The organism is Thauera sp. K11 (assembly GCF_002354895.1).
Lineage (GTDB): Bacteria > Pseudomonadota > Gammaproteobacteria > Burkholderiales > Rhodocyclaceae > Thauera > Thauera sinica.
The window spans coordinates 4,272,812-4,501,800 of the sequence record NZ_CP023439.1 but is presented as its reverse complement, the minus strand read 5'-3'; the positions used below and the strand labels follow the sequence as shown (position 1 = coordinate 4,501,800).

199 protein-coding genes and 3 pseudogenes (2 of these 202 running past the window's edge) are annotated in these 228,989 nt (G+C 65.5%); 126 read left to right on the top strand and 76 right to left on the bottom strand.

The window, feature by feature from the left end; genetic code table 11:
• The 3 genes in view from rph to CCZ27_RS19730 are tightly spaced (at most 11 nt apart) and all read right to left on the bottom strand, a layout consistent with a single transcriptional unit that may run on beyond the window.
• Positions 1 to 345, bottom strand: the 5' end (the start) of a protein-coding gene (gene rph / locus CCZ27_RS19740) for a ribonuclease PH (protein ID WP_096451045.1). Its footprint begins 375 nt before the window's first position; the window shows 345 of its 720 coding nt (coding positions 1–345); the start codon lies at positions 343 to 345; the stop codon falls past the left edge of the window.
• Between the two features lie 11 nt (positions 346 to 356).
• Positions 357 to 1,313 carry a PP2C family protein-serine/threonine phosphatase gene (locus CCZ27_RS19735; RefSeq protein WP_096451043.1) on the bottom strand — a complete coding sequence of 319 codons (957 nt, stop codon included), beginning with the start codon at positions 1,311 to 1,313 and terminating at the stop codon, positions 357 to 359.
• 10 nt (positions 1,314 to 1,323) lie between these two features.
• On the bottom strand, positions 1,324 to 2,271 hold the full coding sequence (locus tag CCZ27_RS19730) for a serine/threonine protein kinase (protein ID WP_096451041.1): 948 nt from the start codon (positions 2,269 to 2,271) through the stop codon (positions 1,324 to 1,326).
• A 101-nt stretch (positions 2,272 to 2,372) separates the two neighbouring features.
• On the opposite strand from CCZ27_RS19730, the gene CCZ27_RS19725 reads away from it, so the two are divergent.
• From CCZ27_RS19725 to CCZ27_RS24570, 3 genes are all read left to right on the top strand, one after another.
• Positions 2,373 to 3,239 carry a YicC/YloC family endoribonuclease gene (locus tag CCZ27_RS19725; protein WP_096451039.1) on the top strand — a complete coding sequence of 289 codons (867 nt, stop codon included), beginning with the start codon at positions 2,373 to 2,375 and terminating at the stop codon, positions 3,237 to 3,239.
• Positions 3,240 to 3,450: 211 nt separating this feature from the next.
• On the top strand, positions 3,451 to 4,779 hold the full coding sequence (locus CCZ27_RS19720) for a tyrosine-type recombinase/integrase (RefSeq protein WP_232516475.1): 1,329 nt from the start codon (positions 3,451 to 3,453) through the stop codon (positions 4,777 to 4,779).
• Positions 4,776 to 4,898: a hypothetical protein gene (locus CCZ27_RS24570; RefSeq protein WP_269769082.1), complete on the top strand. Its 123-nt coding sequence runs from the start codon at positions 4,776 to 4,778 to the stop codon at positions 4,896 to 4,898. The genes CCZ27_RS19720 and CCZ27_RS24570 overlap by 4 nt, the downstream gene beginning before the upstream one ends.
• A gap of 210 nt (positions 4,899 to 5,108) precedes the next feature.
• Here CCZ27_RS24570 and CCZ27_RS19715 read toward each other — a convergent pair whose 3' ends face one another.
• The 5 genes from CCZ27_RS19715 to CCZ27_RS19695 form a co-directional block, all read right to left on the bottom strand.
• Positions 5,109 to 5,660, bottom strand: a complete 552-nt coding sequence (locus CCZ27_RS19715; protein WP_198363201.1) for an NAD(P)H-dependent oxidoreductase — start codon at positions 5,658 to 5,660, stop codon at positions 5,109 to 5,111.
• Between the two features lie 207 nt (positions 5,661 to 5,867).
• On the bottom strand, positions 5,868 to 6,311 hold the full coding sequence (locus tag CCZ27_RS19710) for a MarR family winged helix-turn-helix transcriptional regulator (protein WP_096451037.1): 444 nt from the start codon (positions 6,309 to 6,311) through the stop codon (positions 5,868 to 5,870).
• Between the two features lie 106 nt (positions 6,312 to 6,417).
• Positions 6,418 to 7,071: a cytochrome b/b6 domain-containing protein gene (locus CCZ27_RS19705; protein WP_198363200.1), complete on the bottom strand. Its 654-nt coding sequence runs from the start codon at positions 7,069 to 7,071 to the stop codon at positions 6,418 to 6,420.
• Complete coding sequence (locus CCZ27_RS19700) at positions 7,071 to 7,526, bottom strand: cytochrome c (RefSeq protein ID WP_096451035.1); 456 nt, start codon at positions 7,524 to 7,526, stop codon at positions 7,071 to 7,073. The genes CCZ27_RS19705 and CCZ27_RS19700 overlap by 1 nt, the downstream gene beginning before the upstream one ends.
• A 62-nt stretch (positions 7,527 to 7,588) precedes the next feature.
• Positions 7,589 to 8,035, bottom strand: a complete 447-nt coding sequence (locus CCZ27_RS19695; protein ID WP_096451033.1) for a hypothetical protein — start codon at positions 8,033 to 8,035, stop codon at positions 7,589 to 7,591.
• 399 nt (positions 8,036 to 8,434) lie between these two features.
• On the opposite strand from CCZ27_RS19695, the gene CCZ27_RS19690 reads away from it, so the two are divergent.
• From CCZ27_RS19690 to CCZ27_RS24845, 4 genes are all read left to right on the top strand, one after another.
• Complete coding sequence (locus tag CCZ27_RS19690) at positions 8,435 to 8,680, top strand: type II toxin-antitoxin system Phd/YefM family antitoxin (RefSeq protein WP_096451031.1); 246 nt, start codon at positions 8,435 to 8,437, stop codon at positions 8,678 to 8,680.
• Between the two features lie 88 nt (positions 8,681 to 8,768).
• Positions 8,769 to 9,185 (top strand): type II toxin-antitoxin system VapC family toxin, encoded by a 417-nt coding sequence (locus CCZ27_RS19685; protein WP_232516474.1) that lies wholly within the window; start codon positions 8,769 to 8,771, stop codon positions 9,183 to 9,185.
• Positions 9,182 to 9,439, top strand: coding sequence for an Lrp/AsnC ligand binding domain-containing protein (locus CCZ27_RS19680; RefSeq protein WP_198363199.1), 258 nt, complete (start codon positions 9,182 to 9,184; stop codon positions 9,437 to 9,439). The genes CCZ27_RS19685 and CCZ27_RS19680 overlap by 4 nt, the downstream gene beginning before the upstream one ends.
• 19 nt (positions 9,440 to 9,458) lie before the next feature.
• The gene (locus CCZ27_RS24845) at positions 9,459 to 9,713 is read left to right on the top strand and encodes a VapC50 family PIN domain-containing toxin (RefSeq protein ID WP_465312630.1); all 255 of its coding nucleotides are present in this window, start codon (positions 9,459 to 9,461) and stop codon (positions 9,711 to 9,713) included.
• Here CCZ27_RS24845 and CCZ27_RS19670 read toward each other — a convergent pair.
• Positions 9,654 to 10,838, bottom strand: coding sequence for an integrase domain-containing protein (locus CCZ27_RS19670; RefSeq protein ID WP_157748654.1), 1,185 nt, complete (start codon positions 10,836 to 10,838; stop codon positions 9,654 to 9,656). The genes CCZ27_RS24845 and CCZ27_RS19670 overlap by 60 nt on opposite strands.
• A gap of 1,135 nt (positions 10,839 to 11,973) precedes the next feature.
• On the opposite strand from CCZ27_RS19670, the gene CCZ27_RS19665 reads away from it, so the two are divergent.
• Entirely contained in the window at positions 11,974 to 12,489 is a 516-nt protein-coding gene (locus CCZ27_RS19665) for a hypothetical protein (RefSeq protein ID WP_157748653.1), read from the top strand.
• A gap of 221 nt (positions 12,490 to 12,710) precedes the next feature.
• On the opposite strand, the gene CCZ27_RS19660 is transcribed toward CCZ27_RS19665, so the two are convergent.
• Positions 12,711 to 13,334, bottom strand: coding sequence for a LysE family translocator (locus CCZ27_RS19660; protein WP_096451023.1), 624 nt, complete (start codon positions 13,332 to 13,334; stop codon positions 12,711 to 12,713).
• A 191-nt stretch (positions 13,335 to 13,525) separates the two neighbouring features.
• Here CCZ27_RS19660 and CCZ27_RS19655 point away from each other — a divergent pair, with 191 nt between their 5' ends.
• Complete coding sequence (locus CCZ27_RS19655) at positions 13,526 to 14,545, top strand: alpha/beta fold hydrolase (protein WP_157748652.1); 1,020 nt, start codon at positions 13,526 to 13,528, stop codon at positions 14,543 to 14,545.
• A gap of 124 nt (positions 14,546 to 14,669) precedes the next feature.
• Here CCZ27_RS19655 and CCZ27_RS19650 read toward each other — a convergent pair whose 3' ends face one another.
• Together CCZ27_RS19650 and CCZ27_RS24840 are read right to left on the bottom strand one after the other, a co-directional pair.
• The gene (locus tag CCZ27_RS19650) at positions 14,670 to 15,554 is read right to left on the bottom strand and encodes a protein NO VEIN domain-containing protein (protein ID WP_232516473.1); all 885 of its coding nucleotides are present in this window, start codon (positions 15,552 to 15,554) and stop codon (positions 14,670 to 14,672) included.
• Positions 15,523 to 15,750 (bottom strand): ScoMcrA-related endonuclease, encoded by a 228-nt coding sequence (locus tag CCZ27_RS24840; protein ID WP_465312638.1) that lies wholly within the window; start codon positions 15,748 to 15,750, stop codon positions 15,523 to 15,525. The genes CCZ27_RS19650 and CCZ27_RS24840 overlap by 32 nt, the downstream gene beginning before the upstream one ends.
• A gap of 637 nt (positions 15,751 to 16,387) precedes the next feature.
• On the opposite strand from CCZ27_RS24840, the gene CCZ27_RS23730 reads away from it, so the two are divergent.
• The 12 genes from CCZ27_RS23730 (at position 16,388) to CCZ27_RS23720 (ending at position 39,427) form a co-directional block, all read left to right on the top strand.
• Positions 16,388 to 17,143: a hypothetical protein gene (locus CCZ27_RS23730; RefSeq protein WP_157748651.1), complete on the top strand. Its 756-nt coding sequence runs from the start codon at positions 16,388 to 16,390 to the stop codon at positions 17,141 to 17,143.
• 548 nt (positions 17,144 to 17,691) lie between these two features.
• Positions 17,692 to 19,017 carry a sigma-54 interaction domain-containing protein gene (locus CCZ27_RS19645; RefSeq protein WP_232516472.1) on the top strand — a complete coding sequence of 442 codons (1,326 nt, stop codon included), beginning with the start codon at positions 17,692 to 17,694 and terminating at the stop codon, positions 19,015 to 19,017.
• An 881-nt stretch (positions 19,018 to 19,898) separates the two neighbouring features.
• Complete coding sequence (locus tag CCZ27_RS23725) at positions 19,899 to 20,051, top strand: hypothetical protein (RefSeq protein WP_157748650.1); 153 nt, start codon at positions 19,899 to 19,901, stop codon at positions 20,049 to 20,051.
• 226 nt (positions 20,052 to 20,277) lie between these two features.
• Positions 20,278 to 20,775 carry a TIR domain-containing protein gene (locus tag CCZ27_RS19635; protein ID WP_096451017.1) on the top strand — a complete coding sequence of 166 codons (498 nt, stop codon included), beginning with the start codon at positions 20,278 to 20,280 and terminating at the stop codon, positions 20,773 to 20,775.
• Positions 20,772 to 22,271 carry an SIR2 family protein gene (locus CCZ27_RS19630; protein WP_096451015.1) on the top strand — a complete coding sequence of 500 codons (1,500 nt, stop codon included), beginning with the start codon at positions 20,772 to 20,774 and terminating at the stop codon, positions 22,269 to 22,271. Before CCZ27_RS19635 ends, CCZ27_RS19630 begins: the two co-directional genes overlap by 4 nt.
• A gap of 231 nt (positions 22,272 to 22,502) precedes the next feature.
• Positions 22,503 to 26,087: an STY4851/ECs_5259 family protein gene (locus tag CCZ27_RS19625; RefSeq protein WP_157748649.1), complete on the top strand. Its 3,585-nt coding sequence runs from the start codon at positions 22,503 to 22,505 to the stop codon at positions 26,085 to 26,087.
• Positions 26,084 to 31,696, top strand: coding sequence for a DEAD/DEAH box helicase family protein (locus CCZ27_RS19620; protein WP_232516471.1), 5,613 nt, complete (start codon positions 26,084 to 26,086; stop codon positions 31,694 to 31,696). The genes CCZ27_RS19625 and CCZ27_RS19620 overlap by 4 nt, the downstream gene beginning before the upstream one ends.
• Positions 31,693 to 32,385, top strand: a complete 693-nt coding sequence (locus tag CCZ27_RS24415) for a hypothetical protein (protein ID WP_232516470.1) — start codon at positions 31,693 to 31,695, stop codon at positions 32,383 to 32,385. Before CCZ27_RS19620 ends, CCZ27_RS24415 begins: the two co-directional genes overlap by 4 nt.
• Positions 32,386 to 33,029: 644 nt before the next feature.
• Positions 33,030 to 34,079 (top strand): Fic family protein, encoded by a 1,050-nt coding sequence (locus CCZ27_RS19610; RefSeq protein ID WP_096451009.1) that lies wholly within the window; start codon positions 33,030 to 33,032, stop codon positions 34,077 to 34,079.
• 60 nt (positions 34,080 to 34,139) lie between these two features.
• A complete protein-coding gene (gene hsdR, locus CCZ27_RS19605; RefSeq protein WP_096451007.1) occupies positions 34,140 to 37,544 on the top strand; it encodes a type I restriction-modification system endonuclease in 3,405 nt (1,134 codons plus the stop codon).
• Between the two features lie 12 nt (positions 37,545 to 37,556).
• Positions 37,557 to 39,170, top strand: coding sequence for a class I SAM-dependent DNA methyltransferase (locus CCZ27_RS19600; RefSeq protein ID WP_096451005.1), 1,614 nt, complete (start codon positions 37,557 to 37,559; stop codon positions 39,168 to 39,170).
• Positions 39,167 to 39,427 (top strand): DUF1016 N-terminal domain-containing protein, encoded by a 261-nt coding sequence (locus CCZ27_RS23720; protein ID WP_157748648.1) that lies wholly within the window; start codon positions 39,167 to 39,169, stop codon positions 39,425 to 39,427. Before CCZ27_RS19600 ends, CCZ27_RS23720 begins: the two co-directional genes overlap by 4 nt.
• 111 nt (positions 39,428 to 39,538) lie before the next feature.
• Here the strand turns inward: CCZ27_RS23720 and istB are convergent, their stop codons facing one another.
• The 3 genes from istB to CCZ27_RS19585 all read right to left on the bottom strand — a co-directional run bounded on the left by istB (position 39,539) and on the right by CCZ27_RS19585 (position 42,356).
• Positions 39,539 to 40,291, bottom strand: a complete 753-nt coding sequence (gene istB, locus CCZ27_RS19595; RefSeq protein WP_096451003.1) for an IS21-like element helper ATPase IstB — start codon at positions 40,289 to 40,291, stop codon at positions 39,539 to 39,541.
• 17 nt (positions 40,292 to 40,308) lie between these two features.
• Positions 40,309 to 41,859, bottom strand: a complete 1,551-nt coding sequence (istA, locus tag CCZ27_RS19590; RefSeq protein WP_198363197.1) for an IS21 family transposase — start codon at positions 41,857 to 41,859, stop codon at positions 40,309 to 40,311.
• 233 nt (positions 41,860 to 42,092) lie between these two features.
• Positions 42,093 to 42,356: a helix-turn-helix domain-containing protein gene (locus tag CCZ27_RS19585; protein ID WP_157748647.1), complete on the bottom strand. Its 264-nt coding sequence runs from the start codon at positions 42,354 to 42,356 to the stop codon at positions 42,093 to 42,095.
• Positions 42,357 to 42,467: 111 nt separating this feature from the next.
• Between CCZ27_RS19585 and CCZ27_RS24785 the strand changes: the two genes are divergently transcribed.
• Genes CCZ27_RS24785 through CCZ27_RS19575 form a run of 3 tightly spaced genes read left to right on the top strand, consistent with a single transcriptional unit; the run spans position 42,468 to position 43,714 of the window.
• A complete protein-coding gene (locus CCZ27_RS24785; RefSeq protein ID WP_198363196.1) occupies positions 42,468 to 42,812 on the top strand; it encodes a helix-turn-helix domain-containing protein in 345 nt (114 codons plus the stop codon).
• The gene (locus tag CCZ27_RS24070) at positions 42,773 to 43,108 is read left to right on the top strand and encodes a hypothetical protein (protein ID WP_198363195.1); all 336 of its coding nucleotides are present in this window, start codon (positions 42,773 to 42,775) and stop codon (positions 43,106 to 43,108) included. Before CCZ27_RS24785 ends, CCZ27_RS24070 begins: the two co-directional genes overlap by 40 nt.
• 45 nt (positions 43,109 to 43,153) lie before the next feature.
• Positions 43,154 to 43,714, top strand: a complete 561-nt coding sequence (locus tag CCZ27_RS19575) for a hypothetical protein (protein ID WP_157748646.1) — start codon at positions 43,154 to 43,156, stop codon at positions 43,712 to 43,714.
• An 11-nt stretch (positions 43,715 to 43,725) separates the two neighbouring features.
• Here the strand turns inward: CCZ27_RS19575 and CCZ27_RS19570 are convergent, their stop codons facing one another.
• A complete protein-coding gene (locus CCZ27_RS19570; protein ID WP_157748645.1) occupies positions 43,726 to 44,619 on the bottom strand; it encodes a DUF2726 domain-containing protein in 894 nt (297 codons plus the stop codon).
• Positions 44,620 to 44,766: 147 nt separating this feature from the next.
• Between CCZ27_RS19570 and CCZ27_RS19565 the strand changes: the two genes are divergently transcribed.
• From CCZ27_RS19565 to CCZ27_RS19385, 37 genes are all read left to right on the top strand, one after another.
• On the top strand, positions 44,767 to 44,994 hold the full coding sequence (locus tag CCZ27_RS19565) for a helix-turn-helix domain-containing protein (RefSeq protein WP_096450995.1): 228 nt from the start codon (positions 44,767 to 44,769) through the stop codon (positions 44,992 to 44,994).
• Positions 44,995 to 45,293: 299 nt separating this feature from the next.
• Complete coding sequence (locus CCZ27_RS19560; protein ID WP_096450993.1) at positions 45,294 to 45,497, top strand: helix-turn-helix domain-containing protein; 204 nt, start codon at positions 45,294 to 45,296, stop codon at positions 45,495 to 45,497.
• Entirely contained in the window at positions 45,494 to 46,078 is a 585-nt protein-coding gene (locus tag CCZ27_RS19555) for a BrxE family protein (protein WP_096450991.1), read from the top strand. The genes CCZ27_RS19560 and CCZ27_RS19555 overlap by 4 nt, the downstream gene beginning before the upstream one ends.
• A complete protein-coding gene (locus tag CCZ27_RS19550; RefSeq protein WP_198363194.1) occupies positions 46,078 to 46,857 on the top strand; it encodes a BrxA family protein in 780 nt (259 codons plus the stop codon). Before CCZ27_RS19555 ends, CCZ27_RS19550 begins: the two co-directional genes overlap by 1 nt.
• A complete protein-coding gene (locus CCZ27_RS19545; protein WP_096450987.1) occupies positions 46,854 to 47,432 on the top strand; it encodes a BREX protein BrxB domain-containing protein in 579 nt (192 codons plus the stop codon). The genes CCZ27_RS19550 and CCZ27_RS19545 overlap by 4 nt, the downstream gene beginning before the upstream one ends.
• Positions 47,433 to 47,443: 11 nt before the next feature.
• Entirely contained in the window at positions 47,444 to 50,986 is a 3,543-nt protein-coding gene (gene brxC / locus CCZ27_RS19540) for a BREX system P-loop protein BrxC (RefSeq protein ID WP_096450985.1), read from the top strand.
• A gap of 9 nt (positions 50,987 to 50,995) precedes the next feature.
• Positions 50,996 to 52,942 (top strand): Eco57I restriction-modification methylase domain-containing protein, encoded by a 1,947-nt coding sequence (locus CCZ27_RS19535; RefSeq protein ID WP_096450983.1) that lies wholly within the window; start codon positions 50,996 to 50,998, stop codon positions 52,940 to 52,942.
• Entirely contained in the window at positions 52,939 to 53,358 is a 420-nt protein-coding gene (locus CCZ27_RS19530; RefSeq protein WP_096450981.1) for an SAM-dependent methyltransferase, read from the top strand. Before CCZ27_RS19535 ends, CCZ27_RS19530 begins: the two co-directional genes overlap by 4 nt.
• Positions 53,355 to 54,638: a KGGVGR-motif variant AAA ATPase gene (locus CCZ27_RS19525; RefSeq protein WP_096450979.1), complete on the top strand. Its 1,284-nt coding sequence runs from the start codon at positions 53,355 to 53,357 to the stop codon at positions 54,636 to 54,638. The genes CCZ27_RS19530 and CCZ27_RS19525 overlap by 4 nt, the downstream gene beginning before the upstream one ends.
• Positions 54,635 to 56,296, top strand: coding sequence for a hypothetical protein (locus CCZ27_RS19520; protein WP_157748644.1), 1,662 nt, complete (start codon positions 54,635 to 54,637; stop codon positions 56,294 to 56,296). The genes CCZ27_RS19525 and CCZ27_RS19520 overlap by 4 nt, the downstream gene beginning before the upstream one ends.
• Entirely contained in the window at positions 56,293 to 58,716 is a 2,424-nt protein-coding gene (locus CCZ27_RS19515) for a type II restriction endonuclease subunit M (RefSeq protein ID WP_157748643.1), read from the top strand. Before CCZ27_RS19520 ends, CCZ27_RS19515 begins: the two co-directional genes overlap by 4 nt.
• A gap of 1 nt (position 58,717) precedes the next feature.
• Positions 58,718 to 59,962 (top strand): AAA family ATPase, encoded by a 1,245-nt coding sequence (locus CCZ27_RS19510; protein ID WP_096450973.1) that lies wholly within the window; start codon positions 58,718 to 58,720, stop codon positions 59,960 to 59,962.
• On the top strand, positions 59,959 to 60,534 hold the full coding sequence (locus CCZ27_RS19505) for a hypothetical protein (protein ID WP_096450971.1): 576 nt from the start codon (positions 59,959 to 59,961) through the stop codon (positions 60,532 to 60,534). The genes CCZ27_RS19510 and CCZ27_RS19505 overlap by 4 nt, the downstream gene beginning before the upstream one ends.
• A complete protein-coding gene (locus CCZ27_RS19500) occupies positions 60,531 to 63,128 on the top strand; it encodes a PglZ domain-containing protein (protein ID WP_096450969.1) in 2,598 nt (865 codons plus the stop codon). Before CCZ27_RS19505 ends, CCZ27_RS19500 begins: the two co-directional genes overlap by 4 nt.
• 2 nt (positions 63,129 to 63,130) lie before the next feature.
• Complete coding sequence (brxL, locus tag CCZ27_RS19495; protein ID WP_096450967.1) at positions 63,131 to 65,173, top strand: protease Lon-related BREX system protein BrxL; 2,043 nt, start codon at positions 63,131 to 63,133, stop codon at positions 65,171 to 65,173.
• A gap of 404 nt (positions 65,174 to 65,577) precedes the next feature.
• Entirely contained in the window at positions 65,578 to 66,468 is an 891-nt protein-coding gene (locus CCZ27_RS19490) for a PDDEXK nuclease domain-containing protein (protein ID WP_198363193.1), read from the top strand.
• Complete coding sequence (locus CCZ27_RS19485; protein WP_096450965.1) at positions 66,461 to 68,329, top strand: restriction endonuclease subunit S; 1,869 nt, start codon at positions 66,461 to 66,463, stop codon at positions 68,327 to 68,329. Before CCZ27_RS19490 ends, CCZ27_RS19485 begins: the two co-directional genes overlap by 8 nt.
• Entirely contained in the window at positions 68,313 to 70,301 is a 1,989-nt protein-coding gene (locus CCZ27_RS19480) for a chromosome segregation protein SMC (protein ID WP_157748642.1), read from the top strand. Before CCZ27_RS19485 ends, CCZ27_RS19480 begins: the two co-directional genes overlap by 17 nt.
• 31 nt (positions 70,302 to 70,332) lie before the next feature.
• Positions 70,333 to 71,256: an HNH endonuclease gene (locus CCZ27_RS19475; protein WP_096450961.1), complete on the top strand. Its 924-nt coding sequence runs from the start codon at positions 70,333 to 70,335 to the stop codon at positions 71,254 to 71,256.
• Between the two features lie 17 nt (positions 71,257 to 71,273).
• The gene (locus CCZ27_RS19470) at positions 71,274 to 72,725 is read left to right on the top strand and encodes a Wadjet anti-phage system protein JetA family protein (RefSeq protein ID WP_096450959.1); all 1,452 of its coding nucleotides are present in this window, start codon (positions 71,274 to 71,276) and stop codon (positions 72,723 to 72,725) included.
• A 7-nt stretch (positions 72,726 to 72,732) separates the two neighbouring features.
• Positions 72,733 to 73,422, top strand: a complete 690-nt coding sequence (locus CCZ27_RS19465; RefSeq protein WP_096450957.1) for a DUF4194 domain-containing protein — start codon at positions 72,733 to 72,735, stop codon at positions 73,420 to 73,422.
• On the top strand, positions 73,419 to 77,174 hold the full coding sequence (locus CCZ27_RS19460; RefSeq protein WP_096450955.1) for an SbcC/MukB-like Walker B domain-containing protein: 3,756 nt from the start codon (positions 73,419 to 73,421) through the stop codon (positions 77,172 to 77,174). Before CCZ27_RS19465 ends, CCZ27_RS19460 begins: the two co-directional genes overlap by 4 nt.
• A gap of 2 nt (positions 77,175 to 77,176) precedes the next feature.
• On the top strand, positions 77,177 to 78,436 hold the full coding sequence (locus CCZ27_RS19455; protein ID WP_096450953.1) for a hypothetical protein: 1,260 nt from the start codon (positions 77,177 to 77,179) through the stop codon (positions 78,434 to 78,436).
• Entirely contained in the window at positions 78,433 to 80,478 is a 2,046-nt protein-coding gene (locus CCZ27_RS19450; RefSeq protein WP_096450951.1) for a hypothetical protein, read from the top strand. The genes CCZ27_RS19455 and CCZ27_RS19450 overlap by 4 nt, the downstream gene beginning before the upstream one ends.
• A complete protein-coding gene (locus CCZ27_RS23715; RefSeq protein WP_157748641.1) occupies positions 80,447 to 80,650 on the top strand; it encodes a hypothetical protein in 204 nt (67 codons plus the stop codon). Before CCZ27_RS19450 ends, CCZ27_RS23715 begins: the two co-directional genes overlap by 32 nt.
• A gap of 1,131 nt (positions 80,651 to 81,781) precedes the next feature.
• A complete protein-coding gene (locus CCZ27_RS19440; protein ID WP_096450949.1) occupies positions 81,782 to 83,452 on the top strand; it encodes a DUF2138 family protein in 1,671 nt (556 codons plus the stop codon).
• Entirely contained in the window at positions 83,452 to 84,141 is a 690-nt protein-coding gene (locus CCZ27_RS19435) for a DUF1175 family protein (RefSeq protein ID WP_096450947.1), read from the top strand. Before CCZ27_RS19440 ends, CCZ27_RS19435 begins: the two co-directional genes overlap by 1 nt.
• A 17-nt stretch (positions 84,142 to 84,158) precedes the next feature.
• The gene (locus CCZ27_RS19430; RefSeq protein WP_198363191.1) at positions 84,159 to 88,790 is read left to right on the top strand and encodes an MG2 domain-containing protein; all 4,632 of its coding nucleotides are present in this window, start codon (positions 84,159 to 84,161) and stop codon (positions 88,788 to 88,790) included.
• A 57-nt stretch (positions 88,791 to 88,847) separates the two neighbouring features.
• Positions 88,848 to 89,078, top strand: a complete 231-nt coding sequence (locus CCZ27_RS19425) for an antitoxin (protein ID WP_096450943.1) — start codon at positions 88,848 to 88,850, stop codon at positions 89,076 to 89,078.
• Entirely contained in the window at positions 89,078 to 89,485 is a 408-nt protein-coding gene (gene vapC, locus CCZ27_RS19420; protein ID WP_096450941.1) for a type II toxin-antitoxin system tRNA(fMet)-specific endonuclease VapC, read from the top strand. The genes CCZ27_RS19425 and vapC overlap by 1 nt, the downstream gene beginning before the upstream one ends.
• A 54-nt stretch (positions 89,486 to 89,539) precedes the next feature.
• Positions 89,540 to 90,097 carry a mechanosensitive ion channel family protein gene (locus CCZ27_RS19415; RefSeq protein ID WP_096450939.1) on the top strand — a complete coding sequence of 186 codons (558 nt, stop codon included), beginning with the start codon at positions 89,540 to 89,542 and terminating at the stop codon, positions 90,095 to 90,097.
• A gap of 26 nt (positions 90,098 to 90,123) precedes the next feature.
• Entirely contained in the window at positions 90,124 to 91,800 is a 1,677-nt protein-coding gene (locus tag CCZ27_RS19410) for a DUF2300 domain-containing protein (protein WP_157748640.1), read from the top strand.
• A 172-nt stretch (positions 91,801 to 91,972) separates the two neighbouring features.
• Positions 91,973 to 92,806 carry a YfaP family protein gene (locus tag CCZ27_RS19405; protein ID WP_232516469.1) on the top strand — a complete coding sequence of 278 codons (834 nt, stop codon included), beginning with the start codon at positions 91,973 to 91,975 and terminating at the stop codon, positions 92,804 to 92,806.
• Entirely contained in the window at positions 92,784 to 93,539 is a 756-nt protein-coding gene (locus CCZ27_RS19400) for a YfaP family protein (protein ID WP_096450933.1), read from the top strand. Before CCZ27_RS19405 ends, CCZ27_RS19400 begins: the two co-directional genes overlap by 23 nt.
• A gap of 9 nt (positions 93,540 to 93,548) precedes the next feature.
• The gene (pxpB, locus tag CCZ27_RS19395; protein WP_096450931.1) at positions 93,549 to 94,301 is read left to right on the top strand and encodes a 5-oxoprolinase subunit PxpB; all 753 of its coding nucleotides are present in this window, start codon (positions 93,549 to 93,551) and stop codon (positions 94,299 to 94,301) included.
• Positions 94,298 to 95,389: a 5-oxoprolinase subunit C family protein gene (locus CCZ27_RS19390; RefSeq protein ID WP_096450929.1), complete on the top strand. Its 1,092-nt coding sequence runs from the start codon at positions 94,298 to 94,300 to the stop codon at positions 95,387 to 95,389. Before pxpB ends, CCZ27_RS19390 begins: the two co-directional genes overlap by 4 nt.
• Positions 95,390 to 95,408: 19 nt before the next feature.
• Positions 95,409 to 96,176 carry a LamB/YcsF family protein gene (locus CCZ27_RS19385; RefSeq protein WP_096450927.1) on the top strand — a complete coding sequence of 256 codons (768 nt, stop codon included), beginning with the start codon at positions 95,409 to 95,411 and terminating at the stop codon, positions 96,174 to 96,176.
• A 99-nt stretch (positions 96,177 to 96,275) separates the two neighbouring features.
• On the opposite strand, the gene CCZ27_RS19380 is transcribed toward CCZ27_RS19385, so the two are convergent.
• Positions 96,276 to 97,037 carry a glucose 1-dehydrogenase gene (locus CCZ27_RS19380; protein WP_096450925.1) on the bottom strand — a complete coding sequence of 254 codons (762 nt, stop codon included), beginning with the start codon at positions 97,035 to 97,037 and terminating at the stop codon, positions 96,276 to 96,278.
• Positions 97,038 to 97,236: 199 nt separating this feature from the next.
• Here CCZ27_RS19380 and CCZ27_RS19375 point away from each other — a divergent pair, with 199 nt between their 5' ends.
• Together CCZ27_RS19375 and CCZ27_RS19370 are read left to right on the top strand one after the other, a co-directional pair.
• Positions 97,237 to 98,139: a helix-turn-helix domain-containing protein gene (locus tag CCZ27_RS19375; protein WP_157748639.1), complete on the top strand. Its 903-nt coding sequence runs from the start codon at positions 97,237 to 97,239 to the stop codon at positions 98,137 to 98,139.
• A gap of 99 nt (positions 98,140 to 98,238) precedes the next feature.
• Complete coding sequence (locus CCZ27_RS19370; RefSeq protein WP_198363190.1) at positions 98,239 to 99,195, top strand: Acg family FMN-binding oxidoreductase; 957 nt, start codon at positions 98,239 to 98,241, stop codon at positions 99,193 to 99,195.
• A 395-nt stretch (positions 99,196 to 99,590) separates the two neighbouring features.
• Here the strand turns inward: CCZ27_RS19370 and CCZ27_RS19365 are convergent, their stop codons facing one another.
• The 8 genes from CCZ27_RS19365 to CCZ27_RS19330 form a co-directional block, all read right to left on the bottom strand.
• Entirely contained in the window at positions 99,591 to 101,684 is a 2,094-nt protein-coding gene (locus tag CCZ27_RS19365; protein ID WP_096450921.1) for an NACHT domain-containing protein, read from the bottom strand.
• A gap of 491 nt (positions 101,685 to 102,175) precedes the next feature.
• Positions 102,176 to 102,769, bottom strand: coding sequence for a DUF1134 domain-containing protein (locus CCZ27_RS19360; RefSeq protein ID WP_096452796.1), 594 nt, complete (start codon positions 102,767 to 102,769; stop codon positions 102,176 to 102,178).
• A 297-nt stretch (positions 102,770 to 103,066) separates the two neighbouring features.
• Positions 103,067 to 103,873: an SDR family NAD(P)-dependent oxidoreductase gene (locus tag CCZ27_RS19355; RefSeq protein ID WP_096450919.1), complete on the bottom strand. Its 807-nt coding sequence runs from the start codon at positions 103,871 to 103,873 to the stop codon at positions 103,067 to 103,069.
• A gap of 5 nt (positions 103,874 to 103,878) precedes the next feature.
• Entirely contained in the window at positions 103,879 to 106,308 is a 2,430-nt protein-coding gene (locus tag CCZ27_RS19350) for an efflux RND transporter permease subunit (protein ID WP_096450917.1), read from the bottom strand.
• Positions 106,301 to 107,461: a WD40/YVTN/BNR-like repeat-containing protein gene (locus tag CCZ27_RS19345; RefSeq protein WP_096450915.1), complete on the bottom strand. Its 1,161-nt coding sequence runs from the start codon at positions 107,459 to 107,461 to the stop codon at positions 106,301 to 106,303. The genes CCZ27_RS19350 and CCZ27_RS19345 overlap by 8 nt, the downstream gene beginning before the upstream one ends.
• 75 nt (positions 107,462 to 107,536) lie before the next feature.
• Positions 107,537 to 108,898, bottom strand: a complete 1,362-nt coding sequence (locus tag CCZ27_RS19340) for a DUF1329 domain-containing protein (protein WP_096450913.1) — start codon at positions 108,896 to 108,898, stop codon at positions 107,537 to 107,539.
• An 11-nt stretch (positions 108,899 to 108,909) separates the two neighbouring features.
• On the bottom strand, positions 108,910 to 110,775 hold the full coding sequence (locus tag CCZ27_RS19335) for a DUF1302 domain-containing protein (RefSeq protein WP_096450911.1): 1,866 nt from the start codon (positions 110,773 to 110,775) through the stop codon (positions 108,910 to 108,912).
• 37 nt (positions 110,776 to 110,812) lie between these two features.
• Positions 110,813 to 111,301, bottom strand: a complete 489-nt coding sequence (locus CCZ27_RS19330) for a 2,4'-dihydroxyacetophenone dioxygenase family protein (RefSeq protein ID WP_096450909.1) — start codon at positions 111,299 to 111,301, stop codon at positions 110,813 to 110,815.
• Between the two features lie 278 nt (positions 111,302 to 111,579).
• On the opposite strand from CCZ27_RS19330, the gene CCZ27_RS19325 reads away from it, so the two are divergent.
• The gene (locus CCZ27_RS19325; protein ID WP_096450907.1) at positions 111,580 to 112,068 is read left to right on the top strand and encodes a 2,4'-dihydroxyacetophenone dioxygenase family protein; all 489 of its coding nucleotides are present in this window, start codon (positions 111,580 to 111,582) and stop codon (positions 112,066 to 112,068) included.
• Positions 112,069 to 112,078: 10 nt separating this feature from the next.
• Here CCZ27_RS19325 and CCZ27_RS19320 read toward each other — a convergent pair whose 3' ends face one another.
• Positions 112,079 to 113,269, bottom strand: a complete 1,191-nt coding sequence (locus CCZ27_RS19320) for a YbfB/YjiJ family MFS transporter (RefSeq protein ID WP_443081561.1) — start codon at positions 113,267 to 113,269, stop codon at positions 112,079 to 112,081.
• 171 nt (positions 113,270 to 113,440) lie between these two features.
• On the opposite strand from CCZ27_RS19320, the gene CCZ27_RS19315 reads away from it, so the two are divergent.
• Complete coding sequence (locus CCZ27_RS19315) at positions 113,441 to 114,325, top strand: LysR family transcriptional regulator (protein WP_096450903.1); 885 nt, start codon at positions 113,441 to 113,443, stop codon at positions 114,323 to 114,325.
• Positions 114,326 to 114,338: 13 nt separating this feature from the next.
• On the opposite strand, the gene CCZ27_RS19310 is transcribed toward CCZ27_RS19315, so the two are convergent.
• The 6 genes from CCZ27_RS19310 to CCZ27_RS19285 form a co-directional block, all read right to left on the bottom strand.
• Positions 114,339 to 115,115: a TerC family protein gene (locus CCZ27_RS19310; protein ID WP_096450901.1), complete on the bottom strand. Its 777-nt coding sequence runs from the start codon at positions 115,113 to 115,115 to the stop codon at positions 114,339 to 114,341.
• A gap of 93 nt (positions 115,116 to 115,208) precedes the next feature.
• Positions 115,209 to 115,775 (bottom strand): flavin reductase family protein, encoded by a 567-nt coding sequence (locus CCZ27_RS19305; RefSeq protein ID WP_096450899.1) that lies wholly within the window; start codon positions 115,773 to 115,775, stop codon positions 115,209 to 115,211.
• A gap of 258 nt (positions 115,776 to 116,033) precedes the next feature.
• Positions 116,034 to 116,603, bottom strand: coding sequence for a nucleotidyltransferase family protein (locus tag CCZ27_RS19300; RefSeq protein WP_096450897.1), 570 nt, complete (start codon positions 116,601 to 116,603; stop codon positions 116,034 to 116,036).
• Entirely contained in the window at positions 116,600 to 117,622 is a 1,023-nt protein-coding gene (locus CCZ27_RS19295) for an XdhC family protein (protein ID WP_096450895.1), read from the bottom strand. The genes CCZ27_RS19300 and CCZ27_RS19295 overlap by 4 nt, the downstream gene beginning before the upstream one ends.
• Before the next feature lie 5 nt (positions 117,623 to 117,627).
• Positions 117,628 to 119,835 carry a xanthine dehydrogenase family protein molybdopterin-binding subunit gene (locus CCZ27_RS19290; protein ID WP_096450893.1) on the bottom strand — a complete coding sequence of 736 codons (2,208 nt, stop codon included), beginning with the start codon at positions 119,833 to 119,835 and terminating at the stop codon, positions 117,628 to 117,630.
• A gap of 10 nt (positions 119,836 to 119,845) precedes the next feature.
• On the bottom strand, positions 119,846 to 120,304 hold the full coding sequence (locus tag CCZ27_RS19285) for a (2Fe-2S)-binding protein (RefSeq protein ID WP_096450891.1): 459 nt from the start codon (positions 120,302 to 120,304) through the stop codon (positions 119,846 to 119,848).
• Between the two features lie 130 nt (positions 120,305 to 120,434).
• On the opposite strand from CCZ27_RS19285, the gene CCZ27_RS19280 reads away from it, so the two are divergent.
• Positions 120,435 to 121,340 (top strand): LysR family transcriptional regulator, encoded by a 906-nt coding sequence (locus tag CCZ27_RS19280; protein ID WP_096450889.1) that lies wholly within the window; start codon positions 120,435 to 120,437, stop codon positions 121,338 to 121,340.
• On the opposite strand, the gene CCZ27_RS19275 is transcribed toward CCZ27_RS19280, so the two are convergent.
• Positions 121,303 to 121,569, bottom strand: a complete 267-nt coding sequence (locus CCZ27_RS19275; RefSeq protein ID WP_096450887.1) for a hypothetical protein — start codon at positions 121,567 to 121,569, stop codon at positions 121,303 to 121,305. The two genes, CCZ27_RS19280 and CCZ27_RS19275, sit on opposite strands and share 38 nt — an antisense overlap.
• 160 nt (positions 121,570 to 121,729) lie before the next feature.
• On the opposite strand from CCZ27_RS19275, the gene CCZ27_RS19270 reads away from it, so the two are divergent.
• From CCZ27_RS19270 to CCZ27_RS19260, 3 genes are all read left to right on the top strand, one after another.
• Positions 121,730 to 122,311: a DJ-1/PfpI family protein gene (locus CCZ27_RS19270; protein ID WP_096452794.1), complete on the top strand. Its 582-nt coding sequence runs from the start codon at positions 121,730 to 121,732 to the stop codon at positions 122,309 to 122,311.
• 115 nt (positions 122,312 to 122,426) lie between these two features.
• The gene (locus CCZ27_RS19265) at positions 122,427 to 122,909 is read left to right on the top strand and encodes a tellurite resistance TerB family protein (RefSeq protein WP_096450885.1); all 483 of its coding nucleotides are present in this window, start codon (positions 122,427 to 122,429) and stop codon (positions 122,907 to 122,909) included.
• A gap of 61 nt (positions 122,910 to 122,970) precedes the next feature.
• Positions 122,971 to 123,294, top strand: a complete 324-nt coding sequence (locus CCZ27_RS19260) for a hypothetical protein (RefSeq protein ID WP_096450883.1) — start codon at positions 122,971 to 122,973, stop codon at positions 123,292 to 123,294.
• A 185-nt stretch (positions 123,295 to 123,479) separates the two neighbouring features.
• Here the strand turns inward: CCZ27_RS19260 and CCZ27_RS19255 are convergent, their stop codons facing one another.
• The 12 genes from CCZ27_RS19255 to CCZ27_RS19205 form a co-directional block, all read right to left on the bottom strand.
• Positions 123,480 to 124,670, bottom strand: coding sequence for a VWA domain-containing protein (locus CCZ27_RS19255; RefSeq protein ID WP_096450881.1), 1,191 nt, complete (start codon positions 124,668 to 124,670; stop codon positions 123,480 to 123,482).
• On the bottom strand, positions 124,667 to 126,958 hold the full coding sequence (locus CCZ27_RS19250) for a DUF5682 family protein (RefSeq protein WP_096450879.1): 2,292 nt from the start codon (positions 126,956 to 126,958) through the stop codon (positions 124,667 to 124,669). The genes CCZ27_RS19255 and CCZ27_RS19250 overlap by 4 nt, the downstream gene beginning before the upstream one ends.
• A gap of 7 nt (positions 126,959 to 126,965) precedes the next feature.
• On the bottom strand, positions 126,966 to 128,045 hold the full coding sequence (locus tag CCZ27_RS19245) for an ATP-binding protein (RefSeq protein WP_096450877.1): 1,080 nt from the start codon (positions 128,043 to 128,045) through the stop codon (positions 126,966 to 126,968).
• Between the two features lie 15 nt (positions 128,046 to 128,060).
• The gene (locus CCZ27_RS19240) at positions 128,061 to 129,659 is read right to left on the bottom strand and encodes a DUF5691 domain-containing protein (protein ID WP_096450875.1); all 1,599 of its coding nucleotides are present in this window, start codon (positions 129,657 to 129,659) and stop codon (positions 128,061 to 128,063) included.
• On the bottom strand, positions 129,656 to 130,984 hold the full coding sequence (locus CCZ27_RS19235) for an SWIM zinc finger family protein (protein ID WP_198363189.1): 1,329 nt from the start codon (positions 130,982 to 130,984) through the stop codon (positions 129,656 to 129,658). The genes CCZ27_RS19240 and CCZ27_RS19235 overlap by 4 nt, the downstream gene beginning before the upstream one ends.
• A gap of 320 nt (positions 130,985 to 131,304) precedes the next feature.
• Positions 131,305 to 131,481: a hypothetical protein gene (locus CCZ27_RS23710; RefSeq protein WP_157748638.1), complete on the bottom strand. Its 177-nt coding sequence runs from the start codon at positions 131,479 to 131,481 to the stop codon at positions 131,305 to 131,307.
• A 56-nt stretch (positions 131,482 to 131,537) separates the two neighbouring features.
• Positions 131,538 to 133,169 carry a PepSY-associated TM helix domain-containing protein gene (locus tag CCZ27_RS19230; RefSeq protein ID WP_096450871.1) on the bottom strand — a complete coding sequence of 544 codons (1,632 nt, stop codon included), beginning with the start codon at positions 133,167 to 133,169 and terminating at the stop codon, positions 131,538 to 131,540.
• Between the two features lie 3 nt (positions 133,170 to 133,172).
• Positions 133,173 to 133,445, bottom strand: a complete 273-nt coding sequence (locus tag CCZ27_RS19225) for a hypothetical protein (protein WP_096450869.1) — start codon at positions 133,443 to 133,445, stop codon at positions 133,173 to 133,175.
• Positions 133,442 to 133,714: a hypothetical protein gene (locus CCZ27_RS19220; protein WP_096450867.1), complete on the bottom strand. Its 273-nt coding sequence runs from the start codon at positions 133,712 to 133,714 to the stop codon at positions 133,442 to 133,444. Before CCZ27_RS19220 ends, CCZ27_RS19225 begins: the two co-directional genes overlap by 4 nt.
• An 89-nt stretch (positions 133,715 to 133,803) precedes the next feature.
• Entirely contained in the window at positions 133,804 to 135,312 is a 1,509-nt protein-coding gene (locus tag CCZ27_RS19215) for a TolC family protein (RefSeq protein ID WP_096452792.1), read from the bottom strand.
• Positions 135,313 to 135,317: 5 nt separating this feature from the next.
• Positions 135,318 to 137,294 (bottom strand): MacB family efflux pump subunit, encoded by a 1,977-nt coding sequence (locus CCZ27_RS19210; RefSeq protein WP_096450865.1) that lies wholly within the window; start codon positions 137,292 to 137,294, stop codon positions 135,318 to 135,320.
• A 2-nt stretch (positions 137,295 to 137,296) separates the two neighbouring features.
• Positions 137,297 to 138,481 carry an efflux RND transporter periplasmic adaptor subunit gene (locus tag CCZ27_RS19205; protein ID WP_096450863.1) on the bottom strand — a complete coding sequence of 395 codons (1,185 nt, stop codon included), beginning with the start codon at positions 138,479 to 138,481 and terminating at the stop codon, positions 137,297 to 137,299.
• Positions 138,482 to 138,654: 173 nt separating this feature from the next.
• Between CCZ27_RS19205 and CCZ27_RS19200 the strand changes: the two genes are divergently transcribed.
• From CCZ27_RS19200 to CCZ27_RS19125, 15 genes and pseudogenes are all read left to right on the top strand, one after another.
• Entirely contained in the window at positions 138,655 to 139,359 is a 705-nt protein-coding gene (locus CCZ27_RS19200) for a response regulator transcription factor (RefSeq protein ID WP_232516467.1), read from the top strand.
• A 101-nt stretch (positions 139,360 to 139,460) separates the two neighbouring features.
• Positions 139,461 to 140,036, top strand: a pseudogene (locus CCZ27_RS24780) (hypothetical protein); the annotation flags it as partial.
• Positions 140,037 to 140,242: 206 nt separating this feature from the next.
• A complete protein-coding gene (locus CCZ27_RS24060; RefSeq protein ID WP_096450861.1) occupies positions 140,243 to 140,821 on the top strand; it encodes a sensor histidine kinase in 579 nt (192 codons plus the stop codon).
• A 5-nt stretch (positions 140,822 to 140,826) separates the two neighbouring features.
• Positions 140,827 to 141,759 (top strand): LysR family transcriptional regulator, encoded by a 933-nt coding sequence (locus CCZ27_RS19185; RefSeq protein ID WP_096450859.1) that lies wholly within the window; start codon positions 140,827 to 140,829, stop codon positions 141,757 to 141,759.
• A gap of 367 nt (positions 141,760 to 142,126) precedes the next feature.
• Positions 142,127 to 143,860: a FepA family TonB-dependent siderophore receptor gene (locus tag CCZ27_RS19180; protein ID WP_198363188.1), complete on the top strand. Its 1,734-nt coding sequence runs from the start codon at positions 142,127 to 142,129 to the stop codon at positions 143,858 to 143,860.
• 41 nt (positions 143,861 to 143,901) lie between these two features.
• A complete protein-coding gene (tnpA, locus tag CCZ27_RS19175; protein WP_096449809.1) occupies positions 143,902 to 144,219 on the top strand; it encodes an IS66 family insertion sequence element accessory protein TnpA in 318 nt (105 codons plus the stop codon).
• A complete protein-coding gene (gene tnpB / locus CCZ27_RS19170) occupies positions 144,219 to 144,578 on the top strand; it encodes an IS66 family insertion sequence element accessory protein TnpB (protein WP_096449807.1) in 360 nt (119 codons plus the stop codon). Before tnpA ends, tnpB begins: the two co-directional genes overlap by 1 nt.
• A gap of 22 nt (positions 144,579 to 144,600) precedes the next feature.
• On the top strand, positions 144,601 to 146,379 hold the full coding sequence (gene tnpC / locus CCZ27_RS19165) for an IS66 family transposase (protein ID WP_096449805.1): 1,779 nt from the start codon (positions 144,601 to 144,603) through the stop codon (positions 146,377 to 146,379).
• A gap of 24 nt (positions 146,380 to 146,403) precedes the next feature.
• Complete coding sequence (locus CCZ27_RS19160) at positions 146,404 to 146,988, top strand: TonB-dependent receptor domain-containing protein (RefSeq protein ID WP_157748636.1); 585 nt, start codon at positions 146,404 to 146,406, stop codon at positions 146,986 to 146,988.
• A 209-nt stretch (positions 146,989 to 147,197) separates the two neighbouring features.
• The gene (locus CCZ27_RS19155; protein WP_157748635.1) at positions 147,198 to 148,127 is read left to right on the top strand and encodes an ABC transporter substrate-binding protein; all 930 of its coding nucleotides are present in this window, start codon (positions 147,198 to 147,200) and stop codon (positions 148,125 to 148,127) included.
• A 32-nt stretch (positions 148,128 to 148,159) separates the two neighbouring features.
• Complete coding sequence (locus tag CCZ27_RS24405) at positions 148,160 to 149,326, top strand: Fur family transcriptional regulator (RefSeq protein WP_157748634.1); 1,167 nt, start codon at positions 148,160 to 148,162, stop codon at positions 149,324 to 149,326.
• Between the two features lie 136 nt (positions 149,327 to 149,462).
• The gene (locus tag CCZ27_RS19140) at positions 149,463 to 150,650 is read left to right on the top strand and encodes an efflux RND transporter periplasmic adaptor subunit (RefSeq protein WP_096452786.1); all 1,188 of its coding nucleotides are present in this window, start codon (positions 149,463 to 149,465) and stop codon (positions 150,648 to 150,650) included.
• 39 nt (positions 150,651 to 150,689) lie between these two features.
• The gene (locus CCZ27_RS19135; protein ID WP_096450851.1) at positions 150,690 to 153,824 is read left to right on the top strand and encodes a multidrug efflux RND transporter permease subunit; all 3,135 of its coding nucleotides are present in this window, start codon (positions 150,690 to 150,692) and stop codon (positions 153,822 to 153,824) included.
• A gap of 5 nt (positions 153,825 to 153,829) precedes the next feature.
• Positions 153,830 to 155,323: an efflux transporter outer membrane subunit gene (locus tag CCZ27_RS19130; RefSeq protein WP_096450849.1), complete on the top strand. Its 1,494-nt coding sequence runs from the start codon at positions 153,830 to 153,832 to the stop codon at positions 155,321 to 155,323.
• A gap of 161 nt (positions 155,324 to 155,484) precedes the next feature.
• Entirely contained in the window at positions 155,485 to 156,237 is a 753-nt protein-coding gene (locus CCZ27_RS19125; protein WP_096450847.1) for a siderophore-interacting protein, read from the top strand.
• On the opposite strand, the gene CCZ27_RS19120 is transcribed toward CCZ27_RS19125, so the two are convergent.
• A complete protein-coding gene (locus CCZ27_RS19120; RefSeq protein ID WP_096450845.1) occupies positions 156,176 to 156,538 on the bottom strand; it encodes a TetR/AcrR family transcriptional regulator in 363 nt (120 codons plus the stop codon). The genes CCZ27_RS19125 and CCZ27_RS19120 overlap by 62 nt on opposite strands.
• Before the next feature lie 348 nt (positions 156,539 to 156,886).
• On the opposite strand from CCZ27_RS19120, the gene gmk reads away from it, so the two are divergent.
• The 5 genes from gmk to CCZ27_RS19095 all read left to right on the top strand — a co-directional run bounded on the left by gmk (position 156,887) and on the right by CCZ27_RS19095 (position 161,752).
• Positions 156,887 to 157,501, top strand: a complete 615-nt coding sequence (gene gmk / locus CCZ27_RS19115) for a guanylate kinase (protein WP_096450843.1) — start codon at positions 156,887 to 156,889, stop codon at positions 157,499 to 157,501.
• Between the two features lie 2 nt (positions 157,502 to 157,503).
• Positions 157,504 to 157,719, top strand: a complete 216-nt coding sequence (gene rpoZ, locus CCZ27_RS19110; protein ID WP_096450841.1) for a DNA-directed RNA polymerase subunit omega — start codon at positions 157,504 to 157,506, stop codon at positions 157,717 to 157,719.
• Between the two features lie 23 nt (positions 157,720 to 157,742).
• Positions 157,743 to 159,947 carry a RelA/SpoT family protein gene (locus CCZ27_RS19105; RefSeq protein WP_096450839.1) on the top strand — a complete coding sequence of 735 codons (2,205 nt, stop codon included), beginning with the start codon at positions 157,743 to 157,745 and terminating at the stop codon, positions 159,945 to 159,947.
• A 53-nt stretch (positions 159,948 to 160,000) separates the two neighbouring features.
• Positions 160,001 to 160,189, top strand: a complete 189-nt coding sequence (locus CCZ27_RS19100) for a DUF3460 family protein (RefSeq protein ID WP_096450837.1) — start codon at positions 160,001 to 160,003, stop codon at positions 160,187 to 160,189.
• A gap of 120 nt (positions 160,190 to 160,309) precedes the next feature.
• Positions 160,310 to 161,752 carry an exonuclease domain-containing protein gene (locus tag CCZ27_RS19095; protein ID WP_096450835.1) on the top strand — a complete coding sequence of 481 codons (1,443 nt, stop codon included), beginning with the start codon at positions 160,310 to 160,312 and terminating at the stop codon, positions 161,750 to 161,752.
• A 45-nt stretch (positions 161,753 to 161,797) separates the two neighbouring features.
• Here CCZ27_RS19095 and CCZ27_RS19090 read toward each other — a convergent pair whose 3' ends face one another.
• On the bottom strand, positions 161,798 to 162,490 hold the full coding sequence (locus CCZ27_RS19090; protein ID WP_096450833.1) for a Crp/Fnr family transcriptional regulator: 693 nt from the start codon (positions 162,488 to 162,490) through the stop codon (positions 161,798 to 161,800).
• Positions 162,491 to 162,680: 190 nt separating this feature from the next.
• Between CCZ27_RS19090 and CCZ27_RS19085 the strand changes: the two genes are divergently transcribed.
• The 19 genes from CCZ27_RS19085 to ccmI all read left to right on the top strand — a co-directional run bounded on the left by CCZ27_RS19085 (position 162,681) and on the right by ccmI (position 180,976).
• Positions 162,681 to 164,594, top strand: a complete 1,914-nt coding sequence (locus CCZ27_RS19085) for a histidine kinase (RefSeq protein WP_096450831.1) — start codon at positions 162,681 to 162,683, stop codon at positions 164,592 to 164,594.
• A complete protein-coding gene (narL, locus tag CCZ27_RS19080) occupies positions 164,591 to 165,235 on the top strand; it encodes a two-component system response regulator NarL (RefSeq protein ID WP_096450829.1) in 645 nt (214 codons plus the stop codon). The genes CCZ27_RS19085 and narL overlap by 4 nt, the downstream gene beginning before the upstream one ends.
• Positions 165,236 to 165,410: 175 nt before the next feature.
• Positions 165,411 to 165,932: a ferredoxin-type protein NapF gene (napF, locus tag CCZ27_RS19075; RefSeq protein WP_096452784.1), complete on the top strand. Its 522-nt coding sequence runs from the start codon at positions 165,411 to 165,413 to the stop codon at positions 165,930 to 165,932.
• Entirely contained in the window at positions 165,929 to 166,183 is a 255-nt protein-coding gene (locus tag CCZ27_RS19070) for a chaperone NapD (RefSeq protein ID WP_096450827.1), read from the top strand. The genes napF and CCZ27_RS19070 overlap by 4 nt, the downstream gene beginning before the upstream one ends.
• A 1-nt stretch (position 166,184) precedes the next feature.
• Complete coding sequence (napA, locus tag CCZ27_RS19065) at positions 166,185 to 168,731, top strand: nitrate reductase catalytic subunit NapA (protein WP_096450825.1); 2,547 nt, start codon at positions 166,185 to 166,187, stop codon at positions 168,729 to 168,731.
• 42 nt (positions 168,732 to 168,773) lie between these two features.
• Positions 168,774 to 169,670: a ferredoxin-type protein NapG gene (gene napG, locus CCZ27_RS19060; protein ID WP_096450823.1), complete on the top strand. Its 897-nt coding sequence runs from the start codon at positions 168,774 to 168,776 to the stop codon at positions 169,668 to 169,670.
• Positions 169,671 to 169,680: 10 nt separating this feature from the next.
• Complete coding sequence (gene napH, locus CCZ27_RS19055) at positions 169,681 to 170,616, top strand: quinol dehydrogenase ferredoxin subunit NapH (protein WP_096452782.1); 936 nt, start codon at positions 169,681 to 169,683, stop codon at positions 170,614 to 170,616.
• Complete coding sequence (locus CCZ27_RS19050) at positions 170,613 to 171,062, top strand: nitrate reductase cytochrome c-type subunit (protein ID WP_096450821.1); 450 nt, start codon at positions 170,613 to 170,615, stop codon at positions 171,060 to 171,062. The genes napH and CCZ27_RS19050 overlap by 4 nt, the downstream gene beginning before the upstream one ends.
• Positions 171,063 to 171,085: 23 nt before the next feature.
• Positions 171,086 to 171,709 (top strand): NapC/NirT family cytochrome c, encoded by a 624-nt coding sequence (locus tag CCZ27_RS19045; protein ID WP_096450819.1) that lies wholly within the window; start codon positions 171,086 to 171,088, stop codon positions 171,707 to 171,709.
• A gap of 62 nt (positions 171,710 to 171,771) precedes the next feature.
• Positions 171,772 to 173,805, top strand: a complete 2,034-nt coding sequence (locus CCZ27_RS19040; RefSeq protein ID WP_096450817.1) for a GumC family protein — start codon at positions 171,772 to 171,774, stop codon at positions 173,803 to 173,805.
• Positions 173,806 to 173,860: 55 nt separating this feature from the next.
• On the top strand, positions 173,861 to 174,487 hold the full coding sequence (gene ccmA / locus CCZ27_RS19035) for a cytochrome c biogenesis heme-transporting ATPase CcmA (protein ID WP_096450815.1): 627 nt from the start codon (positions 173,861 to 173,863) through the stop codon (positions 174,485 to 174,487).
• The gene (gene ccmB, locus CCZ27_RS19030) at positions 174,481 to 175,149 is read left to right on the top strand and encodes a heme exporter protein CcmB (protein ID WP_096450813.1); all 669 of its coding nucleotides are present in this window, start codon (positions 174,481 to 174,483) and stop codon (positions 175,147 to 175,149) included. Before ccmA ends, ccmB begins: the two co-directional genes overlap by 7 nt.
• A 24-nt stretch (positions 175,150 to 175,173) precedes the next feature.
• Positions 175,174 to 175,938 (top strand): heme ABC transporter permease CcmC, encoded by a 765-nt coding sequence (ccmC, locus tag CCZ27_RS19025; protein WP_096450811.1) that lies wholly within the window; start codon positions 175,174 to 175,176, stop codon positions 175,936 to 175,938.
• Entirely contained in the window at positions 175,938 to 176,183 is a 246-nt protein-coding gene (gene ccmD, locus CCZ27_RS19020; protein ID WP_096450809.1) for a heme exporter protein CcmD, read from the top strand. The genes ccmC and ccmD overlap by 1 nt, the downstream gene beginning before the upstream one ends.
• On the top strand, positions 176,170 to 176,616 hold the full coding sequence (gene ccmE, locus CCZ27_RS19015) for a cytochrome c maturation protein CcmE (RefSeq protein ID WP_096450807.1): 447 nt from the start codon (positions 176,170 to 176,172) through the stop codon (positions 176,614 to 176,616). The genes ccmD and ccmE overlap by 14 nt, the downstream gene beginning before the upstream one ends.
• Positions 176,613 to 178,586: a heme lyase CcmF/NrfE family subunit gene (locus tag CCZ27_RS19010; protein WP_096450805.1), complete on the top strand. Its 1,974-nt coding sequence runs from the start codon at positions 176,613 to 176,615 to the stop codon at positions 178,584 to 178,586. Before ccmE ends, CCZ27_RS19010 begins: the two co-directional genes overlap by 4 nt.
• Before the next feature lie 32 nt (positions 178,587 to 178,618).
• Positions 178,619 to 179,212 carry a DsbE family thiol:disulfide interchange protein gene (locus CCZ27_RS19005; RefSeq protein WP_096450803.1) on the top strand — a complete coding sequence of 198 codons (594 nt, stop codon included), beginning with the start codon at positions 178,619 to 178,621 and terminating at the stop codon, positions 179,210 to 179,212.
• Entirely contained in the window at positions 179,202 to 179,753 is a 552-nt protein-coding gene (locus CCZ27_RS19000; RefSeq protein ID WP_385961063.1) for a cytochrome c-type biogenesis protein, read from the top strand. The genes CCZ27_RS19005 and CCZ27_RS19000 overlap by 11 nt, the downstream gene beginning before the upstream one ends.
• Entirely contained in the window at positions 179,750 to 180,976 is a 1,227-nt protein-coding gene (ccmI, locus tag CCZ27_RS18995) for a c-type cytochrome biogenesis protein CcmI (protein ID WP_096450800.1), read from the top strand. The genes CCZ27_RS19000 and ccmI overlap by 4 nt, the downstream gene beginning before the upstream one ends.
• A gap of 160 nt (positions 180,977 to 181,136) precedes the next feature.
• Here ccmI and alr read toward each other — a convergent pair whose 3' ends face one another.
• Entirely contained in the window at positions 181,137 to 182,198 is a 1,062-nt protein-coding gene (gene alr, locus CCZ27_RS18990; protein ID WP_096450798.1) for an alanine racemase, read from the bottom strand.
• A gap of 150 nt (positions 182,199 to 182,348) precedes the next feature.
• Here alr and CCZ27_RS18985 point away from each other — a divergent pair, with 150 nt between their 5' ends.
• A complete protein-coding gene (locus CCZ27_RS18985; RefSeq protein ID WP_096450796.1) occupies positions 182,349 to 182,753 on the top strand; it encodes a TerB family tellurite resistance protein in 405 nt (134 codons plus the stop codon).
• 277 nt (positions 182,754 to 183,030) lie between these two features.
• Here the strand turns inward: CCZ27_RS18985 and CCZ27_RS18980 are convergent, their stop codons facing one another.
• The 11 genes and pseudogenes from CCZ27_RS18980 to CCZ27_RS18935 form a co-directional block, all read right to left on the bottom strand.
• A complete protein-coding gene (locus tag CCZ27_RS18980; protein ID WP_096450794.1) occupies positions 183,031 to 183,474 on the bottom strand; it encodes a putative toxin-antitoxin system toxin component, PIN family in 444 nt (147 codons plus the stop codon).
• A complete protein-coding gene (locus CCZ27_RS18975) occupies positions 183,474 to 183,692 on the bottom strand; it encodes an AbrB/MazE/SpoVT family DNA-binding domain-containing protein (protein ID WP_096450792.1) in 219 nt (72 codons plus the stop codon). Before CCZ27_RS18975 ends, CCZ27_RS18980 begins: the two co-directional genes overlap by 1 nt.
• Positions 183,693 to 183,860: 168 nt before the next feature.
• Positions 183,861 to 184,361: pseudogene (locus tag CCZ27_RS18970) on the bottom strand (tyrosine-type recombinase/integrase); the annotation flags it as partial.
• A gap of 12 nt (positions 184,362 to 184,373) precedes the next feature.
• Complete coding sequence (locus tag CCZ27_RS24775; protein ID WP_443081514.1) at positions 184,374 to 184,529, bottom strand: hypothetical protein; 156 nt, start codon at positions 184,527 to 184,529, stop codon at positions 184,374 to 184,376.
• A gap of 406 nt (positions 184,530 to 184,935) precedes the next feature.
• Positions 184,936 to 185,844 (bottom strand): LysR family transcriptional regulator, encoded by a 909-nt coding sequence (locus tag CCZ27_RS18965; protein WP_020226663.1) that lies wholly within the window; start codon positions 185,842 to 185,844, stop codon positions 184,936 to 184,938.
• Between the two features lie 148 nt (positions 185,845 to 185,992).
• Complete coding sequence (locus CCZ27_RS24770) at positions 185,993 to 186,277, bottom strand: rhodanese-like domain-containing protein (protein ID WP_096450790.1); 285 nt, start codon at positions 186,275 to 186,277, stop codon at positions 185,993 to 185,995.
• A 92-nt stretch (positions 186,278 to 186,369) separates the two neighbouring features.
• Positions 186,370 to 187,773, bottom strand: coding sequence for a TolC family protein (locus CCZ27_RS18955; protein WP_198363186.1), 1,404 nt, complete (start codon positions 187,771 to 187,773; stop codon positions 186,370 to 186,372).
• Between the two features lie 5 nt (positions 187,774 to 187,778).
• Positions 187,779 to 188,210: a thioredoxin gene (gene trxA, locus CCZ27_RS18950; RefSeq protein ID WP_034398873.1), complete on the bottom strand. Its 432-nt coding sequence runs from the start codon at positions 188,208 to 188,210 to the stop codon at positions 187,779 to 187,781.
• Positions 188,211 to 188,212: 2 nt separating this feature from the next.
• Positions 188,213 to 188,422 carry a YgaP family membrane protein gene (locus tag CCZ27_RS18945; RefSeq protein ID WP_034398876.1) on the bottom strand — a complete coding sequence of 70 codons (210 nt, stop codon included), beginning with the start codon at positions 188,420 to 188,422 and terminating at the stop codon, positions 188,213 to 188,215.
• Positions 188,419 to 191,751 carry an efflux RND transporter permease subunit gene (locus CCZ27_RS18940; protein WP_096450786.1) on the bottom strand — a complete coding sequence of 1,111 codons (3,333 nt, stop codon included), beginning with the start codon at positions 191,749 to 191,751 and terminating at the stop codon, positions 188,419 to 188,421. Before CCZ27_RS18940 ends, CCZ27_RS18945 begins: the two co-directional genes overlap by 4 nt.
• A gap of 8 nt (positions 191,752 to 191,759) precedes the next feature.
• A complete protein-coding gene (locus tag CCZ27_RS18935; RefSeq protein WP_096450783.1) occupies positions 191,760 to 192,827 on the bottom strand; it encodes an efflux RND transporter periplasmic adaptor subunit in 1,068 nt (355 codons plus the stop codon).
• A 126-nt stretch (positions 192,828 to 192,953) separates the two neighbouring features.
• Between CCZ27_RS18935 and CCZ27_RS18930 the strand changes: the two genes are divergently transcribed.
• The 6 genes from CCZ27_RS18930 (at position 192,954) to CCZ27_RS18905 (ending at position 197,415) form a co-directional block, all read left to right on the top strand.
• The gene (locus tag CCZ27_RS18930; protein ID WP_232516465.1) at positions 192,954 to 193,349 is read left to right on the top strand and encodes an ArsR/SmtB family transcription factor; all 396 of its coding nucleotides are present in this window, start codon (positions 192,954 to 192,956) and stop codon (positions 193,347 to 193,349) included.
• A 329-nt stretch (positions 193,350 to 193,678) separates the two neighbouring features.
• Complete coding sequence (locus tag CCZ27_RS18925) at positions 193,679 to 194,323, top strand: peroxiredoxin (RefSeq protein ID WP_020226655.1); 645 nt, start codon at positions 193,679 to 193,681, stop codon at positions 194,321 to 194,323.
• A 227-nt stretch (positions 194,324 to 194,550) separates the two neighbouring features.
• A complete protein-coding gene (gene petA / locus CCZ27_RS18920; protein WP_020226654.1) occupies positions 194,551 to 195,156 on the top strand; it encodes a ubiquinol-cytochrome c reductase iron-sulfur subunit in 606 nt (201 codons plus the stop codon).
• Positions 195,157 to 195,262: 106 nt separating this feature from the next.
• Positions 195,263 to 196,408, top strand: a complete 1,146-nt coding sequence (locus CCZ27_RS18915) for an NAD(P)/FAD-dependent oxidoreductase (RefSeq protein ID WP_024000745.1) — start codon at positions 195,263 to 195,265, stop codon at positions 196,406 to 196,408.
• Positions 196,405 to 196,950 carry a hypothetical protein gene (locus CCZ27_RS18910; RefSeq protein ID WP_020226652.1) on the top strand — a complete coding sequence of 182 codons (546 nt, stop codon included), beginning with the start codon at positions 196,405 to 196,407 and terminating at the stop codon, positions 196,948 to 196,950. Before CCZ27_RS18915 ends, CCZ27_RS18910 begins: the two co-directional genes overlap by 4 nt.
• Positions 196,951 to 196,992: 42 nt before the next feature.
• Positions 196,993 to 197,415: a DsrE family protein gene (locus CCZ27_RS18905; RefSeq protein ID WP_020226651.1), complete on the top strand. Its 423-nt coding sequence runs from the start codon at positions 196,993 to 196,995 to the stop codon at positions 197,413 to 197,415.
• 40 nt (positions 197,416 to 197,455) lie between these two features.
• Here the strand turns inward: CCZ27_RS18905 and CCZ27_RS18900 are convergent.
• The 3 genes and pseudogenes from CCZ27_RS18900 to cadR all read right to left on the bottom strand — a co-directional run bounded on the left by CCZ27_RS18900 (position 197,456) and on the right by cadR (position 201,656).
• Positions 197,456 to 200,429, bottom strand: a pseudogene (locus tag CCZ27_RS18900) (Tn3 family transposase).
• A gap of 2 nt (positions 200,430 to 200,431) precedes the next feature.
• The gene (locus tag CCZ27_RS18895) at positions 200,432 to 200,989 is read right to left on the bottom strand and encodes a recombinase family protein (RefSeq protein ID WP_001162010.1); all 558 of its coding nucleotides are present in this window, start codon (positions 200,987 to 200,989) and stop codon (positions 200,432 to 200,434) included.
• 247 nt (positions 200,990 to 201,236) lie between these two features.
• On the bottom strand, positions 201,237 to 201,656 hold the full coding sequence (cadR, locus tag CCZ27_RS18890) for a Cd(II)/Pb(II)-responsive transcriptional regulator (RefSeq protein WP_005303894.1): 420 nt from the start codon (positions 201,654 to 201,656) through the stop codon (positions 201,237 to 201,239).
• A 181-nt stretch (positions 201,657 to 201,837) separates the two neighbouring features.
• Between cadR and CCZ27_RS18885 the strand changes: the two genes are divergently transcribed.
• The 3 genes from CCZ27_RS18885 to CCZ27_RS18875 are packed head-to-tail and all read left to right on the top strand — an operon-like array spanning position 201,838 to position 207,200.
• Entirely contained in the window at positions 201,838 to 204,147 is a 2,310-nt protein-coding gene (locus CCZ27_RS18885; RefSeq protein WP_465311597.1) for a heavy metal translocating P-type ATPase, read from the top strand.
• On the top strand, positions 204,144 to 205,235 hold the full coding sequence (gene lspA / locus CCZ27_RS18880; protein ID WP_096450781.1) for a signal peptidase II: 1,092 nt from the start codon (positions 204,144 to 204,146) through the stop codon (positions 205,233 to 205,235). The genes CCZ27_RS18885 and lspA overlap by 4 nt, the downstream gene beginning before the upstream one ends.
• An 18-nt stretch (positions 205,236 to 205,253) precedes the next feature.
• A complete protein-coding gene (locus CCZ27_RS18875) occupies positions 205,254 to 207,200 on the top strand; it encodes a cytochrome c/FTR1 family iron permease (protein WP_005303902.1) in 1,947 nt (648 codons plus the stop codon).
• On the opposite strand, the gene CCZ27_RS18870 is transcribed toward CCZ27_RS18875, so the two are convergent.
• From CCZ27_RS18870 to CCZ27_RS18800, 14 genes are all read right to left on the bottom strand, one after another.
• On the bottom strand, positions 207,176 to 207,901 hold the full coding sequence (locus CCZ27_RS18870) for a recombinase family protein (RefSeq protein WP_198363185.1): 726 nt from the start codon (positions 207,899 to 207,901) through the stop codon (positions 207,176 to 207,178). The genes CCZ27_RS18875 and CCZ27_RS18870 overlap by 25 nt on opposite strands.
• 60 nt (positions 207,902 to 207,961) lie before the next feature.
• Positions 207,962 to 209,179 (bottom strand): TniQ family protein, encoded by a 1,218-nt coding sequence (locus CCZ27_RS18865; protein WP_096450779.1) that lies wholly within the window; start codon positions 209,177 to 209,179, stop codon positions 207,962 to 207,964.
• Positions 209,176 to 210,084 carry a TniB family NTP-binding protein gene (locus tag CCZ27_RS18860; RefSeq protein ID WP_013741668.1) on the bottom strand — a complete coding sequence of 303 codons (909 nt, stop codon included), beginning with the start codon at positions 210,082 to 210,084 and terminating at the stop codon, positions 209,176 to 209,178. The genes CCZ27_RS18865 and CCZ27_RS18860 overlap by 4 nt, the downstream gene beginning before the upstream one ends.
• A gap of 2 nt (positions 210,085 to 210,086) precedes the next feature.
• Positions 210,087 to 211,769 carry a TnsB C-terminal domain-containing protein gene (locus CCZ27_RS18855; RefSeq protein ID WP_011494284.1) on the bottom strand — a complete coding sequence of 561 codons (1,683 nt, stop codon included), beginning with the start codon at positions 211,767 to 211,769 and terminating at the stop codon, positions 210,087 to 210,089.
• Between the two features lie 157 nt (positions 211,770 to 211,926).
• Positions 211,927 to 213,414, bottom strand: coding sequence for an efflux transporter outer membrane subunit (locus CCZ27_RS18845; protein ID WP_096450777.1), 1,488 nt, complete (start codon positions 213,412 to 213,414; stop codon positions 211,927 to 211,929).
• Positions 213,401 to 213,874, bottom strand: a complete 474-nt coding sequence (locus CCZ27_RS18840) for a cytochrome c (protein ID WP_003056106.1) — start codon at positions 213,872 to 213,874, stop codon at positions 213,401 to 213,403. The genes CCZ27_RS18845 and CCZ27_RS18840 overlap by 14 nt, the downstream gene beginning before the upstream one ends.
• A gap of 28 nt (positions 213,875 to 213,902) precedes the next feature.
• Entirely contained in the window at positions 213,903 to 214,613 is a 711-nt protein-coding gene (locus CCZ27_RS18835; RefSeq protein ID WP_003056107.1) for an ABC transporter ATP-binding protein, read from the bottom strand.
• A 1-nt stretch (position 214,614) separates the two neighbouring features.
• Positions 214,615 to 215,820: an ABC transporter permease gene (locus tag CCZ27_RS18830; RefSeq protein ID WP_003056108.1), complete on the bottom strand. Its 1,206-nt coding sequence runs from the start codon at positions 215,818 to 215,820 to the stop codon at positions 214,615 to 214,617.
• Positions 215,817 to 216,968: an efflux RND transporter periplasmic adaptor subunit gene (locus CCZ27_RS18825; protein ID WP_096450775.1), complete on the bottom strand. Its 1,152-nt coding sequence runs from the start codon at positions 216,966 to 216,968 to the stop codon at positions 215,817 to 215,819. Before CCZ27_RS18825 ends, CCZ27_RS18830 begins: the two co-directional genes overlap by 4 nt.
• Positions 216,965 to 217,573: a TetR/AcrR family transcriptional regulator gene (locus CCZ27_RS18820; protein WP_004393990.1), complete on the bottom strand. Its 609-nt coding sequence runs from the start codon at positions 217,571 to 217,573 to the stop codon at positions 216,965 to 216,967. The genes CCZ27_RS18825 and CCZ27_RS18820 overlap by 4 nt, the downstream gene beginning before the upstream one ends.
• 345 nt (positions 217,574 to 217,918) lie before the next feature.
• Positions 217,919 to 218,260, bottom strand: a complete 342-nt coding sequence (locus CCZ27_RS18815; protein WP_267966270.1) for a YidH family protein — start codon at positions 218,258 to 218,260, stop codon at positions 217,919 to 217,921.
• 43 nt (positions 218,261 to 218,303) lie between these two features.
• Entirely contained in the window at positions 218,304 to 218,930 is a 627-nt protein-coding gene (locus tag CCZ27_RS18810) for a class I SAM-dependent methyltransferase (RefSeq protein WP_232516464.1), read from the bottom strand.
• Between the two features lie 417 nt (positions 218,931 to 219,347).
• Entirely contained in the window at positions 219,348 to 219,548 is a 201-nt protein-coding gene (locus CCZ27_RS18805) for a YgaP family membrane protein (RefSeq protein ID WP_020226641.1), read from the bottom strand.
• Positions 219,549 to 219,661: 113 nt separating this feature from the next.
• Positions 219,662 to 219,973 carry an ArsR/SmtB family transcription factor gene (locus tag CCZ27_RS18800; protein ID WP_024000739.1) on the bottom strand — a complete coding sequence of 104 codons (312 nt, stop codon included), beginning with the start codon at positions 219,971 to 219,973 and terminating at the stop codon, positions 219,662 to 219,664.
• Positions 219,974 to 220,057: 84 nt separating this feature from the next.
• On the opposite strand from CCZ27_RS18800, the gene CCZ27_RS18795 reads away from it, so the two are divergent.
• The 8 genes from CCZ27_RS18795 to CCZ27_RS18760 form a co-directional block, all read left to right on the top strand.
• Positions 220,058 to 220,927: an MBL fold metallo-hydrolase gene (locus CCZ27_RS18795; RefSeq protein ID WP_020226639.1), complete on the top strand. Its 870-nt coding sequence runs from the start codon at positions 220,058 to 220,060 to the stop codon at positions 220,925 to 220,927.
• A gap of 89 nt (positions 220,928 to 221,016) precedes the next feature.
• Entirely contained in the window at positions 221,017 to 222,705 is a 1,689-nt protein-coding gene (cydD, locus tag CCZ27_RS18790; protein ID WP_232516463.1) for a thiol reductant ABC exporter subunit CydD, read from the top strand.
• A complete protein-coding gene (gene cydC, locus CCZ27_RS18785; RefSeq protein WP_385961057.1) occupies positions 222,665 to 224,410 on the top strand; it encodes a thiol reductant ABC exporter subunit CydC in 1,746 nt (581 codons plus the stop codon). Before cydD ends, cydC begins: the two co-directional genes overlap by 41 nt.
• A 43-nt stretch (positions 224,411 to 224,453) precedes the next feature.
• Positions 224,454 to 226,040, top strand: coding sequence for a cytochrome ubiquinol oxidase subunit I (locus CCZ27_RS18780; RefSeq protein ID WP_020226636.1), 1,587 nt, complete (start codon positions 224,454 to 224,456; stop codon positions 226,038 to 226,040).
• A gap of 20 nt (positions 226,041 to 226,060) precedes the next feature.
• Positions 226,061 to 227,215 carry a cytochrome d ubiquinol oxidase subunit II gene (gene cydB / locus CCZ27_RS18775; RefSeq protein ID WP_096450773.1) on the top strand — a complete coding sequence of 385 codons (1,155 nt, stop codon included), beginning with the start codon at positions 226,061 to 226,063 and terminating at the stop codon, positions 227,213 to 227,215.
• Positions 227,216 to 227,248: 33 nt separating this feature from the next.
• Positions 227,249 to 227,377, top strand: coding sequence for a cytochrome bd-I oxidase subunit CydX (cydX, locus tag CCZ27_RS18770; protein ID WP_096450771.1), 129 nt, complete (start codon positions 227,249 to 227,251; stop codon positions 227,375 to 227,377).
• A 32-nt stretch (positions 227,378 to 227,409) separates the two neighbouring features.
• Entirely contained in the window at positions 227,410 to 228,648 is a 1,239-nt protein-coding gene (locus CCZ27_RS18765; RefSeq protein WP_096450768.1) for an MFS transporter, read from the top strand.
• A 227-nt stretch (positions 228,649 to 228,875) separates the two neighbouring features.
• A protein-coding gene (locus CCZ27_RS18760) for a class I SAM-dependent methyltransferase (RefSeq protein ID WP_096450766.1) crosses the window boundary here: on the top strand, positions 228,876 to 228,989 show its 5' end (the start). Its footprint extends 501 nt past the window's final position; the window shows 114 of its 615 coding nt (coding positions 1–114); the start codon lies at positions 228,876 to 228,878; its stop codon lies off the right edge, out of view.

Below are 228,989 nucleotides of genomic sequence, written 5' to 3'. Positions count from 1 at the left end.
ATCGACGACGATCTGGCGTTCGCCCAGCGCCGCGAGATCGACCACCGCCCGCAGGCTGCGGCCGATCAGGCGCTGGATCTCCTGCGTGCGCCCGCTCTGCTTGCCCCTGGCGGCCTCGCGCGCGCTGCGGGTGTGGGTGGCGCGCGGCAGCATGCCGTACTCGGCGGTGAGCCAGCCCTGGCCCTTGCCGCGCAGGAAGCCGGGCACGCCCTCCTCCACGCTGGCGGTGCACAGCACCCGGGTGTCGCCGAATTCCACCAGCACCGAACCCTCGGCGTGGCGGGTGTAGCCGCGGGTCAGGCGGACGGGGCGGAGTTCGTCGGGCTCGCGTTGGCTGGGTCGCATGGTGTTCCCTGCTATTCCTGTTTGTCGAATTTGTTGATGGCGGCGTTGATCTCGGCGATGGCGCGCTCGATCTCCTCGTCGGTGAGATCGGCCGCCGCGCCGAGGGCGCCCGGTACGGTGGTGCCGACGGGGGCGGGCGGGCGGGCGCGCTCGAAGACGTCGATGCGGGTGGTGTATTCGTCCAGCGCCATCGTCCGCGTGGAGATGGTGTCGACGCCAGGCGGCGCGGATTCGTCCTGCCAGCACATCGCGATCAGCGACAGATTGTCCGCCGTCGCGCCGGCGTTGATCTCGGCGCGATCCAGCAGTTGCGGCACGCCCTGCATCACCGACCTGCCGGCCAGCCCCAGCAGCAGGCCGTCGTCGCCGAGCGGCGCCCACAGGCCGTCGCTGCACAGGGCGACGACGTCGCCGTTGCAGAGCGGGGTGCCGCGCGAAAAATCGATCTGCGGAGGCTGCGTGCCGCCCAGGCAGGAGTAGATGCGGTTGCGTCCGGGGTGGCTCGCCGCGTCGCGTGCGTCGAGCAGGCCCTGCTCCATCATCAGTTGCACGCGCGAGTGGTCGCGCGTCTGCATGTGGATGTGGCCTTGGCGCAGCAGGTAGAGGCGAGAATCGCCGGCATGCGCCCACCAGGCCACGCCGTCCTGTACCACGCAGGCGACGATGGTGGTGCGCGGCGATTCCGGCAGGTTCCGGTCGAAGCTGAAGTCGAGGATCGCATGATGGGCGCTGACCAGTGCGCGCGACAGGAACAGGGCCGGCTCCCGCAGCGCCGGCGTGGCGTCGCGCTGGAAGGACTGCGTGATCACCTTCGCCGCCACCTGGGCGGCGATCTCGCCGTGCAGGTGCCCGCCCATGCCGTCGGCCACCAGCATCAGCAACGCATCGCGCGAGTAGCAGTAGGCGATGCGGTCCTGATTGGTGCGGCGCTGGCCGATGCGGCTTTCCTGGTAGATGGTGAAACGCATGGGTCTGCCCTCAGCTTCGGCCGATGAAGGACCTGAGTCGGGCGCCGAGATCGGTGAACCTGGGCGCGGGGACGGTGCCGCCGGCAGTGGGCTGCATCAGGGCCTTCTGCAGGGCATAGACACTTTGCGGGCGCTCCAGTGCATCGAGGCGCAGGCACCAATCTACCAGCCCCAGCAACTGGTTCGAATAGCGTCCCGTGTGCGTCCTGGCCAGGGGCTGCAGCGTGTCGCGCTTGACGCGCTCGTCGGCGCGCGGCGGCGCGGTGCCGGCGATGCACGCGTGCAGGCTGGCGCCCACGCTGTAGATGTCACTCCACGGTCCCAGTCCGTTGCGGCCCTCGTACTGCTCGGGCGACGCGAAGCCGGGCGTGTACATCGGCTTCAGGATGGGCTGGTCGTTCAGCAGCGTCTGCCGCGCCGCGCCGAAATCGAGCAGCACCGGCGTGCCGTCCTTGCGCAGGTAGATGTTGGAGGGCTTGATGTCGAGATGCAGCAGCTTGTGCGCATGGACCTCGCGCAGGCCGTTGAGCATGCGCGCGAACACCGCGCGGATGAAGTTCTCGCGCAGCTCGCCGCGGTGCTTGTTGATGTAGTCGTGCAGGGTGCGGCCGCGCTCGAACTGCATCACCATGTACACGGTGCCGTTGGCGCGGAAGAAATTGAGCACCCGCACCACGTTGGGGTGCATCAGCTTGGCGAGCGCCCGGCCTTCCTCGAAAAAGCACTTCATGCCGTAGCGAAACGCGGGCAGGTGCTGCTCCGACACCTGCGGCTCGATCTCGCCCTCGCCGCGCAGCGCGAGCGAGTTCGGCAGGTATTCCTTCAGCGCCACCGGCGTGCCGTCGGTGTCCAGCGCCAGATAGACGATGGAAAAGCCGCCGACCGAAAGCTGCCGCTCGATCCGGTAGCGGTCGAGCTGGTAACCCTGAGGCAGCGCGCAGTTCGCTTGAGGCGGCATCTTCGGCGGGGATAAGATTCGGCTTTCCGCCGCATTTTCCAGAGTGGGGCTTGCAGTTTAATCGATAGCAGCGCGATCGCTGCAGCTTCCCGGAGACTTCCATGGTTCACAGCATGACCGGGTTCGCGGTGCAGAATCGCGACCTGGGCGCCGCCACGCTTCATCTCGAACTGCGCAGCGTCAACTCGCGTTATCTCGACCTGTCGTTTCGCATCGTCGACGACCTGCGCCAGGCCGAGCCGGCGCTGCGCGAGCGCATCGCCGCGCGCCTGGCGCGCGGCAAGGTGGAATGCCGCCTCAACCTGCAGGCCAACGATGCCGCTCCGCGCAGCCTGGCGATCAACGGCGCGCTGATCGCGCAACTGGCCGACGCGCAGGCCGCGGTGCGCGAACGGATGCCCGATGCCAAGCCACTGTCGGTGGCCGACGTGCTGCGCTGGCCGGGCATGCTCGCCGACGACGGCCTCGCCTTCGAACAGATGCAACCGGCCATCGCCGGACTCATCGACGCCGCGCTCGACGAATTCGTCGCCACCCGCCGGCGCGAGGGCGACAAACTGGCCGACATGATCCGCGAACGCGTCGTACGCATGCGCGAACTCGTCGCCACCGCCGCGCCGCGCATGCCGCTGATCATTGCCGAATACCAGGACAAGCTCGCCGCGCGGCTGCGCGAGGCGGTGGCCACGCTGGACGAAGACCGCATCCGGCAGGAGGTCGCCCTCTACGCCCAGCGCATCGACGTCGCCGAGGAGCTGACCCGGCTCACCACCCACCTCGACGAAGTCGAACGCATCCTCAAGACCGCCGGCTCGGCAGGCAAGCGGCTGGATTTCCTGATGCAGGAACTCAACCGCGAAGCCAATACCCTGGCATCCAAGTCGCCCGCCACCGACATCACCGGCATCGCGATGGAAATGAAGGTGCTGATCGAGCAGATGCGCGAGCAGGTGCAGAACATCGAGTGAGGTTTCGGGGTGGTTCACTCCATCCAAAAAACTCCTTGAAAATCAGTTGATTAGGGTGGTTTTTCGGGTCATGACGTAGCAGGCGGTTTCAGCGTAGCGCACGATTTCTGTGGGGTAAATTGTGGGGGAAATCTTATGCCCTGCGATTTGCGGGCTCCGGCCCGGATTTTTACCCCACAGTTTCTTCGTGAATCGCTGTGGAGACCGCGCCATGACTGAGATTGAACACATCACCGACAAGACGCTACGGGCCTGGCTGAGCAGGGGTCCGACGGACCGCGGCATCGGTGGCGGGCTGACTTTTGTAGCCACCGCCGTCGGTGCCCCAAAAGGGCATGCATCCTGGATTTTGCGTTACCGCTTCGGTGGCATGAGTCGGGAGAAGGTGCTCGGCCGCTATCCCGACCTTTCGCTCAAGGATGCCCGCGAACTGGCTCGCCAGGACAGGGCGCGCATCCAGCAGGGGGTGGATGTCGCCGCCGAGAAACGCGCCGAACGGCTCAAGGCCCGGGAGCGGACCGACGTGGCGGCCCTGGCCCAGGCCTGGTACGACCGCCACATCGCCAGGACCTACAAGCATCCCGAGGTCGTGCTGCGTGCTCTTCGCCGGCACATCAACCCGATGATCGGAAAGCTGGCTGTGGAGGAAGTACGGCCGCTGCACATCGACAGGGTGCTCACCCGCATCCTCGACGCCGGCGCGCCCACGGTGGCCAACGATGCACTGCGCTACCTCTTCCGCATGTTCCACTTCGCCGTGAAGCGCCGGTGGATCGAGGCCAATCCGGTCTCCGGCTTCGAGATCTCCGACGCGGGCGGTGCCGAGCCTGCCCGGCAGCGCTGGCTGAACCGCGACGAACTCGCGGCGCTGGCCAAGGCCATGCGCGACACTCCGAACTTCGGCCGGGAAAACGAACTGGCAGTCTGGCTCCTGCTCGCACTGTGCGTGCGCAAGATGGAACTGCTGTCGGCCAGGTGGACGGAGTTCGATCTGGCACGCGGCGTGTGGTCGCTGCATCCTTCCCGCACCAAGACGAAACAGCCCATCGACATCCCGCTGGTGCCCCAGGTGCTGGGGTGGCTGGAGGAGGTAAAGGTGTTCGCGTGCAACAGCGAATACCTGTTTCCCGCCCGCAGGCGGATCCACATGAAGGGCGGCGTGGTGAGGCGGAACCGCTTTGGCCACATCAGCCCCGACACGCTGAACGTTGCGCTGCGCCGGCTGCCGCTGGACGGCATGGCGCACTTTACTGTGCACGATATGCGGCGCACGGCCCGCACGCACATGGCCGCGCTGGGCGTGGACCGGTTCGTCGCCGAACGGGCGCTGAACCACAAGCTGCGCGATGTGGAGGGCGTGTACAACCAGTACGACTACTTCGAGGAACGCAAGGACGCCCTGGCGCGTTGGGCCAGTCTGCTCGAATCGATCGCGCGCCCTGAACACCGGGGAGAACCATCATGCTCCGAACTACTCAAGGAAGGCTGCGCTTCGCCCGGCACGAGGTCGACGCGTTCCGCGCGCTCGGTATCGACGTGAGCCACGTGCGCACGGCGGACGCGTTTGCGGAGGCCGTGCGCGACTGGCTCGATCTCATTGCCGAAGAACGCCCTGAACTGTTCGACAAGATCACCCGGGCCATCATTTCGGGTGACTGACGAGGTCACCTCCCGTTGGCGCTTGGTGGTCGGGGGGGCGGTCTCCATAGTCAGAAATCGTCCATGGCGCCGATCCGGCATGAGAGCGGGGCCCGGTCCTGATCGGACCCAGCCCTTCGTTTCCAAGCCGCCATCACCGCAGACGGAAAGCGATCAGTACCATTTGGAAATCGCGCGTTCGATACGCGAACAGAATGGTTGAACTTGAGATTACGTGAGAGATTCCGCCTTGTAGAGCGACAACATCTCGAATCGGCAGTTTGGGGCGCAAGTACCCAACAGGGCCGTTTTCAGTACGCGTTTAACCGGCTGCCGGAGCACCAGGCGATCAACCCACCACGGCGAACCAAGAGAGGTAACAGCCAGCGTTCTTCGGAGCTTATGGAGCCGTGGCTTGATTGGGCCGAGGTCGGTGGCGTGGTCGTAGGCGATGCCGGGAGCCCAGACGCGATCAAACCACCCTTTCAGCATGGCCGGAAAGCTGAACCACCAAGTGGGAAAGACAAGAACCAGAACTTCGGCGGAAAGCAGTCGGTCGATTTGGTCTTGAACGGCGACAGAGTCGAACGTTGGGCTGTAGTAGCTTTGGCGTTCGCTGGCCGTGAGAGCAGGCGAAAAAGCAGACAGATAGAGGTCTTCGACCATCACCTCGTGACCGCTTGCCGTCAAAGCGGCAATGACAGACTGAGCCATTGTGTGGCACAGGCTGTCGGTGATGGGATGGGCTATGACGACGAGGCACTTCATGCTGCTGGCTTGCATCAGAGTTCAGCGGACGGGCGGTGAACAGGTTGGTGCACGGCGGACATAATTAAACAGCGAATCCGGCAGCACGTATGAGTCACAGAGTTCCCCCGTCTTTCTACGTAGATGACAGATACCGGTTCAGTATGCACCGAGCCGCCTCAAGCGTGCCGATGCCCGTGCGGGAGCAGTAAACACAGCAGTGAGCGTGAGCGGCGTTTCACTTCAATCCGTGGCATGAATGCGCGACATCGCCGCCAGCACACGGCCCGCCGCATCCAGATCGGCGGCGCTGAACGCCGCGGAGATGTCATGCACGTGCCGTTGCCAGTTCTGCAGTACCGCCTGATAGGCCGCCTGTCCCTGCGAGGTGAGGACATACAGCGGGGAACGCTTGTGCGCGGGATTGGGGCAGGGGGCGACCAGCCCCTCCTCGACCAGCAGATTGATCTGTTTCTGCACGCCCTGCCGCGTCAAGCCCATCGTGGCGGCGATCTGGGGGACGGTAGGAGTCTGAGGGGCCATCGAGATGGCGCCCAGCACCTGCCAGCGTGCGCTGGTCAGTCCGTGCGGCGCGCAGAAGCGGTCGCCCCATTCGATGAGCTGGCCGTTCAGACGGAAAACGGCCAGCGTGACAGCCGTCAGTTTGTCGGCCTTGGCCTGACTCATGGCATCTCCGCAACTCTGTATTTGACAACCAGTTTACAGCAAGGGCGGCGGGCCGGGCCGCTGTGTAGCCGGGGGCGTTCGGCCTGGGAAGCAGGCCGGGCGTCGATCATTCAGCCAGAGCGACTGCGGCAATCAGAAGCGCGATCAGAACGAGGATGGTCAGTGCGAGGGCAGGGTTGGAAAATGCGGGCTGGCCGACGTCCGCCGGCACGTGCTTGTTGCCGGATAACATCGGCATGATCAGGTTTTCGCCGCGCAGCGCCCAGTGCAGCACCACGGCCAGCACATGTACCGCGATCAAGATGTCGATTGCATAGGCCAGATTCGTGTGGACGCGAGCGGCGAGGTTGGCCGCCGTATGGCCGATCCAATGCGCCAGCGGCCCGTCGAACGCGATACTGTCGCTGGAGAACAGGCCCGAAAGCGACTGGATCAGCAGCGTCGCCAGCATGGCCAGGATCATCCATGCACCGAGGGGATTGTGTCCCGTCGTCTTCGGCCGCTTGCCCGACAGGTAGTCGTGGATACCGCCAATACCGGTGACGAAGTCGCTGAATCTTGCGGTCTGACTGCCGACGAAACCCCAGACCAACCGGAACAGCACCAGAACCAGGGTGACCGTGCCCATCCGTGCATGGACTTGCATCTGCCCTGCATAAGCACTCAGGAACAGCACCGTCATCAGCACCGGCAGCGCCCAATGGAACAGACGGACGGGCAGATCCCAGACACGGATCTTGCGCAGTGCAGGCTGCCCCACTAGCGCCCCCTTTTGTACGATCGATGGCAGGCCGCGCAACTGTCGGCCACCTGCTGCAAGCGCTTGGAAAGGGCCGCGACATCCGCATCGCTGGAAGCCGCCAGTTCCGCCAGTCGCCAGGCGCTGGACTCGAACGCCTCGGCTCGCTGTACGAAATCGGGGAAATTAGTCCAGATACTGCGTTTGGCTGCGGAGAAGAAGCCGCCCTGGGCGTCCGGGGGATAGAGGCCGGGAATCTTCCGCGCAAACACCACCATCGAGCGTGCCTGCTTGGCGACGGTGGTCATGTCGCCTTTTTCGATGGCATCCTTGATCTCCGCGATGGCGCGTTTGCTGTCCTTGAAGCCGTCGATGCGTTCACGTACGGGGTCGGCTGCATTGGCCGATGACATCAGCACAAGTGCTGTCGCCATAATCAGGAGCGGCATGGCCGCCCGGTTCTGTTGCTTCTTCATGGTGCTTTCTTCAACTCAAGGTCGATAAGAGGGATGGGATGGAGGTGCCTCTCCGGTCTTCGTCACCGCGCGGGGCGGCGTAGCCTGCCCGTCATCCTGAGTCCGTCACGCATGTTGAGCCCCAACAGGGCGATGTTTGCCGCGCCCGCTGCGAGTTCGAGCGCCTGCACGGCATAGAAGACACCATCGAACTCGCCCGCCCGGGCCTTGGAGGCCAGGAACAGGGCGGCGGGAATGAGGATCAGGACGCCATTGGCCGCGATCCACTGCATGCGCTTGATCTTGGCGCTGAGCAGCCCGCCGCGGCGTCCCTGTGCCAGCGCGAATCCGCTGCCACCGGCGGCCATCAGGGCCGGAATCAGCACCAGCAGCCCCCACGGAATCGCCGTCTTGACCGCCGTGATGGTTTCATCGGTGCCGAACGATTCGCTGAGCGCGGTGGCCAGCCAGAACGTGGCGATGCACAGCATCGCAAGCCCTCCGGCGACGGGGTGGATGATCTTCTTCATGGCAGTGGGCTCCTTGATCCGGTTTCGCGCACCTTGCCGGGCCGAACCTGCCGCCGCAGGGTGCGGGAGAGCATTAGGGGCACGGGGAAGCATCGAGTAGTGGCTGAAATTGACAACCAGTTTCCTATATATGGAAACTGGTTGTCAATGCGGGCTGACCTCGATCGTGCCCCGGGTGGCACCAGGCTTGTGTGGCCCGCAGTCGCAGGCCGTGGGGTGTCACACCGGGTGCGGCGCTGGTTGCAGCGAGTTGTTCCCCGCACGCCGGTTGCCGTGGTCGTTGCACCGCCGGGGTCGTCGTTGGCGAACGGCCGGAAGCCGGTGAGATACGGGCGGAACGCCGTCCTTGATGCCTTTCGGACTGGTCTATAAACTGGTCTATGCCAAGCGGAGAATGTCATGAACCATGAAATCGGCTCGTATGAGGCCAAGACCAGGCTGCCGGAGTTGCTCCGCGGCGTGCAGGCGGGCAAGCGTTACACGATCACCCTGCGCGGCGAGCCGGTTGCCGATCTGGTGCCGGCCGAAGGCGGCAAGCAAGCGGATGCCGCGGCGGCCGTCGAGGCGATGCGCCAGTTCATGCGCGCGGCGCCGCCCGTCAAAGGGGTCGATCTCAAGGCGCTGATCGACGAGGGGCGGGCGTGAGCACCGTCGCCCGGCCGCCCGAAGGCGGCGCTCTCCTCCCGTGGGGAGGTGGTCGCGCCGGCGACCGGAGGGTAGTCCACTGAGCTTCGTGCTCGACAACTCGGTGGCGATGTGCTGGCTGCTGGCCGATGGCAAGCCTGCCGATGTGGCTTACGCCGAGGCCGTGCTGGATGCCCTGCGGGAACGGCAGGCGCTGGTCCCGTCGCTGTGGGCGCTGGAGGCTTGTAACGTCATCGCCAGGGGCGAGGCCAGGGGGCTGCTCACCGAGGCCCGTTCCCAGGCGTTCGTCGTCCTCCTGGGACGGCTGAACATCGCGACGGATACGGCCACGGCGGCGCACGCCCTGGGCGACACCCTGCACCTGGCCCGGCGCTACAAGCTGTCGGCCTACGACGCGGCGTATCTGGAATTGGCTCTGCGAACCGGCTCACCGCTCGCGACGCTGGACGCAGACCTCAAGAAGGCGGCGAAGGCCGCAGGCGTGCAAGCGTTCGCCCCGAATTGACTCTTCGTGCGCTGCGCGAGGGCGGCCGCCGGGCGGTGGCGGCATTCGAGACCGCCGTGGCGGACATCCCGCAGATCGTCGGGGCCCAGCGCCTGTTCGGCGAGCCCGACCACCTGTTCCACGTCGTCGCCCACGATCTGCCGGCATTCCAGCAGCGCTACGACGAACACCTGTCCACACCGCCCGATGTCCAGCGCCGGACCTCCACGCTGGTGATGAAGCGGGTCATTCAGGAGCGCTGCCTGCCGCTGTAGTCGTGGCCGTCGACGCGTCGTGCCTGCTACGCCGATACCATTCAGCGAGTGGTGGTCAGGCCCCTCTCCCCTCGCGGGGCGGAGGTGGAAAGGCGACCTGTTTGTCGACAACCTGTTCGACCTCGATCCGGCGGCGGTTGTCGCGGCAGCACAGAAGCAGCGGGCGCAGTTGAAGCACCCGTCGCTCGACGTGGACCACTACTTCGACGTGCTTCTACGCCAGGGGTTGGCCCAGACCGTCAAGGCGCTCTCGACCTATCGAGCCATCCTCTGACGGCATTGGTTGCGCCGGTGAGCGCGTCGCGGCGGGCCTGCGGGAGCCGCAATAGGCATTCGTGATCTGCACCCGCCCATGCCCGAGGTGTTCCGCGATGCGTTGCCGGGCTTGTTGGTCGAGTGCGTGATCGACAGGCGTACCGCCGGCCACCGGCGGCCGCTCCCCGGTCATCGCCTCGTAGTCCTCGGCCGCGCCCTGGTGCCGCAGGCCGTGCGGCGTCACGCCGAGCGCGGCGCGGGTGATGCCGTGGCGCTCCATCACGTAGCGCAAGCGGCGCAGTGCCTGCTTCAGGTCCAGGCGCGGGTCGCTGACACTGTCGTTGACACCCACGGCGACCTTGCGCGCGTAGTCGATGGCGGCCGCGCGCAGGGCGTTGTCGATGGGAATCAGCCGCCCGCGTCCGCCCTTCGTGCCGCGGTGCGTGTCCAGGTAGAACGCCGCGCCGTCTTCCGGCTGGCCGGCCTGCGCGGCGGTGAGCACATCGACGTGCGGCCGGAGCATCGTGCTTTCCTTGAAGCGCAGGCGGAAGGCCTGCATCAGCCTGAGCGCGGCGGCGGCATGCACGTCATAGGCTTCGACCTCGCGGATCACCGCTTCCACATCCACGCTCCGGGCCCGCCAAGACTTGTCGATGCCGCTCGCCAGCGATCGCCGGTAGAGCCGTGGATCGTCGAAATAGCTTGCGATGGGCTTGAGCAACTGCGGTTTGCCGATCCAGCCCGCGAAGGTTTTCATGAAGCTGAAGTAGGTCTGGATCGTCGCCGGGCGCATCCGGACGGCGCGGGCTTCCGCCTGCCAATGGCGGGTGACGGCTTCCACGTGGCGCCCGCTGAAGGAGCGTGGATCGAGTTTGAAGCGCCGGGGATGGTCGCGCAGGAAGTCGAACAGCCAGAAGCAGAAGCGCGCCCGTTCCCCCATCGTTTTGTGGCTCACCCCCTTGTGCTTGCTGCTGTGTCGCCAGTTGTGCCGTTGCAGGATGAGGTGCAGCACCAGGCGGCAGCGCCTCGGGTCGAGAGGCATGTCGTCCAGGGCCGGCGCCTCGCGGGTGCGCGTGCGGCCCCGGCCGGTGCGGTGCCGCGGCGGGGAGGTCGTCTTGCGTGAGTCGTCGTTGCGTTGATACATGATCTTCCCTCGTGCCGGGGATGGAGAACCCGTTCGGTTGTGCATCGGTGGGTTCCAAAGGCCGATGCGGTGCCAGTGCTTTGCCGCTTCCTCAGGCAGGCGCGGCGCGGAGGTGCGTAAAAGTGATCGCCAGCCAGCACACGTCGGGCGTGATGTAGCGTTCGCCGTGGCGAACCAGGTTCTCGAGGAACCCGAGGCAATCCCGGAGGTGTGACCTCCGGCACGGTGCTCGGGCGGCACCGCAAACTCGTCCTTCCCGCCGGTTCGATTGGCAGCGCCCGTTCCGCGACGGGCGCGCGAGACCGTTTCACGCGGACCGTGCGGCCGCACGCGGCGGCGCGGCACGGCTGACCGGGGTCAGTGCGTGAGTGCGGGGAGGAGGAACTCGAACGCCGCCCCGCAGGGCAGGCGTCATTCGTGGCTTGAAGAAACACGAGGGAAGGGCATCCCTGGATTGCCTCGGGGGCAACCGGGGGACGGATGTGCTCCAGGCACTGGCGGTCGGGCCGTCATCCGGGGAGATCGCTGCTCGAGGCAGACGACCTCGAAGGAGCATGACTGCGCCAGCGTATCCAGTACGCCGGTGCGGCCGGGCGCCATGGTCAGGCCATGGTGCCGCGCTCGGGAAAGAACACTCAGGATGCCGGGCATCCGGATCAACGGCGCGCGAAGCGCACTGCGGTGATGATCACCGCGACTTGAAAGGCTTGCATGTTCGCGTGCTCGATGCACGCACCGGAATGCCAGCTGGACCGGGGAGTAACATTCCCAGTGTGGGGCGGGATGCGTGCCCTTGCAAGCGCAAAAAGTGCCGATTAGGCCGACGCTGGGCGCAATTCTCGATGTCTCGCCAGGCCTTGACTGGACATCGTTCTACCTCTGGTTCCGAACCGGTGGGGTGGTCTGGTCGGTCCATGAGCCGGACTTGGATTACCATGCGACGCCAGTCACACGTGGGTGCAAGGGCTTGAACAAGGGAGCATTTTCTTGCCAGTTCATGCGCACTGCAGTCCGGATACAGTGCGACCACCGGTGAACAAAATGCGGGCTTCCGTCGCGACGTGCCGTCGCTGGGCTTGAAACGGGCGCCTTCCGCGCGACGCTGGACAGGTCTTCCACTGCCTGGAGCATGACCATGTCCGACTTGCAAACTATTCACGGGCGCATCGTCGACCTGCGTCGCCACGTCAACGTCCATCTCTACCACTTGCGACCTTGCGCGCCGAGCGACCGCTACGAGCTGTGGATCCGCTGCCAGGATGGCAGCGAACGGAAATTCACGCTCCACACCCGCTGCATGCCGGCCCGGCGCGGGCACGAGGTGAGCCTGATCGTCGCGCTTGGCAAGACCCCCCGGGTCCTGGGGCTGGCCAACTGGACGGCCCTCGACGGCGCCAACTACGTCCGTACCGATCCGCCTGCGCTGCTGCGGCCGCGGGATGGGCTGGCCGTGCTGGCGCTGGGCACGCCTTTGGTGGTCACGTGGGGCGCGGCCGGTGTCGTGTTGTCCGTGCCGGTGGCGCTCGTCTATCTGCTGGCGGCCGGGGTGCTGCGGGCGGGCGCCCGGATCCGGCGGGCCGCGCAGGTGGATATGGCGATCGACCGGGAGGCCGGACGGATCGCCGGGCCATGGAGGGGAGCGCTGCATTGAGGGCCGCTCGTTTCGTCCTCGATGGGCTGTTGCCTATCATGGACTCACCGGAACTGAAAATCCTTCGTCACGCTGCCCTGGTTGAAGCGATGGCCTTCGTCCATGCTCTGATCGAGCAATGTGGCGGCCTTCTGGCCGGGCTCTCTCCCGGGTGAGGTTGGCGCCGTGAGCCTCGGCGCATGGCCGCCTCGCTCAACTGGTGGGCCAGAGGGGATGCGGCGTCATCGCCGCATCAGCGACAAGGAGATGCCGGCGCCGATGAAGAAGCCCCCCGTCGCGATATGGAATGCACGCCGAACACGCGCATTGATGCTCGATCCGTGGAGGCGCCCGGCAAATACACCATACGCGCCCAGCACGCAGCCGGCCGTGGCGAGATGAATCGCGGCCAGGAGAACAAGCTGAGCCGCGATCGGGCGGGACGGATCGATGAACTGCGGCACCAGAGAACCGAAATACAGCAGCGCCTTTGGATTGGCCGCGCGAAGCGCGAATCCGCCAAGAAACGACCGCCGTGGAGAGGAGCCGGCCTGCGGCGCGGCCGCCGGACCGGGTTGGGCGGAGAAACCGGCGGCGAGCAGACGCAGGCCGAGATACACCAGATAGGCGACCCCGGCCCATTTGATCAACGTAAAGACCTCATGGGAGGCGACAAGAATCGCGGTGAGCCCGGTGATCGACAGCAGGATGTACAGGGCATCCGCGGCAAGCACGCCCGACCCGGCCGCCGCGGCCGGGCGCAAGCCATGCGCAACCCCTTGGGTCGTGACATAGACGATGGAAGGCCCCGGCGTGGCGGTCGCCACCAGGCTCACGAGAAAAAACAGGGCGAGGTTATCGATCATCTGGATCCTCCTGCAATTTTTTCACGATACACCACCGGCATGGGAATGTGCACTTTCGCAGGCCCATGTCAGCGTCTCCCGGCGGATAGCGGCGCGATACCGGTGGAGGCAGGCAGCCGCCCGCAGGGCTTGACCTATCGGTTCGACGCCAGGAAGGACCGGCGTGCCGGAGCTTCCCGGCATGGTCACAAATGCCTGACAATTCATCATTTGTCATGTATCGCTCGATTACTGGACCCATGTGCCGCCTCCGCTTCGTCATCTTGCTGCTCGTCCTGCCCCTGTCCGGCTGCACCATACTTGAACGCACGGCGCACATGTACGGCAGCGAAGCGCCGGCTCCCCAAGTGTTCCAGTTCAAGGATGGCGGCACCAGCATCTACTATGCGTTTACGGCCGGAGATTCGCCGCAGCCGGATACTGCGGTCTTTTTCTACGGGGCAACAGGCTGCCCCAGCTGGAAATCCGTCATACCAGGCTACGTCAGCGGCCTGGCCGTCCCTGCCCGTGTTTTCGTCCTCAACAAACGATTCGTCGCCGACCGTTCCACGGGCTTGTTCGGCTGCGGCCGGGACTTCCACCTTGCGAACAATCCCGGGCGCTGGCTGGCCGACTATTCGGAATTCATCACCACGCAACTGGACGCCGCCGTGCCCAGACCAAGAAACGTGGTCCTGGTGGGGGTGTCGGAAGGTGCATTGCCTGCGGTCAAGGTCGCCGGACTGCTCCCCGAAGTCACCCATCTAGCGATCATCGGCAGCGGCGCCTACACTATGCGCAGGTCGCTTTCCACGCTGAAGCAGAAAGGGGCCATTGCGTTCGATGTCGAATCGGGCTGGCAGGCGATATCCACCGACCCACGCAGCATCGAGAAAAGCTGGTATGGCAATCGCTACCGCTGGTGGTCGGACATCATGGATCTCGACCCGCTTCCTGATTTTCTTCAGTTGAACATCCCCATCATTGTTGGCATCGGTGAGCAGGATCGGAGTGTGCCCGTCGAGTCCGCGCGCTTCTTGGAATCGAAATTCAACGAGGCGGGGAAAAGCAATCTCACTTTGATCGTCTACCCGAGTGCGGATCACCGTCTGGGCGCCAGGGGTATTTCCCATCGCAGTGATTTTTTTGCGGAGCTGAGTCGTCTGTTGCGATCCACGGATGACAGTGCGGCCGAGCGGGATTCGGCACAAGGGGCGCGTCTCGTGCCTTGAACACCCGGCGGTGGGGAAGCGCACCATATCAACCTGAGGTCGGCCGGTTTGAACCTGCGTGGGTGGTGGAAACAGCGAAAACGCTGTTTTCACGCATCAGGGCGTAAGCGATGCCTTGCGCGCTTTACCGTGATATGGCCTTCAGCCGTGCCCGGTAATCCAGCGGCTCAAGTTGGGCCGTCGTAGACAGCGCGCCACGGAGAATGAACAACTGTGGCTTCCGGGAGAACGCAAAGACCCGATAGAGACAGAAGGCATCCTCCGTTTCCTCGGAAAAGTCGACTTCATTCCGACTGACCACAAAGGGGGTCAGTGAGCCGCCGTTGGTCGTCTTGACCTCGATGAAGCGGGCAATGCCGTCAGGCTCGAAAGACAGGATGTCATAGCCGGCTCCATCCCCAAGACGATTGGAAACCCAGTCGATCTTGTCGATGAGGTGCGCGCACTGCACCTCGGCAAGACGGGTCCGCTCGAACCCCACGACCCAGGCCTCCCCATTGTGTCCCAAGGCGCGATTTCGCTCATCCCGCGCCGCATAGTCAAGCCTTCGCGGAAGGCGCTGCCGTTTCGCGGGCTGTGCGCCTGATTCAATGGTCGGAACATCGACCAGGACACCGCGGTAAAGCCTGTCGCCGGGCGCTGTCATCTCCTCGATGGCATCGACAACCGCGGCCAGTTCATGATGACGTCGCTCGACATAGTTCATCACCTCCTGCCGCAAGCGTTCTTGGTAGTTCGCTCTCGGCTTGTAGCCGGCGATGTAGGGGAGGCCCAATTGGTCGAGAGCCGCCGAAATGTTCTGGTGCTTCATCTCGACCGAACCCTTGCTGCGTGCCCTCAGCCGCTGACGCAGCTTCTCATTGTGGTCCGCCTTGCTGTAGAGAATCCCCTTTGATTCGAGACGGAGCATGTCGAAATAGTCGTGGACTACGGCTTCCACCTCCTCGGCGGACCAGTCCTGTCCAACGCGGACAACCTCAAACCCAAGCTCTGCCAGGAGCCGCTCCACGGTTGCCTCGCCGCCGGAGAATTCGGCCGCGCAGGGGGCCTTCGCCTGGAAAGGCGTAGGCGAAGGCCGCGCCCACGATGGCTTTCGAGTCGTACAGTCGGCCGCTGTCCGGATCACTCAGCATGTAGTCGCGAGACTTGCCGAAGCCGTATTTCTCAAGAAAGTAAGCTCGACCCACTACGTCATACTCGCGCATGGCAGCCCGCACAGCCGCAGGGTCGTTCAGACGGTTGATGCCCATGGTCCCCGAGTGTATTCGTTTCCACCAGGTTACCCCACAGCAATATCCGGCGTCACGACTTCGTGGCTGCATGTTCTGCCGAACCTTGACTAGACATCGCTCTACCTTTGGTTCTGAGCCGGTGCGGCAGCCCTACCCTTCCAAAAGCGAGTGCCGGCCGAATCCTCTATATGACGTACTGTTATGTCTTAGTCTTGCCACGGAACGTCGGAGCGTTGGGCCACAGGGCGGTTGGCCACGCTGGACAACGCGCTGGCAGCTGTCCTAGCTGCCGTCAAAGCCGACTCGGAAATGGAATGGCCCAGGCACAACAACATCGAGGTTGACCGGGATGGCCCTTTCCGTGCTGGTGACTATCGTTTAGCTGACGGCGGCCGGGTCGCCGCGCTCCAACCTTGCTGTTACGCCATTGGGGTTGGAAATTGGCCTCTTGTGCCCTGCATAACATGCGCTATACTTTTCATACAGCCGCGCCATGCTGAACCTGCTGCCGGGTTAAACGACGCTTCTCTCTATTTCCTTTCGCTGGCCGTGCCTATTCCCCGGTCGATGCGTAATCGGCAGACATCGACCCTACGCAAAGGAATTTGGCATGTCTAATTCGACATTTTTCGTTTCCGAAGCTGCGGTACGCAATCTCAAGCGAGGTGCCGAGCGGCACGCTTTCGGAGTTTCCTCTTCCCATATGAGCGAAGGTGTCGCCGCAGCTTTGGGTTTCAAAACCTATGCGGCGTTGCGTGCGGCTCTAGCAGGCCGTGCAACCATCGAGGTGCCAAAACCCAGCAATGCTAGGTTGGTGCAGCGTCTGCGCCAGCTAGGCTACGCTGCTATGGCCGACGATTTGCGGTTGCTGCCGGAGTTCGAGCACTCCTATTCCCCATTCCGGGCATTTCCGCTCAGGAAGGTGAGTGCTGTCCGTTGGAAGGCATGGCGTAACCTGCTGGTGGCAGCAATTAACGCGGGCCTAGAGCAGCGCTTATTCGGGCTGTCACCCGGTGAAAATTGGTGGCCCGGCGGTGCGCCGGAAAGCCATGCGTGCGAACGCAGCATCTACCGCTTTATGGTCGATGGAAGCTTACTTGCGATTGCCAGCGTGGATGCGGTCAGTGGCGATGAACTCTCCCTTCATGCCATTCTTAATCCCCGTAATGCCGAGGTGGAGCCGGGGCCGTTCAACGGTTTGCGCGATGGGGATGCCTGGGCTCATTGTTGGGTGGAGCGGAGTTTGGGCGCGTGGATTCAGGATGGGGGTGAGGATTTCTCGTGCAAACGCATTGTGCAATCACGGCTGGCCGAACTGAGGATTGAGCCACTCGGCTATTCGGACCAAGGCAGCTTCTTCATATAGGTCTGTCTCTGTCGGTGTGCGGTTCGGGGCTGAGCAGGCCTGCTCTGTACGCCGACAGACTTACGGTTGTGTGATGTCTGTGATGCAACTGCGGCCGTCTAGCGTCACTCCGGCTGCGCTGCGTACTGCGCTTATCGACCTTTTTTGCTCTGAGGCCACACCTCGGGCGGCTGTCTGACTACTACGCCCTGAGCTGGCAGGGGCGCGTTGGCGGGACGATGGGGCGAGCGTCAGCTCTAAGTGGCTGCCGCGCTGCTGAAGCGACTGATGGCGTAAAGCCATATAAACGAGCTTGCCTACAGTAAGTTTTCTTCCCTCTCTCGCACTGCTCGTCTTATCATGTCTGCATGAAACGCGCGTCATGGCTTATCTCCTGGATCGGCGAGACGGATCTCTTGTGTGCTGAGGGACGTCTCCGGGAGCAGCTCGGGCCTATCGCGTCTGCTGTCTCTGCTCATTCAAGATTTGACTGCATCCATCTCCTCACCAACTACCCGTTCGAGCGCAGTCGTACCTACTGCGCCTGGCTTGAGCAGACTACGGGCTGCGTGGCAACGGATCTCTACCATGTCGAGCTGTCGAGTCCAATCAACTATGCCGAGATCTATGAAAAGGTCAGTGCAGAGCTGAAGCAGGCACGCTTGCCTCGAGAAGAGGTGGAGCTCGCATTCCATCTGAGTCCAGGCACGCCGGCGATGGCGGCGATCTGGATCATGCTGGCGAAGACCCGCTTTCCCGCGCGCCTCATCCAGACGTCACAGCAGCGCGGCCTGGAGCAGGTCGACTTCCCGTTCGATTTGGCCAGTGACTTCCTGCCTGAGTACCTGAAGCGCAGTGATGATCGAATCGAACGCCTGACTGATGGGCGGCAGACGGCGCCTGAGTTCGACAAAATCATCCACCGCAGTCTCGTCGTTGCACGTGAGGTCGAGCGCGCCCGGCGGATTGCAGCGTTCGATGTTCCGGTGCTTGTGCTTGGCGAAACAGGCACAGGCAAAGAGTTGTTCGCCGAAGCGATCCACGCCTCCTGCCGACGCAGCCCAAAGCCTTTCATTGCGGTGAATTGCGGGGCGATCCCGAAGGAATTGGCCAACTCGGAGCTCTTCGGCCACAAGAAGGGCGCATTCACCGGCGCAGACCGGGAGCGGGCGGGGCATTTCCGCACGGCGGAAGGTGGCACGCTGTTCCTGGATGAAATCGGGGACCTGCCGCTCGATACCCAAGTGCGCTTGCTGCGGGCCCTCCAGGAAAAAGAGATTACACCGCTGGGGGCTTCGCATCCGGCAAAAGTGGATGTGCGGGTCATCGCTGCGACCCACCGCGACCTTCAGGCGGACGTTGCTGCCGGGCGGTTCCGGGAAGACCTTTTCCACCGGCTGGCAGTCGGAGTGCTCCGCCTGCCGCCGCTGCGTGCGCGTGGCGAGGATCTCAATCTGCTGATCGACTACTTCCTTGAGCGGATCAATGCTGACGCAGCCATGCGTTCCGAAGCGCAGCGCAAGGAAATTTCTCCAGAGGCAAGAAAAGTTCTGCTTGCACATGCTTGGCCGGGCAATGTCCGGGAGCTGTATCACACCCTGGTGCGGGCTTCCATCTGGTCGACTGGGACCGATGTCACCGCAGATGAGATCCGGGAGGCGCTGCTGGTAGCGCTGCCCAAAGACGACGCACAGATCTTGGGCCGTGCCTTACACAAAGGTTTTGACTTGCAGGGTTTGCTCGACGGAGTGGCGCACCATTACCTGGTACGTGCGATGGCGCAAACCGGCAATCGCAAGAAGCAAGCGGCCGAGTTGCTTGGTTTCTCAAACTATCAGACGCTGACCAACTGGCTCAGGAAGCACGGGCTGGAGAACGAGGATAACAACGAATAGGGAGGACGGCATGATTCTCGCCATGAAACACGAGGCTGATGTGCAAGACCGCCGACGCAGTAGATGCAGGAGAGAGCCTCACTGAACTTTGAGCCGCTACGTGGCGCCCATTCCGAGCTGGCGAACGTGGACGGCTTTGCGGAACACTATGCGCATACCGGTCCTGAGAGCGCACTGGTCACGCTGTGCAACTTTGCAGAGCGGACAGTCGATCACATTTACACCCGTCTCCGCCTGCCGCGTGCGCTTCAGTCCAATTTCATGAACTTGCTGACCAATGCAGCTTTCACGTGTTGGCAGGCAGGGCTGTCTTGGACAAATTTCATGCGTTGCGAAAGCTCGGCAATCGCGCTGTGCACGCTGAGGATGTCGAGGCGGCTGACGCACTTCGCGGCGTCTATGAGGCTTCCAGCTTGCTCGGTGGTACCACGTCACATTTCTGGGTGGTCGGGTCAGCGATATTTGTCGACACAGCGCAGATCACGCTGCCGGCGCTTATGATAGGCGCATATCGTAGTGACTGACGGCGGCACGGGCATGATTCGCGCGGAGCTCGGGGCACACTACCTTGGCCATCGCGAAGGGACGACGGCTACATCGGGGCGAGCGGACGGCGGGCAAGCAGCGCCTAGTGAAAGGTCGCAAGGGTATCGGCAAGTGCTGATGGGATGCGATTGAGCATACCGAGTACGGTGTCGTGCTCTCGCACATCCACGATGCACCCAGGAAAGACGTGATTGCCATTTTCGAGGCGCTCGCGATGAGTTCGGCCTCGCTGAAATGGCCATGTTGGTCACCCAGGCGAAAGTGAGAATGTTGTTCCTGGATGCGCTTGAGCTGCCGACCCGCGACCCCGCTACCGCCATGAGCTGTCGAAGCACATGAATAAGCCCATCAAAGTGATCGTGATGGGTGGCCGTCGTTCCCAGGACTTCCCGCAGCAGAACCTCGATCCAGACGTGGAAGCGCGGGCTTTCCTGGATGTCGTTGCCTCGACTCGACGCGCGATCGACTGGCAGCTCGAGGTCCAGTGATTGGATGTGAAGAGGCGCCAGCGGAGGGTACTTACATGCCTGAGTATAAAAAATTTTACTAAATATACAAATTAATACTATCTCAGAGGCGGGAGGTGTTTTTAGCGCATTGATTTTATTGACCTTCCTTTCTGGTGCGGTTCTCGCTTTTCAAATGTGCCCGCCATGTCAGCGGCAACACCGTCGCCTTTGCGGCAGATGCCATCTCTTTGAAAGGAACTCGGTCATGGTACGTCGTGTTTTTTATAGCTTTCACTATGCCCCCGATAACTGGCGTGTTTCGCAGGTGCGGAACATTGGCGCTATCGAAGGTAATAGGCCCGCATCCGACAACGATTGGGAAACGATCACCAAGGGCGGTGACAAGGCCATCGAGAAATGGATCGATGAGCAGATGAAGGGGCGTAGTTGCGTGGTCGTGCTGATCGGCGCGGGCACGGCGAATCGGAAATGGATCAATCATGAGATCGTCAAAGCCTGGAATGCAGATAAAGGCGTACTGGGTGTTCACATCCATAATCTCAAGGACCGTGAGGGCAAGACCAGTAAGAAGGGGGCGAACCCGTTCGACTACATCACCTATGGCTCAGCCGGCAAGAAGCTATCCGCCATCGTCAAAGTCTATGATCCGCCCGGCGTTGCGAGTACCGACGTCTATAACCACATCAAGAACAATCTTGACCGGTGGATCGAAGCCGCCATCGACATCAGGAGCAAGAATTGAGCACGTCGAATTCCACATGGGCCGCCAGCCGAGAGCAGCGCCGCTTCATTGGCAATTTCGGCGACAAGATACTGAATGGGGAGGCCGCCTTGTTTGTTGGTGCCGGTGTATCAAGGAGCGCCGGGTTTGTGGATTGGAAGGCGCTGCTGAGCGATGTCGCCGACGAACTCGATCTGGACATCGGTAAGGAGCATGATTTGCTGGCGTTGGCGCAATACCACGTCAACGGTCATGGCGGACGTGCCGAGCTTAACCAACAATTGATTGATGTCTTTACGCGTGATGCTGAGCAGACGGAGATGCATAGTACGTTGGCGCGCCTCCCGATCGATACGGTCTGGACGACAAACTATGACCAGCTGCTGGAGAAAGCATACGAGTCTGCTGGCCGGCGTGTCGAGGTAAAGCTGTCGATCCAGAACCTTGCACAGGCCCGAAAGGGCCGCGATGTAACGCTCTATAAGATGCATGGTTGCGTGACCCAACCCCACGATGCAGTGCTGACCAAGCAGGACTATGAAATCTATGACTTGGAGCGCAGGCTGTTTACTGACAGCCTGAAGGGGGACTTCATCGAAAAGACGATACTCTTCTTGGGATTCAGCTTTTCCGACCCGAACGTCGAACGGATTCTGGCGAAGGTGCGGGAGCAACTGGGGCAAAACCAGCGGACACATTACTGGATCGCGCGCCGCCCGCCACAGACGTGTCCGATGGGGAGGCGTCCGGCAGAGGAGATGGAGTATGACCGCCGTAAGGCGGAGCTCCAGAGCGCAGATCTGAAGCGTTACGGAATCCATACCATATGGGTGGAGGATTACGCCGACGTCCCCAGCTTGCTGCGGGCGTTGGAGGCTTACGTGACCCGCAAAGGGGTCTTCGTGGCAGGCGCAGCGCATGAACCAGGCGAACTTGGCTGGAATCGACTGAATGAGTTAAGCCGGGTACTTGGGGGGGAGATCATCCGGTGCGGATTCAACCTGGTTTCGGGCTTCGGTATCGGCATCGCGGAGCAAACCATCCTCGGGGCATTCCGGGCAGTGTATGAGAGTACCTACACGCAATCAGCCGAACGCGTACTCATCCGCCCATTTCCGGGGAGCGCCCCCTCGGCGCGGCGTGCCGAGGTCTTCCGCCGCCACCGAGAGGACCTGATCGCTCAAGTTGGCGCACTTGTCGTGATCGCCGGCAATAAGGCGGTTGAAGGAGACAGCGTTGTTCCATCCGGTGGCATCGAAGAAGAGGTGCGGATCGCGCTTCGCTTGGGCAAGCCGGTGATTCCGGTGGGACTGACCGGGTATGTGGCCCATGCCGTGTGGGAGGCAGCATGCGCAGCGCCCGATCGCTATCTTCCTGGAATCGATGGCACAGCTGAACTTGAAGTCTTGGGTAATGCCGCTTCCACCGTTCAAGAGATTGTCGGGGCAGTTTCGTCTCTTCTGACGAAGGCAGAGAAGATCGCTTCTGCGCGATGCCGGGAGAACGCTTCTAGATAGCGTTTCCGGCGGTCTGGATGATGAGCGTACGGACGGAGGCAAGACCGGTATTCGAGGGGCGAGCTAGGGGCGCTTGTAGGCGCCGGGGCAAGTTCACTCGGTATGGCTGACTTGTCTATGACGAATGTCTCATCCCTTGAAGGCGTTTCACTGGCACACTACTGGCAAACACTCCTTGTGCATGCACCGCATCCTTTGTCAAGAGGATTGGTACGTAGAGAGGGCTATCACATGTTCTTAAAAACATGGCTCATTGAAACGCTGCAGATCCGTGGGTTATCCAGGCCCGACGGTCGATGGCTGTATGCGTATCGACTTGACGCCAAGGAGTATGAAGCCTTGAAACGTACCCTGAGCGAGGCGGTGGGTGCCTGCACGGTATCGGCGCTCTCCAAAAACCGTTTCTTCTGCGGGGCCTTCGTGCTTTACGCCTCCGAGTGGTGGCGCAGGGAATATGCCGGTGGCCCATGGCGGTGGGGGCCGATACTCGCGTCTGTCGGCATGAAGGAGGGCGTAATGTCCTCTCATGACCGAACCGAGGCAGTCTTGAATGGATTCGCCTATTGGGTGTTGCGGCCCGCGCGTGAGGGGAAGCGCTACTTCGGTTCGGTCGTCGTACACGGTGGCCTGCCGTTGAATGCGATTCGGCATGGAGGTGGCGCCAATCTTGGCTCGGTGATGGGGGCCGTGCTGCGCCAAGCCAGTCGATACCAATGGAGCGCAAAGCAGATTGCAGATGCCGTTGGTGAGCACGCCCACGCGCTTCCTGGAAGCCTGCGAGAGCCGGGGATCTATGAGCTTGTAGCGCAGATGGTGCTGACGGCACTACGTCTGAAAGCCGAGTTCAATCTGGATGGCGCTGCAGACCCTGTGGCATTGCTCGACTCGAAGCACCCGGCTTGGAAGAACGAGTTTCCGATTTCCGTCGATGACGCGTCGGCGCTGCAACTGCTTGTAGGGTTGGTTAAGGAGGCCAACCGTGCGGTGCTGAGTGATTACCGGGCGCCTTTCGTGGTGGACCGTGCGATTTTTTTGTCGGCGGAGGGTGTCTACGAACTCCAATCTTGGATCAACCACCCGACTTCCGTGGTGGGGGACGCACTGGCCGCGTTCGCAGGTCTGTCATCTGCAGATCAACTGCCCGGCCATTTCCACGTGGATGTGAGCGCCGGCGTGCGAACGCCCCTGACGGTTGCAAGAACGCTTCTGGGGGCCGCCACCCATACCATTGCGTTCGCCCCCCAGCGGCGGCGCTGGTCGGGCGAGACAGTTTGCCGCGAGCATCTCATTTATCTGAGAGGGCTTGCGGGTGACCTGCTCGATGGGCCGCTTTCCATTCCCGGAGGGGATGCCTTGGCCTCCGACGAGCCCTGGGTGTTCGCAATGCGTGACGATCTGTACCGATTGGTGGCCGCGGGGGATGCACGCGTGCCTGATCCAATGATATTGGTCGCCGTGAGCGACGGATGGTCGGTATGCACCGAATCCGCCGCCAGTGAATCGCCTACCACATTCGGTAGGCTGCGGATTGGAGGCGTTGAACGTGTTCTGATGCGCGCGAATGCCTCCGTACGGGTGGGGAACGGCGATGAATCATGGTACATCAGGGTGGGGCAGGTCTCGGGCCTCACCTCTCAATGGGTGCTCGAGGGGGCACGGGTGCCCTTGCAGACAAGTCCCTGGCCGGTTTTTCGTGGAATGCCGCAAGTCGTCGCCTACGGGGATGATGGTTCACGGTCGATCCTTTCCTCGAAGAGCTACAAAGTCTATCGTGCCGGCTCGAAGGAGGTCTTCCATCCCGCGGTATCGGCGGGACTGGTCGACTTGGTCATCGAGGAACAGGGGGAGCGCAGGGGACGGCTGCGCTTCGGCGTGCTCGACAGGCACTCCAAGGAGACCTACGTTTCAAGTGAAGACCCCGCGCGGGGATCCCTCGTCCTGTCTGGCTGGGGTGAGTTCAGTCTTGGCGGCGAAGCAAGCGGCATAGCGTTGACGGTAATGGGTCAGGGCCATGAACGCCGGGTCGAGTTGATTGCCTCCGATAAGCCACCGAGCCATGTCTCGGTACGTTTCAAGTGGCCTGGTAGCTGTTTCGAATTGAAGGCTCGCCTTCCCTTTCCCGCCTCGGGCGGACGTGCATTCGATGAATGTGACAATCCGATCGCGTCTGGAAGCACATTAACCCTGGCCAGTCTGATCGGAAAGAGGATTCGCGTGTTTGACTCGAATCCCAACCACCCCAAGAAGTATGAGATCGAGCTTCGCCTATCGTCGCAGCAAATCGGGGCCGTGGTTCCAAGCCTGAACTGGCCCGTGGCGCTCAAGCGCGGTACCGCAGAGCTGCGGTTGGCTGAGCACTATCGGGAGATCGAGTCGCTGCTCGGTTTCTCCGACGACTTGGATGCGGAAGTCACAATTATTCTGCGTGCTGGAGGCGTTCCGGTTTTGGAACTCCACGTGTCTCGCTATGAAACGAAGCTGGCCAGGCATATGCTGGGTCTTCGCCTTCCGGATGCGCTCGTCGCCAAACTGAGCGTGGATGAATTGCGCAAGGTGGAGGCGCTGGCTGTCCCGTTGTCAGACCCCGCCGCTGCACCGATCCGTCTTCCGCAACACTTGTCCGAAGGCGTTCCGACCGGATCGTGGGACGTTGCCGATCTTCCACTCACAGGGTCTCCCTGGTTGGTCTTTCCCGCTGAGACATCCCCCGTATTCTTTCGCCCTACCGTGGCGATCGGGGGCCATGGGGAGAGTGCCGTCGTCGGGGAGACTGCGCAGCACTGCGATCTTGCGCTTGCCATGCAACAGGGTGACGGCCACGCGCGCGCGATAAGAATCGAGGCGGTGCTGGAAACAATGGCTTTGGACTTCAACGCTTCGTCTTGGGAACTGTTGGACCAGATCTGGCTGACATTCAGGCGCTTGCCGTTGTGCAGCCTGGATGTATATCGCCAGATTGCGCGCCAGCCGGATATCGCGGTGGCGATGCTGTTCGCAAGCCGATTGCCGTCGGCCGATCTGCTCGAATTGGTAAGACGCTTGCGCGTTGAGCTCGGTCTGACGCTGGAAATCGCTCCTATTTCGGCCTGGCGAAAGGCGGTAGCGGCTTTGCGAGACTACTGGATCAAGAGCGCGGGCGAGGAGGTGGCATGCAGCTTGTTCGGTGTCGTCCTGGGCAAGCGTCTACGGGATTTGTCGGAGGAGCTGGCAAATCAGCGCCTGATTCTTGATATGTTGCTGTTCGAGGTCGGCGGTGATCCCAGTCCGCTCCTTGCGGATGTGGGCCGTTTCGTGGGGGCGGGCGCGGCACGTTACGGACAAGGTCTATGGTCTGGTGAGAACGCGCTGGTGATGCGCTATCTCTTGCGTGCACATGCCGATGATGAGAGATGGCCCGAGGTCTCGTTTGGAAACGAGAAGGCACTGCGCGCCCTGTTTGAAGCACTCGACCGGGACGTCCTGCAGACGATTAAGGGTAACGCATCGAATCTGTTTTGGCATGCTGGCGGCGATTTCAAGGAGTCCGTTGCCAACATGCCCGCTGTCTGCGCGCTCTGGGCCGCCTGCGACGCGAGTATCGATTGGTGGCGTAACCCGGCCCACCAGTATTCGCTTCGTACCATACGAGCCTTCGATCCCGTGTGGTTCGACGAGTGCTACCGGCAGAGCCTGGTCTCCTGCTTGGCCCTGGAACTGATCAAGCCAAGCGCTGCGATCCCTGGCAAGCGGGAGAGCGAATCCCATGCGCCGCGTAGTCTCGTGGTCCGTAGGGGAACCGTCGCAGCAGTCCGCAGCAAGAACAGGGTCGCCTCATGAAGAACACCTACTTCTCTGAACTGATTCCCGAACTGGCCGTGCGTGCGGCGCGTGCGACCGTTAGCCGTCTTGGGTTCTCCAGTACGCCATTGCGGGCGCATCTGACGGCGTTGTTTTCCGCCGGCTACGGTGAGCGAGGCTGCTTTCTTGGCGATCCGGTATTCGAGGCCACCTTCGGATGGAAGGAGGCGAACCGGACGCTCGCAGAATTGGCCCGGGACGGGCTTTTGTCAGCGGAACTCGTTCAAGCCCTCGACAGGCCTGGAAACGGCAAGTCTGACGCTTATCGTTTTCCGAAGGAGGCCCGTCCCTATCGCCATCAGCACCATGCCTGGGCGCTGTTGACGCAGGAGAGGCCGGCCTCTGTCGTGGTGACCAGTGGCACGGGCTCGGGTAAGACCGAGTGCTTCATGGTTCCGATTCTTGATCAATTGGTCCGGCATCGAGCGAAGCGGGGCGCCAAGCTTGTGGGCGTGGAGGCCCTGTTCCTCTATCCCCTCAATGCGTTGATTCAGAGCCAGCGAGAGCGCCTCAATGCTTGGACGGCAGCGTTTGGCGACCAAGTGCGTTATTGCCTCTATAACGGGCTGACACCCGAGAGGGCACGCCAGCATGAGCGAGACCAGGCGCCCAACGAGGTGATCGACCGACAGGACCTGCGGGCGTGCCCGCCGCCGATGCTCGTCACCAATGCGACCATGCTCGAGTACATGTTGGTGCGAGCGAAGGATGCCCCGATCCTTGAGGCATCCAAGGGGAAACTCCAGTGGATCGTGCTGGATGAGGCGCACACCTACATCGGCTCTCAGGCCGCTGAGCTTGCCCTGTTGCTGCGGCGGGTCCTGCATGCTTTCGACGTGCGTCCGGAGCAAGTTCGTTTCGTCGCGACGTCGGCGACCATCGGTGGCGCCGAAGCGCAAGCGCAGCTCCGCGAGTTTCTTGCCAAGATCGCAGGACAGCCGCTGGAGCAGGTGCATGTAGTCTCCGGTGAGCGGCAAATTCCGGAACTCGCCCCGGGCAACCCGGAGTACGCAACTGCGTCGCTGGAGACCCTGATGTCGCTTCCGGCCGAATCTGCCGAGCGGTTTGAGGCGCTGTGTGCCAATCAAACGGCGCGCAGGATTCGCGGGCGCTTTGTGGACCCCGGCAGCCGGGCGGTGAAACTGTCGGATGTCGGCGCGCTCCTCAAGCAAGCGCCAGGCGCCGATCAGTTGGCCGCGAGCATGACGGCATTGCGTTGGCTCGATTTGCTGACGAGCGCGGTTCGGTACGACAGGCAAAAAGGAGGGGCGCCCTTCCTGCCGCTTCGTTTGCACCTGTTTCACGACGTGCTCCAAGGCCTTTGGGCCTGCTCGGACCCGGCATGCAGTGCCAAGCACGGCAGCCTGCTTGATTCGTCCGAGTGGCCTTTTGGCATGGTGTTCGTCGAACCCCGAAAGCACTGCGATTGTGGCGCACCGGCATATGAACTGCGGTCGTGCAACGACTGCAATACCACGTATCTATGGGCCAGGCGTGTCGTCAGCGCAGACGGTCGGTATCGGCTCTTGCAAACGCTGGATCGCGGCACGGACGAGTTCGCACTAGATGTGGAGCCGGCGGACGAGGAGGAAGACCACGCCGAGCGGATTGTCGACTCATCGTCAGTCTTGATTGCAAACGGCCATATCGCGGGCACCGCAGAGATACTCGTAGACCGTGAAACGTTCGTAATGGACCCCTCCGACTGCAGCCGCGCGATCAAGCTTCGTGTGCGTGACGAGACGCCGGACGATGATGGCGATTTCGAGATGGTCTGCCCTGACTGCGGAGCCACGCACGGAGCTACACAGCGTTCGTTCAGACCGGCAATGCTTGGCGCTCCCTTCTTGCTGGGAGAGATCATTCCCACGCTGCTCGAGTTTTGTCCCGACATCGACACGAAGGATGACAGACCGCTGGAGCGCCCGATGCGCGGGCGCCGGATGATCAGTTTTACCGATAGCCGACAGGGCACGGCACGCATCGCAGCCCGGCTTCAGCAGGACTCGGAGAGAAATAGGATTCGTGGCTTGGTCTATCAGCGTGTCGTTACGGCTGGAGCCCAGGCCTCTTCAACGGTGGCATCGGACCTCCAGGACAAAATCGCAAGACAGAGGCAGTTGCTGAGTTTCGTGCCTGAGCATATGCAGGCGGAAGCCGCAGCCGCGGCAGGAATCGATGAGCTGGAGAAGCAACTCGCCCAACTGTCCGAGGCGAAACCCTTACCTTTTGCCGAGATCGTTAGCTGGCTGAGTACGAACGCCGCCGATGTGAAAGATTGGATGTACGACTACTACCAATCGCTTGATCCCGTCGAGTTCGGTTCGAACTCCGGCAGGGAGCGTCTTGGCACGGTCCTGTTGGCCAGGGAGGTCGCCCGCCGCCCGAAGCGTGTCAACAGCTTGGAAACCATGGGGTTGGTGCGAACGGCCTACCCCAAGCTCGATGCGAGGCAATCCATGCCGGTTCTGCCCGCCGGCGTGCCGCGCTTGAGCCTTGAGGACTGGAAAGCGTTCTTGAAGATCTGCCTCGATTTCCATGTGCGCGAAAACACCTTCGTGGCACTCCCCGACTCTTGGCGCAAATGGGGCGGACAGCGGCTATCCTCGAAACAGTTGCTGCCGCCGGACTCTACGGAAAAACAAACGAGTCGACTGAAGAAGTGGCCGCAGTGCGGCGATGGCCGTCGGCAAAGCCGGCTTGTTAGATTGCTGGCGTATGCCTTGAAGCTCGACCCGGCGTCCGCCATAGGGTACGACGCTATCAATGTCCTGCTACGCGCGGCGTGGGATGAGCTGTGCTCGATCGGCGTCCTTCAGAAAGGGGCGACGGGGCGTTATTTGTCACTCGAGGACATTGCCCTCGCGCCGATCTCCAAGGCATGGGTTTGTCCTGTGACCAGGAGAGTGCTTGACGTCACTTTCCGAGGGGTAACGCCTTATTTACCGGCGAAAGCGGTGTCTCCCAAAGTCGCCGAATGCAGGCCGATCGAGGTGCCGCAGTGTGAGTTGCTGCTGCGTGACTATGCCAACGAGCAAGAAAAACTGGCAGCGATTCGCGCATGGGTGAATGACAACCCGGTCATCGAGGAATTGCGGACCGAAGGGCTTTGGTCGGATCTGAATGATCGAATACTGGAGGGCGGTGCGTTCTTCAGGGCGGCTGAACACTCGGCACAACAGCCAGGAGCTCGGTTGGCGCAGTATGAATCACACTTCAAGAGCGGCCGGATCAACCTGCTCAGTTGTTCCACGACGATGGAAATGGGCGTAGACATCGGTGGCATTTCGGTTGTGGCCATGAATAACGTTCCGCCACATCCCGCAAATTACCTTCAGCGTGCGGGCCGTGCAGGCCGCCGGGCTGAGACGCGCTCGGTTGCGTTGTCGCTCTGCAAAAACAATCCGCATGACCAGAACGTACTGCGTGACACGCTATGGCCTTTCAAGGCCCAGCTACCCGCTCCGGTCGTGCTCCTGAGCAGCCCCATCATCATCCAGCGGCATATCAACTCGATGTTGTTGGGTGAGTTCATGCGTCGGGAAATCAGCAGCCAAGGATCGGCGGACAAGCTTAACCTCGAGTGGTGGCTGTTGCCAAAGGAGTCGGCGAGATATCTGCGCTTTTGTGCATGGACGACGTGCTTCGATGCCGCTGCGGAGCCTGGACTTGCTGGTGGCCTGCGTTCGCTGTTGCGCCATACGCCGTTCGAGGGGACGGCCTCGCTCGATCATCTATGCGCCAGGGCTGCTGAGATGGCGGAGGCGCATGCCGCAAGCTGGTACGGTGAATATGATGCAATCCAGATCGAACTGGCGCGGTTTGGCGATCCCGGTTCGAAAAGCGAGCCCGCATTCAAGGCCCTTACCCTCCAGCAAAAGCGCCTCACGGGGGAATACCTCCTTCGCGAGCTCGCAACGGAAGGGTTTCTGCCAGGTTATGGCTTTCCAACCGATATCTCTTCCTTCGAGACTTTGACGTGCGACGAGATCGAGCGCCAAAAAATCAAGGCTGAACGAGACCGCGATATGGGGCGGATCGACAACCGCATGCGGTCGCGTGATCTGCCAAGCCGTGACACGGTAACGGCACTGCGCGAGTACGCGCCTGGCTCGGAAGTGGTGATAGATGGATTGGTCTACCGTTCCGCGGGGATTACGCTCAACTGGCACGCTCCTGCGTCCAATGCGGACGTTTCGGAGATTCAGAGCATTCGAGACGCGTGGCGTTGTAAGACCTGCGGATCGAGTGGCACGAATGTGAGGGCGGCATACTTGGCCGACTGCCCCGACTGCGGCGCACCGCTTTCCGCGGAGCCGGACTGCCGCTTTACTTACCTGGAGCCTGCGGGGTTCTCCGTCGATCTGTACGGGTCTCCCCACAACGACGTGTCGACTCAGACCTTTATCCCCGTTGCGCCGCCTTGGGTCAACGCACAGGGGGAGTGGATCGCGCTGCCGAATCCAGCGCTGGGCATGTATCGAAGCAGCGCGGTGGGGATCGTTTTCAATTACACCGCAGGTACGAACGGCCAAGGGTTTGGCATTTGCCTAAGCTGCGGTCGCGCTGAGCCAATGAAAGAGGATGGAACGCTTTCTGATGTGTTCTACGATCATCGGACCGGAAAGACACAGGAACACAAGCGGCTGCGTGGGCGTCAAGGGGGGGACGATCCCATTTGCGAGGGCTCCTATAACGGGTTTGCGGTTATGCCGGCGCTGCGCCTCGGGCACGAGGCGCGTACCGACGTACTCGAGCTACTGCTGAGAGGGCTTGACGGCGAGTTGATCAACGAGCGCAAGGTAGGCTTCACGATAGCCGTTGCCGTCAGGAACGCTGTCGCACGGTTGCTTGGGATCGAGTCTGCAGAACTCGGGTGTGACACCAAACCGGTACGGATCGTCGGGGGCAGCATCGGTCTAGCGATTGTCGTATTCGATAAATGCGCATCGGGTTACAGTTCCTCTGTCTCGGGGAGGCTTCGGGATATCTTCGCGCTAGCGCGGGAGGAACTTGAGTGCTCGGCCGACTGTGCGGACGTCTGCCAGAGTTGCCTGCTGGATTTTGAGACGCGTTTCCGTGTCGATGACCTTGATCGCCATGCGGCGTTGGCATTCCTGAATGCTCGTTGGTGCAACGAATTCGGCTTGCCGCCGGATCGGGCCTTCTTTGGCCCGGCGGCGTCCTTTGCGGAACACCAGTCCCTCGCCGAGGCGGTGACAAGAGAGCTGGCCTATCCCGGGGGTTTGCCGGTCAGCATTTTCCTTTCGGGCGATCCCGCGGATTGGGACGTGGCCGGATCTCCGTTGAGGCGGTATGTCACGCGCTGGGCCTCTTCCGGAAACGAAGTCAAGGTCGTCATGCCGCCGGGGGCGCCTGCACAGCTCTCCCGCTCCGATGTGATGGCACTGAGCGCCATGAGCATGCTGGATGGGGTGTCCCTCTGGTCGGGTACTCCACCGGATGCGCAACTCAACGCCACCGTGCTTGCTGTGGTCGGGGGGGACGAGCATGCCGTTGCATGGGCGACCGATGTCCGCGCGGTGGGTATCCCTTCGGGGGCTGGGGGCGTTCGGAGGGTACGTTGATCACGCGGGGTAAGGTAAGCAGCCCTGGTGCCCTTGCTGAACGCGTTACCCTGGCACCACCGAGTCAAGAGGCCGGCACGCATCGCGTTGAATTTGCCGGTGAGCTGGACGGATCGATTAGAAACTTCGGTACGCGTCTGCTCGAGGTCATCGAGCGGGGGCTGGGTAGAGGCTTGATCCCCGACGCGGCGGAGGTCATCAGGGTTGAGTACAGCGACCGCTATCTCAATTCACCGCTGCCACTTGCCCTCTTCCTCGATTTCATCGGTGAAGTCCGTACGAAATATCGTGATTGCTGGTTGCGCGATGAACTGCGGTTGCGTGTAGCGTCGATGAGGGATCGGCCCGCCTTTCCTTTTCCACCAACCAAAGTTTGGCAGGACTGGACCAATGATCAGCAGCGTGATGCGACGCTCGCCGCAGCATGCGAATACGCTGGCTGGGAATTGGATCTAGCGTCAGTAGACAAGCGCGCCGCCCCGCACTCCCGCCGGCTGGATTTCTGCCTTCAGGGCGGCGGCGTGGTGAAGCTTTGGTTTGACCAAGGATTTGGATACTGGCATGTGCCGCGGGAGGGGGGTGGGCACTTTCGTTTCAGTGCGCCTCCCGAGCAGCAAGGGGAGAGTATTGCGTGTATGGCGGGACGCGTTCAGGGGCAAGGATATGAGACATACGTGTTTGTTGCCTAGGTTGCCCAACAAGGTGATTGATCCGGACTCCGTCAGCCCTTACGTGCCGGTGCGTGTATTCTGGCTGCGCCAATCTGCTCTGGTCCGTATGTTTATCGCCGATCATTTGCGCATGGTTGCGAACATTAGCGGCCCCCGTTTTTGATTGCCGCAGTAGGGGCGGGTAAATAACATAGGATAGCTGGCTATCCTGGCCCGCCGTTGCTGGCCTGGGTGCAACCAACCTCGACTCAAGATTCCACAATCCATGGCCAAAAAGGACGCGGGCGCAAGTACGCTCCTGGTCGGCGTCGCCATCGTCGTCGGCATCATTGCCGCGATTCCCAAGGAGGTCTGGGACGTTATCTTGGCCGTTGGCGTGGTGGCCCTGGTCTTCTGGACCGGCACGAAGGTGATAGGGGCGGAAAAAAGCCACCGCCCAGACCCATCGCCTCGCGGCCACCGCCCACGCCCCCACGAGCGGTGCGTGCATGCGCTGCGGTGGCGTGTGAGCCGCCGGATAAGGCGCCGGGACGCTAGCAACTGATGACTCACAGGGGCCGCGAGGGCGCCTGACGCAGGCTCAATACGCGCCATGAGCTCGCGCACCAACGAAGTGCAGACGAGTGGCATATTGGGTGTAATTGGATGTAGCATTGGAGGCAATGATTGCCATCCATTCCGTCCAAATCACGCCGGAAATCCTCAAGCTCATCGCCAGCATCGATGAGTTCAAGGGTGCCTGGCATGCCCTCGGCGCCCTGGCACCTGATCGGCTCTCCGCCTTGCGCCGAACGGCCATCATCGAGAGCGTCGGGGCATCCGCCCGTATCGAAGGCAACAGGCTGTCGAACCGGGAGGTCGAGCGCCTGCTGTCTACTCCCCGGATCAAATCCTGCTCGACACCCGATAAACAGGAGGTGGTCGGCTACGCTGAAGTCATGAAACGGGTGTTGTCGTCCTGGCAAGACCTCGCGCTGACCGAACACCAGATCAAGCAGTTGCACCGCGATCTGCTGACACACAGCGAGAAGGACGCCTGGCACCGCGGCAACTACAAGACCTCCAAGAACGGCGTGGCCGCCTGCGGTGAAGACGGCAAGCCGTTGGCTGTGGTGTTCGAAACCGCCTCCCCCTTCGACACGCCACGCCTGTTGGCCGAACTGGTCATGTGGTTCAACGAAGAACGCGACGCCGCACGATTCCACCCCCTGCTGCTCATCGGCATCTGGGGGGCGGTCTTTCTGGCGATCCACCCCTTCCAGGACGGCAACGGCCGACTCAGCCGCGTGCTGACGACCTTGCTGCTGTTGCAGGCCGGCTATGCCCACGTGCCCTACAGCTCCCTCGAAAGCGTGATCGAGCAGAGTAAGGAGGCTTACTACCTGGCGCTGCGGCAAACGCAAGCAACCATCCGCACGGAATCGCCGAACTGGCAGCCCTGGCTGCTTTTCTTTCTACGGGCACTGGCGGAGCAGGTTCGTCGCCTTCAGCGCAAGGTGGAGCACGAGAAGGCCGTACTCGCGGCGCTGCCCGAACTCTCGCTGCAGATCGTCGAGTTCGCGCGGGAGCATGGGCGCATCACCATGGGCGATGCGATCAGGCTGACGGCGGGCAACCGCAACACGCTCAAACAGCATTTCCGTGTTTTGGTGGGACGTGGGCATCTCCTGCAGCACGGAGCTGGCCGGGGTGTCTGGTACGAGTTCGCATAGTCATCCGATGTGCCGCGTGGTAACCAACACGAAGAACGAACGGACAAATAGGGGGTAGAAATGCAGCAGAATATCCGCTCGAACTTCGACATGCTGAAGGCTTACGAGCCTCAATTGTGGCGCCTTGGTGCGCTGGCCGAACGATATTTTGCTGAAGACCCCAACACTAGCCTGCTCAAGCTCAGGCAGTTCGCGGAACTGCTGGCGCAGTCGCTGGCCGCTCGTGGCGGGCTGTTCGCCACGCAAGAGGAAAGTCAGTATGAGCTGATCCGTCGGCTATCGAGCGAAAATCTGCTCCCTCGCGAGATCAAGCAAGTCTTTGATCAAATTCGTGTCACGGGCAACGCCGCCAACCATGCGCTGGCAGGTGACCATGCCAAGGCGCTGGCGACGCTCAAGCTGTCCTGGCAATTGAGTCTCTGGTTTCATCGTACCTTCAAGCAGCCTGAATACCGGTCAGGCCCATTTGTGCCGCCTGCCCCTCCTGAAAATGAGTCACAGGAGTTGCAGCAGGAATTGGCCAAGCTGCGGCAGGCAGCCTCGGAATATCAGACCAAGCATGAGCAAGCCACTTCGGCGCTGGAAGCGGTACAAACGCAACTGACTGCCCTCAGTGAAGAACGCGACGTATGGGAACAGATCGCTACCGAGTCTGACCGGGCCAAGGCCGAACTGGCCGTGCAATTGGCGAACTTGCAGACTCTGGCCCTGGCTGCACCTTCTGGCAGCTTGGCCAGCCTGGTCGCCTCCGCCAACAAGGCTGCCACGCTGGTCGAACTGGATGAGTCACAAACCCGCCGCATCATCGACGCGCAATTGCGTCAGGCTGGCTGGGAAGCCGACACCGAGACGCTTCGATACAGCCGAGGGGCTCGCCCGGTGAAAGGGCGCAATCTGGCCATCGCCGAATGGCCATGCGACGGCTACTCGGCCGACTATGCCCTGTTCCAAGGTCTGGTGCCCATGGCGGTGGTCGAAGCCAAGCGTGCCAGCAAGGATGTCTCGGCGGATCTCCAGCAGAGCAAACGCTACAGCCGTAGCTTCTCGCCCAGTGTGGAAACGCAGCTGCATGCGCGGAACTGGGGCGCCCAAGCGGAGTTCCGCGTTCCCTTCGTGTTTGCCACCAATGGCCGTCCCTACCTTCGGCAACTGGCCACCAAGAGCGGTATCTGGTTCTGCGATCTTCGTCTTCCTCAGAATCGCAGCACGGCCCTGGATGGCTGGTACTCGCCAGAAGGCCTGCAAGCACTCCTGCGCCAGGATGAGAGCAGGGCCCATGCAGCGCTGGACAACACGCCTTTCGATTACGGCTTCCCGCTGCGTTACTACCAGCAAGAGGCCATCCGGGAAACGGAAATCCGGATCGCCCAAGGCCAGCGCGACATCCTGCTGGCCATGGCGACGGGCACCGGCAAGACCAAGACCTGCATCGCACTCATCTATCGTTTGCTGAAGGCCCAGCGCTTTCGCCGCATTCTCTTTCTGGTGGATCGATCCGCCCTGGGAGAGCAGGCGGCCAACGCCTTCAAGGACACACGCATGGAGCGTCTGCAAACCTTTGCCGACACCTTCGGCATCAAGGAACTGGACGTTCAAGCGCCTGACGCCGATACGGCCGTGCACATCGCTACCGTTCAGGGCATGATGCGGCGCGTGTTGTTTCCGGCCGAAGGCGTGGCTCCACCGACGGTGGACCAGTATGACTGCATCGTCATCGATGAATGCCACCGCGGCTACACGCTCGACCGCGAAATGTCGGACACGGAACTCAGTTTCCGGGGCTTTGACGACTACATTTCCAAGTATCGCCGAGTGCTGGACTACTTCGATGCCGTCAAGATCGGCCTGACCGCCACGCCCGCGCTGCATACCACCGAAATCTTCGGTCCCCCTGCTTACAGCTACAGCTACCGCGAGGCGGTGGTAGACGGCTACCTGGTCGATTACGAGCCCCCTATTCAGATTCACACACAACTCACCGAACAAGGCATGACCTGGAAGGTCGGTGAAGAGGTCAAGGTCTATAACGCCCAGCTCAGTCAAATCGACCTGTTTAAGGCGCCGGATGAAATCACGCTCAAGGTCGAAGACTTCAATCGCAAGGTGATCACGCGACCGTTCAACGAGGCGGTGTGCAGTTATCTGGCCCAGGAAATTGACCCCAGCGGGCGGCGTAAGACCTTGATTTTCTGCGTCAGCAGTGACCATGCCGACATGGTGGTGGATGTGCTCAAGGCCGCGCTCGAAACCCAGTATGGCAGCGTGGAAGACGATGCCGTCATCAAGATCACCGGCAATGCCGACAAGCCGCTGGAACTGATCCGCCGCTTCAAAAACGAGCGCCTGCCCAATGTCGCAGTCACCGTCGATCTGCTCACCACTGGGATCGATGTTCCGGAGATCTGCAACCTAGTGTTCCTGCGGCAGGTCAACAGCCGCATCCTGTTCGACCAGATGCTTGGCCGCGCCACGCGTCTGTGCGAGTTCGACGGTGAGGCCAAGGACACCTTCCGGGTCTTCGATGCCGTGCGCATTTTCGAAGCCATCGGCAACATGACCGAGATGAAGCCCGTAGTGGTCAACCCGAAGATCTCGTTCAAGCAGCTCGAGCACGAGCTCACCCAAGTGCAATCGGACGAGGCGCGTGAACTGCTGCGCGAACAATTCCTGGCCAAGCTGCAGGTCAAGAAACGCCACCTCAAGGGACAGGCGGCCCAGGACTTCGAGACCAAGGCCGGCATGAGCCCGGATGCCTTCATCAAAAAGCTCAAGGCATTGAGCTTGGCCGAGGTCGCCGCATGGTTCACCCAGAACCCCGATCTTGGCGAAATCCTCGACCGCCAATCCGCGGGCAATGGCCAGCCTGTGTACGTGTCCGATCACCCAGATGAATTCCTGCGTGCCGAGCGCGGCTACGGCAAGGCCAGCAAGCCGCAAGACTATCTGGATGAATTCAAGGCCTTCATCAACAGCCATGGCAACGAGCTGCCAGCTTTGATCACTGTGCTGACCAAGCCGCGAGACCTCACACGCAAGCAACTCAAGGAATTGATCCTCGCACTGGATCAGGCCGGCTTCAGCGAAGCACGTCTGGCCACCGCCTGGCGCGAGATGAGCAATCAGGACATCGCTGCCCGCATCGTCGGCTACATTCGCCAGGCGGCGCTGGGTGACGCCTTGCTACCCTACAGCGAACGCGTGGATCACGCGCTGCAGGCGCTGCTCGCCAATCCGCCCGGCGGCAAACCTTGGACCAACCCGCAGCGCGACTGGCTCAAGCGCATCGCCGCGCAGACCAAGGCCAATCTGTTGGTGGATCGCGAAGCGCTGGACGATCCCGACCTGCTCTTCAAGCGCGAAGGCGGCGGCTTCACCCGCCTGGACAAACTCTTCAACGGTCAGCTCCAGCCCGTGCTGGATGCTTTCAACGATGCACTCTGGGCGCAGCCTGCCCAAAGTGCCTGATACGGAAACCTCATGGCAAGAACCCCGCAAGTCGCACACGACATCGGCGCCAAACTCTGGTCGCTGTGCCATGTGCTGCGTGACGATGGTGTCACCTATCACCAATATCTGAGTGAACTGACCTATCTGCTCTTTCTCAAGATGATGAAAGAGACAGGCCAAGAAAACCGGCTCAAGGTCTGGAAGCCCATTGAACGCAAAAAGGGCGCGCCCAAGGTCGAGCAGGACGGCATCCGCTGGGACGATTTGTTGAATGCCCCCGCGCCGGACCGCCTGGATATCTACAAGGAAATGCTGCTGGACTACGGCTTGCACGGTCAGGGCTCGGTCTTGCAGATCTACGCCAACGCCAATACCTTCATTACCAAGCCCGCCACACTCAGCAAGCTGGTGACCGACATCGACGCGCTCGACTGGTACAGCGTACAGCGCGACGATCTCGGCGACCTGTACGAAGACCTGCTGGAACGCAATGCCACCGAGAAGAAGAGTGGGGCAGGCCAATACTTCACCCCCCGCCATCTGATCGACAGCATCGTGGCCGTGATGAAGCCGCAGTTGCGCGACGTGATCCAGGATCCGGCGGCGGGTACCTGCGGTTTCCTGATCGCGGCCAACAACTACTTGCGTGCCACCAACGATTTCGACAGCCTGGACGAAGCCGCCCAGCGCCGCTACCGCCACGGCACTTTCCATGGCATGGAGCTGGTGCAGGATACGCACCGCCTGGCCTTGATGAACATGCTGCTGCACGGCATCGAGGGCGGCGTGGCCTATGGAGACACCCTGGGCGAAGAAGGCACACGGCTTCCTGCCGCCACGCTCATCCTCTCCAACCCGCCTTTTGGCACCAAGAAAGGTGGCGGCCTGCCCACGCGCACCGACCTCACCTTCGAGACCAGCAACAAGCAGTTCGCCTTTCTGCAGCATATCTACCGCAACCTGGCACCGGGCGGCCGCGCGGCCGTGGTGCTACCCGACAACGTGCTGTTCGAAAGCAATGTAGGCACCAGCATCCGCCGCGACCTGATGGACAAGTGCAACCTGCACACCATCCTGCGCCTGCCCACGGGCATCTTCTACGCTCAGGGCGTCAAGACCAACGTGCTCTTCTTCTCCAAGGGTGAAAAGACCGACAAGGGCAACACCAAAGAAGTGTGGGTGTACGACATGCGTGCCAACATGCCTCAGTTCGGCAAGCGCACCCCGTTCACACGCGACTACTTCCGCACTCCGGCCGATGCATCGGCCAGCGTGCCGCGCGACAAGTTTGAAGACGTATTCGGCCCCGATCCCAAAGGTGGCCTGGAGGCGCTGGCGCAGCGTGTGGACACGGGCGAAACCGGCCGCTGGCGCAAGTTCACCCGCGAGCAGATCGCCACGCGCGGCGACAATCTGGATCTGGCCTGGCTCAAGGACGACAGTGCCGACACCGCGCAGCAGCAGGGCGAAGAACCCGCCATGCTGGCCCGCCTGGCCATGCGCGAGATGCAGGCCGCGCTGGCCGAGCTGCGCGCCTTGGTGGAAGCGCTGGGCGAAGATCCAGACGCCGAACTGGAAGAACTGCTACCGGACGACGCGGCAAGCCCTGACGCCGAAGACACCGCACAGGGAACGCCGGCATGAGCCAAGTGCCTGCGATCACTGCGGCCGGCAGCCTGCACGCCGAGCTGCGTGCACTCATCGCCAGCAGCCGCCAGCGTCTGGCCGGCGCCGTGAATGCGGAGCTGACGCGCCTGTACTGGACCATTGGGCAGCGGCTGGATGCCGAGGTACTGGGTGGCGAACGAGCCAGCTACGGCACCGCGTTGCTCGATCAGTGCGTAATTCACCCCAATACCACCACGCAATCTGACCCAAACCCTACCAGCCATTCCGGTTGAAACCCACCATAACTTCCACTCGAAACCCTACCAATCGTTCCACTCCAAAGTCGGCCATCGCTTCCAAAGTAAACCCGCCACGGGGCGGGTCGATGTTGGTTGATGCGAGGATCAGGCGTTGGCCAGCTTCTTGCTGCGTTGCTTCCGCATAGACTCCCCTTTGAGCTCAAGGCGATATGACCCGCTTACCAACCTGTCCAGAATCGCATCGGCGACGGTGGGGTTGCCGCCGCTCAAGTAGTCATGCCATCGGTCCACTGGCAACTGGCTCGTTATCAATGTTGAACGCGTACCATTTCTGCACTCAATTACCTCAAGCAAGTCATTCCGTCCCACGGCGTTCATAGCTGCCATTCCAAAGTCGTCAAGGATCAAAAGATCAACCTTGGCCAACTGCTGCAGCCGTCTGCGGAAGCTTCCGTCGCCGTGTGATACAGCCAAGTCCTCAACCAGCAGTGGTAGGCGCTGGAAATTCACCGACAATCCGTGTCGGCATGCTTGGTTGCCCACTGCGCAGGCAAGCCAAGTTTTGCCCCCGCCGGTGGGGCCGGTGATAATCAAGTTGTGTCCGTGTCGGATCCAGTTACATAGTGCTAGCGACGCGATTTCAGAGCGCTCAAGCCCACGCCCAGGCCGATAGTCAATGTCCTCGACACAGGCGCTTTCGCGTAGCTTGGCAAGCTGCAACAGACGCTGAAGTCGACGATTCTCACGCCAGGTAACCTCTTGGTCGACTAAGAGACCGAGCCGCTCCTCGAAGCTCAGCGGGCCAGTCATCGTGCTGGAGAGTTGTTCCTCGAAGCCCTTGGCCATCCCAAATAGCTTCATTTCGTTTAATTTCCGGAGAGTCTCGTTTGTCATCATGATTCTATCTCTGCAGTTCAGTGGTAATAGCCAGACCCGCGTACATTGGGGTGATGGAAAGCGGCCTCTTGGATGTCCTTCTCGGGCACTTTCTGGCGATCCAGACCTGTATTTAGAATGGAGCGTACACTGGTGAGCGACCGGGCGCCGATGTCCAGAGCGCGACTACAGGCAGCCTCTAGGCGCTCAGCTCCATACTCTTTTTCTATCCTTTTTAATGCACCTGCAGCGCGGTAGCCTTGCTCCTTGACTTTGATGCCAACGAGCAATTGTCCAAGGAATTCCTTTGTTTTCGAGCCGACGGTGGCCGCCCACGCCAGTTCTTGATCAGCAGCCCACATTCCAAAATAGCGATCATTAGGGCGCAGGTGCTGCGGGTCGATCACAGGGTCCTTACTGGCCGTGCGCTCGTGGCTTGCAACACGTCGGCCTTGATGGAGAACCTCAATGAGGTTGGCCGTGATGCGTAGTTCGACCGGTTTTCGGCATAACCTGTAGGGCACGCTATAGAAACTGCCATCGACGTCGAAGCAGCCATCTAGTCCGACCACCACCTTGCGAAACTCGGTGTACTCGAAGGCTGTTGTCGGCAGCGCCTTGAGGGCCGGACTGTCAATAGCCTCAAACTGGCTGCGCCGTGATCCAGAGATCTTCTGAAATGGCCGGTCATTCAGATCGTCGAGTAGTGCGATGATTGCTGCGTTGAGTTCTGCAAGCGATGAGAACACTCGTTTGCGCAGCCGGAATAGGATCCAGCGCTCAACCACGAGCACTGCATTCTCGACCTTCGCCTTATCCTTCGGCTTACGCGCTCTTGCTGGGATAATCAGTAGCCCATAGTGGTCAGCCAAGTGCTGATAGATCGGATGAAGTTTTGGTTCGCTGCGGCTCGCCTTGGTCACCGCCGATTTCAAGTTATCGCAAACGATGACCTCGGGTGCGCCACCGAAAAATTCAAGCATCCGCACGTGCGCTGAGATCCAATCGGGTATCTGCTGGCTCCAGTGCGCCTCGGCGTACGTATAATTTGATGCGCCAAGGATCCCTACAAAGATCTGGGCGTTTAGGACCTCGCCTGTTTCCGGATTCCGAATGCCGATTGTCGGTCCCGCATAATCGACGAACACCCGCTCACCGGCGATGTGAACTTGCCTCAAGTACCCCTTAAGCCCCTTTGTCCAGTCCCGGTAACGTTCACAAAACAAGCTGTAGCCGATCCCGTTTGGCTGGTCCGCTAGGAACTCTTCATGCAAGACCTGGAGTGTCGCGCCCTTGCGCTTCATCTCCTGATGGATCACCGACCAATCTGGCTCAGGCTTTCTGTGAAGATTGACGGCAAGAGGTGGAAATAAGCGGTCCTCAAGCTGAGCATCATCGAGATCAGGCGGCAGCGGCCACGTGAGCCCTGCGGCGGCTGCCCGAGTCAAGTAGTCAGTGACTACATCTCTGCTAAGCCCGAGGCTCCTGGAAATGCTCCGCCGGCTCACGCCGGCGTCGAGGGCAAGTCGTAACACCTGCCGTATTTTGCGCATGGCAATTCTCCTGTTGGCCATGATGATGTCCGCCACGCAAGCGCATAAGCGGCTGTTTCTCCAGGTAATGCCACCCCGTGCCACCCCTTGGGTGGCAACGAGATTGGCTATTGGAAACAAGGATGAAAGGCCGCCAGCCTTGACAGGCCAGCCAGAGGAATCGCAGAATCTATGCGCAGCAGTTGCATAGAAGTTCTGAAAGGGTCTGGAGTTCGCGCTCCAGGCCCTTTTGCTTTTCCTAGCCTCGAATCTGCTCGAGCGTCAGTTCATCAGGGCACCTCCCCATCAGAGTTAGTCTCGGGGATCAGCGCTCGCCGTGCCGGCACGCGTGGCTTGAAACGGTAGCGCTCCGGCCAGAGGTCCTCTACTCGCATCTCGAGCAGATCGGCGATATAGCTCGCTACGCCGTGGGCCGTAGCACGGTTATGGATGACATTACTGACGACCCCCTGACGAACTCCGAGCTCGCGCGCTATCTGGCTCTGGGTCTTCCCGAGACGTTTTAGGCGGTAAGAGATATCGATGGCATCCATCGGGCAGGCCGTGACAGGCCACCCGCGACCGGAGTAACCTATCATTAATAGTTAGCGCATATATACGCGATAGCGACAAATATACTCCTACTGAGAATTGATAGGCAACACATGGCTGCACCTACTTCCGATGGCCTTGATGGTCTCGGCGCGCGTCTGTCGCTCGCCATTCTTCATCTCGCGATCAGTCAGTCCGAGTTTGCTCGCCAGGTGGGTGCGTCGCCGGGCTTCATAAGCGACGTCGTGCGTGGTGTGAAGAGACCCGGAGCAGAATTCCTCTTCGGCATCAAGCAGACGTTCGGGATCAGCACCGACTGGTTGTTATCGGGGGACGGGACGATGCTCGGGGGGCTGGTATCAATCTGGACCTGCTGCGCGCCATCCGCCTTCAGGTTGCGGTGGCCCGTGCCGCGGTGGTGGATGACAACCCGACAGCCAAGGCTTTGCTGCTATTGATCCGGGATGGCCGACTGGAGGAGGCAACTGCCGATCCCACACTGGGCGCCTTCCTCGATCAGCTTTGCGCTAGCGGTGACGACTTCGAGTTGGTCACGGAACTATATAACGGTCACCTGTGGACAACTGACCCGGCTGCTCAGCAACGCAACCTGCTGGCTGCGGCCGTAGCCCATTTCGAAGCGCGCAAGCCAATAGACAAGATCGCCTCGCTAGCCAAGGCCTCCGGCGCCACTATCCAGATCAATATAGGCACCAACCAGCGCAATGCTGGCAGAGATCATCACGGGCGCTGACGAGTTACGGAAAACGATGTTCAACCCTGGCATGGAGAATCCCGCATGAAGCCCGCACAAGACGCCCCAAAAATGCAACTCAACCTGGCGAAGCTCCAACGCAATGCGGGACGCGACTACAACGAGTACTTCATGCCACGGAACATCAGGATGGTGCTCGCGACGACCTCCGAAGAGGAACTGGATGATATCGCCGAGAGCAACGGCAGAATGTTCCGCTACCGTTTTGGATTCGAGGCAACGCCACCTGTTCGCCAGCAGGTGATCGAACTGCGCGAGAAGTATGAACTGTCAGATGGCGACATTCGGTGGCTCAAGCGTGCTGGCCACCTCCGTATCTCGCGGATGGGTGTAACTATTGATCCCAGCCGTTTGATGCCGATAGCTGGCTGGATTCAGATCACTTTGTTCAGCATTCTCTGCGTCGGGATGATCTTCCAGGTAGCCTTTTCCGGAGCGCCAGAATGGAAGCAGGGGCTGGGACAGACGCTTGTCGCGATACTTTGGTTTGCGGGTGCTTCGCTTCTTTTCAAGTGCCATATCGCTCCATGGAACACGTTGAAGCGATCAGGCGCGATCGAGTTCCGTCCAGCCCCCAGGGAGTAACGGCAAGGGCCCTATCCGAATGAGGTGGCCCTGCAAAACAGGCGTTGACCAAGATCCAGTCGCGGCACGACTTCGTCCGTCAGGATGGCGTACCACTCGTCGCTCGTAGCCGAATGTGGCGACTGGATGCGAAGCCGGAAGAATGGCATCCCGAGCAGGCGGAATATCGCGTCCTTCATCTCGTCGCGTAGGCGAATCTTGGGTTGATCGTGGTAGCTGCTGTCCAACTCGAACGCTGCGACTGGGCTGCCCTCATCCGGCAAAACAAGAAGGGCGTCGATACGGCAATGCTTACCGTACGACCACACCTTTTCTCCAAGCGGCTTGCGCAGACTCGAAAGCTCAGCGACCTGATCGAGAGGATAATTTGGAAGAGCCAGGAGTGCCGGAAAGCGCAACGACAGCGCCTTCAGAAAGGCACGCTCTTGTTCGCTGCGGAAAATCGACTTACGCATCCCCAAAGTCTCGGCTGCAGTACGAGGCGTAAACTCCATGAAGGTGCTCTGGACGAAGCGACGTACTTCGATAATTGGGCCTTTCAGGTTCTCGGTTCGCGCGCTGCGAACAGGCTCGCGGGGTTGTGCGCGAGAAAGACGGTTCTCGAGCAAGCGAAGGCGTTCACCAAGCAACTTGAGGGCCTTGGACTGCAGGCGTGTCGCCAAATCGAGAACAACACTGCAGGGAACGAGTAGCGCCCCATCGAGTAGAAGTGCTTCATAGCCACTCAAGAGATGTTCTGGTGGCTCGGCCTCCTCCTCAAGAAGTAGGCAAAGTGCCTCACCCCCAAGCGCCTTGACGTAGTTGTCCCCGCTCGCAAGGGCAAGGAGGCTGGGAGTCTTGAAGGCAGACAGGAAGGCCTCATGCTCTCGCTTGTGCAGGTGATCGCGTAACTGCTTGATCGGCAATCCGCTGTATTTCGAGCCCACAGTCTGGTCACGTCTGATTGTCTGAGAACAGATAGTAGGGTTCGGCGCGCCGATTGTCACTCATAGCGCGTGGCCCCATAGGATGCTGGTACCTAGCATCGGCCGAAATCACTCATTCGGCCTCAATTGGACTCCCACGACCCCAGAATTCTCTTCGGCCGGCATTTGGCCAGCCTGCGCAGGCAGCGTGGCTGGTCACAGGAGTCTCTCGCGCTGGAGAGCGGGCTGGCTCGGAGCTACCTCGGCGGAGTCGAGCGCGGCCAACGCAACATCGCTCTGGTGAACATCTGCAGGCTGGCTCAAGCTCTTGGGCTGCCGCCCTCAGAGTTGCTGAACTTCACCATTCCCGAATAGCCAGATCGAACCTTCGGGTGAGCCGAGTCAGTCTGCGGGCTGAGGTTGCACTGGGCCATGAACGGATTGGGTCCCGTGAAGACATCTCTCCCGCATCCGGTGACCGACTCCCGTGTTCGAGTTCTTCGTCGGCCGCCGCTGCGAGCGCGGATCGGCCGTTGCTTCTTCAAACCGACTTTCAACGATCTTCCCAGATTTCAGCAGCGCTTGAACGCCTGCGTTCGAGCGTGATAGGGTACCGTGGCGCGCCGCTTCGGCGCACGTGACTTCTGTCCGTTTCGCCCTGCTGGAGTCGGTCAATGCAAGAACAAGAGCCCTGGGTCTCTGTGGATGAAGTTGCTAGGCATCTCGGGATCGCCAAGGACACGGTCTATCGCTGGATCGAGTCGAAGTCCCTCCCTGCGCATCGCGTGGGTCGCCTGTGGAAGTTCAAGATCTCGCAGGTCGATGCCTGGATTGAGGCAGGCGGAGCGGCAGAGCCTGACGACAAGGAGATCGAGTGAGTACGGCCAGCCACAACATCGACTTCGATCGCCTGCTTCGGCTGCGACTCGTCGTCGCGCGCTATGGCGAAATGGATGCAGCGCGTTGGTGGAACACGGGCGACTCCGCACGGCGCACCGCTCTGCTTGGGCGCGCAGGTTCCGTCCTGATGAGCCGCGGTTTCCCGCGAACGCATCGCTTTGCTCAGGCCCGGCTTGTCTTTGAAGTTGCGCGAGCGCGCTGTGCAGAGGTCTTTGACCCTCCGGGGTGCGTCACGCTCTGGAATCTACCGCCGGCGATCGAGGATCAGTTCGATGCTCGTTGGGCCCGATGGCTGGAGGACCGGGCGGACTGGGCGGACTTCTTCGCGTCCATCGAATCTGCACCGAACGAGCTGCTAGAGACCATCCAGGCGCTTGGTCTGGCAAGTGAGAACGAGCTTGAAGCTGTCTCGAAGTTGCGCAGGTCTGCCGAGGGGCGAGCGGTGCCATTGCCCGGCGTTCATGTGGTGACCGATGCTCTGATTACCCAGCTTGCAGCCGGCTTCTCTCGCGGAGAACCGGGCAAACTGGCTGTGCCTTACGCACGGATGGATGACTGATGGGTGGCAGCCGCGCGTCAGTCGTCTCCTCGTTCACGATTATCAAGGGCTCCTTGATTGACGAGACGTACACGGTTTTCCGGGGCTGGGACTTCTCTCAGTCACCAGAGAAGAATCTCGATTTCGTGCGGCGGACGAACTCGGTGGGCGCGAAGAGTGCGAGTTGGCTCGTCGACATCTACAAGGTTCTGCATCGACGTTTCGATCCAGAGGGCCGGGATCGGATTCTGGTTGAGCTCGCTCAGCGCGGGTGCCCACTTGAGCTCTGGAAGCCACTGCTCCTCTGGCACATGACACGCGATGAATTTCTTCTTCGTGACTTTCTCGTTGAATGGCTCTACGAACGCTTCGCTCAAGGTGTCCTGCGTGTTCGAGCTGACGATCTGTGGCCGTATCTCCGTGGTCTCCACGAAAAGGGTCTCGTAGCAGAGCCTTGGAAGGAAAGCACGTTGAAGAGGGTGTCGTCAGAGCTACTCCGCATCGCGGTCGATTTTGGCCTCATGCGCGGCACGGTGACGCGCGAGTTCGCCTCATACCGCCTTCCCGACGAGTCCTTTCTCTATCTACTTCACGCGATGATCGACTTGCAGCCAAATGCAAACCAGGTTGTGCACAGCACGGATTGGCGGATGTTCTTGATGGACGCGGGCGACGTCGAGCGTGAGCTGTTCCGTCTCCATCAGTTTCGCCGGGTTCACTACGAGGTCGCCGGTTCGCTTGCGCAGCTCAAGCTGCCATTCAACTCCGTCAGCGACTACGCACGGGAGATGGTTGCATGAGCGACTGGAAGCAACGCCTCACGAGGGACCTCGAACCGGTGCTACGCGAAATGGATCCGAGGGCGCGCATCAGTGCGTACCACAACATGCCCTACGCCATCTTCCATTACCCCCCGGAAGAGGAAATCCCGCTGCGAGCCGAGTTGGCCATGCTCACCACGCGCTTGGAACAAATCGGCAAGCGTGTCACGACGATATCGTTGGCTGAATGCTTGGCGGATGCCCTCGCAGCCGAGGGGCTGACAACGGCGCGCATCGCAAATGCCGAAAAGCGTACCGGCACCGAGAAAATGACGGACACCATCCATAAGGTGATCAGCGAGCGTCGGCCCCTGGACGATCTGGTTGCGGCCCGGATGCCACAGGAGGCGGACCCCCTCCGTGACGTCGTGTTCATCGTGCGTGCCGGCTCGCTATTTCCGTTTTACCGAACGTCCTCCTTGCTCGAACAGCTCAAGGGGAAGCTAGACGTGCCTGCAGTGCTTTTCTACCCGGGTGAGCTCGACGGGGTGGCTGGCCTGAAGTTCATGGGCGTGCTGGACGCGGACCATAACTACCGACCGAAGATCTTCTAGGAGTGCGATCGATGAGCAACACGCAAATCAAGGAGCTCTTTGCCGGCGACATCTACCGTCGCATTGAGGAAGTCATCAAGGTCGACCAGACCGATGAAGCCATCCTGCATGAAGAACTCGGCGAGTATGTACTGACGGACGCTATCCGTAGCCACTACAAGAACATCCTTCGCAGCTATTGGGAGACGCCCAACAAGCCCCACGAGGGCATCGCCATCTGGGTCTCCGGTTTCTTCGGGTCAGGTAAGTCAAGCTTCGCAAAAATGCTTGGACTTGCACTCCAGAACCGCCAAGTGCTGGGTGAAGCAGCGTCCGAAATCTTCGCAGGTCGCTCCGGCGACACTGAGCTCACCGTGCTGTTGAAGCAGATCACGGAGCACATCCCCACCGATGCCGTCATTTTCGACGTATCGACCGACCGTGGCATCAAGAGTGGGAACCAGACGCTCACCGAAATCATGTACCGGCTCTTCCTCAAGAGCCTTGGCTACGCCGAAGATCTGGATCTTGCCGAGCTTGAGATCACGCTCGAGCAGAAGGGTGAGCTGGAGCGGTTCGAGACAACGTATCGGGAGATGTTCGACCAGGATTGGAACGCCAACAAGGACCTGATCGCCTTTTCGCTCGGTGAGGCGAGCGCAGTCATGCATCAGCTTTTTCCGAACCGTTACCAGACTCAGGATTCCTGGGTCCAGGGTGTTCAGGATCGCGCTGACATCACCGCGGGCCGGCTGGCAGAACGCTGCAAGGATCTCATGGGGCGGCGCCGTCCGCAGCGGAACCTGGTATTCGTTATCGATGAGGTCGGCCAGTTCGTCGCGCGTGACGTTCAGAAGATGCTCGATCTTCAGGCGGCTGTGCAGAGCTTGGGCCGGGTCGGTCGCGGCAAGATCTGGATCGTCGTTACCTCGCAGGAGAAGCTGACCGAGCTGGTGGGCGGCCTCGACGACAAACGGGTAGAACTCGCCCGCCTGATGGATCGGTTCCCACTACAGGTTCATCTCGAGCCTTCCGACATCTCCGAAGTCACGAGCAAACGCGTCCTTGCCAAGAACGCCGCGGCGCTCGACGCCTTGCGCGAGCTGTATGGCAGGCACAGCGGCCGTGTGGCGGCAAACACGCGTCTTACGGCGGACATTCAACTCCCGGAGCTCACTACCGAGCGTTTCCAAGACCTCTACCCGCTGCTTCCTTATCAGATCGACTTGATCATCCAGGTCGTCTCCGGACTGCGCACGCAAGGTGGAGCGACCAAGCACGTAGGTGGTGCGAATCGCACCATCATCAAGCTTGCGCAGCAGCTATTGATCCATGAGGGCGTGAAGCTCGCCGAGCAACCGGTCGGTAAGCTGGCGACAATCGACCAGATCTACGTTCTTATCGCAAGCAACATCCCCAGCGAGATCCGCGGGAAGATTGCCGCGATTCAGACCGAGGTCCCACATCCGTTTGCCCAGCCCGTGGCCAAGGCGATCTGCCTGCTCCAGTACGTCAAGAGCATCCACCGCACGGCCGAGAACATTGCCTCTGCGTTGCATCCTGCGGTCGATGACGACTCGGTGCTGCCCGAGGTCAAGGAGGCGCTGCGGCAGCTCGTCGACGCACACAAGGTGCGTGTCACCGATGGCCAGTACCGCATCCCGACCCCCGCTGAAGACGACTGGGAGGTAACGCGCGCAAGTTTTCAGCCCAAGCCCGGTGACGTTCACCGTATCCACGCAGACGCAGTGACAACGTTCTGGGAGCCTAGGCCGTCACATAACCTGCAGGATGCCCGCACCTTCAAGGGCGGGCTGACCTTCAATGGCAGGTCAGTCTTGGACGAGGACATCGCGTTTCACGTTGCGCTTGCCGAACGTGGGACCGAGCTTGAGCGGCAGACTGGCGAAGCACGCTCCCGCTCCCAAGTGGAGCGCAAGGCGGTGTTCTGGGTGGCTGGCCTCGATGAACACATCGATCGAGAGACAGTTGAGGTTTTCCGATCGCGTGAGATCCTCGCTCGAAAGGAGCGTGCGGCAAAGACAAAGGACGAGACGTCCCTCGTAGCAGACGAGAAGCTGCGTCTGCGAACACACGAGTCCGAGCTGCGCCGCCTGCTTCGCGAGGCCCTCCTTGGCGGCTCCATCTTCTTCCAAGGCAACGACCGTAGTCCGAGCGATTCAGCGACCACGGTGAGCCAGGCTGCGAGCCGGGTGCTCGGTCAAGTGCTGCCAGACGTCTATGAGCGCTTTGGCGAAGGCGCCGCACGGGTCACGACGAAGGATCTCGACACCCTGATGACGAATGAGAACCTCAGGGGGCTCACGCCAGTCTTCGCGCAGTTGAACCTGGTGCGCGACGAGAAGGGCCAGACCGTCTTCAACACAGAAACCGGCGTGCTGAAGGAGGTGATGGACCGGATCGAAAACAAGACGAGTTATGGCGAAACGGCGACGGGTCGCTACCTGGCTGACGAGTTCGAGAAGGAACCTTTTGGCTGGAACCTCGACGTGGTTCGCCTCTTCGTTGTTGCTCTCGTTCGCGCCGGCAAGGTCAAGGCGACAAGCAAGGGCACGACCATCGACTCTGCCCTCTCTGTCGAGGCGCGCAACACCTTTTCGAGCAACAACCTCTTCCGAGCATGTTCGTTCCAGAAGCGCGTCTCCGGCACCGACATCAACGACTGGCTCGAAGCTGAGGCTGCCTACCGAGACGTGTTCGGCAAGCAGCTACCGGAGCTCCAGGCGAGCGTAATCGCCGATGCAATCCGTAGGGAGGTTGGCGAGGCTGAGGAGAAGCTTCATGAAGTCCACTCCACGTTGCTGAGCCATGGGCTACCCGGCGCCACCGTGCTCCAGGAAGCCATTGACCAGATGCGCGCCATCCGTGGGGGAAATGAGGATGATGCCATCCTCAGTTTCAACGGGGCGCACAAGGGTCTGAAGGAGGCAGTGAAGCGCGCGAGCGAGCTTTCTGCCGCGCTGACTGAACCGCGACTCCTCGACCTCAGGCGTGCGCGCCAAGCGCTCGATACTCACTGGGCCTTCCTGGATCAGGAAATCGACCTGCCTGATGAGCTTCGGCCGAAGGCTCAGGTGCTAGCAGATGTGATGGCGCGGGAAACCTTCTACCGCGATCTCGCGCAAATCGATCAGTTCGCAACGGCCATTGAGGCCGAGTACGCGGCTCGCTTCCAGGCAGCGGTTGTCGCGCGCACTGAGTGCTATCAGCAGGCGCTGGAGACACTGCACGGCAACCCTGCTTGGACCGAGCTGAACGAAGAGCAGCAGGCACGCGTCTCCTCTCCGATCGCAAGCCGAGCATCGGCAACCGTGCCCGCGTCGGCGACTATCCCATTCCTCCGTTCTGAGCTGAGCGCATGCCCGCAGCACCTGAAAACTGCACTTCAGCAGATGATGGAGCTCATCGAAGGCAATTGCCTCGTCACCATCAACGTGGGGGACTTCTTCGCCGGGCGTGTCGAGACTCCGGAGCAACTCGAAGCGGCCATAGCCGCGCTTCGCCAGCGCATCGAGAAGTTGCTCGGCGAAGGCAAGAAGGTCTGGATTCAGTAGGAGCATCGCGTGGAGAAGGAGACACGACAGAAGCTGGAGCGCCTCACCCAGCAAGCACGACGGCTTCTCGAGCAGGAGTTTCGAGAGCAGTTGGAGGGGCGCTACGACATCCTGCTGGACGGGAGGATCCCGCTCGCCCCTGGGGCGCACCTGTCTCCTCGGGAGCGCGTGATCTGGGACAAGCTTGTGGCCGCCGTCGCTCACAAGCGCTCGCTGGGCATCACGTCTGCGGGTGCTGTCGCAGCTTACCTGCGCGAGGCAGCCTTCCATACGCTCAATCGCTTCGTCGCCTTGAAGATGCTCGAGGCGCGCAAACTTGTGCAGGAGTGCATCTCGCGGGGTGAAGACTCGGCCGGCTTCAAGGAGTACATCGCCCTCGCACCCGGGCTCGTGGCGCTGCCCGACAAGGGCTACCGGATTTACGTTGAAACGATTTTCGACGAGATCGCGCAGGAAGTGCGTGCGCTTTTCGATAGGCGTGACGCTGCGACTATTCTCTGGCCACGACGCCAGGCGCTGCACGATCTTCTGGCTGCCCTGAACGACCCCGAGATCGCTTCCGTATGGATTGAGGACGAAACCATCGGCTGGGTCTACCAGTACTTCAACGGGGAGGACGAGCGGCGCCAGATGCGTGCCGAGAGCCAGGCACCGCGCAATAGCCGTGAGCTGGCTGTACGCAATCAGTTCTTTACGCCACGGTACGTCGTCCAGTTTCTAACTGACAACTCGCTTGGTCGAACCTGGTGCGAGATGCGTGGCGCCGATACGCAACTCACCCACCTCGACTACCTGGTGAAATCCGAGGAGGGTTTCGAGGAACGCGCTTTGAAGGATCCACGCGACCTGCGCGTGCTTGATCCCGCCTGCGGCTCGGGTCACTTCCTTCTCTACGCGTTTGACTTGCTTTCCGGCGATCCGACGCGCAGCTTCTTCGGCATCTACGAGGAAGCGTGGCGCACTGAGGGCGCACCCAAGTCCGAGGTCACCGGCCGGACGCTCCGCGAAGACTACGAGTCCGAGTCAGCCTTGCACCGCGCAGTGCCCGAACTGATTCTCCGTCACAACCTCCACGGCATCGATATCGACCCGCGCGCTGCGCAGATCGCAGCCCTCGCACTGTGGATGCGCGCGCAGCGCGCATACAACGACCGCAAGGTGCCAGCCCAAGAGCGCCCGCTCATTGGGCGAACGAATATCGTCGTCGCCGAGCCGATGCCGGGCGATCGAAGCATGGTGGCCGAATTTGCAGCGACACTTCGACCGAATGTGCTCGGGGAGCTCTTCCAGCGGATGGTCGACGAGATGCACCTTGCGGGTGAGCTAGGTTCCTTGCTCAAGATTGACCGCGCCATCAGGAGCGCGGTCGCCAAAGCCCGTCAGCAATTCGTTCAGGCACGGCGAGAGACACAGAACAGTCTCCCTGGCTTCGAGCGCCCTCGCAGTCATCAACTGGAGTTCGATCTATCGGGCATCTCGGACGAGTCCTTCTTCGACTCCGCTGAGGAACGCATCATCGAGGCACTTCAGGAATACGTTACTGGGGCGCCAACTGCAGTGGGTGTCCGGCGGCAACTCTTCGCCGATGATGCCGCGCAGGGCATCGCGTTCATTGATTTGTGCCGCAAGCACTTCGATGTCGTGCTGATGAATCCACCTTTCGGTGCAGCTAGCCTGGCAGCGAAGAAGGAGTTCGAGTCGGCCTATCCGCGTACGAAGAACGACATTTACGCAGCCTTCGTGGAGCGCGGCATCGAACTGCTTCATCCCAATGGTTACCTCGGTGCCATCACCTCCCGAACCGGCTTCTTCCTCTCCAGCTTCCAAAAATGGCGGGAAGAGATTCTGCTGAAGGAGGCCCCACCCATCGTTTTTGCCGATCTCGGGCAAGGCGTCCTTGACAGCGCCATGGTTGAGGTCGCGGCCTACTGCCTGCGCAAGGAAGCAACTGAATGAGCACCAGGTTCTTAGACGCCTCCGATCGCCACTTCCATGACGCTGAATTGCTGCTCGCGCAAGCGCGTGGGGCGAACGCTGACCATCTATTTGGGCTCTCTGCAGAGTGCTCTCTCAAGGCAGTCATGCTTGCACTGGGCATGGCGGTGAGCCCCGACGGAGCACCGCAGGACAAGGGACACAGGGTCCACATGCCCGAGCTCTGGGCGGCTTTTCAGAGTTTTGCTGAGGGTGGCCTTGCGTCGCGATACCTTGAGCCACTGGACAAGTCGAATCCCTTTGCCGACTGGTCGATCGATCAGCGCTACTGGGCCCGCGATGCGATTACGGCATCCGCTATTCCGAGCCACAGGGCTGCAGCCAATCAATGCCGCGTGAGCTTGGAGAAGCTGATCTTTGACGGGGTGACTACATGAACTTCAACGACGCCCTCGAGAAGGCAACACAGCTCGCGCAAGCACGGCTCCCGGACCTCAAGGAACACGTATTTCTTGTCCGCGATCTGCACGGCCGCATTCGGGTTTTGCTGAAGAAGCGGCGCGACGATAAATCACCGTTCTATCCGCACATTCAAGGTCTTATTACTGATATTGCCCACGCACTGGGGGCCTACGCGTACCCGGCGAACGATTTGGTCATGTACCGTGAGGACCTCAAGTCGATCCAGTTGCCGGACGATCAGGCATCTGCTGTGCTGGCCGAAAACGCAGGTCACAAGGTTTGTCTTCACGACCGACTGCTGATGGGGGCAGAGTGGAGCGCGTCTCCTCCCTTGGGGCCGCCTCGCAGCAAGCGCTTCACACTGTTCTCGATGAAGGGTGGCGTGGGGCGTTCGACGACGGCCACGATTCTTGCTTGGCATCTTGCCAAGAAGGGGAAGCGAGTCCTTGTCTTCGATCTAGACCTTGAATCACCAGGCGTCGGCGCCGCGCTTCTCGGCGTGGACCTACCTCGCTTTGGCATTGTGGACTGGTTTGTCGAGGATGCTCTTGGTCAGGGCGATGCGGTGCTCGGCGAGATGGTCCGGCAGAGCACGTTGGCTAATGGTCCAGGCACGATCACTGTGGTGCCGGCCTTTGGCTCTGACACCGGGGATTACCTCGCGAAGCTGGGGAGGGCTTACCTCGAGCGCGGGCCAAACGGTCACGAGCCTTGGCCGAGCCGTCTCAAGCGGTTGGTTGAGGGCATCGAAGGACAGGAGATGCCTGACGTCGTGCTTCTCGATAGCCGCACCGGGCTGCACGATACGAGCGCAGCCTTGATTCTCGCGATGGGCGCGGACACGCTGATGTTTGCCGTGGACACGCCGCAGACGTGGAGCGCTTATGGGTTCCTATTCAAACATTGGGCAATCCATCCAGACCGCCGCGCGTTTCGCGAGAAGCTCTGGGTGGTTGGCGCGCAGGTTCCCGATACCGGCCGGGACGACTACATCAACGCCTTAACGGACAACGCGTGGGATCTTTTCCGCGACACCCTCTACGACGAGCAAGGTGACGGACTTGACCCCGACATCTTTTACTCGCCTGCGGAGGACCCATCCGGACGGCACTACCCAAGGGCCGTCTTCTGGCAGCGTGCCCTCATGGCTTTTGATCCGCAGAAAGCGTGGGCAGAGAACGATGTGGCGGCGGCCTACGGGGGATTCCTGGCGTGGTTTGATCGCGTCCTGCTAGAGGAAGAGGAGGCGCCATGAACACCCGCATGCGCACAACGGATCTCCGCGAGCTGATTCGCGACGCCCTTCCAGTAGAAAGCGCCGAGTACGGAGCGCCTCCGCCAACGCATCAATTCTTCGTGCCAAAAACGCACGCACGGGCGCTCCACATCAATATTCCTGTGGTGCTAGGCGATCGCGGTATGGGCAAGAGCTACTGGTGGGCGGCGCTTCAATCCCGCGAGCACCGTGGCCTTTTGGCGCGTCTAGCGCCTCACGTCCGAATCCGAGAGGAAACACTTGTTTTCCCGGGCTTCGGTAAGACGCGCGACCTGACGCAGTACCCGAGCAAGGATGTGTTCGCCCGCCTCCTCGACGCCGGGCAGAAAGCGCGCCTAGTCTGGAAGGCCGTCGTCGTCTGGAGCGCGGGGCGCTTCGCAGCCGAGCATGGCCTTGGGCGCTTGAGCGCGCCGAGCGGCGGCAGATTCGGTGATGGCTCAGGTTTCGGCTACGGTGATGGAGCAGTCAGCGGCAGCGGCTATGGCGCAGGACTGTGGGATGGGTCGGGCTTCGGGGATGGCCGCCACATCCCCCCGGTTGACCTACTTCTGCCGGCCATCGACTCCTGGGAGGAGCGCGTCGCCTGGACCGTGAACAACCCCGAAGCGGCCGACTGGCTGCTGCAGCAGTTCGACGCGACCCTGCACGCCATTGAACGCGACAGCATCTGGCTGTTCGATGCGCTCGACGACGCCGCGGACGACGCGGCCACCTTCTACACCCTGGTGGAGGGACTGTGTCAGCTCGCCCTCGAGCTCCGATCGTTCCGCCACCTGCGCGCCAAGGTCTTCCTGCGGACGGATCAATTCGAGGATCGTCGCGTAGGTCGCTTCCCCGACGCATCGAAGCTTCGCGCGTCGACGGCGTCGCTGCGCTGGCTGACGACCGAGCTCTACGGGCTTCTCTGGCAGCTCCTCGGCAACCATCCGCTGCGGGGCGCGGAGTACCGCCAGGATCTCTACACGACGCTCTTCGAGCACAAGCTCAAGGGCCGCGGCCTCGGCCGGGAGGAGAAGCAGGAGGTCCTCAAGCTTGCTCAGGCCGCTGACTGGACGCCTCCGCCCGAGTCGCAGTTCGAACCGGCCATGCAGGAGCGGCTCTTCCACCGGCTTACCGGGCCCTTCATGGGCGAGAGCGCGCGCAAGGGTTTCCCCTATCGGTGGCTGCCCACACACCTGGCCGATGCCCACGGCGACATCAGCCCGCGCAGCTTCCTCTCCGCTCTCGCCACGGCGGTGGCGCATACGGCCAATCATCACGCGGATCACGACTACGCCGTGCACTTCCGCAGCCTGCATGCCGGCGTCCACGAGGCGTCGCGCATTCGGGTCGGGGAGATCGCCGAGCATCCGTGGGTCCGACCACTGATGGTCGCGCTCGCCGGGGACGTCGCGGTGCCCTTCGAGTTTGCAGATGCGGAGGCGCGGTGGCAAGTGACGGACGCGCTCGCGGACGCCGACGTCGTGGCGGCCGAGATCGACTCGGCCGACAGCGCGCGCAAGCGCCTCGCGGAGCTGGGCGTCTGGCGCGAAATGAAGACCGGGCGCATCGACGTGCCAGACATCTTTCGGCTGGGCTTCAAGCTGGCGCGACGGGGTGGAGTTCCGCTCAGGCGCGATGGGGAGGTGCAGAGATGAAGGCCGTTTTTCTGAGAGTAAATGACGCACCGCCCGAGGAACGCGGAAAGGCCCTCCGAGCAGTTATTTTGGGGCTCCCGAACCAGAACGATCAAGCATTCAAGGTCGTGTTGGACGACCTGACTCTGATTCCGCGGTCCCCGTTTGTCTATTGGATCGGCAACGGCGTGCGGTCGGCTTTCTCCAAGTTCCCGAGGCTCGACGCTGGGCAGCGGGTGGCCAAGCAAGGATTGGCAACGGCTGACGATTTTCGCTTCGTCCGCCTATGGCCTGAAGTCGGCGATCACACTCGGCTCGAGACTTGGCGACCGTTCGCGAAGGGAGGCAGCTTTTCTCCCTACTACTCCAATATCTATCTCGTTGTGAAGTGGGAGCGCGATGGGCTGGAGATCGCCTCCAACCTAAATGATCGAGGCGAAGTCAAATCGAACATATGGATGTTGCGAGACACCGCCAAGAACTGCTTTTTCCGTGCGGGAATTACTTGGCCCCGCCGACCTCACTTACTTGGTTCGTTTCAGTACTTGCCACGCGGATGTGTATTCGGGTCCGATGGCCCGGCGATCTTTTCATCGGACGTGGCGGCACTTGCTGCTGTTCTGAATAGCGCTCCCTATCTCGGACTTCTCGGGCTTCTGATGGCCCGTGGCACAACCGGTGGCCAGACCCTCAAGTACGAGGTCGGCTACGTCACATCTGTCCCGGTGCCCACCATTGATGGGGAGTTGCGGGACACCCTTGCAGAGCTTGCGAAACAGAGTTGGCGCTTTCAGCGTAGCCTCGATACCCGCGTGGAGATCTCGCGCGCATTCATGCTCCCAGCAGTCTTGCAGGCTGGTGTCGGGAGTCTGGGTGACCGCGCACAGCACTGGGCACGTCTAGCGGCCGCCTCGCAAGCCGAGCTCGATGCACTTCACGGCCAGATCAACGAAGAGAGCTACCGGCTCTATGGAATTTCTGGCGAGGACCGCTCGGTCATTGAGCGCGGGTTCGGCTTGAGTATTGACTCGGACATGAGCCCAGATGATGACGATGGCGACGAGTCCGACGATGACGGAGGCGCTCCCGAGGTCGATGCCACACCGATGGTCGCCTCGCTCCTCTCCTGGACCCTGGGCGTTGCCTTCGGCCGGTTTGACGTGCGCCTTGCGACTAGCGAACGCGAAGCTCCTCCCGAGCCCGAGCCCTTCGACCCTCTGCCCGTCTGCTCCCCCGGTATGCTCACGGGCGACGACGATCTCCCCGTCGCCTCGCCGCCGGCTGGCTACCCGCTGACCTTCCCGACGGATGGCATCCTCGTCGACGACCCCGGGCACCCGCGCGACGTCGTCCGCGCCGTTCGGTCGGTGTTCGACACAGTCTTCGACGACGCCAATGGCTGTTGGCACGAGGCAGCCGAACTCCTCGGCACGCTGGACCTTCGAACCTGGTTCGCCCGCGACTTCTTCGAGCCGCACATCAAGCGCTATAGCAAGAGCCGGCGAAAAGCGCCCATCTACTGGCAACTCGCGACTGCGTCGGGTTCGTACTCGGTGTGGATCTATATCCACAGAGCGACCAGCGACACACTCTTCCAAATACTCGAATCCAGTTTTCTCGGCGGTAAGCTTGATCACGAGAAATCGAAGCTCTACGCTCTCACCCGGGATACGGGAGGAATTCGTTCGGCATCCCAGCGACGCGAGATCGAGCAGCAGGAGCACTTCGTTGGCGAGTTGCAGGCACTCAAGACTGAGATCGCACGAGTCGCGCCGCTCTGGAAGCCGAACCTCCACGATGGGGTCATCCTCAACTTCGCACCACTCTGGCGGTTAGTTCCACAGAGCAGGAGTTGGCAGGCCGAATGCAAGAAAGCTTGGGACAAACTCGTCAGTGGCGAGTACGACTGGGCGCACCTCGCCATGCACTTGTGGCCGGAAAGAGTGGTTCTCAAGTGCATCGACGACCGCAGCCTCGCCATTGCCCACGGTCTAGAAGAAGTGTTCTGGCATGAGGATGCGTCCGGCAGCTGGCAAAAGCAGCAAGTCGATGAGACTACGGTTCAGAAACTCATCGACGAGCGGACCTCTGCGACGGTCAAGGCTGCGCTGAAGGACCTGCTGTCTGCCGCGACATCCGCAGTGAGTAAGGGGCGGAAGCCGCAGGCCAAAAGCTCTTCGCCGCAAAGCGCGGCCCCGAAGTTTGTTCCGACCATTGCTCGTGCTCCGGCTGCGGAGGCGATCGTTGATGAGGCGACCCTCAACGTGGTCAAGGCTGCCATCTCCCGCGTTGCCGGTGGTGCCTCAAAAGCCGACGTCCTCGCCGCGACTGGCATATCGGACGCAGACTGGAATAAGGCCGTCACCGCGTTGCTTGACCGAGGCGACGTAACTCGCACCGGACAGAAACGGGGTACGCGCTACCAAACTAAGGTTTCCTGACATGCTTAACCGACTCGAATTCGACTCAGTAGGCCCGGCTCAGACGATGTCCTTGGACTTTGCTCCGCGGATCAACCTGATCGCTGGAGACAACGGACTTGGCAAGAGCTTCCTGCTCGACACCGCATGGTGGGCTTTGACTCGCACGTGGGCACGGCGACTGATCGTGCCGCACCTCCCGCCTGCCTTACCGAGTATCTCGTTCTCCTATACAAAAAAGACGTCAGGTGATTACGAGTACACAAGCAAGTTCGACCGTGCATCCGACAACTGGAGCGTCAAGCCGAGTCGGCCTGCGATTCCGGGCCTCGTCTTGTATGCCCAGGTCGATGGTGGCTTCGCCGTCTGGGACCCTGCGCGCAACTATTGGAAGAAGGAGACGCCTGACCGTCCGCAGGCATTCCTGTTCAAGCCAGAAGAAGTTTGGGAGGGCAATGCTCTCTGCGAAGGGTTGGTTCGAGACTGGGCGTCGTGGCAGCGAGAGCGGGGAGATGCATTCGCAGTACTGTGCAAAGTGCTTGACACGCTTTCCCCGTCGGGATCTGGAAAGCTTACCCCTGGCGAGCTTAGAAAGATCGCACTCGACGACCCCAAGCAGTACCCTACGTTGCGCATGCCCTATGGGCAGGACGTCGCGGTGGTGCATGCTTCTGCTGGCATGCGCCGCATTCTCGCGGTGGCATACCTTCTGGTGTGGGCATGGCGAGAACATGTTGCAAGCTCTGAGTTGCAGGGTACGGCGCCCGCTAAGGAGATAATCCTTCTCTTCGACGAAATCGAGGCCCACCTCCACCCACAATGGCAGCGTCTGATTGTGCCAGCGCTGCTGCAGGTGATGGACGTGCTGACCGGCAACCACGACGCCTCGGTGCAGCTCATCGCTGCAACTCACTCGCCGCTCGTCCTCGCATCCGTTGAGCCGGTATTCGACAGCGAACTCGATAAGCTCTTCCTGCTTGAGGAAAGGGCGGGCGAGGTCCTGCTGCGCGAGCAAGCCTGGGCGAAGCAGGGGGATGTCTTGAACTGGCTGGTCTCCGACGCCTTTGGTCTGGATCAGGCGCGCTCGATTGAGGCTGAGCGCGCAATCGAGGCCGCGGAAGCTCTGATGCGGGGGGAGGAGGCGCTTCCTGCCGGCCTGGAAACGAAGGATGCCATTCACGCAGAGCTGGAACGCGTCCTGGCCGGGCACGATGTGTTCTGGCCGCGGTGGGTTGTCTGGGTTGAGGCTCAGGAGTCGCAGGCATGATCCGATTCCAGCCCTGCGAGAAACCAGCCGAATTCCTCGAGAGGGTCGAGCGTCCGGGAGCAAACTGGTTGGCCGAACACCCATCTGGCCGCCCTAAGGATCTTTGGAGCCCCTTCAAGCCTGCGCTCGCTGATGCGTTTGGAAGTCTCTGCGCTTACTCCGTTATGTACGAGCCGGTAGGTACAGTCGACCATTTTGTGAGTTGCGATGAAGATCGTTCCAAGGCGTACGAATGGTCGAACTTTCGATTTGCATCTGGCTGGATCAACTCGAGCAAGAACAGCCTGAGTTCGAGTGAGATCTTTGACCCATTCCAGGTGGTTGATGGGTGGTTCGAGATCCTGTTGCCCTCTCTTCAGCTTGTTGCAACCGACGCTGTCCCAGAGGTGCTGCGTGATCGCGCGAATTTCGTACTGAAGCGTTTGCACCTTCGAGATGATGAGCGTGTCATACGACAGCGCAGGGAGTGGTACCGAATGTATCAAGAGGGCGAACTAACGCTTGATGGGTTGAGCAAGAAGGCACCCCTGATAGCCGCCGCTGTCGCCAAGCAGTTGGAAAACGCGGGATGACTCACGGGCTCCATCAACAAATCGCGTCGACTCTCGACCGCCTCCTCCGCGAGCGACGGATCGTTGTGTTTTACGACCTGCGCGAGGAGTTCCAACCCTTTCTCGACGAGCTTGAGGTCGTGGGCTCTGGCGTGGGCGATCTCCTGCGTGTCCGCATCCTAGATACGTTGGCCTGCTTGGCTCGCTTTGACGGCTCGTTCTTTGCCCTGAAGGCTGCTGTCGAGCCAATCCTCGCAGCGCCGCTCCCTGAGCCTCTCCTGGTATACGTTCCCGGCTATGCCAAAGAGAGGCTGGGCAAGCTTCGGGCGCCGGCTGGTCCGAATGCCGCGCAGGGTAAGGAGGTTTGGAATGTGCTCTTCGAGCTCGACTGCGCCGGAAAGTCTTACGAGCCCAGCCTGCGCGGGCTCGCACGCAACGAACTGCGGCGGCGTTACACCGATGGCGACATTGACGAGATGCTTGCTCCGACGTCGCTTACCTATAAGGACGTCGTGAGATTCTTGATCGACCAGAGCAGCACTGAGGGCGGATCCGCATCCCTGGTTAAGCTCGTCCTCGGTAAGGGGTCGAGCGAGGAGCTGATCTGTCGTTGGCTCGCCGATGATGCCTGGGACACTGATCTCGAGGCAAAACAGGCGGTGCCGGAGTTGCTCAAGCTTGTACAGGCCCGCCTTGGCCTCCCGTTATCCGATGCCAGCTTGGTCAAGGCTCGGCACCAGACCCTGCGCTATGTACTCATCAATGAGTTCCGCGCTGATCTTGCGAGCGAGGCGCCTAGTCAGCTGGATGTGATCCCGATGCCGCCGACGAAGGACGAGATGCAGCGGGTTCGTGATGTTGCCGAACGCCTTCGCCACGAGTATCCAGATGCTTACACGGAGATCGCTGATGGCCTCGAACGCGAGCTCAACCTCCCTGCGTTGGCGATCGAGGCTGATGCGCTCGGGACGATCGACACCTTCCGCTTCGAGGAAACGATTCTGCTCGAACATGCGGCGAAGCTGATTGGGGATGCGCATTACGAGCGCGCCCTCGACTTGGTGCTAGCTCGCCGACGCAGTTTCTGGGTGGATCGCAGTCTCGGCCGCCTCGGACAGTGGGAAACATGCCGCTTGATGGCCGAGCTGGGGCGGGCGGTTGCCACTACTCGTCCGCTGCTCAAGAGGGGCAACGGTACCCCGAAAAGCTGGGTCGAAGGCTATGCGAGTGACTGGTATCGGGCCGACCTCGCCCAGCGTGCGCTTGAGTCTTGGGTCGCAAAGCTTGAGGACGAGCCTGAGCCTTCGCTCGAAAGAGCACTTGGGCTGGTTCGTCGTAACCATGAGGCACTTCTGAAGGAGATGACCCAGGGTTACACGGCTGCGCTGGCCGCAGCAGGGTGGTCAGTCAATGGGGTTCTCCACCAAACCCGCATCTACCCGGAACTCGTTGAGCCGATACGCGGCCGGATCGCCTACTTCTTTGTCGACGCGATGCGCTTCGAGATGGCGGCCGACCTGGTCGAGCAGCTCGAAGGGGCTCAGGAGCTCCGCCTTGTGCCTGCTGTGGGGGTGCTCCCCTCGATCACACCGATCGGCATGGCAGCGCTGCTCCCGGGTGCATCGTCGAGCTTTTCGGTGATCGACCACAAAGGAAAGCTGGCTGCCCGGATTGGTGACACGACCATGCCGGGGCTCTCGGAACGAATGAAGTATCTCAAAGCCGTTCGCCCAGAAGCCGTCGACATCGACCTTGGCGAGCTCTTGCAGAAATCGACGCGAGCGCTGGAGAAGCAACTCGCGGATGCACCGCTAACCGTCGTTCGGTCGCAGTCGATTGATGGTCTTGGAGAGATGGATGGGGGCCTGCTGGCGCGGCAGATCATGGACACGATCATCGGCAATCTCGCCCGAGCCGTTCGAAAGCTCGCCCGCACTGGCGTAGAGCATTTTGTCATCACCGCAGACCATGGCCATCAGTTCTCGATCCGCAAGGAAGAGGACATGCTGATGGATAAGCCAGGGGGCGATACGGTGGACCAGCACCGGCGATGCTGGGCCGGCCGCGGTGCGCGCACACCCGCAGCCGCGTCCCGCGTGTCCGGTGCGGAGCTTGGCTACGACACTGATCTCGATTTCATCTTCCCTAAAGGGCTTGCTGTGTTCCGGGCCGGTGGCGATCTGGCGTTCCATCATGGCGGCCCGAGCCTTCAGGAAATGATTGTGCCGGTGGTCACGCTGCGGATGCCGTCGGCGGGGGCGCCGGAGGCAGCGTCCGGCTCAAAAGTTGCGCTCGAGGGCTACCCCAGTGTGCTCACCAACCGTACGTTCGGTATGCGCGTGCTGGTGGCTGCAGAGCTCTTCTCTCAAGAGCAAGTGCCCGTTCGTCTCATTCTTCTGGCGGATGGGCTCGAAGTTGGCCGCTGTGGCATGGCATTGGATGCTGAGCTCGACCGAGCGTCTGGCGTCTTGATGCTGCAGCCCGGTAAGCCAGCAAATGTGGCGATGATGCTCACCCGGGATGAGGTCAACAAGATCCGCATCGTCGCGCAGGACCCCGCCACCGACGCGGTTCTCGCCCAATCTGCTGACATCGATGTGAAGCTGGGAATGTGACCATGATGAACGAGACCGTACCGAGGCGAGACGACCTCGACGACAAGGTCAACCGCGTGTTTGCAGGCAAGGTCGTCCGCAAGGATCTTGTCCGCAAGGTGAAGGTCGGCGCCAACGTGCCGGTTTTCGTCCTCGAGTACCTGTTGGGCAAGTACTGTGCGTCGTCGGACGAGATGGCTATCCAGATGGGGATGCAGGTTGTCATGGATACGCTGTCCGACAACTACATTCGTCCTGACGAGTCGATGAAAGCCCAGAGCAAGGTGAAGGAGAAGCAGCGCTGGACCTTCCTGGACAAGGTCAAGGTGCGGCTGGTCGACTCCGACTACTGGGCTGAGCTCTCCCACTTCGACCACAAGTACGTGCATGTTCCCGACCACTATGTCCGGGACTTCGATCGCTTGCTCACCGGCGGCATCTGGGCTCAGGTGGACATGCGCTTCGAGTACGACGAGGAGAACCGCGGCAAGTACCCGTTCTGGATCGACAAGTTGACGCCAATCCAACTCGCCGCTTTTGACCTGGAGGAGTACCGCAGGCTGCGCGCCGAGTTCACCACCGACGAGTGGATGGATTTCATCCTTCGCAGTATGGGATACGAGCCCACGGTGATGGAGCGACGGCTCAAGCTCCTTTTCCTGCTGCGTCTTGCTCCGCTGTGTGAACAGAACTACAACCTCGTCGAGCTCGGCCCGCGCGGCACGGGGAAGTCATACGCAGTTCAGGAGCTCTCGCCGTACTCGTCGCTGCTCACGGGCGGAACCACGGTCGCAAACCTCTTTGGGCACATGTCGGGCCGGCAGAAAGGTCTGGTTCAGATCTGGGATGTAGTCGGCTTCGACGAGGTTGCTGATCTCCAGAAGATGCCGAAAGAGGTCATCACAACGCTCAAGACCTACTGCGAGTCTGGGCGCTACCAGCGGGGCCAGGAGGAAGTCTCCGGCTACGCCAGCATCGCGCTCTTCGGCAACACGCAGCAGCCGATCGACGTCATGGTGCAGACCGGTCACCTCTTCGCGCCGATGCCGGACATCATCCGGGACGACATGGCATTCATCGATCGCCTGCACTTCTACCTTCCGGGCTGGGAAGTGCCGAAGATGCAGAATGATCATTTCACGGATCACTACGGATTCGTGGTCGACTACTTGGCCGAGGCGCTGCGTGAGCTCCGCAAGTCGAACTTCACCGAGGTCATCGATCATCACTTCGGGCTGGGGAGCCACCTCAACGCCCGCGACCGCAAGGCAGTGCGTCGCACGGTATCGGCGATGATGAAAATCCTGCATCCCCACGGGCAGGTGTCGAAGGAGGACCTTGAGGAGATCCTCGCCTTCGCGATTGAAGGCCGTCGGCGCGTAAAGGAGCAGCTCAAGAAGATGGGCGGCTTCGAGTACCACCACACCAGCTTCAGCTACCTCGATAGCGCCACCGGCGAGGAGCGCTTCGTGGGCGTTCCTGAGCAAGGCGGCCGTGATCTCATCTCCGCGGACCCGTTGCCACCGGGGACGGTCTACACCGCGTCGGTTAGCAGTGACGGAACTGTTGGGCTCTACCGCGTGGAGGTGTCGCAGTCTTCAGGTACCGGCAAGCTGAAGCTTGCTGGGGGCGTTAGCGGGACGATGAAAGAGTCCGTGAGCCGCGCATTCAGCTACCTGCAGGCGAACAAGGTGTCCTTCGGCATCGGCCGGGAGCTCGATACCTCTGACCTCCACGTCGAGGTCATCGACCTTCTCGGAAATCGCGTAGAGGCTGAGATTGGTGTCGCATTCTTCGTCGCAGCCTTCAGCATCACCCGCAAAGCGCAGCCACAACCCGGCCTTCTCGTGTTAGGCGACATGAGCGTCCAGGGCAACATCAAGCCCGTTCGCTCATTGGCCGAACCACTCCAGGTCGCGATGGACAACGGAGCCAAGCGCGCGTTACTGCCAGTAGGGAACAAGCGGCAGGTTCTTGAACTCGCTCCAGACGTGCTCGAGCACGTCGACCCGATTTTCTACGGTGATGTCCGCCAGGCGGCGTTCAAGGCGCTGGGGTTGAACTGAGGGGCGGGTCGAGCGCGCAATCATTGCGCTTGAGAGGAACTGCCGATGGGAACGGATGGGTCAGTTCCGACCGTCAGCTCGCCTGCGCTGACTGGCCAGCTGATTGCTCGTTGTCCAGCGACGCGAACCTGGGCGTTTGGGCAAGAGGGGCCATGGTGCAGAAAGCGGGCGCCAACCGGTCTGGCGCGGCTCGGCGCTCTCGCCCCTACGTTCGGGCCTACGGCCCTCTCTTCGGGGTGAGAGCGCCGAGCATCCGAATCTGATCGCTGCGTATTGGCTAAATGTGGATCGATGATTAGTCACAGAGTTCGGACCCAATGGCCGACTTTGAGATGGAGTCGCTGGCTGGGTTTCGATCCGGATAGATGGCCGAGTTTGGTATGGAATGAGTGGCATGCATTCCCGTGGAACAGGTGGTAGGTTTCATCGGAATACGCAATCAGCTCGGACAACAGTTATCCCACGAATTCGGGCGCGGCTTCGAGGCCCGCAACCTGCGCCGCATGGTGAAGTTCGCCCAGACCTTCCCGGAAGCCGGGATTGTGACGACGCTGTCGGCAAAATTGAGCTGGAGCCATCTGGTGGCCATCGTGGCGCTCAAAACCCCGCAAGCTCGCCATTTCTACGCCCGGCAGGCGGCGCAGGATAGCTGGAGCGTGCGCGAGCTGGCCCAGCAGATTGAGCGCAAAGCCTTCGAGCGCAGCGAAATCGCCAACGCCCAGACGCCTGCCACCCTGTTGCCCGCAGCAGGCCAAGCGCCGAGCCAGATCTTCAAGGACCCGTACTTCCTGGACTTTCTAGGCCTGCGCCAAGGCCATGACGAGGCCGATCTGGAGGCCGCCATCCTGCGCCAGCTCGAAGCCTTCATCCTGGAACTGGGCCGGGGGTTTGCCTTCGTCGAACGTCAGAAGCGCATGGTCATCGACGGGGACGACTTTTACCTCGATCTGCTCTTCTACCACCGGCGCCTACGCCGCCTGGTGGCCATCGAGCTAAAGCTCGGCCGCTTCAAGGCCGCGCACAAGGGGCAGATGGAGCTGTACCTGAAATGGCTGGACAGGCATGAACGCCAGCTCGGCGAGGAAGCGCCCATCGGCCTGATCCTGTGCGCGGAATCGAGCCGTGAGCAGGTGGAGCTGCTGCAGATGCACAAGGACGGCATTACCGTGGCCGAGTACTGGACTGAATTGCCTCCCAAAGCGGAGCTAGAGCAGCAGCTGCATCAGGCGTTGCTGGAGGCACGCGAGCGGCTGGCGCGGCGTGGAATGCTGCTGGAAGGTGGCGCAGATGAATAGGCTACAGCCGGAGGGTTGGGCGACAACGCCGCTTTCAGCGATCACCTCTGACGCCGCGCAACGCATTCCGGATGCTGACGAGTCGTTCATCTACATCGACATCGGGTCCATTGATCGCGCAACTAAAACGATTTCCGAACCCCAGAAGCTAAATGGCAAAGACGCGCCCAGCAGGGCTCGCAAGTGGGTGAGGACAGGAGACACGCTGGTGTCCATGACCCGTCCCAATCTGAATGCGGTAGCACTGGTTCCGGCAGCGCTGGATGGGCAGATCGCCTCGACCGGTTTTGATGTATTGCGGCCCTTGGACGGAATCGATCCCAGGTGGCTGGGTTACATGGTGCGTACCGACGATTTCATCGAAACCATGTCCGAATTGGTTCAGGGTGCGCTATACCCGGCCGTTCGGTCGAAGGACGTGCGCGCCTATCTAGCCCCCATAGCTCCTGCAGCAGAGCAAACCCGCATCGCCGACCAACTCGACACCCTGCTCGCCCGCGTCAACGCCTGCAATGGCCACCTCGATGCCATCCCAGGCATCCTCAAACGGTTTCGACAGGCGGTGCTGAATGCTGCGGCGGGTGAAGATTTTCTAAGTGCGACTCCTGACGCCCCATTTCGCGTGGTTGGATTGTCGGAAGTGTTGTTGGAGCCTCTTCGCAATGGCAAATCAGTTCGTGACGGCAACGGCATGTCCGTGCTGCGGCTCACGTCGCTCAAGTCTTCTGGGATCGATTTGAAAGAAACCAAGGCGGGCGATTGGTCGAACGTTGCCGACACCACGAGGTTTTTGATTCACAACGGCGACTACCTCGTTTCACGAGGAAACGGCTCCAAGGAACTTGTCGGTCGTGGCGGCTTGGTCAGTGAATGCAAGGAGGCGATTGCGTTCCCGGACACAATGATCCGGATTCGTCCTGACCACGCCGAATTGCTGCCTGAATATTTGAAGCACGTGTGGGCCAGCCAATTCGTGCGCGAGCAAATTGAGCGTTCAGCCAAGACGACTGCGGGAATCTGGAAAGTCTCGCAACCGGACCTGGAAAACGTTCGATTGCCTCTGCCAGAAGTGAGTGCTCAGAGAGAGATCGTTCGTCAGGTGGATGCATTGTTGCGGCTTGCAGACCGCATCGAGTCCCGCTGCGCTACCCTGCGCAATTGCGCCCAGCGCCTTACCCCCCAAGTGCTGGCCAAAGCCTTCCGCGGCGAACTGGTGGAACAAGACCCGCAAGACGAACCCGCCAGTGTGCTGCTCCAGCGGCTGGCCGCCAGTCAGCCTACCCAGGCAAGCGCTTCGCGCGGGCGGCCTCGCTCCCGGCCCAAGGCGCAGCCCTCGGCACCTGAGCGTCCGCCGATCGATTGGAGATCCCTGTCCAACGATGCATGGGCGGCCCCCGCCGACCCGGAGGGGCAGGCTACTGCCGTGTGGCTCACGGCGGTATTGCGGGCCTGGAGGGAACCCATACCGGAACGAACGGCCCGCTTGGCATCGCTGCTGTGCCAGCAACCACGTCTCTTCACTACCGTGTTGTCCGAGGGGAAGGCCGAGCTGTGGTCGCGTCTGGTCGGCGATGAGGCCAAACCCCTGCCCGCCAATGTCGCCCGTTTCCAGCCCTCCACCAACAGCCATTGGGGCCGTGCCATCAAAAATATGCGGGTGCGGGGCGATTTGATCGAGGCGGGTGCCGGTGACGAGGTGACGTGGACGCTCGGCCCCGGTGCAGCCAGCATCGAGACGGCGGGCTGGCCCGACGGCCGGGCTGGCTTTGTCGTGGCGCACTTGCGTGCTCATGGCGTCGAGTCGATCTTGCCGTCGCTTGAGCCTGCAGTGCTGGAGTTTGTCGATGTCAGGGCAGCCTGATCTGTTCGGTCATGCCGCGCTGTCGGTCAAACCCCCACCCGGGGTGACCGAGCCTGCGTTGTGGGTACGCCGGCTCGCCATCTGGCGTGCACCGGGCGATTTGGTGCGCGCCGTCGAACTGCGGCCGGGGTTGAACTTCGTCTGGTCGCCCGATCCTGCCGATGTGCAGGGGCAGCGTGAGTCGCAGCCCACTGCGCAAGACGATGTGGGCCACGGTGCCGGCAAGAGCCTGTTTTGCCGCTTGCTGCGTTATTGCCTGGGTGAAGACCGCTTCGCCCCGGAGGCGCAAAGGTTGAGCATCGGCAGTGCGTTCCTGACCGGCTGGGTGTCGGCCGAGGTGCTGCTGCACGGCAAGCTGTGGGGCGTGCTGCGGCCCCTGGCGGTGGGTCGGGGGCATTTCGCAGTGGAAGGCGTGCTGCCCGAACAGTTGTTTGACCGCCTGAACGAACCGACCGGCATGGCGCCCTTGCTCCAGGCCATCGAAAGCCAGGTACTCACGCCCGATGTGGCCAGGCGCATGCCCGTGCTGCGCACACACGACGCCTGGCGTGTGGCATTGGCTTGGCTGACGCGGGATCAGGAATGCCGGTTCGACCACGTGCTGGATTGGCGCGCGGCCGAGTCGGACTCCGAATCCCCCGTGCGGAACATGTCCAGGGGGCGTCTGCAGGACGCCATGCGCGTGCTGATCGGTGCCATCGCCACGGACGAGATCGCATTGCATGAGTCGGTGTCGGCCAAGACGGAGACCCACAAAGCCCACCTGCAAGAAAGCGCGCGCAGGGAGTGGGCTTGCGGCAGAACTCGGCTCAGCATCATCCAGGCGTTGGGCCTCACTTCGGATGATGTGCCCGAAGGAAAGTTGGGCATCGAATCATTGCATCAGGCCGCGCGTCAGCATTTGGCCAAGGTGAGCCGGGTCAGTCCAGGGGCGGACGTGTTCAACCTGGGCGACCTGCGGCAACGCAGCCGTGAAGCCGAAAAACAAGTGTCGGAACTGAACAGCAAGCTGGCCGTCCTGCAGAGCAGTTTGCCCCTCAACCAGGAGTTGCTGCGCCAGTACAAGGCTGAGTTGCCGTTGATTTCCGTGCGACTTCGCGAAGCCGAAGTGCCTGTGTGCCAGATTTGCGATGTACCCATCGACCGGGTCAAGGCTGAGGGATGCAAGCTGTCGCACAAGCTAACCGATCTGGAAGGGCTGAAGCGCAGACATGAGGCCGTAGCCCAGAAGGTCAGCCAGCAGCAGGCCGTTATTGACGACGTGCAGGCGGCTATCACAGTGCTGAACCAGCAACTGCCAGCAGCACGCTCTGCCAGAGATGCCCTTCGGCAAGATTTGAGCAAGGCCGAAAAGCTCAGTACGCAACGCTCGTCGGCCTGGTTCAACGCCCGCCGCCTGCTGGACGATATCCAGCGTCTGAGTGCTGATTGGGATGCATGGGAGCAGGCCCAAAGGCAGGCCACGGAGATGGCCACAAAGATCGACGCCGAGCGCGAGCAACTGGCAGCTTTCCGCGACCGTCAGGCTGCCGTGTTCGATCGGCTATCGACGCATTTCGACGCCATCATCCGTCTCACCGTGGGCCCGACGGCCTCTGGCCGCGTGAGCCTGGATGGCAATGGGCTGAAACTCGGCGTTCAGCTCGGCGGTGAGCGTTCCAGCCCTGCGATCGAATCCCTGAAGATCATTGCCTTCGACTTGGCGGTCATGTGCATGAGCATCGAAGGCGGAACGCAACTGCCGGCCTTCCTGCTGCATGACAGCCCCCGTGAAGCCGATCTGGGCCTGAGCGTATATCACCGACTGTTCAACATGGTGGCGGCCCTGGAAGGGCAGGCGCATTCACCCTTCCAGTACATCGTGACTACGACGACACAACCGCCCCCTGCGTTTCAGAAGGCCCCCTGGCTGAGATTGGAATTGCATGGCGCTCCGGCCACCGAGCGTCTGTTGAGGTGCGACCTGCCATGACGAAGTCAAATATGGGAATCAGGAGCGCAGAATGAGGTTCTGGGCCGGGGTGACGGACAACGCCTGGTTCAACTTCCTGAGTCAATCGGCGCCGGACGAGGTCAACTTCTGGCAACCTCGGGGCGCCGCCACCTATGCCGCGCTGGAGCCGGGTACGCCCTTCCTGTTCAAGCTCAAGCGCCCCCATCACCACATTGCGGGCGGCGGCTATTTCGTGAAGTCGACGTCGCTGCCACTGTCCATCGCCTGGGAAGCCTTCGGGTCCAAGAACGGCGCAGCACAACGCAGCGTTTTCGAAAAAATGATCCGTGGCTTGCTTGCCGACCCCACGGTGAGGGACCCCGAGATCGGCTGCACCGTACTCGCACAACCCTTCTTCTGGCCACGCGAGGCCTGGATTCCCGATCCGATCGACTTTGCCGCCAACATCGTCCGCGGGCGCTATTACGACACGGCCGAATCCGCAGGCGCCCACCTGTGGGCCGACGTGCAGTCGAGGCTGACGGCGCCCTTCAATGAGCCGTTGCGGGCTGGCGAACCTGAATTGGCGGAGCGTTATGGCGCACCGATACCGGTACGCCCCAGGCTCGGACAAGGCGCTTTCCGTGTGCTGGTCACCGACGCCTACCAGCGCCGCTGCGCGCTGACGGGTGAATCCACCCTGCCCGTGCTGGAGGCCGCGCACATCCAGCCCTATGCGGAAAGCGGTCCGCACGATCCTGCCAATGGCTTGTTGTTGCGCTCAGACTTCCACAAGCTGTTCGACATCGGTCTGGTGACGGTCACGCCGGACTATCACATCGAGGTCAGCCCCCGCATCCGCGAAGAGTGGTTCAACGGTAAGGCCTACTACCGTCTGCACGGACAGCCGCTACCTCGGTTGCCAGCGCATCCTGACCACCGGCCCGGCGAGGCCTACCTGCGCTGGCACAATGAGAATCGGTTTGTGGGCTGACGATCCGGGCACAAGACATGCAATTCTTCACCCCTCCGCGCGAGCACTTCTTCCGTCCCCTCACGCACGACAACCGTGAGTTGTGCGCTGCCGTGCTGCGGGCGCTGCACGAGCGGGTGCATGGTGCCAATGCCGACTATGCCGAGGTGCTGACGCGCGAACTGGTGCTGGAGGTGATCCAGCATGCACTGGCCGATCCCGCGCTGCGGGGCCTGGCCTTCGGGGCCGGGCAGACCGTGCGTGCCGAAGAAGAGCGCACCTACGCCAGCGACCTGCTGCGCAAGCTCAAGGAACACGGCTGGCTGGAGGACTACCGCGATCCCATCGATCTGCGGCCTACGCTCAAGCTCAGCCGGGCCGGCAAGGCCTTCAGCGAAACCTTCGCCAATCTGGACGATTCCCGTGCCAAGACCCGCCAGCGCAACATGCGCTCGGCCCGCAAGGCACTGGCGGCCTTCATCGCCACCCGGGATGCCGATGAACTGCTCGACGCCCACGAGTTCGCCAGCCGTGTGGTGCAGGATCTGCAGGATGACATCGAATACTTCCGCCATTTGATCCAGAGTCTGACGCGTGAGGCGCTGGCGCAGAAGGTGGCCTGGAACGAGTTCAACGATTTTATCGAGAAGCGCTTCGCGCGCGAATACGCCGTGCGCCTGGTGGCCGACTCCGCCGAGCGCCATCGCGGCCAGATCAACGAGGCATTGGAAGCGGTGCGCGCCCTCGACGGCGAGCAACGCGCCCAGGTGGACGCTCACCTGCTGCAGCGCGCACCCTGGCTGGAACAGATGGCGCAGGGCCGCAGCCTCATGCTGTGGCTCGCGGACCGCATCGAGAGCATGGTGGACGCTGCCTGCGGTCTGAAGCTGCCGATGCTGCGCTCCGAAATGAACAACTACGTGCGCCGCTTCACCAGCCTGCTGCGGCAAGCGCTGTCGCTGGATTACGGCGCCGAATCCCCCCTGGGCCGCAGCATGGCCTGGCTGAAGGAGCGGCCGGCGCCCGCGCGCGAAGCGCTGCTCGACGCGCTGGCCCGGCGCCTGGCCACCAGCGAGATCCGTCTGCCCGGTGGCGTGCTGCGCTGGACGGTGCGCGACCGCGCAGCCGAGGCAGTGGCGCAGGCCCCGCTGGTGGTGGACGAGGCGAGCCGCCTGAATGCTTTACTGCGCCGGGCCGAAGCCGAGGCTTTTGCTTTCAGCGATCAGCAGGTGCTGCAAGGCCTCTTGCCCCACTTGCAGGATGGGCCGATCACGCTGGCGGCACTGCCGGTGGACACCGCCGAGGACGCGGTGCGTGTGCTGCACGCCGTGGGCGCAGCGCGTTCGGCCGAAGGGCGGCGCTTGTTGCAGGCGCGCAAGACGGCGGGGCAGATGAGCACGCCCTACTTCCAGGCCGATGACTATGAGCTGCGCTTCGAACCGGTGGATGGGGCCGATGTGACGCTCGATCAGGCGCGCAGGAGGCTCTGAGCACACCATGCTGCAATCTCTGGCTCAGTACCTCGAACAGCGGCTGGCGACCGAAGGTGCCGCTACCGTCAAGCCCGCACGCTTCGCCGAATTGGCCGGGCGGCTGCTGGCCAGCGGCGTGGTGTGGCGCGAGCATTCCCGGCCCGAAGCCGCGCTGTACGACGATGCTATCCAGTGCGAACAGTTGCTGCGTGAATGGTTCGCCTGCATCGGCTTCGTGCTGGTCCACGACAGCGACGCTCGCCTGTTGCGGCTGTATCCGCCTGGGGAAGGCGGTGGCGACGAGGAGGAAGACGGCGTGCGCCGCCTGCGCGCCCGCTTGTCGCGTGATTTCGTGGCCGCCGTAATCGCCCTGCGTTTTCTCTACACCGAGGCGCTGACCGGACGCCGCCCACTGGTGGATGAACGCCTGGCCATCAGCCTGGAGGAGCTGTCCCAAGCAGTCGTGTCGCTACTGGCGCATAAGCTGCCCCACGCAGCCAGCGAGCGCATGGCCTTGTTGCGCGAACTGCGCAAGCACCGCGTACTGCATTTCGTCGAGGGCGATGACGCCGGGGACATGCAGATGGGGCTGGCCGTGCTGCGGCCGGTGATGAGCTTCGTCAGCGACGAGGCCCTGGAAGAAGCCTTGCGGCTGGTGGGGCGGCAGGTGCCCGCGGTACTCAAGTCCGACCCCGAGCCGGAGGGCGGCGCATGAAAATCGCCAAGTTGCTCACCTGGCACTGGGGCTCGCTGGAGGACCGCGAATGGCCCTTCGCTGACGCCGTATTGCTGACGGGCGAGTCGGGCTCGGGAAAATCCACACTGCTCGACGCCATCCAGACCGTGCTCACGGCCGCGCACCAGCACGTGGTGCAGTTCAACATCGGCCAGGACGAATCCACGCAGAGCCGGCGCGGCGGCAAGGAGCCGCGCACCCTGGCCGCCTACGCCCTGGGCCAGCAGGCCGACGGCGTATTCCTGCGCACCCGCTCGACCAGCTACGCCGGCATCGTCTTCGAGGCCTCCGAACAGGCGGGCGAGCAGGCCGAGCCCTTCACCGCCCTGGTGGGCGTGGAGGCCTTCGAGGACGGCCGTCGTGCCGTGCTGCAAGGATCACCGCAGTTCTTCATCGTGCGCCGCCCGCTGTCGCTGGATCACCTGACTCGCCGCACGGGCGAGGTGCTCACGGCCACGCCGGTGCCGCTCAAGGAGCTGTACGTGCAGCTCCAGCACCGCCTGCAGGCCCATGCCGACAAGAGTGCCTCTGTGGTTCAACGTTTCCCCGACAAGGGCGGCTACCTTCAGCATCTGTACGGCGCACTGATGGGCAAGACGGCAGTAGGCGAACACGATGCCACGCGCGCGGCAAAGTCGCTCGTCAAGGCCATGGCCTACAAGGAATTGGGCAACGTCAACGACCTGGTGCGCGACGAAATCCTGGAGCCGCACGATTTCAGCAAGGATCTGGACAAGATGCGCGAGCTGATGCGCGCCATTGCCAGCCTGAAGCTAGAGGCCGAGCGCCTGGCACTGAATCTGGCGCGGCTCGACGCCGCCCAGGCCAGCGCGGACCAAGTGCTGGACGAGGCGCGGCGTTTCGTCACCACCACCATTGCCCATGCCCTGCGCACGCGCAGCGAGGCCCAGGATGAACTGGCCTCGGTGCAGCGCCAGATCGCCACGCAGGACAGGAAGCAGGCGCAACTGCAAGAGAAACTGGCCTCGCTCGAAGCACAGGAAACCCAATTGCGCGAGCAACTGCGCGGGGTGGACAAGCGCCTGGACGACAGCGACGTGGCGCGCGAGAAGCAGGCGCTGGAAAACCAGATCCGCCTGCAGGCCGACCAGTTCCGCCTGCACTGGGGCCGCGTACAGGAGGCTGCGTGTGGCATCGGCGGGATGGTCGCACAGCTCGAGCAACTGCTGGCGCTGGACTTGTCGGCCGTGCCGGCGCTGGCTGACGCGGTGGAGGCCCTGCGCCCCGCCGCGCAGCGGATCCTCAAGCCCTGGCCCGCCATGGCCCAGGCTTACGCGTGTGACGCCGCGCTGGACGTGCTCCTACCCGCCTTCGAACTGGAAGCCTTCGACGCGCAACTGGCCACCTTGCGCCAAGGCATCCACGATAACGATGGCTCGGTGCAAGCGGCGGTGCTGCAAGCCTTGACTGAAGTAGGCGTTCAGTTGAACCAGCTGAAGGACGACACCGAGCAGCGCGATGCCGAACTGCGCCGCCTGCAGGGGGGCCGCCCCCAGGGGCCGAAAGACGCGCATGACGCGGTGGCATTGATCGAACGCGAAATCCCCGCCGCCCGCCCCCACCTGCTGGCCCAACTGGTGGAACCCCGCCCTGGCTCCTGCTGGCAGAACGCCATTGAAGGCTACATGGGCGGCGACCGCTTCGCCATCATCGTCGAGGCCGGCCTGGAAGCGCGTTGCGCCCGGCTGGTGAAGCAGCACTATCGCGTGCGTTCCCCCAAGGTCGTGCAGGGGCGCAAGGCGATGGAAGATACCGAGGGCCGCCAGCTGGAGGCCCGGGCCGTACTGCACGAACTGGTCTGCCAGCATCCGGTGGCCCAGGCCTTTCTGATGGCCCAGTATAGCCGTGTGCGCAAGGTGGATACCGAAGAGGAACTGGCGCGCACCCCGCAGGGCCTGATGGAAGAAGGCCTGGGCAGCCGGGGCTATGGCATGTTCGCCTGCTATGAACCCGATGAGAAACTTACCTTCGGTGAAGCTGCCCGGCAGCGGCGCCGACAGTGGTGCGAGCAGGAACTGGTGAAGTTGGGGAAGGAGACGCGCGCGAAGCAGGCGCTGCGCCAGTCGCTGCAAGCAATCACCCGCATGTTCAACGGCCCCGTGTTTACGCCGCTGACGCCATTGATGCTCGCCGTGTTGGAAAGCCAAGTTCAGCATGCCCATGCCGAACAGGCACTCAAGGCGCTGGACCTGTCGGCCATCGATGCGTTGCTGGCCGAGCAGAAAGACCTGAATGGGCGCATCACCGCCGTGCGTGCACAACACCGCGATGAAACGGAACAGATGGGCGGCACCAAGCAGGCGATGAGCAGCTTGCGCCGGCGCGAAACCGACCTGCAGGCGCGCCTGCCTGACCTCGACATCGCCTGCACCAATGCCACGGTCTGGGCCTCGCGTTTCGCGGGGGCCGTGCCCAGCCTGGCCACCGAGCTTCAACTACTGGACGAGGCCCAGGCACTGGCGGCCGAATCCGAAACCAGTCTGGATGCGTTGCGCCTGCGGGTAGAACGCTTAAACGAAGGCCTGCCCCGCACCTTGCGCGAACTGGCCCAGGCCGTGGGCACCTATCTCTCTGGCGCGCGTGACGACAGCGAGCGCTTCACCTGGACCGACCCACCACGCAGCGTGGAGCGCCTGGCAGAACTGCTTCCCCTCGTCGAAGGCACCCGCGCCGCCATTGCCGAGCAGGCTCAGCGCCAGCGTGCCATTGGCCTGGCGGACAATGCGCGTGCCTTGCACGAGGCCGAAGGCCAGTTCAACCACGTTTTCACCAGCAGCTTCTGCTTCAAGGTGCGCGATGACGTCAAGCAGGGCGCGCTGACGTTGCAGCGGCTCAATCGCCACCTGCAGGACATCCGCTTTGGCAGCGACACCTTCCGGCTGGAGTGGGACTGGGTACCGCGCATGCAAAAAGTGCAGGAATTTTTCGAGGCGGTAGAAAGCGCGGTCGAAGGACTGGAGCATGACCGCGGCTCCATCTTCACCTCGCCCCGGCTTACCGACGAGCAACGCGCCACCGCCGAGGAGATCCGCCGCCTGCTGCTGGCCAACGACCAGGGGGCCAGCGAACGCGCGCTGCGTGATCTGGCCGACTACCGCAACTACCGGCGCTACGACATCCTGCGCACCAGCCCGGTGGGTACCACACGGTTGTCCACCTGGGGTACGGGCTCGGGCGGCGAACTGGAAACGCCGTTCTACGTGGTGCGCTCGGCTGTGCTGGCCCATGCGCTCGGGCATTTCGGCCGCGACCGTCGCGAAGCGCCCGCCCTGCGCCTGATGCTCAGCGACGAGGCCTTCTCCAAGATGGACGAAACGCGCTCGCGCAACGTGCTGCAGTTCCTGTCGAGGACGCTGGGGCTGCAGCTCGTGGTGGCCATGCCCACGTCCAAATCGGGCGCGGTCAAGCCCGAGTTCGACAAGGAGTTCACCTTCTCCAAGGTGATGGCACGCAGGCCCAGCGGGGAAGGATTTCAAGAACTCTTCATCAGCGAAGCTCAGGAGAAAACGCTTAATCGCCCGGCCTTGGCCCGGTTGTGGAGTGCGCATGCCGAGCAGGCCCGCGAGGCCGCGCGCGTCCAGTGGCAAGAGACGCAGCAAGCTCAACAGCCGGCCGGCGAGCCCGGCAACCCGCCAGGGAATGCCCGAACAGCGGGCCCGGTGGCTAAAGACGGTGGTGACGGCCACACCGATAGCGGACTCCAGCCCTGATCATGGACATGCCTGAATCGTCCTCGATCCCCGATCTGCCTTCGCCGACCCCCTTCCTGCTGCGGCTGGCCCGCTTGCTGCTCGCCAAGGCCGAGCGCAGCACGGTCCAGGGGCCGGTGCGCTTGCCGCTGGACCGCAAGACCGCACCTGAATTGCACGATGCCGTGGATGCCGACCAGATCGAGCTGCTGCGCATGCAGCTCGATGACCTGTGCGCTACGGGCTGGACGGCCTTGCTGCTGGAGGCGCCACGCACATTTGCCAATTTCAGCGACCGCAAACCCCGGCTGGAGCTGTGCGATTTCGACGCTTTGGCGGCATGGGCCGGCTACACCCCGCAGGCCCTGCGCTGGCAGCGGCAATGGCGGGCGCATCTGGACGCGCACTGGGCGGCGGATCCGCAGAACGAGCCAGCCGATCCGTCCGCCGTGCTGGACCACTTGGCCCGCAACCCGCTGGTCGCGATGGAAGGACTGCCACTGGACGAAGCCACCCGCAGCCTTTCTGCTTTGATCGCGTTGTGCCGGTCGGGTCGGACGATGGCCCTGCGCGAAGCCTCCGCCCGCGCTTTCCAGGGCCGCTCCAAAGTGCTGGACCACCGCGAGGAACTGCTGCGGCTGCTCGGTTCGAGATCGGGCCAGTTCACCGAGGCGCCGGTCCAGTTGCTGTTGGCGCCGCCACCTGGGAAACCGGCAGGCGCCAACGATGGCGGGGCCAGCGCCTTCAAGGATGTGCTGTTCATCGAGAACCTGGTCACTTTCGAGCACATGGCCGATGCACGCGCCCCCGCTTGGGCGGGCAGTCTGCTGGTTTATGCGGCCGGTTTTCGGGGTAGCGCCCGCAGGTTGCGTGCCCGCGCCGGCTGCCGCCTGTACTTGCGCGCACCGGCGTCCGCCGCGTCACTGCCGGCGATCGAACGCTGGCTGTTCGAGCTGCCGCAGGACGTGCGAAATGGCCCGTTGCCCATGCCTGTGTACTTCTTCGGCGACCTCGACCACGCCGGCATGCAGATTCTTGCCAGCTTGCGGGAAGTGTTTTCCCAGGCCAGCGCCTGGCGTCCAGGTTATGAGCAATTGGCTGGCTTGTTGGCAGCCGGCGCAGGCCACCCGCCGGAGCTGGCGGCCAAAGCCCAGCAAACGGACCCAGGTCGCACAGGCTGCGCCTATGCAGACGATGAGTTGCTTCCCCTGCTGCGCAGCCAGGGGCGTTTCATCGATCAAGAGGCTTTCGATCTCAACCATGTCGATGGACAGGACCGATGATCGGCGCGTACTACGATACGGTATTTACCGCCGCGCAAGCACAGGGCATGCCTGTCGAAACGGCCGCGGACCACGCAGCTAGCGCCTTCCTGGATGGCAAGCCCGTGCGCCAAGGCAAACGCAAATGCAGCGGCGCCGACCGCCATGCCGCCTTCTGGGCGTCTGGCTTCCTGCCCACACTGCCGGAGCAGGCCTGGCGGCAAGAGCCGCTCGGCCTGGCCCTGACCCGCTACCTGGGCCAGGATGGTTTCGCCTGCCCGGACATCGTAGCCCACGTCGCCAGGCTCGCACCCGACGTGCTCCAGCAGGCCGCCCGCCACGCCGGGCTGGTGCTGCGGCAGGATTCACCACGCTGGCGCGAAATCGAAGCCCTGGCCGACAGCCAGTCCGAAGCCTTCTCCGAGTTCGTGCAGGTCTTTCGCATCTTCAGTCAGGCACATGGGTTGCGCGTGGACGAAGTCGAACACCTGCGCCAGCCTCTGGCGGCACTGACGCCCCTGGACCTGCTGGCCTATGCCAGTCTCTACGCCTTCGAACACCTGTTGCCGGATCTGCTGGAAGGCCGCTCCGAGTCCGAGGCACCGGATGCCCAGGAGGTCTGGGATGCCGTCGAAGACATCCTGGCCTGGAAGCTCGCCACCTGCGATGCCGCCAGCCTGCGCTTGACCGACTCGGCCATCGCCGCCTCGCTGCGACAGCACCTCACCCCTTTCCTGTTCCCATCCAGCGAAGCATCTGGCCCCCGGTTCGATCTGTACGAAGCGTTCGTTGCACTGCTCGATGCACAGATCGAATTGAACGCCTTCATCAACCGGTCGGCAGACGCCTTCAGCTACGACGACAGCATTCGCTTCATTCGGCAAGGCGAGCAACTGGAAATCGTCGAAGTGGATGCCCAAGCACGGGCCGCATGGCGCCGCGATGGCGACAAGCTCGACCGCCTGCACCAGTACTGGCTCTATCGCGGCATGGATGCGCTGATGGCCTCCCCCGAGTTGTTGGCCTTGGTTAGCCCGGCCCATCTGGAAGCCAACTTGCAGGCCTTCGCCAAGGCCATGGGCACCTGGCTGCGCTTGCAGGAAGTCTATGGCGTAGCCGAACAGGTGCGCACCGAAGCTGGCTCTTGCGTCAATGTCTTCCGCGCTCTGCTGGCCACCGAGTTGATGACGGCCTTCTGCATCGAGGACTTCCTGCGGCCCTACCACCAGCACCTGCAGCAGCTTGGTCATCCATGGCTGGCGCTGGGGCGCCTGGCGTTCGGTGGCCTGCTGCAGCCCGAGATGCAGAACCGCTTTCCGATCACCTGGGCTGATCGGGCCGCCAAGATCGCCCGTATCACCCCCTGGACGGCTACGGTGGAACACCCCCAAGGCCAGCCGCGGGCGGCGGAAGCCATCCTGGACTTCTGGACTAGCGACTGGAACGCGTTGGCCGAGCGATTGCGCGGGGGCGATGTCGCTCTGCGCCCCCGCTGGCAGGAACGCCCCGTGCTGAAAATGGGGCGGCACCTGTTCCAAATGCCCTGGATGATGGCCGTGCAGAACAACGCCACCGCAGCCGTCAACAACCTGCGCCGCCTGGGTGCCCGGCGGAACGAAGCGCGGGACGAGACCCGGCGCATCGAAGAGCGGCTGGGCGCGCTGTTCGAGCAGCGAGGCTTTCGGGTGCTCGTCGGCCACGAACTATCCGCTGACCTGGGCGACGACGCGGATGCGGGCGAGATCGATCTGCTGTGTGCCCTGGAAGGGCACTTGCTTGTCCTCGAACTGAAGTCGACCTACCAGCCGCTCCGAGAAGGACGCCTGGCTGCACCGCACCTCGACCCTGCGCAAGGCGGGATGGCAGTTGTTCAGGAAGGTGCCTGCGGTTCGCCATGCACTCCGGCACGATGCAGTGCTGCGGCAGACGCTGGCCTTGCCGCCAGACGCCGAGCCGCGGATCACCGCCTGGATCGCCGACACGTCTATCGAGTGGGATCACCAGGCGTTCCGGGGTTTTCTCAAGGTCTCGTTGGAAGAAATCCAGATCGCGCTGCACGATGACCGGCGTTGGCTGAATGACCCCGAGGGCTTGTTCCGCACAGGAAGCGGCGATGCACCGATACCGACCGACGCCACTGCCGAACCGGCTGATACGCTCTATCCCGGAGGTTTTTCGGCGAAGCGTTTCATTGATGTCATCGAATCGGCCGAAGTGTGGGAAGGGGTGACATGAGCTGCCATGCTGCGGCACCATCACCGTTGAATCCGCCAACCGACTGATAGACTTCTCTCGATCATGCGCACGCCGCACGCCTACCGTGTCATGCCGTCGCACACCAGCCCAGGCATCCTGTGGGGTAAATCGTGGGGGAAATGCAAACCCATAACCCCAATGGACAATGAAAATCAACCGCTTGGAGCGTATCTCACGCTTTAGGTGCAGAACATAGATGGAGGTTTCAGGGTGCTTCCCATCATCCCAAAGACCCCTTAAAAATCAGCTGATTAGGGTGGTTTTTGGGGCATGACGTAGCAGGTGGTTTCAGCGTAGCGCACGATGAATGCGGGGGAAATTTGTTCCCCCGCCCCGTTCGGGCCAGTGCCCGCATTTTTCCCCGCACGTTTGCTGTGAAACGCCGTGGAGACCGCACCATGACTGCCCCTGTAACCGACAAGACGCTGCCTGTCTGCATGCCGCGTCCGTCGGCCGAAGCATCGGCGACGGACTGATTTTTCTTGGCACGACCGCCGGCGCATCCAAGGGCAGGGTTTCCTGGGCCTGCGCTACCGTTTCAACGGTCCCGAACGCGAGCAGGTGCTGGGCCGTTACGCCAACCGCAACGACGTCACCCAGCTTTTCCCCTTGGTCGAGGCGATTCCGCCGATCCGTGGCAAGCGCGGCCGACCGCCCTCGAAACCCCGACTCGTACAGGCCGATCGCGGCTACGGCCACGACAAGTACCGCCGGCCGCTCCACGCCGCAGGTATCACTACCCAGATCGCCCGCCGCGGCCAGCCGCATGGCAGCGGTCTGGCAAGACTCGCCGGGTTGTTGAGTGCCCCTTGGGCTGATTGCACAACGTTCGACGCTCGCGCATCCGTTTCGAGCGGCTGGCCGTCATCCACGAAGCCTTTCTCGAGATAGCCTGCTGCATCATTTGCGAGCGACACTTGCAGGAGGCATAACATGCATTTTGTTAGCGCCTCTAAGCGCAGGTCCATACTCTGCAAGAAACGTTCGTGTGATTGCACCGGCGCGCACCGTCGTCCGCTGCCGCACATGCATGGCGCTCGGGCATAATCGCCACGCCTATCCGCTTCGCATCGCCGCCGGCGCTGCGCCTGTCCTCACGGTGTCCGCCCCATGTCCTCCGCGACCCTCCAAACCCGGCACAAAGTCCTGATCGGCGTAGTCGTGCTCGCCCTCATCGCCGGCGCCTTTCTGCTGTTCTGGCTGCAGCGCTACGACGGCAAGGTCAATGCGCTGGCGCTCGACCTCGCCCGCCCCGACGCGCTGATCCGAACCCGCAGCCTCGCCCGCCTGCCGGCCGACCTGCTGCGGGTGCCGCTGGCGCGCGACGTGCTGACCGAGGATTTCGTCGACTACTACGAACACCACGACCAGCGCCTGGCGCTGTCGGGCACGCTGCGCCGCATCGCCTTCGAACACGCGCTGAGCTTCCCCGAGCGGGTGCTGGAATCGGTGTTCGACGAGCCGGCCGAGGTGGCGCTGTGGCGCGGCGCCGACGGTACGCTCAAGCACTTCGCGGTGGCGATGACGCGCAATGCGCTGGCGCGTGCCTTGCAAATGGCGCTGCCGGTGCTGCCCGACACCCAGTTGGAGACCGCCGGCACGCTGCACGGCGGCCGCGCCCGGCTGCTGGTGCTGCGCCACGGCTACGGCCGCGAGCTGCTGCTGGTGGCGCAGGGCGACCGCGTCGTGGCGCTGTCCGATCCGGGCATGCTGCTGATCGCGCCGGAGGCCCCGTCGGAGGACGGCGCCGATCCGCCGCAGGACGCCGCCGCCGCGGCCGTGGTCGGCCGCCTGCTCGATGCCGATGCCGAGCGCGATTCGCCCTTCGCCGCGCATTTCGCGCTGGCCGCGCCGCAGGCCGGCGAGGTGCACCAGCTGGTGGCGTCTTCGTCCTTCTACACCCTGGGCTACGACGCCTTCGCGCCGGGCGTGGCCGCGCTGTCCTTCGCCTTCGACGACCAGGGCGCCTGGCGTACCGCGGCGCTGATCGATGCCGACGCCCTGCCCGCCGGCGGCCTGGATGCCGTCGCGCTGTGGCCGGCCTTGCCGCACGGCGCCAGCCTGTGCGCGGCGCTGCCGGCCGACTGGGCCAGGCTGGCGCCGCTGGCCGCGCGCGTCGGCGGCGGCGAGGGCAGCAAGGCCGGCTCGTTCGAGGATCTGTTCACCGGCCCGGCCGCGGTGTGCTGGTATGGCGAATCGCGCCTCTACACGCCGCTCTTCGTCGCCGGTCTCGAACGCGAACTCGACGATGCCCGCGCCGGCGAACTCGCCGCGCTGTTCACCCGGGCCATCGGCCAGGGCGCACCCGACCAGCGCGCCCCGGTGGAAGTCGCCCAGCGCGGCGACGGCGCGCGGTTGTGGCGGCGGCCGGTGGAAACGGTGTTCGGCGCGCGCCACGGCGATGAAGAACCGGTGCTCGCGCCCACGCTCGCGGTGAGCGGCCGCAGCCTGCTGTTCTCGCCCGACGGCGCGCTGGTGGACAAGGCGCTGGACGTCTCCGCCAAGCTCTACCCGGCGCTGTCCGACAGCCTGCCCGACGGCGCACGCACGCTGGCGCTGATCGACCCGGCGCCGCTCGCCGCGCTGCTGAGGAAGGAAGTCTTCGCGGCGCTGCCGCGCAACGAGGAAACCCGGCTGCGCAATGCCGCCGACGCCCATCTGCTGCCGCGGCTGGACGCGCTCGCCAAGTACCCGGCGCTGCGCCTGGTGCGCGCCGACGAGGCGGTCAGGGGCCGCGCCTGGCATGCGCTGACGTGGGAAAGCGCGGGGAGCGGGCGCTGATGACTGGCCGCAGGCAGCCCTCCCGGCGCGGCTTCCTCGCCGCCGCCGGCGCGCTGCTGCTCGGTACGGCGCCGCCGCTGCGGGCGCTGATGCCGGCCGCGCCCGGCCGCGCGGCCGACATCGGCCCGCGGCTGGACGCCGGACAGAGCCGCGCCTTCCGCGCCTGGGTGGTGCGCATCGCCGAAGCGCAGATCCGCCGCGGCCCGACGCCGCGCTGGACGCACCGCGACTGCGCCGGCCTGGTGCGCTTCGCCGTGGCCGAGGCGCTGGCCGGACACGACCTGCGCTGGCGCCGCGCGATGGGCATGGACGGCCGCCTGCCGCCCGACACCGTGCCCGATGCGCTGCGCGCCGAACTGCGCCACCGGTGGAAGCGGCCCGACGGCAGCACCGGCGCCTACGTCAATGCGATCGGCCTGGTGCAGGAGAACAGCCGCTTCGTCGGCCGCGACCTGCGGCTGGCGCGGCCGGCCGACCTGCTGTTCTTCGACCAGGGTGACGCCCAGCACCTGATGCTGTGGACCGGCCAGCGCATCGTCTACCACAACGGCGCCGAACCGCGCCCCGGCGACGACGGCCTGCGCGCGGCCGCCCCGCGCGAGCTGCTGCAATGGACCGACACCCGCTGGCGGCCGGACGCCGCCAATCCCAATTTCGCCGGCGTGTTCGCGTTGGCCTTCCTGACCTGATCCGCGATCCCAGCGCCATGACGACCTTCATCCGCCCGTCCCTCCCGCGCCTGCTCGCCGCCGCCCTGCTGGCCTGCGCCTGCCTCGCCGCGCCGCCGGCGGCGCAGGCCCAGGCCGAGGCCGGCCTGTCCAGCGGCTACCTGCCGTTCGAGAGCATGCCCTTCTTCATCCTCGCCGACCGGCAGTTCGGCAGCGGCGACGAAGCCCTGCTGCGCGTCGAGGTGCCGGCCAGGGACGGCGGCCGCCAGATGCTGGAAGCCTACGGCGGCGTCGACGTCCTGCTCTACCGCGTGCCGCAGCCGCTGGCCTTCCTCAAGGCGCAGAAGAACCTGCACCGCGTCGACGTGCGCGCCCGGCCGCGCGACGAGGGCCTGGCCAACACGCTGTCCTACCTGTGGGACAACGCCTGGAAGAAGTCGCGGCTGGCCTGGCGCGACCTGTTCGACGCCAAGACGCGCGGCACCGTCACCGCCGCCGCGCCGGCATTGCAGAGCCGGCCGGCGCTGCTCGAAGCCACCGAATTCCGCGCGCCGCAGCGCTTCAAGCCGCTGGAAGGCTACGAACTGGTCGACCGCTTCCGCTACCCGGTGTGGCAGGCGCAGGCCATCAAGCCGCCGGAGGTGAAGCTGCAGGGTTCCAGCAGCGACTTCATCCCGGCGAGCGAAGGCAACATCCACGTGCCGCTCGGCAAGCTCAAGCCCGGCCTCTACCTGGTCGAAGCCATCATCGGCAGCCATCGCGCGGCGACCCTGCTGTTCGTGTCCGACACCGTGGCGGTGACCAAGATCGCCGCCGGCGCGCTTACCGTATGGACCGCAAACCGCAACGACGGCCGCCCGGTGGCCGGCAGCCGGCTGCTGTGGACCGACGGCGTGGGCACGCTGAAGTCCGCCACCACCGCCGCTGACGGGCTCGCCACCCTGGCCCACGCCAGCCCGGAACGGACTTATCTGCTCGGCGAGGACGCGGCCGGCGGCGTTTTCGTGTCGGAGAATTTCTACTACGACAGCGAGATCCACGACACCAAGCTGTACGCCGTGACCGACCGGCCGCTGTACCGGCCGGGCGATCTGGTGCGGATCAAGTTCCTCGGCCGCGACTTCCAGTCCGCCAGCCGTTCGCGCCCGGCGCGCGCCGGCGAGCTGCGCATCGAGGTGAACGATCCCAACGGCACGCCGGTGCTCGCCACCCGTGCGCCGCTCGCGCCCGACAGCGGCGCCGACACCGCCTTCCGCCTGCCCGACAACGCCGTGGCCGGCGGCTACGAGATCCGCATCGGCTACGAGGACAAGCGCTACGGCGCGGCCTTCCGCGTCGCCGAGTACGTCAAGCCGCACTTCGAGATCGAGCTGCTGCCCGACCAGCAGCACTACAAGACCGGCGAGCCGGTGAGCGGCAAGGTGCGCCTCGCCTATCCCGACGGCAAGCCGGTGAAGGACGCCGCGGTGGAACTCACGCTGCGCGCGCAGACGCTGACCATGGTGCAGGGCGAACTGCGCTACAGCGGCCTGTTCCCGGTGCAGCTCTCCACCGCCAGCCTCACCACCGACGGCAGCGGCGAAGCACGCTTCGCCCTGCCGGCGGCCAGGGAGCCGTCGCGCCTGGTCCTCACCCTGCTCGCCACCGACGGCGCCGCCTACCGCGTGCGCAGTTCGCGCGAGCTGCTGGTGGAGCGCGCGGCATCGAGCTGGAAGCTGGTGGCGGCGCGCAACTTCACCCTGGCCGGCGACAAGCCCGGCTTCCGCCTGGAGGCCGAGGGCGACAACGCCGCGCTGCCGGCCAGATGGGAGATCGTCCGGCTGGAAGACCAGTCGCGCACCAGCGGCGACTTCGACCCGGCGGCGCGCAGCTGGACGCCGGCGCTGGCGCGTCCCGGCTCCTACTCGCTGATGCTGCGCGACGCCGCCGGCAACATCGTCGCCGCCACCGCGCACTGGGTCGGCGGCGGCAAGGACAAGGACGGCCTGCAGGTGGCGCCCGGCTCGATCGAGATGGTTGCGGACAAGCCCGGCTACCAGCCCGGCGAGACCGCCGAGGTGCTGATCTCCTTCCCCGAGCCGGTGGACGAGGCCCTGCTGACGCTGGAGCGCGACGGCGTGGACGCCACCGCGCTGCTCAGCCGCGGCGCCGGCTGGCTGCGCACCGAGCGCCTCGCCCCCAACCAGTGGCGCGCCCGCATCCCGGTGACGGAAGCCCACGCGCCCAACATCACCTTCTCCGCGGTGTACGTGAAGCACGGCGACTACGTCTTCCAGAACGCCGGCCTGGTGGTGGAAGCGCCGCGCCTCGCGCTCGACATCCGCAGCGACGCCGACACCGTGCAGCCCGGCGACACCGTCACGGTGGACATCCAGGCCACGCTGCGCGGCAAGCCGGCGCCGGCGCTGCTGACCGTGTCGGTGGTGGACGAGATGGTCTATGCGCTGCAGCCGGAGATCGCCCCCGGCCTGCCGGAATTCCTCCAGCACATCCGCCGCAACAACGTGCGCACCGGCGCCAGCCTCAACTTCATCGCCTACGACGAGGCGATGGACTGGTCGGCCGCCGCCGCGCGCCAGCCGCCGGCCCGCCACCAGTACAACGAGCGCGGCGTGAAGGTGCTGGAACGGCCGCGCCGCGACGACACCGACACCGCCGCCTGGCTGCCGGCGCTGAAGACCGATGCCGAGGGCCGCGCGCGCTTTTCCTTCCGCATGCCGGACGCGCTGTCGCGCTGGCGCATCACCGTGCGCGCGCTCGGGCTGGACGGCGCCGACGGCGTGCCCGGCCAGCGCACCGCCTACGTCCGCTCGGACAAGCCGCTCTACGCCAAATGGACCTCGCCCGACTGGCTGCGCGAAGGCGACGCGCCGCAGGCGGCGCTGGCGGTGTTCAACAACGCCGCCGAGGAACGCAAGGCCGAGGTGGTGCTGACGCTCGCCGGCAAGGAAGTCCGGCAGGCGGCCGAGCTGCGCCGCGGCGTGAACTACCTCGTCTTCGCGCTGCCGCCATTCAAGGGCCGCGAAACGGCCCGCGTCGAGGTCAAGGAAGGGGGCAGGACGGTCGATGCGCTGGAAACCCCGTTCACCGTCCGCGGCGCGCGGTGGCGCGGCCCGCGCGAGCGGATGCTGAGCCTGCACGGCGACGCTCCGGCGCCCGTCGAGCTGCCCGCCGACGCGCGCGACCTGCGCCTGCGGCTGGTGGCCGGCGGCGGCGAACACTTCTTGCGCATCGCCGACGACCTCATCGACTACCCCTGGGGCTGCACCGAGCAGACCGCCAGCCGGCTGATCCCGCTGGCGCTGGTGACGCCGCTGCTGGCGCCCCGGCGCAACGCGGAAGGCGAGGGCGGCCGCCTGTGGCAGACGCTCTACAGCCAGCGCCTGCGGCTGGCGGCGCTGGCCGGGCCGCAGGCGGTGTTCGGCTGGTGGGGTGACGGCAGCGAGCAGAGCGCGCTGATGACCGCCTACGCCTACTACGCCGACTGGTACGCCGCGCGCACGCTCGGCATCGAGCTGCCGGCGGCGCACTGGGAACGGGTGCTCGCCGCCTACCGCAACCACGCCAGCCGCGAACCGCTGCTGCACCGCGCGCTGGCGCTGTGGTTCGCGCAGGAGATCGGCCTGCCGGTGCGCACCCAGGCCGAGGGCCTGCTGCGCGGCCTGGCCGAGGCCAAGGCGCCGGAAGACGCCGCGCTCGGCGACGAAACCTGGAGCCCCTTCCTCGCCGCGCCCGACGGTGCGCTCGGTGTCGCCCACGCCCGCGTGCTGGCGGCGCTGATCGCGCAGCGCGCGCAGGCGCCGCTGCCGGCCGGCTTCGATGCCGCGCTGGCCGAAGCGCAGGACCAGCTCGCCGCCAGCAGGCGCCCGGCCGCGCGCGCCCTGCTGCTGCTCGCCGGCAAGGAAGCGAAGACCGCCGCGCCCGACATCCTCGCCGCCGTCGGCAACGCCATGCCGACGCTGGACCGCGCCCTGACCCTGGTGTGGACGCGCAAGGCGCTCGGCGAGATCGCGCCGGGCGCGCCGGCCGGCCGGCCGCTGGGCGCGTGGCAGGCCGCCACCACCGCCTTCGGCCAGCCGGAATGGCGCTGGCCCGCCAGCAGCCCGCTGCCAGGCAGTCTGCAAATCGAGGGTATCCGCCTTGAAGGCCGCGGCGCCGACGCCCCGCCACTGACCGCGGTGCTGCGCTACGAGGCCGACGAAGCCGCCGGCCCCGGCACGCTGCCGGTGGGCGTGGAGCGCCACCTCTACCGCCTGGCGCGCGGCGACAAGGGCTACACGCGCACGCCGGTGAAGCCGGAAGACGGCCTGTCGGTGCAGGCGCTCTACCTCGACGAGATCGTGCTGAAGGCCGACGCCGTGCACCGCCACGGCCTGGTCGAAGCGGCGCTGCCGCCGGGCGTCGCGGTGGAGCGCGGCACCTGGGGCATCGCCCTGCTCGACGGCGGCCCGCAGGCCGCGCCGCTGGAGCGCGCCCGCGCCGAGGAGCACAGCGGCAGCTACGGCGTGCCGGTCGATCGCCTGGAAGGCACCGTCACCGTCCGCCACCTGCTGCGCGTCGCCCAGCCCGGCAGGTTCGTGCTGCCGCCGGCACGCTACTACCGGATGTATCAGCCGGAGCAGAAGGCGCTGGCGGACAAGGGCGAAGCTGCGGTGTGGGTGGTGAAGTGAGCTTGACCGGGTAGGGGTGAGTATTTACGCTGCGTATATACGAAGCGAGGTGACACGATGGCTTATGCCCGCATCTTCCGTTCCGGTAACAGCCAGGCCGTCCGCCTGCCCAAGGAATTCCGTTTCGACGTGGACCAGGTGGAGATTTTCCGCCGTGGCGACGAGGTGGTCCTGCGGCCAAGGCCGGCCAGCGCCGCGGCCATCTTCGACGCCCTTGCCGGCCTGCCCGGCGATTTCCTCGCCGAAGGCCGCGAGGACACGCCGCCGCAGGAGCGGGAGAGCCTGTGATGGCCGTGCGCTATCTGCTCGACACCAACATCTGTATCTACATCGCCAAGCACAATCCGCCTGCCGTGCGCGAACGTTTCGCGCGCCACGCTGCCGATGAACTGGTGATGTCGGTCGTCACCCTGGGCGAACTGCTGTTCGGCGCCGAGAAGAGCCAGGCGCGGGAGCGGGCCCTGGAGACGATCGCACGCCTGAACTCGGTGATCCGGGTGGCGGACCTTCCCGAGGCCGCAGGGGTGCATTACGGGCAGATTCGCGCTGCGTTGCAGAAAGGCGGCCAGCCGATCGGCAACAACGATCTCTGGCTCGCTGCCCATGCCCGCGCCGAAGGCTGGACACTCGTGACCAACGACGAGCGCGAGTTCCGCCGCGTCGAAGGATTGCAGGTGGAGAACTGGGCCGCCTGAGGTCATGGCCGGCACCGCGCCACGCCGTGGCGTTGAATGGACGTACCGATACCCATGAAAGAACTCCTGCCCGCATGGGCCCTCCCCTGGCTCGAATTCATCACCCTCGGCCTGCAGATCGCGCTGATCGTGCTCGGCGCGGTGCTGCTGCGCCTGCTGTTGCGCCGTCTCATCCGTCGCCTCGGCGAGCGCTACAGCCTGCCGCCGGAGCTGGTGGTCGGCGGCCGGCGGATGATCAGCTTCGTGGTCGGGTCCGGCGCCCTGCTGCTGGTCCTCGACCGCTTCGGCGTTTCCGGCACGGTGCTGTGGACCGCCTTCACCGGCTTCGCCGCGGTGGCGGCGGTGGCCTTCTTCGCGGCCTGGAGCGTGCTGTCCAACATCTTCTGCACGTTCCTGATCTTCACCACCCGGCCGTTCCGCCTCTACGACCACATCGAGGTGCTGGAGAACGGCGAGAAGCCGGGGCTGAAGGGACGGGTGGTGGACATCAACCTGATCTACACCACCTTGCAGGAAGCCGCCGCCGGCCAGGGCGACACGGTGCTGCAGGTGCCCAACAGCCTCTTCTTCCAGCGCACCATCCGCTGCTGGCGCGGGGCGCCGCCGGCGTGAGGGCGCCGCGGCCGGGCCGGCGCTGGATGTGCTGTGCATTCGCGGCCTGGGCGCTGATCGGCGCCTGCGCGCAGGCGGCTCCCGCGCTCGACCTCGCCTTCCGCGATCCGGCCAGTGGCGCGCTCGTCCAGCGCAGCGTCGATGCGGAGGGCCGGCCGCTGCCGCGCTCGCAGCCGCCCGCGGCGGTGCCGCTCGGCAGCCTGTGGAAGCTCTTCGTGTTCGCCTGGCTGGTGGAGAACGGCGCGCCGGCGCCGGACTACGTCTGCCGCGGCGGCAGCCGGTTGCGCGAGGAGGAGAGCTACTGCTGCGAGCCGGGCGGCAGCATCGGCCGCGACGCGGCGCTGGTGTCGTCCTGCGGCCTGTTCTTCGACCCCGCGCGGCTGGGCATCGCCGCGGCCGACTGGCGCACCTTCTGGACGGACCGGGCGCGCGGCCTGCCCTGGCTGGCGGACCTGGCGGCGATGGGGCCGGACACCGCGGTGGGCCCGGCGGACGTGATCGCCGCGCTCGAAGCGGTGCCGCCGCGCGCCCGCGAGCAGGCCGCGGGCGTGCTGCTGGCGCGCGCCTTCGCGCCCGGCGGCGACCCCGGCGCGGTGCGCGCGCTGGGCGGCCGGCTGCGGGTCAAGACCTTCTCGTGGTATCGGCCGGGCACGCGCGAACGCTACGGCGGCGGCGCGGGCTGGCTGGCGGACGGCACGCCGCTGTGGTTCGGCGCCGAGGGCACCGGCCAGCAGGTGCTGGCGCGTTACGGCGCGGCGCTGGCGGCGGCGCTGCCGCAGGGTGGCGGCGCCAGCGTTGGCACTGCGCCGGGCTGTGTCGAGGTGGATTTCTTCAGCCGCTATCCGCTGCGGCGGGTCGATGGCCCGGACGGGCGGCCGGCACGCGCCGGCCTGCTGCGCGGGCGCCATGTGGCGGTGTTCGACAATGGGGTGAGCCTGCCTTTCCGGGCCGGCGGCGAGTTGCGCCTGAGCCTCGACGGCGCGGTGCCGCGGCTGCAGGGCCGCTTCGGCGTGGATGACTACGTCGCCCGTGTGCTCGACCGCGAGGCCGATGCCGGCGAGGCCGAAGCCGCGCGGGCGCTGGCGGTGGTGGCGCGCAGCTATCTGTTCAATGAGGCGGCGCGCCGCGGCAACTGCCTGGCGATCGCCGACAGCAGCCGCACCCAGCGGGTGTCGCCCAACCCGCCGTCGGCCGCGGCGCTGGCGGCGGCCGGCTTCACTACCGAGCTGGTGCTGCGTGGCGCGCCGGTCGGCTATCACCTCGACACGCCGGGGTCGGACCGGCTGGTGTGGCGCGAGGCGGTGGCGGCCGGGCGCGCCGGTGAACCGTGGGACGCGATCCTGCGCCGCGCCTTTCCCGCGGCCGATCTGGTGGCCGCGCGCGACCCTGCCGGCCTGCCGTGCGAGCGCTTCGAGGCCGCCGAGCGCTGGCTGGCGGCGCAGGCGCCGCGCTGGAAGCCGCTGCTCGCGGGGCTGCCCGGCTTCGCGCCGCCCGAGTCGTTGCGGGTGTGCCGGTTGGCCTGGGGCACGCCCTTTTCCGAACTCGACCGCGGCCGCATCCACGTGCGCGAGCTGCGTATTCAGGAAGACCGCATCACCCTCGCCCACGAATACCTGCATCTCGGCCTGCGCCATCATCCGGCGAGCGGCGACGAGGCGCTGGTGGAACGTTGGGCGCGGCGGCTGGCGGATGGCGTGCCGTGAGCGGGCGGTCTTGCTCCTCCCCTGCAAGGGGAGGGAGAGTGAAGCTCAAACGCTTCGAGGCGCTGGTCATCCATGCGCTTGCCGGCTGCCGCCTGCAACCGGACAATCGCGCTCTCGTCCATTCGATCCGCGTATGACGCCGGCCGCGCCCGGCCGCCGGAGGATAACCCTGGTGATTGCCGCTCGAACCCCTGTCCGATGCTGTCTGGCGGTGCTGTGCGCGCTCCTGCCCGCCTTGCCGGCGGCGGCGCTGCAGCCGGTCACGCTGGAGGCGCCCGCCGGTGGCTGGAACCATGGCGGCTTCACCGACCGCAGCGGCGACAGCGCGGTGGCCTACCCCTATTCGCCGATAGACCGCGGCGCGCAGGCCGGGCGCACGCTGATCCGCGGCCGGCTCGCGGCCGAGCACCGCGCGCGCGATGCCGCCGGCAGGCCGCGCACGCCGCCGACGCTGGTGGTCAATGGCAACCCGATGCCGCTCTACAGCAGCGACGACGGCCGCTTTGCCCGCCCCTACGCCTTCGGTCCCGGCTCCAACAGCGTCGAGATCCGCAGCGCCGACGGCCGGTCGCTGCAGCGTCTGCAGTTCTACGAGGCCAACCCGGCGCGGCCCCGCGCCCAATTGCGCGCCATCCTGGCCTGGGACGACGATCAGGCGGAGGTCGATCTGCACGTGCTCACGCCCGACGGCCAGCACGCCTTCTGGGCGCACCCGGTGCTGACCAACGGCGGCGGCATGGACGTGGACAGCGTCGATGGCGCCGGGCCGGAGATGTTCTCCATCACCACGCCGCTGCGCGGCCCCTATCAGCTCTACGTCAATTACTGGGGCAACTTCGGCAGCGCCGGCTACCATTTCGACGAGCGCACACGGCAGAAGAAGATCATCACCTGCCGCATCACCCTCGTCTTCCATGAAAACACCCCGCAGGAGCGGCGCGAGAGCTTCGTCGTGCCGCTGCGCAAGATCGGCGATCTCACCCATGTCAAAGCCGTCGTCTTCTGATGCCTTCTGCGCGCTGCTGCTCGCCGCGCTGCCCGGCTGCGCGCTCGCCGAATTGGAGATGCCGGTGGGCGGCTGGCGGCAGGGCGATGCCGAGGCCCCCTATACCCAGTCGGTGAACTACCCGGCCTCGCGCCCCGGTCTGGATGCCGGCGTGCCCGAGGCGGCGCAGATCCGCGGCCGCATCGCGCGCGCCGGCAAGGGGCCGGCCACGCTGGTGGTCAACGGCAACGCGATGCCGCTGGAAACCGACGAGGCGGGCCGCTACGGCCGCGCCTACAGCTTCGCCACCGGCTCGAACAGCGTCGAGATCCGCGACGGCGAAGGCCACCCGGCGCAGCGCGTGCAGTTCTACCAGACCGCCGCCGGCCAGCCGCAGGCGCGGCTGCGGGTGGTGCTGAGCTGGGACACCGACGGCACCGACCTCGACCTGCACGTCGTCACGCCCGACGGCGAGCACGCCTGGTACGGCAACCGCGTGATCCGCAGCGGCGCCATCGACGTGGACGTCACCACCGGCTACGGACCGGAGATCTTCGCCGCGCCGGCGCCGGCCAAGGGGCCCTACCAGGTCTATGTGAATTACTACGGCAGCGGCCAGGAACACCTGCTGACCACCGCCCGCATCGCGGTGATCGCCAACGAGGGCACCCCGTCCGAGCGCCGCCAGGAATTCGAGGTGCCGATGCGGGCGGCGGGCGAGCTGACGCTGGTGCGCCAGTTCGTCTATCCCTGAGGCGGGATCGTGAAGCCGCGCCTGCTCGATGCCGGCGATGCCGCCTTCACCATCGAATTCGGCGACGCCATCGATCCGCGCCTGCTGGCCGAGGTGAATGCGCTCGACGCGGCGATCGCCCGCCTGCAGGCCGAAGGCGGCCTGCCCGGCCTGATCGAGACCATGCCCACCTTCCGCTCGCTCACCGTGTTCTTCGATCCATTGGTGACCGGGCGCGAGGCGCTGATCGCCGCGCTGCGGCCGCTGTTCGACGCGGCCGGGGGCGGCGGTGCGCCCGCGGGCCGGCGCTGGTGCCTGCCGGTGTGCTACGAGGGCGATGCCGCGCCCGACCTCGCCGGGACGGCGCGCGCCATCGGCGCGAGCGCGGACGAGGTGGTGGCGCTGCACGGCGGCGTCGAATACCGGGTCTACATGCTCGGCTTCCTGCCCGGCTTCCCCTTCATGGGCGACCTGCCGGAGCGCCTGCGCCTGCCGCGCCGCGCCGAACCGCGGCTGCGCGTGCCGGCCGGCAGCGTGGCCATCGCCACCGGGCTGACCGCGATCTACCCGTGGGAAAGCCCCGGCGGCTGGCATCTGCTCGGGCGCTGTCCGGTGCAGCTGTTCGACGTGCGGCGCGTGGCGCCCGCGCTGCTGGCGGCGGGCGACCGGGTGCGCTTCGAACCGATACCGATGGCCGAATTCCAGCGCCTCGCCGCCGCCGTGCAGGCCGGCGAGATCGATCCGCGGCAATGGCTGCAGCCGGCCGTGGAAGCAGGGCGATGAGCGCCGGCGTGCGCCTGGAAGTGCTGGCGCCCGGTGCCTACGCTTCGCTGCAGGACGGCGGCCGGCGGGGCTGGCGCCGCATCGGCGTGCCCTGGGCGGGCGTGCTCGACAGCCGGCTGATGCGCATCGCCAACGTGCTGGTCGGCAATGCCGAGGCGGCGCCGGTGATCGAATGCTTCGACGGCGGCCTGCAGCTCGCCGCGCGCGGCGGCGCGGTGCGCGTCGCGGTGGCGGGCGACGCCACGCTGGAAGTCGAGCGCGGCGGCGAACGCGTGCCGCTGGCGGCGTGGCGCTCGCTCACGCTGGCCGACGGCGAGGTGCTGCGGGTGCGCCGGCTCGGCGCCGGCCGCATCGCGGTGGTGGCGGTCGAAGGCCTGGCCCTGCCGGTGGTGCTGGGCAGTGCGGCGACCTACGCCCGCGCCGGGCTGGGCGGCCTCGGCGGCGCCCTGAGCGGCCGTGCGCTCGCCGCCGGCATGCGCCTGCCGGCCGCCGCCGCCAGCGGCGCGCCGGAACGGGTGCTGCCGCTGCCGCCGCCGCTCGATGGCGGACCGATCCGCATCGTGCCCGGGCCGCAGGCCGACCATTTCACCGACGCGGCGCGCGCGCTGCTGGTCGAAGCCGAATACCGCGTCACCGCCGAGGCCGACCGCATGGGCGTGCGCCTGGAAGGCCCGGTGCTGGAACACGCCGGCGCACGCGAGATCGTGTCGGACGCCACCGTGCCGGGTGCGATCCAGGTGCCGGGCAACGGCCAGCCCATCGTGCTGCTCGCCGACGCCCAGACCGCCGGCGGCTATCCCAAGATCGCCACCGTGATAAGCGCCGACCTCGGCCGCCTGGCCGGCTGCCGGCCAGGCCAGGTGCTGCGCTTCGCCGCGGTCGACGCCGTCGAAGGCGAACGCCTCGCCCGCGCCGCCGAGGCCGAGACCCGCGCGCTGCTGGCGAGCGTGCGGCCGCTACGCGGCGAAGGCGTGGACCTCGCCGCGCTCTATGCCGGCAATCTGGTGAGCGGCGTGGTGCATGCGTTGTCCGACGAATACCGGCCCTTGCCCGATGTCGAACACGGGCCCGACGGCGCATCCTCGTGAACCCTGCGGAGCCTCAGCCATGAAGATCAACCTCAACGCCGACCTTGGCGAATCCTTCGGCGCCTGGAAGATGGGCGAGGACGCGGCGCTGCTGCAGGTGGTGCGCTCGGCCAACATCGCCTGCGGCTTCCATGCCGGCGATCCGCTGGTGATGCGCGACACGGTGCGCACCGCGCTCGCCGCCGGCGTCAGCCTTGGCGCCCACCCCGCCTACCCCGACCTGGAAGGCTTCGGCCGGCGGCCGATGACGATGGCGCCGGCCGAACTGGAAGCGACGGTGATCTACCAGGTCGGCGCGCTGGCCGGCATGGCGGCGGCCGAGGGCGGCCGGCTCAGCCACGTCAAGCCGCACGGCGCGCTCAACAACCAGGCCTGCGAGGATGCCGCGCTCGCCGACACCGTGGCGCGCGCGGTGCGCGCGGTCGACCGCGAACTCATCCTGCTGGCGCCGGCCTTGTCCGAACTCCATGCCGCCGGCGAACGCGCCGGGCTGCGGGTGGCGGCCGAGATCTTCGCCGACCGCGCCTACACCGACGCCGCCACCCTGGTGCCGCGCAGCCAGCCGGGTGCGGTGCTCCACGGCCACGACGAGATCGTCGCCCACGTGCTGCGCATGCTGGCGGTGGGCGGTATCGTCGCGCAGGGCGGCAAGGTGATGAAGACGCCGATGCACAGCATCTGCGTGCATGGCGACACGCCGGGCGCGGTGGAGAGCGCGCGCCGGCTCGCGGCGAGGCTGTTGGCGGCGGGCTGGGAACTGCGTCCTCTGCCGGAGATGCTGGCCTGACGGGACGGCCCCGTCCACGAAAAAACGCCCGGCGCCTGCCGGGCGAAAAGGAGGGGCACCATACCCCTGTCCGTGCGGCCGCGTTGAGGCCCTGCCGCCTCAGGCCACGGTCAGCCCGCCGTCGGCCACCAGCGCATGGCCGTGCACCAGCGAGGCGCGCGGCGACATCAGCCAGGCCACCGCCTCGGCCAGCTCCTCCGGCGTGCCCATGCGGCCGATCGGCTGCAGCCTGCTCCATTCCGCTTCCGCGCCCGGCTGGCCGGCGATCACCTGGTCCACCATCGGCGTGCGGATCACCCCCGGGCACACCGCATTCACCCGCACGCCGCGGCTGCCGTATTCCAGCGCCGCCGTCTTGGTGAGGCCGATCACGGCATGCTTGGTGGCGCAATAGACCGACAGCCCCGGCTTGCCGACGATGCCGCCGACCGACGCGGTATTGACGATGGCGCCGCCGCCGCGCGGCAGCATCAGCTCGATCTGGCGCTTCATGCCGTACCACACCGCCTTCAGGTTGATGGCGATCAGCGCGTCGAAGGCCGCCTCGTCATGATCGGCGAGCGCCGCGCCCGGCCCCGGAATGCCGGCGTTGTTGAAGGCGCCGTCGAGCCGGCCGAACTCGGCGATGGCGAGATCATGCAGCGCATCCAGTTCTTCCAGCCTGGAAACGTCGGTGCGGGTGGCGACCGCGCGGCCGCCGGCCACGGTGATGCGGTGGGCGGTTTCTTCCACCGTGTCGAGTTTGAGATCGCTGGCGATCACGATGGCGCCCTCGCGCGCCATCACCTCGGCCGCCGCGCGGCCGATGCCGGAGCCGGCGCCGGTGACGATCACCACCCGTTGTTCGAGCATGCCTTGCATGTGTGTCTCCTGTCGTTGTACGGCCCGTCGCGCGGGCCTTGGGGGTGCCGCGCACTGTAGCCGGCCGGCGCGCCGCGGGCAGCGGCGGCCGATAACTTTAGCGATATCTGCAAAGTCCCCCGCTGTAATTGGAAAACGGCGCGCCTACAATGGCTTGCATAACAAAAGCGGTACCCATACGGAGGAGACAATGACGGGAGTGTTCTCATCGACCCCGCAGCTCATCGCGCGCGCCACCGCCTCTGCGCCGGACTACGTGATGGAGGGCCACAACGGCGACATCTTCGGCGCGCGCTGGAACCACCCTGCCGGCGAATCCCAGCTGCGCCGCAACGCCGAGCACGTGCTGGTCTATCACCTTTCGGGCAACACCGACGTCGAGCGCCTGCAGCAGGGCGTGGTCACCGGCTTTCGCTCGCGCGTCGGCTCGGTGACCTTCATGCCGCGCGATTCCGAATCCGACTGGCGGCTGGGCGGCAACACCCAGGTCATCCACCTCTACCTCTCGCAAGCCCTGATGGATGCCTTCGCGCGCGACACGCTGGAGCGCGAGTCCTGTCCGGACATCGACGATTTCTTCGCGGTGCATGATTCCTGGCTGGACGGTTTCTTCCGCATGCTGGCGAGCGAAGCGCCGCCTTCGGCCGGCCACGGCACCCGGCTGGAGACGCTGGTGCTCGACCAGATCCAGAGCCTGCTGGTGCGCCACCTCGTCACCCGCTACGCGCGCGAGCGCCGCGCGGATACCGAACGCGCGCTGGTACGCGGCGGCCACGGCAGCCAGCTGCGCCAGAGCGTGCTGAAGAAGATCACCGCGCTGATCCACGAACGCCTGCACGAAGACATCTGCCTGCAGGACCTCGCCGACCTCGCCTGCATCTCCAAGGACCACTTCCTGCGCGCCTTCCGCGACACCGTCGGGCAGACGCCCTACCACTACGTGCTGTCGCAGCGGCTGGAACGGGCGCGGGTGCTGCTGCGGGAGGATCAGGGCCTGCCGGTGGCCGAGATCGCGCGGCGCTGCGGGTTCAAGAACCTGAGCCACTTTTCGGCGACGTTCCGGCGGATGACGGGGGTGAGTCCGAAGGGGTATCGGGGCTGAGGGACGGGCGCAGCAGCGATGCCCTGATCGTCGAGTTGCTGACACTTGGGCGGCCAGACGGCTACGCTTATGCATAGCCCTGCGGCAAGGAGAAAAAGCATGCTGCCTACTGAGACGATCAGGACGTTGGTCGAACAGGCCTGCGCCGCGCCTTCCAGCCACAACACCCAACCCTGGCTGTTCCGTGCGCACGGCGCGGCAATCGAGCTGTGGGCCGATCGCACGCGCGCCCTGCCGGTGAATGATCCCTTCGACCGCGAACTGACGGTGAGTTGCGGCGCTGCCTTGCTGTCGTTACGGGTAGCGGCCGCGGCGGCCGGATTCGGCGCGCGGGTCGATCTGCTGCCGGAAGGGCCCGGGTCCGACTGGCTGGCGCGCATCGAAATCGCGAATGGCGCCCCCGAAGCCGGGCTCGCACCGCTGGCCGAGGCACTGCGCCGGCGCCGGACCTATCGCAAGGCTTTCGAGAACCGCCCGGTTCCCGAGGATGTCATGTGGGCAGTCGAACAGGCGGTGGCTGCCGAAGGCGCGGCCCTGGTGACGCTGGCCGGCGAAAGCCGGCAACAGGCGGCCGAGCTGGTCGCCGACGGCGACCGCCTGCAGTGGGACGATCCGCGCTGGCGCAGGGAACTGGCGATGTGGATGCATCCGCGCCGCGCGGGCGACGGCCTGTCCGTGCCGGCGCTGGCGGCACCGATCGCCCAGGCCGTCGTGCGCACCTTCGACCTGGGCCAGGGCGTGGCCGCCAAGGACCAGCAACTCGCCACCGCCTCGCCCTGGCTTGGCGTGCTGATCACGGTGCAGGATGATGCCCTGGCTTGGCTGAACGCCGGGCAGGCCTTGCAGCGTGCCTTGTTGGTGGGCTGCCAGCTTGGGCTGCAGGCTTCCTATCTGAACCAGCCGATTCAGGTGGCGGTTTTGCGGCCGCGGTTGCAGGCAGTGGCGGGCACTGCGGGGCATCCACAGTTGTTGATTCGTTGGGGGTATTCGGGAGATGTGCTGCCTGCTGCTTCGCGGCGGGCGGTCGAGGCCGTGCTCGAGTTTGGGGCTGGGTAAGCTGCCCTATTGCGGGGAGCAAACACAGGGGGTGATCTGCTTTTCGGCTTGCTCGCGGTCGTCGACGCCATTGGTGCTGCCTGAATCATCGGTTGCTGCTGGCTCCGGTCGGCCAAGCGCTGGACGCTGCTCACTGGGCTCGACGCGGTGCAAGTTTGCGCTACGGCGGGGAGCTTCGATCCGAACGAACTCGATGGCTTATCACTCCCCATCGACAGCCAGCCCTATGCGCCAAGTGCGCGTGGTGTTATGCAGCGGGTTTCGCCTGGGGGGCTCCTATTCGGCCAATCCGGGTGGTGGGCCTCGGCGGACCGAATGTCTGCAGTCTGCGCTACTGCCGCAGTTCAGCGCTGTCGCGTCTGAACTGCGGCGTTTCCGGAGAAATTCCGCTGACGTTAAACCCGAACGGTGCGCTCGTCGTCGAAGAGTCTCGGAAACATTGCACGATGAGCAGTTATTGATTCTACCAGCACCCCTCTAATCGAGTCAGTTCTTCTCTGCAATAATCGATCTGAATAATTCATCATCCGTTCAAAGAAGAATTCAGGCTTAGCAGCTGACACAGGTACTAACAAGCATGTTGCAAGCCCGAGATTCTTGTAAAGCTCAGAACTGTCGCCTGATTCCATGCTGATGCTACGGATGGCTTCCACAACTTTTTCGGAGTACTCTTTAATGGGCGACAGCACAATTTCATTCATTAGGCTTCGATAGGGCTTCAAAATTCTATCGATCGACTCCCGGCTCTTTCGGTACGTAAACAGCGCCTGCCGAACCCCGTTCGGCCGTCGTACTGCGTACGGAAGAACGCCGTCTTTGTTTATTTGCTGAATCATATTAATCTGGCTATGAACTAAGTGAGAGCACATATTTGATCTCAGATCTGGCGAGAGATTAACCCCCATAGCCATACACCGATACAGCAAGAGCAAATGCGCGAGACGCCGTCCGAACGCTGGATAGTTCTGGAATTTTTCCGTGGAAGACCTTTCAGCAAGGAAATTCAGAATACTCGAAGAGTCATCCATCATCGACGCCATGAACAAAATGACGTTATGCCAACCTTCATCATCATAGTGCTTCTTAAGCACCTCCAATTCCTTACGCTTGGCGACGAAGTATTTTGCTGCAAAATACTCCTGCATCGTTGCATGGCTAAATTCGTAGGTTTCTGCCGAGCACTTCTCTACGATTCCATGATGGCTCTCGATCTCTGTTAGAATGCCTTTTGCATCATTCGGATCCATGGAAAATCGAGCTATTTCACTGGAAATGGCGCTCAAAATAAAAGTCTCGTGAAATTCGTAGTCTATGTATTCCTTACAGGCGCTACCGGCCAATGCTTCGAAAATCTTCTCTTTACGATCATCGGAGAGCTGAGAATAAGCAGTATCTCTTCTAAATCCCCGAGTTGTGTCCCAGTCCCTGAGTAGCGCATCAATACAACGTCTGTATAACTCTGTCTTTCTCTTCGGGAGCGCCAGGTCGTTCTTAAATTGGATGCAGAGAAGGCTTAACAGCAATGGAGTCTCAGTGAGCGATGCCACGGCCTCGTCGTTCTCTAAGAGCGAGATAAGTTTTTCTGCTCTTTCATGCGTTTTCCCGAACCACGCCCTAACGATCGATTCAACCGCTTCCTTGGATAGCCGAGCAAGCTCGACCTCAGAAAAATCTTCGAATATTTGATCGTAATCAGCTGTTCGGCAAGTGATTACAATTCGAGCTTTAGGAAAAAGCGCTGCGAACGATTTTACTTTCTGGATTAGAGCTTGTTTGGCTTCAGTTGGAACTTCATCCAATGAATCCATTAGTACTGTACAAAGCCCCTTCTCCATTAATCTCTTATAGAATTGATGTGCATAAACATCAGTTCTGCTTACGAGAGGTGAAGATATAAAGTCGATTACGCTGTCCGGTTCCCGTGCAAGACTTGGTAGATGGATATATATAGGAAGGGTTGTCTTCTTGAGATTTGTTCTCTTGAAGATATCTCTATCTGAATAAGCCAGTGCGATGAATTTTAGGAACGTTGTTTTGCCCGCGCCTGGCCCACCAAGGATGATGACTCTGTTATTTTTATCAATGTAATCGTCGCCCGGCTCACGAGTCTTCGCATTGTCGATCTGCCTATTGCGATTCATTCCGCGATGGGCCTTGGTCGAATACCTTGCCCCTCCGATGTGCTCATTTGCAGCATTTTCATAATCCGTACTAATTGAGCCGTCTAACGTTGCCCATTCTGGAGTATAAATCCGCCTGCGTATATCGGTCGATACATTTGCGGGGTAATAGAGATTTTTCAGATCCATCGGGTTTTGCATCCCCAATATCTTAATGCCACTTACCTGCTGCTTAAGCATTTCGAAATGATAAAGGCGATACTGCTTAATGACATCCAGGGATTGAAAATGAGCATTAATCCCAGAAAAAACCGAGTTTACTGATGATTTGATCGGATCTTCGAACCAATCAATGATCGGAATGCCCATCTCTGTCCTTTTGAATTCCCCGTTCAATCAGTAGGGGCTATTGATGAAGGCATGCACTCTATGATGAAACGGGCCATCATGCAAATGACCTGAGGTCTGGCGGTTCGCAGATGTCAAGCGGTAGCACTTCTTGGCTCCTCCGCACAAATGCCCTCGTCGGCGATAGGCGTCGCAAGGGTGAGATGGTGCTGAGCGCTACAATAGCTACTCTTGGGGCGGTAGAGCGCCAGTTCGCGCCAGACCTGTGTGGCGTTCCGACAGTCCGTTATGACGCGAGCCGAGTTAGAGCTATCGTTCGGGCATGAAGCGTAGTAAGCGACGGTACTAGCGCATACCGCGGTCAGTCACTCCGTCGGAGCTAAACGACCGTTCCGGCGAGAATCCGACACTCGATGCGAAAGCTCAATGCTCCACGGCCATGCCCGGTCTGTCGGGCGTGATTGCAGAGATGGTCCAGGGCGCGACCGCTAGGGAGCCACCGGGAGCACGCCCTAGAGTGGATTCAAAGTCTTAGTCGGCGTGTAGTGCATGTACCCAACGCTCGCCCCGGTGCGCAGCCCGACACCCAGGCGGATCGGTGCCAGCACGATGTCGTTGCGTTGCTGGTAGTTGATGCCCGCGCCGGCCACGTAGTAGAGGCTGCCATCGATGCCCGGGAAGCGCTGGTAGATGTCCTGCGTCTTGGGCAGGTTATAGACCAGGATGAATACCTTGGAGGCGTTCGCGCCCAGGTCGAAGCCGATCGAGGGGCCCTGCCAATAGACCTTGGCCGAGCCGCCCTGCTTGAGCGTCAGGGTGCCGTCGCCGTAGCGCAGGCCGACGCCTATGGCGCCGGCGATTTCCTCGCCCTTGATGTAGCCGTTGGGGCGCCCCTGCTCGTTGAAGGCTTTCTCGATCACCTTGGCGAGGCCCTCGGTCATTTCGCCGAAGAACTCGGTGGCGTCCTTGATGACCGAGTCCCTGTCGTAGGTGCTTGTGTCGTCATCCGCCGCTGGGGCGGGGCTTGCAAAGCCGAAGCTCAGCGCCGCCAGTAGTGCCAAGGTCCAGGAATGACCGGACCGAACGTGGTTCGTGTGCGTCAGCATTCTCGTCTCCTTGTTTGTCATACCGGGCTGCTTCCGGTGCCCGATCCGTCGCCGGATTCAGGCATGGCCGGTATTTTTTTAGTCGACCGGGCGTGCCCCGCGGTGTTCGCCGGGGGATGTGGCCGGATGTTTCTGCAGCGTCGGGAAACGGCGAAAGCTCACCCCTGTCCGGGTGGAAGTCGGTCATTCAAGCCGGCGCCAAGGCGCTTGAAGAGGTGGGGCGCCTGCGGTCGCCCGGAAGCATGCTGGTCCTGCGTGCGGATGTAGGCGCCCGGTCTTTCTGGCTTTTCTTCAGCCTCACCCGAAATGCGACGGCGCAATCCCCGCCGTCTGTCCGCCATCCACGAACAGCTCCGTCCCGGTCACCATCCCCGCGGCATCGCACGCCAGAAACACCACCGCCGCCGCGATATCCGCCGGCTTTGCCAGCCTCCCCACCGGCACCAGCTTGGCCATCGCCTGCACCATCGCCTCCCGGCTGCCGTACAGCGCCGCGATCGGGTCCAGCATTTCGCTATCCACGTAGGTGGGGTGGATGGCGTTGCAGCGGATCGGGTAGCCCTTGTGGGCGCAGTACAGCGCCACCGACTTGCTCAGCATGCGCAGCGCGCCCTTGCTGGCGCAGTAGCCGGCGAGGTCGGGCGCGGCGTGGGTGGCGGCGATGGAGCCGACGTTGACGATGGCGCCGGGGCGGCCGCTGCCGGCCATGGCGCGGATGGCGTGCTTGCAGCCGAGGAAGGGGCCGGTGGCGTTGACCGCGATCAGGCGGTTCCAGTCGGCCAGCGCCAGGTCCTCGAAGTCGCCGCCGAGGCCGATGCCGGCGACGTTGGCGAGGATGTCGAGCCGGCCTTCGGTGGAGATGACGTAGTCGAGCGCGCGGCACCAGGCGGCCTCGTCCGTCACGTCCAGATGCACGAAGCCGCCGGCCGTGCCGATGGCGTCGGCGGTTTCCCAGCCGCCGGTTTCGTTGATGTCGGCGACGATGACGCGGGCGCCCTGCGCGGCCAGCGCGTGGGCGGTGGCGCGGCCGATGCCGGAGGCGCCGCCGGTGACCAGCGCGACGCGGCCGGTGAGGTCCATCAGACGGGTTTCGATCGGGTTCATGGCGTTCAGCTCCTGTGCGGTTCGGCAAGGCGAAGGTGGGGTTCGGGGAGTGGTGGCGTGGGCGGGGCGGCGGTGTCGGCCGGCGCCGGCCTGGGGGCGGGCAGCAGCAGGCGGACGAGCGCGGGCAGCAGGACGAGGGCGCCGACCATGTTCCACAGGAACATGAAGGTGAGCAGCAGGCCCATGTCGGCCTGGAACTTGATGGCCGAGCCGATCCAGGTGAGCACGCCCACCGCCAGCGTGAGGCCGGTGAAGGCCACCGCGCGGCCGGTGGTGGACACGGTGAGCAGGTAGGCTTCGGCCAGCGGCAGGCCGCGGTCGAGGTAGGACTGCAGGCGGTTGTAGATGTAGATGCCGTAATCCACGCCGATGCCGACGCCGAGCGCGATCACCGGCAGGGTGGCGACCTTCACCCCCAGCCCCATCCAGGCCATGATGGCCTCGCACAGCACCGAGGTGATGTAGAGCGGCACCACGATGCAGACCGTCACCCGCAGCGAGCGGAATTCGATCAGCAGCAGCAGCGCGACGATGGCATAGACCAGCATCAGCATGGTGCGCTCGGCGTCGCGGATGACTTCGTTGGTGGCCGCTTCGATGCCGGCGTTGCCGCCGACCAGGGTGAAACGCACCTTGTCAGCGTCGTGGCGGGCGGCGAAGTCGCGCACCGTGGACATCACCGCCGACAGCGTGGCGGCCTTGTGGTCGTTCAGGTAGACCACGAAGGGCGTCATCGCGCAGCCGTTGCCGATGTATTCCTTGGGCGTCTTCTGGAAGGCGCCGCCGAGCGCGTACTTGTTGCGGCTGATGGCGTACCACTTTGGGTTGCCCTCGTTGTTGCCGGCGAGCACGCGGTAGGCGAAGTCGGACATCGACACCGTGCGCTGCACGCCGGGCACGCGTTCCAGCGCGGCGGCGAGCAGGTCCATGCCGGCCAGCACCTGGTAGTCGCGGCAGCCCTGCGGCGGGGTCTCGGCCATGACGACGAAGACGTCGGTGCTGGTAGCGTAGTGCTCGACGAGGTAGGCGGCGTCGCGGTTGTAGCGCGAGTCGGTGCGCAGTTCGGGCGCGCCGGGGTCGAGGTCGCCGATCTGCAGGCCGCGTGCGCCCCAGTAGCCGAGCGCCAGCAGCGCGGCGCCGGCCAGCGTCACCACCAGCGCGGGGCGCGGCCGGGCGCAGCGCGCCACCTGCTGCCACAGCCAGGGCAGGTGCTCGCGGCGGCGGCGGGCGTGGGCGACCGCGGCGGGCGAGACGCCGGTCCACGACATCAGCACCGGCAGCAGGAACATCTTGCTGAAGATGATGACCGCCACGCCGATGCTGGCCGAGATCGCCAGTTCCTGGATGACGCCGATGCGGATGACGAGCAGCGTGGCGAAGCCGACCGCGTCGCACAGCAGCGCCACGGTGCCGGCGACGAACAGGGTGCGGAAGGAGCGTTTGGCGGCCTCCACCTTGCCGGCGCCGTCCAGCACCGCGTTGGCGGTGGCGTTGATGTTCTGCACCGCGTGGCTGATGCCGATGGCGAAGGTGAGGAAGGGCACCAGGATGGAGTAGGGGTCCAGCCCGTAGCCGAGCAGGCGCACGAGGCCGAGCTGCCACACCACCGCGATCAGGCAGCACGCCAGCGTGGTGACGGTGCTGCGCAGGCAGCGCGAATACCAGAACAGCAGCGCGGCGGTGAGCGCCAGCGTGAGCAGGAAGTAGCCGAGGATGGGCACGGCGCCGGCTATGAGTTCGCCGATGACCTTGGCGAAGCCGACGATGCGGATGCCGACCGCTTCGCTGGCGTAGCGGGCGCGGATCTTCTCTTCGAGGTGGGTGGCGAAGCGGCCGTAGTCGAGGCGCTCGCCGGTTTCCGGGTCGCGCTCCATCAGCGGCACCAGCACCAGCGCCGAGCGCAGGTCGTTGGCGACCAGGGTGCCGACTTCGCCGGAGCGGAAGACGTTGGCGCGCAACTGCTCGATGGCGCGCGGCGAGCCGTCGTAGCCGTCGGGGATGACCGGGCCGGCTTCGAAGCCTTCGGCGGTGACCTCGCCCCACATCACGTTGGGCGTCCACAGCGAGCGCATGCCGGCGCGGTCGACGCCGGGGATGTAGAACACCTCGTCGTTGACCTTGCGCAGCACGTCCTGGAAGGCGGGGTCGAAGATGTCGCCGCTGCGGTTCTCGACCACCACCCGCACCACGTTGGAGAGGCCGCGCAGGTTGTCCTCGTGGGCGAGGTAGTTGGCGATGGCCGGGTGGCGGGTGGGGATCATCTTCTCGAAGCTGGCATCCGGCCGCAGGCCGAGCGCCGCCCAGCCCAGCCAGACGGTGAGCAGGGCGAAGAGGGCGACAGTGACGGCGCGGTGGCGGAACAGCGCGCCTTCCAGCCGGCGTTCGAGGCGTTTGAGCAGGCCGCCGTGCGGGGCGCGGATGGTGGTCTCACTCATGGCGGATCGCTCCCGTCCGTGCCGCGGCTTCGTTGGCGAGGCCGCCCCAGCCGGCCAGCACCCAGCCGGCGGGGCCGTGGGCGGCGGCGGTGAGCGGGCGGCCGTCGCCGGCGGGCAGGGGTTCGAAGCGCTCGCCCGCCACGCGCAGGCGGGTGCCGTTGTTGCCGACCAGCAGCAGTTCGTCGCCGGCCAGCGCGGCGCCATAGAGCGCGCTGCGGGTGCCGGCATCCACCGCCTGCCAGCTCGCGCCGAGGTCGGCGCTGCGCAGCACGGCACCGCCGAAGCCGTAGGCGAGCAGGCCGCCGCCCTCCCCCGGCATGCCGACCAGGCCGTAGAGCCCGCCTTCGGCGAGATCCGGCTGCGCCTGCCAGGTGGCGCCGGCGTCGGCCGAGCGCAGCATCAAACCGCGCTCGCCGGCGATCAGCAGCACCTCGGGCGCGGGCGAGGCGATGGCGTACAGGTGGAGGTCTTCCGGGTTGGGCAGGCGGTCGGCGAACAGCGTCCAGTGCTCGCCGCCGTCGGTGGTGGCGAAGGCCATGCCGAAGGCGCCCACCGCGTAGCCTTCGCGCGGGTTGCGGAACCACACGCTCATGAAGGGCCGCGAGGGGCCGAAGCCGGCGGTCTGTTCGATGCCGGCCAGGCCGTCTTCGGCGGCGGCGAGCGCATCCCCGGCGGCTTCGCGCTGGGGCGCCGGGGCGTATTCCAGCGCCTGCCGCGCGTGCGCCACGCGGGCCTGCGACCACGCCAGCATCTGCGCGTTGGCCTGGTTGCCGTCGAACTGGCGGACCCAGCTCGCGCCGCCGTCGCGGCTGTGCAGGATCACGCCGTCGTGGCCCACCGCCCAGCCGAGCTGCGGGGTGGGGAAGTGCAGCGCGGTGAGCATCACCGCGACCGGCACCGCGGCCTGGGTCCAGGTCCGGCCGCCGTCGTCGGAATGGACGATGGTGCCGCGCGCGCCGGCGGCGACCAGGCGCTCGCCGGCGTGGGCGAGGCCGTTCATCAGTTGCGCGGCGGCGCGCGGGCTCTGCGGGGCGGGGGTTTCGAGCAGGTCGATGGCGGGTGCGGCGGGCCGCGGCGCGAGGCCGGCGCCCGCGCCGGCGGCCACCAGCACCGCCGCCGCTGCGGCCAGCGTGGCGAGGGGAAGGCGTGTCATGTTCGGTGTCCCTGTGGGCGGGGCGGCGCCGGCGTGGCTGGGCGCCGCCCCGTTGTGCGCGGTCGTGGCCGCTGCTTACTTGGTGCCGCTGCGGCGCAGGGCGTCGGGGTCGAAATCCGCGCGCCGCGCCTTGGCGCCGAAGCGCCACGGCCCTTCTTCGTTGCTGAGGCCGGCGACGTAGTAGCGGCCGTCCTGCAGGTCGTACATGTTCTCGAAGGCGTAGTAGGGCAGCGGCAGGTCGTAGTACTGCATCAACTGCGCCTCGCCCACGCGCCAGAGCTGGCCGCGGCCGTCGTACTGCTCCTTGACGGCGATGGTCCAGCTGTCCTCGTCGAGGTAGAACACGCGCTTGCCGTAGATGTGGCGCGCGCCGGTCTTCAGCGTGGCTTCCACCACCCAGACGCGGTGCAGCTCGTAGCGGGTCAGCGCCGGGTCGAGGTGGTGCGGCTTGACCACGTCTTTCGCCTTGAGCTTCTTCGAGTGGATGGCGTAGCTGTTGTAGGGGATCAGCATTTCGCGCTTGCCCACCAGCTTCCAGTCGTAGCGGTCGGTGGGGCCGTTGAACATGTCGTAGTCGTCCTCGGTGCGGGTGCCTTCGGAGAAGCTGCCCGGCGAGTCGTAGATGATCTGCGGCGCGCGCCGCACCCGGCGCAGGCCGGCGTTGTAGACCCAGGCGAGGCGGCCGTCGCGGGCGAAGTCGAGCGGCTCGTGCACCATCACCACCTCGCCGGTGACGTCGGCCGGCGAGTACATGCGCGCCATGAAGTACCAGAAGCGGTTGTCCTCCTGGCGGTCCATGTTCTGCGCGAAGATCCAGCTTTCATCCACGCCGTAGGCGTTGAAGCTGCCGTTGGGATTGACCGCGCCGATCAGGTGGCGGCGCTCGATGCCGCCGGCGCGCGAGCGCACCTCGTGGTTCCAGATCGCTTCCAGCCCGTTCTTGGGGATGGGGAAGGGCACGGCACTGCGCTCCCAGTGTTCCAGCCCGGTGCCGGAATCGGTCAGCACGATGCGGCCGGCCTGCTCGCGGATGCGCTCGTAGTCGGCCTGCGGCAGCGCGGCGCTGCGGTGGCTGGGGTAGACGTCGAGGCGGTAGGTCTCCGGGTAGCGCTTGAGCATGGCGACGTGGCCGTCGGAGAGCTTGTCCTTGTATTGCTCCCAGTTCTGCGCGGTGACGGTGTAGAGCGGCTTCTCGTCGGCGTAGGGGTTGGCGTGGCCCTGGTTGATGTCGAAGCCGGCGGGCGGCTTGGTGAGGCCGCCGTTCCACGCCGGGATGGTGCCGGCGGCGTTGCCGGCGCGTTCGGCGCCGACCGGGGTGAGGTCCTTGCCGAGGCGGGCGATCTCGTCGGCGCTGAGGGCGGCGTGGGCGGCGCCGACCGCCAGCGGCAGCAGCAGGAGGCCGGCGAGCAGGCGGGCGGCGGGGGATGGGGTGTGCATGTCGGTTCTCCTTAGAAGGCCACGCTCAGGCTGGCGGCGAGGAAGTCCTTGTCGCGGTTGGTGTCCCAGCGCGCGCCGTCGATGAAGCGGGTGTAGGCGAGGTCCATCGTCCAGCGCCGGCCGTCGGCCAGGCGCGACAGGCCGACGCCGGTGCCCAGGGTGCGGCGGTTCTCGAGGAAGGTGCCGTCGGCGGCGTTGCCCTTGACGTCGTGCGCCCAGTAGAGGCGCGGCTTGGCGGTCCAGCCGGCGACGGCGTTGGGGTATTCCAGCTCGCCGAACAGGCGGTAGCCCCACGAGAACGGGGTGACGAAGCCGTCCTGCGAACAGTTGGCGGGCGTCACCATGCCGGCGGCGTTGGCCGCGTTGCAGCCCGCGCGGGTGGAGAGCGCCGGGCTGGCGTAGGCCGGGTGCCAGGCGGTGCCGAAGGTGAAGGCGCGGCCGTAGCGCACGCCGGTCCTGGCGTTGGGCAGGTCGGGCAGCCAGCTCATGCCGACTTCGCCCACCGCCAGCAGCGACTGCGCGCCGAGCACCTGGCTGAAGACGTTGATGGCGCCGAACTGGAGCTGGATCTTGTCCATGCGGTCATAGCCGCGGATGGTGGCGCCGGCCGGGTCGTAGAGGCGGTTGCCGACCAGCGGGCCCTGGGTGCCGCCGGAGACGCCGAACTGCACCAGGTCGCCGCCGTTGATCTGCACCGGCAGGTCGCGGGTGTAGGACAGTTCGGCCATCACCGAGGCGCCGCCGAGCGTGTTCGACAGGCTGAGGCCGAAGGTCTTGATGTCCTCGGCCGAGTAGTCGAGCAGGTAGGAGAGCGGCGCCGCGGTGCCGTACAGCGAGCTGGGTTCGGACGGGATGCTCGACAGGCTGAGGAAGGGCGTGCGGGTGTGGTAGTTGATGTAGTAGAGGCCGATGTCGGTCTCGCTGTTGGGCTCCAGCCAGTGCAGCGCGAGGCCGTACTGGCCGGCGTCCGACGGTTTGTCGTCGTTGAGCCGCAGCGAGCGCAGGTTGAGGCCGCCGAGCGCGGCCACGCCGTCGTACTGCTCGCGGTCGGAAAAGACGTCGGGGCCGAACTGCGAGCCGCCGCAGTTGATGACGTCGGCCGGCGAGAAGAAGGTGCCGCAGCCGTCGATCACCGTCTTCTTCCACTTCAGCTGGTAGAAGGCTTCCAGGCTGACGCCGCCGGGCAGGCCGAGGTTGCCGTAGAGCAGCGGCACCGGCAGCAGGATCTCGCGCACCTGGGCGCCGGCGCGCCGCGCCGCGGGCACGTCGATCGGGTTCACCACGTTCACGCCCTGGATGAAGATGCTCTCGCCCCAGTTCACCACCTGGTTGCCGAGCCGCATGTTGAGCCGGCTGTCGCCGCCCAGCTCCCAGTCGGCGAAGACGAAGGCGTCGAGCAGCTCGGCGCCGGTGAACTTGGCGGCGCTGTCGTAGTGGCCGTCGTCGAGGCGTTCGTTGGGGACGTAGCCGTTGTCGAAATGGCCGTGGTCCACCTTCTTGTCGGCCAGGGTGAAGTCGTGCCAGGCCTTGGCGCGCAGCAGGGCGCCGTAGTTGCGGTAGCGCAGCTCGACGTCGCCCACCAGCTTGAGCGTGGTGGAGGTGATGTCGCCACGGTCGAAGTTGAGGTCGCCGTCATCCGTGCTGCCGCCGCCGCTGCCGGGCTTGCCGCCGTTGTGGTTGGCGTTGCCGAACGAGGTGAGGGCGGCGTCGCGGTCCTGCGTGCGGACGTTGGTGCCGAGCGTGGCGTTGAGCGTCCAGGTGCCGGTCAGCTCGTCGCCGAGCTTGAAATCGCCGGCGTGGGCGCCGCCACAGTACGCGGCGACGGCGGCCGCCAGCGCGGCCCGGCGCAGGCCGGGTCTCCGGGGGGTTCCGTTCATGTGCTCCTCCTGGGCAGGGGAATGGGGAGGAGCCGGCTCAGCGGCCGGAGACGAGTTGCACGACGTGGCTGGCGGTGCCGGCGGCCTCGGCGAGCTGCAGCATCAGGCGGCAATCGACCACCGCCGAGACCGAGCCGTCGGCATTGCAGCCGGCGAGCGGGCCGTGGGTGACGGCGAACATCACGCAGCCCTGCGGCGACACCGGCTGGTGCACCGAGCCGCCGCGTTCGTAGGTGTAGTAGCCGGCGTAGCCAGGGTCGTCCTGCTCGTAGTAGAAGCCGCCTTCGACCAGGTAGGCCTCGGCCGAGCCGATGTGGGCGTGCACCGGCGCCTGCACGCCGGCATCGACCTTGAGCAGCATCGAGAAGCCGCCGGTCAGTTCGTTGATGGCGAGCAGCTTGAAGTGGGTGCCTTCCATCACCCAGGGCGTCCACGGCACGTCGGCGAGATTGACGAAATCCTTGCCGTGGCGGGCGCTGAGCGCGATCTGGGCGGAAGCGGAATTGCTGAGGACGGCGGCCGTCATGGGGTGTCTCCTGTGTTTTTCGTGGGCCGGCGGGTTGGCCGGTGCGGCGAAATCTAGCCGCGAGTGCGATGCACAAACACAGGGGCGCGGGAATCTGCGCGATATCCGAACAGGCGCCGATTTTTCGCAAATCGGCGGGCTTCAGTATCGATTTATCGCGGTTTTGGAATCGTCGCGCCGATTTCGGCGCGGGCGGTACCGGGGGTGTCGGCGCCGCCTAATATCGATCGCCGGCCCGCCTCGGGCGGCCGTCTTTCCACAACGATGAGGAGACCACGATGAGCGTCATGCTGTGCACCGCCGAGCGCCAGCGCACCCAGGGCAATGCCGCGCGCGACAGGATCACCCTGCCCTATCCGAAATTCCAGAAGCTGGACCCGATCCCGTGGCGGCCGTGGGTGATGGAGGGCGTGCAGTACAAGCTGTTGAGCGTGAATAGCCGTACCGGCGGCTTCACCTGCATGCTCAAGGTGCTGCCGGGCGTGGAGGCGCCGATCCACCACCATCTGGGCGCGATCGAGGTGATGGTGATGGAGGGCGACATCTGCTACGAGGAGTCGGACATCGGCGGGCCGGGCGACTACATGTTCGAGCCCGCGGGCGACATCCACCAGCCGCGCACCAAGGGCGGCTGCGTGCTGTTCTGCGTGTTCGACGGGCCGATCGCCGGGCTGGCGCCGGATGGGTCGATTGCGGGGATCGTGGATTACAAGGTGATGCTGGAGATGGCGGAGCGGGACGGGGTGGCCGGCGCCGTGCATCGCTGATCCGCGGATCTCAGTCGGCGGGCGCGGCCGGCAGCGCCGCGCCCGCCGGCGCCACCGCATGCCCCACCACCTGCCGCGTCCGCAACGTCCACCCCGTCGCCCACACCAGCGCCCCCACCCCCAGCCAGTAGGTATCGCTCATGCTGCCCCCGCGCTCCAGCCACAGCCGCGCCATCCACGGCCCGGTGAGCTGGGCGAAGCCATACAGCGTGATCAGCGCCGCCGAGATCCGCGGCCCCTGGTGCGGATGCAGCGCGCGCGCCAGGCGCTGGGTGAGCAGCACGCTGCCCAAGAAGGTGCAGCCCACCATCAGCGCGCAGGCGAGCACCCCCACCGTGCCCGGCCACAGCAGTGGGCCGGCAACGCCGATGCCCTGCACCACGTAGTTCAGCACCAGCGCGTTGCGGTCGCCCATGCGACTGCCCAGCCGGTTCCACAGCCAGGCGGCGGCCAGCGTGCTCAGGGCCAGGATCAGCCAGGCGCCGCTCTGCAGCCAGTGGCCGGCGGGCAGTTGTTCGCGCGCCACCACCGGCAGGAAGGTGGTCGGCAGGATGTAGCCGAGGCCGGCGCCGGCGTAGGCCATGAAGACCGGCAGGCTGGCGCGGTCGATCAGCGGCGTGGCGCGGCTCGCCGCCGGCTGGGCCGGCGCGCCGGCCTGCGGGCGGTCCAGCCGGCCGAGCTGGCGGGCGCTCCACCACGCCAGCGGCACCGCCGCCAAGGCCATCGGCCACCAGCGCGCGGCGCCGTGCAGCAGATCGGCCGGCAGGTTGGCGAGCGCGTTCGACAGCAGCAGGCCGCCGCCGACGCCGAAGTACATCAGCCCGGACAGCGAAGCCAGGCCGTGGCGCGCCAGCCATTCCAGCACCAGCGCCGGCGCCTGCACGAAGACCACGCCGTTGCTGACGCCGTTGATGAGCCGCAGCACGAGGAAGAGCATGAGGTTGTCGGTGAAGCCCTGCGCCAGCGTGCTGGCGGCATTGACCAGCAGGGCGACCGGCAGGATGCGGCGGATCTGCGCCGGTTCGTGCAGCCGGATCGCCAGCATGGCGCCGAGCAGGTAGCCGACGTAGTTCCAGGTGGCGATGGCGGCGCCGGCATCCAGCCCCATGAAGCCGTCGGCCACCAGCAGCGGCAGCAGCGGCGTGTAGGCGAAGCGGCCGATACCGTGCACCGCGACGAGGGCGAACGCGGCGGCGAGCAGCGGCAGCCAGAGGCGGCCGGGGGCGGGGCGGCGTGGGGGTTCATGGTTCGGCTCCTGGGGACCGGGCCCGATGGCCGGCCCGGCGATGACCCGACTCTAGCGGAGCCGGTGGGAATACCGTTAGTGAAAAGTAATATTCTTCGATTTCACTAAAAGAGAAAGGTCCGCGCCATGCTCTCCGCCAATCGCTTCAATCCCCAGCTGCTGCGCTATTTCCATGCGGTGGCGGAGCACGGCAGCCTGAGCGCGGCGTCGCGCCAGCTGAACTGCGTGCCGTCCAACGTCTCGGCGCGGCTGCGCCAGCTGGAGGACCAGCTCGGCAGCGTGCTGCTGGAGCGCAACGGGCCGCAGTTCCGCCTGACCGCCGCCGGCGAGCGCCTGCTGCCGCATGCGCGCCAGCTCGACACCCTGTGCACGGCGGCGTGGCAGAGCGTGCATCTGGACACGCTGCAGGGCCGCCTGCGGCTGGGTTCGATGGAGACCACCGCGGCGATGCGCCTGCCCGACGTGCTGGCGCGCTTCCACCGCCATGCGCCGCGGGTGGGCGTGGAGCTGGAGACCGGCACCAGCTCGGCGCTGATCGAGCGGGTGCTGGGGCACGAGCTGGACGCGGCGCTGGTGGCCGGGCCGCTGGAGCATCCGCGGCTGGTGGCCGACGAGGTGTGGCGCGAGGAGCTGCGGTTGGTGCTGCCGCCCGGCACGGCGCTGCCGGCGCGGGGCGGCGAGGTGAGCCTGATCGTGTTCCCGGAGGGCTGCCACTACCGCGCGCGCCTGTTCAACTGGGTGCAGGAGGCCGGACTGGCGCTGCGCGGGCTGCAGAGCTACGCCTCGGTCGAGGCCATCCTCGGCTGCGTGGCGGCGGGGCTGGGGATCGGCGTGCTGCCGGCCAGCCTGCTGGAAGGCCATCCGCGCGGCCGCCAGGTCGACAGCCATCCGCTGCCGGTGCATCTGGCGGTGTCGCCGACGGTGCTGATCCGCCGCCGGGTGGCGGAGCCGCACCCGGCGCTGGACGCCTGGATCGAGGTGCTGTTCGGCGGCGAGCGCGCGGCCGCCTGAGCAGCGCGCCGGGTCAGGAGTTGTCGCCGGCGCCGGCCGGTACCTTCTCCGGCACGTAGGCCTCGCGCAGGTCCACCGGCTTCTCGGCGTTCTTGCGCAGGCGGATGTTGAGCATCTCCACCACCACCGAGAAGGCCATCGCGAAGTAGATGTAGCCCTTGGGCACGTGGTGGCCGAAGCCGTCGGCGATCAGCACCACGCCGACCACCATCAGGAAGGACAGCGCCAGCATCTTCACGGTCGGGTGGCGCGAGACGAATTCGCCGATCGGCGCCGAGGCCACCATCATCAGGCCGACCGAGGCGACCACCGCGGAGATCATCACCGGCAGGTGGTTCACCATGCCGATGGCGGTGATGATGGAGTCGAGCGAGAACACCAGGTCGATCACCATGATCTGCAGGATGATGGCGGCGAAGGTGGCCTTGACCGCGCTGGAGGCTTCGCCTTCCTCGCCTTCGAGCAACTGGTGGATCTCGCCGGTGCTCTTCCATACCAGGAACAGGCCGCCGCCGATCAGGATGAGGTCGCGGCCGGAGAAGCCGGCGTCGAACACGCTGAACAGCGGCGCGGTGAGCCCGGCCAGCCAGGCCAGCGCGGCGAGCAGGCCGATGCGCATGAACATCGCCAGGAACAGGCCGACACGGCGGGCGACGTTGCGGCGCTCGGGCGGCAGCTTGTCGACCAGGATGGAGATGAAGATGATGTTGTCGATGCCCAGCACCAGTTCGAGCACCGTGAGGGTGAGGAAGGCGACGATGAGCTGGGGGTCGGAGAGGATTTCGAGCATCGGTACGGTCGGGGTGAGCGCGGCGCTGCGCGCAAAGGGGTGTCAACGTACCACGCCGTGGTCAGGTTGATATGACCTGCGCAAAGGCGGGCTTCAGCCGACCTCGAAGGCCTCGCCGGTACTGAAGAAGTTGCCGCCGGCGACGTAGTGGATGCTGCGCGTGGCGGCCTCGTCGAAGTGCCAGTGGCCGTCGCGGAACAGCCGTGCGTCGGCGCGCGCGGCCACCACTTCGCCAAGGAAGAGGTCGTAGGCCTGCTGGATGTGGGGTTCCGGGATGACGCGGCATTCCAGCCAGGCGATGCAGCCGCCGGGCAGCGGCGCGCCGACCTTGTCCGCGCGGTAGGCCTCGATGCCGAGCGCGGCGAACTTGTCCTCGTCGCGGCCGCTGCGCGAACCGGCGGCCAGCGCCTGCGCGGCGGCGGCGCGGGTGGGCACGGCCAGGACGAATTCGCCGGAGGCTTCGATCAGGCCGCGGGTGTAGGTGGCCTTGTCGATGACTACCGCGACCTTGGGCGGGTCGAAATCGAGCGGCATGTTCCAGGCGGCGGCCATGAGGTTGCGGCGGCCGCCGTGGGCGCTGGCGACCAGGACGGTGGGGCCGTGGTTGAGCAGGCGGTAGGATTTGGCGAGGGGGACGGGGAGGGTGTCGGGTGGGGGCATGGGTGCGGGGGGGGGTTGGGTGAGCAAGTCGTCGAATACTAGCTCGCTGGCTTCGGCGACGCGTGGGTCTGGTCCCTCCCCCTTCAAGGGGGGCGGAGCAGGGGTTTCGGCGAGCACTGCTCGCCGCCTGCGGAGCGGCGAGGCGAAGCCGAGACTCCTGGTTAGGAGGGGGATGGGGTTTGGTTCAGCGCCCGCCTGACCCCATCCCCACCCCAACCCTCCCCTTGAAGGGGAGGGAGAAGACGGCTCAGCCCGGCCTCAGCGGCCAAGATCGTCCGGGATATCGACATCCCGCAGCACGCCGGCATCGGCACTTTCGATCAGCACGACATCAGCCCCCCGCAGCAACTCGCGCGCGCCGCTGTCGCCGGCCAGCGCGGCGAGCCGCGGCCCCCACGCCGAACCGAAGCCGACCGGGTGCCCGCGCCGGCCGCCATGCGTCGCCGCAGCCACCCGTTCCGGCCCATCGACGGCGGCGGCCACCGCGGCAACCGCCTCGACCGGCAGCCACGGCATGTCGGCCAGCGCCACCACCCAGCCATCGGCATCCCTGCTGGCCGCAACCGCCGCGGCCAGCGCGCTGCCCATGCCCTGCTCCGCCGCGGCGCTTTCCACCACCTCGCAGCCGGCCTCCGCCAGCCAGCGCGCGCGCTCCGCCTGACCGGGCCGCAGCACCGCGAGACTGCCGGGCAGCGCGGCGCACAGCGCGCGCGCCGCGTGCCAGATCACCGGCCGGCCGTCCGCCAGCGGCATCAACAGCTTGTCGCGCTCGCCGCTCGGGTCGAAGCGGCGGCCGTAGCCGGCGGCGAGCAGGATGCCGCGCATCATCGCGCCGCGCAGCTCGACAGGGTGTCGGCGGCCAGTTCCAGCGCGGCCTTGGCTTCGGCCACCGGCAGCACCCGTTGCGGGGTGACGCCGTTCTTCACCGCGACCAGTTCGGCGGCGATCGACACCGCGATCTCGGCCGGCGTGCGGCTGCCGATGTAGAGCCCGGCCGGGCCGTGCAGCGCGGCGACCTGCATCTGGCTGACGTCGAATTCGCGCAGGCGCTCGCGGCGCGCGGCGTTGTTGCGGCGCGAGCCGAGCGCGGCGACGTAGAAGGCGGGCGAGCGCAGCGCTTCCATCAGCGCGAGGTCGTCGAGCTTGGGGTCGTGGGTGAGCGCGATCACCGCGGTGCGCGCGTCCGGCCGCATCGCCATGACCACGTCGTCCGGCATCTCGCGCGTCAGCGTGGTGCCGGGTACGCGCCATTCGTCGTGGTATTCCTCGCGCGGGTCGCACACGGCAACGGCGAAGTCCAGGCCGAGCGCGATGTGGGCGAGGCTTGCCGAGAGCTGGCCGGCGCCGATCAGCAGCAGCCGGTAGCGCGGGCCGAACACGCTGACGAGCGTGCGGCCGTCGAAGGCGGGGCCTTGTTCCGGGTGGGCGCTGCCGAGCGTGGCGCGGCCGCTGGCCATGTCGAGCCGGCGTTCGACCAGTTCGCCGGCGGCCAGCCGGGCGAGCAGTGCATCGAGCGGCGCGGGGCCGGCGAGCGGTTCCAGCACCAGCTCCATGGTGCCGCCGCAGGGCAGGCCGAAGCGGCGCGCTTCCTCGGCGCCGACGCCGTAGCTCACCAACTGCGGCGTGGCGGGCAGGCCGTCGCGGTGCAGGCGGGCGATCAGGTCGTCCTCGATGCAGCCGCCCGACACCGAGCCGACCGCGCGGCCGTCGTCGCGCAGCGCGAGCAGCGCGCCGGGCGGGCGCGGCGACGAGCCCCAGGTGCGCACCACGGTGGCGAGCAGCACCCGGCGGCCGGCGGCGAGCCAGTCGCGGGCGCGGGTGAGGACGTCGTGGTCCAGCGTGTCCATGGCGTTCAGGCCTTGAGCTGTTCGCCGATCGGCAGGCTGCGGATGCGCTTGCCGGTGGCGGCATGCAGCGCATTGACCAGCGCCGGCGCCAGCGGCGGCACGCCGGGTTCGCCGACGCCGGTGGGCTTTTCCGCCGAGGGCACGATGTGCACGTCGACCCTGGGCATCTGGTCGATGCGCAGCACGGTGTAGTCGTGGAAGTTGGACTGCTCGACCACGCCGTCCTTCAACGTGATCGCGCCGCTCAGCGCCGCCGCCAGCCCGTAGCCGATGCCGCCTTCCATCTGCGCGCGGATCACGTCCGGGTTGACCGCCACGCCGCAATCGACCGCGCACACCACGCGGTCCACCTTGAAGCTGCCGTCGGCGCCGACGGTCACTTCCACTACCTGGGCGACGTAGCTGTTGAAGGATTCGTGCACCGCCACGCCGCGGCCGCGCTTCGCCCCCTTCTCCCTGGCCGCGGCCAGCGGCTTCGTCCAGCCGGCCTTGTCGGCGGCGAGCTTGAGCACGCCGGCGTGGCGCGGATGGCCGCCGAGCAGCGCCATGCGGTAGGCCACCGGATCGGCGCCGGCCGTGGCGGCGAGTTCGTCGAGGAAGACTTCGGTGGCGAAGCCGGTGTGGGTGGAGCCCACCGAGCGCCACCACTGCACGGGCACCTTCACCTCGCCGTTGGTGGTGTGCAGGTCCACCTGCAGGTTGGGGATGGCGTAGGGCAGGTTGGCGGCGCCTTCCACCGAGGTGGCATCGACGCCGTTCTTCACCATCACCGACTCGAACGGCGAGCCGGTGATGATGGACTGGCCGACGATGCGCTGCGACCACGCCAGCGGCTTGCCGTCCGCATCGAGCGCGGCGCGCAGGCGGTGCAGGTAGGCCGGGCGGTAGTAGCCGCCGCGCATGTCGTCCTCGCGCGACCACACCAGCTTGACCGGCGCGCGGCCGCCGATGGCCTTGACGATCTGCGCGGTCTCCAGCAGGTAGTCCGACTTGGGGTTGGCGCGGCGGCCGAAGCTGCCGCCGGCGTAGAGCATGTGCAGCGTGACCTGCTCCGGCTGCAGGCCGAAGAAGGCCGCCAGCGCGTGCTGGTCGCCGGTGTGGAACTGCTCGCCGTTCCACACTTCGCAGCCGTCGCTGCCGACCCGCATCACGCAGTTGATCGGCTCCATCGCGGCGTGGGCCAGGAAGGGGAAGGCGTAGTCCGCCTCGATCACGCGGGCGGCCTGGCCGAGTGCCGCTTCGGCGTCGCCGTCCTTGCGCGCCACCGCGCCGGGCGTGGCGGCGAGCTTGCGGTAGTCGGCCAGGATGGCGTCGGAGCTGCCGCGGTAGGCGGTGGCGTCGTCCCATTCCACCTGCAGCGCGTCGCGGCCCTTCTTCGCCGTCCAGTAGTCGCCGGCCAGCACCGCGACGCCGTTGGGGATGACGACTACCTCGGCCACGCCGGGGACGGCGCGCGCGGCCTTGTCGTCCACGCTGCGCACGATGGCGCCGAAGCGCGGCGGGTGCGCCACCACCGCCACCAGCATGCCGGGCAGCTTGACGTCCTGGGTGAAGCGCGCGCGGCCGGTGGTCTTGTCGACGCTGTCCTTGCGCGGCGCGTGGCGGCCGATCAGGGTGAAGTCCTTCGGGTCCTTCAGCGTCACCTGCTGCGGCACCGGCAGCGCGGCAGCGGCTTCGGCGAGCTCGCCGAAGCGGGCCTTGCGGCCGCTCTTCGCGTGGCTGACGACGCCGGTCTTCACCGTGATCTCGGCGGCCGGCACCTTCCAGCGTTCGGCGGCGGCCTGCACCAGCATCGCGCGCGCGGCGGCGCCGGCCTGGCGGAGCTGCTCGTAGGAGTTGGCGATGGCGGTGCTGCCGCCGGTGCCCTGCGACGGGCCCCAGAACAGGTTGTTGTAGCGCTTGGCGTCGGCCGGCGCGCCTTCGACCGCGACCCGTGCCCAGTCGGCGTCGAGTTCCTCGGCCACCAGCGTGGCCAGGCCGGTATACACGCCCTGCCCCATCTCCAGGTGCTTGGCGATCACGGTGACGGTGTCGTCGGTGCCGATGCGGACGAAGGCGTTGGGCGCGAAGCCACCCTCGGCCACCGCCGCGCCGGCGATGCCGGGGCCGCCGGCCTGGGCGGCGGCGGTGCCGGGCAGCACCAGGGCGAGGGTGAGGCCGGCGCCGGCCTTGAGGAAGTCGCGGCGCGACGCGTTGGCGATCTGGCTTTTCATCGTGCGCTCCTTACGCCAGGCTCTTGGCGGCTTCGTGGATGGCGGCGCGGATGCGCACGTAGGTGGCGCAGCGGCAGAGGTTTCCGCCCATCGCGGCGTCGATGTCGGCGTCGCTGGGTCTGGGCTTGGCGGCGAGCAGCGCGGTGGCGGCCATGATCTGGCCGGACTGGCAGTAGCCGCACTGGACCACGTCCAGCTTCTGCCAGGCCTTCTGCACCGCGGCGCCGACGCGGCCGCTGCCGACGCCTTCGATGGTGGTGATCCGCTTGCCGGCGGCGGCCGACAGCGGCGTCGAACAGGAACGGATGGGCTGGCCGTCCAGGTGCACGGTACAGGCGCCGCACAGGCCCATGCCGCAGCCGAACTTGGTGCCGGTCAGGTCGAGTCCGTCGCGCAGCACCCACAGCAGCGGGGTGTCGTCGGGCAGCGCGGTGTCCACCGGCTTGCCGTTGAGAGTGAAGCGGGTCATCGGCGTCTCCTCGGGGTTGGGGCTGGAGCGATCGCGCGGTCGGACGCCGCGCGGAAGTGCGATGAAGCTTAGACGCCGTTTCTTTTAAGATCGACGGCGTAATCCTGCAAGCGTCTTGAAGGAGAGCTTAATGATCGAACCTGCCTTGCTGCCGGCGCTGGCCGCCTTCGAATGCGTCGCCCGCCATGCCAGCTTCAGCCGCGCGGCGGCGGAGATGGGGCTGTCGGCCTCGGCGTTGTCGCAGTCGGTGCGCAGCCTGGAAACGCGTTTGGGCGTGCGGCTGCTGGCGCGCACCACCCGGCGCGTGGGGCTGACCGACGAAGGCGCCCGCCTGCTCGACGGCGTGCGCCGCGGCCTGGACGAACTCGGCGGCGCGCTGGCCTCGCTCGACCAGGCGCGCGAACAGCCCGGCGGCACGGTGCGCATCACCCTGCCGCGGCTGGCCTTCGCGCAGTACTTCGCGCCGCACGTCGCCGCCTTTTCCGCGCGCTACCCCGAGGTCGGCATCGAGTTCTCGCTCGACGACAAGCTCGCCGACCTGGTGGCCGACCGCTTCGACATCGGCCTGCGCATGGCGGACAACATCGCCGGCGACATGGTGGCGATCCCGATCGGCCCGCCGCAGCGCATGATCGTGGCGGCGGCGCCGGCCTACTTCGCGCGCCATCCGGTGCCGCAGCAGCCGGCCGACCTCGCCGCGCACGACTGCATCCGCTTCCGCTACCCGACCAGCGGGCGCATTGCGCACTGGCTGTTCCGCGACGGCGACGGCGAGCTGGAGCTGGAGGTGAGCGGCCGCTTCATCATCAACGACGCCGATGCCGAACTCGACCTGCTGCGCCGCGGCCTCGGCATCTCGCAGGTGGTGGAATCCATGGTGGTGGACGACCTGCGCGCAGGCCGCCTGCGCGAGGTGCTGGCGGACTACGCCTGGCCGATGCCGGTCGCCCATCTGTACTTCCCCAGCCGCGCGCAGATGCCGGCGCGGCTGCGGGTGTTCATCGACTTCTTCCGCCAGGCCAACGCTGGCGCGTGAGTGGCGCGCCGGGCGCGAAGCCGACCTCGAAGCCGCCGAGGTTGAAGTTGCGCAGGCCCTCCAGCGCCTGGGTCAGCTTCTCGGCGGTGGGGCCGGCACGGCGCAGCGCTTCGACCAGCACGCGCGCGGCGATGCAGCCCGACTGGGCGCACGCCGGCAGGGTGAACGAAGACAGGGCGGCCAGGACCATGCAGCACAGGGCCAGGGCGAACGGACGCCGTCCGAGCATGGGTGTTCTCCTCCAGATGTCTGGTCGTGGTGATGCCGTCGTGCCGGCGGCATACCCGATCTTCCGCGCATGCGTGCGCGTCGGCCGGCTTGGCGGCCGGCCGGGGGCTGTCTAGACTGAGGCGGTGGATTCCACCCCGATCGACCGCAAGGAGGCGACGATGGCTGCGAAGAAGATTCTGATGATCACTGGCGACTTCACCGAGGACTACGAGACCATGGTGCCCTTCCAGGCGCTGCTGATGGCGGGCCACACCGTGCATGCGGCCTGCCCCGGCAAGAAGGCGGGCGAGCGGGTGCGCACCGCGATCCACGACTTCGAGGGCGACCAGACCTACAGCGAGAAGCCCGGCCACAACTTCACCCTGAACGCCGAGTTCGACAGCCTGCGCGCCGAGGACTACGACGCGCTGGTGATCCCCGGCGGCCGCGCGCCGGAATACCTGCGGCTCAACCCCAAGGTGATCGCCGCCGTGCAGCACTTCTTCACCGCCGACAAGCCGGTGGCGGCGATCTGCCACGGCGCCCAGCTGCTGGCCGCGGCCGGCGTGCTCAGGGGCCGCAGTTGCAGCGCCTACCCGGCCTGCGCGCCGGAGGTGAGGGCGGCCGGCGGCGAGTACGCCGAGATCCCGATCGACAGGGCCACGACGGACGGCAAGCTGGTGACCGCCCCCGCCTGGCCGGCGCATCCGGACTGGCTGGCGCAGTTCCTGCGGGTGCTGGGCACGCGGCTGGAGCCGTGAGCGCGGGGCTTGAAGCGCGGCCGGCCGCCCCCATCTGGAAGGCGCGACCGGTGGCCGCGGCGGAACTCTTGGCGCCGGCGGCCGACTTACCGGTAGCGCAACCCGACCGGCCGCCATGCTCCGCACCCTCAAAGACCTCTTCGACACCCTCGCCTCCCCCTTGATGGACACCGCCGCGCCGGCCGCCGGCGCGGCGGCGCACCGCCTGCAGCTCGCTACCGCGGTGCTGCTGGTGGAAGTGATGCGGGCCGACGCCGACAGCACGCCGCAGGAGCGCCAGGCGGTGATCGCCGCGCTGCGCCGCCGCTTCGCGCTCGCCGACGACGAGGTCGAACGGCTGCTCGAACTGGCCGAGGCCGCTGCGCGCGAGGCGCCGGATTTCTACGGCTTCACCTCGCAGCTCAACAAGGGTTTTTCCGCCGCGGAAAAGCTCGCCATCGTCGAGCTGCTGTGGGAGGTGGCCTTCGCCGACGGCCACCTCTCCCACTACGAGAACCAGTTGATGCTCAAGCTCGGAGACCTGCTCTACATTCCGCGGGGCGATTTCGTCGGCGCCAAGCAGCGCGCCCGCGAGGCCGCCGGCGCGGGCGCGCCCTGAGCGGCGTCTTTCCACCCACCCGTTTCCGATCGGCGGCCGGCATGCCGCCACGAGGACTGCCATGCAATTCGATCCACGCGGAGCCCATCCCTTCGCCCGACTGTCCGCCGGCGGCGAGCCGCCCAGCCTGCTGAAGAAGGTCGCCGCCACCCTCGTCACCGTCGCGGTGTTCGTCGTGGCGATGATGTTCTCGGTCGTCCTGTTTGCCGTGGTGCTGACCGTCGGCGCCATCTTCTGGGGCTACCTGTGGTGGAAGACCCGCACCGCGCGCAAGCGCATGGCCGAGGCCGGTTACGACGACCGCCGCCCGCCACCGCCGTCCGGCGGGCTGGTGATCGAGGGCGAGGTGATCCGCGAGGTGCGCAGCGGCGACGACGGCCGCTGAAATGAAACGACCCCACGCTCACTGCGTTCGCTGCCCCAAGGGGCGTCAGTACGCTCGAGGCGGTTCGGCGCGTACCGAACGCAGGGGATGTGCCCCAACGATCGCATCGATACCCGGATCGCACGGGTGAGGCTGCTGCTGGAGAACGTGGCGGCCTGAACCGGGCGCGAGCCGTTTGCCCGGCGTCAGGCGGTCCGTTCCGCGCGGGCGGTCACGATGCCCTGCTGCGCGGCCCACAGGCCGACGTCCTCGCGGCGAATGGCGGCTGCCATCAGCGCCGGGAACTGGTCGGGCGAGCAGGCGAAGGAGGGCACGCCGAGCGCGGCCAGCTTGGCGGCGAGCTGGCGGTCGTAGGCCGGCGCGCCTTCGTCGCTCAGCGCAAGCAGCACGATGAGCTGGGCGCCGGATTGCACGAGTTCACTGGCGCGCTGGAGCAGGTTCTTTTCAACTCCGCCTTCATAGAGGTCGGAGATCAGCACCATGATGGTGTTGCGCGGCTCACGCACCAGCCCCTGGCAGTAGCCGACCGCGCGGTTGATGTCGGTGCCGCCGCCCAGTTGCACACCGAACAGCACTTCCACCGGATCGCTCAACTGCTCGGTGAGGTCGACCACCGCGGTGTCGAACACCACCATGTGCGTTTTCACCGCCGGCAGCGAGGCCATGACGGCGCCGAAGATGCTGGAATAGACCACCGAGGCCGCCATCGAGCCGCTCTGGTCGATGCAGAGGATGACTTCGCGCTGGCTGCGGCGTGCCTTGCGGCCGTAGCCGATCAGGGTTTCCGGAATGATGCTGCGGTGGCTTTCCTGCCAGTGGCGCAGGTTGGCGCGGATGGTGCGCTGCCAGTCGATTTCGGCGTGGCGCGGACGGCGGTTGCGCTCGGCGCGGTTGAGCGCGCCGGTGACCGCGCTGCGCATCGGTTCGTCGAGCCGCTTCATCAGCGCATCGACCACCTTGGCCACGACCTGGCGGGCGGTGTCCCGCGTCTTGGCGGGGATGATGCCGCGCAGGGACATCAGCGTCGCCACCAGATGGACGTCGGGCTGCACCGCGTCGAGCATTTCCGGCTGGAACAGCATGCTCTTGAGGTCCAGGCGTTCGAAGGCATCCTTCTGCATCACCTGCACCACCGGGGCGGGAAAGTACTGACGGATGTCGCCCAGCCAGCGCGCGACCCGCGGCGAGGAAGCACCGCTGCCGCCGCGCAGGCCGCCACGGCCGTCGGCGTCGTAGAGCGCGGTGAGGGCTTCGTCGATGCGGATGTCCTCGCCGCTGAGGTCGCCGCAACTGTCCTGCGCGGGTTCGCCGAGCACCAGCCGCCAGCGGCGCAGGCGTTCATCCGCAGTGTCCTGCGGTGCGTGTCCGTCGTTCATGCCTCGATTCCCAGCAATTGGCGCAACAGCGGCAACGCGCGTTCGGCGCGCTGTGCATCCCATTCCGGCGGCCGCTGCGTGCTGGCGGCGGCCGGGCGGCCGGCGCGTTCGCCGAGCTGGCGCCGCTCGGGCAGGCTGAAGCTAGAGAAGGCGCGGCGCAGCAGGGGCAGGTCGCGCAGGAAGTGTTCGCCGCGCAGGGTGCCGAGCCAGCCATCGACCAGCGCCCACAGCCGCTCGTCGTGCAGCAGCACCATGGCGCTGCGGTTGAGGAAGCCTTCCAGCCATGCGGCAGCGGGGCCGGGGTCGTTGCCCGGCGACAGCGCCTGGCTCATGCACAGGGCGGTGTGTTCGGCGTCGTCCAACTGGTCGTCGAAGCGCAGGCGGGTGGCGAGGCCGGCCACCAGGCCGTGGCAGCCGGCCTGCCGGCCGAGGCGGGCGAGGGCGGTGTGCCAGCCTTGCAGCAACTCGTCGTCGGCGATCAGTTGCAGCGCCTGGTGGGTGGCGGCAATGGCCTGGTTCATCGCGGCGGCGGCATCGTCGTCGAGCGCGCTGCAGGCGCCCGGCAGGCCGATGGCGGCGCGCGGCACCAGGGTGGTCAGCACGTGCCGGACCATGGCGGTGTCGGTCTGGCGCACGTTGCCGTAGCGGGCGACGTTGGCCAGCGGCGGAATGGCGGCGAGTAGCTGGAGGACGTCGCTGGCGATCGCCGCGAGGTCTTCGAGTGCGCGGGTGACCGGGGCGATCGCGGCCTGGAGGTCGGCGAGCAGAACCTGGTCCATCAATTCCGCGAGTACGGGTAGCTCGGTTGCCGTCCTGGCGCGGTCCACCGCGCGTGCGCCGGCGGCCTCCGCCACGGTGGAACCCCAGCGGCTGGCGTCGATGACGGCGATGGCCAGCTCCGGCGCCCACTGGAGCTGCCACAGTTCGTGGAAGCTGCCTTTGGCGCCGTGGCCGCTGCGGCCCGGCATGCCCCAGGGAATGTCCAGCAGGCGCAGCCGGTGCAGCAGGTGGCTGCGGGCGAGGTCGTTGGGCTGGCGCAGGTCGAGGTCCAGCGTTTTCTGGCCGGCTTCGGGCTTGAGGCGCAGGTTCCTCTGGGCCTGGGCGAGGTCGCGCTGCAGCGGAACGGCGGGGGCGTTTTCCGGCGTGGTGCCGAGGCGGTCGCCGATGATGAGCCGCTGCGCGATCAGCCGCATCGGTGCGTCGTCGCCCATGCAGACGATGCTGCGCAGGGCTTCGGAAAGTTCGTCCAGGCCGGGTTGCGGACGTTCGCGCAGGGCGGCGAGGGTGTCCGCCAGCCGGGAGGCTTCGATGATGTGGGCGGAGGAGCAGTCCAGTCCCTCGGCGCGGAACAGCGCGGCGGCGCGCGCCAGCCAGCCGATGGCGCGCTTGTCGGCGGCGCTGTGCCACAGGTGCTCGTACCAGCCGGGGGAGGCGACGCCGGCGCCGTAGCCGCTGGCGATGCTGAGGTGGGGGTAGGACCACGGCACCCAGGTGGCTGCGACCTTGACCTTGGGCAGGCCCTTGAGCAACTCGTTGTCGGCCTTGGCCGGTGGCATGTCGGCCAGCGCGGGCACGTGCCAGGCGCCGCACACCACGGCGATGCGCTGGTAGCCGTCCTTCTGCGCCTGGCGCAGGCATTTGCGCATGTGCGCCTCGCGCATCGCTTCGCGCCGTTCGGCCCGGGCGCTCCAGCGGCGCGGCGGCGCTTCGGCGCGCACCGTGGTCATCGCCTCGCGGATGGCGGCGAAGAGTTCGAGGCCGTCGTTGCGTTCCTCCACCATGTGGTTCCACCAGGCTTCGCCATCGGCATGGCCGGCGGCGCGGCCCAGCCAGTCGAGCGGATCACCGCTGGGGCCGGTTTCGTCGGCGGTGGCGGTTTCTACCGTAGAGGGGTCGGTATGCTGTTCTTCGGCTTCAGCGGCATCCGTACCCGCGTCGCCGTTGTCATCCGCCGTGCGTGCGATGCCGAACTGATGGCTGATCGGCAGATCGATGAAGCGGACGGGAATGCGATGGGCGTTGGCGTGGCGCAGCGCGTTCCACTCCGGCGAGAAGGCGGCGAAGGGGTAGAACACCGCTTCGCGCGAATCTTCCGGGTTGTAGACCAGCAGGGCGACGGGCGGCACCAGGCCGGGGTCGTCCACCAGCGGCAGCATGTCTTCGCCATCGGGCGGCCCTTCGACGAGCAGGCAGTCGGGCTGCAGCGCTTCCAGCGCCCGCTGCAGGCTGCGGGCGCTGCCCGGCCCGTGGTGGCGGATGCCGAAGATGTGGAAGGGCGCGGCGGACATCGGGCGCTCAGTCCTGGTCGCGGCAGGCGCGGTAGAGGTCCTTCCAGTCGTCGCGTTCCTTCATCACGGTTTCCTGGTATTCCCGCCAGACCACCGCGTCCTGCACCGGGTCCTTGACGATGGCCCCGACCAGGCTGGCGGCGACGTCGCCGGCCCGCAGCACGCCGTCGCCGAAGTGGCCGGCCATCGCCACGCCGCTGTTGATGACGGAGATGGCCTCGGCGGTGGAGAGCGTGCCGCTGGGCATCTTGAGCTTGGTCTTGCCGTCCTCGGTCTGGCCGTTGCGCAGCTCGCGGAAGATCTGCACCACGCGGCGGACTTCCTTGAGCGCGGGCGGTTCGCCCGGCAACTGCAGGGCGCGGCCCATTTCGCCGACGCGCTTGGTGACGATGGCGATCTCCTCGTCCTCGCTGGCCGGCACCGGGAGGATCACGGTGTTGAAGCGGCGCTTGAGGGCGCTGGAAAGTTCGTTGATGCCCTTGTCGCGGTTGTTCGCGGTAGCGATCACGTTGAAGCCGCGCACCGCCTGGCACTGGATGCCGAGTTCGGGAATCGGCAGCGACTTTTCCGAGAGGATGGTGATCAGGGTGTCCTGCACGTCGGCCGGGATGCGGGTGAGTTCCTCTACCCGCGCGGTCTTGCCCAGTTCCATCGCGCGCATCAGCGGGCTGGGCACCAGGGCGTCGGTAGACGGCCCTTTGGACAGCAAGTGGGCGTAGTTCCAGCCATAGCGCAGTTGCTCCTCGCTGGTACCGGCGGTGCCCTGGATCAGCATGGTGGAATCGCCGCTGACGGCCGCAGCCAGATGCTCGGAGACCCAGGACTTGGCCGTGCCGGGCACGCCGAAGAGCAGCAGTGCGCGGTCGGTGGCCAGGGTGGCGATGGCGGTTTCGATGATGCGGCGGTTGCCGATGTACTTGGGGCTGATCTCGAAGCCGTTGTCCAGCCGGCCGCCCATGAGGTAAGTCGCCACCGCCCAGGGCGACATGGCCCAGTTGCCGGGGCGTTCGCGGCTGTCGGATTTCCTGAGCATGTCGAGCTCTTCGGCGAATTGTTGCTCGGCGTGCTGGCGCAGAATCTGGCTCATGTGGGTATCCGCTGGCTAAGGGTTGGGACCTAGGGTTCGATGGAGGAGCTTGCGTTGTTCGACGATGGCCAGCACTGCGGCCAGGGTGTCGTCGAAGTATTCGGTGCCGGCCTGCCCCGTCGGCCACGCGCTGATGGCGTCGTTCAGGCAGGCGGGCGGGATGACGCAGACGAATGCGGGCAGCGAGCGGCGCAGGGTGTAGTCGTACTTGCCGATGTCGGTGGGCACCGCCTCGCGTACCCGGCGCAGTACCTCGATGGCGAACTCGGCCGATATCACTGGCTGTGCCGCGGGCAGGCTGTGCGCAACGTGGGTGAGTATGTCGCCGAGCATCGACTGGCGGCGGTCGGTTTCCAGCATGCGCAGCCAGTGGTGTTCGCGCTGCGCCACGGGCAGGCAGGAAAGCAGGGTGAAATCGTTCAGTTGCAAACCCGGCAGCGGGGCGCAGGCAAGGAAGGCTGCCGCCCATTCGGCGCCGTCTGCGCCGACCTCGTCGCCATTGCGTCCTGTGCCTTCGCGTGGCAGCGCTTCGCTCCAGGCGCGCAGGATGGCTTCCCGCCAGTCGGAGCCTTTCGCCCAGGCGATCAGTTCGGTCACCGTCAGGCCGGTGTGCGCGGGCCACCAGGCGAGCGGCAAGGCGCGTGCCAACTGGTAGAGCCACCAGGCGCGCTCGCCCAGGCTTTCACTCTTGGGGCGGCTGGCTTCCACGCCGTCGCTCTTCCAGGCCGGATCGAACTCCGCCGGCGGCGTGAGAACCAGCGCTTGGCGGAACAGCTTGCGCTCGCGCGTCAGGCAGGCGGCCATGCGCTCGCCCATGCGTGCAACGTAACGGCTGGCCGGCAGACGGGCGAGCAGGCCGGCGGCCTGCTGGCGCACTTCCCTGCTGCGGTCGGCAAGCTGCGCTTCGAGGAAGTCCCCGTCGGAGGCATTGAGGCCGTTCGCCAGTTGTTCGAGCAGGGCGGCGCGTTCGCGAGCATCGAGCTGAGAGAAACCGGCCTGCAGGTGCGCCAGGGCCTGTTGCGGATCGCGGCTGCGGAATGCCTGCAGGTAGTGCTTGCGCAGCTCCAGGCTGCCGTGGTCCCACTGGCTGTCGTCCGGCAAGGTATCCGCGTCGCCGGTCGCGCCTGTGCTGGCCCAGAGCCAGGCGGTCTGCTGCCCGGCCAGCCAGCGGCCACGCTCGCCGAGTACCGGCAGCAGGGCGGCGCGCAGGCTGGGCGACTTCTGCCCGAGGTTCAGCGCGCCGGGCAGCAGTTGCGGCGGCAGAACGGTGCCGCTGGCGGCGAGCAGGCGCAGTGCTTCATGGCGCAGCGGCCCGGGGCCGTCATCGAGCATCTGGCGCAGCGCCGTGCCCAGCTCGGCGTCGTCGTTGATGCGCAGTGTTTCGGCAGGGCTGGCGAAGGGCGCGGCGGCCTCGGTTTCGGAAGGCCGGTAGCCAGCGGCTCCGCAGGTGGCCAGCACGCCGGCAGCGCGCAGTACGCGGACTTCCGGCGTGGTGTCCGGCGGGCTGGCGGAGGCGAGCAGGTCGCCCAGCGGGCCGGGCAGCGGCGGCAACCGGGGCGGGCGGCGCTCCGTGCCCAGCAGCACGCCGGTGGCGAGTTCGTGCAGGAGACTCATGCGGTTTCGCGCTCCTCGATCCAGGTGAGGGCCGGCTGCCAGGCGCTGAGCGGGCGCAGGGAAAGGCCGTTCCATTCGCCGAAGATGCCGAGCGGGGCGCCGCCTGTGGTGGCGACGAGCTGCCAGCCGTCTCGTTCGCGCACGGCGAGCGGCAGGCGGCGTGCGCCGGCACGCAGGCACCAGCCCTGTTCGTCATGCCACGGCACGCCGTCGTCGATGCGCATCGGCAGCGGCGACAGCCAGGGATTGCCGGCGACGGCATCCGCCAAGGCATTCAATGCGTCCTCCATGCCCTGCGCTGGCGGCGGCGTGCCCTGGCACGGCTGGATTTCGCCGGCGACCAGTGCGCGCAGCGGTGCGTTGCCGGGGAAAAAGGCCAGCGTGGTGCCTGCAACGCTGCCCACCAGCCAGGATGGCTCGAAACGCGGGCTGCCGTGAGCGTGGTCCAGCAGCAATGCCCAGCGGCCGGTGCGCAGGCCGCGGAGCCAGACGCGCCGGACCCACAGGCGCTCCTCCTCGTCGCAGACGACTCCCTGGACCTGCCAATCGTCGCTGATCTGCTCGCCATGGCCGAGTACCGTATCGCGATCCACCACCTGTCCGAGCGCGGCCTGGACGTCGGCCTGGGTCGCGGGCGGCAGCGTTTCCAGCCGGCGGTAAGCGTCGATCAGCAGAAACAAGCTGCCCATGCCGCCGAGTACCCGGGCCGGCCAGTGTTCGTTCTGACCGACGTCGGCGCCGATACTGCGCAACCGGTAGGCGAGGCCGGGCAACTGGGCATCGACCATGCGGGTGGCAATCTCGTCCCACTGCGATGGCGCGGCAGGAAGTTGAGCCAAGCCTTGGCGCAGGCGGTCGCTCAGCCAGCGAGATAGTTCGTCCATGCCGCCGTTCATGCGTGCGGCGCGTGTCGCTGCGCGTTTGGCTGCGGCCTGGGGATCGGCCTCCGAGCGCGGCGCTTCGGTCTGTTTCTGCTCCTGCTTTTCTGCGCGCTGACGCCGTGTCGCCAGCCATTCGCCTACCCAGGCGGGTGCCGTCGCCGGTTTGAAATGGGCGGGCTGCTGGGCGAGCAGCAGGAGCAGGGCGAGGCCGTGCTTGCAGGGGAACTTGCGGCTGGGACAGGTACAGCGGAAGGCTGGGCCGGACTTGTCGACCTGGACCTGGTAAGGCTTGCCGCCGCTACCCTGGCATTCGCCCCATATCGCCTCGTCATCGAATTCCAGCCGCGGCCATTTCGCCGGAATCACCAGCCCTTTGGCGGCCTTCGCCGATGGCTCATCCGGGGCAAGTTGCAATACGGCGGCGGCGTCCAGGGATAGGGTCAAGGCGGGCGTTCCGGTTTGCGGAGGCCGCATTCTATGCGTTCCCTATGACAAATGTCAGATCTTGTCGGGCGACGAGCCGGGACGACCGGGCCGGGGTGGCCGCACTGGGCGCAGGAAATGCCCGCGACTTTCGGCTGGAAGGGAACCGGCTTCCGACGCGGGCCGGTAGCCGTGTTCTCGGGTGGAGGAAGTCGATGCCGGCTGCCTGGCGATACATGCGAGGGTGATGCCCAGGCGTCCTGAGGGTCCTCGCCGCCGGCCGGAGGGAGGTGAGCTACGTCCCGGGGCAGTTGGCGAAAACTGCCCCGGCGGTCGAATGGCTACTCGTTTTTCCGAAACGCTTCCCACAAGCCCGCAACGATGAGCGTCCCGATGGCGACGGCGAAGGCCGCCTTGCTCGAGACCACTGCCCAGGACGCAGGCACGATATCTGCCGCAATGAACAGGACCATGCCGGTCACGCCGGCCGACAGCCCGATCTTGTAGAGCGCATCCATGATGCGTGTCGGGGCTCCCGTGGGTTGGCCGGTGCCGGTGTTCTTCGATCGGGTACTCATGAGGCAACCGTGTCGGCAGCGTGCCCGGGCTGTGCATGTTGCACTGGCCGGCTGGACAGCGACCAGACGCTGTTGGGTTGCCCGGTCGCGGCGCGGCGCATCGTGCCGCGCGCCAGTGCCAGGAAGCACGCGGCCAGCAGCAGCAGGATCGTGTCGAACAGCGCGACATCCCAACCCCCGTACCATGACGATCGCGTGAGGTTCACGATGGGCAGCAGTCCATACACGATCGCGCATCCGGACAGTATTTCGATGCCGGCCCGGATCGGTGGCCGGGCGAGCGACCAGATCAGGGCGCCGAAGAACCCGATGTAGTAGAGGTTTCCTTCCCACTGGCTGCGGCCGGGCAGGTCGGGCGGCAGCCATTGCGTGCCCGACAGCATGGTGCCGATGCCCAGGCAGCAGCCCAGGCAGATGCCGATGCTCAGTTGCGCCATGATCCAGCCGGACATCGGCTGTTCCACATGGTGGCGGCGCCTGCGGGTCTCGATCCAGAGCAGGTTGCCGGAATAGAACAGGAAGGCGCCCGCCAGACCGAGCACGAAATAGATCGCTTTGGTGAGTTGCCCGCCGAAGTCGGCAAAATGCAGGGAGACGTAGCCCGCCTCCAGTACGGTTGGAACGCTGCGCCGGCCTGGCGCATCGACCTCGATCACCTTGCCCGTGGCTGCGGAGAGGGCGACCGATGCCTCCGGAACGAGCGCGCGGCGGATGCGTCCCACGACCCTGGCTTGCGCGTCGGCGGTGCCATAGCCGGAATAGTGAATGCCGGTGGGCTGGAAGTCCCCGATCTGCGCCGTGGCGATGTCCAGCAGACGGGATGCCGGCAGCATCGGGGCGGGGGGACGCCCGCGCGCCTCGGGTCCGCCATGGCGGTGGCGCCGCGCGGCGAAGCCGCCCTGTTCCTGCGCCGCGAATGCTTGCGATGCGGCGAGGTCGGGCGAGATCCGATCCATTGCGTCGCCGAGGATCGGCATGATGCAGATCAGTACCCCGGTGAACGCGAACATCAGATGGAACGGCAGTGACAGCACGCCGATGACATTGTGGGCGTCCAGCCACATCTTCTTGAGGTTCTTGCCGACCCGCAGCGAATAAAGGTCGCGCAGCAGATGGGGAAGATGGATCAGCAGCCCCGTGACCAGGGCCAGGCCATAGACGGCGCTCACCACGCCCATGAGGGTGTAACCCGCATGTTTGGGCAGACCCAGGGAGTAATGGATCTGATTGATCATGGCGCCGACGCTCGAAGGCGCATCGAGCCGGACGATGTGCCCGTCCGCATCCGGTGCGAGGGTGTGGGTGATCCACGGCTCGCCGCGGGAGGGGTTGCCGCCGTAGAAGACGGCTTTCGGCCCCTGTCCGTCGGGGCCGAAACTCAGTTCCAGCGCATCCGCGAAATCCGGGTGTGCGACGGCCGCGTCGACGACGCGCTCGATGTCCGCCCTGCCGCCGTGTGTCTGCCGCAGGTCCGGGTTGGCCCATTTCTGGATCGGTTCCAGGTAGATGGCCAGGGCGCCGGCGAAAAAGGCGATGAACAGCGCCATGCCGGTGCAGATGCCCACCCAGCTATGGACCGAAGTGAAGCGCTGGATGAACGCGGGGGAGAAGAGCCGTTTCTTCGTCATGTCCTACGCTCCCGACAGAACGCGCATGGCAATCGCGGCGCAGGCCACGGCCGCACACCCCGCGCCCAGATGGATCCAGGCCTGGCGGGCTTGCCGGTGGCTGAGCCCCCAGATCAGGATGCCGCACCACACGGGCAGCAGGAGGAAGAGCGCGGCGAGGTAGTTGGTCGCCGCCGCCGCCGGGCCGAACGCTGCGTACAGGCCACACAGGGCGAAGGCCAGCGGCGTTCCCAGCACCACGCTGGCGACGGCCTGGGAGCGATAGTCGTTCTTCATCGTATTCCCCGGCGCGCGGCGACGTACGGCAAGGCGACGCTGACCAGCATCCAGGTCAGCAGCGCCAGCAGCCCGCCGACCAGACCGCCCCAGGTGGACACCCAGGCCGCGGTGCCGAGCAGGATCAGCACTGCGGCAAGCACGACAAGAAGACGGCGAGATGGCGCAATGCGCAAGAGACGCTGGTTTTCGGACGCTGCGTAGAGCAGCGCCGAACCCGCCGCAGTGAGCAGGAGCCCACCCGCAGACAGCAAGATTTCCAGTGGCATATGAATCCGTTCAGTGAGCGAAATACGACCGCGAGCGGCGAGTCTAGGTCATGCGTAACAGGTCGCCACGACCTGAAACCGGATGATCGTTATTCATTTCTTTGGGTGCCTGCCGGTTCCGGTGACAAGGCAAGCGCATGGACATGCCGGGGTGTTACGGGCAGCCCGAGCGCCTTGCGCACGGTAATGGCATTGGCGTAGAGGTCGTAGCGGTTCTCGGCGACCGCGACCTCGGCCTGGCGTCGCTTGTCCTGGGCGGCGAGCCAGTCGCGCAGCGCCACGGCGCCTTCGCGGTAGCGCAGCGCGTACAGCCGCTCGGCGATGCGGGCATCCTCGCGGATGGCCGCCAGGGATTCGTGCTCCTGCTTCAGTTGCACGCCGGCGGACAAGGCGTCGTCCACCTCGGTGAAGGCGGTGAGCAGGGCCTGCTGGAAGCCGAGTGCCGCTTCGTCGAACTCGGCCCGCGCAACGGCGGTGCTCAGCCGGGCGCGTTCCAGGTTGATGAAGGGCAGCGCCAGACCGGCCGCCAGGGTCCCGACCGGGTTGGCGAGCACGTCGCGCAGCGCCGTGCTGGAACCGCCGCCGCTGGCGGTGAGCGTCAGGGTGGGATAGAACGAGGCGCGCGCCGCGTCGACCGCGGCCAGCGTGCGCCGCAGGCGCAGTTCGCTGGCGCGCAGGTCGGGGCGCCGCGCCAGCAGCGCCACCGGCAGGCCCGCCGGGGCGGGCTGGACCTCGTGCACGGGCAGTTCTTGCGGCTCGTAGGCCGACAAGTCCCTGCCGTCGGCCAGCACGGCCAGGGCATTGCGCGCCTGCACGCGCTGCTGCGCCAACTGGGCCGCCAGTACCTGCTGCTGCCCCACGGACTGCCGCGCTTCGGCCAGTTCCAGCGCCGAGGCCGCACCCTCGGCGTACTGCGCCCGCACCAGTTCCAGCGTACGCCGCGCATCGTCCAGGCTGGCCGCGTTGTAGCGGATGCGCTCGCTGAGCAGGCCGAGGCGGAAGTACAGCGAGGCGGCGGTGGCCTGCAGACCGATGCGCACGTTGCGGCGGTCCTCCGCGCTGGCCTGCGCTTCCCAGCGGGCCATGTCGTGCTGGGTGCCGAGGCGGTTCCACAGGTCCACTTCGTAGGCCAGGCTCAGGGTCGCGGCATGGCTGCGGGTGGTGTCGCCGCCGTGGCGCAGCGCGCGGCTGCGCTCGCCGCTCACGCTGGCGGCGGGTTGCGGCCAGCGCGCGTTGCCGGCCAGCCCGGCCTGCAGTTGCGCCTTGCGGACCTTGAGGGCGGTGGCTGCCAGTTCGCGGTTGGCGGCTTCGACTTCGGCCAGCAGGGCGCGCAGGCGGGGGTCTTGCAGAAAGGCCGGCGGGGCGGGGTCGGCGGCCGTGTCGTCCAGATGGCTGAGCCCCCTATCCCCCGGCCCCTCTCCCGCGAGAGGAGAGGGGAGTCCCGGCTGCGGAACGTTCGCGCGCACGCCGGTTTTCTCTCCACGTGCCCAGTGGGGGGGCAGTCCGTCGGCAGGGCGCTCGAAGGGCGTCCGCGTCGCGCAGCCGGCCAGCAGCACGCACAGCAAGGCGGCGGCCAGGTTCTTTTTCGCGGGCGTCATGGCCATCACTCCCGCGCCAGCGCCACGACGGGATCGAGGCGGGCGGCGTTGCGTGCCGGCAGGTAGCCGAACACCATGCCCACCAGCAGCGAACTGGCGAAGGCGGCGGCGATGGCGGGCACGCTGTAGACCAGCTTGAGCGAACTGGAGAAGGCGTCCAGCAGCCAGCCGGTGGCGAACGACAGGGCGATGCCGAGGGCGCCGCCGATCAGGCACACCAGCACCGCTTCGATGAGGAACTGCAGCAGGATGTCGCCGCGACGCGCGCCCACCGCCATGCGCACGCCGATTTCGCCGGTGCGCTCGCTCACCGACACCAGCATGATGTTCATCACGCCGATGCCGCCGACCAGCAGCGAGATCAGCGCGATGGTCGAGATCAGCAGCGTCAGCGTCGCCGAGGTGGCTTCCGCGGCCTGGCGCACGCCGTCGGCGTTCTGCACGAACACCTCATCGTTGCCGCGGCGCAGGGCCAGCAGGTGCAGCACCGCGTGCTCGGCGGCGGCGGCCGAGACGCCTTCCCGTACGCGCACGACGATGCTGTCCAGGCGGGTCTGCCCGGTGATGCGGTCGCCGACCGTGGTGTAGGGGGCGAAGATCGCCGGGTTGCGCCCGCCCGGCCAGCGGTTCAGCGCCGCACTGGGCGCGGCCACGCCGACCACCCGGGCGGGCACGCCGCCCAGCATGATGACCTGGCCGATCGGATCTTCCCCGCCGGGGAACAGGGTCTTGCGCGCCGCCGGGTCGATCACCACGTCCTGGGCGCGGCGCGCCACCGCGTCGGCGCCGAAGGGCGCGCCGGCCGCCAGCCGCAGGCCGAGAATGCCGAAATACCGTTCGTTCACCCCGGTCAGGTTGGCGGTGGCCGAGACGTTGCCATGGCGCACCTGCAAGGAGGTCTGCAACACCGGCGAGGCGCCGGCCAGATACGCCTCGCCGGCCAGCGCCGCGGCGTCCTGCGGGCGCAGCGCGATCTGGCGTTCGGCGTCGGTATCGCCCCAGTTGCGCCCGGCCCAGACTTCGATGGTGCTGGTGCCGAGCTGGTCGATCCGGGCCAGCACCTGCCGGCGCGAGCCTTCGCCCACCGCCACCACCGAGGCGACGGAGGCCACGCCGATGATGATGCCGAGCATGGTCAGGAAGCTGCGCAGGCGGTGCGCGGACATGGCCAGCAGGGCCATGCGCAGCGCCTCCAGCCCGCGATCCCTGGCGGCACGCCAGGGCGTCGCCGGGTGCGGCGGCGCGGGGGCGGCGGGGGGCGGCGCGGGCACCGCGGCCGCCGTGGCGGCCGTAGCGGTGTTGAGGCGGTCGGCGATCACCTCGCCGTCGGCCAACTCGATGATGCGCCCGGCGTGCCGGGCCACCTGCATGTCGTGGGTGACCAGCACCACGGTGTGGCCGGCCTGGTGCAGTTCGCGCAGGATCTGCATGACCTCCTGCCCGCTGTGGCGGTCCAGCGCGCCGGTCGGCTCGTCGGCGAGGATCACCTGGCCGCCGTTGATCAGCGCGCGGGCGATCGACACGCGCTGCTGCTGCCCGCCGGAAAGCTGGCCCGGCCGGTGGCCGCCGCGCGCCGCCAGGCCCAGCCGCGCCAGCAGTTCGCGGGCGCGGGCGTGGCGCTGCGCGGCCGGCGTGCCGGCATACAGCGCGGGGGTTTCCACGTTGGCCTGTGCGCTCAGGTCCGGCAGCAGGTGATAGCGCTGGAAGATGAAGCCGAAATGCTCGCGGCGCAGCTTCGCCAGTTCGTCGGGGGGCAGGTCCGGCACCGAACGTCCGGCCAGCCGGTAGCCGCCGCGGCTGGGGCGGTCCAGGCAGCCGAGGATGTTCATCAGCGTCGACTTGCCGGAGCCGGAGGCGCCGACGATGGCCACCATCTCGCCGGCCCGGATGTCCAGTGACACGTCCTTGAGCGCGGCCACGCGCTGGTCGCCGGCGGCGAATTCGCGCCACAGCGCGTCGATGCGGATCAGGGGTTCGTCCATGCTCAGTTTCCCCAGTTCGAGCCGCCCGGCGTGGCCCCGGCGGCATCGCCGACCACCACCCGCTCGCCCGCCCGCAGGCCGGACAGCACCTGCACCCGCAGGCCGTTGTTGAGGCCGGTCTCGATCCGGCGCGGGGCCGCGCGGCCCTGCGCATCGACCACCCTCACGCTATTGACGCCGTCGAAGCGGCTTTCGGCCAGCGCCGCCACCGGGATGTTCAGGGCGTCGGCCACCTCGGCCAGCAGGATGTGCACCTGGGCGGTCATCAGCGGGCGCAGTTCGCCGTCCGGATTGGGCAGTTCGAACAGGCCGTTGTAGTACACCGCGGTCTTGCTCGCCGCCGAGCTTTGGCTGGCGCTGGCCACGCCGCCCTGCTCGGCCTTGGCGACGATGGCGGCCGGCGCGGGTTCCACGGCCTGCAAGGTGGCGCGGTAGCGCTTGCCCGGTTCGCCGAGCACGGTGAACCACACCGGCTGGCCCGGCCTGACGCGGGTCACGTCGGCCTCGGAGATTTCCGCCTTGACCCGCATCACGTCCAGTTGCGCCAGCATCACGATCGCCGGCGCAGACTGGAAGGCGTTGACGGTGCGCCCTTCCTCGGTGACCACGGCCACCACCACGCCGTCGATGGGGGCGACGATGCGGGTGTAGCCCAGGTCGGTGCGCGCCGTTTCCACCGCGGCGGCGGCCTGGCGGATCTGCGCATCCAGTGCGGCGATCTCCGCCACCAGCGCATCGCGCGCGGCCTCCGCGGTTTCGAAGGCGTCGCGCGAGGCGGCGTCGGCCTGGAACAGATTGCGCTGGCGCAGGTAAACCCGCTCGGCCTGCCGCAGGTTGACCTGGCGCGCGGTGCGCTGGGCCTTGGCGCTCTGCAGCGCGGCCTCGGCGTTGCTGAGCGTGTTGCGCTGCGGCTGCGAGTCGATCTCGGCGATGAGTTGCCCGGCCCGTACGCGCTCCCCCATCTTCACGTGCAGCTTCACCACCTGGCCGGAAGCGCGTGCGCCCACGGTCACCAGCCGGGCCGGTTCGAGCGCGCCGCTGGCCAGCACGGTGTGCTCGATGGGGCCGGTGACGGCCTCGGCGGTGATGAAGACCGGCGGTTCGTCCGCGGCGCGCTGGCGGGCGACGAAAACGGCCGCGGCGGCGGCCAGGGCGATCAGCAGGATGCCGAAGAATGCTTTTTTCATGGTCTTGCCGCGTCCAACGCGGCGGGAATGCACTGTCCGCCATTGAAGCGCGCCCGGCGCGGGCATGGTGACAGCGCCGCGAAAACGGAGTGTCAGGATTGCGTAAATGTCCCGGCCGGGGCGCGCGGGATCGCCGCGCGCGGCGGTAGGATTCGGCCATCGGAAATGTGGCCATGTGGAAAGAGGGCGTGCGCTTGCGGCTGCTACTGGTGGACGACGATGCGGGACTGTGCGAGATGCTGGGCGCCTACCTGCAGGCGGAAGGCTTTGCCGCGACCGCCGTCGGCGACGGCCGCGAGGGCGTCGCCGTCGCGCTGTCCGGACACTACGACGCAGTCATCCTGGACATCATGATGCCGTCGCTCAACGGCCTCGACGCGCTGCGCGAGATCCGCCGGCGCAGCGACATCCCCGTGATCATGCTGACCGCGCGCGGCGACAATCTGGACCGCGTGGTCGGGCTGGAAATGGGCGCGGACGACTACGTGCCCAAGCCCTACGATCCACGCGAACTGGTCGCCCGCGTGCGGGCCGTGCTACGCCGCCAGCCCGTGATCCGCAACGCGGCCCGACCCTTGCGGTATGCCGTGCGGGGCCTGGTGCTCACGCCCGGCATCCGCAAGGTGCACTGGCAGGGGATGCCGGTCGATCTGACCGCTTCCGAATTCAACGTGCTGGAAGCCCTGCTGCGCGCCGGGGGCGCGGTGGTGTCGAAGGACGATCTGTCGCTGCAGGCGCTGGGCCGGCGGCGCGAGCCCTACGACCGCAGCCTGGACGTACATATCAGCAACATCCGCCAGAAGCTGCAGGGCCGCGGCGGCGCGTTCGGCATCGAGACGGTGCGCGGCGTCGGCTACCGCATCGCGGAGGACGGCTGAAATGAAACGCCCCGCGCCTGCACGGTGCGCAAGCCCCTTGCCTCGCGGGAGAGGGCGTGGGCGCCCGTTTCAGCGGTTGCGGGTAGCGCACAGCGCAATGGATGACTGAAATGCGCTCGCGCCTGTTCTGGAAGATCCTGCTCGGCTTCTGGCTGACCATCCTGTGCATGCTGCAAGGGGTGTGGATGGCCTACGCGGTGCTGTGGGGCGAGCGCGAGTCCTACGACTGGTCGGTGGCGCAGATCGTCGCGCCCTACCAGTTGACGGCCGCCCGGCTGGCCATCGAGGCCGGCGGCATCGCCAGGCTGGAGGAAGTCTCGCGCGGCTGGGACGACCACGAATGGAACCGCCTGTCCGTGGCCGAGGCGGGGGCCGCGGAGCGGCCGCCGGACGGCAGCGGGGTCGTCAGCGTCGAGGCGACCGACCCGGATGCCCGCGTCTGGCGGTTGAGCTACACGATGCCGGCGGAGAAATGGCGCGACGCGCACCGCGATCACGGCTATTCGTGGTTCTATCTGCCGCTGGAGTGGGCGATTCCCGCCGGCCTTGGCGGGCTGCTCTTCAGCGCCGCCCTGGCCTGGTACCTGACCCGCCCCATCGAACTGCTGCGGCGGGGGTTTCGCAAGCTTGCCGGCGGCCAGTTGAACACCCGCCTGCAGCCCGGCATCGGCCGCCGGCGCGACGAGATCGCCGATCTGGCCCAGGACTTCGACCGCATGGCCGAACGCCTGCAGCAACTGGTCGCCGCCCGCGACCAGTTGCTCCATGACGTCAGCCATGAACTGCGCTCGCCGCTGGCCCGGCTGAATCTGGCCGTGGCGCTGGCCGGCAGGAAGGACGGGGGGAGGGCAGCGCGCCGCCGCTCGCCCGCATCGAGGCGGAGGTGGCGCGCCTGGACAAGCTGGTCGGGGAGTTGCTGTCACTGTCGCGGCGCGAGAGCGGCGCGGCGGAACTGGACTCCTATTTCGACATGCGCGAGCTGGCGGACGCGGTGGTGGCCGATGCCCGCTTCGAAGCCGGCGCCAAGGACATCGCCATCGAATGCCAGGCCCGCGGCGCATCCCCGGCCTTGGTCCAGGGCGATGCCGAACTCATCCGGCGGGCGCTGGAAAACGTGGTGCGCAATGCCGTCCAGCATTCCACCGCGGGCGGCCGCGTCGACGTCCGGCTGGACCTGGACGCCGCCGCGCACAGGGTCATCGTGGAAGTGGCGGATCGCGGGCCCGGCGTGCCCGACGAAGACCGCGAACGCATGGCGGAGCCGTTCGTGCGCCTGCGTGCCGGCGAGGCGCGGGCGGGCTACGGCCTGGGGCTGGCCATCGCCCGGCGGGCGCTGCACAGCCACGGTGGCACCCTGCGTTTTGCCAACCGCGCCGGCGGCGGCCTGTGCGCGACGCTGAGCCTGCCGCTGGCGGACGTGGCGCCGCATCTGGCCGACCCGGCCTTCGACGGAGAGGGCTGAAACGGATGACGAACAAGCTCGACGACGTCGACCTGAATCAACTGCGCGTGCTGGTGACGCTGCTGGAAACGCGCAGCGTGACCCGCAGCGCGCTGCAGCTCGGCATCAGCCAGCCCAGCGTCAGCCGGGCGCTGGAGGCGCTGCGCAAGACCTTCGGCGACCCGCTGCTGGTCAAGACCAATGCCGGCATGACGCCGACCCGGCGCGCCGAGGCGCTGCGCGAACCGCTGTACCACTGGCTGGCGGCCACGCGCGGCATCCTGCGCGGCCGGGGCGGCGGCGCCGGGGACGGGACTGCCGGGGACGTGATTGCGGGGCACATCCGCCTGGCTTCCACCGACTACGGCGTGCTGTCCGTGATCGAACCGGCCCTGCCGGACATCCTGGCGCAGGCACCGGAGCTGTATGTGGACATCTGCGAACTCAGCCCGGAAAACCTCAACCAGTTGAGCAGCGGCGCCGTCGATGTCGTGGTCAGCGGCTGGGATTCCGACCCCGGCCGGGTCCATGAACGGCATCTGTTCCGCGACGGTCTGTGCTGCATCTTCCGCGCCGGCCACCCCCTGGCCGCGGCCGGTCTTGACGCGCCGCTGTCCTTCGACGAACTGCTCGACTGGCCGCACATCATGCTCTCCGTGCATGCGGTGGACATCGATCCGCTGGCGCCCCATCTGCGCACGTCGGAGCGGCCGCGCAGGGTCGCCGCGCGTCTGCCCTACCTGGTCTCCGCCTTGCCGCTGCTGCAAAGAACCGACGCCATCCTGGTCGGCCCGGTCCGCTCGCTGCGCAGGCTGTCCCTGGGCCTGCAACTGGCCACGCGGCCGGCACCGGTCGAACTCGGTGCGTTCGACTACTGGCTGTACTGGCACGAACGCAGCCGCCGTGATCCCGTGGTGATGTGGTTCGTCGAGGTGCTTGCCCGGGCGGTGGTCCGCTAGAACCCGTCTCCGATCCGGCCGCCGGCAAGTCGCCCGGCCACGCCCCGGAGGTGCGGCGGACGACGCCGATTGCGTGTTCGAAATGCGAATAATCATCATTCACACTTCGAAAGTGCCAATCCATAAACTCGCCGTTCCCGTGCCGGAAATCGCCGCGCGCTGCTGAAAGGGCGCCGGCATCCCGTACGGAGAGGGGTATTTCCAGCGCCAGCGGAAACACGACGGTCGTAACCAGATAGCCAAAGTCATTCCTCGATGATTCAGCCAACGATTCCGACAAACGCTCCCGGGCGGACAGGTATTCCCGGATACCTGCCGGGTGGCTGTCTGTCCGCAGGCTGTTCTTGACAATCAGGAGTGCAATGCAATGGCGAGAAACCGTCGGCTGGCGCCTGCCAGTCTGTTCATGCCCTGCCTGCTCGGCGCCGCGATCAACGCGGCCTGGGCGCAGGATTCCAGCCCGGCCGGGAACACCGAGGGAGTCGTAACCCTGAAGGAAGTCAAGGTGATCGCCGCCGGTGAGCAGATCAAGCAGGCGCCCGGCGTCTCCACCATCACGGCGGAGCAGATCGAGCGCACGCCGGTCACCAACGACGTCTCGGAAATCGTCCGCCGCCAGCCCGGCGTCAACCTCACCGGCAACACCTCCACCGGCGCGCGCGGCAACAACCGGCAGATCGACATCCGCGGCATGGGGCCGGAAAACACGCTGATCCTGATCGACGGCAAGCCGGTGCTGTCGCGCAACTCGGTGCGCTACGGCGTGGGCGGTGAGCGCGACACGCGCGGCGACAGCAACTGGGTGCCGGCAGAGGCCATCGAGAGCATCGAGGTACTGCGCGGCCCGGCCGCGGCGCGCTACGGCTCCGGCGCCGCCGGCGGCGTGGTCAATATCCGCACCAAGGCCCCCACCGAGCGGACCTTCAACCTCAACCTCTACACGAACATTCCGGAAGACGCCGACGAGGGCGATACCCAGCGCGTCAACGTGCTGGCCGCCGGTCCGATCAACGAGGCGTTGTCCTACCGTCTCTACGGCAACTACAGCGTCACCGACAACGACAAGAGCAGCGTCAACCCCGATCCGGCCTTCGACGGCCGGGCCTTCTCCTCCTATGCCGGCCGCGAGGGCGTCAAGAATCGCGACCTCAGCGGCCGCCTGAGCTGGCGCCTGAACGCCGAGCACCGCATCGACTTCGATGCGTCCTGGAGCCGCCAGGGCAACAAGTTCGCCGGCGATTCGCTCCACAGCTACATCTTTGCCGACACGGACGATCCAAGCCGCATCGACAACGACTATTCGGCGCTGATCGGCAAGGAAACCAATCGCCTGACCCGCAAGGCCGCATCGATCACCCACTTCGGCCGCTATGCCTTCGGCACCTCGGAGAGCTACCTCCAGTACGAGCGCACCGACAACCGGCGTCTCGGCGAAGGGCTGGGCGGCGCGGTCGAAGGCACCATCCAGACCGGCGCGGACCGCCACTGGAACGAAACCCGCCTGAACAACTTCAACGCCAAGTCGGAGTTCCATATTCCGCTGAGGCTGGGCCTCGACCAGGTGCTGACCGCGGGAGCCGAATTCCGCCGCGAATCCATGGACGACCCCGGCTCCATCGCCATGGACCTGCCCGCCGGCACCCACTTCGGCGGCATTCCGGTGAATGCGGCGGAGCGCTCCACCCACGCCAAGGCACGGCTGTTCGGCGTGTACGTGGAAGACAACCTCTACGTCGGCGACAGGCTGATCCTCACGCCCGGCCTGCGCTTCGACCACCACAGCGAGTTCGGCGACAACACCAGCCCGAGCCTGAACGCCGCGTACCAGATCGACCGCCAGCTCACCCTCAAGGGCGGCATCGCGCGCGCCTACAAGGCGCCCAACCTGTACCAGCTCAACCCCAACTACGTCTACAACAGCCGCGGCAACGGGTGCTGGGCAATGGTGGGGCCGTGCTACATCCTCGGCAACCCCGATCTGGACCCGGAAATCAGCATCAACAAGGAAATCGGCCTCGCCTTCCGGAACGACACCGGCTGGGCGGCCGGCCTGACCTACGTAAGCGCTCCACGAACCCCATCCTTATGTAGTCCCGGGTGAGCCGGCATGCTTTGGCTTCCGTTTTTTCAGTGAGCACGAGCATGTCGGAGCGCAGTACGTTCTGGTTGTCGCACCTGTCGGCAATCGAAGCCGAGGGCATTACCACAAAGGCGTACGCCGAGCGCGAAGGGCTGTCGCCACAGGCGCTCTATCAGTGGCGCAAGCGCCTGGTAGCCGGTGGCCGTGGTAGCCGCGCCAAGCTTGGCGGATTCGTCCCGATCCAGATCGAACCCTCGATGGCGGCCCGCGCGGGCTGCACGGTGGTGATCGATGCACAGTTGCGGCTCGAGTGCGCGACACTGCCGGGCGTCGACTGGCTCGCCGCGCTGTCGGCAGCCCTTGCCGAGCGGGGGCGCTGATGCACCCGGGGCATTCGATCGGCGCGGTGTATCTGTACCGGCCGGCGATCGACTTCCGCAAGTCCATCGGCGGGCTGTCGGCGCTGGTCGAGCAGGAGCTGGGGCTGAACCCGTTCGGCGACGCGCTGTATCTGTTCATCAACCGCCGCCGCGACAAGCTCAAGGCGCTGTACTGGCACCGAAATGGCTTCTGCCTCTGGTACAAGCGGCTGGAAGCCGAGCGTTTCGCCTGGCCTTCGACCGAGGCCGGTGAGCCCCCCTGCGTACTCACGATGAAGGAGCTCGAATGGTTGCTCGAGGGCTTTGATCTGTGGGCGGCCAGGCCACATAAAACACTGCAATACCAATCAGTTACGTAGCATAATCGGGTATAATTGCGGCATGCCGCACCGCCCCGCCGACCCGCTCTCGAACTCCGCCGTTGGCGTGTGCGCATCCGTCCTCCCCGCGCAGTTGCCCGACGATCCGACTGCACTCAAGGTCTTGCTGCTGGCGCAGCAGCGTGCCTTCGAGGCGCGTGAAGCCGAACGACAGGCAGCCCTCGAGGCCCGGGAGGCCGCATTCCAGCAAGCCATTGATGCCCGGCAGGCCGCACTTCAGAAAGCGTTCGATGCCCGCGAGCTTGAACGCCAAAGAGCCTTCGATGCGCGGGAGGCGGAACTGCACAAAGCCTTCGAGGCACGCATCCTCGAGCTCTACGAGCAATTGCGTCTGGCGCGTCGGCGCATGTTCGGGCCCAGCAGCGAATCGCACGCGGGCCAGGGGTGGCTCTTCGACGAGGCCGAGGCGCTGGTCGAGTCCGCGCCCGAGGCGGGCGACACCGCAACCTTGCCGCCGCCGGCCACCGAGACGACGGGGGAGACGCCCGCCGACACCGGCAAGAAGAAGGCGCGCGGCAAGCGCAAGCCCTTGCCGGTCGAGCTGCCGCGCATCGACGTCGTCCACGACGTCCCCGAAGCCGAGCGCACCTGCGCCTGCGGCACACCCATGGTCGAGATCGGCCAGGACGTCAGCGAACAGCTCGACATCGTCCCGATGCAGGTGCGTGTGCTGCGCCATATCCGCAAGCGCTACGGCTGCCCCCAGGGCGACCAGGCGCCGGTCACCGCCCGCGCCCCAGCGCAGGTGCTGCCCAAGAGCAACGCCAGCAACGACCTCCTGGCGATGCTGCTCGTCACCAAGTACGTCGATGGGCTGCCGCTGGCGCGTTTCGAGTACGTGCTCGCTCGCGCGGGCGTGCTCGTGCCGCGTCAGACCCTGGCCCGCTGGGTGATCGGCACCGCCCGGGCGCTGCAGCCGCTCGCCAACCTGATGCGCGACGTGCTGCTCGGGCACGACGTCATCCACATGGACGAGACCCCGGTGCAGGTGCTCAAGGAGCCTGGCCGGGCAGCCACGAGCAAGAGCCAGATGTGGGTGCAGCGCGGCGGCCCGCCGGGTAAGCCGGTGGTCCTCTTCGAGTACGATCCGAGCCGCGCGCAGGCGGTGCCCTTACGCCTGCTCGAAGGCTGGAAGGGGCATCTGATGGCCGACGGGCTCGAGAGCTACGGCGCGATCTCCTTCACCGAAGGGGTGACCCGGCTCGGCTGCTGGGTGCATGCGAGGCGTCGTTTCGTCGACGCCGGCAAGGTGCTGCCCGCCGGTAAGCGCGGCCGGGCCCACGAAGCCCTGGCCCTGATCAGCAAGCTCTACGCCATCGAGAAGGACGCACGCGGACTCAATGACGCCGAGCGCCTGGTGCTACGCCAGAGCAGAAGCCGCGCCGTCATCGACGAACTGCGCCGCTGGCTCGATCAAGCGCTCCCCACCGTGCCGCCCACCTCGGTGCTCGGCGGTGCGCTGGGCTACCTGCATCGGCAGTGGCCGCGCCTGATCCGGTACCTCGAGCGCGGCGATCTGCCGATCGACAACAACCCGGCCGAGAATGCCATCCGTCCCTTCGTCATTGGGAGGAAGGCGTGGCTCTTCTCGGACACCCAAGCCGGGGCGCGCGCCAGCGCGCTGCTCTACTCGCTGGTCGAAACCGCCAAAGCCAACGGCTTCGAGCCGTATCTGTGGCTGCGCCACGTGCTGCGCGCCTTGCCCGCTGCGACCACCGTCGAACATTTCGAGGCCCTCCTGCCCTGGAATCTCAAGGCTGAGCAGTTGATCACGGCGTAGCGGGCTCGGGGAAGGATGGGGTTCGTGGAGCGCTTACTGACCTACTTCCACAACCGCTACAAGAACCGCATCGGCGCCGGCCGCGTCATCCTGGCCACGGTGGACGGCGGCACGGGTCCGTGGGGCCCCGTGACCAACGTGATCCAGCGCTGGGAAAACAGCGGCCCGGCGACCATTGCCGGCTGGGAAGGCAACCTCACCGTGCCGCTTGCCAGGACGCTGGAGTGGTCGAGCAACTTCACCTACATGAGCAAGTCGGAGGACGACCGGGGCCAACCCCTGTCGCTGGTGCCCGACTACACCCTCAATACCTGGCTGGACTGGCAGGTCAGCGGGGCGTTGAACGCGAACCTGGGCGTTACCCGCTACGGCGAGATCGAGGCGCGCACCGCCAGCCTGCAGACCGGCTCGGCTGCGGCGGTCACCGACAGCCGCGATGCCTACACGCTGGTCAACCTGGGCCTGAACTACCAGCTCAACAAGACCTTCCGCGTCAACGCCGGGGTGAAGAACCTCTTCGACAAGCAGTTGCAGCGCACCGGCAGAGGGGCCAACACCTACAACGAACCCGGCCGCAGCTTCTACCTGGGGCTGAACGTCTCGATCTGACCATCGGCATACGGCGGCACCGTCTGCAGGGTGCCGCGGTACCACCCGCCGCCACCAGAGGAAACCCCATGCAAATATCAGCCTGGCCATCCATCTTGTACCGCTTGGCAGGTCTGGCCCTCGTCGCCGGCATCAGTGCCGGTGCGGCACGGGCGGCGCCAGCCGACGCCGTGCCGGCGCGTGTTTTCCAGCATGCCCAGGGCGAAGCCGTGATCGAGCAGATCCCCCGCCGCGTCGCCGTGCTCGACTTGGGCGTGCTGGACATCCTGCAGGCCATCGGTGCAGAAGCGGCGGTGGCAGGCGTGCCCGGGCTGGAAGAAAAGTACTGGCCCGAGCACCTGAAGCGCTTCAATGTCTCCGCGTACGCGCCGGTGGGCGACCTGTTCGAGCCCGACATGGAAGCGCTGAAAAGGCTCAAACCGGATCTCATCATCGTCGGCAGCCGCACGGCGGGCAAGCTGGAGGCGCTCGGCGCCATTGCGCCGACCCTCGATATGACGGTCGAGGACGCGGCCTTCATGCCTTCGGTAACGCACAACATCCTGACCCTGGGCCGCATCCTCGACCGCGAGCGGCAGGCCGGCGCCGTGGCGGAGAAACTGCTGGGGCAGGTGCGCCGGTTGCGTGGCAAGGCGGCGAAAGCGGGCAGCGGGCTGCTGCTGTTCGGATTCGGCGACAGTCTGTCGGTGCAGTATCCGCAAACCCGTTTCGGCGTGGTCTATGAGCTGTTGGGACTGCCACCATCGGTTTCCGCCGCCGAGGCGCCGCCGCCCTACATCCCGCGCCGCGCCAGCGGCCCCGGGCCGGCGCCCGGTTCGCCCGAGGCCCGGGCCGCTGAAGCCCGCATGGCCGCGGAGATGAAGAAATGGGCCGAGGAAGAAGCGCAACGCATCGACGGCGTATTGCAGCGCGAACCGGACTGGCTGCTGGTGATCGACCGCAGTGCCGCATTCGGCGAGCGCACCGATGCCGGCGCCATCCTCGCGGCGAACGGCACCGTCACCCGCAGCAAGGCCTGGCAGGCCCGGCGGGTCGTGCACCTGGATGGCCGTGACTGGTATCTGGCCGCCGGCGGTCCCGCGATGCTGGAAAAGACCCTCGACCAGTTCGCCCGGGCCTTGGCTTCCCGGAACCCCTGAGCGATGCGTCCGCGCGCTGCGCGGCGGAACGGATGGACAGAGCACTTTTCAGCCCTGCAGAAACGTGGCGCGTCAGCGACAAATTGCGTCGGGTCGGCCTGAGGGTCACGGTGCCTCGGCTGGCCGTGTTGAAGGCGATGGAGGAAGCCGCCGCGCCGATCGGCGTTGCCGATATCCAGCGCGCACTGCTGCGCTTTGGTTCCGGGGTGGCGCAACCGTCGATCTATACCACCCTCAAGCAGTTCGAGGGGGCCAAGCTCATCAGGCAAGTACATCCATACGGCGGCAAGCCGCTGTATGCGCTGTACGTCATGGCGGATCGCGAAGCGTTTGCCCAATCTGCCCTGGTCTGCAGCCAATGTGGCGAACAACGGCGGATCGCCGATGAGCGTATCGACTTGCTGGCCAAGGCCTTGTGCGCCGAATACGGCCATGAACTCGAAGGCCATCAGTTCGCCGTGCAAGGCAGATGCCCCCGATGCGCATCCCGGTCCGGTGCAGAGCGCGATACGCGCCGATGGCCAGGCGAGGCCGGGGGCGGCGACATGGACGACGGTGCATCCGCCCCGCTTGCCTCATCCGGCGCGGGCGCCGCAGAGGAAGGCGCGTTCCACCAGCGTTGCCAGACCGCTCCTGGCCACCCGGCCGCGGCGCTCGGCGTCCACCAGGCCAACCACCGTGGATACCCAGAGTTCGGAGAGCGCGGGCGCGGGGATGTCGATGCGGAAAAAGCCTTCCTGCTGACCGCGCAGGAAGAACCTGTCCAGGGCGGCGTCCCAGCCTGCCTCCGTGTCCGGATTCCACGATGCTTCTTTCCAGTAATACATCACGAATGCGGTCAATTCCCGGTGCTCCACGTTGTTGGCGATCAGGCGGCTGAGCGCCTCCGGTACGGGGGCGGTTTCCAGCTCCGCCGTTTCGATGGCCCTGCTGAAAACCTCGGTGCAGTGGCCCATCAGCCGTTCGATCAGTTGCTCGCGGGTCCGGCAGAAGCGGTACAGCGTGGTCTTGCTGATCCCGATGGCGCGGGCGAGTTCCTGCAGGGAGGCGCGGGGGTGATCGACGAGCGCCAGTGCCAGGGAAGACAGGATCCGCCTGTCTTCCGTCTCAGTGCCAAAGTCGTCATCTCAACTCGCTTGGTTCCAATTCGGCGGAAGGGGGCGATATTGAACCATGTAAGGACCAGAAATGCACGATGAGGCAGGTTCTGGCGGATGTCGGGCTCAAACCTTCGTGAAGGTTTTATTTTGGGTCTAGTGAATCAGAAATGATTTTTTCGAATCGTTGTCGTATCATCCAATTCCTTTGTGAAACATGCCCTGGAAGGTCTTCCCGATGAAGAGTCTAAGAACGCGGCAACTGCCCCTGCTCATGCTCGTTGCGGCGGGGTTGGCCGCTGGATGCGGCCAGAAGCAGAGCGCTTCCGGACCGGAGACGTCCTCCTCCCTGCCGGTCGAAGCGATCACCGTCGAGGCGCAGCCGCTGGCGCTGTCGAGTGAACTGCCCGGCCGCATCGAGCCTTTCCGGGTGGCTGAGGTGCGCGCCCGCGTGGCCGGCATCGTGCTCAGCCGCAACTTCACCGAAGGCGCGGACGTCAAGGCCGGCCAGGTGTTGTTCCAGATCGACCCGGCGCCATTCAAGGCCGCGCTGTCGCGCGCCCAGGGCGAACTGGCGCGCGCCGAGGCCGCATTGGCCGACGCCCAGGCCGTAGTGCGGCGCTATGGGCCGCTGGTGGCGGTCGAGGCGGTCAGCCAGCAGGATTTCGACGCCGCGCAGGCCACTTTCAAGAGTGCGCAGGCCGCCCGCCAGTCGGCGTTGGCGGAAGTCGAAACCGCGCGCCTGAACCTGGGCTATGCCACGGTGGTGGCGCCGATCTCCGGGCGCATCGGCCGGGCCCAGGTCACGGAGGGGGCGCTGGTCGGCCAGGGCGAGACCACGGCGCTGGCGACGATCCAGCAGATCGACCGGGTCTACGCCGACTTCAAGCAGCCCGTCGCGGATGTGCTGCGCCTGCGCGATGCGCTGGCGGCCGGCCGGCTGACGCAGGAGCCGGACAAGGGCGCGCCGATCTCGGTCACGATCGATGGCACCGGCCAGCGGCGCGAGGGGCGCCTGCTGTTTTCCGACATCACCGTCGATCGCAACACCGGGCAGATCTCGCTGCGCGGGCAGTTCGACAACCCGGATGGCCTGTTGCTGCCGGGCATGTATGTGCGCGTGCATGTCGGTCAAAGCACCGACCCCAAGGCGATCCTGGTCCCGCAGCGGGCGATCAAGCGCGGCACCGATGGCAAGTCGCAGGTCTTGGCGGTTGGCCGGGATGACCGCATCGAAGTGCGGCCGGTGGTGACCGGCGCAACACACGGTACTGCGTGGCACGTCCTGGAGGGGCTGGCTCCCGGCGACCGGGTGGTGGTCGATGGTCAGGCCAATCCGGGCGACAAGGTCAGCATCGTGGCGCGCGCCACCTCGAAGGATGGAAAGCCCGAAGCCGAACCCGCTGCCGGCGCGGCGCGCGACTGACGCGCGCGGACATCGCGGCACCGCTTCCGAGGACACGACATGCTTTCCAAATTCTTCATCGACCGCCCGAACTTCGCCTGGGTGATCGCGATCTTCATCGTCCTGGCAGGGTTGCTGGCGCTGCCTTCGCTGCCCGTTTCCCAGTATCCGACCGTGGCGCCGCCGCAAATCTCGATCTGGGCGGTCTATCCGGGGGCTTCGGCGCAGACCGTGGTCGAATCGGTGACCAGCGTCATCGAGGAAGAGCTCAACGGCGCCAAGGGCCTGTTGTACTACGAGTCGTCCAGCAGCTCGGCCGGCATCGGCGAGATCTCCGTCACCTTTGCTCCCGGCACCGATCCGGATCTGGCGCAGGTGGACGTGCAGAACCGCATCAAGAAGGCCGAGGCGCGGCTGCCGGCCCCGGTGATCCAGCAGGGCTTGCAGATCGAGCAGGCCAGCGCCGGTTTCCTGATGATCTATTCGCTGACCTACAAGGGCGACGATTCCGGCAAGGACGTGGTCGGCCTGGCCGACTTCGCCGCGCGCAACGTCAACAATGAGATCCGCCGGGTGGATGGCGTCGGCAAGGTGCAGTTCTTTGGTGCCGAGGCGGCCATGCGGGTATGGGTCGATCCGCAGAAGCTGATCGGCTACGGCCTGTCGGTGGCCGACGTCAACGCCGCCATCGCCGCGCAGAACGTGCAGGTGCCGGCCGGCAGCTTCGGCGGCCGGCCGGGTGCCGCCGACCAGGAACTGAGTGCGACCATCGTGGTGAAGGGCATGCTCGATACGCCGGAGGAGTTCGGGCGCATCGTGCTGCGCGCCAATGCCGACGGCTCGAAGGTGATCCTGTCCGACGTCGCCCGCCTGGAGGTCGGCCGCCAGGACTACAACTTCGAGTTGCTCGACAGCGGCAGGAAGGCGGTCGGCGCGGCGGTGCAACTGCGTCCGGGCGCCAACGCGCTGCAGACGGCCGAGGCGGTGAAGAAGCGGTTGGACGAATTGTCGGCGAGTTTCCCCGCCGACATCGAGTATTCGGTGCCCTACGACACCTCGCGCTTCGTCGACGTCGCCATCAAGAAAGTGATCCAGACCCTGGCCGAAGCCGTGCTGCTGGTGTTCCTGGTGATGTTCCTGTTCCTGCAGAACTTCCGCTACACGCTGATTCCCTCCATCGTCGTGCCCGTGTGCCTGGCCGGCACCTTGGCAGTGATGTACGCGCTCGGGTTCTCGGTGAACATGATGACCATGTTCGGCATGGTGCTGGCCATCGGCATCCTGGTCGACGATGCCATCGTGGTGGTCGAGAACGTCGAGCGCATCATGTCGGAGGAAGGCCTGCCGCCGCACGAAGCCACGGTCAAGGCGATGGGCCAGGTGTCCGGCGCGATCGTCGGCATCACCCTGGTGCTGACCGCGGTGTTCCTGCCGCTGGCCTTCATGAGCGGTTCGGTCGGTGTGATCTACCAGCAGTTTTCGCTGTCGCTGGCGGTGTCCATCCTGTTCTCCGGCTTCCTGGCGCTGACTCTGACGCCGGCATTGTGCGCCACGCTGCTCAAGCCGATCCCCAAGGGCCATCACGACGAGAAGAAGGGCTTCTTCGGCTGGTTCAACCGCCGCTTCGCGGCGCTCACCGAACGCTTCGAGTGGCTGAACTCGCGGCTGCTGCGCCGCAGCGGGCGCTACATGGCGATCTATGCGCTCATCGTGGTGGTGCTGGGTTTCCTGTACGCGCGCCTGCCGGAATCCTTCGTGCCGATCGAGGATCAGGGCTATTACATCGTCGATATCCAGTTGCCGCCAGGCGCGAGCTACACGCGCACCCGCGCGGTGGTGGACGAACTGGAAAGCTACATGCTCGGCCGCGACACGAATCGGGCCAGCACGATGATCATGGGTTTCAGCTTCTCCGGCACGGGCCAGAACGCAGGTCTGGGCTTCCCGACGCTGAGGGATTGGTCCGAGCGCAATCGAAGCGCCGCCGACGAGGTGATCGCGTTCAACGCCCGCTTCGGCGGCATGACCCAGGCCCGCGTCATGGCGGTGGACCCGCCGCCCATCGACGGCATGGGCAATGCCAGCGGTTTCTCTCTGCGTCTGCAGGATCGCGGCGGCGTGGGACGCGATACGCTGGTCGCCGCTCGTGGCCAACTGCTGCACAAGGCCAGCACGTCTCCAGTCATCGCCTACGCGATGATGGAAGGGCTGGAGGACGCGCCGCAACTGCGCCTGGACATCGACCGCGAGAAGGCCGAGGCGCTGGGCGTGGGCTTTGGCGCGATCAGCACCGCGCTGTCCACCGCCTACGGCTCGGCCACCGTCGCCGACTTCGCCAACGTCGGCCGCTTGCAGCGTGTGGTGGTGCAGGCCGACGTCAAGGACCGCATGACGCCGGAGAGCATCCTGCGACTGTATGTGCCCAATGCCCGCGGCGAACAGGTACCGCTGGGCGCATTCGCCAGCACGAAGTGGGAAACCGGCCCGGTGCAGATCTCCCGCTACAACGGCTACCCGGCGTTCAAGATCAGCGGCGACGCCGCGCCCGGGCACAGTACCGGCGAGGCGATGGCCGAACTGGAAAAGATCGTCGCCGAACTGCCGGAGGGCATCGGCTACGAATGGACCGGCCTGTCCTACCAGGAAAAGGCGGCCGGCGCGCAGGCGCCGATGCTGCTGGCGCTGTCGTTCCTGGTGGTGTTCCTGCTGCTGGTGGCGCTGTACGAGAGCTGGTCCATCCCGGCCTCGGTGATGCTGATCGTGCCCATCGGCGCGCTCGGCTCGGTACTGGCGGTGACGCTGCTGGGCATGCCCAACGATGTGTACTTCAAGGTTGGCCTGATCACCATCATCGGGCTGGCGGCGAAGAACGCCATCCTGATCGTCGAATTCGCCAAGAGTCTGCGCGAAGAGGGGCTCGCGCTGGCCGATGCGGCGATCCAGGCGGCGCGGCTGCGCTTCCGTCCCATCATCATGACCTCGCTGGCCTTCATCCTCGGCGTGGTGCCGCTGGCCATCGCCACCGGCGCCGGCGCGGCCAGCCAGCACGCCATCGGCATCGGCGTGATCGGCGGCATGCTGACCGCCACCACACTCGGCGTGATCCTCGTGCCGATCTTCTTTGTCTGGGTGCTGTCGCGGTCCAAGCGCAAGGAAACCTCTGCATTGCCCGCGCCCCGCGCGGCCGAGGAGTGAGCTCGATGAAAACCTTTCCTCATGGTTCCCGCAGGGGCCTCAGGCTGGCCGTGTGCGGCGCGAGCCTCGCCCTGGCCGGCTGCTCGCTGGCGCCCATCCACGAACGCCCCGCGGCGCCCATTCCCGCCCAGTGGGAGGCGGCACCGCCTGCCGCCGGCAGTGCCGCGCCGGCATCCTCGGCCGCCGTCCTCGACTGGCAGACCTTCGTCACCGACAAAGACTTGCGCGAGCTGATCGACCTGGCACTGGCCAACAACCGCGATCTGCGCCAGACCTTGCTCGACGTCGAGGCGGCGCGGGCGATGTATCGCGTCCAGCGCGCCGACCGTCTGCCGGGGCTGGAGGTACGGGGCGACGGCACGCGCCAGCGTGTCCCGGACGACCTGGCGGGTACCGGCGAGGCGCAGATTCAGAGCCGCTACCAGGCCGGCGTGGGCCTGGCCGCCTTCGAACTGGACTTGTTCGGCCGCGTGCGCAACCTGTCGGAAGCGGCCTTGGAGGAATACCTGGCGACTGAAGAAGCCGCCCTCGGCACGCGGATCAGCCTGGTCGCCGAAGTCATCCATGCCTACCTGGCGCGCGACGGCGCCCAGCGGCGTTACCGCTTGACCGAGCAGACCCTGCAATCACGGGAAGCCTCGCTGCGATTGACCGCCCTGCGCCGCAGCGCCGGGACGGCCACCGCACTCGACCACCAGGAAGCCCTGGGGCTGGCCGAGCAGGCCCGGGCGGAGCTGGAGCGTATCACCCGCGAACTTCGCCAGGCCGGCAATGCGCTTGTTCTGTTGACCGGGGTGGAGGATTTGCGTCCCTATCCGGCGGCACAACTGGCCGCGGATACCGTACTGGTGCAGGATATCGCCGCCGGCACGCCCTCCGGGCTGCTGGCCCAGCGCCCCGACATCCGCGCCGCCGAGCACCGGCTGCGGGCGCGCAACGCCAGCATCGGCGCGGCACGTGCAGCCTTCTTCCCGCGCATCTCGCTGACCGGGCTGTTCGGCAGCGCCAGCGCGGAACTGTCGGACCTGTTCGAGGGCGGCCAGCGCGCCTGGTCGTTCGCGCCTCAGATCACCTTGCCGCTCTTCGACGGCGGGCGCAACCGCGCCAACCTGGACCTGGCCACGCTCAGGAAGGACATCGCCGTGGCCGCCTACGAGCAGACCGTCCAGGCCGCCTTCCGCGAGGTCGCCGATGCCCTGGCTGCCACCGATACCCTGCGCCGGGAGGAAGCGGCACGGCGCGCGCTGGCGAACAGCAGCCGGGAAGCGCTGCGCTTGTCGGAGGCGCGCTGGCGTGCCGGCGTGGACAGCCATCTGCGCTATCTGGATGCTCAGCGCAACGCGCTGGCCAACGAACTGAGCTTCATCGAGGTCGGCACCCAGCGGCAGGTCGCCCTGGCCACCTTGTTCAAGACCCTGGGGGGCGGCTGGCCCGCCGGTGATGCCGGCCACACCCTTGGGGAGCATGCGCGCCAGGATCCGGGCGCCGGGCCTGATTGATGGTTGTTCTCGCCAGCGCCTCGCTGGTGGCTGGGGTACGCTCGAGCCCATCGAAGGTTCGGGCCCTCTGCGGACATCCGCCGATGAATTCGAGCCGTTCAGCCCCTTCGGGCGCAACCGCGAAGGCGGCTTGCCCGACAACGAAAGAAAGGAGATTCGCCATGAGCGGATTGCATGAAATCCGGCGTGTACGCTACGAGTTGGTGATGCGCGAGTCGACCGTGGTGAGGACGCAGCGTCTGTCACCTCACTTCCTGCGCGTGACCCTCGGCGGACCGGAATTGGCCGGTTTCACCAGCCTGGGCTTCGACGACCATGTGAAACTGTTCTTCAAAGACCCCGCCAATCCCGATGCCGCGCCGGCCATGCGCGACTACACGCCCCGCCGCTTCGATGCGCAGCGGCAGGAACTGGATATCGAGTTCGTGCTGCATGGCCATGGCCCCGCCGCCACCTGGGCGGCGCAGGCCGACGCCGGTCAGAAGCTGTCGCTGGGCGGCCCCCGCGGGTCGATCGTGATTCCGCCCGACTTCGCCGTCAACGTGCTGGTCGGCGACACCACCGCATGGCCCGCGATCTCGCGGCGACTGGAGGAGCTGCCGGCGGGAGCGGGCGCCTTCGTGATCGTCGATACCGCAGAACAGGACGAGACGCTGCCTTTCACCTCGCAGGCCGACGTGCAGATCCAGTGGCTGCGCGGCGATGCGCAATCGGCCGGTGCCCGGCTGGCCGCGGCCGTCGAGGCGCTTTCTCTGCCGCCGGGCGATGCGTTCTTCTGGGCGGCCGGCGAAACCCTGGCCATGCGCCGGGTACGGCCGGCGTTCGTTGCGCGCGGCGGACCGAAGACCTGGATCAAGGCCGCCGGCTATTGGCGCCAGGGTGCGGCTGGCACGCACGAGTCCATTGAAGAGTAGGCAAGTCCTGGCCCAGCTCCGGCATGCGCGGCGCCTCGGTGATCACGACGCGATAGAACGCCGGCCCGTCCGGCGACAGCACGATATCCAGATAGGTGCACGCCAGTTCGGTCAGCGTCTCCGCGAGCCTGCCGGGACGTAACGCGATCCGCTTGATGGCCTCCATCATCGCCGCGCACTCGGACTCGACCATCGCGGCGAACAGCGCTTCCTTGCTCGGATAGTGCGCGCAGACCGTGGATTTGGAGACGCCCGCCTGCGCGCCGAAAACGCACGTCTGGTCGAACTGCTCGAAGCCCATGGCATCGCCTGCCCGAAGCCGGGCTGCTTGCCGACACCCCGTTGTCCACGGATGACATAGTCGCGCTGTTTCGCTGCCTGTTCCGGGTTCGCGTGGATTTGCCGCAAGGATGCTTGCCGTCTGGGAACCCGACTCCTCGCAACCCACCAACCGGCTGATAGAATCCAAAGCACGTGCCTGCGCCGGCCCGCCCGCCTCGTCAGCGTCCATCCCGTCCCGCGACAGCCCAGACACGCTGTGGGGTAAATCGTAGGGGAAATGGTGGCCTCCCGGCAAAATCGCCCATGGAAATCAACCTGTTGCAGCGAGTTCTGTGCTTCAGGGGAACATCGAGTAAAAAGGCCAGACATGCCCGGAACCCTGTTCGTCGTCACCGCGCCCTCCGGTGCCGGCAAGACCACACTGGTGCGTGGTCTGCTGCAGCGCGATGAGCGCGTGCAGTTGTCGATCTCCTACACCACGCGTCCGCCGCGGCCGGGGGAGGAGGACGGGCGCGAATACCATTTCGTGGATATTCCGACCTTCCGCACGCTGCGCGACCGCGGCGAATTCCTGGAATGGGCCGAGGTCCACGGGAATTATTACGCCACTTCCAAGGTCTGGCTGAAGGAGCAGATCGCCGCCGGGCGCGACACCCTGCTCGAGATCGACTGGCAGGGTGCGCAGCAGGTGCGCAAGGTCTTTCCCGATGCGGTGGGCGTCTTCATCCTGCCGCCCTCGCTCGAGGAACTCGAAAGGCGGCTGCGCGGACGCAACACCGACAGTGACGACGTCATCAACCGCAGGCTGCTGGCGGCGCGGGGCGAGATGCGCCATGTGTCAGAGTTTGATTACGTTATAATTAACAACGAGTTGCAGATTGCACTCGAAGATCTGGTTGCCGTCGTGCGTGCCGCGAGGCTGCGTTACGGCACCCAGCATGCACGTCTCCCGCATTATTTCGACTTTCTCGAACAGGATTGAACATGGCCCGCATCACCGTCGAAGACTGCCTGAAGAAGATTCCGAACCGCTTCCAGCTCACGCTCGCCGCCACCTATCGCGCGCGCCAACTGACCATCGGCAGCACGCCGCAGATCGAACTCGATCCGCACGACAGGGACAAGCCCACGGTGATCGCGCTGCGTGAAGTGGCCGCCGGCAAGGTCGGTCTCGAGATGCTCAATCGAGGACAGGCCTGAGCCTGCCTGCGGGGGGATCTTCCATGTCCGGCAGTGACGTGTCCGCCCCCCCGCCGCTGGCCCCGACGCCGGCGTATCCCGTGCTGGCGCTCGATTTCGTGCGCCTCAAGGAGAAGATCTCCGCCTACCTGAAGCCCGAGGACGTCGGCCGCATCGAGGCGGCCTACCACTTCTCGGCCAATGCCCACGAAGGGCAGTTCCGCATCAGCGGCGATCCCTACATCTCGCATCCGGTGGCGGTCGCCTCCATCGTCGCCGACTGGCACCTGGATTCCCAGGCCCTGATCGCCGCGCTGCTGCACGACGTGATGGAGGACACCCACATCTCCAAGGCGGAGATCGCCGAGCGTTTCGGCAAGGTGTCCGCCGAACTCGTCGACGGCCTGTCCAAGCTGGACAAGATCGAGTTCCGCTCGCACGAGGAAGCGCAGGCGGAGAACTTCCGCAAGATGCTGCTGGCGATGGCCAGCGACCTGCGCGTGATCCTGATCAAGCTCGCCGACCGCATGCACAACATGCGCACGCTCGATGCCGTGCGGCCGGCCAAGCGTCGCCGCATCGCCAACGAGACGCTGGAGATCTACGCGCCCATCGCCAACCGGCTCGGGCTCAACGACCTGTACCGCGAACTGCAGGAGCTGTCCTTCGAGCACAAGTACCCGCTGCGCTTCCGGGTGCTGTCGAGGGCGATCCGCGCGGCGCGCGGCAACCGCCGCGAGGTGGTGGGCAAGGTGCTCGCCGCCATCGAGGAGCGCCTGCCGCAGTGGGGCATCGAGGCCGAGGTGCAGGGCCGCGAGAAGCACCTGTACGGCATCTACCGCAAGATGGTCGAGAAGCACCTGTCGTTCTCGCAGGTGCTCGACATCTACGGTTTTCGCGTCATCGTCAAGGACGTGCCGAGCTGCTACCTGTCGCTGGGCGCGCTGCATTCCATGTACAAGCCGGTGCCGGGCAAGTTCAAGGACTACCTCGCGATCCCCAAGGCGAACGGCTACCAGAGCCTGCACACCACACTGATCGGGCCCTTCGGCATGCCGGTCGAGGTGCAGATCCGCACCCGCGAGATGCACCACATCGCCGAGGCGGGCGTCGCTTCGCACTGGCTGTACAAGGAAGACGAGAAGACGCTCACCGAACTGCAGCAGAAGACGCACAGCTGGCTGCAGTCGCTGCTGGAGCTGCAGTCGGCCTCGGGCGAGGCCACCGAATTCCTCGAACACGTCAAGATCGACCTCTTCCCTGGCGAGGTCTATGCGTTTTCGCCCAAGGGCAAGATCTTCTCGCTGCCCAAGGGCTCCACGCCGGTGGACTTCGCCTACGCGGTGCACACCGACGTCGGCAACCGCTGCGTCGCCTGCCGCATCAACGGCGACCTGATGCCGCTGCGCAGCGAACTGCACAACGGCGACCAGGTCGAGATCATCACCGCGGCGCACGCCAATCCCAACCCCGCCTGGCTGTCCTACGTGCGCACCGGCAAGGCGCGCGCGCAGATCCGCCATTTCATGAAGAGCGCGCAGCAGGACGAGTCCGTCGCGCTCGGCGAGCGCCTGCTCAACCAGGCCCTGCGCCCGCACGGCCTCACGCTGGGGCAGATATCCACCTTCGCCTGGGACCGCTTCCTGCGCGACCGCGGCGTGCGCCACAAGAAGGACGTGTTCGCCGACATCGGACTGGGCAAGCGCCTGCCGGCCATCATCGCGCGCCGCCTGTCGCAGGCGCAGGACATGGAGTCCGGCCGGCCCGACGTGGTCAAGCCCAAGCCTGCCGGGGCGATCACCATCCGCGGCTCGGAAGGCATCGCGGTACAACTGGCGCGCTGCTGCAGTCCGATCCCGGGCGATCCGATCATCGGCACGATACGCAAGGGCCAGGGGCTGGAAGTCCACCTGCACGACTGCCCGACCGTCGCCAAGCTGCGCGGCGACCGCGGTCGCTGGGTCGACGTGGAATGGGAGACCGGCAGCGACCGCCTGTTCGACGTGCGCATCCGCGTGCTGACGCAAAACCAGCGCGGCGTGCTGGCCAAGGTGGCGAGTTCGATTTCCGAGGAAGACTGCAACATCCAGACGGTCAACATGGACAACGAGCAGGGCGACTACACCGCGCTCAACCTCACGCTGCAGGTCCGCGACCGCCCGCATCTCGCCCGCGTGGTGCGGGCGGTGCGCCGCATCCCCGAAGTGGTGCGCATCGGCCGCGTGCGGGGCGACGGCCGCGTCGGCTGAACGTCCCCGATTCGATTAGAATCACGCCGGTTTTCATTGGGAGAAGGGCCGACATGGCGACGTACGAATCCGATCACACCAAGTTCATGCGCGAATGGATGCAGAAGCATCCGCAAGAGAACGTCGAGCAGAAGAAGGGCCGCGCGCTGTGGTGGGACAAGCCGCAATCGCTGGAAGATCAGCAGCGCTTCCAGGAAAGCCGCGTGGCGGTGAAGCCGTACTACTACGACACCAATCATTGACCGGGATGCCGCGCCGGCCGCGTCGAGGCCGGGGCGCAGACCAGCAGGACGGGCGCGTGGACGGGGGAATCCCTGCCACGCGCTTTCGTTCGTCCCCGGCCCCGAGGCGCGGCTGAAGCGATGAGCCTGTCCTCCGGCTTGCCTGCCCGGCTCGCCTTCATCGACGTCGAGACGACCGGTGCGCATCCGGTGCGCGACCGCGTCACCGAGATCGCCATCCTGCGCATCGAGGGCGGCGAGGTCGTCGCGCGCTGGGAGAGCCTGGTCGATCCCGGCGTGCCCATCCCGCGCATGATCCAGGACCTCGTCGGCATCACCGATGCGATGGTGTCCGGCGCGCCGCGCTTCGAGGCGCTCGCGGACACGGTGGCCGCGCTGCTGGAAGGCTGCGTGTTCGTGGCGCACAACGCGCGCTTCGACTACGGCTTCATCAAGAACGAGTTCGCCCGCGCCGGCCGTTCCTTCGACGCGCCGGTGCTGTGCACCGTCAAGCTGTCGCGCGCCCTGCATCCGGAGCATCACCGCCACGGCCTCGACGCGCTGATCGAGCGCCACGGCCTGGTGTGCGACGCCCGCCACCGCGCGATGGGCGATGCCGAGGCGCTGTTGCAGTTCGCGCGGCTGGTGAGCGGCAACTTCGCGCCCGAGACGATGGCGCGCGCCGCCGAGCGTGCGATGAAGGCCCCGGCGCGTCCGCCCGGCCTGCCCGAAGGCATGCTCGAAGCGGTGCCGGACGGGCCGGGCGTCTATCTCCTCCATGCCGAGGCCGAGCCGCCGCCCGCCGGGCGCGGCGACCGGCCGCTGTACATCGGCCGCAGCCTGAACCTGCGCGGCAAGGTCAGGGAGCACTTCGCCGCCTCCGGTGCGAAGGCGCGCGATGCCGAACTCGCCCGTCAGGTGCGGCGCGTCGACTGGATCGAGACCGCCGGCGAACTGGGGGCGCTGCTCCTCGAGGCCGAACTGCTGAAGCAACTGCGCCCGCCGGGCAACCGGCTGCCGGAGGCGGGCGACGGCGCATTCGCGCTGCGCCTGGTCGCCAACCGCAAGCGCGCGCCGATCTACGAGCAGGTGCCGATCGCCGGCACCGATCCGCAGGACTGGGAAGACCTGTGCGGCGCGTTCCGCAACCGCCGCGAGGCCGACAACCTGCTGCGCGAACTGGCCCTGCTGTACCGCCTGTGCCCGCGCCGGCTCGGGCTCGAACCGGGCACGAGCGGCGCCTGTTCGGCCCACGCGGCCAGGCGCTGCGCCGGCGTGTGCGCCGGGCGGGAATCCATGGCCGAGCACGATGCACGGCTGGCGGGCGCGCTGGCCGCGGCGCGCGTCAAGCCCTGGCCCTGGCCCGGGGCGGTGATCGTGGCGGAGCGGCACGCCGCCAGCGGCCGCGAGGCTTTCCACCTGTTCGATCTGTGGTGCCATCTGGGCAGCGCGGACCGGCGCGATGCGCTGCCGGCCCTCCATGCCGCCGCCGAGCGCCGTTTCGACCTCGACACCTGGCGGATGCTGGGCCGCTGGCTGGCGGTGCCGGCGCATCTGGCCGCGGTCGAGCCGATCACCCGCTGACCGGCGTGCCGGCACGCGGCGGCGCCTGCGGTTCCGGCGGAGACGCTACTGCGCGGCGCAGTTGCGCAACTGCGAAAGCTTGTCCAGCACCACCCGGCGGCGGCCTTCGGTGCGGATCAGGCCCTCGCGCGCGAAGCGCGACAGCACGCGGGAAAAGGTCTCGGGCGTGAGGTTGAGCTGGGCGGCGATGGTCTGCTTGTCGCTGGACAGGTGAATCTCCCAGCGCTCCGCATCCTCGGGGGCGAGCTGGGCCAGGTACTGCGCCACCCGCTGGGTGCTGTTGAGCTGCACACAGAGCTGCAGGTGGGCCATCAGTTCATAGGCCGCGGCGGCCAGCCGCATGGTGATGGCCTGCGCGAAGGCCGCGGTCTCGGCCATCGCATGGCGGAAAGCGGCCACCGGCACGACCAGCAGGCGGGTCTGGCGCTGGGCCTGGACGGTGGCCATGTAGTGGCGGCCGAGCAGCGCCGCTTCCTCACCGTAGAGGTCGCCGGCGCCGACCAGCCGCAGCAGCTTCTCGTTGCCGGAGGGGGACAGCAGGACGCACCGTACCTCGCCGTCCAGAACGATATGGATGCTGGTGGCGACGTCCTGCGCCTGTGCGAGAATCTCGCCGCGCTCCGCGCGTATCAGCTTGGAACCCGAGAGCAGCCGGTGCAGCGCACCGTCGGCCAGCAGATCGAAGGGCGGGATGCGCCGCAACTGCGGGATGGACGGCGCCGGGATTTCGTAATGCATGCTTCGTCACTCCTTGACGATGACGCACAGGGCGTGGCGATGGTGTGAAGTCTAGATGTGATGAAGTCCATATCCAATGCGCTGCCGCGGCGCATTCGAGGCATGCCGTACCTCCAAGGAGGTATTCGGGGGCGGATGCATGTCGCATGGCGCGGCGCTCCGGCGTGCGGGGTTCGACAGGAGGAAGGCCATGGGGCTGATGCTGCCGCGCTGGCTCGTGCGGCATTCGATCCTGCTGGTGGTGGCGCTGGCGCTGATCGCCCTGGCGCTGATCGGCCTGGCCGGCATGAGCGCGTCGGTCATGGTCGCCGAAGGCATGCGCGGCAGTGCGAGCGCCATCAACGTCGCCGGCAGCCTGCGGCGCCTCACCCACCGGGTGGCCGGACTGGTCGCCACCGACGCGCTGGGCGGCGGCCTGTCCGGCGAGCGCGTGCACGGGGCGATCGACGATTTCGAACGCGGCCTTGCCCATCCGGCATTGCAGCGGGCCGTGCAGCGCAACCCCGGCGGCCTGTTCGCCGCCACCTACCGCGGCATCGATGTCACCTGGCACACCAGCCTGAGGCCGCGCCTCGAGGCGACGATGGGCGAGAAGGCGCCGATGGCGCAGGAGAACGTCGAGAAACTGCTCGTGGAGGTCGATCTCTTCGTCGGGCAGCTCGACACGCTGGTGACCGTGCTCGAGCAGGACACGGAGGCCCGCATCGCCGACCTCAAGCAGATTCTCGCCGCCGCCATCGCCGCCATCCTGGTCGTCATCGCGCTGGCCCTGCTGATGCTGCATCGTTCGGTGCATCGCCCGCTGGTGGATCTGCTGCGGGCGGCGCAGGGGATCGCGCGCGGCAATTTCTCCGCCCGCGTGACGCACGTCGGCTACGACGAACTCGGCCGCGTCGGGGCCACCTTCAACCTGATGGCCAACGAGATGTCGCGCCAGTACCAGACGCTGGAACAGCGCGTGGCCGACAAGACGGCCGCGCTGCAGCGCTCGAACCGCTCGCTGGAACTGCTCTATCACGCCATCGCGCGCCTCTACCAGACGCCGACCGCACCCGAAGCCTACGAGGCGACGCTGCGCGACATCGAGCAGATCGCCGGCCTGGCGAGCAGCTTCGTGTGCATCGAACCGCGGCACGACGGGCCCGCCACGGTGATCGCCTCCACGCTGGGCGCCTGTCCCGAACGCCTGGCCCTGGGCGATGCCGCCTGCGGCGCGTGCCGCGCGTCGGCGCACCCGCTGCGCATCGATCCGCCGGCGCGCGAGGCCGAACTGCTGCGCATCCCGCTGCGCGACCGCGAATACCACTACGGCATGCTGCGGCTCACCCTGCCCGCGGGGGCACGCCTCGAGGACTGGCAGTTCCAGCTCGTCGAGGCGCTCACCCGCCACATCGGCATGGCGCTCGGCGCCGCCCGGCGCGGCGAGCAGGAGCGCCTGCTCGCGCTGCAGGAGGAGCGCTCGGTGATCGCGCGCGAACTGCACGACTCGCTGGCGCAGGCCCTGTCGTACATGAAGATCCAGGTCAGCCTGCTGCAGCCGCTGCTCGGCGACCCCGCACGCGCGGCCGAGGCCGCGGCGGTGCTGGCGGACCTGCGCGAGGGCATCGGCGCGGCCTACCGCCAGTTGCGTGAGCTGCTGGTGTCCTTCCGCCTCGAACTGTCGGGCGACTTCCCGACCCTGCTGCGCGAGGCGGTGCAGGAGCACGCGGCCCGCGGCGGCGTGCAGGTCGAACTGAGCACCCGGCTCGCCGACTGCGGGCTGAGTCCGAACCAGGAAGTCCATGTGCTGCAGATCGTGCGCGAAGCGCTGTCCAACATGGTGCGCCACGCCAATGCACGGCGGGCGTCCGTGAGCCTGTCGTGTGGCCCCGGCGGCGAGGTCGGCGTCGTCATCGAGGACGACGGCGTGGGTCTGGGCGGATCGCCTGCCGATCCGTGGCAGCATCACGGCCTCGCCATCATGCGCGAACGCGCGCGCGGCCTCGGCGGCACGCTCGAGATCAGCCCGCGGCCTGGCGGCGGCACGCGGGTCGGCCTGCGCTTCATCGCCAGCCACCACGCGCCGGCACCCCTTCCCCCCGCCCTGGAGAACCCGCTTCGATGAGCGAGCAGCAACGCGTCCTGATCGTCGACGACCACCCCCTGTTCCGCAAGGGACTGGCGCAGATGCTGCAGACGATCCCCGCTTTCCGCCTGGTCGGCGAGGCGGCCGGCGGCGCGGCAGGACTGGTGCTGGCGCGCGAACTCCAGCCCGACCTGATGCTGCTCGACCTCAACATGCGCGACATGGGCGGCATCGAGGTGCTGCGCAGCCTGCGCGCGGCGCAGTCGGACGCCTGCGTGGTCGTGATCACCGTGTCCGACCGCGCCGCCGACCTCGTCGCGGCGCTGCAGGCCGGTGCGGACGGCTATCTGCTGAAGGACATGGAGCCCGAGGCGATGATGGCCGCGCTGCGCGACGCCGCGGCCGGGCGCATCGTCGTGTCGGAGCAGCTCACCCACCTGCTCGCCGCCGCCCTGCGCGGCGACAACCGGCCGCACACCGCGGCGGCGGCCGGACTCACCGAGCAGGAAGTGCGCATCCTCGAGAAGATCGCCGCCGGCTTGTCGAACAAGCTCATCGGGCGCGAACTCGACATCGCCGAAGGCACGGTGAAGGTCCACGTCAAGCACATCCTGCGCAAGCTCGAGCTGCGCTCGCGGGTCGAGGCCGCGGTGTGGGCGGTGGAGCACCTGCGCCGCTGAGCGCCGCACGGGCGGGCTCCGGCCCGCCATCCCCGGCTGCGAGGGCAGGCGTTTTCCCGTTGTGAAAAAACCCCTTCCGCGGGTGCAGGCTTGATGCGAATCAATGGCCCGGTTCGCGTCATGGCCTTTAATGCGAACGATCAGTTGCCGGGAAGAGCCTGTGGAAGCCGCCTCGATGTCGCGCCGTGGTTTTCTGCGCGGACGCGTGAATGCCGCTGCCGCCACCGCCCAGCGTCCGCCGTGGGCGCGGGACGAGGCCGATTTCGTCGCCCACTGCACGCGCTGCGCTGCCTGCATCGACCACTGTCCGACGCAGATCCTGGTGCGCGCCGACGGCGGCTATCCCGCCGTCGACTTCGCCGGCGGTGAATGCACCTTCTGCGGCGAGTGCGTCAGCCGCTGCGAACCCCGCGCGCTGTACCGCGAGCAGGCCGAGGATCCCCCCTGGACGCTGCGCGTGCGCATCGGCCAAGCCTGCCTGGCGGCGCAGGGCGTCGAGTGCCGGGTCTGCGGCGAAGCCTGTCCGGCCGCCGCCATCCGCTTTCGCCCGCGCCTGGGCGGGGTGGCGCTGCCCGTGCTCGAGACCGATGCCTGCAACGGCTGCGGCGCCTGCTCCGGGCCCTGTCCGGTGCGGGCGATCGAGCTGCGGTCCATGGATGCAGATGCGATGAACGCCCCCACGGAGGTCAAGCAATGAAGGTCGCAAGTCTGGTCGTGCGGGCGATGCCCGCCGATTTCCCCGAAGTGCAGGCAAGCCTGCGCGGCATCCCGGGCGTCGAGATGCACGGTGCGTCGGCCGAGACCGGCAGGATCGTCGTCACCGTCGAAGACGGCGAGGGCTGGTCGGTCGCCGATTCCATCCTGGCAGTGAACATGGCGCCGAAAGTCCACGGCGTGACGCTCGCCTACGAATACACCGACGAAGGTCTCGAACATCTGGAGGCATGAAATGACCATGGATCGACGCGAATTCATCAAGACCAACGCGATTGCGGCCGCGGCGGCCAGCGCCGGCATCGGCATCCCGGTGGTCGCGGAAGCGCAGACCAGGAGCCCGGACGGGACCCGGATCCGCTGGGACAAGGCGGCCTGCCGCTTCTGCGGCACCGGCTGTTCGGTGCTGGTCGGCGTGCAGAACGGCCGCGTGGTGGCGACGCAGGGCGACCCGGATTCGCCCGTCAATCGCGGCCTGAACTGCATCAAGGGCTACTTCCTGTCCAAGATCATGTACGGCGAGGACCGGCTCACCAAGCCGCTGCTGCGCATGAAGAACGGCAAGTACGACAAGAACGGCGAGTTCACGCCCATCACCTGGAACCAGGCGTTCGACATCATGGCCGAGAAGTGGAAGGCCGCGATGAAGGCCAACGGGCCGGATTCGATCGCGATGTTCGGCTCCGGCCAATGGACGATCTGGGAAGGCTACGCCGCCTCCAAGCTCTACAAGGCGGGTTTCCGCACCAACAACATCGACCCCAACGCGCGCCACTGCATGGCCTCCGCGGTGGCGGGCTTCATGCGTACCTTCGGCATCGACGAGCCGATGGGCTGCTACGACGATATCGAGAACACCGACACCTTCGTGCTGTGGGGTTCCAACATGGCCGAGATGCACCCCATCCTGTGGAGCCGCATCACCGACCGCCGCCTGTCCAAGGACGGCACCGAAGTGCATGTGCTGTCGACCTTCGAGCACCGTTCGTACGAACTGGCCGACAACCCGATGATCTTCGTGCCGCAGACCGACCTGGCGATCCTCAACTACATCTGCAACCACATCATCCAGACCAAGCGGGTGAACACCGCCTTCGTCAATCGCAACGTCAAGTTCAAGGTGGGCGAGACGGACATCGGCTTCGGCCTGCGTCCGAACCATCCGCTCGAGGCCAAGGCCGCGAGCAACGGCTACCCGGACGCCGAGGGCAAGCCCAAGGGCGACACCGGCGCGGCCAGGGACATCGGCTTCGACGAGTTCGCCAGGTTCGTGTCCACCTACACGGCCGAGCATGTCTCCAGGCTGTCCGGCGTGCCGGTGGACAGGCTCAAGCGCCTCGCCGAGGTCTATGCCGACCCCAAGCGCAAGGTGGTGTCGTTCTGGACCATGGGCTTCAACCAGCACACCCGCGGCACCTGGGTGAACAACATGATCTACAACGTCCATCTGCTGGTGGGCAAGATCAGCGAGCCGGGCAACAGCCCGTTCTCGCTCACCGGCCAGCCCTCGGCCTGCGGCACGGCGCGCGAAGTCGGCACCTTCGCCCACCGCCTGCCGGCGGACATGGTCGTCACCAATCCGGTGCATCGCGCCCATACGGAAGAGATCTGGAAGCTGCCCGAGGGCACCATCCCGGCCAAGATCGGCCTGCACGCGGTGGCCCAGAGCCGGGCGCTGAAGGACGGCAAGATCAAGTGCTACTGGACCACCACCACCAACAACATGCAGGCGGGGCCCAACGTCAATGGCGAGATCTATCCGGGCTGGCGCAATCCGGAAGCCTTCGTCGTGGTGTCCGACGTGTATCCGACGGTGTCCGCGCTGTCGGCCGACCTGATCCTGCCGAGCGCGATGTGGGCCGAGAAGGAAGGCGCCTTCGGCAATGCCGAGCGCCGCACCCAGTTCTGGCGCCAGCAGGTACCGGCGCCGGGCGAGGCGAGGTCCGACCTGTGGCAGTACATGGAGTTCTCCAAGCGCTTCAAGGTCGAGGAGGTGTGGCCGGCCGAGCTGATCGCCAAGAAGCCGGAATACAAGGGCAAGACGCTGTTCGACGTGCTGTACGCCAACGGCCAGGTGAACAAGTTCCCGCTCGCCGACGTCGAGAAGGCCAACGGCCACGCCATCAAGGGCTACATGAACGACGAATCGAAGGTGCTCGGCTTCTACCTGCAGAAGGGCCTCTTCGAGGAATACGCCATGTTCGGCCGCGGCCACGGCCACGATCTCGCCGACTTCGACCTCTACCACAAGACGCGCGGCCTGCGCTGGCCGGTGGTCGAAGGCAAGGAGACGCTGTGGCGCTTCCGCGAGGGCTACGACCCGTACGTGAAGTCCGGCGAGGGCGTGAAGTTCTACGGCCACAAGGACAACAAGGCGGTGATCTTCGCGCTGCCCTACCAGGACCCGCCCGAGAAGCCCGACACCGAGTACGACATGTGGCTGTGCACCGGCCGCGTGCTGGAGCACTGGCATACCGGCTCGATGACCCGCCGCGTGCCCGAACTGCACAAGGCGGTGCCCGAGGCGCAGGTCTTCATGCACCCGGACGACGCCACCAGGCGCGGCCTGCAGCGCGGCATGGCGGTGAAAGTCGCCTCGCGTCGCGGCGAGATCGTCGCGCGGCTGGAGACGCGCGGCCGCAACAAGCCGCCGGTCGGGCTGATCTTCGTGCCCTTCTTCGACGAGGGACGGCTGGTGAACAAGCTCACGCTGGACGCCACCTGCCCGATCTCCAAGGAAACCGACTACAAGAAGTGCGCGGTGAAGGTGGTCAAAGCCTGAGGCGGGAAAGGGCATGCGGCCGGGGGCGGATGAGTACGGATCATGAGCGACCAGGACAAACGCGGCCAGGCCGGCGGCCAGTCGGGCGCCGTGCCGTCCTCGCGCCGCCGCTTCCTCAAGGATGCGGCCGGCGTCGCGGGCGGCGCGGGGCTGCTGGCGCTCGGCGCCGGCCTGTACGCCCGTCAGGCTTCGGCCCTGCCGGCGACGGCCATCCGGCCGCCGGGCGCGCTGGCGGAGGCCGCTTTTCTCGCCGCCTGCGTGCGCTGCGGCCTGTGCGTGCGCGGCTGCCCCTACGACACGCTGCAACTTGCCAGACTAGGTGACGGCGTCGCCACCGGCACGCCCTACTTCGAGGCGCGCAAGATTCCGTGCGAGATGTGCGACGACATTCCCTGCGTCGCCGCCTGTCCCACCGGTGCGCTCGACCGCGGGCTGAAGGACATCGGCAAGGCGAAGATGGGCCTCGCCGTGCTGATCGACCAGGAAAACTGCCTCAACTTCCTCGGCCTACGCTGCGACGTCTGCTACCGGGTGTGCCCGGTGATCGACAAGGCGATCACCCTCGAACGCATCCACAATCCGCGTTCCGACCGCCACGCGATGCTGCTGCCGACGGTGCATTCCGAGCACTGCACCGGCTGCGGCAAGTGCGAGAAGTCCTGCGTGCTGCCGGGCGAAGCGGCGATCAAGGTGCTGCCGGTACGGCTCGCCCAGGGCTCCAAGGCCGAGCATTACCTGCGCGGCTGGGAAGAGAAGAAGGCCGCCGGCGAATCGCTGATCGGCGAACAGGTCGAGCTGCCGGTGCGCGGACTGGAAGGCAAGGCCCACGGCGACACCCGCGTCGGCCCGGGCGAGGGGCCCGCCGGCGACGAACAGGCGGTGCCCGACTACAAGCCGTTCCCGAAGCCGGGCGGCCTCGATTCGGGGTGGAAGCCATGAGGTGGAAGCCATGAGCACGCAGGATTCCGCCGGCGCGGCCGGCCGCAAGCCGCCGCCGCCCACCAGCGTGCGCGGGGCGGCGCAGCGTGGCGTGGTGGCACGTCCGGGGCGCGAGGCGGTCGCGGCCAAGGGCTGGCTGCGGGCGCACAAGTGGCTGCTGCTGCGGCGCCTGTCCCAGATCGGCATCCTCGCGGTCTTCCTCGCCGGTCCGTGGCTCGGCGCGTGGATCGTGAAGGGCAGCCTGGCGTCCAGCCTGACGCTGGACGTGCTGCCGCTCACCGACCCCTTCCTCGTCGCGCAGCAGCTCGCAGCCGGCCACTGGCCCTACCGCGAGGCGCTGCTCGGCGGCGGCATCGTGCTGGCGTTCTACCTGCTGTTCGGCGGCCGGCTGTTCTGTTCCTGGGTGTGCCCGATGAACCTCGTCACCGATGCCGCGGCCTGGCTGCGGCGGCGCCTCGGGCTCAAGGGCGGCAAGGCGCCCGCGGGCGGCACGCGCTACTGGCTGCTCGGCTTCGTCCTGCTGGCGGCGGCGGCCACCGGCTCGCTGGCGTGGGAATGGGTGAATCCGGTGTCGATGTTCCATCGCGCGCTGATCTTCGGCTTCGGCCTGGCATGGGGCATCGTCGGCGGCATCTTCCTGTACGACCTGCTCATCGCTCCGCGCGGATGGTGCGGCCACCTGTGCCCGCAGGGCGCCTTCTACGGCCTGCTCGGGCGCGCCGCCGTGCTGCGCGTGTCCGCCGCCCGCCGCTCGGCCTGCAACGACTGCATGGACTGCTTCGCCGTGTGCCCCGAACCCCAGGTCATCCGTCCGGCGCTGAAGGGCGTGGGCCAGGGCCATCCGCTGATCCTGGACGGCGACTGCACCGCCTGCGGCCGCTGCGTCGACGTCTGCGGCAGGAGCGTTTTCCGCATTACGACCCGATTCAACAGGAGCGAGTCATGAACAGACCAATCCGTAAACGCGTGCTTGCATTCGTGGCTGCGCTCGGCCTTGCCGCGCTGCCGCCGTCCGCGAGCGCCCAGGCCGTCAAGAGCATACGCGGCGCCGACGTGGCGGCGCCGGAGGCGTCCCCCGGCGGCTTCAAGACCCTTCCCGACCAGGCGCCGATGCAGCGCGACTACGTGCAGCAGCCGCCGCTGATCCCGCACAAGGTCGAGGGCTACGAGGTCACCATGAACTTCAACAAGTGCATGGATTGCCACGCGTGGAGCCGCTACAAGGAGAGCGGCGCGACCAAGGTGAGCCTGACCCACTTCAAGGACCGCGATGGCGGCGAACTGTCGAACATCTCGCCGCGGCGCTACTTCTGCATGCAGTGCCACGTGCCGCAGACGGACGCCAGGCCGCTGGTGGGCAACCAGTTCCAGCGCGCGGATGGCCTGCGCTAGGCTCGACACGACGGGGATAGACCATGAGCGACAACAACAAGACCCTGGTGCAGAGGATCCGCGGGGCGGGCTGGAGCGCCATCGCCATCCTGTTTGCCGCGGGCATCGTCTTCTGGGGCGGTTTCAACTGGGCGCTGGAAATGACGAACAGGGAGAAGTTCTGCATCTCCTGCCACGAGATGGAGGAGAACGTGTTCAGGGAATACCGCAACACGATCCACTACCAGAACCGCACCGGCGTGCGCGCCACCTGTCCGGACTGCCACGTGCCCAAGGAATGGGTGCCCAAGATCATCCGCAAGATCCAGGCTTCCAAGGAGGTCTATGGCAAGATCGTGGGCAGCATCAACACGCCCGAGAAGTTCCACGCCGAGCGCCTGCGCCTGGCGCAGAACGAATGGCGGCGGATGAAGGCGAACAACTCGCAGGAGTGCCGCAACTGCCACAACTACGAGTATTTCGACTACTCGGTGCAGGGCCGCCGCTCCAACCAGATGCACCAGGCCGGGCTGAGCGAAGGCAAAACCTGCATCGACTGCCACAAGGGCATCGCCCACCAGTTGCCGCCGGTGGCGCAGGACATCGGTGCCGACCGCGGCGGCGTGCCGCCGGAAGTGATGCACCCGACGCCGCCCGCGGCACAATAGGCCGCCGGCACGCCCTTGCGCGCAAGGAGCGGACGCCCTGGGACACGTCGAGGAGCCGCTCCATGCCAGAGTTCAGGACCCTGACCCATTCCGCCGCGGACATCGACACCGCGCGCGCGGAGGAGATCGCGGCGCGCGGCAACCGGCGGCGCCTGCGTGCCTTCTTGCTGGTGCTGGTGCCGGCCCTGCTCGCCGGCCTGGCCTACACCTTCCTGCGTCCGCCCGAGTACCGGGCGCAGGCGCGGATCGCGGTGAAGCCGGCGGGCGTCGTCACCGACTTGCAGACGTCGGCGGCCGAAGGGGCGACGGTGTCCACCGCCGCGTCCGCTGCCGGCAGCCTGCAGGCCGAGGCCGGCGTGCTGTCCAGCCGCCCGGTGATCGAGGCCGCGCTCGCCGCGCTGCGCGGGCAAGGCGTGGCTCTCGACGAGTTCGGCCCCGATCCGGTGCAGGGCGTGCAGGCGGCCCTGAGCGCGGCACCGGTCGCGGACAGCAACATCATCGGCGTGGCGGCGACGGGCGGGCAGCCCGAACATCTCGCGGCGCTCGTCAATGCACTGATCGATGCCTATTCCCGCCGCTTGCTCGACTCCTATTCGAGCGCGGCCGGCGGCGAGATCGATGCGCTGCGCCAGGAGCTTCAGGACCTGAACCGCCGCCTCGAAGAAAAGCGCAAGGCGCTGGAGGATTTCCGCCAGGCGGCGGACATCGTTTCCGGCGAGCGCGACGAGAACCAGGTCCTCGCCCGTGTGAAAGGCTTGTCCCTGTCGCTGAACCAGGCCAACGAGAAGGTCGCCAAGGCCGAGGGGCGGGTGCGGTCGCTGCGCGAATCCCTCGCCGCCGGCAGGCCGGTGGTGCGGGCGCGCGACAACCCCACCCTCGCCGGGCTGGAGTCGCGCGCGTCGCAGTTGCGGGAATCGCTGCGCGACATGGAGCGCACGCATACCCCGCAGTTCATGGACATGGACCCGGAGGCGCACAGCCTGCGCTCGCGGCTGGCCGAACTCGAGGCGCAGATCGCCGAGACGAAGTCCACCGCCGGGCAGGTTTCGCTGGCCGAGGCCGAGGAAGAACTCGCCACCGCGCGTGAGGAACAGCAGACCCTGCAGGCCCAGATCACCCGCGACCGCGGGGCGGTGCACGCCTTTTCGCGCAGCTTCGGCACCTTCAAGTCCATGCAGGAAGAACTGGCGCAGCTCGAGACCAGCCGCAGCGCGGTGTCCGAGCGCCTGCTGCGCACCGAGGCGAGCGAGCGTTCGCGCATGCCCTCGGTGCAGGTGATCGAGGCCGCGACCGCGCCGGTCAGCGCATGGCGGCCGGACTACGCCCGGGACGCGGCGATCAGCGTCGCGGCCGCCCTCGGCCTCGCCCTGCTTGCGATGGGGGTGACCGAGCTGTTCAACCGTCCGCCGCGGCCGCCGGCGACGCCGGTCATCGTGCCGCAGCCGTGGATCGCCGTCGGCCAGGACCTCCCGCCCGCGCTCGCCGCCGGCCCGGCCGCGCGGCCGCTGCGCGGGCCCGCGGCCGGCGCGAACCTGCTGGCCTCGCCGGCGGAGTCGATGCGGGAACTGTCGCAGGAAGAGGTCGCGGCCCTGCTGCGTACCCTGTCCGCGCAGGATTCCGTGTGGGCGGGTCTGCTGCTGTGCGGCGCCACGCCTGGCGAGATACGCGGCCTCGCCCCGGCCGACGTGGACGCCGCCGCGGCCCGCGTCCGGCTTGCCGGCGCATCCGCCCGCGAACTCCCCGTGCCGCCGGGCCTGTGCCGCAGGCTGGCGGCGGCTCCCGGTCCGGACGGGGGCGGGGCCGCGCTGGCGCCGGGAACCGACGAGGAACTGCAGCGGCGCCTGCTGTGCGCCGCGCACGACGCCGGGCTGGACGACCCCGCGGGCATCACGCCGGACACGCTGCGCCACACCTGCATCGCCCACCTGGTCCGCCAGGGACTGCGTTTCGGCGACCTGGACCGCATCGTCGGCCCGCTGCCGGCCGACGCGCTGGCACGGTATGCCGGCCTGTCGCCTGCGGGCGTGCGGCGCTCGCTCGCCGAGGTCTCCGCCTTCATGCCCGGCCTCCATCCGTTCGATGGCGGGCAGGCATGATCCGGCCCGGCCGCGCGACGAAGATGGGAGGGCTCCGGGCTATAATCGCCGCCTTATGCTCGAAGCCCACGATCTCGCCTGCCTGAAGGGCGACCGCCTTCTGTTCCGCGGCCTCGCCCTGCACCTGAAGGCGGGCGGGCTGTTGCGCGTGGCAGGCCCCAACGGCGTGGGCAAGACCAGCCTGCTGCGCCTCGTCACCGGCCTGGCGCTGCCCGAGGCCGGCGAGGTGCGCTGGCGCGGCGTCGGCATCCGCCGCGACCGCGAGGCGCTGCATCGCGAACTGCTCTATCTCGGCCACGCCGCGGCGCTGAACGATCTGCTGACGCCGCTCGAGAACCTGCGTTTCGCCTGTGCCGCGGCCGGCGACGACGTGGACGAGGAGAACTGCGTCACCGCGCTCGCCCGCATCGGGCTGGAGAACCAACTCGACCTGCCCGCCCGCGTGCTGTCCCAGGGCCAGCGGCGGCGCGTGGGCTTGGCGCGGCTGTTCCTGTCGGCGCGGCGCTCGCTGTGGGTGCTGGACGAACCCTTCACCGCGCTCGATGCCGCGGCGGTGGCCGACCTGGCGACGACGCTGTCCGACCATTGCGCCGCCGGTGGCATGGTGATGCTGACCACCCACCAGGACGCGCCCTTCGCCCGTGCCCCCGAGGTGCTGGATGTCGGGGCCTACACATGCTGAGCACCTTCCTCGCCGTGCTGCGGCGCGACCTGCTGCTGGCCTGGCGCGGCCGCGCCGACGTGCTGGTGACGCTGGCCTTCTTCGTCATCGTCGTGTGCCTGTTCCCGTTCGGCGTCGGCGCCGAGACCAACCTGCTGCGTTCGATCGCCCCCGGCGTGGTGTGGGTCGCCGCGCTGCTGGCCTGCCTGCTGTCGCTGCATCGCCTGTTCGCGCAGGACCACGCCGATGGAACCCTGGAGCAACTGCTGCTGTCCAGCGAACCGGCCGTGCTGTGGGTGACGGGCAAGGTGCTCGCCTTCTGGCTCAGCACCGGCCTGCCGCTGGTGGCGGTGGCGCCGGTGCTCGCGCTGCTGTTTGACCTCGAACAAGGCGCCTACCCGGTGCTGGTAGTAAGTTTGGCGCTCGGTACCCCCATCCTCGCGCTGCTCGGCGCGGTGGGTGCGGCGCTGACGCTGGGCCTGCGCGGCGGCGGCATGCTGCTCGCACTGCTGGTGCTGCCGCTGTTCGTGCCGGTGCTGATCTTCGGCGCGGGCGCGGTGGAGGCGGAACTGTCCGGCAGCGGCGCCGCCGCGCACCTGCTGCTGCTGGGCGGCGGCCTGGCCGGCGCGCTGGCGCTGGCGCCGTGGGCCTGTGCGGCGGCGCTGCGGATATCGACCGAATGACGTTGTGCAACTGAACCGACCCCGATGAGCAGACCCGACCGCGGCCCCAGCTTCCTGCGCTTCGCCGCTCCGCAGAACTTCTATCCCCTGGCGGGGCGCCTCGCCCCGTGGTTCGCCGCCGCCGCCGCGGTGCTGGCCGTCGCCGGCCTGTGGCTGGGCTTTTTCGTCGCGCCCACCGATGCCACCCAGGGCGAGGTGTATCGCGTGATCTTCATCCACGTGCCGGCGGCCTGGATGTCGATGTTCGTCTATCTGGTGATGGCCTTCTGGTCGGCGGTGGGGCTGGTCATGAACACCCGGCTGTCCTTCATGATGAGCCAGGCGCTGGCGCCCACCGGCGCCATGTTCTGCGTGGTCGCGCTGTGGACCGGGGCGCTGTGGGGCAAGCCGACCTGGGGCACCTACTGGGTGTGGGATGCGCGGCTGACCTCGCAGGCGCTGCTGCTGTTCCTCTACCTCGGCTTCATCGCGCTCACGCGCGCGATCGAGGACCCGCGCCGCGCCGACCGCGCCGGCGCCATCGTCGCGCTGGTCGGCGTGGTCAACGTGCCGGTGATCTATTTCTCGGTGCAGTGGTGGAACACGCTGCACCAGGGCGCCTCGGTGAGCCTGACCAAGGCACCGTCGATGGCCGCGACCATGCTCCTCGGCATGCTGGCGATGGCCTTCGCGGCGTGGGCCTATACGCTGGCGGTGACGCTGTGGCGGGTACGGCCGATGATCCTGGAGCGCGAACGCCACACCGAGTGGGTCGGCGCCGTACTGACGCGCGAGGGAGGGCGGGCCTGATGCAGTGGGAAAGCTGGTCCGCGTTCTGGAACATGGGCGGCGCGGCATTCTTCGTGTGGGGCAGCTATGGCCTCACCTTCGTCCTCGTCGCGCTGGAACTCGTGTTCGTGTTCCAGCGTCGGAAAGACACCGTGAACCGGCTGCTGCGCTGGCGCAAGGCGGTGGGCAGGAACGGCGGCGGCAGTGGGATTGGCAATGGGCCGGCGCGCACCGGCATGGAGTCGCAAGCGAATGAAACCCCGTAGCAAACGTCTGGTGCTGGTGGGCGGCGGCGTCGCCCTGCTGGTGGCCGCGGTGGCGCTGGTGCTGAACGCATTCCAGCAGAACCTGGTGTTCTTCCATACGCCGACCGAGGTCGTCGCCGGCAAGGCGCCCTCGGGCAAGACCTTCCGCATCGGCGGGCTGGTGGAGACGGGCTCCATCCGGCGCGAGGCCGACGGCATCACCGTGCGCTTCGCCGTCACGGATACCGCCAAGACCATCCCGGTGTCCTACAGGGGCACGCTGCCCGACCTCTTCAAGGAGGGCAAGGGCGCGGTGGTGCAGGGCCGGCTGGAAGCCGACGGCACCTTCCGCGCCACCGAGGTGCTCGCCAAGCACGACGAAAACTACATGCCGCCGGAGGCCGCCCACGCAGTGGAGCAGGCGCACAAGGCCGGCGCGACGGTGGCGCAATGATTCCCGAACTCGGCCATTTCTCTCTCGTCCTCGCCCTCGTGCTCGCCCTGGTGCAGGCGGTGGTGCCCATGGTCGGCGCCAGCCGCAACCGGCTCACGCTGATGGCGGTCGGGCGGCCGGCGGCGCAGGGGCAGTTCTTCTTCGTCGCCTTCTCGTTCGCCTGTCTGACCTGGGCCTTCGTCACCAGCGACTTCTCGGTCGAATACGTCGCCCTGCACTCCAACACCGCCACGCCGCTCTACTACCGCATCACCGGCGTGTGGGGCAGCCACGAGGGCTCGCTGCTGCTGTGGGCGCTGGTGCTGGCGTTGTGGACGGTGGCGGTCACGGTGTTCTCGCGCCATCTGCCCGACGTCTTCCTCGCCCGCGTGCTCGGCGTGCTGGGCTGGGTCAGCGTCGGCTTCCTCGCCTTCCTGCTGGTCACCTCCAACCCCTTCGAACGCCTGCTGCCGGGCGCGCCGGAAGGGCGCGACCTCAATCCGCTGCTGCAGGACCCGGGCATGATCATCCACCCGCCGCTGCTCTACATGGGCTACGTCGGCTTCTCGGTCGCCTTCGCCTTCGCCATCGCCGCGCTGCTGTCGGGACGCATGGATGCGGCGTGGGCGCGCTGGTCGCGGCCATGGACCACGGTGGCCTGGGTGTTCCTGACCGCCGGCATCGCGGTCGGCTCGGGCTGGGCCTACTACGAGCTGGGCTGGGGTGGCTGGTGGTTCTGGGACCCGGTGGAGAACGCCTCCTTCATGCCCTGGCTGCTCGGCACCGCGCTGATCCATTCGCTCGCCGTCACCGAGAAGCGCGGTGCCTTCCGTAGCTGGACGGTGCTGCTGGCGATCGGCGCCTTCTCGCTGTCGCTGCTCGGCACCTTCCTCGTGCGCTCGGGCGTCATCACCAGCGTGCATGCCTTCGCCACCGACCCCAAGCGCGGCCTCTTCATCCTGTTCCTGCTCGTCGTCGTGATCGGCGTGTCGCTGCTGCTGTACGCCTGGCGCGCACCCAGGCTGGCGGGCGGCGGCGGCTTCGCCTTCGTGTCGCGCGAGACCGCGCTGCTGGGCAACAACGTGCTGCTGTCTGTGGCTTCCGCCTCGGTGCTGCTGGGTACGCTGTATCCGCTGTTCCTCGACGCCCTGGGCATGGGCAAGATCTCGGTCGGCCCGCCTTACTTCGAGGCGGTGTTCGTGCCGCTGATGACGCCGGTGGTGGTGCTGATGATGTTCGGCCCCTTCCTGCGCTGGAAGGGCGACACGCTTGGCCCCGTGCTGCGCCGCGTGGCGCCGGCCTTCGCCGCCAGCGTGGCGATCGGCGTCGGCACCGCGTTCGCCATCGGCCATGCCACGCCGCGCACCGTGCTCGGCCTCGCGCTCGCGGCCTGGGTGGTGCTCGCCAGCGTGCAGCAGCTCGCCGCGCGGCTGGGCGAGCGTGCCGGCGCCTCGTCCGCGGCGCGCCTGCGCGGCATTCCGTCGGCGTGGTGGGGCATGTGGCTGGCGCACCTGGGAGTGGGCATCTTCATCATCGGCGTGACCCTGGTCGGCAGCCTGAACCAGAGCCTGGACGTGAAGATGCGCGACGGCCAGCGCGCCGAACTCGCCGGCTACGGCTTCGTGTTCCGCGGCGTGCAGGATGCCGCCGGACCCAACTACGACGCCGCGCGCGCCACGCTGGAGGTGAGCCGCGACGGCGTCGCCATCGCCACGCTGCGGCCGGAAAAGCGCCTCTACCGCGCGCAGGGCATGCCGATGACCGAAGCTTCGATCGACATTGGGCCGTTCCGCGACGTGTATGTATCGCTGGGCGAGCAACTGCCTGACGGTAGCTGGATCGTCAGCCTGTATTTCAAACCCTTCATCAGCTGGATCTGGCTGGGCTGCGCCCTGATGGCGCTGGGCGGCATCTTCGCCGCGGCCGACCGCCGCTACCGCCGGCTGGCCGAGCGCAGCGCGCCGGCCGGCGCCGCGCGGCAGGCGGCCTGAGCGGTGCCCGGGCCGTCCGCCAGAGTCTTTTCATGAAAGCAAAGTTCCTCGTTCCGCTGTTCCTGTTCCTCGGCCTCGTGGGTTTTCTCGCCTTCGGCCTCACGCTGAACCCGCGGGAGGTGCCGTCGCCGCTGATCGACAAGCCTGCGCCCGCCTTCACGCTGGCGCGGGTGGATGATCCCGCGCAGCAGTTCGCGCTTGCCGACATGCGCGGCAAGGTGTGGCTGCTGAACGTGTGGGCCTCGTGGTGCGTGGCGTGCCGGCAGGAGCATCCGGTGCTGGTCGACCTGGCGCGCAGGGACGTGGTGCCCGTCGTCGGCCTCAACTACAAGGAAGTGCGCGGCGACGGCCAGCTCGACGTGCGCGGCATGGCGCCGGAGGCCGAGACCACCCTCGCCGTGGAGCGCGCGCGCCGCTGGCTGGGCGACCACGGCAATCCCTACATGCTGTCAGTGCTCGACATCGACGGCCGCGTGGGCATCGACTTCGGCGTGTATGGCGTCCCGGAAACCTTCCTGATCGATGGCAACGGCAAGATCCGCTACAAGCACATCGGGCCGATCACGCCGGAAAACCTGCAGCAGGTGATCCTGCCCAAGGTCGAGGAGATCCGCCGTGCGGGCTGATCGCATCCGGTTTCCGCGCGCGGCGGCCTGTGCCGCCGCCTTCTCCGCCGCCCTGTGGCTGTCACCCGCCGCGGCCGGGGAGGCACCGGCGGGCGACGTCGCGCCGACGGTCGCGGCCGACCCCCGGCTCGAGGCCGACGTGCAGGAACTCGCGCACAAGCTGCGCTGCCTGGTGTGCCAGAACCAGTCGATCGCCGAGTCCAACGCGCCGCTGGCGCTCGACCTGCGCAACCAGGTGCGCGAGCAACTCGCCGCCGGCCGCAGCAAGGAAGACGTCATCGACTATCTGGTCGCGCGCTACGGCGATTTCGTCCTCTATGAGCCGCCGGTGAAGGGCATCACGCTGCTGCTGTGGGGCGGCCCGGCGGTGCTGCTGCTGGCGGGGATCGGCTGGCTGGCGTACCGGGTGCGCCGGCGCGCGGCCGAATCCGCCTCGGTGGCCGCGCTGAGCGAGGCCGAGCACGCCCGCGCGCGCGCGCTGCTGGCCGGCACCGATGCCGACGCGCCGCCGTCCTCCGAAACCCGGGAGTCCCGTTCGTGATCACCTTCATCGTTCTCGCCGGCCTGCTCGTGGCCGGCGCCCTGCTATTGGTTCTGCCGCCCCTGCTGCGCGCCCGCGGCCGCGACGAGGCGGAGCCCGAACAGGCGGCCATCGCACTGAAGGTGCTGCGCGAACAGCTCGCCGAACTGGATGCCGACCTCGCCGCCGGCCGTCTCGATGCCGCGACGCACGCCCAGGCGCGCGACGAACTCGAACGCCGGGCGCTGGAAGAAGGCGAAGCCTCCGCCGCATCGGTCGCCGCCGCCGAAGCGAAACCGGCGAAGCGCTGGGCGCTGGCGCTGGCGCTGGGCGTGCCGGCCATGGCCGCCGTCGCCTATGTGGCGCTCGGCAACCCGGACGGGCTCGATCCCGCGAAGGTCGCGGGACGCCAGGGCTTCAGCCAGGCCGAGATCGCCGACATGGTGGGCAAGCTCGCCGCCCGGCTGGAACAGGAGCCGGACAACGTCGAGGGCTGGCTGATGCTGGCGCGTTCCTACGCGGTGCTGCAGGACTACGACAAGGCGGCCCGGACCTACGAGCGGGTGGCGAAGCTGGCGCCGGGCGAGCCGGACGTCTATGCCGACTGGGCCGACGTGGTCGCCGCCCGGATGGGCTCGGTGGCGGGCGAAGCCGAGGCGCTTGCGCAGAAGGCGCTGGATCTCGCGCCGGAGCACCCCAAGGCGCTGGCGCTGGCCGGCACCGCCGCCTACCAGCGCAAGGATTTCGCTGCCGCCGCTGCGCACTGGGAGAAGATCCTGGCGCGCATCCCGCCGGGCGACGATCTGGCGCGCGGCGTGCGCGCGAGCATCGACGACGCGCGGGAAAAGGCCGGCCTGCCGCCGCTGGCGGAAGCACCCGCTGCCGCAGCCCCTTCAGCCCACCCGTCGTCCGCGCTGACGCTGTCCGGCCGCGTCGACATCGATGCGGCGCTGCGCGACGAGCTGGCGCCGGACGACACGGTGTTCGTCTTCGTGCGCGGCGAGGGCGGCGGCCCGCCGCTCGCCGCGCTGCGCTTTCGCGGCAACGAACTGCCGCGCGATTTCAGCTTCGACGGCGTGCCGCTGATGACCGGCGATGCCTCCGTCCCCGTGCGCGTCGCGGTGGCGGCGCGGGTCTCGAAGAGCGGCAACGTGACGGCCGCGGCGGGCGATCTCGAAGGCCGGCTGAGCGGAGTGGCGCCCGATGCGTCGGGCCTGAAGCTGACGATCGATACCCGGCACTGAGCAAGCGTCGGGCCGCATGATGCCGCCGCGCAGGCGGTTGAGAAGTACGTGCTCGCGGCACAAGACGCCACGCTCACGTTTGCCGCCGCGTAGGCGGTTGAGAAGGAGTACCCGCGCCAAACGCGCGAGATCCCGCCCGTTTGCCGCCGCGCAGGCGGCGTCAGTCGCGATATTCGAACGGCACCCGCTTCACGTTGCACAGCAGCTCGTAGGCGATGGTGCCCGCCGCCTCGGCGATGCGATTGACCGGGATGTTGCGGCCCCACAGTTCCACCCGGCTGCCGCTGCCCGCTGCCGGCAGGTCGGTGAGATCCACCGTCAGCATGTCCATCGACACGCGGCCGATCAGCCGCGTGCGCAGGCCGTCCACCGCCACCGGCGTGCCGTCCGGCACGACGCGGGGGTAGCCGTCGGCGTAGCCCATCGCCACCAGTCCGACGCGGGTCGGCCGGTCGGCGATGAAGCGCGCGCCGTAGCCCAGCGGCTCGCCGGTCTCGATCTCGCGCACGCCGATGACGGCGCTCTCCAGGCTCATCACCGGCTGCAGGCCGTTGTCTTCGCCGGGCATCGGGTCGGCGCCGTACAGCAGGATGCCGGGGCGCGCCCAGTCCCGGTGCGCCGCCGGCCAGCCCAGCACGCCGCCCGAATTGGCCAGGCTGCGCGCGCCCGGCAGGTGGCGGGTGGCGGTGTCGAAACGGTCGATCTGCTCGGCGGTGGCGATCACGTGCGGTTCGTCGGCGCGTGCGAAATGCGTCATCAGCGTGATTCCGGCGACCTTGCCGCTGTCGTTCAGGCGCCGCCACGCGCCCTCGACCGCCTCGGGGACGAAACCCGCGCGGTTCATGCCGCTATTGATCTTCAGCCACACCGTCAGCGGCCCTGCCAGCGTGGCGGTCTCGATCATGCGGATCTGCTCGTCGTGGTGGACGACGATCCACAGGCCGTGGCCATGGACCTCGGCAAGCTCCCCGGGTGCGAAAGGGCCTTCCAGCAGCAGGATGGGCTGGCGGATGCCGGCGGCGCGCAGTTCCAGCGCCTCTTCCAGGAAGGCGACGGCGAAGCCGTCGGCGAGACCGGCCAGCGCATGCGCGCATCGTGCGGCCCCGTGCCCGTAGGCGTTCGCCTTCACCACCGCGAGCGCGCGTCCGCCGTGCCGTGCGCGGGCGAGCAGGTAATTGTGGCGCAGGGCGGCGAGGTCGATCAGGGCACGGGCGGGGCGCATGGGGCCGGGAAGCGGAGATGGCGAAGCACGCCATGGTGCAGCCAAAGCCGGCGGCCCGCAATCCGCGCCGGCCGGATGTTTCGGAAGGAAACAGTTGCAACCCGCCGGCGCCGGCATGGTCATTCCTCTCCCCGATTGCAAAGGATTCCCATGCGCACTTTCCCGACCGACCCTCGCCTGACCGCGGCCCGGCTCGTGGTGCTGACCCTGGTGGCCGACGGTGAGCTGGCCAACCGCGAGATCGAGGCCATCGACCGCTTTCACATCGCCGAACTGCTCGGCGTGCCCCGCGATACGCTGGTCCAAGCGATCGCGGACCATTGCGGGGGCCTGCTCGCCAGCCAGGCGACGCCCGGTGCCGTCCGCGTGCTGGACCTCGAGCAGACCGAACGCCTGCTCGACAGCATCACCGATCCCGCGCTGCAGAAACTCGTCTGCCGCGCGATGCTGGTGCTGGCCAAGGCCGACGGCCGCATCACGCTGTCGGAACAGACCCTCCTGCGCCACGCGCTGACGCGCTGGGGGCTGACGCTGGAGAGCGTGTCGGTGGATTGAGCGCGGTGCGGACCTGCGCGCAGATGCCGCCGGCGGTGCGCCGGATGCGTGTGGGGTTCCCGTAGGGCCCGGGGCAAGGCTTCGTCAGGCGGCTCTCCGGATTGCGCCGACGGAAGGCGTGCGCGTCGGCGCGCGATCCGTGCCGGCCGTTCCGGAACCCGGAAAACGAAAAAGGCCGGCGTCGGGAGCCGGCCTGCTCCTTGAACTCGGCCGTGTATTCCTGCTTCGGGATGCGTTTCACGTCGTTCTTCCTCTCGTTGTGTCGATCCTACGACCACTACGTTGGAAGACGAAATTCGTGCGGCAGCTCATTCTGCTGAGCCGCCAGCTCTTCGGCGGTCAGGATCAAGCCGGGAAAGGCCTCGCGCATGGCGAGAATGTCCGCGTCGCCCGTGACCAACGCATCTGCCTTACCGATATGCGCGAGAACCAGAAACACCTGGTCCTTCTCGTCGCGGCAGGCCGGCAAGGCGGGCCATGGTGCCGGCAGTTCCACCACGTCGGCGTAGGGCAGGAAGTCCGCCAGCAACGCCTCCTGCTCCGATGCCGAGAGCTTGAACTTGGGATAGGCCAGAACGCGCAGAAGTTCGCTGACCGTCTCCTTGCAGACCAGCGGCTGTAGCTGGTGGCGCTGCCAGGCGTGGCGTATCCAGGTCAAGCGCCCCGCAGTGAAGAGCAGCGCCGACAGCACGACGTTGGTGTCGAGGACGACTCTGCGCATCACCGCCGCGCCCAGGCAACGGCATCCTCGACATCCCGCTCGGTAATCCCGAGCTGCTCCAGCTTTTCACGCACGGCCTGGGCCTTCTGAACCCGCACCGGCGTCAGGACGATCCGGCCGCTCTCGACGGTCACGTCGAAATACTCCGCAGCGTCCACACTGGACACCGCCGCCTTGGGCAAGGTGATCTGATTCTTTGACGTGAGCTTGGCAAGCATGGCAGCCTCCTGGAAGTTTTACAAGGAAATCTTACTTCCTTGCTTCCTGCACTGCAAGTCACCCAGATGATGCCCCAGGTTTCACGGCCCTCGGCGCTCTTTCAGTACACGCTGAAACAGCCTGATTTGCGGCGGCCGACACCAGCGGCATCGCATCCCCAGGCTTCGTCACCAGCAGGATCGGCGAGGTCGCCGCCTTGGGCGGGGCACTCGGAGCCTGCGCATCAAAGATGTCGCCAGCCGCAGCTCACCCGTGCGCACGCCGGTCAGGATCAGCATCCGCAATCCAAGCTGAGTCTGCAGTCGGCCGCGGTACTTGCGCAGCCGCTGCAATAGCTTCGGCAGATCCTCCATGCGCAGGAACGGGTTGTGGTTCACGGCTGGCAACGGCACCGCGACCACATCGAGGTCGGAGGTCGGGTTTTGCTCCAGGCCCGGCACGATCACCAGCGCGTGGCGGAACAACCGGTTCAGCCATGTCCTGACTTTCTTGGCCACGGAAAGCGCCTTGTGCTTCTCGATCCTGGCAATCACCTCCAAGAGATCGGAGCGCTTGATCTCGAAGATCGAGCACTTGCCCAGGAAGGGCAGCACGTCCTTGTCGAAGATGCGCGGGAGCGTCTCTCGCGTGGTCTGGCGGCCCTTCTTGAGGCTCAGTGCGCGGTGGGCAAACCACTTCCTCTAGACCACCTCGAAGGTGTGCTCGCCGGCGAGCTTGACTGCCGCGCGCTTATCGCCGGTCGCAGTGACGGCGAGGGACAAGCCCAGCGTATCGGGGATTGTGTAGGCCTTGCCTGTGGTTTTGGCGCGTCGGACGGCCAAGTCTGAGAGTGACATGCTCCTGCTCCTGAACATGAGTCAGGAACCTGATGCTGGTCACTTCGACCGCGCCCATCCATCAACAAACCGGAAGCCGTCGTGTCCGCAAAATGGACACATTCATGGACATAAAAGTCCTGGCTTCAGGTGTATTTCCGTGGATGTCAGCAGAACGTCAAAGAGAAGAAAAGTCCTTGTGTGACAACGACTTGCAGACTCTCTTGGATTTCTGCGGACTTCCGCAGAATGATGCAGTGGAGCGGGCGATGGGAACAAGTCCAATCAACCAACCCATTGATTAATAACGGGTTTTTCCTGTTAGCTCCACAGGAAATGACCACATATTGTACCAGCGGCGCACGCTAGTCACCGCGCGGCGTCCATCGGTGTCTGCCCGCGACCAACAACAGCCGACAAGGATCGCTCAGGCCCCGCCCTCGTCAGGTGTCGGGGCGTTCAAGCGTTTCACTCGACTGATGAACCGCTTCAACGGCTCGGAGGGCTCGCCCCCACGGCGCACCAGGTAGGTCGAGAGCATCGGTGGCGTGCCCGCTAGCGGCCGTGTCGCAATGTCCGGCCGGTTCAGCGCCTCCACCTGCGAGGCAATCGCAAAGCCGATCCCGTATCCTGCCCCAACCAGCGTGAGCATCACGCCCAAGCTGGTGACATGATCGACCACCTTCAGCGGCAGCGCCGCACCATCGAGCACCGCCTGGATCTGGTCGTGGCAGCCCGAGGCTGCGTCCGGGTGGCACAACACCACCGGAAACTTCAGCGCGTCGGCGAGCTTGACCTCCTTGTGGACCAACAGCGGGTGGCGCGCCGACACGATCACCGAAAGTGGATCGGTCCACACCGGTTCGGCCACTAGGCCGCCATTGACCGAACCCGACAACGCGAAGCCCACGTCCAGTAGATCGGTGTGCAGGCCCTTGAGCTGCTGCGATAACGGAAGCTCGAAGATGCGAATTTCCAGTTCCGGCTCTTCCTCGCGGTTGCGAGCGAGCAACGCGGCGATCCTGGGCTGGGCCAGGCTGTCGCAGATCGCGATGCGAAGGTAGCTCTGGTACCCCTGCGCGGCGCCCTTGGTAGCCTGGATCGCCTGGTCCAGCGTAGCGAGAACGCGCCGGCACTCCACCAGCAGCACTTGGCCGGCCCAGGTCAGGCGCGTCTGCCGGCTACTGCGGTCGAATAGCGCCACACCCAGCCCTTGTTCGAGATCGCGCATCGCGCGCGACAGTGGCGACTGATCGATGCCCAGCCGATCGGCTGCGCGCGCCAGGTGCAGTTCCTCGGCCACTGCCACGAAGTAGCGCAGCAATCTCAGTTCCATTGCGTGCTCCTTGTTCGTCTTGTTCTGGTTCGGCCGATCCGACCCGCCGGATTCAAATCGATGCCCGCTACTGTTCTCTTGGTCGCCTCCTACCAAAGCTCGATACCTGGCTCCTCTCGTCAGCCTACCCGTTCGTGAATGAACAGCGTCACGGCCCACCAACGACCGGCCGGTTCAATAACTTCGAAAGTGCGCCCACCCCGCCTCCGTTGATCGCATGGCTATATCCCATCTGCTCAACGATTTTGCAGGCACGTTGGGAGCGCGCGCCCGAGCGGCAATACAGGATCAAAGGCTGGGTCCGAGTGGGCACAGCGGTCGCAACGTCTAAGTGGATACGGTCAAGCGGTAGCCACAGCGCTCCTTCGATGTGCCCTGCAGCGAACTCCCCGGCGGAGCGGACGTCAACCAAGACGGCGCCGGCCGACAGCATTTCGGCGGCCGATTTACCCGCCGATCGACCAAAACGGGAACAAGAAGCCCCAAGAATCTTCGCTAACCAACTCATGCGATCAATTTCCAGTGTCAGTTCAAAGGTGACGCAGCAAGTTCGCCATCGGCTACTTGCAAAGCAGCCTCATCCAGGCGGCCGATCAGCGCGGCCAGTCGCAGCCGGTCCATCAACAGACCGATGCGAGCTTGCGCAAGCGCAAGGCTGGATGTGGCGGATTCGTTTTCGGCATTGAGAAGGTCCAGCGTGGTGCGCTGGCCGACCTCGCGTCCCAGGCGCGTGGCGTCGAGCCTTGCCAGGCTGGCACTGAGCGCCTGTTCCAGCGCCCTGACACGTTCGGCGCCAACGCTCAGCCCCAGCCAGGCCAAGCGCACCTGCTGCGCGACTTGCTCTCGCGTGCGCTCTACCTCGGCTGCGGCCTTTTCCGCCAGTCGCAGCGCCTCTTCTTCCTTGGCGCTGCGGTATCCGCCGGTGAAAAGCGGCATCGAGAACTGGATGCCGATCATCCAGTTCGCGCCCGTGTTGCTGGCCGACCCAAAATCGCCACTGCCGCTCAGTCGATCACGTCCCACCTGGGCGACGAGATCGACGGTGGCGGACGAACTCCGGCCGTACTTCGTCGCCTCTTGCCTCGCGACATCGGCTGCCAGCAACTGGGTGCGAATTTCAGGGTTGCGCGACTGCGCCTCATCCAGCCAGAACTCCAGCGGCTGGAGCGATGACGTCTGGCCTGCGCTGGGGCCAGGAAGACGGGCCGCCAGAGAACCGGGAGGCAATCCCGTGGTGTTCGCCAGCAGGTTGCGCTTGACCAGCACGTCGCTCTCGGCCGCCAGTACCTGCGCGCGAAGTGCTGCCAGGCGTGCGCCTGCCTCATGGGTATCGGTAATGGGGACGTCCCCGAGCTTGAAGCGGTCTTGCGCTTCGACCGCCGCCTTCTCGACGGCATCGAGTTGCTGTCTATGCACGCGCACGGTTTCCTCGGCAAGGGCGAGATCGAGATAGCGCTCCACCGTGCGGAGCATCAGCGTCTGTCCTGCTGCCTGCCATTGAAGGTCTGCCAGGTCGGCTGAGGTGGAAAGCTGCTGCTGCTCGGCGCGCCGCTTCGGGTTGTAGAGCGGCTGCGTCGCTGCCACGGCCCAGCGCGAGGCGGTGCCGTTGGTCACGGAGGTGCTGAAGCCTACGCCACTGGATTGTCCGAACCCAGGGGCGCTGAACTGCGCACCTCGCGTTTCGGACTCGTTCGTGGCTACCCCCACCGAGCCGACCACGCCGACAGTCGGTCGCCACAGCGCCGCGGCCTGGTCACGGCGCGGCTGGGCTGCTGCATGGGCCGCGCGGGCGACAGCGTATTCCTTGTCGTTCTGCGTCGCCGCTTGCCAAGCCTCCATGAGCCCTGCGGCCATCGCCACTTGCGTCTGGCAATACAGGGGCGCAGCCAGCAACGAGATCCACAAAGCCTTTGACATGCGCTTCTTCATGGACTTCATCCCTTCTGCGTGAGGTTTTTGCGGACCCAGCGCACCAGGTCGCCTGCGACCATCGCCCCCGAGTGGCGCGCCAGCTCCTTGCCGGCGCGGTACAGGATGAGCGTTGGGACGCTGCGAATGGCGCTGGCCGCCACGGCCTGCGGATTGGCATCGATGTCGAGCTTGGCGAAACGGACCTCGGGGAGCTTCGCAGCCGCATCGTCGAAATGCGGCGCCATCATCTTGCAGGGGCCGCACCAACTGGCCCAGAAGTCCACCAGCACCGGCGGATCGGTGCGCGTGATGTAGCGCTCGAAGGTCGCATCGCTTAGCGATGCGGGCTTGGCCGCCATCAGTTCAGCGCCGCAACGACCACAGACCGGCTCGCCGGACGGGCGTTCGTCGGGGACGCGATTGATCGTCCCGCAGGCGGGGCAGCCGACATGCATGATCAGGCTCCCTGGCGCACGCCGAGCTTGCGCAGAATGGATTCCATCAGGCACCACTTGGTCAGCCCGCTTTGCAGCAGGTTCACCCCGACGAAGGCGGTGAAGGCCAGCCACCATTGATTGACGAAGATCGGGCTGCCAGGGATGCCCAGGGCCAGCGACAGCAGGATGAAGGTGCCTGCGATGACGCGAACGAGTTGCCAGGAAGTCATGGTGTTTCTCCTTGAGTGGACAGGGTTGCAGGGGTTGGCGTGAGGGGTTCCTCGGGCTCTTCGCGGCCCGCGATCGCGTCCAGCCGGTTCCGGTACGCGATGAAGTAGAGGATCGGAATTACGACCAGCGTCAGCACGGTCGAGACGAAGATGCCGAAGATCAGCGAGATCGCCAGGCCGTTGAAGATCGGGTCGTCGAGGATGAAGAAGGCGCCCAACATGGCAGCCAGCCCGGTCAGCACGATGGGCTGCGCGCGCGTGATGGCGGAGCGCACGATGGCCTGCTTGAACTCCACGCCTTCGCGCACCTGCAGGTTGATGAAGTCCACCAGCAGGATGGAGTTGCGCACGATGATGCCGGCGAGCGCGATCATTCCGATCATGCTGGTGGCGGTGTACTGCGCGCCCAGCACGGCGTGGCCTGGCATCACGCCGATGATGGTCAAGGGGATCGGCGCCATGATGATCAACGGTGTTAGGTAGGACCCGAACTGCGCCACCACCAGCAGGTAGATCAGCACGAGGCCAACGCCATAGGCCAGGCCCATGTCGCGGAATGTTTCGTAGGTCACCTGCCACTCGCCATCCCACTTCAGCGCGTAGTCGCGGTAAGCGTCATCAGGCTGGCGGATGAAATACTCCTGCAGCGTCCCACCGCCGGGCGTGGCGATCTTGGTGAGTTCCCCACGCATCTGGAACATGCCGTAGAGCGGGCTGTCGAGCGCGCCGGCCATGTCGGCCACGACGAAGTTCACCGGCAACAGATCCTTGTGGTAAATCGGCTGCTCGCTCACCTGGTCGCTGAGGGTGACGAGTTCCCGGATCGGCACCAGTTTCCCATCGGCGCTGCGCACCGTGAGCTGCAGCAGGGCGTTCAGGTCGCCGTGCTGCTCGGGCGGCAATTGCAGCACCGCGGCCGCCGGGTACTTGGTCTCGTCATGCAGAAAGGCCGTGGCCTCGCCGGCCAGTCCGGCGCGCAGCGTGGTGACGATGGCCTGCTGCGGCACGCCGAGCATGGAGGCCTTCTGCCGGTCCACCAGCAGCATCGTCTTCGGTGCCGCAGCGATGCTGCTGTCGTCCACGTCCACCACGCCAGGCGTGCGCTCGAACACGGCGCGCACGGCCTTGGCGACCTGATGCCGACCGGCCGCATCCGGGCCATAGATCTCCGCCACGATGGGAGAGAGCACCGGCGGGCCCGGCGGCACTTCGACCACCTTGACGTTGGCGTCGAAGCGCTCACCGATCTTCTGCAGTTCTGGCCGCACGCGGGTTGCGATGGCATGGCTCTGGTCCTTGCGCGCGGTCTTGTCCACCAGATTGACCTGCAGGTCGCCGACGTTGCCGCCGGCACGCAAATAGTATTGGCGCACCAGGCCGTTGAAGTTGATCGGCGCCGCGGTACCGGCATAGGCCTGGTAGTCGGTGACTTCGGGCACTGTCGCCAGGTAGCTGCCCAGCTCGTGCAGGACTGCGGCCGTCTGCTCCACCGGCGTGCCGGCGGGCATGTCAACGATGACCTGGAACTCCGACTTGTTGTCGAAGGGCAGCATCTTCAGCAGCACCAGGCCGGTGGCCGGCAGCGCCAGCGATGCAGCGATCAGCAGCGCGACCCCCAGGGCCAGCAGGCTGCGGTTGCGCGAGCCACGCCGCTCGTCCAGCAGTGGGCGGAAGATCCGCTCAAAGACCGGCGCGATCTTCGCGGCCAGGCCGGAGTGGGTCGCCGTGTGCGGCCCGCCGTCGCCATGCGCAGCAGCCGGTACCGCCTTCATCCACAGCCGAGCCAGCCAGGGCGTGACGACGAAGGCGATGGCCAGGGACAACAGCATGCCCATGCTGGCATTGATCGGGATCGGGCTCATGTACGGGCCCATCAAGCCCGTCACGAAGGCCATGGGCAGCAGCGCGGCGATCACGGTCAGCGTCGCCAGGATGGTCGGCCCCCCCACTTCGTCCACGGCACCCGGGATGATCGCCGCCAGCGACTTGCCGGGGTAGAGCTGCTGGTGCCGATGGATGTTCTCGACCACGACGATGGCGTCGTCCACCAGGATGCCGATCGAGAAGATCAGCGCGAACAGCGATACGCGGTTGAGCGTGAAACCCCAGGCCCAGGACGCGAACAAGGTCACCGTCAGCGTCAGCACCACCGCGCTGCCGACGATGGCCGCCTCGCGCCGGCCGAGCGCGAAGAAAACCAGCGCCACCACCGACGCGGTGGCGAACAGCAGCTTCTTCATCAGCGTCTGCGCCTTGTCGTTGGCGGAGGCGCCGTAGTTGCGCGTTTCCGCCACCTGGACATCGCCGGGGATGACGGTGTTGCGCAGACCTTCCACCCGCTTCATCACGGCGTTGGCCACGTCGATGGCGTTCTCACCCGCCTTCTTCGTCACCGCGACCGTGACCGCCGGATACTCGGCCGGCGCGGCGCCGTCCTTGCCGGCAACGCCATGCCAGACATAGCGGCTGGGTGGAAGCGGACCGTCACGAACCTGTGCCACCTCCCGCAGAAAGACCGGCTTGCCGGCCCGCACGCCGACCACCAGATCGGCTACCTCGTGGGCGTGGCGCAGGAAAGGCCCGGACTCGATGGCCACCGAACGGTTGCCTGCGATCAGCTCACCCACAGGAAGCCCCAGATTGGCCGACAGCAGCGCCTGCCGCACCTCCGGCACCGTGACGCCGACGCCGCTCATGCGCACCGGGTCGATTTGCACCATCACCGCTCGGCCCGGGCCACCGATCGTGGTCACTTCGCGGGTGCCGGGCACACGCTTGAGGTCCGCCTCGACACTGTGCGCGACACGCTCCAGGTCGAATGCGCCGGTCTGCGCGTTCTCGCTGAACAGCGTCAACGTAACGATTGGCACATCATCGATGCCCTTGGGCTTGATGATCGGTTCGAGCACACCAAGCCCCTTGGGCAGCCAGTCGGCGTTCGAATTCACCGTGTCGTACAGCCGCACCAGCGCCTCGGTGCGGGTCACGCCGACCTTGAACTGGACGGTCAGCACGGCCAGACCAGGACGGGACACCGACATCACATGCTCGACGTCCAGGATCTGGCTCAGCACCTGCTCTGCCGGCACGGCCACCATCTGTTCCACGTCGCGCACCGCAGCCCCCGGGAAGGGGATCAGCACATTCGCCATCGTGACGTTGATCTGCGGCTCCTCTTCGCGTGGGGTCACGCCCACGGCGAACAGGCCGAGCAACAGCGCGAGCAGTGCCAGCAGTGGCGTAATCTGTGCCCGCTGGAAAAAGGCGGCGATGCGGCCCGAAACGCCCATGGCAGGCGCGCCGGTAGTGGTGGATCGTGTTTTCGTCATGACCGGCCTCAACGCACGCGCGCGGCGGATTGCGGATCGGTCACGACCTGCTCACCGGGCATCAGTCCGGACAGGATCTCGACGCGGCCATCGGTGGCCCGCCCGAGGCGGACTTGGCGCAGCACGGGCTTGCCCTGCGGATTCAGTACATACAAGCCGGTGAGTTCGGCGCGACGCACGATGGCTTCCACGGGCACGGACAGGAGAGCGCCTGGCGCTGTACCGGGGGCATCGCTGCGTGCCAGCGGCAGCCACAGCCGCGCGAACATGCCAGGCGCGACGGTAGCGTCCACGCCACCAGGCAGTTCGGCACGCAACTGCACAGTGTGCGTCGCTGCATCGACGGTGGGCAGCAGTTGGACCTTTCCAGGGACCACCCATGCACTCGCCGCCGACAGGCCGGGCAGTTCGATGCGCAGCTTCGGATCGGCCGGCATGCGCGCCGTCACCGACTGCGGCACAGCCGCCGTGACGCGCAGAGCCGTCGGGTCATACAGGGTGAGCAGAGGCCGGCCAGGCATGGCCATGTCGCCCAGGGATACCGGCACTTCGGACACCACACCCGCGAAGGGTGCGCGCACGACGTAGTAGCCGCTCTGCGTGCGCGACGCACTGGCCTGCGCGAGCAGCGCATTGGCCTGGGCTTGGGCCGACTTGTAAGCCGACTCGGCGCGCTCCATGGCCGCCTGGCTGATGTAGTTCTTCTGGAACAGCCGCTGCTGACGCTCAAAGTCCTTCGTCGCCAGATCCAGGGATGACCGTGCTGCCTGCACCTGGGCATCGCTGGCGGCGGCATTCTGCTCAGCCGCCCGGGCGTCGATGCGCAGCAGCACCTGGCCCGCTTTCACACGATCGCCTACTTTGACATCCAACTGGATGACCGCACCGGGCACCTGCGCCGCGATCACCGTCTGGCGAACAGCTTCGACGACGCCATCGAAGGCCGAAGTCGTCGTGCCCGCAGTGGCCACTGCCGCGGTAGCCTTCAACGGCTGGGGCGGCGTCTGGGCGGAGGCAGTCAGGCTCGCCATCAAGGCGAAAGCCGCGATGCAAAGGGTGTAGCTGGTGTGGCGCATGGAGGGCACTTTCTGTTAGGAGCGCTGTCGAGTGCGAAGAAATTTCAGTCATTATTTGCGCACATAGCTAAATAGTCAAGTACCATGATGCTCACAGACAAGCAGATCATCAAGATCCGAGGCATCATGTCTACCCATCTATCCTTGGCATGCTCAACACATATGGAAGACCTTCCCGACGAGGCGCTGGAACAGGTGGCGGCGTACTTCCAGGCGCTGTCCGAGCCAACGCGGCTGCAGATCCTCAACCTGCTGCGCAAGCAGGAGCGCAGCGTGGGCGAACTCGCCCAGTTGTGTGGCTACAGCTCGGCCAACATCTCGCGGCACTTGACGCTGCTGACCCAGCACGGTCTGGTGGCACGCGAAAGCCGCGGAAACAGCGCCATCTACAGCATCGCGGACAAGTCCGTTTATTCCTTGTGCGACCTGGTCTGCGGCAACATCGCCAGGCAGTTCGAGCGCAAGGCGAAGGCGCAGGCCGCCTTCGCCGGAGCCCCACACAGGCGAACCAAAGCGCACTGAGCTGGGTCTGCCGCCATCGATCGCAGACCGCCCGCGCGGGTGAACGGAGGAGACTGCCGCAGCCCAGGCCTAGACAGGTTTCATCCTGCTTGTCACCGCACGTCAACATGCCGAGGTCTCCTCGGCGCTTGGCCGGCCGTGCTGCCGCCCCTACTCGGTCCTGCGCCCCCAGGCTTGGTGTGCACTCCTGGCTGTCTGCCCGCTACATCGTTGCTCCTTGATAGGCGACAACAATGACTTCAATACTTTTATTTCAATATCTTCTAATTTAGAATCAACTAATATATGATGGTCACTTCGACACACAACCTTCAACTGAAGAGGTCATCATGCAAGACATCGCACCTGTCGCCTTCCCCCGTCTCAACGAACCTGCCCCGGACTTCAAGGCCAAGACCACCCACGGCGAGCGCAGCCTGGCGGACTACAAGGGCAAGTGGTTGATCCTGTTCTCGCACCCGGCTGACTTCACGCCGGTCTGCACCACCGAGTTCATCGGCTTCCAGAAGGCCGCCGACACGTTCCGCGGCATGAACTGCGAACTGATCGGCCTGTCCATCGACAGCCTGTACTCGCACCTGGCCTGGACGCAGAACATCCAGGAGAAGTTCGGCGTCGAGATCAGCTTCCCGATCATCGAGGACATCAAGATGGACGTGGCCCGTGCCTATGGAATGGTGCACCCGGGCGCAGCCGACACGCAGGCCGTGCGCGCGACGTTCTTCATCGATCCGAACGGCATCCTGCGCGCCATGGTGTATTACCCCATGAGCAACGGCCGCTCGATCGACGAGTTCGTGCGCCTGCTCACGGCCATGCAAACGAGCGACGCCAACCAGGTGGCGACCCCCGAGGGGTGGACGCCGGGATGCGATGTGATCGTTCCCCCACCCAAGAGTCCCGACGCCATCAAGCAGCGTATGGGCGAAGGCTACAAGACCACGGACTGGTACTTCTCGACGAAGAGCCTTTAAGTCCGCCGCTGCGACCGAAAGGCCGCAGCCCCGCGCCGTGGGATCTGGGCTGCCGGAGGAGGCTGGGCGCGTCATCTGCGCTCTCGCGTCGAACCGCCGTCCAGCCTGCGGCCGGTGTCCGGTGTCCGGTTCAGCCTGTGCCGCGCAAGCGCTTTGGCGCACCGGCCACCGGACCAGCCCTCAGCCCCTATGCGGTTGCATCGTCAGCCGCGCACCAGGAGCCCGACATGAGCGACCTTGCCCTTCCTCCTTCCAGCGCCATGGATCCTGAGCGCCGCGCATGGCTGATCGCCACGACTGCGGCCGGCGGTGTTGCGGCCGCGGCGACCGCCATCCCCTTCGTCTCTAGTTTCGCGCCCAGTGAACGGGCAAGAGCAGCGGGCGCGGCGGTCGAAGTCGACCTGGCGGACATCCCGCCCGGCGGATTGAAGACGGTCGAATGGCGGGGCAAGCCCGTATGGATCATGCGACGCACGCCGGAAATGATCGCCGCACTCAGCGGGCAGGACGACAAGCTCGCCGACCCCAACTCCAGCAAGGATGCCTTGCCGGAAGCCCTGCGCAATCCCGGCCGCTCCGAGCGACAAGACCTATTCGTTGCCATCGGGATCTGCACCCATCTCGGGTGTTCTCCCAGCGCGGTGGCTGCGGGCACTTCCAACCCGAGCGTTGGCGAAGACTGGCAAGGGGGGTTCTTCTGCCCCTGCCACGGCTCGACCTTCGACCTCGCCGGTCGGGTGTTCAAGAACAAGCCGGCACCCACCAATCTAGAAATCCCGCCACACCGTTTTCTGAGCGACGCACGTATCGTCATCGGCGACGAGTCGGCCTGAGAGGGAATCCAACCGTGTCGCAATCCATATCCCTGTCCGGCGCGAGGTTCACCGCGTTGCCCCCGGTGCCTGCTGATCTTGCAGGGGACGCCTCGAACGCACTGCCATGACGACCGCGCAGAATCCCCGACACATTGTGGTCCTGGGTGCGGGCTTTGCCGGCCTGTCGACGATCCGCGAACTGCGGCGCCGTGATCCCGCGGCGCAGATCACGCTGGTCGCACCGCGCCCGGAACTGCACTACCTTCCAGGCATCATCTGGATCCCGAGCGGCTTGCGCCGCCGTGAGGATCTGATCGTGCCGTTGGACGGCTTTCTGCAGCGCCAGCGCGTGCGCTTTGTCCCGGCCGAAGTCACGGGCCTCGCCGATAACGGCCGCACCGTGCAGACGAGCACCGGCGATGTCGTCAACGACGGCCTGGTTCTCGCCACCGGCGGGCGCTTCATCAAGAAGCTGCCCGGCATCGAGCATGCCATCACACCCTGCGAAGGCATCTCAGCGGCAGAACGCATCCGCGATCGACTGCGCGAAATGACCGGCGGCACGATCGCCGTCGGCTTCGCGGGAAATCCGAATGAGCCCAGTGCGGTGCGCGGCGGCCCGATGTTCGAGTTCCTGTTCGGCATCGATGAGCAGCTCAAACGGGAGGGCCGGCGCCAGCACTTCGATCTCGTTTTCTTCAACCCGTCCTCCGAGCCCGGCAACCGTCTCGGCATGAAGACGGTGAAGCACCTGCTCCGAGAAATGGAACGGCGAGGCATCCGGACCCACCTGGGCCACAAGCTGGTGCGGTTCGAGGCTGACCAGGTTGTGACGGAAGGCGGATCGTTCGCAGCGGACCTGATCCTCTTCATGCCCGGCATGACCGGCAACACCTGGTTTGATGCAACGACGCTCCCTCGGTCCCCAGGCGGCCTGGTGCAGGCCGATGCGCATTGCCGGGTGCCTGGCTTCGAGCGCGTGGTCGTGGTCGGCGACTCGGGCAGCTTCCCTGGCCCGGACTGGATGCCCAAGCAGGCCCACATGGCGGACCTGCAGGCGAAGGCCGCGGCAGCCAATCTGATTGCCGACCTGGACGGCCGCCCATCGAGCGAGACGTTCCGTGTCGAGCTGATCTGCATCGTGGATGCGATCGATCATGGAACTCTGGTGTGGCGCACCCCGCAGCGCAATGTACTGCTGCCTTCGACCCGTTTATTCCATTGGGCCAAGCGTGGCTTCGAGTGGAACTATCTCAGGCAGTACCGATGAATCCCCAAACCATCCCCTATGCACACAGACCGCTGGCGAAGGCCAACAGAGGTATCGCCCGCCGGCGGATCTCGCTGATCCTGCTCGCAGTGGTCGTTGGAGGCGCCTCCACCCCACTATTGGCAGCGCCCTTGGCTCCGGGAAGTCTCTTGCCAGCCCTGAGCGTTGTGGACAAGCACGAGCGCCAAGTGAGCATCGAGGCGTCCACTCGTTTTGTCGTTTTTGCGGCCGACAAGACGGCCAGCGACATCGTGAGCGGTGCGTTGCGTCCGCACCCATCCATTTTCGCTGAGCGTCGGCTCGTCTATATCGCGGACATCAGTGCCATGCCTGCGATGGTGACCCGCATGTTTGCGCTTCCCAAGATGCGTGATTTGCCCTTCCAAGTCGGCTTGGTCCAGAACTCCGAAATCACGAGTCATCTGCCCCGAAAGCCTAAGGAGGTCACGCTGATTGCGCTGGAGCAACAGCGTGTCCAAACCATCGAATACCTGCCCGACGCGGCATCGCTGCGCCGCAGCCTGGGCATTGCCCCGCCTTGACGGGGTGCCCGTGCGTGTTTCTTCCAACCAAGGAGCCTTCCTATGAAAAAGTCCATCGCACTCGCCCTCGCGCTCGCCTGCGCGGCCACAGCCGCCCAAGCCGAGGAACTCTTTGTGTCGATCCATTCATCAAGTCCCATGGCCCAGGGAGCCGGCCTGGTGCTGGCAGGTCAGGCCCTCGAACAGAAAGCATCGGTACGGGTGTTGCTCTGTGACGCGGCCGGCGACATCGCCTTGAGCAGCCAAGACGGCAAAGCTCAGCCAACCCTCAAGCCCCGCAACGTCACGCCGCAGCAAATGCTGCAAGGGATTATCAAAGGTGGCGCGAAGGTGGAAGTCTGCGCGCTGTACCTGCCCAACACCGGCAAGCAGCCGACGGACCTGCTGGCGGGTGTCACGGCAGCCAAACCTGCAGATGTGGCAGCCCATCTGCTCAAGCCCGGCGTGAAGACATTGGCGTTCTGACCTGCTAGAGGTCGTCTCAGAAAACGGAAAATAAAGCACGCTAAGCCGGTGGCAGCGGTCGCAATGGCCTGAACTTCCCCGCACCGACCTTGGCACTGCTGCGCCATAGGTAATCGCCGGTCAGGTTGATATGCTCCCACCCCAGCGGTGACAGATATTGCAGCAACGTGTCGTCCAGCGCCTTGCCGTGGGCACGCAAAGCACTGGTGGCACGCTCCAGATAGACCGTGTTCCACAACACGATGGCCGCCGTCACCAGATTGAGGCCGCTGGCCCGGTAGCGCTGCTGCTCAAAACTGCGGTCGCGGATTTCACCCAATCGGTAGAAGAAGACCGCCCTGGCCAGCGCGTTGCGCGCCTCGCCCTTATTCAGCCCCGCATGGACGCGGCGGCGCAGCTCCACGCTTTGCAGCCAATCCAGAATGAACAGCGTGCGCTCGATGCGCCCCAGCTCGCGCAGGGCGACGGCCAAGCCGTTTTGGCGCGGATAGCTGCCGAGCTTGCGCAGCATCAGCGAGGCACGTCACCGTGCCCTGCTTGATCGAAGTGGCCAGCCGTAGGATTTCATCCCAATGAGCGCGAATAGCCTTGATGTTCAGCCTGTCGCTGCTAATCATCGGCTTGAGTGCATCGTAGGCAGTATCGCCCTTGGGAATGAACAGCTTGGTGTCGCCCAGGTCGCGGATGCGCGGCGCGAACCGGAATCCCAGAAAGTGCATCAGGCCGAACACATGATCGGTGAAGCCCGCCGTGTCGGTGTAGTGTTCCTCGATACGCAAGTCAGACTCGTGGTACAGCAGGCCATCGAGCACATAGGTCGAGTCGCGCAAGCCGACGTTGACCACCTTAGCGCTGAAGGGCGCGTATTGGTCGGAGATATGGGTATAGAACGTCAGCCCAGGGCTACTTCCATACTTCGGATTGATATGCCCGGTGCTCTCTGCCTTGCTGCCGGTTCGGAAGTTCTGGCCGTCCGACGATGACGTGGTGCCGTCGCCCCAGTTTCCGGCGAAGGGTTGTCGAAACTGTGCGTTCACCAGCTCGGCCAGCGCCGTCGAATAGGTTTCGTCGCGAACGTGCCAGGCTTGCAGCCAAGACAGCTTGGCGTAGGTGGTGCCAGGGCAGGACTCGGCCATCTTGGTGAGCCCAAGATTGATACCATCAGCCAGAATCGTCGTCATCAGCAAGGTTTTGTCCTTGGCCGTGTCGCCGGTCTTCAGGTGTGTGAAGTGGCGCGTGAAGCCCGTCCATTCATCGACCTCCATCAGCAACTCGGTGATCTTGAGGTGCGGCAGCAACATCGCCGACTGGTCAATCAAGGCTTGCGCGGCGTCTGGCACCGCTGCGTCCAGCGGCGTGATCTTCAGGCCCGATGCAGTGGTGATGATGGCATCCGGTAAGTCGTTGGTCGCCGCCATGCGGTTGACTGTGGCGAGTTGCGCCTCCAATAATTCCAGTCGGTCATGCAGATATTGGTCGCAGTCGGTGGCCACGGCCAGTGGCAATTCGCTGGCCAGCTTCAGGGTGGCGAACTTCTCGATCGGCACCAGGTATTCGTCGAAGTCCTTGAACTGGCGCGAACCCTGCACCCAAACATCACCAGAGCGCAGTGCGTTCTTCAGCTCCGACAGGGCGCATAACTCGTAGTAACGCCGGTCAATACCCTCGTCGGTCAGAACCAGCTTTGCCCAGCGCGGCTTGATGAATGCGGTTGGCGCATCGGCGGGCACCTTGCGCGCGCTGTCGCTGTTCATGCCGCGCAGCACGTCGATGGCATCGAGCACACCCTTGGCGGTGGGCGCGGCGCGCAGTTTGAGCACGTCCAGGAACTGCGGCGCATAGCGGCGCAGCGTGGCGTAACTCTCGCCGATATGGTGCAGGAAATCAAAATCGGCAGGCCGCGCCAGCGTTTGCGCCTCGGTGACGCTGGCGGCGAAGGTGTCCCACGGCATGACCGCTTCGATGGCGGCGAACGGATCGCCGCCGCTTTGTTTGGCTTCAATCAGCGCCTGACCGATGCGCCCATACATCCGCACCTTGTCGTTGATCGCCTTGCCGGAAGCCTGGAACTGCTGTTGATGCTTGTTCTTGGCCGCATTGAACAGCTTGCCGATGATGCGGTCGTGAAGGTCGATGATTTCATCAGTGACGGTGGCCATGCCCTCGATGGCCAGTGCTACCAAGGTGGCGTAACGCCGCTGCGACTCGAACTTGGCCAGGTCGGCGGGCGTCATCTGGCCGCCCTCGCGGGCGATCTTGAGCAAGCGGTTTTGGTGTACCTGCCGTTCGATGCCAGCAGGTAAGTCAAGCGCCTGCCAGGCTTTGAGGCGTTCGATGTGTTCAAGCATGTGGCGCGAGTTCGGCTTGGCGGGCGATTGGCGCAGCCACGCTAGCCACGTCATTTTGCTACCATCCTTGCGCTTGAGCAGTTCGTCCAGGCGCTGGCGATGGACAGGTATCAAGGAATCGGCCAATGCCGCATGGATGCTCCGGTTGGCACGGGTAATGGCCTCGGCGCTTGCGCGCTCGATGGCATTCATGGCGGGTAGGATGATGCTCTGCCGCCGCAGGTTTTCAACAAGGGTGCTGGCCAGCACAATGCCTTTGTCTGTTTACAAGGCCAGTTCGGTCAATGTATGCACTGCTTGCCGGTAGTGACTCATGGTGAAGGGCTTGAATCCAAACACCGTTTGCAGCTCGACCAAGTGCTCCCGCCGTGTCTGCTCGCGCTGGCCGTAATCGTTCCAGCTTTCCACCGGCACCTTGAGTTGTGCGGCCACCATGCGCAGCAGGGGCGGAAATGGAGGTTCATCGACGCCCAAGAAGATGCCAGGGAATCGCAAGTAGCAAAGCTGCACGGCGAAGCCCAATCGATTCGCGGCGCCGCGACGCTGACGGATCACCGACAGGTCGGTTTCGTTGAACGTGTAGTGCCGTATCAGTTCGTCTTTGGCATCTGGCAGTGCCAGCAGACTTTCGCGCTCGGTGGCGGACAGGATTGAGCGGCGTGGCATGGTCAGTCTTCCCGCAGGTACTGATACAAGGTTTCGCGGCTGATGCCGAAGTCACGGGCCACCAAGGTTTTTTGGTCGCCTGCCGCAACTCGCCGTTTCAACTCGGCAATTTGTTCGCTGTTCAGCGATTTCTTTCGTCCCCGGTAGGCACCGCGCTGCTTGGCCAGCACGATTCCCTCGCGCTGACGTTCGCGGATCAGGGCGCGCTCGAACTCAGCAAAGGCTCCCATGACCGACAGCATCAGATTGGCCATCGGTGAGTCCTCGCCGGTGAACGTCAGCCCTTCTTTGACGAACTCCATGCGCACGCCCCGTTGTGTCAGCCCTTGGACGATGCGGCGCAGGTCATCAAGGTTGCGTGCCAACCTGTCCATGCTATGCACCACCACGGTGTCGCCCTCGCGGACGAAGGCCAGCAGCCTTTCAAGTTCGGGACGTTGTGTGTCCTTGCCTGAAGCCTTATCGGTGAATACCTTGCCGACTTCTATTTGTTCCAGTTGTCGATCAGGATTCTGGTCGAAGCTGCTGACGCGGACGTAGCCGATACGTTGACCTTGCAAGATGCCTCCAAAGGTAAAAATGTCAGGATGAAATCTATTACCCTTGGCTGAATGTGTCAATAAATATAAATTCACACTCTACTCTGACGTTGTTTGTGCTCAACATCTGACATCAGGTTTGTCATTTTCAGAAGACGACTGCACGGAATATCAGAAGTCAGCCGCACGACCTTCTCCGATGCCAATTAGGCAGGCCGCTCACGAATCCAAAATCGCAGGCCAATGTCGGCGTGCGAAACAACTCATGCTATGCGTTGCATCCCGGATGATTGCAATCTGATAAACCTTGCAAGATGCCACATGCCTCTATTCGTCGAGCGCCCGAGCATTTTTCACGCAGCGAGAGCAAGTGCCGCTTCAATTGCAACAGCGCTTCGACGCGATCTTCGGTCTGACGAATATGGGCATCCAGTAGTGTATTGACGTCGCCGCAGTCCTGAGCAGGGTTATCTCGTAGACCCAGCAGTATCCTGATTTCGCTCAGCGTCATGTCAAGCGAACGGCAATGACGAATGAACTGCAAACGCTCGATGTGCACATCGCTGTACAACCGAAAGTTGCCACCGCTTCGCGCTGGCTTTGGCAGCAGCCCTTCCTTTTCGTAGTAGCGGATGGTCACGACCTCGCACCCAGAGCGCTTGGCTAGATCGCCAATTCTGATTTCCATGCCTCAATCTCCATTTATCACTTGACTCTATAGTAACTATAGAGTTTTTAATGGAGGTTGTACAGAAGATTTGAAGGAGTTATCCATGAGTGAATGCGCTTCAAAGGCGTGTGGCTGCTCGGCTGGGCCGATCATGCAACCCACGACACAAGCCCCGCCGACAACCGGATCGGCTCAAGCGGTGTACCGCATCGAGAACATGGATTGCCCCACGGAAGAGGCGCTGATCCGAGGCAAGCTGGTTGGGCTGGCGGGTGTGGTTGGTCTTGAGTTCAACCTGATGCAGCGTACCTTGACCGTGCAGCACGAATTGCCTTCGCTGTCTCCCGTTGAACAGGCACTGAAGGCCATCGGCATGCAAGCTGTGCGCATGGATGAGGCGTCGGCTGGGCAGACAACCAAGCTGTCCATTGCCAAGATGGATTGTCCGACAGAGGAAGCATTGATCCGCAACAAGCTCGGCACCGTGGCCGGGGTTACCGGTCTCGATTTCAACCTGATGCAGCGCACGTTGTCGGTACGCCATGCTGACGGGGTTCTGCCGGATGTGCTTGTGGCACTACAAGCGCTCGGATTCGAGGCGCAGGTCGAGGACAAGGCCATGGCCGCGTCGCCATCGGCGTCCCCTGTGACAACGCAGACCAACTGGTGGCCACTCGGTATTTCCCTCATCGCCGCATCAGCGGCCGAAGCGGTCTACTGGTTCCACAACGGCAATCATTGGTCGGTCGTCATTCTGGCGCTTGTAGCGGTCTTGACGGGAGGCCTGTCCACCTACAAGAAGGGCTGGATCGCGCTCAAGAACCGTAACCTCAACATGAACGCCCTGATGTCGATTGCTGTCACAGGTGCCATGTTCATCGGCCACTGGCCCGAAGCTGCGATGGTGATGGTGCTCTTCGCGCTGGCCGAGGTGATCGAGGCCAAGTCATTGGATCGCGCCCGCAACGCCATCCGTGGACTGCTCGACCTGACCCCGGAGCAGGCCACGGTGCAACAGCCTGACGGCACCTGGCGAGAGGCAAGCGCCAAGCAAATCGCCATTGGCAGCCGAGTCCGGGTCAGACCGGGTGAGCGCATCGCGCTCGATGGCGAGGTGCTAGACGGACGCTCCACGGTCAACCAAGCCCCGATCACGGGCGAAAGCCTCCCGGTCGAGAAGTCCCCCGGCGATCCGGTGTTTGCGGGCACGATCAACGAATCCGGTTCCTTCGAGTACCGCGTTTCCTCCTTGGCCAGCAACTCCACTTTGGCCCGCATCATTCACGCGGTAGAGGCTGCACAAGGTAGCCGTGCGCCGACCCAGCGTTTTGTCGATCAGTTCGCCCGTTGGTACACGCCTCTCGTGTTCGCCCTAGCCATCGCCGTCGCACTGCTGCCCCCGCTTTTCATGGGCGCGGCATGGATGGACTGGATTTACCGTGCACTGGTTCTGCTGGTGGTTGCCTGCCCATGCGCCTTGGTGATCTCCACGCCGGTCAGCATCGTCAGCGGCTTGGCCGCCGCTGCCCGCCACGGCATTCTCGTTAAGGGCGGTGTCTATCTGGAAGAAGGCCGCAAGCTGCGCTGGCTGGCTCTGGACAAGACCGGCACAATCACGCACGGCAAGCCTGCTCAGACCGATTTTGTCGCATGGGGTCATGCACTCGCCTCGGATAGCCGCAGCATCGCTGCCAGTCTGGCGGCCCGCTCAGACCATCCGGTATCCAAAGCGGTGGCGCAGGCTGCGCAGCGGGATGGGGTTGCCTTGCTCGACGTGGCCGAGTTCAGCGCGCTGCCCGGTCGGGGTGTGCAAGGCCAAATCGACGGGGAGACCTACCATCTGGGCAACCACCGGATGCTGGAAGAGCTGGGGCAGTGCACACCAGAGCTGGAGCAGCGCATCGCAGCGCTGGAAACCGCAGGCAAGACCGTCGTGATGCTGGTGGGCGCAAAAGGGGTACATGGCTTATTCGCCGTTGCGGACACCATCAAGGACAGCAGCAAGAGAGCCATCGCCGAGCTGCATGCTCTGGGCATCAACACCGTGATGTTGACCGGCGATAACCCCCACACGGCACAGGCCATCGCCGCACAAGCCGGCATTGACCGCGCGCAAGGCAACCAACTGCCCGACGACAAACTGCGCGAAGTGGAGCAATTGTCCAGAAACGGCAAGGTTGGCATGGTCGGTGATGGCATCAACGACGCACCGGCCTTGGCGCGTGCGGACATTGGCTTTGCAATGGGAGCGGCGGGCACAGATACCGCTATTGAAACCGCCGACGTGGCCCTGATGGACGATGACCTGCGCAAGATTCCGACCTTCGTGCGCCTGTCGCGTGCGACAGCACAGGTGCTGATGCAAAACATTGTGCTGGCCCTTGGCATCAAGGCGGTATTTTTGGTGCTCACCTTCACGGGTCACGCGACCATGTGGATGGCTGTGTTCGCCGATATGGGTGCCAGCTTGCTTGTTGTCGGCAACGGCTTGAGGTTGTTGCGCCGATGAGCTGGAAACTCTTTCTCTATGACTGGGGTGGCCTGAACATCGCGTTGTTTCAAGCCATCAACACAGGCACGCCCGCCACGCTGAAACCACTGGCATGGTTCTTTGGCCTCGTGGGAAGTTACTGGACAGCGCCGCTGATGCTGTTGGGTCTGTGGTGGTGGTCGAAATCGGCTACAAACCCGGCGCGTGGTACGGCCGTTCGGCATCGCCTTATTGGTTTTAGCGCGGCCTTCTTGCTGGCGTTATTGGTCGCCACCGCCTTGAAGCTATGGTTCGACTTTCCACGCCCGCCTGCCGTCCTTGGCGACCTGGCGCGCGTCATCGGGGACAAAGAGCTTCACTACAGCCTGCCCAGCGGGCATGCCACCTATGCCGCGATGGTGGTCGGCGCGCTCTGGCCTTTGATGGGCCGCCGTGGTCGTCTCAGTTTAATGCTGTACGCCACATTGGTCGGCTGGTCGCGCATCGCGGCCGGAATGCACTTTCCGGCCGATGTGTTGGCGGGGTGGACGCTGGGATGGAGCTGCACGGCACTCGCCGGGTGGTTGCTGCCGTTGGCCGCCCCTGTGTGGCAATCGGCCCGCCGCACATCGGCTTGGGTCTGGTTCACCGTGGCCGCCAGTGCTGTCATGACCGATCAGCTCACGAAGTTCGCCATCATCCGCACGTTTGCCTACGGTGAGCAAGTCGAAATCACCCCGTTTTTCAACCTCGTTCATGTCCTGAATCCGGGTGCGGCATTCAGCTTTTTGGCGAACGCTGGTGGCTGGCAACGTTACTTTTTCATCACGCTGGGTCTGGCTGTTTCTGCTTGGCTGGGGCGCATGCTGTGCCAGCAACGGCCACGTCTCGAAGCGATGGGCTACAGCCTGATCCTTGGTGGTGCGCTCGGCAATGTCGCGGATCGTGTGCTGCGTGGATCGGTTGTCGATTTCCTCGACTTCCATTGGCAGCTTGTGCACTGGCCCGCCTTCAACCTCGCAGATGTGGCGATCACATCGGGTGCTGCTTTGCTCATCATGCAGATGCTAACCCAAGGCAAGGCGGTGGATACCGGCGCAAATGGGAATTATAATCATTCACAATGATATAATCCGAGAGTTTCCATGACTTGCCGAGCAACCTATCGCTGGCTGATGACTTTGCTGTTGGCGACTTGCGCGTTGATTGGCGGGCCAAGCTACGCAGCCGACACCACCGAACTCAAAGCCAAACAGATTTGGCAGCTTCTGGACTACGTCGCCGTCGATTACGGCGGCGCGGTCGCCAACGGTGCTGTCCTGAAAGCGTCGGAGTACGCTGAAATGCAGGAATTTTCAGCGACAGCCGAACGTCAACTGGGAGAATTACCTGACCAGACCGACAAGGGTCGCTTGTTGCAACAAGCGACCGCTTTGCGTGCTGCGGTAGCTGCCAAAGCCGATCCGGCCAGCGTAGCAAAACTGGCGCACGCGCTGTCCAGTGCGGTGCAAAAGGCGTACCCGTTTCCAGTCGCACCGACTGCCATGCCGGTCTTAGCGAAGGGAGGGCAGTTGTTTCAGGCCCAGTGTGCGGCCTGTCACGGTCAGCAAGGGCGCGGTGATGGCCCCCTAGCGGCATCCCTCAACCCCAAGCCGACCGCGCTGGCCGATCACATGCGGGCGCGCGAGCGCAGCTTATTCGCGCTACACCAAATTATCAGCAACGGTGTCCAGGGCACCGCTATGCAGGGCTTTGGCGCGTTGTCGGATGAAGACCGATGGGCATTGGCGTTCTTTGTTGGCACGCTACCTTATACGCAAAGCGACAAGGACGAAGGAGCCAAGCTCTGGCAAGCCAACGCGCAGGTTCGCCAGACGCTCGCCAGTCTGGATGTGCTGACGCAAACATCTGAGCATGTCTTGGCGGACAGGCTGGATGAGCCTTCCGCCAGAGCCCTGACGGCCTATTTGCGCGCCAATCCGAGCGCGCTGAATATCAGCAGTCCGAAGGGCACCGCGATTGCCAAAGCCAAACTCAGTGAGAGCGTGACGGCATTGCTGGCTGACGACCGTGCAGGTGCGACCAAGCTAGCCTTGTCTGCTTACCTCGATGGCTTCGAGCCGGTCGAACCGGCGTTGGCCACTCGCAATCGGCCGCTGTTCGAGAAGATCGAAGCCGCGATGGTGTCCTACCGGGCATTGATAGCCAATGGTTCGCCTGCCGATGTGCAGACAGCGGAGCTGCATTTGCGCGGCTTGCTGGATGAAGCGGACAAGGTGCTTGCCCCCTCCGACGACGATGCCGTGGCGGCCTTCATCGGTGCGTTAACCATCTTGCTACGTGAAGGATTGGAAGCCCTGCTGGTGGTCGTTGCCATGCTGGCGTTTCTCAAGAAAGCCGAACGGAAAGACGTATTGATCTACGTGCATGCAGGCTGGGCATCCGCGCTGGCCGCAGGCGGCATTACATGGGCAGTGGCAACTTACTTGGTCGGCGTCAGTGGGGCAAGCCGGGAGCTAACGGAAGGCTTTTCGTCACTCTTTGCCGCCGTGGTCTTGCTGGGTGTGGGCATGTGGATGCACCAGAAGAGCGTTGCCGGTCGTTGGCAGGTCTACCTCAAGGAAAAGCTGTCTTCGGCGCTCAACAAGCGCACGGCATGGTTCTTGTTTTCGCTGGCCTTCGTCGCCGTCTACCGTGAGGTGTTCGAGACGGTGCTGTTCTACGCAGCGCTCTGGACAGAAGGAAATGGCTGGCCCCTGCTGGCGGGCTTGGGCACTGGCATGGGAATCCTGGCCCTGCTGGCAGTCGTGCTGCTGCGCACCAGTGCGCGCCTGCCGATTGGCCAGTTCTTCGCTGCCAGCTCACTGCTGGTGGCCATACTTGCCGTGGTCTTGGCAGGCAAGGGCATCGCAGGTCTGCAAGAAGCAGGGTTATTGCATACCAGCCCAATATCGATCCCACGCATTGATCTGCTGGGCATCTATCCGTCGTGGCAAACACTCTCAGCGCAATTCGCTGTGTTATTCATCATTGTGGTGGTTTTTACGATCAATTCGCGGTCATCGCGTCAAATGGCAGTACAAAAAAGCTGATTTGACGGCGTGAATAGGTGAATTGATGCCGCGATGAGCGCCGTCATCCTCGAATCCGTGCTGACCATGTAGAGGCCAGTTTTTCTTTTACATCTTGGACAGCAGTCGTATTCCATCTGCGCGCAATTCCCCTTGGGAGAAATATGCCGATACAGGGTCTGCCGCGTGATGCCAAGTTCCTGGCACAGGTCGCCGACCTTGGTCTCTGACTGCCCCATTGCCGCCATCGCCAGCCGCAGCTTGGCGGCGGTCATCTTGAACGGCCGGCCGCCTTTCCGGCCGCGTGCCCGTGCTGAGGCCAGGCCCGCCACGGTGCGCTCGGCGATCAACTCGCGCTCGAACTCGGCCAGCGCGGCGAAGATACCGAAGACCAGCTTGCCGGCGGCGGTCGTGGTGTCAATGGCCGCGCCGTGCCCGGTCAGCACCTTGAGGCCGATGCCGCGTCCGGTCAGGTCATGGACGGTATTGATCAGATGGCGCAGGTCGCGCCCGAGCCGATCCAGTTTCCAAACGACCAACGTGTCGCCTGGCCGTAGTGCCTTCAGACAGCTCGCCAGACCGGGACGATCCTCGCGTTTTCCGGACGCTTGGTCTTCATAGAGATGCGCCGGATCAACACCGGCCGCGACCAGCGCATCGCGCTGCAAGTCCGTCGCCTGGGAGCCATCCGCCTTCGATACTCGCATGTAGCCAATCAGCATCTTGTACCTGTCACATATACGTTCGATTATGTGACAGTTTGCATCGGGAAGCTCTGCACGTCAAAATTTGTCACTTAACCCGTCATTCTGTCTAAGGCATGCAAAGGGTAGGCTAGGCTCATAATGTGACAGAAATTCCGGGGGGATGCCTTCCTTCGCGAAGGTGGCGCGCAACTGTTCCAAGGAAGCGGGGTCGCGCCGACCATAGGAAGCCAACGCGAACAGCGAGCGTGCCGTCTCGGGGTTGTGTCGTGCTTCAATGATGGCCTCATCAATGGCCTGGATTGCACGCTGCCAGTGATCGACGGGTTCGGGCTTCGGCGCTTTCGCCGGCAGGCCACTGGTGAACCCGGTTTGGGGCTCGGACCAGAATAGCGTTGCGTGCTCGCCTGGCGGGCTTATATCCCTCACCTCAATCAAGCTGATTGCCGTTGCCGCCGCCTCCAGCATCTGCAACCGTACTGCCGGGTTCAGAGTTTCATACGGTCGCCACAGACTTTGCCCAGCACGCAGCGGATGCCCGCAGCATTCCCAGATTTGGCGGAGATACCCCGCGTAGGTGCCGCACGTCGAAAGCGGGGTGTTCAGCTCATCGAGCAGCGTGCGTAGCAGCCTAAACCACAATCCGGCGTGGATGCGTCGGCGCGGCAACTCCACGTGGCCGGTCGTCAGTGCCTGCCAGGTACGCTGGTCCATCGCCGCAATCGCGTCGCTGGCAGTGCGCGGTTCGGCGTCGGCGTTCTCCCAGCCGAGAAACCGCCCTGGCACGCCCCAATAGGATTCCAGCCAGCAGCCATGCAGTGGGCAGCTCAGCATCAGGGGCAGCTTCCACGCGAGCAGTACGGCTTGGTTCTCCGGATCGTTCAGGCAGAGCGGACAGGCGCGGTGTATCGGTTGGGTGGGCAGCCAGGCACGCCAGCTCGTGATGGATCGCGTCTTACGGCGGAGTCTCGGCAGCAGTACCGAGAGCTGGAACGCATAGGTTTCCAATGTGGCTGGAATCTGATCATCAAGGCTGTCCAGTAGCCAAGGCACCCAGCCGGCGAAACTCATGCAGCGCAGCCGATCCAGCTCGATACCGCTCCGCTGGGAGAGCATCGCCAGCAGCGCCAGTGGTGGCGCGGTGTCCAGGTCATCAACCTGGCCGTGACCAAGATCGTGCTCCAGCAGCTCGGACACTTCCATGTGATAGCAAAGGGCCACGCGGTTGAGCCACGAAGACAGGGCTTCGGCTTCCCTGGGTGCCGGATGCAGTGGCCAGCGTGGCGCTGGCTTCACATCAGTTCCCGCTCGAATTGCCGCCGCCGCTCGCTGGGACCGGTGTAATCGGCCATGCTGAGCGTGCGGTGGTTGATCGCTTCCTCACCACTCTCCACGGCGGCCACGGCCGCCGCCATCAATAGGTGCGCCAGCTCGCCAATAGTGCCCTCGCTGCGCGTGAGCAGGTAGCGAGCCATGTCCAGCGTGGCAATCGACGAAGGTCGCCGCAGCGGGAGCGAAGCCGCGAAGCTGGCCAGCAGTGAACAGCAATCGTCGTTGGCCTCCCACACCGGCAGCATCATCGGCTCGAAGCGATTTTCCAACTGGTCATCCGAGCGGATGGCCAGGTAGGCGTCGCGTGTGCCCACACCGACCAGCGGGATGCGCAATTCGTTGCCGAGGAAGCGCAGCAGGTTGAGGAATTCCCGGCGGTTGACGCTGTTGCCGGCCAGGACGTTGTGCAGCTCGTCGATCACCAGCAAACGCACACCGAGCTTGCGCAGCAGTGTCAGCGCCAGTTGCTCTATTTCCGGCAGCCGTGGGCGCGGTCGCAATGGTGCTCCCATCGCCGCGAGCAGCGCGACGTAGAAGCGGATCACCGATGGCTCGGACGGCATCTGCACGACCAATACCGGGATGTGCTCCTGGTCGGCGTCGGAGCTGGCCGGGTGGGCGCGGCGGAACTTCTCGACGATCATCGACTTGCCGTTGTTGGTTGGACCGACCAACAGCAGGTTGGGCATGCGTTGTTTGTTTGGCCACGTATACAGGGCTTCCAGCCGGTTCAACGCCTCGACTGCTCGCGGATAGCCGATCCAGCGGTCGGCGCGAAGGCGATGGATGCGCTCGTCCGCCGGGAGACGGGCCAAGCCCTGGGCCGCCGGCAGCAGGTGGGACAGGTCGATGATGGGATATTCGTCCACGGCTACCACTCCTCAATCTGGTCGAACGGTTTGGCAGGTGGCTGGTTGTCCGCCTGCGGGTCTGCCATGTCCGTGTCCGCTGGTGGCGTGGTTTTGACAGGTTGTTCCGTTGACTTGAGATGCTGGCGTCGATCCGCGTCGCGCCGCGCCTTGCGCGTGGCTTTCTGCGCAGTGGTCACGATTTCGCGCATCTGCCCGATCATGCGGAACAGCGCCGACTCATCCACCTGTTCGCGCCCTTGCTGCCGCAATTTCGCCAGCGCCTGCCGTTGTTCCCAGAGGGTGACAGCCGGGTGCGACAAGGTACGGTATGGAATTTCCAGATAGTGCTGCCCCTCCGGCTCCAGCACCCAAATGCGGCTGATGTCGCGTGGGTCGCGCCGGATCAGGAACGCAGGCAGGCGGTCGCGCCGAGCTATCCACGGCTTGAGCGCATCGGCGTAGTAGTGGATGTGGTCGATGACGAAGCCAGTGCGGGTCAGGGTGCGGCGGAGGACGGGCAGGAAATCGACCAGAAAAGCCGTGGTGCGAGTGATGACGGTTGGAACGCCGGTACGCGCGACAGCTTCGGCCCAGCGTGCGGCCGGCGGTTGGAGCAGGCCGTTGTGCACGGAGCCGTGATAGGTGCCAACCGCCAATGCGAGCCAGCGTTCCAGCTCGCGCAGTGTCAGGGCGGCCATCTTCTCGGAGGCGTATTCCCCGCGCTGGTCAGGGTTGGAGAAGGTCGTCCCCGGCAATTCGTCGTGGATCATTTGCATCGCCGTGCCGATGATCCGTTCCACGATGCCGCCATAGTGCGGCTGCCCGAGAGGCCGATAGTCCAACCGGATGCCATGCTGCTCGCAGCCACGGCGTAGCGCCTCGCTCTTGAATTCGGCCGCGTTGTCCAGGTAGAGCAGCGCGGGCTTGCCGCTCATCGGCCAGTCCATTTCCACGTCCAACCTTTCCAACCAAGGGCGCTTGTCGCAACCGGCGTGTGCGAGGCACAGGCCGACCGAGACGGCAGATGGCGCTTCTAACGTGACCACCATGCCAACCACGCAGCGGGTGAACACGTCGATGGCGAGGGTCAGGTACGGACGGCCAATCGGTTGCCGGTCGCGCTCGTCCACCACGATCAGGTCGATGACTGTGTGGTCGATCTGTACCTGCTCCAGCGGTGCGGAGACTGGCGGAGGAACACCGCCAACACCTTGCAGGATGCGGGACGCATCCTGGCCTTCCCGAAGTCGAGTGGTCTTGAGTGGATCAAGGCTGGCGATCCGCAACGCGACCGTGTTGCGCGCCGGCATCCGCAGCTTTTGCAGCTTGCACACCCGCGCAACTTCACGGTGGAACGCCGCCAAGCTGCGCTTCTGCTTGGTCAGGAAGCGCTTTTGCAGTAGCTCGCGGATGATTCGTTCGACCGACTCCGGCAAGCGGCCTTTACCTTTGCCACCGCTCGACTGTCCAAGTGCCAAATCAGTGACCAGCCCCGAACCTTGCCGGGCACGGCGGATCAGGACGTAGACCTGCCGCCGGGACAGACCCAGCGCCTGGGCTGCTGCGTCGGCCGCTTCATGCCCGACCGTCTCCGACTGCGCCAACGGCCCAATGATCTCCGCGCGGCAGCGAGCACGCTCCCATGCCTGTTCTGACAGGGTGGCTACGCCGCGCTCGGCAATCGGTACGGTATCGGTCGCCATGCTCGCCTCGCTTTGGTGCACACGAGTATTGAGCATAGACGAGTTTCGTGCAGAGGAGTCCTGATATCGGGCTGTCAGGAGCCGTATGCACAGCAGGCTTCATGTCTCGTTGATTGGTGCAGTCGTCTTCTGAAAATGACAAGGTTAGGGCATAGCCTTAACTGACACCACCTCCCAGGGCCTGATATAAAGCAACACTATCGACTAGGCGTTGTGCCTGGGCCGCAACCATATTGATCCGGATTGACTGTGCCTGTTGCTGCGCGATGAGCAGTTGCAGGTAGCTGGCCGCGCCCAGCCGGTATTGCCGCTCGACCGACTGCAAGGAGGCCTGTGCAGCCATATCAGCGGCAGCGAGGGCAGTCAAAGTTTGTGCATCGCTTTCCACCGCGCGCAGGGTGTCGGCGACGTTACGCAAAGACTCCAATACGACGCTCTGGTAATTGGCTGCGGCGGCATCAAAAGCGGCGAGCGCCGCTCTTTTTTCAGCGGGTAGCCCTGGATTAAAAAGAGGCTGGGTGAGCTGCGCAACCAGGCCCCACACTGCCGAGCCACCACCGAACAGGGTACCGGTGGTCAGCGCTTGAGAGCCAAGGTTGGCGCTCAGGTTGATCTGTGGGTAGAGCTTGGCGACAGCCACACCATAGTCTGCATTGGCCGCATGCAACAGCGCCTCTGACGCCTGGATATCCGGTCGGCGGCGCACCAGTTCTGAGGGCACGACGAGCGGCATCTCGACGGGCAGAGTGAAATCGGCCAGAGTGAAGGCCGGGATGCCACCCGTGCCTGGGGCACGACCGGCTAGCACCGCCAGTAGATGTTCGGTTTGTTGCAGTTGTTTACGCAGCGCAGGCAGTTCTGCCCGCGTTTGCTCCGCCTGAGCTTGTAGGCTCAACGCTTCATCAGGTGAGGCCTGACCGATACGCACGCGTTCATGGGCTAGGCGCAGTTGCTCATCCTGCACGCGCAAAATGGCAGTAGTGGCTTCTAGTTGCGCGGCGAGGCGTGCTCGGGTAATGGCAGCGGTTGCCATGTTGCCGGCAAGGGCCAGGCGCGCAGCATTCAGTTCGAAGCGACGGTAGTCGGCGCGAGCAGCCAAGGCTTCGAGTGCGCGCCGGTTGCCGCCAGCCAGATCGAGGTTGTAATGCACGCCAACGCTGGCGTTGTAGAGGCTGAATTGACGTGCGTCTCCGCTCAACCCTTGGCTACTGGGACTCATTTGCTGGCGCTGAGATCCCAGTGCGACATCTACCTGTGGATATTGCGTCGAGCCCGCCTGTGCGGCAAGAAGCTCCTGCGCCTGTCGCAAATTGGCGCTGATGCTCGCCAGCGTCGGGCTGACATGGAAAGCTTCGTTGATCAGTCCGTCGAGTGTGGATGAACCCAAGCTTTGCCACCATTGCGTTTCGATCGGAAGCCCTTCGACTAGACGTTGTGTTTCGCCGAACTGCGTGAGAGCGGACGCGGTTCTATCAGCCACCGGTGTTGCAGTGTAGCGAGCCACATCGGGTGCGGTGGGACGCTGAAAATCAGGGCCGGCGGCGCAACCGGCCAGACCGGCGGTGACCAGACCAGCTACCAGGTAAGTTGCCGCAAGCCGTCTTTCGAGGCTGATGGGGCGCTGGCATGTTTTAGCGTGCTCCATAAAAATGCTCCACGAAAGGTTTACGGAAAGCTTGGTGGCAGCCCAAGCAGCTTTCCTGCACGTGGGCGAATGATTGGATCACCGCCTTGCCGTCGCTGCTCGCAGCAGCCAGCTTCATGGCCAGCGCCGCCTCGTGAGTCTGCGCGTCAAAGTTTCTGAACTTGGTCGCATCAGCGCCGAGGTAAGCAAGGATGCGCATTTTTTCAGTAAGCGGTGGCTCGGGGTGTGCAGCAACTTTTGGGGCGAGCTGAACGACCTGAACCCATTCCTCCTGCGAAATCGCACCGGTAATAGCCTGCATGTTGCGCCCGAGTTCCTGCATGATCTTGCGTAGCGCCAGTGGCTCAACCTGGGTAGCGTCACCAGCCCAAGCTGGCAACTGAAAACCCCATAAAAGCAGGCAGGCCGTAACGGTCAGGGTGATAGTTCCAAATGCGTGGCTGTGTTTGCGGTGGGTCATGAAATTCTCCTGTAATTCAATCGTTCTCTCATTCGAACTCCCGCCCTTCGCCAGCTTCCTCATGGGTCACACCGTCGCGGATGTGGTAGATGCGCTTGAAAGTGGGGATGATCTTTTCGTCATGGGTGACGACGATGATGGCGGTCTCGAACTTCCGAGCCATGTCATTGAGGATGCGGATTACAGCCATGGCGCGCTCACTGTCTAGTGGAGCTGTGGGCTCATCAGCCAGGATCACCGGAGGGCGATTGACCAAACCTCGCGCAATGGCGACCCGTTGCTGCTCGCCACCGGAGAGTTGCGAGGGCATGGCGCGAGCCCGGTGTTGCACATCGAGCGCGGTGAGCAGTTCCAGTGCCTTCGCGCGCGACTCCCCATTCGCGACGCCTGCGAGCATCGGCAGTAGCGCCACGTTGTCGGTGACATCGAGAAACGGAATCAGGTATGGTGCCTGGAAAACGAAACCGATCTTGTCGCGCCGCAAGGCGCGCAAGTCGCGGACTTTCCAGCCATCGTCGTAGATCACTTCATCGCCCAGCGTCATGCGACCGGCGGTCGGATCAATCACCGCGCCCAGACATTTGAGCAGCGTGCTCTTGCCGGACCCGGAAGGGCCAATCAGGCCCACCACCTCGCCGGGTGCCACCTGCATGTCCACGCCTTTCAAGGCATTGACCGCGGTATCGCCCTCGCCATAACGTTTTCTCAAACCTTCGATGCGAATGCCTTTGCCACTCATCTCAACCTCCAATGGCTTCGGCCGGGTCGACCTTGAGTGCCATGCGAATGGCGACGATGCTGGCTAGAACGCAGATCACGAGCACGGCGAAAAAACCGGCGATGGAGTCGAACGGCATCAGCAGTACGTACTTGGGAAACAGGGGCGCTGAGAAAGTGGCTGTGATCTTGCCGACCACGAAACCAATCACGCCCAGGGCGAGCGCCTGCTGCATGATCATCGCGGCGATGGTTCGGTTGCGTGTGCCGATGAGCTTCAACACCGCGATCTCGCGGATTTTGTCCATCGTCAGCGAATAGATGATGAAGGCAACGATGGCCGCGCTAACGATGGCCAGAATCACCAAGAACATGCCGATCTGCTTGGCCGACGTGGCGATCAACTTGCCGACGAGGATGTCTTCCATCTGTGCCCGTGTGTAGACCGTCAAACGTTTCCAGCGCCGGATGGATTCGGCAACCTCGTCCGGCGCATGACCAGGTTTCAGAGTGACCAGCACTGCATTGACGAACGCGTTGGTGCTCTGTGAAGCAATCACGGCATCCAGCAAACCAGTAACACCGGGTCGATTGAAGGCCGGGTTGGCTTCGGTGCGACGCCGGCTTTGCCAAATGGCGTCGTTGTCCTTGAGGAACTGAGCCTCTTGGGCATCCTTGAGCGGAATGAATACCATCGGGTCGCCGCTGGACGACACCATGCGCCGTGTCAGCCCCACGACGGTGTAATGATTTCGGCGAATGGCAAGACGATCTCCCAGTTTGAAGCCGGTGGCGATGTCGGCCACCGCCTCGTAGTGACCGCGCGTGATCTGGCGTCCAGCGACGAGATAAGGAGGCCATCCGGGTGTAGCCCCCAACGCACCGGGCGCGATGCCGACCACCATGGTGCGTACATCACTCTCGCCCTTGCGTACCTGCATGGTCAGGTAGGTCACGTTCGCTGCCTGTGAGACTCCCGGCATGGCGAGAATGGCGCGATACACGTCATCGTTGAGGCTGGACGACTCCGCATAAGGACCCAGAGTATCCTTTTGCACCACCCAAAGGTCAGCGCCACTGTTGTCGAGCAACGCCTTGCCGTCGTCCACCATGCCTCGGTACACCCCAGCCATGACCAGGGTGACGCCGATCAGCAGACCCAGACCGATGCCGGTGAAGACGAATTTTCCCCAGGCATGGAGAATGTCGCGGCCGGCCAGGCTGATCATCGTGACACTCCTGGGATATGGTCGACCACATGGATGCGGCTGCGCGCCGTCAGTGCCTTTTCGCTATAGGTCACAACCTGGTCCCCATTCTTGAGCCCTTCGCGCACCTGCACGTAACCATTGAGGTCGGAAGTGCCGAGCTTGACCGGGGAGAAATGCAGATCACCATCCACGATTTGCCAGACACCAACTTTGTCGCCCTCACGCTGGACGGCAGCGTTGGGGATCAGTGGAGCGGCCGGGAGCGCCGGCAAGTCAACCGTGACTTCGGCCAGTTCACCCACCGGTGGCAAAGGTTCTGGTTTGTTATCGAATGTCACCTTGGCAAGCGTTTCCTCGGTTACCGCGTCGGCCTTGGGTTCCACCCGCAGCACGCGACCTTTCAAGGTCTGGCCACCACGCGAACGCAGGACGATAAGAGTCGGCAACCCCCCAGCCAGCTCCGATGCGCTGATCTGGTCGAAGCGCGCATTGATCCACAAACTCTTGGGGTCGATCACTTCCACCACGGCCTGGCCCGCGACGATGGTCGTGCCGGGATCGGCATCGCGCACGGCGACTACACCATCGACCGGCGCGATCAGGCGCAGATTGCTCCGCTGCGCGACGAGTCCTTCGCGGTCGGAGCGTGCCCGGACAATATCTTCCCGAGCGGCAGATAAGGCGGCATCGGCGATCTGCAGTTCCTGCCGCTTGGTGGTGACGATTTCCTCGCTGGTCGAGCGCACCGCAAACAATTGCTCGTAGCGGCGCGCCTGGGTTTGCGCGTAGGCTTGCCGGGCTTCTGCCTCGCGCAAAGCCGCTTCCGCACGCTTGAATGCCGACTCCTGTGAGCGCACCCGATCATCGAGGTCGACCGGCTCCATCTCGCCGAGCACCTGTCCGGCCTTGACCTGGTCGCCTACATGCACGTCCAGGCGTTTGACGCGCCCGGCAAACGTCGGCCCGATCTTGTAGGTGTAGCGCGCCTCCACCGTGCCGATGCCGAACAGCGCCGGTGAGATAGCCCGTGATTCCACGCTTGCCACCGTCACAGCGACCGGGGCGAGCGGCCCTGATCGCAGACCGACATAAATAAAAAGCACCAGCATAGGAATGATGACGGCAAGCAGCGCCAGGGTGCGGCCTTGCAAGGGTAACTTTTTCATTGCGCACTCCTTATGCCACGCCGATAAATTGCAAAGACGCGCGGCGCATCGCGGTGCATACGTCCCACATCACCCGCCAACAGCGATTGCATGACCAAGCCCTGGATCGTGCCAATGAACAGCGTTGCCGCCGCCTCGTTGTCAAGCGAGGGAGACAACTCGCCGCTGGCCTTGCCTTTCTCGATGAGACGATGCAAACGTTCGCCGTAGCGCTGAATCAAGGTTTGCACCATGCGCTTGGCCGGTGTCGATTCGGCACGCTGAAGCTCACCAAACATCATTCTTGGCACGCCTGGGTGCTCAGCTACGAATTCGATATGACTCATGAACATCGCCTCCATGGCTGCCAAGGGCGACTCGATTCCTTGTGCGGATCGATCGATTCTGGCTAATAGGCGCTCTGCTACCCACTCCATGACCGCCTGCCAAATGGCTTCCTTGTTCGGGAAGTGCCGAAACAGCGCACCCTGGGTCAAGTTCATGTGTTTAGCGATAGCTGCAGTGGTTATCTCGCTTGGGTTTTGTGAACCGGCAAGCGCCACGACGGACTCGACAGTTACGGCACGACGTTCATCGGCCGGCAGATGCTTTGGATGGGTGTCCACGAGCACTCCTTGTAAGATAGTAATTGATTGCTATCTTACCACAAGAGGCAACTCAAACAAGAGAAAACCCGACGTACTCGTCAATATCTAGCGTCTGCAATGGGCTTAACGTGCTTTATTTTCCGTTTTCTGAGACGTCCCCTGCTAGTCCTTCACAGTCGCAGGGACGACGTGGGCCAGTGCGGCGCTTGCGGCCCCCGGCCGTGTCGATGCAGGTGTCGGCATGGCCGAGGTCGCCAATTTTCTGGCGGGCCTGTCAGCAGCCAACCTGCGCCGGCCGCTGCTTCGGAGACCCCAGAGTAGCTCGGTCTTCTCTTGCCGGGGTTTCACGACCGCGTATACCGTTCATGCGCTGATCACGAAATACACCGTGAGCGCGAGCGCGACAACCGCCAGGATGAAGTTGAGCCAGATGCCCAAGGTGGTCCAGTAACCAGCGGGTATCTCCTTCTCGCCCAACCCACGCAAGACTCGGCGGAACTGCAGCGCAGAGGCAACCGCCACACCCGCGCCGAGCATCAACAACACGACCCCAAGCCACAATGAAAACCCGCGCTGAGCATCGGAGAGCGGCTGGTTGCTGATCATGCGCAGAAACAGTCCAAAGCGCTCGACGACGAAGCCGAAGCCCATCAGCGCTATGGCTGTGCGTTGCCAGGCGAGCAAAGTCCGTTCGGCGGCGAACAACACACGGGGATCATCTAAGTACGACATACCAGATGCCTCAGATTCACGGCCTGCGCGCCACAAGGCCCACAAGCGCCGAGCGCCCTGCGTGGCGCGCCCCTTCGCGCAACTCGGCTTCGTACTCGACCAATTCGACGATCTGCAGAGAGGCGAATGCGCGGCGGAGCAGGTCTGCGGTGTAGAGGTGCGACAGTGCCCCTGGGCCGCCTGTCTTGTACTCCAACTGCTTGGGCGTATAGCCCTGAAGGACCAGCAGGCCACCCGGTTTCAACGCTCGCACGATATTGGCGAAGAGCCGCTCTCGCATCTCAGGGTCAGCGAACTGGACGAACACCGCGACGACGAGATCGTAAGCATCCACGGCCCATGGCCACTCATCGCAGCCAGCGACATGGTAGGCCACAGACACCCTTGCTTCGTCAGCCAACCTGCGGGCCTTGGCCACGCCTGCCTGCGCCACATCGAATGCCTCGACGTGCAGGCCCTGGTGGGCAAGCCAGACACAGTTGCGCCCTTCGCCGTCGGCGACGCATAGCGCGCGGCTGCCAGGTGCGAACAGCGCCGCCTGGGCGCGCAGGTATTCGTTGGGTTCGCGTCCAAAAACGTAGTCTTCGCCGGAATATCGTTCGTTCCATGTCGCGGCAGCGGCGGCGATTGATTCAGAGGTCACGACATACTCCTGTCGAAGAAGGTAAAAGGCCCGGGAACAAGCGACAGGCTGTTGTGCCGTCAGCATTGCTCAATGACAGCACGCCAAGCTGCACAGCGGCCGTCCTGCGTCGCGGGTGTGTAAGACAGCGCGTAGTTCTCAGACACGGTCGCGCAAGGCGTCGGCAGAGCTAACCTGCGTTGGGTCCAGCCGATGCTCTGGCCTTGAGCACGCTTCGCTCCATCTCTGGACGGCATCGTCAGCAAGCTGTCTACCGCCACACCACGCTCGACGGCCATCCGACAGGTGCAGCCAAGTGCTCGCCGCGTGCGGCCAGGATGCCCCGGCTCCAAGCAGGCGAGCGCTGGTGCCAACCACGGGCCACACTTCAGCTAAAGATGCCGGCGCACTTCCGCCGGCAGCGCATCCTGGATGCGTTTAAGGTTGCTTGGACTTCACAGGGCAGGTGCTGAGACCCAGGAGCGGATACAGCGGGCAGAAGCTCACCAAGCCGGTCAGCAGGGGCACAACCCCCAGCCAACCCCACCAGCCCACAGTTCCCGTGGCGGCCAAGGCGATCAAGACGATGCCAAGGACGATGCGCAGGCCCCTGTCGATACCACCAACGTTGGATTTCATGTGCAAGCTCCTTTCTTCAACAAAAAAACGTTCCGACCGGCTTCACGGCCCGGTAGCAGCAGCGGCTACGCCCCTGCCAACCACCCCGACACCGGAGCGACTTCGATCAGCCATCACGGGCAAAACATGGCCTTGAGGGTCGTCATCAGCTTCTCCACATCGGGGTTGTCGATGCGGTAGTGCAAGGTCTGGGATTCACGGCGGAACGTCACGAGCCCCTCCTCGCGCATCTTCGCCAGATGCTGCGACAGGGCTGACTGGCTCAGCGACACATGCTCCAGCATCGCGCCCACAGTCAGTTCTTCGTGCTGGATCAGCAGACACAGCACCAACATCCGGTGCTCGTTGCCGATAGCGCGCAGCATCGCCGCCGCCTTGGCTGCACCTTCCTGGATGAATCGCTGGTCTCTCTTGTTCAGTGCCACGGATGTCCTCGACTTAGGTTCACTAATTTAGTAGATTCTAATATATAATGAATTCCAGATGTGTTTCTTTGTAAGGAGTCAAGCATGCAGCCTCAAGCCCGCATCCAAGCATTCTTCGACGAGCCAACCAGCACAGTGACCTATCTGGTGTGGGACCCGGCGACGCGGCAAGCTGCGGTGATCGATCCGGTTCTGGACTATGACCATCGCAGCGGCAAGGCCTCTACGGCGTCCGCTGACCGCGTGCTGGACGCTGCCCGCGCCGACGACCTGACCATCGCCTGGGTGCTGGAAACCCATGCCCACGCCGATCATCTGAGCGCCGCCCCTTATATCCGACAACGCACGAATGCGCGGGTGGCCATTGGCGAGCACATCCGCGATGTGCAGACGATCTTCCGGCCGGTCTTCAACCTTGACGATGTGTCAGGCGACGGCAGCGAGTTCGATCGTCTTCTCAAGGACGGAGAAACGCTCCAGATCGGGCAACTGACCATGGAAGTCCTGCACACGCCCGGCCATACCCCCGCTTGCGTCTCCTATCGCATCGGGGATGCGGTCTTCGTGGGCGACACGCTGTTCATGCCCGACTATGGAACGGCGCGCGCGGACTTCCCTGGAGGCAGTGCGCGGACCTTGTACCGATCCATACAGCGGCTGCTGGCGCTCCCGCCGCAGACCAGGATTTTCCTGTGCCATGACTACAAGGCCCCCGGACGCGACAGCTATGCCTGGGAAACGACCGTGGCCGAAGAGCGCGCGCGCAACGTTCATGTCCGCGAAGGGATCGACGAGGAAGCGTTCGTCGCAATGCGCCAGCAGCGCGACGCGACACTGGCGGCGCCCACACTGCTGCTGCCGTCGATCCAGGTCAACATCCGCGCCGGCCAACTGCCCCGCGCCGAGTCCAACGGCGTGCAATACCTCAAGATCCCTGTCCGGATGGCCGCATGAGGGGCGCAGCGCGACGCACGGTCCGTTGAAGCATGGCCCCTCCAGACAGACTGCAAGCCCCCAAGTCCGGACCGAGTTCGGACTTGCGGTTGGATGCAGCCTGCCTGCTCCATGCCGTCAGCCCGCTGCTGTGGCTGCCGCAGGCCGCATTGCTGGCGCTGGGCGTGGCACGGTTGCAGAGTGGCGCCGGCCTGAATGGCGTCGTGGGTCCGGCGGTGGGCATAGTACTCGCCGGCGTACTGCGCGCCTGGCTCGACGCCTGGAGCGCCGGGCGTATGTTCGATACGGCCCGCGAAAGCCTGAGCCACTGGCGCGGCCGCGCCATCGCTGCAGTTGCGGCGCGTTCTCCGCTGGATCGCGCCCGCGCGCACGCAGGTGCCGCGGCCAGCGCGCTGGCGGAACAGGCTGAGGCGATCCTGCCCTGGCAGACGCGCTACCGCGGCGCTGTCTGGCGCGTGCGCCTCATACCCGTGCTGATTCTGCTGCCCGTGGCCTGGTACTCCTGGGCAGCAGCGGCCGTACTTGTGCTGGCCGCGCCGTTGATCCCCATGTTCATGGTGATCGTGGGCTGGCGGGCCAAGTCCGCCAGCGAGGCTCAGTGGCTGCAAATGGGCAGCATGAATGCGTTCCTGCTCGATCGCCTGCGCGGCTTGCCGACGCTGCGCGCACTCGGCAGCGTCGAGGTCACGGCGCGCCGCCTGCGGGCCAGCGCCGAGGACCTGCGCCAGCGCACCATGCGCGTACTGCGCATCGCATTTCTTTCTTCGGCGGTGCTGGAGCTTTTCGCGGCGCTGGGCGTCGCCATGGTCGCCGCCTACGTCGGGTTCCATCTGCTGGGGCATCTGGATTTCGGCGCCTGGGGTCGGCGTCTCAGTCTCGCCGAGGGCCTCTTCATCCTGTTGCTGGCACCCGCCTTCTTCGAGCCCTTGCGGGAATTGGCATCCGTCTGGCATGACCGCGCTTCCGGCATGGCGGCAATGGATGCCTTGGACCGGCTCAATGCAGACGGGTTGCCATTGCCGGACGACGAGACGTCGGATCAGCCCAGGCAGGAAGCCCAGGCAGGGAACTCGGATGAAGACGGCAAGCGAGTTCGTCCGCCCCGCGTCAAGGTTCAGGACCTGGCATTCGCGTTCTCTGGCGAGACACCGGTTTTCAGGGACTTTGCGCTGGACGTAAAGCCCGGTGAGCACGTCGCCCTGATGGGTGGCAGCGGGGCGGGAAAGACCATCCTAATGTCGCTGCTGGCCGGATTGCTGCCCGCTTCGGCAGGCCGTATCGAGATCGCCGGCACTGCGTTGACCGCCGAATCCGCACGCGCGTTGCGCGGACGCATGGCCTGGATGGGGCAGCGGCCCCACGTGTTTTCTGGGTCGGTCCGACACAACGTCGCCCTCGGTCGAGCGGGCGTAAGAGATCAGCAAGTGCACCGCGCGATCCAGTGGGCACAGCTCGACAAGGTGGCTCAGGCCCGTCCGGGGACGTCGCTCGGAGAAGGCGGGACAGGCCTGTCGGGGGGCGAAGCCGCGCGTCTGGCGCTGGCTCGGCTGGCCGCCGCACCGCGCGCCGATCTGCTACTGGCAGACGAGCCTACCGCGCATTTGGACACCGAAACCGCCGAGCAGGTCATCGAATCCCTGGTGGCCCTGGCCCAGGGGCGCACCCTGATCGTGGCCACCCACGACCCGGCGCTCGCCGCGCGCATGGACCGCATCGTGCACCTGTCGGCACCGGTCGATGCCGCGCAGCCCATCCCGGGAGGATGGCATGGCGCGTAGAACCGCCCCGGCATCGATACTGCTGCCTGCTCTGCGGGCCGTGCTCGCAGCATCTTCCCGTCGCATGATCCTGGGCGCTGCGCTCGCAGCGCTGACCGTCCTCGCGGGCATGGGGCTGCTCGGCCTGTCGGGGTGGTTCATCGCCGCCACGGCCATCGCTGGACTGCAGGTGATCAGCGCCCTGACATTCGATGTCTTCATGCCTTCGGCCGGCATTCGCCTGCTGGCGCTGGGGCGCACCGCCGCCCGCTATGGCGAGCGGCTGATCACGCACGACGCCACGCTGGCCGCGCTGGCGCACCTGCGCGAGCGTCTCTTCCGGGGGTGGGCGGCTGCTCAGGACATCCGCGATCTGTTGCGCCGCCCGGCCCGGGCGCTGTTTCGCCTGACCAGCGACCTCGACGCTCTGGAATCCCTTTATCTGCGTCTGCTGGTGCCGGCCTGCGCGGCCCTGGGCGCCGCCGTTCTCGCTGCCTTGGTGATCGGCGTCATGGCCCCTTGGCTCGGCATCGCGCTGGGCGTCTGGCTGCTGGCCGTCGGCGTGGCCGTGACCGCGGGACTGTCGCTTCGGGCACGGCCGCCCGCCGTGCGCCGCGCGTTGATCACCGAGCGCCTGCGCGCGCAGGCTGTCGACCTGGTATCGGGCCAAACGGAACTGGTCATGGCTGGCCGTCTGGCAAGCCACTGCGAGGCGCTGCAACAGACAGACCGTCGTCTCGCGCGTGCAGACCGGCATCTGCACCGCTTGGACGTGGCGGCTGGCGCGGTCTATGGTGTGGCCGGCAGCCTTACGTTGGCGCTCGTGCTGCTAGGCGTGGGCATCCTGGCTGACCACGGGCGGATCGGAACCGCAGGCGCAGCGCTGGCCTTGCTGATCGCGTTGAGCGCCATGGAGCCCTTCGCTGCGCTGCGGCGGGGCGCCGTAGAGGCTGGCCGCACGTGGCTGGCGGCGCGGCGACTGTCGCCGCATTGTGGCGGCGATACCCAACAAACGATCCGGCCCGCCGAGCCACCCGAGCCACCCGAGCCGGGGCATGCGCTCAGCCTGCGCCAGGTATCCGCGCGCTACCCGGACAGTCCCGTGGACGCCCTGCAGTCCGTCTCCCTGACCCTGGCGCCCGGAGAACGTATCGCCGTGATCGGCCCCAGCGGCGCGGGCAAATCGACGCTGATGGCCTTGGCCGCAGGTGAGCTGGTGCCGCGCGAGGGCACCATCCGATCACTGCCTCACGCCTGGCTGAGCCAACGCACCGATCTTTTCCAGGACAGCCTGCGCGACAACCTGCGGTTGGCCCAAGCCGATGCCGACGACGACACCCTCTGGCGTGCGCTCGGATCGGCAGGCCTAGCGTCGGACGTGCGCGCCCTGCACGCCGGCCTGGACACCCGCCTCGGAGAAGGCGGGCTGGGACTGTCGGGCGGACAGGCGCGGCGCCTTGCCCTCGCTCGTCTGCTGCTTCAACCCCACACCTTGTGGTTGCTCGACGAGCCCACCGAAGGACTGGACGCGCCCACTGCCGCCGACGTGCTGGCGACGCTGCACACGCTGGGCTCCGGGCGGGCGTGGCTGCTCGCCACGCACCTGCGGCGCGAAGCCGTGCTTGCGGACCGCCTGGTGCTGTTGCGCGGCGGTCGCATCGAAGCCGAATTCCCGCGCGGCAGTCCGGGCTTTGACGCTGCATTGGCTGCCCTGCGGCCCGACTGATCCCTTCAAGCACACAAGATTCACATCGATAGAGGAACCCACCATGGACTTTGACATCGTCAGCCTGTCGCGATTGCAGTTCGCGATCACGGCGCTCTACCACTTTCTTTTCGTACCGCTGACGCTGGGCCTGTCCATCGTGATCGCCATCATGGAAACGGTCTACGTGATGACGGGCCGGACCATCTGGCGCGACATGACCAAGTTTTGGGGCGTGCTGTTCGGCATCAACTTCGCCATGGGCGTGGCCACCGGCATCGTGATGGAGTTCCAGTTCGGCATGAACTGGAGCTACTACAGCCACTACGTGGGCGACATCTTCGGAGCGCCGCTCGCCTTGGAGGGGCTGATGGCCTTCTTCCTGGAAGCGACCTTCGTCGGTCTGTTCTTCTTCGGCTGGGACCGGCTTTCCAAGGTGAAGCACCTGGTCGTGACTTGGTGCGTGGCGCTGGGATCGAACTTCTCGGCGCTATGGATTCTGATCGCCAACGGCTGGATGCAGAACCCCGTGGGCTCGCAGTTCAATCCGCAGACCATGCGCATGGAGATGACGGACTTCTTCGCCGTGCTGACCAACCCGGTGGCGCAGGCCAAGTTCGTGCACACCGTCTCGGCCGGCTACGTGACGGCCGCCATCTTCGTGCTCGGGATTTCGGCCTGGTACGTTCTCAAGGGACGGCACCTGCAGCTCGCCAAGCGCTCCATGACGGTCGCGGCATCGTTCGGCCTGGCTTCCGCGCTGTCGGTGGTGGTGCTGGGCGACGAGAGCGGCTACCTGTCCACCGAGCACCAGAAGATGAAGCTGGCCGCCATCGAAGCGATGTGGAAGACCGAGCCCGCGCCGGCCGCGTTCACCGCCTTCGGCTTTCCCGATCAGGCGGCGCGCGAGACGCACTATGCGGTGCACATCCCCTGGGCCATGGGACTGATCGGCACACGTTCGCTGACCACCGAGATTCCCGGCATCGACGAGCTGGTCGCGCGTGCCGAGACGCACATCCGGGACGGCATCGTGGCATACGACGCCCTGCAGCAGATCCGCGCCGTGAAGGGTGGCGCGGACGTCCCCCCGCAGGTGCAGGCCGCTTTCGAGGAGCATGGGCATACGCTGGGCTACGCGCTGCTGCTCAAACGCTACGTGGACGACCCCCGCCAGGCCACGCCGCAACAGATATCCCAGGCTGCATGGGACACCGTTCCACGGGTGGCGCCGCTGTTCTGGGCGTTCCGGCTGATGGTCGGCCTGGGCTTCTTCTTCATCCTGCTGACCGCCGTGTTCTTCTGGTTGTCGGCGCGGCGCAAACTGGATGCGCACCGATGGCTGCTCAAGGTCGCCGTGTGGTCCATCCCCTTGCCCTGGATCGCCGCTGAACTCGGTTGGATCGTGGCCGAAGTGGGGCGTCAGCCCTGGGTCATCGAAGGCGTTCTGCCGACGGCCGTGGCCGTCTCGAACTTGGGCGCATCGACCGTGCTGCTCACGATCGCTGGCTTCGTCGCGATCTACACCGTCCTGCTCGTCATCGAGATGAAGCTGATGCTCAAGGCGATCCGCAAAGGCCCCGATGACCATGCGCCGGCCCGCGTCGAAGGTCGGCCCGCCGCTTCGGCCGACCTGGCGCCTGCGCAGTAACACCCCAAGGAGAAACGAACATGATCCTGCACGAACTGATCTCCTACGATGTCCTGCGCCTGATCTGGTGGGCGCTGCTGGGGGTGCTGCTGATCGGCTTTGCCCTCACCGATGGTTTCGATCTGGGCACCGGAACGCTGCTGCCTTTCGTGGCACGCAGCGACGTCGAGCGCCGTGTCGTCATCAACACCATCGGCCCGGTCTGGGAAGGCAACCAGGTGTGGCTGATCCTCGGCGGCGGCGCGATCTTCGCGGCGTGGCCGCAGCTCTACGCGGTGTCGTTCTCGGGTTTCTACCTGGCGATGTTCGCGATCCTCGTCGCGCTGATCCTGCGGCCGGTGGCCTTCAAGTTCCGCAGCAAGCGCGAAGAGCCGGCGTGGCGCAGCCGCTGGGACTGGGTCTTGTTTGTGGGCGGCTTCGTGCCCGCACTGATCTTCGGGGTGGCGATGGGCAACGTGTTGCAGGGCGTGCCGTTCCGCATCGAGGACGACATGCAGATCTTCTACGACGGCTCTTTCTTCGGGCTGCTCAACCCTTACGCCTTGCTCGCCGGCCTGGTTTCGGTCGCGATGCTGGTCATGCACGGCGCCGCCTGGCTGCAGCTCAAGACGTCGGGCACCGTGGCCGAACGCGCGCGCCGTTTCGGGATCGTGGCGGCGCTTCTCACAACGGTGCTGTATGCCGTGGCGGGCGTGCTGCTGGCCTACTTCGTGACGGGGTATGCCATCACCGGCAGCATCGACACGTCTGGCGCCTCGAACCCTCTGCTCAAGAACGCCGTGGCGCAGGGCGGCGCGTGGTTCGCCAACTACGCCACCCATCCCGCACTGTGGGTGGTGCCGGCGCTGGGTCTGGCCGGGCCGGTGATCGCGGCGCTCTGTCTGGCCATGCGCCGGCCGCTGGCTGCGCTGCTCGCCGGCGGCGTCGGCATCGCGGGCATCGTCGCCAGCGTGGGCGTGTCCATGTTCCCCTTCATCCTGCCCTCGTCGGTCAACCCGTCGGCGAGCCTGACTGTGTGGGACTCGTCGTCGAGTCACCTGACGCTATTCATCATGCTCGTTTCAACGGTCATCTTCATGCCCATCATCCTGGCGTACACCAGTTGGGTGTTCTCGGTCCTGCGCGGCAAGGTCGACCCCGAGGCCATCCAGGACGGCAAGGGCCATGCGTACTGACGCACGCACACCATCATTCATAGGACATTGACCATGTGGTATTTCGCCTGGATTCTCGGCTTGCCCCTGGCAGCCGCCTTCGCCGTTCTCAATGCAATGTGGTTCGAGTTGATGGAGGACGAAGCGGTCCGGCGCGACCGCCTCGATCCCAAGGAATCTTGAACCGGGCTACGTGCCCGTCACGACACGAGCCCATGACAAGTTCCATCACGGCGACACCAGTAAATGCAGCCAACACCGCAGATGCCCAACGCAATGTTTGGCTGCTGGTAGCCGCCCAATCCCTGGGCGGTGCCGCGCCGCCCATCATCATTTCGCTGGGCGGCATCGTCGGGCAGATGCTCGCCAGCGATCCCACGCTGGCGACGTTGCCTGTCAGCCTTTATCAACTGGGGCTTGCGCTATCGACCATTCCCGCAGCAATGCTCATGCGCCGCCTGGGCCGGCGCGCGGCCTACGTGCTGGGCGCGTTGCTGGGCAGCGTCTCCGGACTGATCGCCACCTACGGTGTAGTGCAAGGCGACTTCGCTACCTTCTGCGTGGGCACCGCTATGGCCGGTTTCTATGGTGCTTGCGTGCAGAGCTACCGCTTCGCCGCCACCGACGCGGTGGAGCCATCGCAACGGGCGAAGGCCATCTCGCGCATCATGGTGGGCGGCCTGGTTGCCGCCGTCATCGGCCCACAGGTCGTCATCTGGACGCGAGATGCTTGGCCCATGGCGCCGTTCGCCGGCAGCTTTCTCGGCCAGGCCGGCCTGGCCTTGCTGGCCTTGCCACTGCTATGGATGCTACGTGCTCCGCCGCCTCAAGCTGCCGTGGCGGAAGGCACGGCGCGGCCGCTGGGCACCATCGCCCGCAGCCCGGCCTTCGTGGTGGCGGTCACCGCGGGCGTCGTCTCCTATGGACTGATGGCCTTCATCATGACCGCAGCTCCCATGGCCATGGTCGGATGCGGCCACACGGTCGGCGAAGCCGCGCTGGGCATCCAGTGGCACGTGCTGGCCATGTTTGCACCGAGCTTCTTCACGGGCCACTTGATCGCGCGCTTCGGCAAGATCGCCATCACGGCGCTGGGGCTCGTGTTGATCGCCGCCTCGGGTTTGCTGGCGTTGGCAGGGCTTGAGCTGTTGCACTTTTGGGGCTCGCTGATCCTGCTAGGCATAGGCTGGAATTTCGGCTTCATCGGCGCCACGGCCATGGTGACTGACACCTACACGCCCGCAGAGCGGGCCAAGGTCCAGGCGCTCAATGACTTTCTGGTGTTCGGCACCGTGGCAGTGGCGTCGTTCGGTTCGGGGCGCCTGCTGAACACCTCGGGATGGGAAACCATCAACACCCTGATGCTGCCGCTCATCGCGGTGGTACTGGTGATGCTGGGCTGGCTGACGTTGCGCCACCGTCGCACCACTACCTCGGTGACGGTCACGCGGTAAGGCTGGTTGTTCAGAAGCAACCACGGACGTGGCGAATATGCCGTCTTCATCGACCGGCCTTGTGTCTGACCCTGAATGACCCTCGCCATGTACCCCACGCAGCATCCGCAACGCGTCCTGCCGCACAATGAAGTCCGTGCCCGCCCGCCGCAGGCATTGGTGCTGGGTCCGGCCACTGGTCGAGTGGGCATGGGCGAAGTCAGCCGTACCGCATTCAGGAGCGCCAAGTGAGCAAGTCGCACTGGGAACAGGTCTATGGAAGCAAGTCGCCTAATGCGGTGAGCTGGTATGCCCCCCATCTCGATGAATCGCTGAGCTACATCCGCCGAACTGGCGTGGAC

What these genes read in the sequence shown, in the direction of transcription:
- CCZ27_RS19735 (WP_096451043.1), bottom strand. Translation starts at nt 1,313, where the DNA reads ATGCGTTTCACCATCTACCAGGAAAGCCGCATCGGCCAGCGCCGCACC.
- CCZ27_RS19730 (WP_096451041.1), bottom strand. Translation starts at nt 2,271, where the DNA reads ATGCCGCCTCAAGCGAACTGCGCGCTGCCTCAGGGTTACCAGCTCGAC.
- CCZ27_RS19725 (WP_096451039.1), top strand. Translation starts at nt 2,373, where the DNA reads ATGGTTCACAGCATGACCGGGTTCGCGGTGCAGAATCGCGACCTGGGC.
- CCZ27_RS19720 (WP_232516475.1), top strand. Translation starts at nt 3,451, where the DNA reads ATGACTGAGATTGAACACATCACCGACAAGACGCTACGGGCCTGGCTG.
- CCZ27_RS19715 (WP_198363201.1), bottom strand. Translation starts at nt 5,660, where the DNA reads ATGCAAGCCAGCAGCATGAAGTGCCTCGTCGTCATAGCCCATCCCATC.
- CCZ27_RS19710 (WP_096451037.1), bottom strand. Translation starts at nt 6,311, where the DNA reads ATGAGTCAGGCCAAGGCCGACAAACTGACGGCTGTCACGCTGGCCGTT.
- CCZ27_RS19700 (WP_096451035.1), bottom strand. Translation starts at nt 7,526, where the DNA reads ATGAAGAAGCAACAGAACCGGGCGGCCATGCCGCTCCTGATTATGGCG.
- CCZ27_RS19695 (WP_096451033.1), bottom strand. Translation starts at nt 8,035, where the DNA reads ATGAAGAAGATCATCCACCCCGTCGCCGGAGGGCTTGCGATGCTGTGC.
- CCZ27_RS19690 (WP_096451031.1), top strand. Translation starts at nt 8,435, where the DNA reads ATGAACCATGAAATCGGCTCGTATGAGGCCAAGACCAGGCTGCCGGAG.
- CCZ27_RS19670 (WP_157748654.1), bottom strand. Translation starts at nt 10,838, where the DNA reads ATGTATCAACGCAACGACGACTCACGCAAGACGACCTCCCCGCCGCGG.
- CCZ27_RS19665 (WP_157748653.1), top strand. Translation starts at nt 11,974, where the DNA reads ATGTCCGACTTGCAAACTATTCACGGGCGCATCGTCGACCTGCGTCGC.
- CCZ27_RS19660 (WP_096451023.1), bottom strand. Translation starts at nt 13,334, where the DNA reads ATGATCGATAACCTCGCCCTGTTTTTTCTCGTGAGCCTGGTGGCGACC.
- CCZ27_RS19655 (WP_157748652.1), top strand. Translation starts at nt 13,526, where the DNA reads ATGCCTGACAATTCATCATTTGTCATGTATCGCTCGATTACTGGACCC.
- CCZ27_RS24840 (WP_465312638.1), bottom strand. Translation starts at nt 15,750, where the DNA reads ATGCGCGAGTATGACGTAGTGGGTCGAGCTTACTTTCTTGAGAAATAC.
- CCZ27_RS23730 (WP_157748651.1), top strand. Translation starts at nt 16,388, where the DNA reads ATGTCTAATTCGACATTTTTCGTTTCCGAAGCTGCGGTACGCAATCTC.
- CCZ27_RS23725 (WP_157748650.1), top strand. Translation starts at nt 19,899, where the DNA reads ATGAATAAGCCCATCAAAGTGATCGTGATGGGTGGCCGTCGTTCCCAG.
- CCZ27_RS19635 (WP_096451017.1), top strand. Translation starts at nt 20,278, where the DNA reads ATGGTACGTCGTGTTTTTTATAGCTTTCACTATGCCCCCGATAACTGG.
- CCZ27_RS19625 (WP_157748649.1), top strand. Translation starts at nt 22,503, where the DNA reads ATGTTCTTAAAAACATGGCTCATTGAAACGCTGCAGATCCGTGGGTTA.
- CCZ27_RS19620 (WP_232516471.1), top strand. Translation starts at nt 26,084, where the DNA reads ATGAAGAACACCTACTTCTCTGAACTGATTCCCGAACTGGCCGTGCGT.
- CCZ27_RS19610 (WP_096451009.1), top strand. Translation starts at nt 33,030, where the DNA reads ATGATTGCCATCCATTCCGTCCAAATCACGCCGGAAATCCTCAAGCTC.
- hsdR (WP_096451007.1), top strand. Translation starts at nt 34,140, where the DNA reads ATGCAGCAGAATATCCGCTCGAACTTCGACATGCTGAAGGCTTACGAG.
- CCZ27_RS19600 (WP_096451005.1), top strand. Translation starts at nt 37,557, where the DNA reads ATGGCAAGAACCCCGCAAGTCGCACACGACATCGGCGCCAAACTCTGG.
- CCZ27_RS23720 (WP_157748648.1), top strand. Translation starts at nt 39,167, where the DNA reads ATGAGCCAAGTGCCTGCGATCACTGCGGCCGGCAGCCTGCACGCCGAG.
- istB (WP_096451003.1), bottom strand. Translation starts at nt 40,291, where the DNA reads ATGATGACAAACGAGACTCTCCGGAAATTAAACGAAATGAAGCTATTT.
- CCZ27_RS19585 (WP_157748647.1), bottom strand. Translation starts at nt 42,356, where the DNA reads ATGGATGCCATCGATATCTCTTACCGCCTAAAACGTCTCGGGAAGACC.
- CCZ27_RS24785 (WP_198363196.1), top strand. Translation starts at nt 42,468, where the DNA reads ATGGCTGCACCTACTTCCGATGGCCTTGATGGTCTCGGCGCGCGTCTG.
- CCZ27_RS19575 (WP_157748646.1), top strand. Translation starts at nt 43,154, where the DNA reads ATGAAGCCCGCACAAGACGCCCCAAAAATGCAACTCAACCTGGCGAAG.
- CCZ27_RS19560 (WP_096450993.1), top strand. Translation starts at nt 45,294, where the DNA reads ATGCAAGAACAAGAGCCCTGGGTCTCTGTGGATGAAGTTGCTAGGCAT.
- CCZ27_RS19550 (WP_198363194.1), top strand. Translation starts at nt 46,078, where the DNA reads ATGGGTGGCAGCCGCGCGTCAGTCGTCTCCTCGTTCACGATTATCAAG.
- CCZ27_RS19545 (WP_096450987.1), top strand. Translation starts at nt 46,854, where the DNA reads ATGAGCGACTGGAAGCAACGCCTCACGAGGGACCTCGAACCGGTGCTA.
- brxC (WP_096450985.1), top strand. Translation starts at nt 47,444, where the DNA reads ATGAGCAACACGCAAATCAAGGAGCTCTTTGCCGGCGACATCTACCGT.
- CCZ27_RS19530 (WP_096450981.1), top strand. Translation starts at nt 52,939, where the DNA reads ATGAGCACCAGGTTCTTAGACGCCTCCGATCGCCACTTCCATGACGCT.
- CCZ27_RS19525 (WP_096450979.1), top strand. Translation starts at nt 53,355, where the DNA reads ATGAACTTCAACGACGCCCTCGAGAAGGCAACACAGCTCGCGCAAGCA.
- CCZ27_RS19520 (WP_157748644.1), top strand. Translation starts at nt 54,635, where the DNA reads ATGAACACCCGCATGCGCACAACGGATCTCCGCGAGCTGATTCGCGAC.
- CCZ27_RS19515 (WP_157748643.1), top strand. Translation starts at nt 56,293, where the DNA reads ATGAAGGCCGTTTTTCTGAGAGTAAATGACGCACCGCCCGAGGAACGC.
- CCZ27_RS19510 (WP_096450973.1), top strand. Translation starts at nt 58,718, where the DNA reads ATGCTTAACCGACTCGAATTCGACTCAGTAGGCCCGGCTCAGACGATG.
- CCZ27_RS19505 (WP_096450971.1), top strand. Translation starts at nt 59,959, where the DNA reads ATGATCCGATTCCAGCCCTGCGAGAAACCAGCCGAATTCCTCGAGAGG.
- CCZ27_RS19500 (WP_096450969.1), top strand. Translation starts at nt 60,531, where the DNA reads ATGACTCACGGGCTCCATCAACAAATCGCGTCGACTCTCGACCGCCTC.
- brxL (WP_096450967.1), top strand. Translation starts at nt 63,131, where the DNA reads ATGATGAACGAGACCGTACCGAGGCGAGACGACCTCGACGACAAGGTC.
- CCZ27_RS19485 (WP_096450965.1), top strand. Translation starts at nt 66,461, where the DNA reads ATGAATAGGCTACAGCCGGAGGGTTGGGCGACAACGCCGCTTTCAGCG.
- CCZ27_RS19480 (WP_157748642.1), top strand. Translation starts at nt 68,313, where the DNA reads ATGTCAGGGCAGCCTGATCTGTTCGGTCATGCCGCGCTGTCGGTCAAA.
- CCZ27_RS19475 (WP_096450961.1), top strand. Translation starts at nt 70,333, where the DNA reads ATGAGGTTCTGGGCCGGGGTGACGGACAACGCCTGGTTCAACTTCCTG.
- CCZ27_RS19470 (WP_096450959.1), top strand. Translation starts at nt 71,274, where the DNA reads ATGCAATTCTTCACCCCTCCGCGCGAGCACTTCTTCCGTCCCCTCACG.
- CCZ27_RS19465 (WP_096450957.1), top strand. Translation starts at nt 72,733, where the DNA reads ATGCTGCAATCTCTGGCTCAGTACCTCGAACAGCGGCTGGCGACCGAA.
- CCZ27_RS19460 (WP_096450955.1), top strand. Translation starts at nt 73,419, where the DNA reads ATGAAAATCGCCAAGTTGCTCACCTGGCACTGGGGCTCGCTGGAGGAC.
- CCZ27_RS19455 (WP_096450953.1), top strand. Translation starts at nt 77,177, where the DNA reads ATGGACATGCCTGAATCGTCCTCGATCCCCGATCTGCCTTCGCCGACC.
- CCZ27_RS19450 (WP_096450951.1), top strand. Translation starts at nt 78,433, where the DNA reads ATGATCGGCGCGTACTACGATACGGTATTTACCGCCGCGCAAGCACAG.
- CCZ27_RS19440 (WP_096450949.1), top strand. Translation starts at nt 81,782, where the DNA reads ATGTCCTCCGCGACCCTCCAAACCCGGCACAAAGTCCTGATCGGCGTA.
- CCZ27_RS19435 (WP_096450947.1), top strand. Translation starts at nt 83,452, where the DNA reads ATGACTGGCCGCAGGCAGCCCTCCCGGCGCGGCTTCCTCGCCGCCGCC.
- CCZ27_RS19430 (WP_198363191.1), top strand. Translation starts at nt 84,159, where the DNA reads ATGACGACCTTCATCCGCCCGTCCCTCCCGCGCCTGCTCGCCGCCGCC.
- CCZ27_RS19425 (WP_096450943.1), top strand. Translation starts at nt 88,848, where the DNA reads ATGGCTTATGCCCGCATCTTCCGTTCCGGTAACAGCCAGGCCGTCCGC.
- vapC (WP_096450941.1), top strand. Translation starts at nt 89,078, where the DNA reads ATGGCCGTGCGCTATCTGCTCGACACCAACATCTGTATCTACATCGCC.
- CCZ27_RS19415 (WP_096450939.1), top strand. Translation starts at nt 89,540, where the DNA reads ATGAAAGAACTCCTGCCCGCATGGGCCCTCCCCTGGCTCGAATTCATC.
- CCZ27_RS19410 (WP_157748640.1), top strand. Translation starts at nt 90,124, where the DNA reads ATGTGCTGTGCATTCGCGGCCTGGGCGCTGATCGGCGCCTGCGCGCAG.
- CCZ27_RS19400 (WP_096450933.1), top strand. Translation starts at nt 92,784, where the DNA reads ATGTCAAAGCCGTCGTCTTCTGATGCCTTCTGCGCGCTGCTGCTCGCC.
- CCZ27_RS19390 (WP_096450929.1), top strand. Translation starts at nt 94,298, where the DNA reads ATGAGCGCCGGCGTGCGCCTGGAAGTGCTGGCGCCCGGTGCCTACGCT.
- CCZ27_RS19385 (WP_096450927.1), top strand. Translation starts at nt 95,409, where the DNA reads ATGAAGATCAACCTCAACGCCGACCTTGGCGAATCCTTCGGCGCCTGG.
- CCZ27_RS19380 (WP_096450925.1), bottom strand. Translation starts at nt 97,037, where the DNA reads ATGCAAGGCATGCTCGAACAACGGGTGGTGATCGTCACCGGCGCCGGC.
- CCZ27_RS19370 (WP_198363190.1), top strand. Translation starts at nt 98,239, where the DNA reads ATGCTGCCTACTGAGACGATCAGGACGTTGGTCGAACAGGCCTGCGCC.
- CCZ27_RS19365 (WP_096450921.1), bottom strand. Translation starts at nt 101,684, where the DNA reads ATGGGCATTCCGATCATTGATTGGTTCGAAGATCCGATCAAATCATCA.
- CCZ27_RS19360 (WP_096452796.1), bottom strand. Translation starts at nt 102,769, where the DNA reads ATGCTGACGCACACGAACCACGTTCGGTCCGGTCATTCCTGGACCTTG.
- CCZ27_RS19355 (WP_096450919.1), bottom strand. Translation starts at nt 103,873, where the DNA reads ATGAACCCGATCGAAACCCGTCTGATGGACCTCACCGGCCGCGTCGCG.
- CCZ27_RS19350 (WP_096450917.1), bottom strand. Translation starts at nt 106,308, where the DNA reads ATGAGTGAGACCACCATCCGCGCCCCGCACGGCGGCCTGCTCAAACGC.
- CCZ27_RS19345 (WP_096450915.1), bottom strand. Translation starts at nt 107,461, where the DNA reads ATGACACGCCTTCCCCTCGCCACGCTGGCCGCAGCGGCGGCGGTGCTG.
- CCZ27_RS19340 (WP_096450913.1), bottom strand. Translation starts at nt 108,898, where the DNA reads ATGCACACCCCATCCCCCGCCGCCCGCCTGCTCGCCGGCCTCCTGCTG.
- CCZ27_RS19335 (WP_096450911.1), bottom strand. Translation starts at nt 110,775, where the DNA reads ATGAACGGAACCCCCCGGAGACCCGGCCTGCGCCGGGCCGCGCTGGCG.
- CCZ27_RS19330 (WP_096450909.1), bottom strand. Translation starts at nt 111,301, where the DNA reads ATGACGGCCGCCGTCCTCAGCAATTCCGCTTCCGCCCAGATCGCGCTC.
- CCZ27_RS19325 (WP_096450907.1), top strand. Translation starts at nt 111,580, where the DNA reads ATGAGCGTCATGCTGTGCACCGCCGAGCGCCAGCGCACCCAGGGCAAT.
- CCZ27_RS19315 (WP_096450903.1), top strand. Translation starts at nt 113,441, where the DNA reads ATGCTCTCCGCCAATCGCTTCAATCCCCAGCTGCTGCGCTATTTCCAT.
- CCZ27_RS19310 (WP_096450901.1), bottom strand. Translation starts at nt 115,115, where the DNA reads ATGCTCGAAATCCTCTCCGACCCCCAGCTCATCGTCGCCTTCCTCACC.
- CCZ27_RS19305 (WP_096450899.1), bottom strand. Translation starts at nt 115,775, where the DNA reads ATGCCCCCACCCGACACCCTCCCCGTCCCCCTCGCCAAATCCTACCGC.
- CCZ27_RS19300 (WP_096450897.1), bottom strand. Translation starts at nt 116,603, where the DNA reads ATGATGCGCGGCATCCTGCTCGCCGCCGGCTACGGCCGCCGCTTCGAC.
- CCZ27_RS19295 (WP_096450895.1), bottom strand. Translation starts at nt 117,622, where the DNA reads ATGGACACGCTGGACCACGACGTCCTCACCCGCGCCCGCGACTGGCTC.
- CCZ27_RS19290 (WP_096450893.1), bottom strand. Translation starts at nt 119,835, where the DNA reads ATGAAAAGCCAGATCGCCAACGCGTCGCGCCGCGACTTCCTCAAGGCC.
- CCZ27_RS19285 (WP_096450891.1), bottom strand. Translation starts at nt 120,304, where the DNA reads ATGACCCGCTTCACTCTCAACGGCAAGCCGGTGGACACCGCGCTGCCC.
- CCZ27_RS19280 (WP_096450889.1), top strand. Translation starts at nt 120,435, where the DNA reads ATGATCGAACCTGCCTTGCTGCCGGCGCTGGCCGCCTTCGAATGCGTC.
- CCZ27_RS19275 (WP_096450887.1), bottom strand. Translation starts at nt 121,569, where the DNA reads ATGCTCGGACGGCGTCCGTTCGCCCTGGCCCTGTGCTGCATGGTCCTG.
- CCZ27_RS19270 (WP_096452794.1), top strand. Translation starts at nt 121,730, where the DNA reads ATGGCTGCGAAGAAGATTCTGATGATCACTGGCGACTTCACCGAGGAC.
- CCZ27_RS19265 (WP_096450885.1), top strand. Translation starts at nt 122,427, where the DNA reads ATGCTCCGCACCCTCAAAGACCTCTTCGACACCCTCGCCTCCCCCTTG.
- CCZ27_RS19260 (WP_096450883.1), top strand. Translation starts at nt 122,971, where the DNA reads ATGCAATTCGATCCACGCGGAGCCCATCCCTTCGCCCGACTGTCCGCC.
- CCZ27_RS19255 (WP_096450881.1), bottom strand. Translation starts at nt 124,670, where the DNA reads ATGAACGACGGACACGCACCGCAGGACACTGCGGATGAACGCCTGCGC.
- CCZ27_RS19250 (WP_096450879.1), bottom strand. Translation starts at nt 126,958, where the DNA reads ATGTCCGCCGCGCCCTTCCACATCTTCGGCATCCGCCACCACGGGCCG.
- CCZ27_RS19245 (WP_096450877.1), bottom strand. Translation starts at nt 128,045, where the DNA reads ATGAGCCAGATTCTGCGCCAGCACGCCGAGCAACAATTCGCCGAAGAG.
- CCZ27_RS19240 (WP_096450875.1), bottom strand. Translation starts at nt 129,659, where the DNA reads ATGAGTCTCCTGCACGAACTCGCCACCGGCGTGCTGCTGGGCACGGAG.
- CCZ27_RS23710 (WP_157748638.1), bottom strand. Translation starts at nt 131,481, where the DNA reads ATGGATGCGCTCTACAAGATCGGGCTGTCGGCCGGCGTGACCGGCATG.
- CCZ27_RS19230 (WP_096450871.1), bottom strand. Translation starts at nt 133,169, where the DNA reads ATGACGAAGAAACGGCTCTTCTCCCCCGCGTTCATCCAGCGCTTCACT.
- CCZ27_RS19225 (WP_096450869.1), bottom strand. Translation starts at nt 133,445, where the DNA reads ATGAAGAACGACTATCGCTCCCAGGCCGTCGCCAGCGTGGTGCTGGGA.
- CCZ27_RS19220 (WP_096450867.1), bottom strand. Translation starts at nt 133,714, where the DNA reads ATGCCACTGGAAATCTTGCTGTCTGCGGGTGGGCTCCTGCTCACTGCG.
- CCZ27_RS19215 (WP_096452792.1), bottom strand. Translation starts at nt 135,312, where the DNA reads ATGACGCCCGCGAAAAAGAACCTGGCCGCCGCCTTGCTGTGCGTGCTG.
- CCZ27_RS19210 (WP_096450865.1), bottom strand. Translation starts at nt 137,294, where the DNA reads ATGGACGAACCCCTGATCCGCATCGACGCGCTGTGGCGCGAATTCGCC.
- CCZ27_RS19205 (WP_096450863.1), bottom strand. Translation starts at nt 138,481, where the DNA reads ATGAAAAAAGCATTCTTCGGCATCCTGCTGATCGCCCTGGCCGCCGCC.
- CCZ27_RS19200 (WP_232516467.1), top strand. Translation starts at nt 138,655, where the DNA reads ATGTGGAAAGAGGGCGTGCGCTTGCGGCTGCTACTGGTGGACGACGAT.
- CCZ27_RS19185 (WP_096450859.1), top strand. Translation starts at nt 140,827, where the DNA reads ATGACGAACAAGCTCGACGACGTCGACCTGAATCAACTGCGCGTGCTG.
- CCZ27_RS19180 (WP_198363188.1), top strand. Translation starts at nt 142,127, where the DNA reads ATGGCGAGAAACCGTCGGCTGGCGCCTGCCAGTCTGTTCATGCCCTGC.
- tnpA (WP_096449809.1), top strand. Translation starts at nt 143,902, where the DNA reads ATGTCGGAGCGCAGTACGTTCTGGTTGTCGCACCTGTCGGCAATCGAA.
- tnpB (WP_096449807.1), top strand. Translation starts at nt 144,219, where the DNA reads ATGCACCCGGGGCATTCGATCGGCGCGGTGTATCTGTACCGGCCGGCG.
- tnpC (WP_096449805.1), top strand. Translation starts at nt 144,601, where the DNA reads ATGCCGCACCGCCCCGCCGACCCGCTCTCGAACTCCGCCGTTGGCGTG.
- CCZ27_RS24405 (WP_157748634.1), top strand. Translation starts at nt 148,160, where the DNA reads ATGGACAGAGCACTTTTCAGCCCTGCAGAAACGTGGCGCGTCAGCGAC.
- CCZ27_RS19140 (WP_096452786.1), top strand. Translation starts at nt 149,463, where the DNA reads ATGAAGAGTCTAAGAACGCGGCAACTGCCCCTGCTCATGCTCGTTGCG.
- CCZ27_RS19135 (WP_096450851.1), top strand. Translation starts at nt 150,690, where the DNA reads ATGCTTTCCAAATTCTTCATCGACCGCCCGAACTTCGCCTGGGTGATC.
- CCZ27_RS19130 (WP_096450849.1), top strand. Translation starts at nt 153,830, where the DNA reads ATGAAAACCTTTCCTCATGGTTCCCGCAGGGGCCTCAGGCTGGCCGTG.
- CCZ27_RS19125 (WP_096450847.1), top strand. Translation starts at nt 155,485, where the DNA reads ATGAGCGGATTGCATGAAATCCGGCGTGTACGCTACGAGTTGGTGATG.
- CCZ27_RS19120 (WP_096450845.1), bottom strand. Translation starts at nt 156,538, where the DNA reads ATGGGCTTCGAGCAGTTCGACCAGACGTGCGTTTTCGGCGCGCAGGCG.
- gmk (WP_096450843.1), top strand. Translation starts at nt 156,887, where the DNA reads ATGCCCGGAACCCTGTTCGTCGTCACCGCGCCCTCCGGTGCCGGCAAG.
- rpoZ (WP_096450841.1), top strand. Translation starts at nt 157,504, where the DNA reads ATGGCCCGCATCACCGTCGAAGACTGCCTGAAGAAGATTCCGAACCGC.
- CCZ27_RS19105 (WP_096450839.1), top strand. Translation starts at nt 157,743, where the DNA reads ATGTCCGGCAGTGACGTGTCCGCCCCCCCGCCGCTGGCCCCGACGCCG.
- CCZ27_RS19100 (WP_096450837.1), top strand. Translation starts at nt 160,001, where the DNA reads ATGGCGACGTACGAATCCGATCACACCAAGTTCATGCGCGAATGGATG.
- CCZ27_RS19095 (WP_096450835.1), top strand. Translation starts at nt 160,310, where the DNA reads ATGAGCCTGTCCTCCGGCTTGCCTGCCCGGCTCGCCTTCATCGACGTC.
- CCZ27_RS19090 (WP_096450833.1), bottom strand. Translation starts at nt 162,490, where the DNA reads ATGCATTACGAAATCCCGGCGCCGTCCATCCCGCAGTTGCGGCGCATC.
- CCZ27_RS19085 (WP_096450831.1), top strand. Translation starts at nt 162,681, where the DNA reads ATGGGGCTGATGCTGCCGCGCTGGCTCGTGCGGCATTCGATCCTGCTG.
- narL (WP_096450829.1), top strand. Translation starts at nt 164,591, where the DNA reads ATGAGCGAGCAGCAACGCGTCCTGATCGTCGACGACCACCCCCTGTTC.
- napF (WP_096452784.1), top strand. Translation starts at nt 165,411, where the DNA reads ATGTCGCGCCGTGGTTTTCTGCGCGGACGCGTGAATGCCGCTGCCGCC.
- CCZ27_RS19070 (WP_096450827.1), top strand. Translation starts at nt 165,929, where the DNA reads ATGAAGGTCGCAAGTCTGGTCGTGCGGGCGATGCCCGCCGATTTCCCC.
- napA (WP_096450825.1), top strand. Translation starts at nt 166,185, where the DNA reads ATGACCATGGATCGACGCGAATTCATCAAGACCAACGCGATTGCGGCC.
- napG (WP_096450823.1), top strand. Translation starts at nt 168,774, where the DNA reads ATGAGCGACCAGGACAAACGCGGCCAGGCCGGCGGCCAGTCGGGCGCC.
- napH (WP_096452782.1), top strand. Translation starts at nt 169,681, where the DNA reads ATGAGCACGCAGGATTCCGCCGGCGCGGCCGGCCGCAAGCCGCCGCCG.
- CCZ27_RS19050 (WP_096450821.1), top strand. Translation starts at nt 170,613, where the DNA reads ATGAACAGACCAATCCGTAAACGCGTGCTTGCATTCGTGGCTGCGCTC.
- CCZ27_RS19045 (WP_096450819.1), top strand. Translation starts at nt 171,086, where the DNA reads ATGAGCGACAACAACAAGACCCTGGTGCAGAGGATCCGCGGGGCGGGC.
- CCZ27_RS19040 (WP_096450817.1), top strand. Translation starts at nt 171,772, where the DNA reads ATGCCAGAGTTCAGGACCCTGACCCATTCCGCCGCGGACATCGACACC.
- ccmA (WP_096450815.1), top strand. Translation starts at nt 173,861, where the DNA reads ATGCTCGAAGCCCACGATCTCGCCTGCCTGAAGGGCGACCGCCTTCTG.
- ccmB (WP_096450813.1), top strand. Translation starts at nt 174,481, where the DNA reads ATGCTGAGCACCTTCCTCGCCGTGCTGCGGCGCGACCTGCTGCTGGCC.
- ccmC (WP_096450811.1), top strand. Translation starts at nt 175,174, where the DNA reads ATGAGCAGACCCGACCGCGGCCCCAGCTTCCTGCGCTTCGCCGCTCCG.
- ccmD (WP_096450809.1), top strand. Translation starts at nt 175,938, where the DNA reads ATGCAGTGGGAAAGCTGGTCCGCGTTCTGGAACATGGGCGGCGCGGCA.
- ccmE (WP_096450807.1), top strand. Translation starts at nt 176,170, where the DNA reads ATGAAACCCCGTAGCAAACGTCTGGTGCTGGTGGGCGGCGGCGTCGCC.
- CCZ27_RS19010 (WP_096450805.1), top strand. Translation starts at nt 176,613, where the DNA reads ATGATTCCCGAACTCGGCCATTTCTCTCTCGTCCTCGCCCTCGTGCTC.
- CCZ27_RS19005 (WP_096450803.1), top strand. Translation starts at nt 178,619, where the DNA reads ATGAAAGCAAAGTTCCTCGTTCCGCTGTTCCTGTTCCTCGGCCTCGTG.
- alr (WP_096450798.1), bottom strand. Translation starts at nt 182,198, where the DNA reads ATGCGCCCCGCCCGTGCCCTGATCGACCTCGCCGCCCTGCGCCACAAT.
- CCZ27_RS18985 (WP_096450796.1), top strand. Translation starts at nt 182,349, where the DNA reads ATGCGCACTTTCCCGACCGACCCTCGCCTGACCGCGGCCCGGCTCGTG.
- CCZ27_RS18980 (WP_096450794.1), bottom strand. Translation starts at nt 183,474, where the DNA reads ATGCGCAGAGTCGTCCTCGACACCAACGTCGTGCTGTCGGCGCTGCTC.
- CCZ27_RS18975 (WP_096450792.1), bottom strand. Translation starts at nt 183,692, where the DNA reads ATGCTTGCCAAGCTCACGTCAAAGAATCAGATCACCTTGCCCAAGGCG.
- CCZ27_RS24775 (WP_443081514.1), bottom strand. Translation starts at nt 184,529, where the DNA reads ATGTCACTCTCAGACTTGGCCGTCCGACGCGCCAAAACCACAGGCAAG.
- CCZ27_RS18965 (WP_020226663.1), bottom strand. Translation starts at nt 185,844, where the DNA reads ATGGAACTGAGATTGCTGCGCTACTTCGTGGCAGTGGCCGAGGAACTG.
- CCZ27_RS24770 (WP_096450790.1), bottom strand. Translation starts at nt 186,277, where the DNA reads ATGCTGTCGGCCGGCGCCGTCTTGGTTGACGTCCGCTCCGCCGGGGAG.
- CCZ27_RS18955 (WP_198363186.1), bottom strand. Translation starts at nt 187,773, where the DNA reads ATGAAGAAGCGCATGTCAAAGGCTTTGTGGATCTCGTTGCTGGCTGCG.
- trxA (WP_034398873.1), bottom strand. Translation starts at nt 188,210, where the DNA reads ATGCATGTCGGCTGCCCCGCCTGCGGGACGATCAATCGCGTCCCCGAC.
- CCZ27_RS18945 (WP_034398876.1), bottom strand. Translation starts at nt 188,422, where the DNA reads ATGACTTCCTGGCAACTCGTTCGCGTCATCGCAGGCACCTTCATCCTG.
- CCZ27_RS18940 (WP_096450786.1), bottom strand. Translation starts at nt 191,751, where the DNA reads ATGACGAAAACACGATCCACCACTACCGGCGCGCCTGCCATGGGCGTT.
- CCZ27_RS18935 (WP_096450783.1), bottom strand. Translation starts at nt 192,827, where the DNA reads ATGCGCCACACCAGCTACACCCTTTGCATCGCGGCTTTCGCCTTGATG.
- CCZ27_RS18930 (WP_232516465.1), top strand. Translation starts at nt 192,954, where the DNA reads ATGTCTACCCATCTATCCTTGGCATGCTCAACACATATGGAAGACCTT.
- CCZ27_RS18925 (WP_020226655.1), top strand. Translation starts at nt 193,679, where the DNA reads ATGCAAGACATCGCACCTGTCGCCTTCCCCCGTCTCAACGAACCTGCC.
- petA (WP_020226654.1), top strand. Translation starts at nt 194,551, where the DNA reads ATGAGCGACCTTGCCCTTCCTCCTTCCAGCGCCATGGATCCTGAGCGC.
- CCZ27_RS18915 (WP_024000745.1), top strand. Translation starts at nt 195,263, where the DNA reads ATGACGACCGCGCAGAATCCCCGACACATTGTGGTCCTGGGTGCGGGC.
- CCZ27_RS18910 (WP_020226652.1), top strand. Translation starts at nt 196,405, where the DNA reads ATGAATCCCCAAACCATCCCCTATGCACACAGACCGCTGGCGAAGGCC.
- CCZ27_RS18905 (WP_020226651.1), top strand. Translation starts at nt 196,993, where the DNA reads ATGAAAAAGTCCATCGCACTCGCCCTCGCGCTCGCCTGCGCGGCCACA.
- cadR (WP_005303894.1), bottom strand. Translation starts at nt 201,656, where the DNA reads ATGGAAATCAGAATTGGCGATCTAGCCAAGCGCTCTGGGTGCGAGGTC.
- lspA (WP_096450781.1), top strand. Translation starts at nt 204,144, where the DNA reads ATGAGCTGGAAACTCTTTCTCTATGACTGGGGTGGCCTGAACATCGCG.
- CCZ27_RS18875 (WP_005303902.1), top strand. Translation starts at nt 205,254, where the DNA reads ATGACTTGCCGAGCAACCTATCGCTGGCTGATGACTTTGCTGTTGGCG.
- CCZ27_RS18870 (WP_198363185.1), bottom strand. Translation starts at nt 207,901, where the DNA reads ATGCTGATTGGCTACATGCGAGTATCGAAGGCGGATGGCTCCCAGGCG.
- CCZ27_RS18855 (WP_011494284.1), bottom strand. Translation starts at nt 211,769, where the DNA reads ATGGCGACCGATACCGTACCGATTGCCGAGCGCGGCGTAGCCACCCTG.
- CCZ27_RS18845 (WP_096450777.1), bottom strand. Translation starts at nt 213,414, where the DNA reads ATGGAGCACGCTAAAACATGCCAGCGCCCCATCAGCCTCGAAAGACGG.
- CCZ27_RS18840 (WP_003056106.1), bottom strand. Translation starts at nt 213,874, where the DNA reads ATGACCCACCGCAAACACAGCCACGCATTTGGAACTATCACCCTGACC.
- CCZ27_RS18835 (WP_003056107.1), bottom strand. Translation starts at nt 214,613, where the DNA reads ATGAGTGGCAAAGGCATTCGCATCGAAGGTTTGAGAAAACGTTATGGC.
- CCZ27_RS18830 (WP_003056108.1), bottom strand. Translation starts at nt 215,820, where the DNA reads ATGATCAGCCTGGCCGGCCGCGACATTCTCCATGCCTGGGGAAAATTC.
- CCZ27_RS18825 (WP_096450775.1), bottom strand. Translation starts at nt 216,968, where the DNA reads ATGAAAAAGTTACCCTTGCAAGGCCGCACCCTGGCGCTGCTTGCCGTC.
- CCZ27_RS18805 (WP_020226641.1), bottom strand. Translation starts at nt 219,548, where the DNA reads ATGAAATCCAACGTTGGTGGTATCGACAGGGGCCTGCGCATCGTCCTT.
- CCZ27_RS18795 (WP_020226639.1), top strand. Translation starts at nt 220,058, where the DNA reads ATGCAGCCTCAAGCCCGCATCCAAGCATTCTTCGACGAGCCAACCAGC.
- cydC (WP_385961057.1), top strand. Translation starts at nt 222,665, where the DNA reads ATGCCGCGCAGCCCATCCCGGGAGGATGGCATGGCGCGTAGAACCGCC.
- CCZ27_RS18780 (WP_020226636.1), top strand. Translation starts at nt 224,454, where the DNA reads ATGGACTTTGACATCGTCAGCCTGTCGCGATTGCAGTTCGCGATCACG.
- cydB (WP_096450773.1), top strand. Translation starts at nt 226,061, where the DNA reads ATGATCCTGCACGAACTGATCTCCTACGATGTCCTGCGCCTGATCTGG.
- cydX (WP_096450771.1), top strand. Translation starts at nt 227,249, where the DNA reads ATGTGGTATTTCGCCTGGATTCTCGGCTTGCCCCTGGCAGCCGCCTTC.
- CCZ27_RS18765 (WP_096450768.1), top strand. Translation starts at nt 227,410, where the DNA reads ATGACAAGTTCCATCACGGCGACACCAGTAAATGCAGCCAACACCGCA.